At 70.7% G+C, this 224872-nt stretch carries 208 protein-coding genes, 2 tRNA genes and 1 pseudogene (2 of these 211 running past the window's edge); 106 read left to right on the top strand and 105 right to left on the bottom strand.

Annotation, left to right across the window (positions count from 1 at the left end; genetic code table 11):
* Positions 1-411 carry the final stretch of an NADH-quinone oxidoreductase subunit M gene (locus IC605_RS01865; protein WP_216318098.1) on the top strand. The gene continues 1014 nt to the left of window position 1, outside the view, so only the last 411 of its 1425 coding nucleotides appear in the window; the start codon falls outside the window, past its left edge; its stop codon occupies positions 409-411.
* Positions 412-1872 carry an NADH-quinone oxidoreductase subunit N gene (locus IC605_RS01860; protein WP_216318096.1) on the top strand — a complete coding sequence of 487 codons (1461 nt, stop codon included), beginning with the start codon at positions 412-414 and terminating at the stop codon, positions 1870-1872.
* A 91-nt stretch (positions 1873-1963) separates the two neighbouring features.
* Here the strand turns inward: IC605_RS01860 and IC605_RS01855 are convergent, their stop codons facing one another.
* Positions 1964-3427 (bottom strand): sensor domain-containing diguanylate cyclase, encoded by a 1464-nt coding sequence (locus IC605_RS01855; protein WP_216318092.1) that lies wholly within the window; start codon positions 3425-3427, stop codon positions 1964-1966.
* A complete protein-coding gene (locus IC605_RS01850; protein WP_216318089.1) occupies positions 3411-4919 on the bottom strand; it encodes a FecR domain-containing protein in 1509 nt (502 codons plus the stop codon). Before IC605_RS01850 ends, IC605_RS01855 begins: the two co-directional genes overlap by 17 nt.
* A 57-nt stretch (positions 4920-4976) precedes the next feature.
* On the opposite strand from IC605_RS01850, the gene abc-f reads away from it, so the two are divergent.
* Both abc-f and IC605_RS01840 read left to right on the top strand, forming a co-directional pair.
* Positions 4977-6851, top strand: a complete 1875-nt coding sequence (abc-f, locus tag IC605_RS01845) for a ribosomal protection-like ABC-F family protein (RefSeq protein ID WP_216318086.1) — start codon at positions 4977-4979, stop codon at positions 6849-6851.
* 34 nt (positions 6852-6885) lie between these two features.
* Complete coding sequence (locus IC605_RS01840) at positions 6886-7452, top strand: hypothetical protein (RefSeq protein ID WP_216318082.1); 567 nt, start codon at positions 6886-6888, stop codon at positions 7450-7452.
* 6 nt (positions 7453-7458) lie between these two features.
* Here IC605_RS01840 and IC605_RS01835 read toward each other — a convergent pair whose 3' ends face one another.
* The 7 genes from IC605_RS01835 to IC605_RS01810 form a co-directional block, all read right to left on the bottom strand.
* Positions 7459-8793 carry an erythromycin esterase family protein gene (locus IC605_RS01835; protein ID WP_216318079.1) on the bottom strand — a complete coding sequence of 445 codons (1335 nt, stop codon included), beginning with the start codon at positions 8791-8793 and terminating at the stop codon, positions 7459-7461.
* Between the two features lie 4 nt (positions 8794-8797).
* Positions 8798-9460, bottom strand: coding sequence for a phosphoribosyltransferase (locus IC605_RS01830; protein ID WP_216318077.1), 663 nt, complete (start codon positions 9458-9460; stop codon positions 8798-8800).
* A 163-nt stretch (positions 9461-9623) separates the two neighbouring features.
* On the bottom strand, positions 9624-11273 hold the full coding sequence (locus IC605_RS24980) for a hypothetical protein (protein WP_216318074.1): 1650 nt from the start codon (positions 11271-11273) through the stop codon (positions 9624-9626).
* 160 nt (positions 11274-11433) lie between these two features.
* A complete protein-coding gene (locus IC605_RS24380; protein ID WP_246580250.1) occupies positions 11434-11751 on the bottom strand; it encodes a nucleoside/nucleotide kinase family protein in 318 nt (105 codons plus the stop codon).
* Positions 11752-11895: 144 nt separating this feature from the next.
* Positions 11896-12105 carry a nucleoside/nucleotide kinase family protein gene (locus IC605_RS24375; RefSeq protein WP_246580249.1) on the bottom strand — a complete coding sequence of 70 codons (210 nt, stop codon included), beginning with the start codon at positions 12103-12105 and terminating at the stop codon, positions 11896-11898.
* On the bottom strand, positions 12102-13322 hold the full coding sequence (locus IC605_RS01815) for a toxic anion resistance protein (RefSeq protein ID WP_216318071.1): 1221 nt from the start codon (positions 13320-13322) through the stop codon (positions 12102-12104). Before IC605_RS01815 ends, IC605_RS24375 begins: the two co-directional genes overlap by 4 nt.
* Before the next feature lie 57 nt (positions 13323-13379).
* Complete coding sequence (locus IC605_RS01810) at positions 13380-14123, bottom strand: T9SS type B sorting domain-containing protein (protein WP_216318069.1); 744 nt, start codon at positions 14121-14123, stop codon at positions 13380-13382.
* A 131-nt stretch (positions 14124-14254) separates the two neighbouring features.
* Between IC605_RS01810 and IC605_RS01805 the strand changes: the two genes are divergently transcribed.
* From IC605_RS01805 to IC605_RS01790, 4 genes are all read left to right on the top strand, one after another.
* Positions 14255-14845, top strand: a complete 591-nt coding sequence (locus IC605_RS01805) for a hypothetical protein (RefSeq protein ID WP_216318066.1) — start codon at positions 14255-14257, stop codon at positions 14843-14845.
* Between the two features lie 63 nt (positions 14846-14908).
* Entirely contained in the window at positions 14909-15199 is a 291-nt protein-coding gene (gene gatC, locus IC605_RS01800; protein WP_216318064.1) for an Asp-tRNA(Asn)/Glu-tRNA(Gln) amidotransferase subunit GatC, read from the top strand.
* Positions 15199-16491, top strand: a complete 1293-nt coding sequence (serS, locus tag IC605_RS01795) for a serine--tRNA ligase (protein WP_216318062.1) — start codon at positions 15199-15201, stop codon at positions 16489-16491. Before gatC ends, serS begins: the two co-directional genes overlap by 1 nt.
* Before the next feature lie 416 nt (positions 16492-16907).
* On the top strand, positions 16908-18845 hold the full coding sequence (locus tag IC605_RS01790) for an endonuclease (RefSeq protein WP_216318059.1): 1938 nt from the start codon (positions 16908-16910) through the stop codon (positions 18843-18845).
* A 54-nt stretch (positions 18846-18899) separates the two neighbouring features.
* Here the strand turns inward: IC605_RS01790 and IC605_RS01785 are convergent, their stop codons facing one another.
* Together IC605_RS01785 and IC605_RS01780 are read right to left on the bottom strand one after the other, a co-directional pair.
* The gene (locus IC605_RS01785) at positions 18900-21209 is read right to left on the bottom strand and encodes an FTR1 family protein (protein WP_216318057.1); all 2310 of its coding nucleotides are present in this window, start codon (positions 21207-21209) and stop codon (positions 18900-18902) included.
* Complete coding sequence (locus tag IC605_RS01780; protein WP_216318055.1) at positions 21209-22237, bottom strand: imelysin family protein; 1029 nt, start codon at positions 22235-22237, stop codon at positions 21209-21211. Before IC605_RS01780 ends, IC605_RS01785 begins: the two co-directional genes overlap by 1 nt.
* A gap of 84 nt (positions 22238-22321) precedes the next feature.
* Between IC605_RS01780 and IC605_RS01775 the strand changes: the two genes are divergently transcribed.
* The gene (locus IC605_RS01775; RefSeq protein ID WP_216318053.1) at positions 22322-22738 is read left to right on the top strand and encodes a hypothetical protein; all 417 of its coding nucleotides are present in this window, start codon (positions 22322-22324) and stop codon (positions 22736-22738) included.
* Between the two features lie 60 nt (positions 22739-22798).
* Here IC605_RS01775 and IC605_RS01770 read toward each other — a convergent pair whose 3' ends face one another.
* Positions 22799-23092 carry a hypothetical protein gene (locus IC605_RS01770; protein WP_216318051.1) on the bottom strand — a complete coding sequence of 98 codons (294 nt, stop codon included), beginning with the start codon at positions 23090-23092 and terminating at the stop codon, positions 22799-22801.
* Between the two features lie 180 nt (positions 23093-23272).
* Here IC605_RS01770 and IC605_RS01765 point away from each other — a divergent pair, with 180 nt between their 5' ends.
* The 10 genes from IC605_RS01765 to IC605_RS01720 all read left to right on the top strand — a co-directional run bounded on the left by IC605_RS01765 (position 23273) and on the right by IC605_RS01720 (position 32159).
* Positions 23273-23491 carry a hypothetical protein gene (locus tag IC605_RS01765; RefSeq protein WP_216318049.1) on the top strand — a complete coding sequence of 73 codons (219 nt, stop codon included), beginning with the start codon at positions 23273-23275 and terminating at the stop codon, positions 23489-23491.
* Positions 23492-23602: 111 nt separating this feature from the next.
* The gene (locus tag IC605_RS01760; RefSeq protein ID WP_216318047.1) at positions 23603-24103 is read left to right on the top strand and encodes a hypothetical protein; all 501 of its coding nucleotides are present in this window, start codon (positions 23603-23605) and stop codon (positions 24101-24103) included.
* A gap of 10 nt (positions 24104-24113) precedes the next feature.
* On the top strand, positions 24114-24737 hold the full coding sequence (locus tag IC605_RS01755; protein ID WP_216318769.1) for a ComF family protein: 624 nt from the start codon (positions 24114-24116) through the stop codon (positions 24735-24737).
* 46 nt (positions 24738-24783) lie between these two features.
* Complete coding sequence (locus tag IC605_RS01750) at positions 24784-25311, top strand: hypothetical protein (RefSeq protein ID WP_216318045.1); 528 nt, start codon at positions 24784-24786, stop codon at positions 25309-25311.
* A 38-nt stretch (positions 25312-25349) separates the two neighbouring features.
* Positions 25350-26039, top strand: a complete 690-nt coding sequence (locus tag IC605_RS01745) for a DUF2259 domain-containing protein (protein ID WP_216318043.1) — start codon at positions 25350-25352, stop codon at positions 26037-26039.
* Positions 26040-26096: 57 nt separating this feature from the next.
* Positions 26097-26528 carry an SsrA-binding protein SmpB gene (smpB, locus tag IC605_RS01740; protein ID WP_102128547.1) on the top strand — a complete coding sequence of 144 codons (432 nt, stop codon included), beginning with the start codon at positions 26097-26099 and terminating at the stop codon, positions 26526-26528.
* Complete coding sequence (locus IC605_RS01735) at positions 26525-27931, top strand: N-acetylmuramoyl-L-alanine amidase CwlD (protein ID WP_343216467.1); 1407 nt, start codon at positions 26525-26527, stop codon at positions 27929-27931. Before smpB ends, IC605_RS01735 begins: the two co-directional genes overlap by 4 nt.
* Entirely contained in the window at positions 27928-28470 is a 543-nt protein-coding gene (locus tag IC605_RS01730; protein WP_216318041.1) for a GerMN domain-containing protein, read from the top strand. The genes IC605_RS01735 and IC605_RS01730 overlap by 4 nt, the downstream gene beginning before the upstream one ends.
* A 43-nt stretch (positions 28471-28513) precedes the next feature.
* Entirely contained in the window at positions 28514-31816 is a 3303-nt protein-coding gene (locus IC605_RS01725) for an AAA family ATPase (protein ID WP_216318039.1), read from the top strand.
* A 112-nt stretch (positions 31817-31928) separates the two neighbouring features.
* A complete protein-coding gene (locus IC605_RS01720) occupies positions 31929-32159 on the top strand; it encodes a hypothetical protein (protein WP_216318037.1) in 231 nt (76 codons plus the stop codon).
* Positions 32160-32198: 39 nt separating this feature from the next.
* On the opposite strand, the gene IC605_RS01715 is transcribed toward IC605_RS01720, so the two are convergent.
* From IC605_RS01715 to IC605_RS01700, 4 genes are all read right to left on the bottom strand, one after another.
* Complete coding sequence (locus IC605_RS01715; protein ID WP_216318035.1) at positions 32199-32438, bottom strand: hypothetical protein; 240 nt, start codon at positions 32436-32438, stop codon at positions 32199-32201.
* Between the two features lie 218 nt (positions 32439-32656).
* Positions 32657-33124: an NUDIX hydrolase gene (locus IC605_RS01710; RefSeq protein WP_216318033.1), complete on the bottom strand. Its 468-nt coding sequence runs from the start codon at positions 33122-33124 to the stop codon at positions 32657-32659.
* Between the two features lie 3 nt (positions 33125-33127).
* Positions 33128-35860: an AAA family ATPase gene (locus IC605_RS01705; protein WP_216318031.1), complete on the bottom strand. Its 2733-nt coding sequence runs from the start codon at positions 35858-35860 to the stop codon at positions 33128-33130.
* On the bottom strand, positions 35857-37056 hold the full coding sequence (locus IC605_RS01700; protein WP_216318029.1) for a metallophosphoesterase family protein: 1200 nt from the start codon (positions 37054-37056) through the stop codon (positions 35857-35859). Before IC605_RS01700 ends, IC605_RS01705 begins: the two co-directional genes overlap by 4 nt.
* 138 nt (positions 37057-37194) lie before the next feature.
* On the opposite strand from IC605_RS01700, the gene IC605_RS01695 reads away from it, so the two are divergent.
* Complete coding sequence (locus tag IC605_RS01695) at positions 37195-37506, top strand: hypothetical protein (protein ID WP_216318027.1); 312 nt, start codon at positions 37195-37197, stop codon at positions 37504-37506.
* Between the two features lie 641 nt (positions 37507-38147).
* Here IC605_RS01695 and IC605_RS01690 read toward each other — a convergent pair.
* Complete coding sequence (locus tag IC605_RS01690; RefSeq protein WP_216318025.1) at positions 38148-38429, bottom strand: hypothetical protein; 282 nt, start codon at positions 38427-38429, stop codon at positions 38148-38150.
* 35 nt (positions 38430-38464) lie between these two features.
* Here IC605_RS01690 and IC605_RS01685 point away from each other — a divergent pair, with 35 nt between their 5' ends.
* From IC605_RS01685 to pyrG, 4 genes are all read left to right on the top strand, one after another.
* Complete coding sequence (locus IC605_RS01685; protein ID WP_216318023.1) at positions 38465-39025, top strand: Uma2 family endonuclease; 561 nt, start codon at positions 38465-38467, stop codon at positions 39023-39025.
* 49 nt (positions 39026-39074) lie between these two features.
* Positions 39075-41186 (top strand): SF1B family DNA helicase RecD2, encoded by a 2112-nt coding sequence (recD2, locus tag IC605_RS01680; protein WP_216318021.1) that lies wholly within the window; start codon positions 39075-39077, stop codon positions 41184-41186.
* An 8-nt stretch (positions 41187-41194) separates the two neighbouring features.
* The gene (locus tag IC605_RS01675) at positions 41195-41695 is read left to right on the top strand and encodes a P-loop nucleotide/nucleoside kinase family protein (RefSeq protein ID WP_216318019.1); all 501 of its coding nucleotides are present in this window, start codon (positions 41195-41197) and stop codon (positions 41693-41695) included.
* Between the two features lie 98 nt (positions 41696-41793).
* On the top strand, positions 41794-43455 hold the full coding sequence (gene pyrG, locus IC605_RS01670) for a CTP synthase (protein ID WP_216318017.1): 1662 nt from the start codon (positions 41794-41796) through the stop codon (positions 43453-43455).
* A 66-nt stretch (positions 43456-43521) separates the two neighbouring features.
* Here the strand turns inward: pyrG and IC605_RS01665 are convergent, their stop codons facing one another.
* Positions 43522-44418 carry a phosphotransferase family protein gene (locus IC605_RS01665; RefSeq protein ID WP_216318015.1) on the bottom strand — a complete coding sequence of 299 codons (897 nt, stop codon included), beginning with the start codon at positions 44416-44418 and terminating at the stop codon, positions 43522-43524.
* Complete coding sequence (coaE, locus tag IC605_RS01660) at positions 44415-45038, bottom strand: dephospho-CoA kinase (RefSeq protein ID WP_216318013.1); 624 nt, start codon at positions 45036-45038, stop codon at positions 44415-44417. Before coaE ends, IC605_RS01665 begins: the two co-directional genes overlap by 4 nt.
* Positions 45039-45265: 227 nt before the next feature.
* On the opposite strand from coaE, the gene IC605_RS01655 reads away from it, so the two are divergent.
* Complete coding sequence (locus IC605_RS01655) at positions 45266-46453, top strand: tetratricopeptide repeat protein (protein WP_216318011.1); 1188 nt, start codon at positions 45266-45268, stop codon at positions 46451-46453.
* Positions 46454-46632: 179 nt separating this feature from the next.
* Positions 46633-47265, top strand: a complete 633-nt coding sequence (locus IC605_RS01650) for a superoxide dismutase (protein WP_216318009.1) — start codon at positions 46633-46635, stop codon at positions 47263-47265.
* A gap of 101 nt (positions 47266-47366) precedes the next feature.
* Here the strand turns inward: IC605_RS01650 and IC605_RS01645 are convergent, their stop codons facing one another.
* The 3 genes from IC605_RS01645 to IC605_RS01635 form a co-directional block, all read right to left on the bottom strand.
* On the bottom strand, positions 47367-48857 hold the full coding sequence (locus IC605_RS01645; protein ID WP_216318007.1) for a tripartite tricarboxylate transporter permease: 1491 nt from the start codon (positions 48855-48857) through the stop codon (positions 47367-47369).
* Positions 48858-49397 (bottom strand): tripartite tricarboxylate transporter TctB family protein, encoded by a 540-nt coding sequence (locus IC605_RS01640; protein ID WP_216318005.1) that lies wholly within the window; start codon positions 49395-49397, stop codon positions 48858-48860.
* Positions 49398-49510: 113 nt separating this feature from the next.
* Positions 49511-50458 carry a Bug family tripartite tricarboxylate transporter substrate binding protein gene (locus IC605_RS01635; RefSeq protein WP_216318003.1) on the bottom strand — a complete coding sequence of 316 codons (948 nt, stop codon included), beginning with the start codon at positions 50456-50458 and terminating at the stop codon, positions 49511-49513.
* Positions 50459-50661: 203 nt separating this feature from the next.
* Between IC605_RS01635 and IC605_RS01630 the strand changes: the two genes are divergently transcribed.
* The 3 genes from IC605_RS01630 to IC605_RS01620 are packed head-to-tail and all read left to right on the top strand — an operon-like array spanning position 50662 to position 53905.
* Positions 50662-52245 (top strand): ATP-binding protein, encoded by a 1584-nt coding sequence (locus IC605_RS01630; RefSeq protein WP_216318001.1) that lies wholly within the window; start codon positions 50662-50664, stop codon positions 52243-52245.
* Entirely contained in the window at positions 52242-52937 is a 696-nt protein-coding gene (locus tag IC605_RS01625) for a response regulator transcription factor (RefSeq protein WP_216317999.1), read from the top strand. Before IC605_RS01630 ends, IC605_RS01625 begins: the two co-directional genes overlap by 4 nt.
* 56 nt (positions 52938-52993) lie before the next feature.
* Complete coding sequence (locus IC605_RS01620; protein WP_216317997.1) at positions 52994-53905, top strand: hypothetical protein; 912 nt, start codon at positions 52994-52996, stop codon at positions 53903-53905.
* Between the two features lie 36 nt (positions 53906-53941).
* Here IC605_RS01620 and IC605_RS01615 read toward each other — a convergent pair whose 3' ends face one another.
* On the bottom strand, positions 53942-54349 hold the full coding sequence (locus tag IC605_RS01615) for an inorganic diphosphatase (RefSeq protein WP_216317995.1): 408 nt from the start codon (positions 54347-54349) through the stop codon (positions 53942-53944).
* A complete protein-coding gene (locus IC605_RS01610) occupies positions 54346-54726 on the bottom strand; it encodes a hypothetical protein (RefSeq protein WP_216317993.1) in 381 nt (126 codons plus the stop codon). The genes IC605_RS01615 and IC605_RS01610 overlap by 4 nt, the downstream gene beginning before the upstream one ends.
* A 111-nt stretch (positions 54727-54837) precedes the next feature.
* On the opposite strand from IC605_RS01610, the gene IC605_RS01605 reads away from it, so the two are divergent.
* Positions 54838-55557: a class I SAM-dependent methyltransferase gene (locus IC605_RS01605; protein WP_216317991.1), complete on the top strand. Its 720-nt coding sequence runs from the start codon at positions 54838-54840 to the stop codon at positions 55555-55557.
* A 48-nt stretch (positions 55558-55605) separates the two neighbouring features.
* Here IC605_RS01605 and IC605_RS01600 read toward each other — a convergent pair whose 3' ends face one another.
* Both IC605_RS01600 and IC605_RS01595 read right to left on the bottom strand, forming a co-directional pair.
* Entirely contained in the window at positions 55606-56298 is a 693-nt protein-coding gene (locus IC605_RS01600) for a 16S rRNA (uracil(1498)-N(3))-methyltransferase (protein ID WP_216317989.1), read from the bottom strand.
* Positions 56298-57137 (bottom strand): 50S ribosomal protein L11 methyltransferase, encoded by an 840-nt coding sequence (locus IC605_RS01595; protein ID WP_216317986.1) that lies wholly within the window; start codon positions 57135-57137, stop codon positions 56298-56300. Before IC605_RS01595 ends, IC605_RS01600 begins: the two co-directional genes overlap by 1 nt.
* Before the next feature lie 164 nt (positions 57138-57301).
* Between IC605_RS01595 and IC605_RS25345 the strand changes: the two genes are divergently transcribed.
* The 5 genes from IC605_RS25345 to IC605_RS01570 all read left to right on the top strand — a co-directional run bounded on the left by IC605_RS25345 (position 57302) and on the right by IC605_RS01570 (position 63119).
* Positions 57302-59656 carry an HD-GYP domain-containing protein gene (locus IC605_RS25345; protein WP_343216466.1) on the top strand — a complete coding sequence of 785 codons (2355 nt, stop codon included), beginning with the start codon at positions 57302-57304 and terminating at the stop codon, positions 59654-59656.
* 70 nt (positions 59657-59726) lie between these two features.
* Positions 59727-60518, top strand: a complete 792-nt coding sequence (gene proC, locus IC605_RS01585) for a pyrroline-5-carboxylate reductase (RefSeq protein WP_216317985.1) — start codon at positions 59727-59729, stop codon at positions 60516-60518.
* Between the two features lie 3 nt (positions 60519-60521).
* Positions 60522-61361 carry a DUF5984 family protein gene (locus tag IC605_RS01580; RefSeq protein ID WP_343216465.1) on the top strand — a complete coding sequence of 280 codons (840 nt, stop codon included), beginning with the start codon at positions 60522-60524 and terminating at the stop codon, positions 61359-61361.
* A gap of 55 nt (positions 61362-61416) precedes the next feature.
* Positions 61417-62166: a TSUP family transporter gene (locus IC605_RS01575; protein ID WP_216317981.1), complete on the top strand. Its 750-nt coding sequence runs from the start codon at positions 61417-61419 to the stop codon at positions 62164-62166.
* 125 nt (positions 62167-62291) lie between these two features.
* Positions 62292-63119, top strand: coding sequence for a CAP domain-containing protein (locus IC605_RS01570; protein WP_343216464.1), 828 nt, complete (start codon positions 62292-62294; stop codon positions 63117-63119).
* A gap of 86 nt (positions 63120-63205) precedes the next feature.
* On the opposite strand, the gene IC605_RS01565 is transcribed toward IC605_RS01570, so the two are convergent.
* Positions 63206-66280 (bottom strand): DUF11 domain-containing protein, encoded by a 3075-nt coding sequence (locus IC605_RS01565; RefSeq protein WP_216317977.1) that lies wholly within the window; start codon positions 66278-66280, stop codon positions 63206-63208.
* 669 nt (positions 66281-66949) lie between these two features.
* Here IC605_RS01565 and msrA point away from each other — a divergent pair.
* Positions 66950-67501, top strand: coding sequence for a peptide-methionine (S)-S-oxide reductase MsrA (gene msrA, locus IC605_RS01560; RefSeq protein ID WP_216317974.1), 552 nt, complete (start codon positions 66950-66952; stop codon positions 67499-67501).
* A 61-nt stretch (positions 67502-67562) separates the two neighbouring features.
* Here msrA and IC605_RS01555 read toward each other — a convergent pair whose 3' ends face one another.
* Positions 67563-68198: an MOSC domain-containing protein gene (locus IC605_RS01555; RefSeq protein WP_216317971.1), complete on the bottom strand. Its 636-nt coding sequence runs from the start codon at positions 68196-68198 to the stop codon at positions 67563-67565.
* Positions 68199-68271: 73 nt separating this feature from the next.
* Between IC605_RS01555 and IC605_RS01550 the strand changes: the two genes are divergently transcribed.
* From IC605_RS01550 to IC605_RS01540, 3 genes are all read left to right on the top strand, one after another.
* A complete protein-coding gene (locus tag IC605_RS01550) occupies positions 68272-69942 on the top strand; it encodes a phospholipase D-like domain-containing protein (RefSeq protein WP_216317969.1) in 1671 nt (556 codons plus the stop codon).
* Between the two features lie 173 nt (positions 69943-70115).
* A complete protein-coding gene (locus IC605_RS01545; protein WP_343216463.1) occupies positions 70116-70550 on the top strand; it encodes a hypothetical protein in 435 nt (144 codons plus the stop codon).
* A complete protein-coding gene (locus IC605_RS01540) occupies positions 70547-70891 on the top strand; it encodes an RNHCP domain-containing protein (protein ID WP_216317966.1) in 345 nt (114 codons plus the stop codon). The genes IC605_RS01545 and IC605_RS01540 overlap by 4 nt, the downstream gene beginning before the upstream one ends.
* A 16-nt stretch (positions 70892-70907) precedes the next feature.
* Here IC605_RS01540 and IC605_RS01535 read toward each other — a convergent pair whose 3' ends face one another.
* Entirely contained in the window at positions 70908-71684 is a 777-nt protein-coding gene (locus IC605_RS01535; RefSeq protein WP_216317964.1) for a substrate-binding periplasmic protein, read from the bottom strand.
* A 108-nt stretch (positions 71685-71792) separates the two neighbouring features.
* Here IC605_RS01535 and IC605_RS01530 point away from each other — a divergent pair, with 108 nt between their 5' ends.
* From IC605_RS01530 to IC605_RS01515, 4 genes are all read left to right on the top strand, one after another.
* Positions 71793-71966: a hypothetical protein gene (locus tag IC605_RS01530; protein WP_216317962.1), complete on the top strand. Its 174-nt coding sequence runs from the start codon at positions 71793-71795 to the stop codon at positions 71964-71966.
* The gene (locus tag IC605_RS01525) at positions 71963-72886 is read left to right on the top strand and encodes an MBL fold metallo-hydrolase (RefSeq protein ID WP_343216462.1); all 924 of its coding nucleotides are present in this window, start codon (positions 71963-71965) and stop codon (positions 72884-72886) included. The genes IC605_RS01530 and IC605_RS01525 overlap by 4 nt, the downstream gene beginning before the upstream one ends.
* Positions 72886-74139 (top strand): phosphoribosylamine--glycine ligase, encoded by a 1254-nt coding sequence (gene purD / locus IC605_RS01520; RefSeq protein ID WP_216317960.1) that lies wholly within the window; start codon positions 72886-72888, stop codon positions 74137-74139. Before IC605_RS01525 ends, purD begins: the two co-directional genes overlap by 1 nt.
* A 56-nt stretch (positions 74140-74195) precedes the next feature.
* Positions 74196-74278: transfer RNA gene (locus tag IC605_RS01515), tRNA-Leu, on the top strand.
* Positions 74279-74351: 73 nt separating this feature from the next.
* Here IC605_RS01515 and IC605_RS01510 read toward each other — a convergent pair.
* Positions 74352-74726, bottom strand: a complete 375-nt coding sequence (locus IC605_RS01510; RefSeq protein ID WP_216317958.1) for a hypothetical protein — start codon at positions 74724-74726, stop codon at positions 74352-74354.
* A gap of 422 nt (positions 74727-75148) precedes the next feature.
* Here IC605_RS01510 and secG point away from each other — a divergent pair, with 422 nt between their 5' ends.
* The 7 genes from secG to IC605_RS01475 all read left to right on the top strand — a co-directional run bounded on the left by secG (position 75149) and on the right by IC605_RS01475 (position 83218).
* Positions 75149-75373: a preprotein translocase subunit SecG gene (gene secG, locus IC605_RS01505; RefSeq protein ID WP_216317956.1), complete on the top strand. Its 225-nt coding sequence runs from the start codon at positions 75149-75151 to the stop codon at positions 75371-75373.
* Positions 75374-75645: 272 nt separating this feature from the next.
* A complete protein-coding gene (locus IC605_RS01500) occupies positions 75646-77397 on the top strand; it encodes an ABC transporter substrate-binding protein (RefSeq protein WP_216317954.1) in 1752 nt (583 codons plus the stop codon).
* An 87-nt stretch (positions 77398-77484) separates the two neighbouring features.
* The gene (locus IC605_RS01495) at positions 77485-78465 is read left to right on the top strand and encodes an ABC transporter permease (RefSeq protein WP_216317952.1); all 981 of its coding nucleotides are present in this window, start codon (positions 77485-77487) and stop codon (positions 78463-78465) included.
* Between the two features lie 12 nt (positions 78466-78477).
* Positions 78478-79617, top strand: a complete 1140-nt coding sequence (locus IC605_RS01490) for an ABC transporter permease (protein WP_216317951.1) — start codon at positions 78478-78480, stop codon at positions 79615-79617.
* A 97-nt stretch (positions 79618-79714) separates the two neighbouring features.
* Positions 79715-80782 carry an ABC transporter ATP-binding protein gene (locus IC605_RS01485; RefSeq protein ID WP_216317949.1) on the top strand — a complete coding sequence of 356 codons (1068 nt, stop codon included), beginning with the start codon at positions 79715-79717 and terminating at the stop codon, positions 80780-80782.
* Positions 80779-81801 (top strand): ABC transporter ATP-binding protein, encoded by a 1023-nt coding sequence (locus IC605_RS01480; RefSeq protein ID WP_216317947.1) that lies wholly within the window; start codon positions 80779-80781, stop codon positions 81799-81801. Before IC605_RS01485 ends, IC605_RS01480 begins: the two co-directional genes overlap by 4 nt.
* 142 nt (positions 81802-81943) lie before the next feature.
* Positions 81944-83218 carry a DUF4139 domain-containing protein gene (locus tag IC605_RS01475; RefSeq protein ID WP_216317945.1) on the top strand — a complete coding sequence of 425 codons (1275 nt, stop codon included), beginning with the start codon at positions 81944-81946 and terminating at the stop codon, positions 83216-83218.
* A 73-nt stretch (positions 83219-83291) separates the two neighbouring features.
* On the opposite strand, the gene IC605_RS01470 is transcribed toward IC605_RS01475, so the two are convergent.
* From IC605_RS01470 to IC605_RS01455, 4 genes are all read right to left on the bottom strand, one after another.
* Positions 83292-84035: a methylenetetrahydrofolate reductase gene (locus IC605_RS01470; protein ID WP_216317943.1), complete on the bottom strand. Its 744-nt coding sequence runs from the start codon at positions 84033-84035 to the stop codon at positions 83292-83294.
* Positions 84032-87784 carry a methionine synthase gene (gene metH, locus IC605_RS01465; protein ID WP_216317941.1) on the bottom strand — a complete coding sequence of 1251 codons (3753 nt, stop codon included), beginning with the start codon at positions 87782-87784 and terminating at the stop codon, positions 84032-84034. The genes IC605_RS01470 and metH overlap by 4 nt, the downstream gene beginning before the upstream one ends.
* Positions 87785-88232: 448 nt before the next feature.
* A complete protein-coding gene (locus IC605_RS01460) occupies positions 88233-89258 on the bottom strand; it encodes a hypothetical protein (RefSeq protein WP_216317940.1) in 1026 nt (341 codons plus the stop codon).
* 238 nt (positions 89259-89496) lie between these two features.
* Positions 89497-90393 (bottom strand): prephenate dehydratase, encoded by an 897-nt coding sequence (locus tag IC605_RS01455; protein WP_216317939.1) that lies wholly within the window; start codon positions 90391-90393, stop codon positions 89497-89499.
* Positions 90394-90462: 69 nt separating this feature from the next.
* Between IC605_RS01455 and IC605_RS01450 the strand changes: the two genes are divergently transcribed.
* Together IC605_RS01450 and IC605_RS01445 are read left to right on the top strand one after the other, a co-directional pair.
* Positions 90463-91884 carry an amidase family protein gene (locus IC605_RS01450; protein WP_216317938.1) on the top strand — a complete coding sequence of 474 codons (1422 nt, stop codon included), beginning with the start codon at positions 90463-90465 and terminating at the stop codon, positions 91882-91884.
* A 52-nt stretch (positions 91885-91936) separates the two neighbouring features.
* Positions 91937-92011: transfer RNA gene (locus IC605_RS01445), tRNA-Val, on the top strand.
* Between the two features lie 26 nt (positions 92012-92037).
* On the opposite strand, the gene IC605_RS01440 is transcribed toward IC605_RS01445, so the two are convergent.
* A complete protein-coding gene (locus tag IC605_RS01440) occupies positions 92038-92433 on the bottom strand; it encodes an Hsp20/alpha crystallin family protein (protein WP_216317937.1) in 396 nt (131 codons plus the stop codon).
* Here IC605_RS01440 and miaA point away from each other — a divergent pair.
* Both miaA and glgC read left to right on the top strand, forming a co-directional pair.
* Complete coding sequence (gene miaA / locus IC605_RS01435; protein WP_216317936.1) at positions 92432-93379, top strand: tRNA (adenosine(37)-N6)-dimethylallyltransferase MiaA; 948 nt, start codon at positions 92432-92434, stop codon at positions 93377-93379. The two genes, IC605_RS01440 and miaA, sit on opposite strands and share 2 nt — an antisense overlap.
* A 189-nt stretch (positions 93380-93568) precedes the next feature.
* Positions 93569-94810 carry a glucose-1-phosphate adenylyltransferase gene (glgC, locus tag IC605_RS01430; RefSeq protein ID WP_216317934.1) on the top strand — a complete coding sequence of 414 codons (1242 nt, stop codon included), beginning with the start codon at positions 93569-93571 and terminating at the stop codon, positions 94808-94810.
* Positions 94811-94925: 115 nt separating this feature from the next.
* Here glgC and IC605_RS01425 read toward each other — a convergent pair whose 3' ends face one another.
* The gene (locus IC605_RS01425) at positions 94926-96572 is read right to left on the bottom strand and encodes a methylmalonyl-CoA mutase family protein (protein ID WP_216317932.1); all 1647 of its coding nucleotides are present in this window, start codon (positions 96570-96572) and stop codon (positions 94926-94928) included.
* 113 nt (positions 96573-96685) lie between these two features.
* On the opposite strand from IC605_RS01425, the gene IC605_RS01420 reads away from it, so the two are divergent.
* From IC605_RS01420 to IC605_RS01400, 5 genes are all read left to right on the top strand, one after another.
* Positions 96686-97663, top strand: a complete 978-nt coding sequence (locus IC605_RS01420; RefSeq protein ID WP_216317930.1) for a hypothetical protein — start codon at positions 96686-96688, stop codon at positions 97661-97663.
* A gap of 152 nt (positions 97664-97815) precedes the next feature.
* Entirely contained in the window at positions 97816-99597 is a 1782-nt protein-coding gene (typA, locus tag IC605_RS01415; protein WP_216317927.1) for a translational GTPase TypA, read from the top strand.
* Positions 99598-99743: 146 nt separating this feature from the next.
* Complete coding sequence (locus IC605_RS01410; protein WP_216317925.1) at positions 99744-100724, top strand: hypothetical protein; 981 nt, start codon at positions 99744-99746, stop codon at positions 100722-100724.
* 106 nt (positions 100725-100830) lie between these two features.
* Positions 100831-101361 (top strand): hypothetical protein, encoded by a 531-nt coding sequence (locus IC605_RS01405; RefSeq protein WP_216317923.1) that lies wholly within the window; start codon positions 100831-100833, stop codon positions 101359-101361.
* 202 nt (positions 101362-101563) lie between these two features.
* Positions 101564-101770 carry a DUF1540 domain-containing protein gene (locus tag IC605_RS01400; RefSeq protein ID WP_216317921.1) on the top strand — a complete coding sequence of 69 codons (207 nt, stop codon included), beginning with the start codon at positions 101564-101566 and terminating at the stop codon, positions 101768-101770.
* Between the two features lie 61 nt (positions 101771-101831).
* On the opposite strand, the gene mntE is transcribed toward IC605_RS01400, so the two are convergent.
* On the bottom strand, positions 101832-102719 hold the full coding sequence (mntE, locus tag IC605_RS01395) for a manganese efflux transporter MntE (RefSeq protein WP_216317920.1): 888 nt from the start codon (positions 102717-102719) through the stop codon (positions 101832-101834).
* Positions 102720-103143: 424 nt separating this feature from the next.
* Between mntE and IC605_RS01390 the strand changes: the two genes are divergently transcribed.
* On the top strand, positions 103144-106440 hold the full coding sequence (locus tag IC605_RS01390) for a UvrD-helicase domain-containing protein (RefSeq protein WP_216317918.1): 3297 nt from the start codon (positions 103144-103146) through the stop codon (positions 106438-106440).
* Positions 106441-106443: 3 nt separating this feature from the next.
* On the opposite strand, the gene IC605_RS01385 is transcribed toward IC605_RS01390, so the two are convergent.
* Positions 106444-106905 (bottom strand): NUDIX hydrolase, encoded by a 462-nt coding sequence (locus IC605_RS01385; protein ID WP_216317916.1) that lies wholly within the window; start codon positions 106903-106905, stop codon positions 106444-106446.
* Between the two features lie 500 nt (positions 106906-107405).
* Positions 107406-108809 carry a hypothetical protein gene (locus IC605_RS01380; RefSeq protein WP_216317914.1) on the bottom strand — a complete coding sequence of 468 codons (1404 nt, stop codon included), beginning with the start codon at positions 108807-108809 and terminating at the stop codon, positions 107406-107408.
* A gap of 45 nt (positions 108810-108854) precedes the next feature.
* Here IC605_RS01380 and IC605_RS01375 point away from each other — a divergent pair, with 45 nt between their 5' ends.
* Entirely contained in the window at positions 108855-109571 is a 717-nt protein-coding gene (locus IC605_RS01375; protein ID WP_216317912.1) for a metallophosphoesterase family protein, read from the top strand.
* Positions 109572-109581: 10 nt separating this feature from the next.
* On the opposite strand, the gene nudC is transcribed toward IC605_RS01375, so the two are convergent.
* From nudC to IC605_RS01350, 5 genes are all read right to left on the bottom strand, one after another.
* A complete protein-coding gene (gene nudC, locus IC605_RS01370) occupies positions 109582-110388 on the bottom strand; it encodes an NAD(+) diphosphatase (RefSeq protein WP_246580247.1) in 807 nt (268 codons plus the stop codon).
* A 28-nt stretch (positions 110389-110416) separates the two neighbouring features.
* Entirely contained in the window at positions 110417-111058 is a 642-nt protein-coding gene (locus tag IC605_RS01365) for an NADPH-dependent F420 reductase (protein WP_216317910.1), read from the bottom strand.
* A gap of 74 nt (positions 111059-111132) precedes the next feature.
* On the bottom strand, positions 111133-111606 hold the full coding sequence (locus IC605_RS01360) for a hypothetical protein (RefSeq protein WP_216317908.1): 474 nt from the start codon (positions 111604-111606) through the stop codon (positions 111133-111135).
* A 40-nt stretch (positions 111607-111646) separates the two neighbouring features.
* Positions 111647-112771 (bottom strand): vWA domain-containing protein, encoded by a 1125-nt coding sequence (locus IC605_RS01355; RefSeq protein WP_216317906.1) that lies wholly within the window; start codon positions 112769-112771, stop codon positions 111647-111649.
* Positions 112772-112889: 118 nt separating this feature from the next.
* A complete protein-coding gene (locus IC605_RS01350; RefSeq protein ID WP_216317904.1) occupies positions 112890-113912 on the bottom strand; it encodes an ATP-binding protein in 1023 nt (340 codons plus the stop codon).
* A gap of 310 nt (positions 113913-114222) precedes the next feature.
* Between IC605_RS01350 and IC605_RS01345 the strand changes: the two genes are divergently transcribed.
* Positions 114223-115299, top strand: coding sequence for a hypothetical protein (locus IC605_RS01345; RefSeq protein WP_216317902.1), 1077 nt, complete (start codon positions 114223-114225; stop codon positions 115297-115299).
* Between the two features lie 124 nt (positions 115300-115423).
* On the opposite strand, the gene IC605_RS24370 is transcribed toward IC605_RS01345, so the two are convergent.
* The 3 genes from IC605_RS24370 to IC605_RS24360 are packed head-to-tail and all read right to left on the bottom strand — an operon-like array spanning position 115424 to position 116223.
* Complete coding sequence (locus IC605_RS24370) at positions 115424-115570, bottom strand: hypothetical protein (protein WP_246580246.1); 147 nt, start codon at positions 115568-115570, stop codon at positions 115424-115426.
* A 30-nt stretch (positions 115571-115600) separates the two neighbouring features.
* Positions 115601-115828, bottom strand: coding sequence for a PHP domain-containing protein (locus tag IC605_RS24365; RefSeq protein ID WP_246580245.1), 228 nt, complete (start codon positions 115826-115828; stop codon positions 115601-115603).
* On the bottom strand, positions 115807-116223 hold the full coding sequence (locus IC605_RS24360; protein ID WP_343216460.1) for a PHP domain-containing protein: 417 nt from the start codon (positions 116221-116223) through the stop codon (positions 115807-115809). The genes IC605_RS24365 and IC605_RS24360 overlap by 22 nt, the downstream gene beginning before the upstream one ends.
* Positions 116224-116415: 192 nt before the next feature.
* On the opposite strand from IC605_RS24360, the gene IC605_RS01335 reads away from it, so the two are divergent.
* From IC605_RS01335 to IC605_RS01315, 5 genes are all read left to right on the top strand, one after another.
* Positions 116416-119619 (top strand): heterodisulfide reductase-related iron-sulfur binding cluster, encoded by a 3204-nt coding sequence (locus IC605_RS01335; RefSeq protein ID WP_216317900.1) that lies wholly within the window; start codon positions 116416-116418, stop codon positions 119617-119619.
* Positions 119620-119732: 113 nt separating this feature from the next.
* Complete coding sequence (locus tag IC605_RS01330; RefSeq protein ID WP_216317898.1) at positions 119733-120542, top strand: nitroreductase family protein; 810 nt, start codon at positions 119733-119735, stop codon at positions 120540-120542.
* A 31-nt stretch (positions 120543-120573) separates the two neighbouring features.
* A complete protein-coding gene (locus tag IC605_RS01325; protein ID WP_216317896.1) occupies positions 120574-121023 on the top strand; it encodes a GNAT family N-acetyltransferase in 450 nt (149 codons plus the stop codon).
* Between the two features lie 21 nt (positions 121024-121044).
* Positions 121045-122244, top strand: coding sequence for a trans-sulfuration enzyme family protein (locus tag IC605_RS01320; protein WP_216317894.1), 1200 nt, complete (start codon positions 121045-121047; stop codon positions 122242-122244).
* 329 nt (positions 122245-122573) lie between these two features.
* Entirely contained in the window at positions 122574-123137 is a 564-nt protein-coding gene (locus IC605_RS01315; RefSeq protein ID WP_216317892.1) for an endonuclease dU, read from the top strand.
* A 1-nt stretch (position 123138) separates the two neighbouring features.
* Here the strand turns inward: IC605_RS01315 and IC605_RS01310 are convergent, their stop codons facing one another.
* From IC605_RS01310 to IC605_RS01300, 3 genes are all read right to left on the bottom strand, one after another.
* Positions 123139-124242, bottom strand: a complete 1104-nt coding sequence (locus tag IC605_RS01310) for a M48 family metallopeptidase (RefSeq protein ID WP_216317890.1) — start codon at positions 124240-124242, stop codon at positions 123139-123141.
* An 18-nt stretch (positions 124243-124260) separates the two neighbouring features.
* Entirely contained in the window at positions 124261-125433 is a 1173-nt protein-coding gene (locus IC605_RS01305; RefSeq protein WP_216317888.1) for a YjgN family protein, read from the bottom strand.
* A gap of 165 nt (positions 125434-125598) precedes the next feature.
* Positions 125599-125871, bottom strand: a complete 273-nt coding sequence (locus IC605_RS01300; RefSeq protein WP_216317886.1) for a cold-shock protein — start codon at positions 125869-125871, stop codon at positions 125599-125601.
* A 166-nt stretch (positions 125872-126037) separates the two neighbouring features.
* Here IC605_RS01300 and IC605_RS01295 point away from each other — a divergent pair, with 166 nt between their 5' ends.
* The 3 genes from IC605_RS01295 to IC605_RS01285 are packed head-to-tail and all read left to right on the top strand — an operon-like array spanning position 126038 to position 127907.
* On the top strand, positions 126038-126463 hold the full coding sequence (locus IC605_RS01295) for an NUDIX hydrolase (RefSeq protein WP_216317884.1): 426 nt from the start codon (positions 126038-126040) through the stop codon (positions 126461-126463).
* Between the two features lie 32 nt (positions 126464-126495).
* Positions 126496-127029 carry a gamma carbonic anhydrase family protein gene (locus IC605_RS01290; RefSeq protein ID WP_216317882.1) on the top strand — a complete coding sequence of 178 codons (534 nt, stop codon included), beginning with the start codon at positions 126496-126498 and terminating at the stop codon, positions 127027-127029.
* Positions 127026-127907 carry a hypothetical protein gene (locus tag IC605_RS01285; protein ID WP_343216459.1) on the top strand — a complete coding sequence of 294 codons (882 nt, stop codon included), beginning with the start codon at positions 127026-127028 and terminating at the stop codon, positions 127905-127907. The genes IC605_RS01290 and IC605_RS01285 overlap by 4 nt, the downstream gene beginning before the upstream one ends.
* 115 nt (positions 127908-128022) lie before the next feature.
* Here IC605_RS01285 and ispH read toward each other — a convergent pair whose 3' ends face one another.
* From ispH to gyrA, 9 genes are all read right to left on the bottom strand, one after another.
* The gene (gene ispH, locus IC605_RS01280; RefSeq protein ID WP_216317880.1) at positions 128023-129018 is read right to left on the bottom strand and encodes a 4-hydroxy-3-methylbut-2-enyl diphosphate reductase; all 996 of its coding nucleotides are present in this window, start codon (positions 129016-129018) and stop codon (positions 128023-128025) included.
* Positions 129019-129098: 80 nt separating this feature from the next.
* A complete protein-coding gene (locus IC605_RS01275) occupies positions 129099-129647 on the bottom strand; it encodes a mycothiol transferase (protein WP_216317878.1) in 549 nt (182 codons plus the stop codon).
* Positions 129631-131193 carry a phospholipase D-like domain-containing protein gene (locus IC605_RS01270; protein WP_216317876.1) on the bottom strand — a complete coding sequence of 521 codons (1563 nt, stop codon included), beginning with the start codon at positions 131191-131193 and terminating at the stop codon, positions 129631-129633. The genes IC605_RS01275 and IC605_RS01270 overlap by 17 nt, the downstream gene beginning before the upstream one ends.
* Before the next feature lie 80 nt (positions 131194-131273).
* Entirely contained in the window at positions 131274-132947 is a 1674-nt protein-coding gene (locus IC605_RS01265) for a glycerol-3-phosphate acyltransferase (protein WP_216317874.1), read from the bottom strand.
* A 42-nt stretch (positions 132948-132989) separates the two neighbouring features.
* A complete protein-coding gene (locus IC605_RS01260) occupies positions 132990-133340 on the bottom strand; it encodes a DUF705 domain-containing protein (protein WP_216317871.1) in 351 nt (116 codons plus the stop codon).
* Between the two features lie 45 nt (positions 133341-133385).
* Positions 133386-134420, bottom strand: coding sequence for an NAD(P)/FAD-dependent oxidoreductase (locus IC605_RS01255; protein ID WP_216317869.1), 1035 nt, complete (start codon positions 134418-134420; stop codon positions 133386-133388).
* A 101-nt stretch (positions 134421-134521) separates the two neighbouring features.
* Entirely contained in the window at positions 134522-135901 is a 1380-nt protein-coding gene (locus IC605_RS01250) for an FAD-dependent oxidoreductase (protein ID WP_216317867.1), read from the bottom strand.
* Between the two features lie 133 nt (positions 135902-136034).
* Entirely contained in the window at positions 136035-136649 is a 615-nt protein-coding gene (locus IC605_RS01245) for a helix-turn-helix domain-containing protein (RefSeq protein WP_102126665.1), read from the bottom strand.
* A gap of 339 nt (positions 136650-136988) precedes the next feature.
* Positions 136989-139418: a DNA gyrase subunit A gene (gene gyrA, locus IC605_RS01240; protein WP_216317865.1), complete on the bottom strand. Its 2430-nt coding sequence runs from the start codon at positions 139416-139418 to the stop codon at positions 136989-136991.
* 359 nt (positions 139419-139777) lie between these two features.
* Here gyrA and IC605_RS01235 point away from each other — a divergent pair, with 359 nt between their 5' ends.
* From IC605_RS01235 to IC605_RS01225, 3 genes are read left to right on the top strand one after another with little or no spacing between them, the layout of a single operon-like run.
* Positions 139778-140128, top strand: a complete 351-nt coding sequence (locus IC605_RS01235) for a roadblock/LC7 domain-containing protein (protein ID WP_216317863.1) — start codon at positions 139778-139780, stop codon at positions 140126-140128.
* Positions 140125-140466: a roadblock/LC7 domain-containing protein gene (locus IC605_RS01230; protein WP_216317861.1), complete on the top strand. Its 342-nt coding sequence runs from the start codon at positions 140125-140127 to the stop codon at positions 140464-140466. The genes IC605_RS01235 and IC605_RS01230 overlap by 4 nt, the downstream gene beginning before the upstream one ends.
* Positions 140463-140768 carry a roadblock/LC7 domain-containing protein gene (locus IC605_RS01225; protein WP_216317859.1) on the top strand — a complete coding sequence of 102 codons (306 nt, stop codon included), beginning with the start codon at positions 140463-140465 and terminating at the stop codon, positions 140766-140768. Before IC605_RS01230 ends, IC605_RS01225 begins: the two co-directional genes overlap by 4 nt.
* Before the next feature lie 25 nt (positions 140769-140793).
* Here the strand turns inward: IC605_RS01225 and IC605_RS01220 are convergent, their stop codons facing one another.
* Both IC605_RS01220 and IC605_RS01215 read right to left on the bottom strand, forming a co-directional pair.
* Positions 140794-141627: a PIG-L deacetylase family protein gene (locus IC605_RS01220; protein ID WP_216317857.1), complete on the bottom strand. Its 834-nt coding sequence runs from the start codon at positions 141625-141627 to the stop codon at positions 140794-140796.
* Positions 141628-141882: 255 nt separating this feature from the next.
* Positions 141883-142125, bottom strand: coding sequence for a hypothetical protein (locus IC605_RS01215; RefSeq protein ID WP_216317855.1), 243 nt, complete (start codon positions 142123-142125; stop codon positions 141883-141885).
* Between the two features lie 38 nt (positions 142126-142163).
* Here IC605_RS01215 and gluQRS point away from each other — a divergent pair, with 38 nt between their 5' ends.
* From gluQRS to trpA, 3 genes are read left to right on the top strand one after another with little or no spacing between them, the layout of a single operon-like run.
* Positions 142164-143069, top strand: a complete 906-nt coding sequence (gene gluQRS / locus IC605_RS01210; RefSeq protein ID WP_216317853.1) for a tRNA glutamyl-Q(34) synthetase GluQRS — start codon at positions 142164-142166, stop codon at positions 143067-143069.
* Positions 143070-143126: 57 nt separating this feature from the next.
* Positions 143127-144404: a tryptophan synthase subunit beta gene (trpB, locus tag IC605_RS01205; RefSeq protein WP_216317851.1), complete on the top strand. Its 1278-nt coding sequence runs from the start codon at positions 143127-143129 to the stop codon at positions 144402-144404.
* On the top strand, positions 144401-145201 hold the full coding sequence (trpA, locus tag IC605_RS01200; protein ID WP_216317848.1) for a tryptophan synthase subunit alpha: 801 nt from the start codon (positions 144401-144403) through the stop codon (positions 145199-145201). The genes trpB and trpA overlap by 4 nt, the downstream gene beginning before the upstream one ends.
* 64 nt (positions 145202-145265) lie before the next feature.
* Here the strand turns inward: trpA and IC605_RS01195 are convergent, their stop codons facing one another.
* Together IC605_RS01195 and IC605_RS01190 are read right to left on the bottom strand one after the other, a co-directional pair.
* Entirely contained in the window at positions 145266-146504 is a 1239-nt protein-coding gene (locus IC605_RS01195) for a sugar efflux transporter (RefSeq protein WP_216317846.1), read from the bottom strand.
* Between the two features lie 230 nt (positions 146505-146734).
* Complete coding sequence (locus IC605_RS01190) at positions 146735-149497, bottom strand: hypothetical protein (protein WP_216317844.1); 2763 nt, start codon at positions 149495-149497, stop codon at positions 146735-146737.
* A 347-nt stretch (positions 149498-149844) separates the two neighbouring features.
* Between IC605_RS01190 and IC605_RS01185 the strand changes: the two genes are divergently transcribed.
* From IC605_RS01185 to leuB, 5 genes are read left to right on the top strand one after another with little or no spacing between them, the layout of a single operon-like run.
* The gene (locus tag IC605_RS01185; RefSeq protein ID WP_216317842.1) at positions 149845-151134 is read left to right on the top strand and encodes a 3-isopropylmalate dehydratase large subunit; all 1290 of its coding nucleotides are present in this window, start codon (positions 149845-149847) and stop codon (positions 151132-151134) included.
* Positions 151135-151149: 15 nt separating this feature from the next.
* Positions 151150-151509 (top strand): hypothetical protein, encoded by a 360-nt coding sequence (locus IC605_RS01180; protein ID WP_216317841.1) that lies wholly within the window; start codon positions 151150-151152, stop codon positions 151507-151509.
* Positions 151510-151545: 36 nt separating this feature from the next.
* The gene (locus IC605_RS01175; RefSeq protein ID WP_216317838.1) at positions 151546-152805 is read left to right on the top strand and encodes a hypothetical protein; all 1260 of its coding nucleotides are present in this window, start codon (positions 151546-151548) and stop codon (positions 152803-152805) included.
* A gap of 47 nt (positions 152806-152852) precedes the next feature.
* Positions 152853-153380, top strand: coding sequence for a 3-isopropylmalate dehydratase small subunit (locus tag IC605_RS01170; RefSeq protein ID WP_216317837.1), 528 nt, complete (start codon positions 152853-152855; stop codon positions 153378-153380).
* The gene (gene leuB, locus IC605_RS01165; protein WP_216317835.1) at positions 153373-154428 is read left to right on the top strand and encodes a 3-isopropylmalate dehydrogenase; all 1056 of its coding nucleotides are present in this window, start codon (positions 153373-153375) and stop codon (positions 154426-154428) included. The genes IC605_RS01170 and leuB overlap by 8 nt, the downstream gene beginning before the upstream one ends.
* Positions 154429-154488: 60 nt before the next feature.
* Here leuB and IC605_RS01160 read toward each other — a convergent pair whose 3' ends face one another.
* Positions 154489-154656, bottom strand: coding sequence for a hypothetical protein (locus tag IC605_RS01160; RefSeq protein WP_216317833.1), 168 nt, complete (start codon positions 154654-154656; stop codon positions 154489-154491).
* A 46-nt stretch (positions 154657-154702) separates the two neighbouring features.
* Here IC605_RS01160 and IC605_RS01155 point away from each other — a divergent pair, with 46 nt between their 5' ends.
* The 4 genes from IC605_RS01155 to IC605_RS01140 are packed head-to-tail and all read left to right on the top strand — an operon-like array spanning position 154703 to position 159483.
* The gene (locus IC605_RS01155) at positions 154703-155317 is read left to right on the top strand and encodes a class I SAM-dependent methyltransferase (protein ID WP_216317831.1); all 615 of its coding nucleotides are present in this window, start codon (positions 154703-154705) and stop codon (positions 155315-155317) included.
* Positions 155318-155351: 34 nt separating this feature from the next.
* Positions 155352-157268: an N-acetylmuramoyl-L-alanine amidase family protein gene (locus IC605_RS01150; RefSeq protein WP_343216458.1), complete on the top strand. Its 1917-nt coding sequence runs from the start codon at positions 155352-155354 to the stop codon at positions 157266-157268.
* 32 nt (positions 157269-157300) lie between these two features.
* A complete protein-coding gene (locus IC605_RS01145; RefSeq protein ID WP_216317829.1) occupies positions 157301-159136 on the top strand; it encodes an arginine--tRNA ligase in 1836 nt (611 codons plus the stop codon).
* The gene (locus tag IC605_RS01140) at positions 159133-159483 is read left to right on the top strand and encodes a hypothetical protein (RefSeq protein WP_216317827.1); all 351 of its coding nucleotides are present in this window, start codon (positions 159133-159135) and stop codon (positions 159481-159483) included. Before IC605_RS01145 ends, IC605_RS01140 begins: the two co-directional genes overlap by 4 nt.
* Before the next feature lie 4 nt (positions 159484-159487).
* Here the strand turns inward: IC605_RS01140 and IC605_RS01135 are convergent, their stop codons facing one another.
* Complete coding sequence (locus IC605_RS01135; protein ID WP_216317825.1) at positions 159488-160597, bottom strand: prephenate dehydrogenase; 1110 nt, start codon at positions 160595-160597, stop codon at positions 159488-159490.
* An 82-nt stretch (positions 160598-160679) separates the two neighbouring features.
* Between IC605_RS01135 and IC605_RS01130 the strand changes: the two genes are divergently transcribed.
* Positions 160680-161111 carry an HIT family protein gene (locus IC605_RS01130; RefSeq protein WP_216317822.1) on the top strand — a complete coding sequence of 144 codons (432 nt, stop codon included), beginning with the start codon at positions 160680-160682 and terminating at the stop codon, positions 161109-161111.
* 81 nt (positions 161112-161192) lie between these two features.
* On the opposite strand, the gene IC605_RS01125 is transcribed toward IC605_RS01130, so the two are convergent.
* A complete protein-coding gene (locus IC605_RS01125) occupies positions 161193-161588 on the bottom strand; it encodes a VOC family protein (RefSeq protein WP_216317819.1) in 396 nt (131 codons plus the stop codon).
* 73 nt (positions 161589-161661) lie between these two features.
* Between IC605_RS01125 and IC605_RS01120 the strand changes: the two genes are divergently transcribed.
* Positions 161662-162120 (top strand): MarR family winged helix-turn-helix transcriptional regulator, encoded by a 459-nt coding sequence (locus tag IC605_RS01120; RefSeq protein WP_216317817.1) that lies wholly within the window; start codon positions 161662-161664, stop codon positions 162118-162120.
* Positions 162121-162135: 15 nt separating this feature from the next.
* Here IC605_RS01120 and IC605_RS01115 read toward each other — a convergent pair whose 3' ends face one another.
* Positions 162136-162783, bottom strand: a complete 648-nt coding sequence (locus tag IC605_RS01115; protein WP_216317815.1) for a glycosyltransferase family 2 protein — start codon at positions 162781-162783, stop codon at positions 162136-162138.
* A 195-nt stretch (positions 162784-162978) separates the two neighbouring features.
* Between IC605_RS01115 and IC605_RS01110 the strand changes: the two genes are divergently transcribed.
* Positions 162979-163434 carry an SRPBCC family protein gene (locus IC605_RS01110; protein WP_216317813.1) on the top strand — a complete coding sequence of 152 codons (456 nt, stop codon included), beginning with the start codon at positions 162979-162981 and terminating at the stop codon, positions 163432-163434.
* A 114-nt stretch (positions 163435-163548) separates the two neighbouring features.
* Here the strand turns inward: IC605_RS01110 and IC605_RS01105 are convergent, their stop codons facing one another.
* The 8 genes from IC605_RS01105 to IC605_RS01070 all read right to left on the bottom strand — a co-directional run bounded on the left by IC605_RS01105 (position 163549) and on the right by IC605_RS01070 (position 170976).
* Positions 163549-164667, bottom strand: a complete 1119-nt coding sequence (locus IC605_RS01105) for a M50 family metallopeptidase (RefSeq protein WP_216317811.1) — start codon at positions 164665-164667, stop codon at positions 163549-163551.
* Positions 164664-165830, bottom strand: a complete 1167-nt coding sequence (gene dxr / locus IC605_RS01100) for a 1-deoxy-D-xylulose-5-phosphate reductoisomerase (RefSeq protein WP_216317809.1) — start codon at positions 165828-165830, stop codon at positions 164664-164666. The genes IC605_RS01105 and dxr overlap by 4 nt, the downstream gene beginning before the upstream one ends.
* 120 nt (positions 165831-165950) lie before the next feature.
* Positions 165951-166781: a phosphatidate cytidylyltransferase gene (locus tag IC605_RS01095; protein ID WP_216317806.1), complete on the bottom strand. Its 831-nt coding sequence runs from the start codon at positions 166779-166781 to the stop codon at positions 165951-165953.
* Between the two features lie 91 nt (positions 166782-166872).
* Positions 166873-167424, bottom strand: coding sequence for a ribosome recycling factor (frr, locus tag IC605_RS01090; RefSeq protein WP_216317804.1), 552 nt, complete (start codon positions 167422-167424; stop codon positions 166873-166875).
* Positions 167425-167494: 70 nt separating this feature from the next.
* A complete protein-coding gene (pyrH, locus tag IC605_RS01085) occupies positions 167495-168202 on the bottom strand; it encodes a UMP kinase (RefSeq protein WP_216317802.1) in 708 nt (235 codons plus the stop codon).
* Between the two features lie 121 nt (positions 168203-168323).
* Positions 168324-169127 (bottom strand): translation elongation factor Ts, encoded by an 804-nt coding sequence (gene tsf, locus IC605_RS01080; protein ID WP_216317800.1) that lies wholly within the window; start codon positions 169125-169127, stop codon positions 168324-168326.
* 96 nt (positions 169128-169223) lie between these two features.
* Positions 169224-170018 carry a 30S ribosomal protein S2 gene (rpsB, locus tag IC605_RS01075; RefSeq protein ID WP_216317798.1) on the bottom strand — a complete coding sequence of 265 codons (795 nt, stop codon included), beginning with the start codon at positions 170016-170018 and terminating at the stop codon, positions 169224-169226.
* Between the two features lie 154 nt (positions 170019-170172).
* Positions 170173-170976 carry an aminoglycoside phosphotransferase family protein gene (locus tag IC605_RS01070; RefSeq protein ID WP_216317796.1) on the bottom strand — a complete coding sequence of 268 codons (804 nt, stop codon included), beginning with the start codon at positions 170974-170976 and terminating at the stop codon, positions 170173-170175.
* Between the two features lie 71 nt (positions 170977-171047).
* Between IC605_RS01070 and IC605_RS01065 the strand changes: the two genes are divergently transcribed.
* From IC605_RS01065 to IC605_RS01050, 4 genes are read left to right on the top strand one after another with little or no spacing between them, the layout of a single operon-like run.
* Positions 171048-171875 (top strand): undecaprenyl-diphosphate phosphatase, encoded by an 828-nt coding sequence (locus IC605_RS01065; protein WP_216317794.1) that lies wholly within the window; start codon positions 171048-171050, stop codon positions 171873-171875.
* Positions 171876-171933: 58 nt separating this feature from the next.
* Complete coding sequence (locus IC605_RS01060) at positions 171934-172938, top strand: heme-dependent oxidative N-demethylase subunit alpha family protein (protein WP_216317792.1); 1005 nt, start codon at positions 171934-171936, stop codon at positions 172936-172938.
* Positions 172939-172997: 59 nt separating this feature from the next.
* Complete coding sequence (locus IC605_RS01055; RefSeq protein WP_216317790.1) at positions 172998-173450, top strand: guanyl-specific ribonuclease; 453 nt, start codon at positions 172998-173000, stop codon at positions 173448-173450.
* Positions 173447-173845, top strand: a complete 399-nt coding sequence (locus IC605_RS01050) for a barstar family protein (protein ID WP_216317788.1) — start codon at positions 173447-173449, stop codon at positions 173843-173845. Before IC605_RS01055 ends, IC605_RS01050 begins: the two co-directional genes overlap by 4 nt.
* Before the next feature lie 4 nt (positions 173846-173849).
* Here the strand turns inward: IC605_RS01050 and IC605_RS01045 are convergent, their stop codons facing one another.
* Positions 173850-174584 carry a class I SAM-dependent methyltransferase gene (locus IC605_RS01045; RefSeq protein ID WP_216317786.1) on the bottom strand — a complete coding sequence of 245 codons (735 nt, stop codon included), beginning with the start codon at positions 174582-174584 and terminating at the stop codon, positions 173850-173852.
* A 179-nt stretch (positions 174585-174763) separates the two neighbouring features.
* Between IC605_RS01045 and tsaD the strand changes: the two genes are divergently transcribed.
* A complete protein-coding gene (gene tsaD, locus IC605_RS01040; protein WP_216317784.1) occupies positions 174764-175774 on the top strand; it encodes a tRNA (adenosine(37)-N6)-threonylcarbamoyltransferase complex transferase subunit TsaD in 1011 nt (336 codons plus the stop codon).
* 53 nt (positions 175775-175827) lie between these two features.
* On the opposite strand, the pseudogene IC605_RS25510 reads toward tsaD, so the two are convergent.
* Together IC605_RS25510 and IC605_RS01030 are read right to left on the bottom strand one after the other, a co-directional pair.
* Positions 175828-176199 (bottom strand): annotated as a pseudogene (locus IC605_RS25510) (PIN domain-containing protein); the annotation flags it as partial.
* Positions 176199-176450, bottom strand: a complete 252-nt coding sequence (locus IC605_RS01030) for a type II toxin-antitoxin system Phd/YefM family antitoxin (protein WP_216317782.1) — start codon at positions 176448-176450, stop codon at positions 176199-176201. The pseudogene IC605_RS25510 and the gene IC605_RS01030, both read right to left, overlap by 1 nt.
* Before the next feature lie 145 nt (positions 176451-176595).
* Between IC605_RS01030 and secA the strand changes: the two genes are divergently transcribed.
* The 4 genes from secA (at position 176596) to IC605_RS01010 (ending at position 182640) form a co-directional block, all read left to right on the top strand.
* Positions 176596-179205 (top strand): preprotein translocase subunit SecA, encoded by a 2610-nt coding sequence (gene secA / locus IC605_RS01025; RefSeq protein ID WP_216317780.1) that lies wholly within the window; start codon positions 176596-176598, stop codon positions 179203-179205.
* Between the two features lie 331 nt (positions 179206-179536).
* Positions 179537-180748, top strand: a complete 1212-nt coding sequence (locus IC605_RS01020; RefSeq protein ID WP_216317778.1) for an ABC transporter ATP-binding protein — start codon at positions 179537-179539, stop codon at positions 180746-180748.
* Positions 180749-180911: 163 nt separating this feature from the next.
* On the top strand, positions 180912-181667 hold the full coding sequence (locus IC605_RS01015) for an ABC transporter substrate-binding protein (RefSeq protein WP_216318749.1): 756 nt from the start codon (positions 180912-180914) through the stop codon (positions 181665-181667).
* A 181-nt stretch (positions 181668-181848) separates the two neighbouring features.
* The gene (locus tag IC605_RS01010) at positions 181849-182640 is read left to right on the top strand and encodes an amino acid ABC transporter permease (protein ID WP_216317776.1); all 792 of its coding nucleotides are present in this window, start codon (positions 181849-181851) and stop codon (positions 182638-182640) included.
* Positions 182641-182747: 107 nt separating this feature from the next.
* On the opposite strand, the gene IC605_RS01005 is transcribed toward IC605_RS01010, so the two are convergent.
* Both IC605_RS01005 and IC605_RS01000 read right to left on the bottom strand, forming a co-directional pair.
* Positions 182748-184913 (bottom strand): TRAP transporter permease, encoded by a 2166-nt coding sequence (locus IC605_RS01005; protein WP_343216457.1) that lies wholly within the window; start codon positions 184911-184913, stop codon positions 182748-182750.
* A gap of 81 nt (positions 184914-184994) precedes the next feature.
* Positions 184995-185951: a TAXI family TRAP transporter solute-binding subunit gene (locus tag IC605_RS01000; protein WP_216317775.1), complete on the bottom strand. Its 957-nt coding sequence runs from the start codon at positions 185949-185951 to the stop codon at positions 184995-184997.
* Positions 185952-186132: 181 nt separating this feature from the next.
* Between IC605_RS01000 and IC605_RS00995 the strand changes: the two genes are divergently transcribed.
* Positions 186133-186930: an amino acid ABC transporter ATP-binding protein gene (locus IC605_RS00995; protein ID WP_246580244.1), complete on the top strand. Its 798-nt coding sequence runs from the start codon at positions 186133-186135 to the stop codon at positions 186928-186930.
* 18 nt (positions 186931-186948) lie between these two features.
* Here IC605_RS00995 and IC605_RS00990 read toward each other — a convergent pair whose 3' ends face one another.
* From IC605_RS00990 to IC605_RS00955, 8 genes are all read right to left on the bottom strand, one after another.
* Positions 186949-187590: a protein-methionine-sulfoxide reductase heme-binding subunit MsrQ gene (locus IC605_RS00990; protein ID WP_246580243.1), complete on the bottom strand. Its 642-nt coding sequence runs from the start codon at positions 187588-187590 to the stop codon at positions 186949-186951.
* Complete coding sequence (msrP, locus tag IC605_RS00985) at positions 187587-188564, bottom strand: protein-methionine-sulfoxide reductase catalytic subunit MsrP (protein ID WP_216317772.1); 978 nt, start codon at positions 188562-188564, stop codon at positions 187587-187589. Before msrP ends, IC605_RS00990 begins: the two co-directional genes overlap by 4 nt.
* Before the next feature lie 124 nt (positions 188565-188688).
* The gene (locus IC605_RS00980; protein ID WP_216317770.1) at positions 188689-189933 is read right to left on the bottom strand and encodes an MFS transporter; all 1245 of its coding nucleotides are present in this window, start codon (positions 189931-189933) and stop codon (positions 188689-188691) included.
* A 55-nt stretch (positions 189934-189988) separates the two neighbouring features.
* The gene (locus IC605_RS00975; protein WP_246580242.1) at positions 189989-191635 is read right to left on the bottom strand and encodes a chloride channel protein; all 1647 of its coding nucleotides are present in this window, start codon (positions 191633-191635) and stop codon (positions 189989-189991) included.
* Between the two features lie 57 nt (positions 191636-191692).
* Positions 191693-193138: an alpha-amylase family glycosyl hydrolase gene (locus IC605_RS00970; RefSeq protein WP_216317767.1), complete on the bottom strand. Its 1446-nt coding sequence runs from the start codon at positions 193136-193138 to the stop codon at positions 191693-191695.
* 82 nt (positions 193139-193220) lie between these two features.
* Positions 193221-193955, bottom strand: coding sequence for a Stf0 family sulfotransferase (locus tag IC605_RS00965; protein WP_216317765.1), 735 nt, complete (start codon positions 193953-193955; stop codon positions 193221-193223).
* A gap of 102 nt (positions 193956-194057) precedes the next feature.
* Entirely contained in the window at positions 194058-196538 is a 2481-nt protein-coding gene (locus IC605_RS00960) for a phosphoenolpyruvate carboxylase (protein WP_216317763.1), read from the bottom strand.
* Positions 196522-197331, bottom strand: coding sequence for a TIGR00282 family metallophosphoesterase (locus IC605_RS00955; RefSeq protein ID WP_216317760.1), 810 nt, complete (start codon positions 197329-197331; stop codon positions 196522-196524). Before IC605_RS00955 ends, IC605_RS00960 begins: the two co-directional genes overlap by 17 nt.
* Before the next feature lie 398 nt (positions 197332-197729).
* On the opposite strand from IC605_RS00955, the gene IC605_RS00950 reads away from it, so the two are divergent.
* On the top strand, positions 197730-198776 hold the full coding sequence (locus IC605_RS00950) for an HD-GYP domain-containing protein (RefSeq protein ID WP_216317758.1): 1047 nt from the start codon (positions 197730-197732) through the stop codon (positions 198774-198776).
* A gap of 101 nt (positions 198777-198877) precedes the next feature.
* On the opposite strand, the gene IC605_RS00945 is transcribed toward IC605_RS00950, so the two are convergent.
* Both IC605_RS00945 and IC605_RS00940 read right to left on the bottom strand, forming a co-directional pair.
* Positions 198878-200113, bottom strand: coding sequence for an RICIN domain-containing protein (locus IC605_RS00945; protein WP_216317757.1), 1236 nt, complete (start codon positions 200111-200113; stop codon positions 198878-198880).
* A gap of 142 nt (positions 200114-200255) precedes the next feature.
* Entirely contained in the window at positions 200256-200882 is a 627-nt protein-coding gene (locus IC605_RS00940) for a hypothetical protein (RefSeq protein WP_216317755.1), read from the bottom strand.
* A gap of 135 nt (positions 200883-201017) precedes the next feature.
* On the opposite strand from IC605_RS00940, the gene IC605_RS00935 reads away from it, so the two are divergent.
* Positions 201018-202118, top strand: coding sequence for an N-acetylmuramoyl-L-alanine amidase family protein (locus IC605_RS00935; RefSeq protein ID WP_343216456.1), 1101 nt, complete (start codon positions 201018-201020; stop codon positions 202116-202118).
* 3 nt (positions 202119-202121) lie between these two features.
* The gene (locus IC605_RS00930) at positions 202122-202559 is read left to right on the top strand and encodes a hypothetical protein (protein ID WP_216317753.1); all 438 of its coding nucleotides are present in this window, start codon (positions 202122-202124) and stop codon (positions 202557-202559) included.
* Positions 202560-202645: 86 nt separating this feature from the next.
* Here IC605_RS00930 and IC605_RS00925 read toward each other — a convergent pair whose 3' ends face one another.
* From IC605_RS00925 to IC605_RS00885, 9 genes are all read right to left on the bottom strand, one after another.
* Positions 202646-203218, bottom strand: coding sequence for a cob(I)yrinic acid a,c-diamide adenosyltransferase (locus tag IC605_RS00925; protein WP_216317751.1), 573 nt, complete (start codon positions 203216-203218; stop codon positions 202646-202648).
* A gap of 97 nt (positions 203219-203315) precedes the next feature.
* On the bottom strand, positions 203316-204821 hold the full coding sequence (malQ, locus tag IC605_RS00920; RefSeq protein ID WP_216317749.1) for a 4-alpha-glucanotransferase: 1506 nt from the start codon (positions 204819-204821) through the stop codon (positions 203316-203318).
* A gap of 176 nt (positions 204822-204997) precedes the next feature.
* Positions 204998-205468 carry a transcription elongation factor GreA gene (gene greA, locus IC605_RS00915; RefSeq protein ID WP_216317747.1) on the bottom strand — a complete coding sequence of 157 codons (471 nt, stop codon included), beginning with the start codon at positions 205466-205468 and terminating at the stop codon, positions 204998-205000.
* 67 nt (positions 205469-205535) lie between these two features.
* The gene (locus IC605_RS25340; protein WP_216317746.1) at positions 205536-206387 is read right to left on the bottom strand and encodes a phosphotransferase; all 852 of its coding nucleotides are present in this window, start codon (positions 206385-206387) and stop codon (positions 205536-205538) included.
* A 45-nt stretch (positions 206388-206432) separates the two neighbouring features.
* Positions 206433-207509: a PilT/PilU family type 4a pilus ATPase gene (locus IC605_RS00905; RefSeq protein WP_216317744.1), complete on the bottom strand. Its 1077-nt coding sequence runs from the start codon at positions 207507-207509 to the stop codon at positions 206433-206435.
* The gene (gene panC / locus IC605_RS00900) at positions 207506-208387 is read right to left on the bottom strand and encodes a pantoate--beta-alanine ligase (protein ID WP_216317742.1); all 882 of its coding nucleotides are present in this window, start codon (positions 208385-208387) and stop codon (positions 207506-207508) included. The genes IC605_RS00905 and panC overlap by 4 nt, the downstream gene beginning before the upstream one ends.
* On the bottom strand, positions 208384-208752 hold the full coding sequence (locus tag IC605_RS00895) for a phage holin family protein (RefSeq protein WP_216317740.1): 369 nt from the start codon (positions 208750-208752) through the stop codon (positions 208384-208386). The genes panC and IC605_RS00895 overlap by 4 nt, the downstream gene beginning before the upstream one ends.
* Positions 208753-209246: 494 nt before the next feature.
* Complete coding sequence (purB, locus tag IC605_RS00890; RefSeq protein WP_216317738.1) at positions 209247-210554, bottom strand: adenylosuccinate lyase; 1308 nt, start codon at positions 210552-210554, stop codon at positions 209247-209249.
* Positions 210555-210619: 65 nt separating this feature from the next.
* Complete coding sequence (locus IC605_RS00885; protein ID WP_216317736.1) at positions 210620-211282, bottom strand: hypothetical protein; 663 nt, start codon at positions 211280-211282, stop codon at positions 210620-210622.
* 28 nt (positions 211283-211310) lie between these two features.
* Between IC605_RS00885 and IC605_RS00880 the strand changes: the two genes are divergently transcribed.
* Together IC605_RS00880 and IC605_RS00875 are read left to right on the top strand one after the other, a co-directional pair.
* A complete protein-coding gene (locus IC605_RS00880; protein ID WP_216317734.1) occupies positions 211311-212096 on the top strand; it encodes an inositol monophosphatase family protein in 786 nt (261 codons plus the stop codon).
* Entirely contained in the window at positions 212097-212273 is a 177-nt protein-coding gene (locus IC605_RS00875) for a hypothetical protein (protein WP_216317733.1), read from the top strand. It abuts the gene before it with no gap.
* A gap of 10 nt (positions 212274-212283) precedes the next feature.
* Here IC605_RS00875 and IC605_RS00870 read toward each other — a convergent pair whose 3' ends face one another.
* Positions 212284-212772: a hypothetical protein gene (locus IC605_RS00870; RefSeq protein WP_216317731.1), complete on the bottom strand. Its 489-nt coding sequence runs from the start codon at positions 212770-212772 to the stop codon at positions 212284-212286.
* A 130-nt stretch (positions 212773-212902) separates the two neighbouring features.
* Between IC605_RS00870 and glgP the strand changes: the two genes are divergently transcribed.
* Positions 212903-215419 carry an alpha-glucan family phosphorylase gene (glgP, locus tag IC605_RS00865; protein ID WP_216317729.1) on the top strand — a complete coding sequence of 839 codons (2517 nt, stop codon included), beginning with the start codon at positions 212903-212905 and terminating at the stop codon, positions 215417-215419.
* A 153-nt stretch (positions 215420-215572) separates the two neighbouring features.
* Positions 215573-216400 carry an EamA family transporter gene (locus IC605_RS00860; RefSeq protein WP_246580290.1) on the top strand — a complete coding sequence of 276 codons (828 nt, stop codon included), beginning with the start codon at positions 215573-215575 and terminating at the stop codon, positions 216398-216400.
* A gap of 474 nt (positions 216401-216874) precedes the next feature.
* Here the strand turns inward: IC605_RS00860 and IC605_RS00855 are convergent, their stop codons facing one another.
* The 3 genes from IC605_RS00855 to bshA all read right to left on the bottom strand — a co-directional run bounded on the left by IC605_RS00855 (position 216875) and on the right by bshA (position 220130).
* Positions 216875-217198 carry a DUF2171 domain-containing protein gene (locus IC605_RS00855; RefSeq protein WP_216317727.1) on the bottom strand — a complete coding sequence of 108 codons (324 nt, stop codon included), beginning with the start codon at positions 217196-217198 and terminating at the stop codon, positions 216875-216877.
* A gap of 74 nt (positions 217199-217272) precedes the next feature.
* Complete coding sequence (locus IC605_RS00850; protein WP_216317726.1) at positions 217273-218727, bottom strand: glycoside hydrolase family 140 protein; 1455 nt, start codon at positions 218725-218727, stop codon at positions 217273-217275.
* Between the two features lie 257 nt (positions 218728-218984).
* Positions 218985-220130 (bottom strand): N-acetyl-alpha-D-glucosaminyl L-malate synthase BshA, encoded by a 1146-nt coding sequence (gene bshA, locus IC605_RS00845; protein WP_216317724.1) that lies wholly within the window; start codon positions 220128-220130, stop codon positions 218985-218987.
* 83 nt (positions 220131-220213) lie between these two features.
* Here bshA and IC605_RS00840 point away from each other — a divergent pair, with 83 nt between their 5' ends.
* On the top strand, positions 220214-221059 hold the full coding sequence (locus IC605_RS00840; protein ID WP_216317722.1) for a DegV family protein: 846 nt from the start codon (positions 220214-220216) through the stop codon (positions 221057-221059).
* Between the two features lie 21 nt (positions 221060-221080).
* Here IC605_RS00840 and IC605_RS00835 read toward each other — a convergent pair whose 3' ends face one another.
* Both IC605_RS00835 and ileS read right to left on the bottom strand, forming a co-directional pair.
* A complete protein-coding gene (locus IC605_RS00835) occupies positions 221081-221854 on the bottom strand; it encodes a methyltransferase domain-containing protein (RefSeq protein ID WP_216317720.1) in 774 nt (257 codons plus the stop codon).
* A gap of 101 nt (positions 221855-221955) precedes the next feature.
* Positions 221956-224872, bottom strand: the 3' portion of a protein-coding gene (gene ileS / locus IC605_RS00830) for an isoleucine--tRNA ligase (protein ID WP_216317718.1). It continues 362 nt past the right edge of the window; only the last 2917 of its 3279 coding nucleotides appear in the window; the start codon falls outside the window, past its right edge; it ends in the stop codon at positions 221956-221958.

Raw genomic sequence — 224872 nt, 5'->3', positions numbered from 1 at the left:
CGGATCGGCAGCCTGAGCACCCGCGTCGGCGGCGTGATGACGCAGGCGGGCGCACTCGGCGGCATGACGATGGCGCTGTGGTTCGCCTCCATCGCGGTGCCGGGGCTGGCGGGGTTCATCGGGGAATTCAGCGTGTTGCTGGGCGCGTTCCAGGTGCAGCCGTGGATCACCGCCGTGGCGACGCTTTCGGCCATCGCCGCCGCCGCGTACGCGCTGACGGCCTTCCAGACGACCTTCTGGCAGGGGCGCCCGCTGGGTTCGGTGCGGGTGTGGGACGTGCGCGGGACCGAGTGGCTGGTGCTGGGGTTGCCGCTGGCGGTGGCGGTTTTCTTCGGGGTGTATTCCGCGCCCGCCCTGAACCTCATTCAACCCGCCGTGCGCGGGGTGCTCGCCACCCTGGGGGGCCAGTAGATGCTGCAAGTTCCCGACGTAGCCCTCGCGCCGATGCTGCCCATCCTGATCGTGCTGGCCGGGGCCATCGCGAGCACGGTGCTGGGCTTCAACCTCCCGCGCCGGGCACTGACGATCATCAACCTCGTGATGCTCATGCTCAGCGGCGTGAGCATGGTGACCCTCTGGAGCGGCCCCGGCGAGGTGCCCCTCACGGCCTTCGGCGGCTCCCTCCAGGCCGACAACGCCGCCCTGCTGCTGGGCCTGACCATCCTGGTCGGCAGCGTGATGACCCTGCTCGTCAGCCTGGACACCGCCTACCGCGCCCGGGTGAGCTTTCCCGAGTTCGACGCGATGCTGATGTACGCGGTGACGGGCACCCTGATCATCGCCTTTTCCGGCGACCTGATCACCATGCTGATCGGGCTGGAGATCATGAGTCTGGCGAGCTACGTCCTCGCCACGCTGCAAGACTCGCGGCGGGCGGAGGAGTCGGGGCTGAAATACTTCCTGCTGGGCACGGTGGGCAGCGCCATCCTGATCTACGGGATCGCCCTGGTGTACGGCGGGGCGGGCAGCCTGAACTACGCGGCCATCGCGGCGCAGACGGCCACGCTCACGCCGGGCAACGTCGGCATCCTGATCGGCGGGGCGGTGCTGCTGCTGGCGGGCTTCGGCTTCAAGGTCGCGCTCGCGCCCTTCCACCAGTGGACGCCCGACGTGTATACGGGGGCGCCCACCAGCGTGAGCCTCTTCCTGAGCACGGTCGTCAAGGTGGCGGCCTTCGCGGGGATGCTGCGGGTCTTCAGCGGGGCCCTGGCCGCCGCGCCGGGCTGGGCGTCCACCCTCCAGATTCTGATCGCCGCCACGCTGATCATCGGGAACGCCGCCGCGCTCTTCCAACCGAATTTCAAGCGGATGCTCGCGTACTCGGCGGTGGCTCACACCGGCTTCCTGGCGATGGCGCTGCTCGGCACCGCCGAGGTGGGGGGCGCGGCGCTCGGGTACTACCTCCTGATCTACACCCTGATGACCGCCGCCGCCCTCGCCGTCGTGGCCGCCCTGCAACGGACGGAGGAGGGCATGACGATCAATGACCTGCGCGGGCTGTACTACCGCCACCCGGCCTACGCCGCCGCCCTCGCCGTGTGCCTCGCCTCGCTGGCGGGATTGCCGCCCTTCGCGGGCTTCTTCGGCAAGTACCTCGTCTTCCAGGCGGCCTTCCAGAACGGGTACGTGTGGCTCTCCGTTCTCGCCGCCCTCGCCAGCGTCGCCGCCCTGGTGTACTACCTGCGCCCCGCGATGCTGATGTTCATGCCCGACCGCACCCCCGCCCGCGAGTACCCCCACGGCGAGCGCACGCCGACCACCCTCACCGTCGCGCTCGGCGTGGTCGGCGTGACCGTGCTCGGCATCCTGCCCAACCTGTGGTACGGGTGGGTGGCGGTGCCCGGCGTGTGGGGGGCGCTGGCGGGGAGGTAGGGAAGCCGTCAGCTCTCAGCGATCAGCCGTCAGCGAGCTGCTGGCGGCTGTCTTCCTGTTTTTGCTGAGGGCTGACGGCTGACCGCTTTCCCTACTCCCGCCCCTCCCGCCTGAACTTCATCCGGTAGCGGTTGCGGCTGGCGGCCTCGATGAGTTCTTCGGGGCTTCGGACCTCGGAGTCGGTGGTGGCGGCGCCGAAACTCACGCTCAGGGGCACGTCGCGGTAGGTGAGGGTGTCCAGCGCCCCGCGCATGGCGTCGCTGATGAGGGCGAGGTCGTGTTTGTCGGCGTTGTCGAGGAGGACGGCGAACTCGTCGGGGCCCCAGCGGAAAATCACGTCGCCCCGGCGTCTGTGCGAGCCGATGCGGCCCGCGAGGTCGCGCAGTACCTCGTCCCCGGCGAGGCGCCCGTAGACCTCGTTCACCTTGCGAAAACCGCTGAGGTCCACCAGCAGGAGCCCCAGCGGCCTGCCCTCGCGGCCCGGCCAGCGGTGCTCGACGGCGCGGGTAAAGGCCAGACGGTTGCCCAGCCCGGTGAGGGGGTCGCGGGTGCCGAGGTTGCGCAGGTTCCACCAGCGTTCCAGCGCGACGAGGGCCGTGCCCAGGATGGCGGCGACCGATACGGTGACGCCGGGAAAGAGCACGTTCACGAGCCACAGCGGCACCGCCAGTCCCAGCGTGACGAGCGCGAGGCCGAAGCCCCACAGCCCGCGCGCGAGCACCGCGCCCACGGCGGCGGCCACGCACAGCAGGGCGGTCAGCCAGAGTGGCAGCCAGCGGAAGGGAGGCCCCAGCAGGCTCGACACCGCCCGCGCCTGGAGCAGCACGCCGGGCACCGCCCTGCCGCTCACGTCGCTCAGCCCCGGGCCGACGAGACCGGAGGCGGTCAGGCCGATGAGGACCACCTTGCCTTGCAGGTCCGCGAAACGCACGTTGCCGTTCACCACGTCGCGGAAGGGAAGGACCGGCAGCCCGCCGGACTCGGCCCGCACGGCGCGCAGGGGCTGGGGCCGCGTGTCGAGGGGCACGGGCTCGCCCGCCGCCACCGCCACCTGCCGCGCGAAGCTCGGCTCCAGGCGGCCGCCCTCCGTGACGTAGGCGGTCTGGAAGGAGCGCACCACCCCGCCCGGCCCGAGGTTCAGGGCGCTCACGCCGGTGGGGGGGGTCCACTCGGGGGGCACCGCGCTCGCCTCCCCGGGTGCGGTGGCGAGCACCACATTGGGCCGCGAGAAGGTCTCGGCGAGCGCCGGGCCCGAATTGCCCACGCCCTCCAGCAGCACGTCGAGGCCGACCGCCCGCGCGCCCGCCTCGTCGAGGGTCCGCAGCGCCTCGCCGTACAGCTCGGGGGGCCAGCCCGAAAGCCGCCCGTAGTCGCGTAGAGAAGCGTCGTCGATGCCGACCACGACCACCCGGGGGTCGGGGGACGTGGGCAGCGCCCGGTTCACGGCGTCCCACAGCCGCTCGTTCGTGGGCATCAGCAGCGCGAGGCTCAGGCCCAGCACGGCGGCGGCGGGCACCGTGTAGCGCGCCAGCGAGCGCTCAGGAGAGGTCGGCATGGCTCTCGTTTCCCGCCTCGTCCCGCACGCTCACGCGCAGGGGCGTCCCGGGCGCCGGGGCGGGCAGCAGCAGCCGGAAGTCCCCGGAGACCTGCCGGGTGAAGGTCGACCCCCCCACCCGCGCCGTGAGGGTCAGCCGCCCCGCACCCGCGTCCCGCGCCGTCCCCGTCAGGGTCAGCACGTTGCCCGACCGCACGGCGCGCACCCCGCCGAGCGCGGGGGCCGTGCGGTCGATCACGACCGTCTGCCAGCGGGTCGCCGCCTCGCCCGCCCGCTCGGCGCTCACCCGCACGGTGTAGGTGCCCTCCGGCAGGGGCGGGGTGAGCCCTCCCAGCCGGAAGCGGTCGCCCTGCCGGGTGAGGCCGACCCGCCGTCCCGCGACGGTCGCTGTCACCCGGGCGTCGGGCAGGCTGCGCGCGGTGAGCGTCAGGTCCCGCAGGGGTCCGGTGGGCGGGTCGACTTGCAGGGTCAGGAGGCGGGAGGCGGGCGTGATCCCCCCCGTGCCGCCCGGCGCGGTTCCTCCGCTGGGCGCCGCGTCCCCCTCCAGCACCCGGACCCGCCCGCCCGCGTCCACCCGGAACTCCGTGCCCCGGGCGGCGGTGCTCACGACCGGGGTGCGCAGTTGGGGACGGCCGGGATCGCTCGGGGCACCCGGCACCACGTTCCAGGCGCTGCCGCGCGTGAGTTGCAGGGTGACCTCGCGGCCCGGCCCCGTCCCCTCCGCCCCGATGGCGCTCAGCTCGCTGTGGGACTGGAGGCGCAGGTAGCCGCCGCTCGCCGTGAAGCCCACCTCCGCCCACGAGCCCTCCCCGGTGGCGAGGCGCTCGCCGGGGTCGAGGGTCTCGCCGCGCCCGGCCGGGCGGTTCTCGGCGCCGCGCACCACCCGCACGGTGCCCCGGGTCGCCTGCACGGTGGCGTCGCCCGTCCCGGTGAACTGGGCGGCGTACCACGGGTCGTCCTCGCGGAAGGGGGTCACGGCTCCCGAGGCGAGGTCGAGCTGTTGCCCGGCGTTCACGGTGACGGTGCGGCGGCTCAGGGCCACCCGCGCGCTCCCCGCGGTGACGGCGACCCGGCGGGTGATGTTCCCGCGCAGGTCCACCCGCGCCCGCCCGGGGCGGTCCATCACGACGTGGCTGCCCCGCACGTGGACGGCGACCGGGCCGTCGAGCACGAAGTTCCCCTCCTGGAGATTGGCCTCCTGCCCGATCACGCCCAGCCGCGAGGCGCTCGCCAGCAAGACGCTGCCCGTGACCTGCCCCCCGGAGCCCGTGACCCGCGCGCGGCCCGTGCCCACCCGCAGCCCGAACGGCACGGCGGGGGTCCCGCTCGCCGCCCGCCACACGTTCCCCGGCCCGAGCACCTCGGCGCGGCCCGAGAGGTACTGCACCCGCAGGGGCGCCCCCGCCGCCGGGGCGGTCTGGGCCAGGCCCGCGGTCAGGACGCCCTGGGCGAAGAGGGCCCACAGGCCCGTCCAGGCGGCGGTTCGTCTCACGCCCCCCAGTCTAAAGGGAAACTTAAAGTTCGAGAAGGAGCCCCTATACTGCCCCCCGTGCTCGTCGCCGCCGTGGACGCCACCAAGGAATATGGCCCCCTGACCGTGTTGTCGGGGGTGAATTTCGCCGTCCAGCCCGGCGACCGGGTGGGTCTGGTGGGCCGCAACGGGGCCGGGAAGAGCACCCTGCTGAGGCTGCTGACGGGCGAGACCCCCCCCGACGGGGGTACCGTCCGCCGGGCCCCCGGCGTGCGCGTGCGGGCGCTGCGCCAGGACCCCACCTTCCCGCCGGGCGCGACCGTGGAGGGGGTGCTGGAGGCCGCCTTCCACGACCTCGACGCGCTGGAGGCCGAGCTGGAGCGGGCCGCCGGGGCGATGGCGGACGGCACCCCGGAGAGCGTCCTGCGCCACGAGGAACTGCTCGAACATTACGCCCGCCGCGGGGGCTTCGAGCGCCGCAGCCGCCGCGAGGCCGTGACCCTCGCCTTCGGTTTCCGGGGGCGGGAGGCGGAACCCGTGGGCGGCCTCTCCGGAGGGGAACGCACCCGCCTCGGCCTCGCCGCCCTCCTCGTCGAGAACCCCGACGTGCTGCTGCTGGACGAGCCGACGAACCACCTCGACATCGTGATGGTGGAGTGGCTGGAGGGGTTCCTCGCCCGTTACCCCGGTGCCGTCCTCGTCATCAGCCACGACCGCGCCTTTCTCGACGCGGTGACGCGGGAGACGGCGTATCTGCGGGGCGGGGGGCTGAAGGTCTACCCCGGGAATTACTCCACCTTCCGCGAGACGCTCGCCGCCGACCTGGAGCGGCAGGCGGCGCAGGCGGCGCAGGACGCCAAACAGATCGCCTCCCTCCAGGCGAGCGCCGACCGCATGAAAATTTGGGGCCTGGGGATGAGCAAGCTCGCCCGCCGCGCCAAGGCGATGCAGGCGCGGGTGGACCGGATGCAGTCTCGCGCCATTTCGGCCCCGCCGCCGGGGGAGCGCACCACCCGCATCACCTTCCACGCGCCCGAGAGCGGCGACGTGGTGCTCGACGCCCGGCACGTCACCCGCCGCGTGGGAGGCCGGACGCTCTTTTCGGATGTGAACGTCCAACTGCGCCGGGGCGACCGCGTGGCGATCATCGGGCGCAACGGGGCGGGGAAGACCACCCTGCTGCGTGCCCTGCTCGGCCTCGACAAGTCCGACGACCCCCGCGCCCGGGTGATGACGGGTGCCCGCGTCTCCGTCGGCTACTACGACCAGGCGCTGCGCGGCGTGGACCCCTCGCAGACCCTCTACGACGTGGCGCGCGAGTACGTCCAGAAGGACCCCGAGGCACACGACCTCCTCGGCACCTTCATGTTTCCCTACGACCAGCACGACAAACCCGCGAGCATCCTCTCGGGCGGCGAGCGGGCGCGGCTGGCCCTCCTCAAGCTCGCCCAGGAGGACCACAACCTCCTCGTGCTGGACGAGCCGACCAACCACCTCGACATGGAGATGGTGGAGGCCCTGGAGGACGCGCTGGACACCTACACGGGCACGCTGGTGATGGTCAGCCACGACCGCGCCTTCATCGAGGGGCTGGCCGACCGCATCTGGCTGATTGAGGACGGGCAGTTTTACGAGTACCCCGGCTGGGCCGACTACAAGGCCAGACACCGCCCGGCGCAGGTGGCGGAGGTCAAGCCCGAGCCCAAACCCGTCCCCGCCGCCCCGAGGGGCAAGGGCCTGTGGCACCTCAAGCGGGAAGTGGAGGCCATCGAGGCGGAGATCGCCCGGCTGGAGGCCGAATTGATGGATGCCCAGGCCGCCCTCGCTTCTGCCACTCCCGAAGCCGACTTCGCCGTGTTGGGGCAGACCGCACACGATCTGGAGGTTCAGTTGGAGGCCCGGATGGAAGTCTGGGGCGAGAAGCAGGCGGAGGTGGAGGCGCGGGGGGGGTAAGCGGGGGGTCAGTGGGTCGTGTCCAAATCGGGAGATGCGACTCCTTGTTCCGTTGCTGGCTGGCCTGACGACCGTGGCCCAGGCGAACACCTACGCGCCGCCGAGGCCGCTGCTGGTGGGCTCGGACTCCGGCTCCTACGGCTTCAAGCTGCTGCCGCGCGGGGTGGACGAGAGCCAGGCCTCGGCGCGGGAGAGCTGGGGCGAACTCGTGCAGCTCCAGCCCGACGGCACCCTCAAGACGCTCTGGAAGCGGCGGCTGGTCAACACGCCTGCCCGTGTTTACCTCAGCCCGCGCGGTCAAGTCGTCACGCTCGACAACCATGCCGGGTATGGCAGCCCCCGTCACGCCGTGGTGGTCTACGACCCCAAGGGCCGGGTCACGGCGGACCTGAGCTTCGTGGAGGTGGTCCCAAACGCTTCCGACTGCCGTGCGTGCGGCTCAATGGACGGCCCCTTCCTGAGTTGGGGGTATCAACCCAAGTGGGTCTTCTACGGCAACGACGTTCACCTGGCCCTGCGTGACGCAAAGGACGAGGGCCCAACGATCAATCTCATCACCGGGAGACTCAAAACGCTCTGGAACGGCCAGCCTCGCTCCTGAGTTCGGTCACTCCCCCACCGGATACGTGTCGGGCACCTCGTCCCCCGCGTCCCCGGCGTCCGCGTCCAGCGGCACCACCGCACTCGTCTCGTCGAAGTAGAGCAGCGCGTCGTACATGTCGGCGGGGCGGGTCTGGACGTAGTGGCTCCAGCGCTCGGTCTCGGGGCGGTAGATCACGCCGATAAAGCGTTGCAGCCGCTCCTCGCGCAGGGCGTCGGTCGCGGCGTTCCCTGCCCGCAGGTCGAGCCAGAAGCCCGCCTCGCCGACCTCGTGGCAGAGGGCTTCCAGGCTGCCTTCCAGGCCGGGGCGCACACGCTTCGTCCGGGCAGGTTCGTCCCAGTCGTCGGAGGCGGTCACCGTGCCGTGGTGGGTGCTCAGGCCGATGATGTACGTGTCGTCCGGCCAGCGCTCGCGGGTGAGTTGCCCGAGGTTGAGTTCACCCCGCCGCCAGCCCATCTCGCTCGCGCGGGCGTCCCCGAGGTGCGAGTTGTGCGCCCAGACGACGATCTTTTGCGGTCGGCCCTGCCCCTCGCCGTGTTCGACCAGCGCCTCCAGCGTCTCGGCCATGTGAGTGTCGCGGATGTTCCACGACTCGTCGCGGCCCCGGAACATGGCGCGGTAGTAGTTCTCGGCGTTTTTCGCCAGCCGCGCGTTCTGCTCAGCAAAGAAGTGCTCGTCGCCGCCCAGCGGCCCGTGCGCGAGTTCGGCCTCGCGGTGCTGGAGTTCGAGGAGTTGCGCGACGGCGGCGTCCTCGCAGGGCTCCCGGCGCCCGTACTCGGTGGCGTAGCCGTATGCCTGCGGGTTCTCGCCAAAATGGTCGAAGCACGAGTAGCGTTTCCTGGCCCGCCCCGCCGCCTCGGGGTCCACCGCCTCCAGGTAGGCGACGACCTCCCGCGTGGAGCGGTGCAGGCTGTAGAGGTCGAGGCCGTAGAAGCCCGCCTCCGCCCCCGGATGCCGCTCGTTGTGCCCCCGCAGCCAGTCCACGAAGTGCCCCACGTCCTCGTTGCGCCACATCCACCTGGGAAACCGCTGGAAGTCGCCCAGGGCTTCGGGCGCGCTGCCGTCCTCGCCCTGCCCGCGCACGAAGCGGTTCACCCGGTAGGCGTCGGGCCAGTCGGCCTCCACCGCGACCGCCGTGAAGCCGCGCTCCTCGATCAGGCGCCGGGTCAGCCGCGCCCGCTCCCGGTAGAACTCGTGGGTGCCGTGCGACGCCTCGCCGATCAATACGAAGCGCGCGTCGCCGATGCTCTCCAGCAGGCCGTCGTCATCGTCGGAGGCGCCGGTCAGGGGGTGGCTCACTGCTCGGAGGGCCGGGGCGAGATCGGATCGGGTGCGGGTCATGCCTTCACTCCTGGGATGGGGGGAGGGCGCAGAGCGTCAGCAGCTCGCGCACCTCGTCGTCGGTCGTCTGGCGGAAGTCGTCGTAGAACTGGCCGACTGCCCCGAAGTGCGGCGGGGTGAGGAGGCAGACCACCTCGCCCGCCTCGACCTCCAGCGCCCGGCAGACCCCGGGCGGGGCGACGGGCACGGCGACGACCACCCGGGCGGGACCGAGGGGCCGCAGGGCGAGGAGGGCCGCGCGCATGGTGGCGCCCGTCGCCAGCCCGTCGTCGATCAGGAGGGCGGTGCGGCCCGCGACCGGGGCGGGGGTGCGGCCCTCCCGGTAGGCCCGCTCGCGGCGTTCCAGCTCGGCACGTTCCCGCCGCTCGACCGCTTCCAGAGCCTGCGGGGACACCCCCGCGCGGCGCAGCAGGTCCTCGTTGAGCACCCGCACGCCGCCGGACGCGACGGCGCCCATCGCCACTTCCTCGTAGCCGGGGAGGCCCAGCTTGCGGACGAGGAACACGTCGAGGGGAGCGTGCAAGGACCGGGCGACCTCGGAGGCGACGGGCACGCCGCCGCGCGGCAGGGCGAGGACGGTCGCCTCCGGCCACGCGCCCAGGGCGAGCAGATGACCGGCAAGGCGACGCCCCGCGTCCCGGCGGTCGAGAAAGCGGTTGTGCGTCATGGGGGACCTCGCCCCGATTGTCGGCCCCCCCTCCCGTTCCTGCCAGTCCGCGTCACTTCATGGCGCGTTGGTGGGGCGTTCATAGCCGGGGCGCGGGGTCGGACGTGGCAGAAAAAAAGCGCCCCCGGAGGGACGCTTTGATAGCAGGGGCCGGGAGCCGGGGTTACTGGGGGGGCGCCGCGTCGGCCGTCGCGATCTCGAAGCGCGCCACGTTGCCCTGGGGGTCGAGGCTGAAGACGAGCGTCCACTCGTTGTTGGGGTCGCCCTCGAAGGTGACGGTCCGCACGTAGGAGGTCACGCCGTCGTTTTCGATCACGGCCTCCTGAACGAGGCTCGCCTCCGGCCCGTAGGTGTCGCGCCCCGAGGCCCGGAACGCCTCGAAAGCCGGGAGGTCGCCCCACGGCGCCCGCGCGGAGGGCAGGAACGTCGCCCAGAGCTGGTCGAGCCGGTTCTGGTACAGCAGGGTGGTCAGCTCGCGCCCACGCGCCAGGGGAGAGACGGTCGCCGGGGCCGGGGTCTCCGCCGCCGGGCCCTCCGGAGCCTCGGGGAAGGCCCCCCGGGGAGCGGACGGCGTGGCGGGCGCCGCGTCCCCGAGGGCGGCCGATACCGGGGGAACCGGAACGGCCTCGGGCGCCGCGTTCCGGGCAACGGCCCCGGCCCCCTGGGCTGTGGAAACCGCCGGGGCGGGGTTCGCCGGAGTCGGCCGGGGCGCGGCGGCGCCGGGAGTCCCCGTGGCGGCCGGGCTGGCCGGACGCGCCGCCGCCTGCGGGGTGGGCCGGGAGGAAGCAGGCGCCGTGGCCCTCGGGGGATTGGCCGCAGCCGGGGTCGCCGGTCGTGTGGCGGGCGTGGTGGCCTGCGGGGCGGTCCGGGGAACTGGGGTCCGGGTGGCGGGGGCGGCACTGGGGGACCTCACGGTAGCCGGGGCCGCCTGACGCGCGGTGGCCTGCGGGGTGGTGGGGACCGCCGGGGTCCTTGAGGCGGGGGCCGCCGCACTCGGCCGCGTGGCCGTGGCCGGGCTCGCCTGACGTGTGGCCTGCGTCGGCGCGGCGGGCCGGGGAGCCGGGCGGGACGCGGTGGCCGTGCCCGTACGCGGAGCCGTGTTCCGGGGAGTTGTCGCGGCGGGTACGGCCTCGGGGCCCGCGAGCTGCGCGGCGGTCGGGGCGGCGCTGGCCGGACGGGAGGGCGGAGTTGTCCGGGCCGTCCCCGTGGGCGCGGCGGGCAGGGCCTCAGGGCCCGCCGGACGTGTCGCCTGGGAGGCCGTGGGCTGGGGTGCGGACCTCGCCGCCGCACTCTGCGCCGGGCGGGGGGCGGTGGGCGCCGTGGGCCGGGCGGGCGCCTGTTCCCGGGAGGGTTGGGCGGCCACGGAAGGGCTGGAGGGCCGCGCGGGGGGTGCCGGGGTGCTTGGCTTCGCCGCCGTGGCCCTTGCCGTCTCTCGGGTGATGACCACTCCGGGGGAGGCAGGGGTGGTCGAGTCGGCGGGCCTGGTTGCCGCTACCGCCGAAGGAGCTGCCGGACCCGTCGCGGGGCGTTCGGCGGGACGGGCGGCCAGGGGTGCCGTCGGGACCGTCGCGGGCTCCTGCGGGAGAGCGGTCTCGTCCGGAAGGAGCTCGTCGGGGAGCGGCTCCTCGGCGAGGGGGGCCTCAGGCACCGTCTCCTCTAGACTCTGCGCCGTGGGCGTGACGGGAACCCCGCCGCCCGTGGGCGTGATCACCCACCAGGACAGCCGCTGGCCGACCAGCAGGATGCCGAGGGTGATCAGGGCGGCGATGAGGCAGAGGGCCACGGCCTCCTTCCAGTTCTCCTTCCAGTACATAGTGGACCTCCGCGTCGGTGGGGTTGACCGCCGTTATAGGGCAAGCCGGACCGGGCAAATGCGACCCTCATCCGCGCGCCCTGACACCCGACCGAAGATGCACCTTCCCGGCGGCGTGCGGGCATGAAGAAGGTGAGAACCCGCCCCGCGACCGTTACCGTCAGGCCACGGACGGCCCCGGGGCGAAAAAGGGCGCTTCCAGGTCATTATTGTCCACGATCACGCCCGCGTACTTCCCCGGCTCAGACTCGCGGAAGTACAGTCGGTGGCCCTCCACATAGCGGCGGTTGGACCCGGCGAGCGGGTCGGGAGAGCCCCAGCCCGGCCCTCTGGAGGCCCCGCGCGGCACCGAAACCTCGAAGTCCACATGCAGGAACACCGAGTCGTCCCACACGTCCCGCAGCTCCGGGCGGTGCAGGAACAGCCCGTCGAGCAGGAGGAGGCTGCCGGGTTCGGCCTGGCGTTCCGGCGTGTCCACGGGCGAGTCGGTCCGGTGGTCGAAGATCGCCGTCCGGTCCGTCAGCGAGCCACCCGGCCCCAGCGGGTCGAGGAGGGCCGCCCGCAGGCCGGGGTAGGCGTAGGAGTCGCGGTAGAAGCCCTCTGGAGAAGCACGGCCCCGGCTTTATCGCGTGGCCCTCGGCGCGTGGAAACCGTCCACCGAGGCGCGGATGACCGTTCGGCCCCGTTCCCGCAAGACCCCGGCGAGTTCGTCCGCGAAGGTCGTCTTGCCCGCCCCGTCCACGCCGTCTATCGCCACCCGCAGCACGGGCGCGGCGCTCCGGGCGTCCAGCCGGGCGGCGAGGTGATCCAGCAGCGCCCGCCGGACGGTCAAAGCTTCAGGTCCCCCTGCTCGGTCACGTTCAGCCCCTGCGCCACCTCGCGGGACGCGCTCTGCCGCTCGCGGTCGAGGTACGTCTGCGCCTGCCTGACCTCGCGGTCGAGGACCTGGATGGTGTCCTTGAAGCGGTCGAGCGCCTGGGTGCGGTAGGTGCTGATCGCGTCGAGCGCCCCGTACACGTCCCGGAAGGCGGCCTGGATGACCTCCGGGTTCACGGTCGCACTCCCCGCCTGACGCTGAATCTCGGTGGACTGCTGCCGCAGGAGGCTGGCGGTCGAGGAGATCATGTTGCCCGTCGTCTCGTTGATCGCCGTGACCTGCCCGAGCACCGCCTGCTGGGTGCCGAGCGCCTGGGCGACCATCAGGGCGGTCCGCAGGGCGCTCACCGTCGTGGTCGTCGCCCGGTCCACCCCCTTGATGAGTTCGAGGTTGTTGCGCCGCACGAGGTCGAGTGCCAGGTAGCCCTGGATGCCCACCGCGAGCTGGGTCAGCAGGTCCGTCACGCGCTGCCGCACCGCGAACAGCAGCTCCTCGCGCACGACGCGGGCCTTTTCCGGGTCGGTCGCCTCCAGCGTCGTCAGCCGCGCGGTGAGGGCGTCGTCCACCGCCTTGCCGACGTGGGCGTACTGCCGGAGCTTTTGCATCGTCTCCCAGAGGTGGACCTTTTCGGTCTCGATGCTCGCGTTGTCGCGCCGCAGCTCGTCCTGCCCCCGGTAGAGCGCCTCCAGGATCGCGTTGAGGTGCGTCTGCGCGCTCTGGTAACGGTCGAGGGCATTCTGCGCCTTGCGGCCCCCCGGCAGCTTCCCGAAGAGGCGCCGGGCGTTCGGCGCGCGGCTGGGGTCGAGGTCCTCCACCGTGCGGCGCAGGTCGGTGAGGCCCCTCAGGATGGAACTGCCCTCGGCCAGGGCCCCGGCCCTCGTCGCCCGCAGCGGCCGTTCCAGCATCCGGTTCGAGACCTGGGCGGCGGCCCGCTGCTCGCTCAGGCCGAGGTCGTGCACGCTGTCGAGCTTGCGCTTGAAGGTCTCGCCGTGGGTGCCCGCTTTCAAGACGTCCTCGACGAAGGCGCGCGCCATCGTGTCGAGCCGGGCGCGGTCCTCGGGGGAGAGGGGCACCATCTCGGGAGCGTCCTGCGCCTGCACGGGCGTCACCGCCTCGGGGGCCTTCATCAGGGATTCGGGCGGCGTGAGGGGATCGGGCCTGGAGTCGCTCATAGGTCACAGTACGCCCCGAGCGGGGTCCGGGTTGCGTCCGGCGAAAGGGGGAGGGGGTCAGCGCGTGAGATTCACCCGTAAGTCGGGCGGGCGAATGACGAACACGCGGTTGTCGAAAGCGGCGCGCAGCAGGTAGGGGCCGGGCGGGAGGGGCTGGCCGTCCGGTCCGCTGCCGTTCCAAGAGAAGCTCAACACGTCTCCGGTCCGTCCGGGCGCGAGGTCCAGAATGCGGAGTTCAGCGGTGCAAACGCTAGGTGTTGGTGCGGGCCGTACGGTCTCGTCGTCGTCCGCTCGCCGCACCTCGAAGGCGAGGTCGCAGGCACCGTATTCGAGGTGCAGCCCCTCCCGCCCGGTGTTCGTCAGTCGCAGTGTCCACTGCCCGGCTTCCCCGGCGATCAGCGTGGCCGGGCCGCTCAACTCCGCCTGGTGGGGATGGGCGAGGGTGGTGCGGGGCGGAAGCGTCAGCACCGGGAGAATCGAGATGTGGGCGATGTCCACCGGGAGGCCCCTCGCCCGGAGCCGTCGCCCGGCCTGCGCCCTCTGCGCCTCGAAGTTCAGACCGATGAGCACCCGGCCCTCCGCCTCGTCGAGACCGAGAATCGTCCATCCCGGCAGCGTCTCCAGCGCCTCCCGGGCCGCTTCCAACTGCGAGCGTCGGTAGCCCGACGGGTAGACCGGATCGTGGGTCGAGTTGGCCGCCGCACTGCGGCTCAGCGGCAGCGCGGGGATCTCCCGCACCGTGATCGCGCCCGTTCCTCCCCCACAGGTCAAGGCGAGGGCCAGCCACATTCTCTTCGGCATAGCTCACCCTCTCTCACTCCATCTGACTGCGGATGAGTTCGGCAGGGCAGGTCGGGTTGCGTCCACCGTTCGGAGGAGGGCGGGCAGATGCGCCCCGCCGTCCCTCAGTCTTCCGGTACGCTCGACCCATCATGAACAGGCTCGCGCTCACCCTCCCCCTCGCCGTGACGCTCGCGGCCTGTGCCCCGGCGGCCGTCCGCACCGATGATGCCCGCCTCACGGCCACGGCCCGCACGCCGGGCGGCGCCTTCTCCTTCGACTGCAACCCGGCCCTGGACGCGCGGCGAAACGGCGTGACCCTCACCCTGGGAGGTCACACCTCCGTCTCCTGCCCGAGTACGGACGGTCGGGCGACGCTGGCCCTGTCGCTGTTCACCGTGACTGGCCCACCGCCCGTGGCTCCGGCCCCGGTGAGGCCCGTGCCCGTCCGGTCGGCGCCGATCAACCCGGCTCCCGTCCGCCCGGTCCCGTTCGAGCTGGCACCGGGGCCACCTTCCCCACCTCCACCTGCTCCGACTCCGACGACCGAGACGCGGATTCAGGTGCTGCTCGTCGTGCCGGGGACGGCAGGAAAGGCGCCGCTGACGTACTCGGGAGAGACCCGCCGAACCTCCCTCAGCCAGTGGAATCTGCCGTGGAGTCAGGGCCTGCGCGGCGAGTTCGACGCCGATCTGGGCGGGGGCGTAAGCGTGCGGGGAAGCGTCAACCTCGTGGGTGAATAGTTGCCGGAGCCTCCGCCGGACGGCGTATGAGTCCCCGGAGACGCCGCCCCTATACTCCTCTCCATGATCGACGCGGCCCAAGTCGAATACCTCGCGCAACTCGCGCGCCTGGAACTCACCCCCGAGGAGCGCGAGGCGATGCGAGCAGACCTGAACAACATCCTCGGTTATTTCGAGCAACTGAGCGAGGTGGACACCACGGGCGTCGAGGAGATGCAGCGCCCGGTGGACCTCGTGAACGTGCTGCGCGAGGACGAGCCCGGCGAGCGTTTCGCCCCCGGGGTGGTGGCCGCCCTTGCCCCCGAGATGCAAGAGGGCTTCGTGCGTGTGCCCCGGACGGTGGAGCAGGACTGATGCTCGACCTCAAATTCATCCGCGAGAACGCGGGCACCGTCAAGCACGCCATCGAGGTCAAGGGCGTCAACCTCGATCTCGACGACTTGTTGCGCCTCGACCGTGAACTGGTGGACCTCAGGCAGCGCGTCGAAGCCCTTCAGACCGAACGCAATACGAATGCCAAGCTCGTGCCCAAGGCGACCCCGCAGGAGCGCCCCGCCCTGATCCAGAGGGGCAAGGACCTCGCCGAGGAGATCAAGGCGCAGGAGCCCGCCCTGCGCGCGCACGAGGAGCAGCTCCGGCAACTGCTCCTGCGCGTGCCGAACATCCCGCTTCCTTCCGTGCCGGTCGGCAAGGACGACTCCGAGAACGTGGAACTGCGCCGCGAGGGCAAGCTCCCGGAGTTCACCTTCCCGCCCCTCGACCACGTGGAAATTCTCGAACGTCAGGGCTGGGCCGACCCCGAGCGCGTGGCACGGGTGAGCGGCAGCCGCTCCTACCTCCTCAAGGGGGACGCCGTGCTGCTGGAAATGGCCGTGCTGATGTTCGCTATGGACTTCCTGCGGGGGCGCGGCCTCACGCCGCTCAGCACGACCGCCCTCGTCCGACCCGAAACCCTCGTCGGCTCGGGCCACTTCCCGGGCGGCGAGGATCAGGTCTACAAGATCGAGGGCGACGAGCTGATGCTGGCGGGAACGGCGGAGGTGCCGGTCAATAGCCTGTACGCGGGCGAGCAGCTCTCGCTCGACCAACTCCCACTGGCCTACGCCGCGCTGAGCGCCGCCTTCCGCTCGGAGGCCGGGTCGGCGGGGCGGGATGTGCGCGGTCTGATCCGCGTCCACGAGTTCCGCAAGGTCGAGCAGTACGTGATGTGTCGCGCGGACGAGGCGGAGGGCCTGCGCTGGTTCGAGACGCTCTTGGAGAACGCCGAGGCGATGTTGCGGGCCCTCGAACTGCCCTACCGGGTCGTCCAGAACTGCACGGGCGACATGGGCGCGGGCAAGGTGCTGATGTACGACATCGAGACCTGGGTGCCCAGCGAGGGGCTCTACCGCGAGACCCACTCCTGCTCGTACCTGGGCGACTGGCAGGCCCGCCGCACCGGGCTCAGATACCGCGACGAGCACGGCAAGCTGGTGTACGCGCACACGCTGAACAACACCGGGATCGCCGCCCCGCGCATCCTCGTGCCGCTGCTCGAAAACCATCAGCAGGAGGACGGGACGGTGCGGGTGCCCGCCGCGCTGCGCCCCTACCTGGGCGGGCGCGAGGTATTGGGTGTGCCGGTGCAGGAGGGGGCGACGGCGTAGGCTGTCACCCTCCGGCTTTCGGGTTAAGATCGGCATGTCCCGCGAGGGACAGGGCGCATGACAACCGGGGAAGAGCGGGGGGAACAACGAACGGAGCGTGGAAGCGCCCGGATCGTGACTCCGGGCGCTTCGGAAAGGGGGTGGTCGCTGTGGGAAACCGCCGACAGCGTACCAAAAAACCCCGCCGGAAACCACCTAGCCTGGCCCAGATCGCCGTGTTCCTCACGGCCCTGGGCGTGGTGCTGAGTGGTCTGGCGGCCCTCATTCAAGCCCTGAGATAAGCCCTCTCGCCCCCCGGTTGCGCCTTTTTCAATCCAGCTCTCGGAGAGTCAGGTCAGGTGGCCTGGCTCTTTTTCCGTTCCGTCTGGACTGGGTGCACGCTCCCCTCCTCACTCCCTACCCTTTACCCTGCCCCTATGGACATTCCGCGTGAGGTGCTGGCGCAGACGCAGGCGCGCTTCGTGAGCCGTGACCCGGAACGGGCGGGAACCCTGGATCGCCTGAACGTGGGAGGGCCCCTGGCCGCTGACTCGGTGGAGCGGGTGGAGACCCGCCTGACCCGCCTCGGCGTGCCCCTGCCCGATGCCCGCGCCCTCGCCGAGGGGCACGAGGACGTGACCACCGTGGCCGCCCGCCTCCCCGAGCCCACCCGCCTGGGTCTGGAGCGGGTGCTGGGCACGAACGACCTGCTGGGGGTGGCGTACCTCGACCTGGCGCGCTCGGTGTCGCGGGCGGTGGGCCGGGTCGTGTTGCGAAGCGAGCAGGGACGGACCATCGGCTACGGCACGGGCTGGCTGTGCAGTCCGCGCGCCATCCTCACCAACCACCACGTGCTGGAGAGCGCCGGGGACGCCCGCCCGTCCGTCATCGAGTTCAATTACGAGTTGCGCCCCGACGGCACCCTCACCGACCGGGTGACGTTGAGCCTCGACCCCGACACGCTCTTTCTGACCTCGGACACGCTGGATTACTCGCTCGTGGCGGTGCAGGGGGACACCTCCGCCTTCGGGTGGCTGCCCCTGATCGGCACGGTGGGCAAGGTCCTCGTCGGCGAGGCGCTGAGCATCGTTCAGCACCCTTCCGGCGAGCCCAAGCAGGTCGCGCTGCGGGAAAACCGGCTGGTGGACCTCCTCCCCGACTTCCTGCACTACGAGACGGACACCGCGCCGGGGTCGAGCGGCAGCCCCGTCTTCAACGACACCTGGGAGGTCGTGGCCCTGCACCACAGCGGCGTACCCCGCACGGACAGCCAGGGCCGGACGCTCCGCCGCGACGGCCAGCCCGCGAGGCCCGGCGACCCCGACACGCTGATCGACTGGATCGCCAACGAGGGGGTGAGGGTCAGCCGGATCGTGGAGGACCTGCGCACCCGGCAAGGCGCGGCGGGCAACGCGCTCATAGCCGAGGTGCTCGCCGCCAACCGCCCGCCCGTGGTGGGCTCGCCCGTCGCCTCGTCCCCTCCCACCGAGGCGGCCCCCGTCCTCGACCTCGGCGCCCTCAGCGTCGGCCCGGACGGCGTGGCGAGCGTGCCCGTCACCCTGCGCCTGCGGGTGGGCGGGGGAGAGGCCCGGCGGCCCGTCACGCCCGACCGCCCCTACCTCGACCCCAAAGATGAAGAGCACGCGGCTGCGTACTACGCGGGCCTCCCGACCGACGGCACGCCCCAGACCCGCTTCCTGGCCCTCGCGGAACTCGTGCGGCGGACACACGCGAGAACGCCCGGCTACGATCCGGCGGACGAGGTGTACCCCTGGGTGGACCTCTGGCCGGACGGGAAGCTCCGGAGCCTCTACAGTGCCCGTGAGCACGCGCCGGAGGATTTGATCGCCGCCGACCGGACCGCGCGGGAGCGCCGCCTCACCCTCGCCGCCCGGGAGGGATTGGGCGTGGACGCGCTGGAGGACGCCATCCCCTACAACTGCGAACACGTCGTCCCCCAGTCGTGGTTCGGGAAGCGCGAGCCGATGCGCGGCGACCTGCACCACCTCTTCGCCTGCGAGCCGGACTGCAACTCGTTCCGGGGGAATACCCCGTACTTCGACTTCCCCGACTACGGCGAGGCCCTGCGCTCCGACTGCGGCCGCCGCGATCCTGGCGAGTTCGAGCCCGCCCACGGCAAGGGCGCCGCCGCCCGCGCGACCCTCTACTTCCTGCTGCGCTACCCCGGCGTGGTGCGCCAGTACGGGGAGCGACACCTGGGGACCCTCCTCGCGTGGCATGGGGCCGACCCGCCCGGCGACTGGGAGCGGCACCGCAACGCGGCCATTTTCGAGCGGCAGGGCAACCGTAACCCCCTGATCGACCACCCGGAATGGGGCGCAGAGGTGGACTTCAGTGAGGGGCTGGGGAGATAACAGAGCAAAGGAAAGGCCGGGCATCCCCACCCGGCCTTCCTCTTGAAACCCCGCTCAGGGCTGCGTGCTCGGCGTTCCCGCTGCCCCCCGCGCCTCGCGCCGCTTGGCCTCCAGTTGCCGCGTCTTCACGGCCTCGGCGGCGAAGTAGCTGCCCACCACGGCGATGGCGGCCACGACCTGCGCGATGATCCCTTCCCAGGTCGGGTACATGCCCAGCCACAGGCTCGCCCACGAGGGGAACTCGAAGCCCAGCGGGTGGACCGGGAACCAGCCCACCAGTTGCAGGACGTGGACGGTGTTGCCCACCATCACGGCGAGCACCGCGCAGATCATCATGCCCGTCCACACCAGAAGCTTTTTCATGGGGAGGCGGGCTTGCAGGGCGAAGACGAGGACGCCGACGCCGACCACGCTGATAAGGCCCAACCCGGTGCCCGTCAGAACCGGGGCTACGCCCGATTGCAGCACCAGCGATTGCAGGAACAGCACCGTCTCGAAGCCCTCGCGGTAGATGGAGGTGAAGCCCAGCACCGCCAGCCCGATCCACTGCCCGGTCTGCGCCACCCCGCCCACCGTCAGGCCGTGCTTGTGCTTCTGGAAGGCGGCCATGCGGTCGGTCCAGTACACCTGATGGAAGAACCAGTTCATGATCAGCAGCAGCACGGCGATGGCGACCACGCTGACGACCGCCTCCAGCTTCTCGCCGTAGCGGGCGAAGAGGCCCAGGGTGCCGCTCAGGACGAACCACGTGACGGCGGTGGCGAGAAAGGCCCCGGCGGCGCCCAGCCACATCGGGCGGCGCAGGTGCCTCACCTCCGGGCGGCGCAGGCTGCCCATCAGCGCGGCGAGGATCAGCACCGCCTCCAGCCCCTCGCGGAAGACGATCACACCCGCGTTCGTCGCCACGGCGGCGGGGGCGACCTCGGTGCCCAGCATCCGGGCGGTCTCGCGCAGGCCGTCTTCCAGCTCGGCGCGGGTCGCGCGGAAGCTTGCCACGTCCCCCCGTTCGCGGATCAGCCGGGCGAAGCCGTGCGGGCCCTGGCCGTTCCAGAAGAGGTTTTCCAGCCGCAGCTTGAGGTCGGGGGCGAAAACGGCGATGCGGGCTTCCGCGCCGCTCTCCAACGTGGCGTAGGCGTCCAGGCGGGCGGTCTCGGCGGCGGCCCAGTCCCCGGCCTCGGCGGCGGAGACCACCGCGTCGAGCTGGGTGCGGATCACGCCGAGGTCGGCATTCGCGTCGTGCGCCTGCCACGCGGCGGGGAAGGCCGAGCGGACCTGGCCCAGCAGCGCGTTCACGTCCGCCTCGATGCTGGCGGGAGCGGGAGCGTCCCGGTGGGCGGCGGCGCGGTCCAGGCCCGCCTCCAGCCCGGCGAAGCCCGCGCGCAGACTCTTCGCGTCCGTTCCTGCGGGCAGCAGCGGTGCCAGGTCGGTGAAGGCGGCCCGCGCGCCTGTCAGGAAGGTCTTGGCCTCGGTGACCTCCAGGTCGCTCGTGACAACCGGGGTCCCGCCGCTGAGCTTCACGCCCCGCCCGTACTCCACGGGCACGAGCGCGAGGAAGCGGGTGACCTGCCCCGCCCGCGCCCGGGTCTCGGCGGCGGAGAGGGGGGCGGCGCGGAAGCCTTCGAGGTCGGCCTGCACGCGGGGGAGCGAGGCAGGGAGGGCGGCGAGGTCCGTTTCAAGGCGGGCCAGCCGCGCTTCTCCCCGTTGTTCCCGGTAAGCGGGGGCGAGGAGGGCGAAGTAACCGCGCGCCAGAGCGGCCTGCTCGGCGCTCCGGGTCCGCCAGCCCTGCGCCTGGGCCGTCTCCAGGTCGCGCAGCGCCCCGCCTAGCCGGGCCTGGTAGCCGTCGAGCACGTCGGCGCGCACGGCCTCCAGAGCGGCCCCCGGGGTGAGCTTCCCGGCTCCCAGCGCCTCGACCGCCCCCGTGGCGTCGGCGCTCAGGCGGGTGAAGGCACTCGCGGTGCGGAACTCGCGGGCGGCGAGCCAGTCGCGGGCGGAGGCGGCGTCTCCAGCCCGGATGCTCTTTTCAAGGCCCGTGTACGTCCCCGCCAGCAGCGCGGTCCAGGCGCGGGCACGGGCGGCGGCCAGGCCTGCCTCGTCGCCTGCCGTCGCCGCACGAACCGCCTCTTGCAGGGCGGCCTCCACGTCCCCGGCGGCCCTGGGATTCACGGCGGCCAGCGCCGGACGCAACTCGGCGGCGGCCTGCCTCGCCTCCCGGACCAGCTCAGCGGCCTGCACGCGGTCGAAGGTCACCTCGATCTGCGCGTCGGCGAGTCGGGAGCGCAGCGTCTCGGCGGGCGTGGCGTAGTCGGCGGCCAGGGCGGGGGAGAGGGCGGCGAGCCCCAGCGCGGCGATCAGGGTGCGCCTCATCACTCGACCTTCACGCCGAGGAGGGCGGCGGCCTGGGTAAGGCGGCCCGTGATCGCGGTCGCGCGGTTTTGCGCCTCCTCCTGCAAGGTGTCCGCCTGCTCGGGGGTGAAGCGCCGGGTGCGCTCCAGCCGCTCCAGCCGGGTCACGAAGGCGGCGAGGTCGTTCAGGCCCGAGGTGATCTGGGCGTCGAGAGCGGCATTCTTGGCCCGCACGTCCGGCCTGAGCCCCGCGTACATCGCCTGCCAGGAGCGCACGTTGCCGCCCAGGTCCGACAGGCGCGAGATCACCACGAAGTCGGTCCGGCGGCTGCGGTCCCCCAGCACGAAGCGGCTGGTCTTCCAGTTCTCGAAGAACACCGGGCCCACCGTGGGCACGTTGCCCGCCAGCGCCCCGAACACGTCCGCCTGCGTGGGCTTCCAGGCGGCGGCGGCCTTGCGCAAAGAGAGCGTCTGCCGGTTCAGCTCGGCGGCGGCGGCCTTCAGCACGTTCGCGTCGGGCAACCCGTCCCCGAAGTCGATCCGCCCGTTGCCGTCCACGTCGAAGGGCACCCCGCTCCCGAAGGCCTTCACGGTGCCCCACAGCGCCGCCTCGTTCACCCCGAAGAGGTTGCCGGGTTTGGCGAGCACCCTGCCGCTCGGCAACTTCAGGTCGAAGGGCACCACGTCCTCGCCCCCCTCGGCGGCGCTCGTGCCCGCGTCGAGGATCAGGTCGAAGTCGCTGAGCCCCTCCACCCCCGCCACGATGCCCTCGATGTCCTCGTACGCCGGGCTCGCCTTCGTCCACCCGGCCCGGGCCTCCTGCAACGCGGCGCGCACCGGCCCGGGCTGCGCGGCGAGCCTCCGGTAGTCGAAGTTCACGGCCTTCGCCAGCGCGTAGTAGCGGTCGGCGCCCCGCACGAGACCGGCGGTTCCGGCGGCCTGCACGCTCAACTTGCCGTCGAGGTACGTCTTGACGCCGCCCAGCGGGGCGGCCTGCGCTCCGCCCGAAACCGTCAGGATGAGCGTGAGAAGGGTCAAGGCTGGCTTCATGCCCCCAATCCTGAACATCCTGACTAATTTAGTCAAGATTTGGGCTCCACGCCCCTTTCGCCCCCGGGGCGTTACCCTGCGCGCATGACCCGGCCCCCCGACCCCAGGCAGCCGAGCAGCCGCACCGACAAGGGCGTGCGCGGCTTCGACCTCGATCTGCACGTGACCTTTGTCCACCCCCTGCCGCGCGAGGAAGCGCTGACGGTGCTGCGCCATGCCGAGGGGTTCACCGTGGACCTGTACGCCCCGCACCGCGACCCGGGGGGGCCGGTGCCCTCCGCGCGCCTGACCGGGCCCCTGCGCGACCCGGGGGCCGTGCGCGCCCTGCTCGCCGCCTGGCTCCAGGGGGAGGCGCGGAGCGTGGAGGTGGGGCTCCACGGCTTCCTGCGCTCGGCGACGGGCGCGACGGAGTGGATGCCGTGGCGCAAAAACGCCGTCTTGCCCCGCTCGGCGGTGGAGCGCGTGGCCTTCGAGGAGGGGGTGAAGTACGTGCTGGAATAGGGGCCAAAAGCGCGCGGGCTGCTCCCCCTCGGGAACGGGCCCCGGGCTTCCCGTCTGCCCCTACGCGCTGAGCGGCAGCACGAAGCCGCGCGCCTTGGCGTCCCCGTCCTCGCGCGGGCGCAGCACGAGCACCGCGAGGCTGGCGTCGGGGCGCAGCAGATAGGGCAGCCAGGTGTGGGTGAGGGTGTGAAGGGCCCGCCGCGCCTGCTCCGGGGCCCCCTCCTGCGCGAGGTCACGCAGCACGAGGACGGCCTCGTCCCCGCCGAAACTCGTCCACACGTCCACCACGCCCAGCCGGTCCACGCCCCGGTGGTCCCGGTATTCGAACTGGTGGGCCTGCCTGAGCAACTGCATTCGTCTTCACTCCTTCACGCGGGGGTCGCCTGCCCGGCCGCCACCCTCGCGGCGCCGGACCTCGTAAGCTGTCGCGTCCGGTCCAGCCTAGAGGGGCGCCCGGTGGCCTTTGTCCCGCTCCCCCGGCGTGCCCCCCCGCCGGCAGGCAGTTTAAGGAGGGATGAAGGGGTACCCTGCGGTGTGGCCAGCATCGTCATCACCTACACCGACGGCAGGACCTTCCGGCTGGAGGGCACCACGAACGCCGACGCCCAGGCCTCCCGCGCCGCCTTCGAGGGGCCGGGCGACACGCTGGAGGTCTCCTACCGCGACGGGGCGCAAGACCGCGTGGCCCGTATCCCCAAGGCGCTGATCCGCGCCTTCGAAACCGAGCTGGACGGCGGGCACGGGGAGCCTTGAGGGTTTCCCGGCCCACCGCTCCGGGCCACTGCTCACGGTGTTGCGCCGTCCCGCCTTCCTAGAATGCCCGGCGTGACTGGGGCCGGGGCAACTGGGGGGGGAGTCAACGAGATGTTGCTCGAATTTCAGGGGTACGTGCTCGCGTACCGCCTGCGCGCCGCCGTGGGAGGCCGGGTGGCCCCGCCGGGCGAGCCGCTCACCCTCGCCGGGTACGCGGCCCGGCGCCTGGAGCGGCAGGACCTCGCGCGGGGGCTCGTGAAAAAGGGCCTCGATCCCCTGCGGATGCGGCGGCTCGACGCCCTGTCCGACGAGCTGATGTTCGGCTTCTGGCTCAACCCCGCCGAGGTGGCCGCCTTCCTGCGGGGGGCGATCCGCCAGGGCAGCCACCCGGCCCTCGGCGACCCCGACGCCTTCGCGGCCCTGCTCACCCCCGCCGAGAAGGGGCGGCTGGGCGAGACGGGCGTGCGGCTGGTGTGCGCCCACCACCTGACCTGCCTCACCCTCGCCGCGCCCATGCTCGACCCCGACGCGCTGGCGGGCGTGTGGAAACGGGTGGAGGCCACCACGCCCCCCCTGTTCGTGGACGAACTCGCCGCCGCCGGGCAGGTCTAGGGTGGGCGCGCTGACGGGCCTCCTGCGCGCCCTCGTTCCCCGCCCCTGCCCCGGCTGCGACGCCCAGCTCGGGCGGGAGGCGGGCCTGTGCGCCGCGTGCCGCGCCCGCCTCGTGCCCCGGGTGGAGGCGTACTCGCCGCTGTGGCCGCGGCCCGAGGGGCACCTCGTCACCCTGGGGCCCTACCGGGGGGTGACCCGGCGGGCCGTGCGCGCCCTGAAGTTCGGCGGCGCGCGGGACCTCGCGGGGGCCCTCGGCGGGGCGCTGGCGGCGGGGGTTCCACCCGAGTGGAACATTCGCGCCGTCGTCCCCGTGCCCCTGCACCCGGCCCGTGAGCGGGAGCGTGGCTTCAATCAGGCGGCCCTGCTCGCCGGAGCCGTCGCCGCCGCGCTGAACGTGCCTGCCGTCCCGGCCCTGCGCCGCACCCGCGCGACCGGGCAGCAGGCGCGGCTGCACGCGCAAGAGCGGGGGGCGAACCTCGCCGGGGCCTTCGCCGCCGACGCGCGCGGGTTGCCCCCCGGCCCGGTGCTCCTGCTCGACGACGTGCTGACGACCGGGAGTACCCTGCTCGCCTGCCAAGGCGCCCTGCACGCGGCGGGGGTGCGTGAGGTGAGATTCGCGGTGATCGCCCGCTGACGCCCGGCATGGCGGGCCCTCATCCGGCTGCGCTACGGTGCCGGGTATGAAGTCCCCGCTCGCCCTCGCCCTCGCCGCCGTCACCCTGTCCGGAAGTGTCCTCACGGGGGGCGCGGGGGCCCAGACGCTCGCGCCCTTCACGGACCCCAAGCTGCCCTTCACGGTGAGCCTGCCCCGGGGGTGGCTCGGCGCCAACTTCAATGACGGCACGGGCGGCGTGAGCGTCGTGTCGGCCAAGACGCCGCCCGCCACCCTGATCCGCCTGCTCTACGTGTCCAAGGACGGCCGGACGCCCGAACTCAAGCAGGAGTTCCGCAACTTCGAGGCGGGGGTGACCCAGACGGGGGGCAAGGTCAAGCTCTTCCGGGGCCGCAACGTGACCTACGGGGGCGTGAAGGGCGTCGAGCGCGAATACCTCATCACGGGCGGGCAGACGGCGGTGCGCGTGCGCATCTGGTTCGGCAACGGGGCGAAGAACCTCTACTCCTTCCAGGTCACCGACACGCCCGAGCGGTACGCGAAGAGCAGCGCCCTGTTCAGCCAGGTGCTCGCCAGCGTCCGCTTCCGCCCCTGAGTCCCCGCCGCTTCCCCCCGGACCGGGTACGCTGATCCATGCGTCGCCTCACGCTGGCCCTGCTCGCCCTCGCGTCGTTCGCCGGGGCGGGGGACCGCCCCGACGTGCGGCGCGTCGCCTTCTCCCCGGACGGCGCGCGGGCCCTGGTCGTCACGGGCGGCGTGCGGGACGGCAGCGGCTTCAGCACGGCGGGCCTGACGGTCGTGGACACCGGAACGGGCCGGACCTTGCGCGAGGTGACGCGGACCTCCCAGACGGGAACGGTGGAGGAGGTGGTCGGCTCGCTCCTGGCCGGTGAACGCCCCCTCCTCGCCCGGAGTGGCCTGACGCCGGGAAGAACCGCGCGGCCCGTGTACGTCCGCCCCTTCCCGGTCGAGGCGCCCGGGTGGACGGAGGGCGTGCGGGCCGGAACGAGCGCCACCATTCCGGTCCGGCTGTGGACGCGCCCGGTGCCGGTGCGGCTGAGCGTGCGGGCGTTGCCGTCCTCCTGCCGCTACCGGGACCTGCTCCCCTCCGGCGAGGGGCCCGCCGGGTTCACCCTGGAGGTGGGGGGGCAGACCGTCCACCTCGACCGCCGCCTGCCCGCCGCCCGGGAGTGCGCCGCCCGCTACGCGCTGGAGCGGGTGGACGTGCGGGGCAACCGGGCCGTCTTCGTGCTGCGCGCCTATACGCCGGGTTTCGAGGGGCCGAATGCGCAGCCCGTGGTCGTGGCGGCGACCCTGCGGTGAGCGGGGGCCCCGCCGGAAGGTGCGCCGCCCCCCTGCCTCCGACCCCTCCCTGCTAGAATGCCCCGCGTGTACACGAACCGCCGCGCGCACCACGAATATGAGCTGCTTGACCGCTTCGAGGCGGGCATCAGCCTGACGGGCAGCGAGGTCAAGAGCGTGCGCGCGGGCGGGGTGGACTTCCGCGACGCCTTCGCCCGGGTGGTCAGCGGCAACGTCGAACTCGAAGGCCTCTATATCCCCCCCTACACGGAAGCCACCTACAACAACCACGAGCCCCGCCGCACCCGCCGCCTGCTGCTCCACCGCGAGGAGATCGGCAAGCTGCGCCGCTCTCTCGACCAGAAGGGCCTGACCCTGGTGCCCACCCGGCTGTACCCCAAGGGCCGGGTCTTCAAGGTGGAACTCGCCCTCGCGCGGGGCAAGCAGCTCCACGACAAGCGGCGCGCGGAGGCGGAAAAGACCCTGCGCCGGGAGCTGCGCGAGCTGTGAGCGGGCGGGAGAAACGCTTCCTGGGCCGCTTCTCCGGGCCCCTGCTGCTGTCGGCGGCCCTGCTCGGCGCGGGGCTGGCGGGCGCGCAGATCACCTTCAACCGGCTCAATCTGGTTGGAACTCAGGTCCAGAGCATCGACCTCTACGGCGCCGAGTACGCCAGCGAGCAGGTGCTGAGCGGCGTGATGCGGGTCACCCAGGAGGAGGTGGAGAACGCGGGCACCATCGTCCGCGTCGAGGCTTTCGGGCACACCCTCCTGCTGCCGCTCGACGAGGACCAGGGGCGGGCCACGACCGACTTCAACACCGTGCAGCTCGACACCGAGCGGGTGCAGGCCCGCACCGCCACGCTAGTGAACGGCAACGTCTACCTGCCCCTCGACACCCTGGCGCGGGGCCTGGGCGCCAGCTACGAGACGGGGACCTTCAAGATCACGCCCGCCACCCTCCAGGGGGTGAGCAGCCGCGCGGGGGCGGACAGCGACCGCCTCGTCCTCGATCTCACCCGGGACACGGCCGTCACCGACGAGCTGCGCGGCACGACCGTCACCGTCACCCTGCGGGGCGTGAAAGGGGAGGCGCGGCGCTACACCACCCGGGGCGCGTTCGTGCCGGGCGCGGAGGTGGCCCGCCGGGGCGACGACCTGACGTTGAGCTTCACCCTGCCGCAGGGGAGCGGGTACCGCGTCTACCGGGTGGTCCGGCCCGGCGGCGCGCGGCTGGTGGTGGACGTGGGGCCGGGGGTGCCGCGCACGACGCCCGCCCTGCTCGACCGCATCACCCGCCCCCTGATCGTGCTCGACCCCGCGCGGGTGACGGGCCTGGGCCGCGACGTGACGCTGGAGGTGGCCCGCCGCGCCGCCGCCCTCCTCAACGAGGCGGGGTGGCAGGTCAAGGTGACGCGCGACGCGGGGTCCGCCCTGGGGCTGAACCAGAAGCTCGCCCTGGCCCGGCGCAGCGACGTGTACCTCGCGCTCGACCTGGGTCGCTTCCCGGGCTCGCCGCGCGGCGGCGTGACCGTGTACGAGCCCGCGGGCCGCGCGGCCTCGCAGTACGTGAACGCGGTGCGCGGCGGCGCGCAGCCTCCCTACGGCAACCTCGCGGTGGGCGGGCCGGGGGGCACCCGGCGCCTCTCGGAACTGCTGCGCGGCGAGCTGCGCGGCGGCGGGGTGACGGCGGGGCAGCAAAACGTCCGCCGGGCCCTGATGCTCGGCGAGGCCCCGCAGGCCGCCCTGCTCCTCGAACTCGGCTGGTCGGGGAACGCCGGGGACCGCGCGAACCTGGGGGTGGACGAGCGGCTCCAGGCGATGTCGGTGGCGGTGGCGCGCTCGGTGGCGACGTACCTGACGGCGCGCGCGTCGAATGCCGGGCGGGCGACCCCGGCGGGCGGGGCACGGCAGTGAGGCGGCTGTTTTCCCTGTTCAACGTGGTGAGCGTCGCGCTGCTCGGCGCCGCCGCCTACGCCTACCAGGAGGTGCAGCGGCCCCCCGAGACGCCGCGCGCCCCGGCCTTAGAACTCGCCGAGAAGCGGGGCGTGCAGGTCAAGGTCTACTTCACCGACCCGCAGGTCCAGACGTTCAAGCCCGAGACGCGCACCGTGCAGGTGCTTCAGGAAAACCCGGGCGCCGTCGCGCAGGCGGCCGTCAACGCCTGGGCGAACGGGCCCACCGCCTCCGGGGCGCTGGCCGTCGTGCCGAAGGGCACCCCCGCCCCGCGCGTGTGGCTGCGCGGGGGGCACTACTACGTCAACCTGCCCGCCGCCTACCAGGGGCTCAAGTACGGCACGAGCGGCGAGCGCATGCTGCTGTGTACCCTCGCCCGCACGCTGCTCGAAACCCGCGGCCAGGACGTGACCTTTCTGGTGAACGGTCAGAACGCCGACACGCTCGGCCACCTCGACCTGCGCGAGCCCTACACCCGGCAGGACTGCGCGGACTCGTGAGGAGCGCCGACGCGGCCTGATCCCTCTGGCCCTCATCCCGCCCATGCTCCACAGCCTCATCCTGCAAGGGTTCAAGAGTTTCGCCGACCGCACCCGCCTGGAATTCGGTCCCGGCGTGTCCGCCGTCATCGGCCCGAACGGCAGCGGCAAGAGCAACGTGGTGGAGGCGCTGCGCTGGGCGACCCACGGGGCCCGGGCGCGCGAGCTGCGGGCCGGGCGCGGCACCGAGCTGATCTTTCACGGCAGCGGCGGCAAGGCCCCGCTCGGACTCGCCGAGGTGCAGATCGAGTTGCAGACCCCGGAGGGCCGCGTCAACGTCACCCGCCGGGTGTACCGCGACGGCACGGGCGAACAGGAGCTCAACGGCCGCCCCGTCCGCGCCCGCGACGTGCAGGGGGCGCTGCGCGGCACGGGTCTGGGGCCGGGCGGTCTCGCCGTCATCGGGCAGGGCGAGGTGAGCGGCGTGGTGGGGGCGGAGGGACGCACCCTGCTGGGCTACGTGCAGGAGGCCGCCGGGCTGTCGCGCGCCGTCTCGGCCCGGCAGGAGACCGAGGCGCGGCTGCGCGAGGCGGACGGGCACCTGGAGCAACTGCGGCTGGTACAGGCGGAACGGGCGGCGCAGGTGGGGCGTCTGGCCCGTGCCGCCGAAGCTGCCCGCACCCACCGCGCCCTGACCCTGCGGGTCCTCACCCTGGAGGACGCCCTGAGACGCGAGCGGCAGGCCTCGCTCGGGCGGGAAATCACCCAGGCGCGGACCGAGGCCGACGCCCTCACCGCCCGCAGCGCCGTCCTCGCCGCCGGGGTGCAGGCCGCCGCCGCCCGGGTGGACGCCGCCCGCGACGCGGTGGGGGAGGCCCGGGCGAGGCAGGAAGCCTTCGCCGGAGCCCTCGACGCCCTGCGCGCCGCGCGGGACGCCCACGCCCAGGCGGAGCGGTACGCGGGCCACCTGCGCGCCGAGGCCGAGCGGTTGCGGGCCGACCTCGCCGCCCTGCCCCAGAGCCCGCCCTCGGGGGACGCGCCCGACCTCCCTGCCCTGGAGGCCGCCGTCACCGCCGCCCGCAGCGCCGCCGAGACCGCCGAGCGCCGCGCCCGCACCCTCGACGCCGACCTCACCCGCGCCCGCGCCGCCGCCGCCCGCGCCGCCGAGGCCGCCGCCCGGGTGGACGCCAGCCGCACGACCCTGGGGGCCGAGCTGGAGCGTGCCGAGGGGAATCTGGAGACGGCGCTGGAGTCGCTGGGCGCCGCCCGCGAACGTGTGGAGGCGGCCACCCACGCCCGCCAGCGTGCCGAGGAGGCGTACGCGGCGCTGGCGGGCCGCCGTTCGGACGCCCAGGCCCACGAGCGCCACCTGGGCGGCGAACTCGCCCGTCTCCATGCGAGTGTCGCCCCCCTGCGCCGGGAGCGCGAGCGGCTGGAGGGGAGCCTGAATTCCTACGCCCGCTACGGCGAGGGCGCCCGCAACGCCCTGCGGCTGGATCACCCCGGCATCGTCGGTTCCGTCGCCGACCTCCTGACCGTTCCCGCCGAGTACGAGACCGCCGTCACCGCCGCGCTGGGGCGCCGCCTGGAGCAGATCGTCGTGCAAAGCGGCGAGGACGCCCGCGCCATCATCGGGGAACTCAAGCGGGTGGGGGGCCGGGCGACCTTCCTCCCCCTCGACCTGATCCGCGCCCGGCCCCGCCGCGACGGTCTCCTCCTGCGCGAGCCCGGCGTGATCGGCAACCTCGCCGACCTGTGCGGGGCGGACCCGCCCCTGGTGGGCGAGGCGACCTTGGCCGACACCCTCGTCGTGGAGGACCTGCGCGCCGCGAACCGGATCGCCCGCGCGCACCAGGGCCGCCCGCGCCTCGTCACGCTGGAGGGGGAGTTGCTGGAAGCGGGCGGCGCGATCACCGGGGGACGGCTGCGCGACGCGGGGTTCAGCGTCCTCGCCGACCAGCGCCGCTTTGGGGAGATCGACGCGGAGCTGGAGGAGACGGACCGGCAGACCGCCCGCCTCCAGGCCGAGTTGAAAAAGGTCCAGGCCACCCTCGCCGAGGAGGGCGCGCACGACGCCCTCCTCGCCGCCCGCGAACGTGCCGCTCGGGAGGAACGGGAGGCCGAGCGCCGGGTGACCGAACTGGAGGCGCAGGCCCGCAGCCTGGGGGCCAACCGGGACCGCCTGCTCGCCCGCGTGAGCGCCGAATCGTCCCCCCCACCCCTCGCCGACCCGCTCGCGGGCCCCGCCGAACTCGAAGCCTCCCTCCTCGGGGCCCGCACCCAGGCCGAGGGGCAGCGGGCCCGCGAGCGGGGGGCCCTGGAAGCCCTCGCGCTCGCCCGCGAACTCGACGCGGCGTGGCGCACCTTCCGCACCGCGCGCACCCGCGCCGCCGATCTGCGGGGGAGACTGGACGCGAACGCCGAGGCGACCCAGGCCCAGGGGGCTCACCTGTCCACTGCCGCCGCCGAGGTCCAGAGGCGCGAGGCGGCCCTGGGCACCCTGGACGAGCACGAGTTGGCCCGCGCCGAGCGGGAAAGGGAGGCGGCGGCCCAGGCCTACACCTCGGTCATCGGCGAGCAGAACAGGGTCCGTGCCCGCCTCGAAGACCTCCGGCTCCTGATCGCCCGCCGCGAGGGCAGCCTCGAACCCCTGCCCGACGGGTGCAGCCCGCCCGGCACCCCGCGCGAGTGGACGGCGGAGCTCAGCCGCGCCCGCGCCGACCTCGAAGCCCTGGGCCCCGTCAACGCCCGCGCCGAGGCCGACCACGCGGCGGAGAGCGCCGAGCTGGAACGCCTCAGCAACGAGCTCAACGACGCTTCGGAGGCCGCCGCCGAACTGCGCGCCCACCTCGCCGAGCTGGAGGAGGCCGAGGGCCTCGCCACCCGCGCCGCCTTCGACCGGGTGAACGCCGCCTTCCGCGAGTATTCCGCCGAACTCCTGGGCGGCCAGGGCGACCTCGAACCCGAGTGGGGCGAGTCGGGACGCCTGACGGGCCTGCGCCTCGCCGTGCAGCCGAAGGGCAAGCGCACCCGCTCGATGAGCCTGCTCTCGGCGGGCGAGCGGACGATGGCGGGCCTGGGCTTCCTCTTCGCGCTGAACCACGCGGGCGGAGAAGGGAGTGCGGGTGGTCTTCCCCTCGCCGTGCTGGACGAGGTGGACGCTCCGCTGGACGAGGCCAACATCCGCCGCTTCACCGCCTTCCTCGAACGCTTTTCCGCGCGCGGCGCCCAGTTCCTGCTCGTCACCCACCAGAAGGCGACGATGGAGGTGGCCCACGCGCTGTGGGGCGTGACGACGGACCAGACGGGGGCGAGCCGCGTGCTGAGCATCCGGCAGGCGGAGGAGGCGGTGGGGGGGAGGCACTGAGCGGTGGGTTGGCGCGGTGGCCGTGTGCACCGCCCGTGCTTGATTCCCTCCCCACCAACTTCACAGCCCGGCCCCGTAGGCTGAGCGCAGCGTCACCCCCAGGAGGTTTCCCATGATGGAAGACACGACCCCACTCGGAAAGTCCGTCGAGGAGATCGAGCGCGACAGCGGTAACCTCGACCCCGCCCGCACCTCGGACGACAGCGGGACGCAGGGCGGCGTGGTCATTCCGCCGACGGGCCTGGGCGGTGCGGGCGGGACCGTCACCGGCACCGGCATGGGCGTTCCGGTCATTCCCACCGTGGGGGGCACCGGGCAGGCGGACGAGGACGAGAACACCTGATCCTTTGTCTTCCTCTTCGGGCTGAGAAGGGGTCGCCAGCTACCGCGAACCCGTGAACGCGTCTTGGAGCGTGTTGCCCACCTGCCCGATGACCCGGGCGAGGAACACGCTGAAGACCACGAGAGCCGTCTGCCGACCCCGCGTGAGCGCCTGATCTCCCGACCGACAAGTCTGGAGAGCCGCGTCCGGGCCGAGGCGGCGAACGTCCGGGACGGCGACCGCGGCGGCCGAGCACTCGGGAAAGGTGACGTAAGCCGTATCGAGTGTCTGCGCCGTCACCTCGCTCGGGGGTACCAAGGTGCTCGACAGCCGGTAGCCGCCGGAGATGCTGACGACCCGGGCGGAGGGAACATCGGCGGCCAGGGAAACCTGCGTGGAGGGCGCGCACGAGGACAGCAGGCCGGGAACGAGCAGAAGTCACACGCGAGTGTTCTTCACGGGGAGCAGTAGACCACCTCGACTGGTTCGATGTGGCCGCAGGTGCGCTCGGCAGGCGGTTACGGGTCGAGCGCCTGTCTCAACAGCGCCTGCCCGATGGCGCCTGCACCCCACGGGAGGACGCGGGCGTAGTCCTCGACAGCAAAGACTTTTCGGTACCGCGTCTCGAACGCCGGGCGGAAGGGATGCAGGCCGACCCGCGCCCGGAAGCGGAGCTGGTCATAGGGCTCAGGCGTCAATCCCTCGACCCGCTGTGCTCCCAGAAGTCGGCAGTCCAGCACCTCGGCGCACGCCTCCTCCGCGACCTCGCGCCGCAGCGTCTCCTCCCACGTCTCGTCTCCCTCGGGTTTGCCCCCCGGAAGGCTCCACGTGTTCCCGTCCTGCGAGACCAGAACGATGTGACCGTCTCCGGTAAAGCACAGGCCGCTCACCTGCGTCACGCTGTCATGCGGCTGTGGCCGGTAGCCAGGCAGCCACGTTACGCGAACAGGTCGGCCCTCCCAGGTCGTCTCCTCGCTGAACGTCACCTCTCACCCGTCCAGCCGCTGCACGCTACTTCCTGCCACGCTCTTCGTGACGATCAGGCGGCTGGGCAGCCTCTCGGACAGGCTCTCCACGTGGGTCACCACGCCCACCATACGGCCCTGCGTGCGCAGGTTCTCCAGCGCATTCGCCACCGCCTCCAGCGCCTGCGGGTCGAGGGTGCCGAAGCCCTCGTCGAGGAAGAGGGCGCCCAGAATCTTGTTCCCGGCGAGGTAGTCGCTCAAGGCGATGGCGAGCGAGAGGCTGGCGAGGAAGGTCTCGCCGCCCGATAAGGTCTTGACCGCCCGTGTCTCGCCCGCGTTCCACAGGTCCTGCACGACGTACTCGCCGTCCTCCAGCGCGAGGCGGTAGCGCCCGTCGCTGATGTCGAAGAGAAGGGTGCCCGCCCCGGTGAGAAGCCGCGCCTCGACCTCGGCGAGGAGATACTGCTGGAACTCGTTCGCCCGCAGGGTGTTCGCCAGGGTCTGCCAGGTGTCGAGCCCGTGGGAGACCTCCTTCGCCTCCCGCTCGATCTCGCCCCGGCGCCGCAGCCGCTCGCGGGCGCCCCGTTCCTGCTCGGCGAGGCTCCCCGCGCGCTGGCGGGCGTTGTTGAGGGCCGCGTCGGTGGCCGTGAGGTCGCGCTCGGCCTGCCGCAAGTTCGCCGGGTCGAAGGGCTCCACCCCGAGCTGCCGTTCGAGTTCGGCGAGGCGGGCCCGCAGTTGCTCGACTTGAGCGGCGTGTGTCCGCGCGGCCCCCTCCAGCGCGGCAATATCGGCCTCGGGGAGCCCGGCGGCACGGGCCTGGGCGGCGGTGAGGTTCAAGCTGGCGAGGGCGGCGTCGAGGGCGGCCTGGGCCTCCCCAGCCTCCCGGGCGCGGGCGTCGGCGGCACCGCGGGCGGAGGTCAGGGTCGCCTGTGCCGCCGCGTGGGCACTCTGGGCACGGGCCAGGGCGGATTGCGCCTCGCTCAGACGGGTGCGAATCGTCTTGACCTCGGTAAGGAGCCGTTGCCGTTCCCGTGCCGGATCGGCCCCCGCCGCCCTCACCCGCCGTGCCAGACCCGAGAGCAGCCGCAGGGCGAGGTCGTGCGGGTCGCCAGAGATGTTGGCCTCAAGCTGGCGCAGGTCGGCCTCGCGCTGTTTCAGCGCCTCCTCCCAGTCGGCGACCTCGGCGCGTTTGGCCTCGATGGTCTTCTTGCGGGCGGCGAGTTCGGCCTTGAGTTCGAGGTAACGGGTGCGGCGGTCGGTCAGCGTGCGGTCGAGGGCCTTCACGCGCCCCTCCAGCGCCTCCAGATTCACGCTCGGCGCCTCGGGCAGTGTCCGCACGGTCCCCTCGCACAGCGGACACGGCTCGCCGAGGTGGAGGTGGGCGCGGTACGCCGAGAGCCCTGCTTCCCGCCTGGCCGCCTCCAGTTCCGCGTTCGCGGCGTCGAGGTCGGCCTTCGCGCTCTTGCCCTCGCGCTCTACCCGGCCCCATTCGAGCGTCTGGTCGGCCTGGAGCTGCTCATCGGCGGTGAGGCGGGCCTTCTGGGCCGTCAGACCCGCTTTCTCCGTCTCCAGTTGCACCCGCTCGCGGCGCAGGGTGTCGAGCTTCTGGGCCGCCTCCCTCGCCGCATGGTGGGCGTCCTCGTCCCAGGGCAGGGGAGAGGCATGGGTGGTCTGGGGCGTGCCGCCCGCCCGCTTGAGCCGCGCCACATCGGCTTCGGCCTCGCGCAGGGCGTCGGCGCGGGTTTCGAGGTCGGGGATGCGTTCCTCGGCATCCTGTGCGGCTTGCAAACTCCGGTCGGCGGTCTCCACCGCACGCCGGGCCGTCTCCTCCGCCTGCATCGCTCGCTCCAGCTCGCCCGCCTCGCGCCCCGCCGCGATCCGTGCCCGTTCCGCCGCGTCGAGGAGGGGAAGCACCCCCGCCACCCGCCGCGCCCGCTCGGCCCGCTTGGCGCCCTCACGCACGCCCTCGGCCCGCGCCTCCAGGGTGCTGAGCCTGCGGGCGGCGTCCTCGCGGGCGGTCCAGACACCCTCCAGGGCCCGCAGGCGGTTGACCTGGCCCTGCAACCGCTCTCGCCCCTCCGCCAGCCGCTCGATCTCGCCGTCCACGGCTTCCCGCTCGGCGCGGAGGGCAGACACCGCCTCGGGGGTCGCGCCTGCGTACTCCCCCTCCAGCAGGGCGTGGAGGCTCGCCGAGCGGTGCTTGAGTTCCTTCGCCCGGTCGCCCGCGAAGGTGTGCATGGCCTTCACGTGGTCGAGGCCCATCAGCTCGCCCAGGAGGGCCTGCCGTTCCTTGCCCGTGCCGTGCAGCAGCCGGGAGAACTCGCCCTGCGGCAGCAGCACCGAGCGCGAGAAGGTGCGGAAGTCGAGCCCCACGACCCGGCGGATGCGGTCGTTGATCCCCTTGGTGCCCCCGTCGCTCAGGCCCACCCAGCGGTCGCCCTCTTTCCGCTCCAGACGCACCTCGTTCTCGGCCTGGCGTCTGCCGCGTGACCGGGCCACCCGGTACACCTCCTCGCCCACCTCGAAGGTGAGGCTGACCGAGAGCCCGCGCTCCCCCTGTGAGATCAGCGCGTCGAGCCCACGTTCCCCGAGCCTCGGCGTGCTGCCGTACAGGGCGAAGGTCATCGCGTCGAGCAGGCTGCTCTTGCCGCTTCCCGTGGGTCCCACGAGCGCGAAGAGTTCGAGGTCGCCGAATTCCAGAGAGACGTGCTGCCGGAAGGCGGTGAAGCCCTGAAGTTCGAGGTGAAGGGGCCTCACTTCACCCCCTCCGCCCGTTCCTCCTGCTCGTCGCCCCGCGCCCCCTCGTCGGCCTCCTTGAAAGCGGCGCGCAGGTCGCCGGGCAACTCGCCCCGGCGCTCCTGGTGAAACCGCTCGTACAGCTCCGTCAGGCTCAGCCCCTCACGCTTCAGCTCCGGGAGGGCGAGGTCGTCTTGCACCGCTTCGAGTTCGACGGCGAGCGTATTGGGCACCATCCGCAGCACCCGGTCCTTGAGCCCCGGCATCGCCGTCCCCGAGGGGGCCCGGACAACGACCTTGACCAGCCCGCCGAAGTCCGCGAGCTTGCCCAGCCGTGCCTCCACATGTTCCAGGTCTACCTTCACCGTCCGCAACTCGCGCCCGCTCGCCAGGGGAATCGGGGTCACGCGGGCGGGGCGCCCGGCCTCCACCTCCACGAGGTTGACGTGCTTCTTCTCGCCGCCCTCCCCGAAGTCGAGCTGGATGACCGAGCCCGGGTAGTGCGCGAGCGGCATCTCCGAGGCGGCCTGCGGCTTGTGGACGTGCCCCAGCGCCACGTACTGCGCCCCCGGCGGCAGTTGCAGCGGCGAGAGGGTGTAGGCGTTCGTGAGGTCGAACTGCATGGTGCGCTCGGAGCCGCTGGGCACGGCGCCGTCCATCGTGGCGTGGAGCATCAGCATATTCACGCTGCCGGGCTGGAAGCCCCCCGCCAGTCGCCGCAGGAAAAAGCTCATCCCCTCGCGGTACTTCTGCCGCCACGCGCCCACGTCGCCGCCCATCACGTCCGCCGCCTTCACCAGCCGCCGCTCGGACAGGAAGGGCAGCGCCCCCACCGTCAGCGTCTCGCCCCCCCTCGTCTCCAGGGTGCGGATCATGTCGGTGGGGTTGGCCGTCGGCTGGGCGACGAGTTGCACGCCCACCCACCCCAGCAAGCCCGCCAGCCCGTGCAGCCGGGCGGCGGAGTCGTGGTTCCCCGCGATGACGACCGCCGGAATCCCCGCGTCCCGCAGCCGCAGGAAGAAGTCGAAGACCGCCGCCTCCGCCTCCGCCGACGGGTTCACCGTGTCGAAGAGGTCGCCGGACACCAGCACCGCGTCGGCTTTCTCGCTGCGGGCCAGCCCCGCGATCTCCACCAGCGCCCCGTGCACCTCCGGCGTCCGGTCGAGGCCCCTCAGATTCCGCCCGGCGTGGAAGTCCGCCGTGTGAAGTACGCGCATCACGGAAAAATAGCACGGGGACGAGATTTGGAGCCTGTGAAGCGCGACAGAGTTTGACAGAGGAACCTCCGCCGATTATGTTACAGACGTAATAGCGATGAGTCTCACGCTCTCCGTCCTCCCTGGAAGGAGCCGTCCATGCTCACCTCTCTCTACCGTCACGGCGACGTGTTCTTGCAGGCGACCCTGCCGCCCACCGGCCCCCTCCACCTCGCCCCGCACCTGACCCTGGCGCACGGCGGGACGACCGGCCACGCGCACCGGATTGCGGAGACGCACGCCGCGCACCTGTACGACGGCTCGGGGCCGCACCGCTACCTGCACGTCACCGCCGCGCACGCGACCCTGACGCACGAGGAGCACGCGCCCATCCGCCTCCCCGCCGGGTGGTATCGGGTCTGGCGCCAACGGGAATACACGCCCGTTGCTGTCCGCGTGGTGCTCGATTGAGGGTCCGGGTGGGGAGCGTCTGATCTTTCCCCCTCGTCGCAAAGGCCCCTCCTCCCCGTGGCCCCTGTCCCGCGGAGTAGCCCCTCCCCGAAGCTGTGGCATGACCGCCTCCCCGCAGACGCTCTGGAACCGCGACTTTCTCCTCTGTGGCCGGGTGCGGCGCAGAGTGCACTGGGGAGCGCACTGGCGGGCATCGTCCTGAATTTCCTGGTGCTGCACCGGACCGGCAGCGCGGGGGCTGACGCTGCTGAGGGCGGGCGTGTGGGCACTGATCCTGCGGCGCGAGGCGGCCCCTCCCGCTCCGGTAGCCGCCCCGGCGTGAACATCAGCCCCAGCAGGCAGTCCCCGGCGCCCTCGGCCTCGCGCTCCTCCTGCTCGCAGTCCTTCAGCTCACGCAGCCGCCGTCCCAGCTCGGCGTGCGTGGTGGGGGAGAGGCGCATCTCGCCGACGCTCCCGAAAGCCCGGAAGAATTCGCTCCTGTCCCTGGGGCCGCCGTAGCTCACGGGAAGTTGCCCTGTTCGTTCAGGACCAGCACGATCTCACGCACGTGGTCCCGGGTCAGGGCCGCGATCTGCGACAGGTAGGCGTCCACGAAGGGCCGGTGCAGCCCGCGAGGAGGTCCCGCACGTCATCGGCCTCGGTCAGCTCGAAGGGCACCCGGGAGGCGGTCGCGGCGGCGCGGTAGAGCTCGACGGGCCTGCCGCCGCGTTTGGCTCGCCGTTGACCCCGATCAAACCCACCGCGTACAGCCGCGTGAGGCGGTGATGGGCCCGCTTGAGGGTCATCTCGGCGTCGCGGGCCACCTCCCCGGCGCTGACCTCGCCCTGCATGGTGGGACCCAGCACCCGCTGAGAGGCGAAATCGAGGAGGAGCCGCGCCTGTTCCGCCGTCCGCGCGGTGAGGGTGCTTTCGGGCAGGGGCACGCCGCCAGCATGACGCACCGCCGTACCATAGGGGCATGAGTGACCCCGCCTTCCGGCGCATGAGCGTGGAGGAGTACCTCCGCACTGAGCCCGACAGCCCGGTCAAGCGGGAGTATGTGAATGGGTTCGTGTACCCGCTCCACGGGCAAGCTGGAGTAAGCGACGGCCATGACAGCATCGTTGTCAATGTGCTTCTGGCCGTCGGTCCACTTGCCCGGAAGGTGGGGTGCCGTGCCTACACCGCCGATATGCGCGTGCGCTCCGCCGACGGCCTCTCCTACTTCTACCCGGACACGACCGTCACCTGTGAACCGCGTGAAGATGGGGCGTATTTCAAGGTTGCGCCCTGCATCCTCGTCGAGGTGCTGTCCAGAAGCACAGCCCACAACGATAGGAACGCCAAATACCACGCCTACACCGCGCTGCCTTCCCTCCAGACCTACCTGATCGCCGAGCAGACCGAACGCCGGGTGTACGTCTATCAGCGTGAGGGCGGGCGTTGGACCGTGACGGAGTACGCGGGGAGCGGGCTCATTCCCCTGCCCTGTCTGGGTGCCGAACTTTCCCTCGACGACATCTACGACGGCGTGCTCTGACGTCATTTCGCCTGAGACAGAATCCGCCCCTGGCGCTATCCTCTTTGCCATGCCCGCCGCCCCCGCCCCCGAACCCATCCGCGTCACGGGCGGCGTGAACAAGGTCCGCTTCCGCGCCGAGAGCGGCTTTACCGTCATGACCGCCAAACTCCGCAATTCGGAGGGCGAGGACCCCGACGCCACCGTGATCGGCGTGATGCCCCCCCTGGAGGCCGGGGACACCTTCAGCGCCGAGGTCTTGATGGAGGAGCACCGCGAGTACGGGTACCAGTACCGGGTGCTGAACATGGTGCTCGAAGCCCAGCCCACCGACCTGACGGAAGCTGGGATCGCCGCCTACCTCGAAGCGCGGGTGGGCGGCGTCGGCAAGGTGCTGGCCGGGCGGATTGCGAGGACCTTCGGCGCGGCGGCCTTCGACATTCTGGAGGGGGAGCCCGAGAAGCTGCTCCAGGTGCCCGGCGTCACGCAAAGCACCCTGCACAAGATGACCTCCAGTTGGTCCCAGCAGGGCCTGGAGCGCCGCCTGCTCGCCGGGTTGCAGGGCCTGGGGCTCTCCATCTCCCAGGCGCAGCGGGCGGTCAAGCACTTCGGGGAGGCCGCGCTCGAACGCCTGCAAGCCGACCTCTTCGCCCTGACCGAGGTCGAGGGCATCGGCTTCCTGACCGCCGACAAGCTGTGGGCCGCGCAGGGGCTTCCCAACGACGATCCGCGCCGCCTGACCGCCGCCGCCGTGTACGCCCTCCAGCAGGCGGCGCAGCAGGGCGGGCACAGTTTCTTGCCGCGCGAGCGGGCCGAGCGGGGGGTGGCGCACTACACCCGCGTCTCGCCCGAGCAGGCCAGACTCGCGGTCGAAACGGCCGTCGAACTGGGCCGCCTGTCGGACGACCCGGCCCCGGATGGCAAGTCCCGCATCTATATCCCCCACGTCCTGCGCGCTGAGAAGAAGCTCGCGCAACTGATCCGTACCCTGCTCGCCACGCCGCCCGGGGGGGATGAGTGGATCGTGCCGAGTGGAGCCGCCAAGGGACTCTCCGACGAACAGGCCCGCGTGCTCGACCTCCTCGAAGACCACCGCCTCGTCGTGCTGACGGGTGGGCCGGGCACGGGCAAGAGCACGACCACGCGGGCCGTTGCCGACCTTGCGGAGAAACTGGGGCTGGAGGTCGGTCTCTGCGCCCCCACCGGCAAGGCCGCGCGGCGTCTCGGCGAGGTGACAGGCCGTTCCGCCTCCACCATCCACCGCCTGCTCGGGTACGGTCCGGCGGGCTTTCGGCACAACCACCTCGAACCCGCGCCCTACGACCTCCTGATCGTGGACGAGGTGAGCATGTGCGGCGACGGGCTGATGCTCTCCCTGCTCGCCGCCGTGCCGCCCGGAGCGCGGGTGCTGCTGGTGGGCGACGTGGATCAGCTTCCGCCCGTGGACGCCGGGTTGCCCCTCCACGCCCTCACCCACACCGCGCCGACCGTCCGCCTGACGACCGTGTACCGCCAAGCCGCCGAGAACCCGATCATCCGCGCCGCCCACGGTCTGCTGCACGGCCAGGCACCGGAGTGGGGGGACCGCCGCCTGAATCTCACCGAGACCGAGCCCGACGTGGGTGCCCGCCGCGTCGCCCTGATGGTGCGCGAACTGGGTGGGCCGGGGCGGGTGCAGGTCCTCACCCCGATGCGGAAGGGCCCACTCGGAGTGGACGTGCTCAACCATCACCTGCAAAACCTCTTCAACCCCGGCGAGGGCGGCACCCGCATCGCTGAGGGTGAAGCCCGCCCCGGCGACGTGGTGGTGCAGACGAAAAACGACTACAGCAACGAGGTCTTCAACGGCACGCTGGGCACGGTCCTCAAGGCCGAGGGGGGCCGCCTGACCGTGGACTTCGACGGCAACGTGGTGGAACTGGTGGGCGCCGAACTGTTCAACCTCCAGCTCGGCTACGCCCTGACGGTCCACCGGGCGCAGGGAAGCGAGTGGGGTACCGTCCTCGGCGTGCTGCACGAGGCGCACATGCCGATGCTCTCGCGCAACCTCGCCTACACCGCCCTGACCCGTGCCCGCGAACGCTTCTTCGCGGCGGGCTCGGCGTCGGCGTGGGACAAGGCCGCCGTCCGCCAGCGCGAGGAGCGCAATACGGCTCTGCTGGAACGGGTGCGGGGGCGGTGAGGAAAGACGTGCCGTCGTCCCTCGCATCCCCGGTCCATTCGGCGGGTATTCACGCCCTGCACGGCTACATGGGCAGCGGTAAGACGACGCTGGCCCGGCGTCTGGAGCACGAGTTGCCCGCCCTGCGGTTCACCATCGACGAGTGGATCGTCGCCCTGTACGGCCCTGACCTGAATGCCGAGGAGTTCCCGGTCGCTTCCCGACGTGTCACCGCCGTGCTGGAGGGCCAGTGGAAACGTGCCGTCACCCTGGGCATTCACGTCATCCTCGACTACGGGTTCTGGACGCGCAGGGGCCGCGATGGCCTACGTGCGGAAGCTTCCGCGCTCGGCGTACCGTTGACGTTTTACGCGCTGGAGCTTCCCGAGGAGGAGGCGTGGCGACGTATCCGGCGGCGTAATCTGGAGCCGGGAGTGCTGCCGATTGCCGACGAGACCTTCACCCGGCTCAGGCCGCGATTCGAGCCACTCGGACCGGACGAGACCGCGCTCCAAGTGTCTTTCGAGTAGGGAATTGACCCTTAACCCATGCTATCCTTCAATTCCGGAGGCCGAGCGCCCCGGTTTTTCTTTTTGGCCCCGCGTGGGGCGGGCGCTCGTGTTCAGGCATGAAATACATCTTCGTGACGGGCGGCGTGGTCAGCAGCCTCGGCAAGGGCGTGGCGAGCGCCAGTCTGGGGGCGCTGCTGCGGGCGCGCGGGTATCGGGTCACGGCGGTCAAGATCGACCCCTACATCAACATCGACGCGGGCACCATGCGGCCCTACGAGCACGGCGAGGTCTTCGTCACGGCGAGCGGCGCCGAGACCGATCTCGACCTCGGCAACTACGAGCGATTTCTCGACCTCGACATCCCGGCGGGCAGCAACATCACCACCGGGCAGGTGTATCTGGAGGTCATCCGCAAGGAGCGAGCGGGCGACTACCTCTCGCAGACGGTGCAGGTCATCCCCCACGTCACCGACGAGATCAAGCGCCGCATCCGCGCGGCGGGCGAGAACGCGGGCGCCGAGATCGTCCTGATCGAGGTGGGCGGCACGGTGGGCGACATCGAGTCGCTGCCCTTCCTGGAGGCGATCCGGCAGTTCCGCTTCGACGAGGGCGACGAGAACGTCCTGTACCTCCACCTCACCCTCGTGCCGTACCTCGGGACCTCCAACGAGTTCAAGACCAAGCCGACCCAGCACTCGGTCGCCACCCTGCGGAGCGTGGGCATCAGCCCCGACATCGTGATGGTGCGCAGCAAGGAGAAGCTGCCGGGCGAGATCACCCGCAAGATCGCCCTCTTCACCTCGGTGCGGGAGAACCGGGTCTTTTCCTCCTACGACGTGGGCCACGTGTACGAGCTGCCCCTCGCGCTGGAGGAGCAGGGGCTGGGCAAGGCGGTGGAGGATCTGCTGGGGCTGGAGCGGACCCATCCCAACCTCGGCGTGTGGCAAAACGCGATGCGGGTGATGCGGCAGCCGGGGCGCGAAGTGACCATCGCCCTCGCCGGGAAGTACACCCAGATGCCCGACGCCTACCTCAGCCTGCTCGAATCGCTGACGCACGCGGGTATTGCGAACGACGCCCGCGTGAACATCAAGTGGGTGAACGCCGAGGAACTGACGGAGGGGGACCTGGAGGCGCAACTCGGGGATGCCGACGGCATTCTCGTTCCGGGCGGCTTCGGCATTCGCGGCATCGAGGGCAAGATTCGCGCCGCCGAGTACGCCCGCACGCGGGGGGTGCCCTACCTCGGCATCTGCCTGGGGATGCAGATCGCGGTGATCGAGTACGCCCGGAACAAGGCGGGCCTCGCGGGCGCCAACTCCGCCGAGTTCGACCCCTACGCGCCCCACAAGGTGATCGACCTGATGCCCGAGCAACTGGAGGTCGCCGGGATGGGCGGCACGATGCGCCTCGGCGACTGGCCGATGGAGCTGCGCGCCGGAACGAAGATCGCGGGGCTGTACGGGGTGCCGCAGGGGGGCACGGTGCGGGAGCGCCACCGCCACCGCTATGAGGTCAACCCCGCCTACACCGGACGGCTTGAGGACGCGGGCCTCGTCATCAGCGGCGTGACCCCCGGCATGAACGGACGCGGGGCAGGGCTGGTGGAGAGCATTGAGATTCCAGGCCACCCCTTCTTCGTGGCGCTCCAGGCGCACCCGGAGTTCAAGAGCCGCCCCATGCGGCCCAGCCCGCCCTTCGCGGGGTTTGTGGCGGCGGCGCTGGGGAGCCGTCAGCCGTCGGCCCTCAGCGGTCAGCCGGAGCACGCCGGGGTCTGATCGTCAGGCGGAACGGGGAGGCAGGCCCGGGTGTGGGTCTGCCTCTCTTCACGTGCTGGGGTGGGGTCAGAGGTGTCGCAGGCAGGCCCGCGCGAAGGCGACGGCGGCGGTCATCCTCGCGGGGCGCCCGAGAGTGATGGACCGGCGGGCATGGTGGAGGGAGAGGAGGAGGCCGAAGAGGATAGCCTGACGACCATTCGGGACCTCAGCCGCCTCCGCCACCTGGGCGGCGACCTCCCACCCGTGAAAGAGGGCGAGACTCGCCACATCCCACGCGGGCGGCCCGACGCTGGCGTCCCCGAAGTCGAGCAGGGCGGCCAGGCGACCGTGCCGCCACCGGAACTGCCCCACGTGCAAGTCGGTGTGGCAGAGGGCCGTGCGTCCCCGCGTGACGTTTTCCAGGTCGTCGCGCAGGGCCAGCAGGGGAGAGGCCAGCTCGGGGGCTGCCCCCACGAGCGGGTGGTCTTCCAATTCGGTCGGGCCAAAAGGCCAGGCGTCTTGAAGGCGTGAGCGCAGCCCCTCGGCAGGAGTCGAGGCCACACCGGCGAAAGAGTCGGGGCGGTCTTGCAGCAGACCGAAAGCGCCGTGTGGGAGGGCGTGCAGGGCGGCGAGGGCCCGGCCCAGGTCGCGCCAGCCCTCGGCACTCGGCCCGGAGTCGTCCCCGCGCGCGAACGCGTCCACGCTGAAGGGCCGCCCGTCCGGCAGCGTTCCCGTGGAGAGGGGTTCGGGGGTGGGAACCGCTTTCTCCCTCAGCGCGCGGCGAATGCCAGCGTCCACCCTGAACCGAACGGTCTTTCCCGGATTAGGACGGGCGAGACGCACCACCCGCCGACCGTCCGTGTACGCCGTGCAGGTCGCACCAAAGGCCAGAAACGTGGTTAGGCTGCCGAGAAGGGCGCTCGCCTGTCTCTCGTCCTCCGCCCGTTCGGGCGGGCCGAACTGTTTCTCGTTCCCGGGCCTCATCTCCCGGTCACGCCCAGCCGCGCCAGCGCCGCGTCGAGTTGCACTTCTAGCGCCTCCAGGCTCCCGCCGTTGTCGAGGACCACCGTCGCCCGCCTGCGCTTCTCCTCGCCGGGCATCTGGCGGGCGTCGCGGGCCAGCACCTCCTCCCGCGTCAGGCCCGAGCGGGCGGCCACGCGGGCCACCCTCGTCTCCAACGGGGCGTCCACGACGAGCACCCCGTCCATCTGCCGCTCCAGCCCCCCCTCGAACAGCAGGGGCACGTCCTGCACGACCCAGGCTTCGCCGCGCGCCGCCGCCGCCGCCTCCAGGGCCAGCATCCGGGCCCGCACGCGCGGGTGGACGATGGCGTTCAGCGTGGCGAGTCGGTCCGCGTCCCCGAACACCTGCGCCGCCAGGGCCGCCCGGTCGAGCACGCCGCCGCGCACGACTCCGGGAAAGGCGGCCCCGATCCGGGCGAGGACCTCGGGCTCCCGCGTGGCCTCACGCGCCTGCTCGTCGGCGTCGAGCACCGTCAGGCCGCGCGCGCGCAGCAGCGCCGTGACGGTGCTCTTGCCCGCGCCGATGCTGCCCGTGACACCCAGGCGGCGCGGGGCGGCGGGAAAGGGGGAGGGCGAAGACATGGGAACACTGTAGGGGACGCGCCCGGGCGTCAGAAGGAGGTCAAGCTCGGCCTCTAGGCTGGCGGGATGACCGGCAGCGCCCTGCGCGGGCGAAGGCCTCTCACGGCCACTCACCCCTTCATCCGGCGCGGTGCCTATCATGCGTGCAAACCCTTGTCTCATGCTGGTCTCCCCTCGGCTTGCGCCGCTCCCAGCGCGGTGTTAGCCTCGACCCCGGAGGTTTCTGAGTGAAACGACGTCCCCTCGGCCTGCTCCTCGCGGCGGCCATCCTGTCTGGCGCAGCCGCGCAGCCGCCGACGGCTCCGGCCACCCCGGCTCCCGCCCAGCCCGCGGCGCCCGCCGCCCCGGCGGTTCCCGCCACCCCCGCGCGCCCCACCCGCCCCGCCGCGAGCTATGTGGCGCTCGGCGTCTTCTATTACGAGCAGGGCAAGTTCGACGAGGCCTACGTCGCCTTCCGCGCCGCCGCCGAGGCCGACCCCCGCAACGCCGACGCGCTGCTGGGGCTGGGCCGCTCGCAGGTCAAGCTGCGGCTCTACGCCCCGGCTATCGACACCCTCAGGCGCCTCGTGGCCCTCGATCCCCGCAACATCAGCGCCTACATCGCGCTCGCGCAGGCGTACCAGCAGCAGTACATCGGCGCGAGCGACCGCGCCAGCGTCACGGGCAACCTCGGCGAGGCGCAGCGGGTCCTGACCGAGGCCGAGGCCACCGTGGGGGTGGTCGGCGGCGCGGAGCGTGACCTCAACCTCAGCAAGGTCTGGAACGAGCGCGGGTACGTCTTCAAACTTCAGGGTGACGGGGGCCGGGCCATCGACGCTTTCAAGCAGGCCTCGATCCTCAACCCCGAGAACGACGTGATTCTTTTTAACCTCGGGGACATGTACTACGCGACCGGGAACCTGGTGGCCGCGCTCGACAGCCTCCAGCAGGCCGTGATCGCCGATCCCCGCGACCCCTACAACCGCGCGTACTACGCCAAGCTCCTCGCCCTGAGCGGCAACGTGGCCGCCGCCAAGCCGGAAGCCGCCCAGGCCGCCCGGCTCGCGCCGACCAACAGCTACGCGGTGGGGCAGTACGGGGTGGTGAGCTACCTCGGCAAGGACAGCGCCACCGCCCGCACGCAGCTCACCCAGGCGGTGAAGCTCGACCCCCTGCGCTACCCCGAGTTCTACTACTACCTCGGGCGCCTCGACCTCGACGCCGGTGACCTGAAGGCGGCCCGCGAGAACCTGACGCGCGCCGCCGCCCTGGGCAGCACCACCCCCGAGTACATGTACTACCTCGGGCTGAGCTACGAGCGCGGGGTGGGCACGGTCGCCCCGGACCGCCTCAAGGCCCGCGAGAATTACGAGCGCGCCCTCAAGCTCAGCCCGAACTACGCGCTGGCACGCGAGGGCCTGAGCCGCGTGCGCTGAAGCCTCCCCGCCCTTTCCAGCGGCCCCTTCCAAGGCGGGAGGGGCCGTTTTCCGTACCCCTCAACGTTCGCTTAAGCCTCCCCGGGCCTTCCCGGCTCATCAGGCGCGCGTAAGATGAGAGCCGCTCGCCGCCCCCGCCCACCGTGGGTGGGGGGTCCCGGCCCGAAAGGAGCACGCTCATGGCCTACCAGCTTCCCGACCTGCCCTACCCCGAAAACGCCCTGGAGCCCCACATCGACGCGCAGACGATGAACATCCACCGCACCAAGCACCACCAGACCTACGTGGACAACGCGAACAAGGCGCTGGAGGGCACGGGGATGGAGGACCTGCCCGTCGAGCAGCTCATCGCGCAGCTCGATCAGGTGCCCTCGGACAAGAAGAACGCCCTGCGCAACAATGCGGGCGGCCACGCCAACCACAGCCTCTTCTGGCAGATCATGACCCCGCAGGGGCAGGGCCAGCCGGGCGGCGAACTCGCGCAGGCCATCGAGCGGGCCTTCGGGTCGTTCGACGCTTTCAAGGAGAAGTTCGAGGACGCCGCCAAGACGCGCTTCGGCTCGGGTTGGGCGTGGCTGGTCGTGCGGCCCGGCGGGGAAGTCGCCGTCGTCTCCACCGCCAACCAGGACAACCCGCTGATGGGCGAGGGCGTGGCGGGCGTGAGCGGCACCCCGATCCTGGGCGTGGACGTGTGGGAGCACGCCTATTACCTGAACTACCAGAACAAGCGCCCCGACTACCTCAAGGCCTTCTGGAACGTCGTGAACTGGGACGAGGTGGCCCGCCGCTACGAGGGGGCGAAGGGCCAGTAAAGCAGAGTCAACAGGAAACCGCCCCCCGGCACATCCAGGCCGGGGGGCGGTTTCGTTTCCGTCTTGCGCTGACTGCTGAAAGCTGACGGCTGAGGGCTCCCTCACCCCCGCCGCGCCGCCCGCGCCCGCAGCACCGGGGGCAGGATCAAAGCGAGCGCCACGATGATCAGGATGAAGGCGGTCAGCGGTTGCCGCGCGAAGATGCTGAAGTCCCCGTTGCTCTGCTGGAGGGCGGTGCGGAACTGCGACTCTGCCGTCGGCCCCAGGATCACGCCGATGATCGCGGGCGTGACCGGGAAGTCGAAGCGGCGCATCCCGTACCCGATCACGCCGAAGAGGGCGAGCAGCAGCAGGTCGAAGACGCTGTTGTTCAGCGAGTACACGCCGACCGTCGAGAAGACCAGAATTCCGGCGTACAGGAACGGGCGCGGGATCAGCAGCAGCCGCGCCCACACCGGGGCGAGCGGCAGGTTCAGCGCCAGCAGCATCACGTTGCCGATATAGAGCGAGGCGATCAGGCCCCACACGAGGTCGGCGTTCGTGACGAAGAGCAGCGGCCCCGGTTGCAGCCCGTACTGCTGGAAGGCGGCGAGCAGGATCGCGGCGGTGGCGCTCGTGGGCAGGCCCAGGGTGAGCAGGGGCACCAGGACTCCGGCGGCGCTGGCGTTGTTGGCGGCTTCCGGCCCCGCGACGCCCTCGATGGCGCCCTTGCCGAACTCCTCGGGGTGCTTGGTCAGCCGCTTTTCCAGGGTGTAGCTCAGGAAGGTGGGAATCTCCGCGCCGCCCGCCGGGATCGCCCCGAAGGGAAAGCCCAGCGCCGTGCCGCGCAGCCAGGGCTTCCAACTGCGGCGCCAGTCCTGGCGGGTCATGGAAGCGCCCCCCTCCAGCTTGATCACACTGGCCTTGTCCCTGCGCAGGCGGCTGGCGACGTACAGCGTCTCCCCGATGGCGAACAGGCCGATGACGACGGTCACGAACTCGATGCCGTCGAGGAGTTCCGGGCGGCCCAGCGTGAACCTCGCCTGCCCGCTCTGGAGGTCGGTGCCGATCAGCCCGATGGAGAGGCCGAGAAAGAGGCTGGTGAGCCCGCGCAGGGGACTGCCGCCGAAGGTCGCGCTCACCGTCACGAAGGCGAGCAGGATCAGGGCGAACTTGGCGCTGGGCGGAATCTGCACCGCGACCTCCGCGATGGCGGGCGCGGCGAAGGTGAGCAGCATGGTCCCGATGGTGCCCGCCACGAAAGACCCGATGGCGGCGGTGGCGAGCGCGGCGGCGGCGCGGCCCCGGCGGGCCATCTTGTTGCCCTCCAGGGCCGTGATGATGGACGAGGATTCACCGGGCGTGTTCAGCAGAATCGAGGTCGTCGAGCCGCCGAACATCCCCCCGTAGTAGATGCCCGCGAACATGATGAAGGCGCTGACGGGCTCGAGGGCGTTCGTGACCGGCAGCAGCAGCGCGACCGTGAGCGCCGGGCCGATGCCGGGCAGCACCCCGACGAGCGTGCCCAGCGTGACGCCGACGAGCGCCCACAGGAGGTTCAGCGGCGTGAGCGCGGTCTCGAAGCCCGCGAACAGGGCGGTCAGGGCTTCCATCTAGATGATCCCCCTCAGCACGCCGGGCGGCAGGCTGAGCCCCAGACCCCGGGTGAAGACCTCGTAGGTGACGAGCGCCACGACGAGCGCCACCGCGAGCATGAGCAGGTAACGCCGCTCGCCGAACGCGTACGCCACCGTGAAGTACATCAGGGCCGTGCCGAACACGAAGCCCAGCGAGGGCAGCAGCACCGCGCCCAGCAGGAAGCCGCCCAGGATGATCGCGGGGGCCCCGAGGTTCACGGGCGCGCCCGGGTCGGTGTCCTCCTCGGCGGCGGGCTCGGCGCGCTCGCCCCGCAGGGCGTTCACGGTCAGGAGCGCCCCTAGGACGGTCATGCCGACACTCACGATGAGCGGGAAGACGCGCGGGCCGACGACCGCGTTGATGCCGAAGGGGATTTGCAGGGTGCCGATCAGGAGCGCCACGCCGAGCGCCGTCACGCCGAGGGCGACGAGGAGGTCGGGCACGCTGACGCCGCGCCTGCCCGCCGGGGAGGCTGGGGGCGCGGCGGGGTGGGCGGTGGGCGGAATGTCTGGCATGGGAAAACCTCCTCGGGGGGAACTCGCCTTCATTCTGGCGTCAGGCACCGGGCAAAAGGGGGGCGGGGCAGGTGACTTCTCTCCCCGCCCCGCCGGGTGCCCGCTGCCGGGGCTTACTTGACGAGCCCGATGTCCCGGAGGATGTTCTTCGTGCGGTTGGCCTCGACCTTGAGGTACACGTCGAACTTGCTGCCGCTGAGGTACAGGTCGGTCCACTTGCGCGTGGCGAGGGTGTCTTTCCACTCCTTGGAGGCGTGCATCTTGTCCATCGCAGCGACGAGGGCGGCCTTTTGCTCCGCGTTGATGCCGGGAGGGGCCACGATGCCGCGCCAGTTGGCGAGTTCGACGTTCAGGCCCTGCTCGCGGAAGGTGGGGGCCGGGATGCCCGCCTGCCGGCGGGGCGCGCTGATGCCCAGCGCCCGCAGCCGCCCCGCCTTGATCTGCGCCTCGAACTCGCCGTAGCCGGCCACGCCCGCCGCGACCTGGTTGCCGAGCACCGCCGCGAGCGTCTCGCCGCCGCCGCTGAAGGGGACGTAGTTCATCCGCCGGGGATCGACGCCCGCCGCCTTGGCGAGCAGGCCCACGAGCATGTGGTCGGTGCCGCCCGCGCTGCCGCCCGCAAAGGCCACCGAGCCGGGGTTCGCCTTCCACGCGGCGCTGAGGTCCGCCATCGTCTTGTAGGGGCTGTTCGTCGGCACGACCACGACCTCGTACTCGCCGGTCAGGCGGGCGATGGGCGTGACGCGCGAGAGGTCCACCTTGCTGGAGTTCGTCTGGATGGCCCCCACCATCACGAGGCCCATCGTCATCAGGAGGTTGGCGTCGCCCCTCGCGTTGTAGAGCTGCGCGAGGCCGATGGTGCCGCCCGCGCCGGGCACGTTGAACACCTGCACGGGCTTGGCGATGCTCTCGTTTTGGAGCACCGTCTGGACGGCGCGCGAGGTCTGGTCCCAGCCCCCGCCCGGGGCCGCCGGGGCCATGATGCGGAGGTTATTCAGGTTCTGGGCGGCGGCGAGGGGGGCCAGGGCCGTCAGCACGGCGAGGGACAGCGTTTTCTTCATACGTCCTCCGGGAGGGGGTGCGCGGCACGGGGCCACGCGGGTCTGGGCTGTAGTAGCGGTTTCCAGCCTACCTGAACGTCGGGGCGGACGCAAGCGTTTTTGCCGTCCAGTGCGCACTTTTTGGGGCGCGTTATTTACACGGCTGAACGCAATGCACGCAAAGGGGGGCGGGGTCCGGGCGGTCCCTAGAATGGGGGGAACGCATGGTGCGAAGTCTGCGCGTTCCGTCCCGTCTGGGCTTGCAGGGCCGCCTCGTGCGGCTGCACCTGCTGGTGTTGTGCGCGATGACGGCCGCGCTCGTGGGCGTGCAGACCGCCTACCTCTACACCCAGGCCCGCGAGCGGCTGGGCGAGCGGGCGATCACGACGAGCCGCCTCGTGGCGCGGCTGCCCATCGTCGTCCGGGGGGCGGAGGCCGGGGGGCCGAACCCGGCGCTCAACGCCCAGGTGGGCGCCCTGCGCGAGGGGGCGGAGGCGGATTTCATCGTCGTCGGGAACGTGCGGGGCATCCGGCTCTCGCACCCCGTGCCCGAGCGGCTGGGGCAGCCGATGGAGGGGGGGGACAACGGAGAACCCCTGGCGGGCCGGGAGGTCGTGAGCGTGGCGCGGGGCAGCCTCGGCGTGAGCGTGCGGGGCAAGGTCCCGGTGTGGGCAGACGGCGTGCCGGGCGGGCGGGTCGTCGGCGTGGTGAGCACGGGCTACCTGATGCCGCAGGCGTGGCACCTCGTCGCGCAGGCGCTGCTCAGCCTCGCCCCGTGGTTCCTGCTCGCCCTCGGGCTGGGCACGGTGGGGGCGGTGTGGACCGCGCGGCGGCTGCGGGCCTCCATTCTGAACCTCGAACCCGAGCAGATCGCCGCCCTGGTGGGCCAGCACCGGGCGGTCCTCGCGGCGCTGCGGGAGGGGGTGATCGCGGTGGACGCCCAGGGCTGCGTCACCCTCGCCAGCGACCGGGCGGGGGAGGGGCTGTCGCCGGGTGCCCAGGCGCCCTACCGCCTCTTTGCCGTGTGGCCCGAACTCGCCGCGCTGCCCGTGGTCCGGCAGCAGAACGTGGAACTGACCTTGAGAGGACAGCCCGTCCTCGTGAACGTGGAGCCGCTGGAGGGGGGAGGCTTCGTCGCCTCCTTCCGCGACCGGGCGGAGGCGCTGGCCCTGGCCGACGAACTCACCCACGCCCGCGGCTTCGTGGACGTGCTGCGGGCCCAGACGCACGAGTACCAGAACCGCCTGCACGTCCTGTCGGGCCTGCTGCAACTCGGGCGCCCGCAGGAGGCGCTGCGGCTGCTCAGCGCCGAGATCGAGGCGGACGCGCAGTTCCGCTCCCTGCTGCGCGACGTGCAGGTGCCCCGCCTCGTCGCCCTCCTCGCCGGGAAGCGCGAGCGGGCGCAGGAACTCGGGATCGACTTCCGGGTCGCCCAGGAAAGCGGCCTCTCGCCCGTCTGGGAGCGGCACGCCGACACGCTCGTCACCGCCGTGGGCAACCTCACCGAGAACGCCTTCGAGGCGCTGGGGGGGCGTCCCGGCACCGTCACCGTCTTGATCGGCGAGGACCCCGAGGGCGCGCAGATCGAGGTGCAGGACGACGGCCCCGGCATGCCCGAGGAACTGGCCGCCCGGCTCTTCACCCGGGGGGCGAGCAGCAAGGGGGAGGGGCGCGGCTACGGGCTGGCGGGGGTCTCGGCGCGGGTGTCGGCCCTCGGCGGCACGGTCCGCTACACCCGGCGCGGCGGGCGGACGGTCTTCCAGGTGAGCCTCCCGACGCCGGTCCACACCCCCCTGGAGCGCGTGTGACGCGGGTGCGGGTGCTGCTCGTCGAGGACGACCTGCGGGTCGCGCGGGTGAACCGTGACCTCCTGGAGCGCGACCCCGACGTGCACGTGGTCGGCAGCGCGGCGACGCTCGCGCAGGGGGACGCCCTGGCGCAGGCGCTCGCCCCCGACCTGATCCTGCTCGACGTGTACCTGCCCGACGGAAGCGGGCTGGGCCTGCTGCGCCACTGGCGGGCCCAGGGCCGCACGACCGACGTGGCCCTGATCACCGCCGCCGATGACGAGGCCTCGGTCCGCACGGCCCTGGCGCAGGGGGCCTTCGACTACCTGATCAAGCCCTTCACGGGGGCGCGGCTCGCGGAGGTGGTCGCCCGGCACCGCGCCCGCCGCACCGCGCGGGGAACCCTCGACCAGGCCCACCTCGACCGCCTGCTCGGGGCGGGAACCGGGCCGGGCGCCCCCGAGCCGCTGCCGCGCGGAATCGACCCCCACACGCTGGAGCGGGTGGCGCAGGTCCTCACGGGGGCGCCGGGGGCCCTGAGCGCCGAGGAGGTCGGCGACCGCACGCAGCTCTCGCGGGTGACCGCGTGGCGTTACCTCGAACACCTCGTGCGGGTGGGGCGGGCGAGCCTCGACCACCAGTACGGGCTCGCCGGTCGGCCCGCCAAGCTCTACCGGGCCCGCCCCGACGACCCCCCTGCCGGGGGCGGCTAGACGAGGCACGCCCCGGCCCACGGTCTCGCCCCGCGCGCTGCCTAGACTGGGCGCCGATGCCCCCGGCCCGCCTCCTCGCCCCCCTGCTCACGCTGGCGGTCACGCTCGCGGGCTGCGCGCCCGTGACGGTGCGGCCCGCCCGGGCGCCCGCCCTCGACCTGAGCGGTCCGGTGCCCGACGTGGTGATCCTGAGCGTGTCGGGGCGGTGTGCCCCCCCCTGCCTCCCCCCGCGCGACAACTGGGACTACCTCACCTCGCGGGGCACGGTGGATCTGCTCGCGGACGCCATCGCGGGGGTGGGCTACCGGGTGCAGGTCGCCGGGTACGCCTCGAACGCCGCCGCGACCTACGTTTCCCGGCAGGCGCGGGCCGAGCAGCGGGGGTACGCGGCGCTGGCGGCGGACTTCGCCCGGATGCGGGAGGTCTGGCTGGAGAAGCCCCGCCCGCCCCGGCTCGTGCTGCTGGGGCACTCGCAGGGAGTGGCGTGGCTGCACCACCTCGCCCGCGTGAACCCGGACGTGCCCTTTGCGCTCCAGATCGACCTCGACGGCATCTGCGCGGCGTGGCGCTCCGATCACGGCGCCGCCCTGCGCGCCCAGCCCCCGGGGACGAGCGGCACGCCCTCCGCCCTGACCGCCTGCGACCTCGTGCGGGTGCCGGGCCGCACCCTGCGGAACAAGGACGTCGTGTGGCCGAACGTGGCCCGCCACCTCGAAGTCCTGAGCAAGCGCCTCCCCGCCCGCGCCAGCGAGAGCGGCGGTTACCTCCTGAACTACCTCTTCGACCCCACCCGCAACGCCCGCCCCGACGGGAGCACGCGCGGCCTCGAGGTGTTCGTCTCGGGGCGTGAGGACCACAGCGCCGTCTCGTACCCCAACAGCGACGCCCTCGCGTGGGCGGCGGGCCGGACCGTCCGGCTCGCGCAGGACTGGAAGCGGGCGGACGCGGGGCTCGCGGGGCTGAATTAGGAGCGTCCAGCGCCCAGCTTCCAGACGCAAGCGAGGTCAGCGGGGGTGGCTCAGGGTCGTTTCCCGATCCGCCAGGGACGCCAGCCACGCCGCCGCGTCCCCCGGGCCGAGGAGCCGCGCCCCGCGTTCCGGGGGAAACCAGGCGAGGAGGGCGGCCACCTCGCCCGCCGCCGCCAGCCCGAAGACGACCTTGTGGTCCCCGTCGGCCAGATGGAGCAGGCCGGAAGGGGCGGCGCTCACGCGCTGGCCCACGGGACGCGGTTCGCCCATCCACACGGCGTCCACCTCGGCCCCATCGGCGGGGTTGAGGGTTCCGGGCAGGCAGCCGTAGTTGACGGGGGCGGGCCGCGCCTCCCGGCGCAGGGGCACGACCTCCCGCCCGCGCAGGACGAACCGTTCCAGCTCGCCGCGCGGCCACTCGACGATGCCGACGACCTCCCTCACGGCTGCACCTCGTACAGCTCGACCTGCCGCAGCACATTGCCGCCGAAGGAGATCACCGCCCGGAAGGCGCCGGGGTCGGGGGCGTCGAGCCGGAAGGTCGCCTCGCGCTGCGCCGGGTCGAGGTACACGCTGTCGCGTCCGAGTTCGCGCGCCCCGTCGAACCACACGACGCCCAGGTAGCCCGGCGTGAACTGCCCGTCCACCCGCGCCCGCAGCACGAGGGCGTCCCCGTCGCGCTCCAGGGTCGCCGCCGTCACCCGCGTGGGCAGCGTGACCTGGACGGGCGCGGGCACCACGGGCAAGAAGGCGTAGCGGCAGCCGGAGAGGGCGGGCGCGAGCAGGCACGCCAGCAGCAGGAGGCGGGTGGGGCGGGGCATGGGGGGATTGTAGGAGGCGGGGGTGAGAGGGGTCAGGGTCGGTCCGGCCGTCCACCGCGGGGCGACCGGGGAAAATGTCGTTCCCACACGCGGAAAAGCTACGATGGCGAGGTGCGTGTGGCGACCCTGGATCAACTCCTGAGCACCCTCGACCGGCTGTTTGGCGACGGCTCGGACCTGACCAGGCGGGAGCCGGGTGATCCCTGGGCCCGGATCTTCAGCCAGCCGGATCATCCCCTGAAGACCGACCTGCCCGACGCGAATCTGGTGGTCTGGAGCAGGCGTGGTCTCCTGCCGGGCGGCGAGGGGAGGGCGGCGCTCGACATCGGCTGTGGCCTGGGCCGGAATACCCGCTGGCTGGCGCGTCAGGGCTACCGCGCGACCGGCATCGACCTTTCGCCCCACGCGGTGAGCCGGGCACGGGAACGGTCTTCCGGCGTCGGCGCCTCTTTCGCCGAGTGCGACGTTCTCCGGGAAGAGATTCCGGGAGGCCCGTTCGATCTCGTCTACGACTCCGGGTGCTTCCATCACCTCCCGCCGCACCGGAGGTTGTCGTACCTGGGCGCCCTGGCGGCGTGTCTGCGGCCCGGCGGGCTCTTCGGAATCTGCACGTTCGCCCCGGGCAGGATGGGCACGGAGGCCGACGACCTGACGCTCCTGAGACAGGGGAGGCTCGAAGGGGGCATCGCGTACAGCCCGGCCGACCTGCGCGCGGTGTTCGCTTCCCTGGAGCTTCTCGACAGTGGCCCGATGCCTTCCCCCGACCAGGAAACGGGGGCCGTGTTCTCGATGGATTTTCTCAACGTCGCCCTGTTCCGTCGTCCCGGGTGACGCGGGTGGGGGTCGCCGCCGGACGGGGACGAGCCCGCCGACTCCCCCTCACACCCCCGTCGCCACCAGCGCCCCCAGCAGCGCCAGCGGGGCCGTCTCCGCGCGCAGGATGCGGGGGCCGAGGGTGACCGCGAGCGCGCCGCGTGCCTCCAGGGCGGCGACCTCCGCGTCCGAGAGCCCGCCCTCGGGGCCGGTGAGGAGGGTCACGGGCGCGTCCCAGCTCAGGTGGTCGGTCAGGCGCGCCGCAGCACCGGGCTGCGCGACGAAGAGGCGGCCCTCCCACCTCCAGTCCGCGAGGGGGACGGGGGAGAGGACCTCGGGCGTGACGGCGCGGCGCGACTGTCTGCTCGCCTCCCCGGCGACGCGGCGCAGCCTCTGGAGCTTCTGGTCCCCGATCTCGCGGGCGTCGGCGTGGCGGGTGACCACGAGCTGCACGCGCGAGGCACCGAGTTCGGTGGCGGCCCGCACCACGTCGGCGAGCTTGTCCCCCTTGAGGAGCGGCGCGGCGAGGGTCACGGGCTGCGGCGTCTCGGCGGCGCCCACGAGGCGCTCACCCAGCGTCAGCACGGCCCGCGCGTCGTCCAGCAGGGTTACCGTCGCCGCGGCCTCGGCGCCCCGGCCGTCGAACACGCGCACCGGGTCGCCCTCGCGCAGCCGCAGGACGTGGAGGTGCCGCGCCTCGCGGGGACCGAGCGTCATCTCGGGGGTCAGGGCGTCCACCCGGACGCGGTGGGGGGCCATCAGCGTGCGGGGGCGCGGGCGGTGACGAGCGCCCACTCGCCGTCGAGCGTCTCGCGCACGCCCGTGAAGTCCTCGCGGGCGAGTGCGTCCCGCACGAGGGGGAGCCTCGCGGTCAGGATGCCGGTCAGCACCAAGGGCGCCCCGGGCCGCACCTCGGCGGCGTAGGCCCCGGCGAGGAGGTCGTGCAGCTCGGCGTACAGGTTGGCGACGAGCACGTCGTAGGTGTCCACCCCCTCCTCCGGAAAGGTGAGCGGACCCTCGCCCAGCGTGCCCTCCTCGAAGCGGACGCGCCCCGCCGGGACCCCGTTGACCACGGCATTTTCCCTGGCAATCGGGATGGTAATGGGGTCGATGTCCACCCCCAGGGCGAAGCGCGCGCCCAGCAGCGCCGCCGCGATGGCGAGCACGCCGCTCCCGGTGCCCACGTCGAGCACCCGCGCCCCCGTCCCGTTCGGCCCCAGCCCCGCCAGCTTCAGCCCCGACAGCGCCTCCACCGCCAGCCGCGTCGTCTCGTGGTGCCCCGTCCCGAAGGCCATGCCGGGCTCGATGACCAGGGGAAGCTGGCCCGGTTCCACCTCGCCCCGCAGCCACGGCGGCACGATGGTCACGCGGCCCGCCCGCACCGGGCGCAGGGTGCGCCTGAATTCCGCCTGCCAGTCCTGGTCGGCCTCCTCGCGCCACTCGCCGTCCGCGACGGGACCGGGCAGCTCGGCTGGCGCGGCGAAGTAGGCGCGGATGGTGCCCGCACGCTCCTCCAGGCCGGTGGCGCCCGCCTCCCACAGCAGGTCGAGGTCGGCTTCGCGGGTGTCCAGGGTGCCGGGCAGGTGGTACACGAGCATGGGCCGAGTGTAGTGCGGGCGCGGGCAGCAGGAGGTGGCGACCGGACATGACCGCTTGGCAACTGGGGACGTTCGTGATGCAATTGCCCGTGACCGAATACTTCTAACGTGGGAACGTGAAATAGTCCCCAAAAGGGCGCCCTGCCCGGAAGAGGAACGCCCCTGTGAAGCCCAGCCGAGTCAACGCCCCCGCCGTCACCCCGTCGAGTTCCCGGGCCGCCCGCCCCCGGGGAAGGGGGGGCCTCGGCCTGCCGGGCGGGGAGCCCGCGGGCGAGGCTCCTCCTGCCTTCCCCGCCCGGGTGTCGCCCGGCAGCGTGCGGCTGCGCTGGCGGCAAAGCGGCACCCTGACCCTGCACGCGGACTCCCCGGCCCAGGCCCGCGCGGCGCTGGCGTGGCTGCCCGACCTCACCGAGCCCGGCCTCACCCGCGCCTTTCTGACCGGCTTCGCCCGCTTGCCGGGGGGCGTCCTGCCGGGGCTGCGGCTGCCCGGCCTGCACCGCCGGGCCCCGAGCGCCGCCCTCCTCCTGGATCCCGACCGACCCGACGAGCTGCGGCTGTGCTGGCCCGCGCCGCCCTCGCCGGGCGTGCCCAACCCGCCACCGCCTGCCCCCGTGTTCGTCCCCCCGGCCCTGCTGGGCTGGCTGGCCCTGCCCTTCGCCGAGGCGCTGCACGCCGCCGCCGGGTGGCTCGCGCGGGATGGCGGGCGGGTGCGCCTGCGGCTGAGTGACGGCACGGCGCTGCACACCGTCCACCTCGGCTGGCAGGAGGGCGGGGGGGCGGGTTCGCTCTCGCTGCCCGTGCTGGACGGCGACACGCTCTGCGGCCGGGTGGAGTGGCACGGACGCCTCACCCCCCCGGTGCGGGGGGACGCCGTGGCCGCCGCGCAGCTTCTGGCGCACGTCTCGCGGCAGGCGCGCGAGCGGGGCGAGGCCGAGCGCCGGGCCCGGGCCGGACGCCTCGCCGCCGAGCTGCACCGCCAACTGCTCGCCCTCGCCACCCGCGCCGCCCTTCCCGACGCGCCCCTGCACGCCGCCATGCGCCTGCTGGGCGCGAGCGGCGCCGCCCTCGTGGCCGTCGAGGCCGGGGCGGAGGGCGAGCCGGGGCGGGGAGGGGCGGATGACCCCTTCCCCGGCGAGCTGGTGACCATCGGCAGCCTGAGCGAGGCGTCGGTGCGCGCTCAGGTGCGCCCCTCGCTGCTGCGCCGCCTCGCCGCCGGCCCCGACCCCACCCCGTACCTGCTGTCCCTGCCCGGGTGGCAAAGCGAGCGGGGATTTTTGCTCGTGGTGCCGCTGGGCGCCGCCGGGCCGCTGCGGGGGGCGTGGGTCTTCGCGTGCCCGTACCAGCCCCACCGCCCCGGGACCGAGGGGTGGGCGGCCCTGCTCGACGCGGCCCGGCACCCCGCCCTGCTCCAGAGCCTGGGCCCCGACGCCCCCCGCGGCGAGGGGGGCCAGCGCACGGCCGCCAGTCTCCTGCGCAGCCTGGGCGAGACGGACGTGTCCTCGGCCCTCGCCGAGCGCGGCCTGAGCCACCTGATCGGCGGGGGCGGCGCGGAGGCGGGCGCCTACCTGACCGTGCGCGGCACGCCGGGCCTCAGGCCGGGCGCGGGCGAGGTCTCGACCCTGGTGCAGGTCGGCGGGGGCGAGAGCGGGGGCGGCCTGCCCCCCCTGCGCGTGCCGCCCGAGATGGTGCGCCGGGTGACCCGGGGGGGCGAGCCCCTCTCGCTGACCTCGCCCCACCCGCTGCTGCCGACGCCGCTGACGAGCGCGCTGCTGACCCCGGTGCAGGGGGCCGGGGGGACGACGGGCGTGCTCGCGCTGCTCGACACCCGCGCTGGAGCGCAGCCCGCGCCCGAGACGCCGGGCCTGCTCGCCCTGCTCGCCGAGCGGGTGGGGCAGGCCGCCGAGCGGCAGGCGGCGCTGCGGACCCTGGCGCACACCCGCGAGCAGGCCTTCCACGTCCTGGGCAAGGTGCTCGAGTACCGTTCCTACGAGACCAAGGGCCACACCGACCGGGTGACGGCCCTCGCCCTGCGGCTGGGCACCCACCTCGACCTGGAGTACGGCGACCTCGCGCACCTGCGCTGGGGCGCGTACCTGCACGACCTCGGCAAGATCGCCATTCCCGACGCGGTGCTGCTCAAGCGCGGGCCGCTGACCCCCATCGAGCGCGAACTGATGCGCGGGCACGTCACCATCGGCGAATTCATCCTGCGCGAGCAGGGCTTCGTGCCGGGCGAGGTGCTGGAGGTCGTGCGCCACCACCACGAGCGCTGGGACGGGCGCGGTTACCCCGACGGGTTGCGCGGCGAGGAGATTCCCCTGCTCGCCCGGCTCTTCACGGTCGTGGACGTGTACGACGCCCTCACGAGCGAGCGCCCATACAAGCCGTCGTGGACCCACGAGGACGCCCTTGCCGAGCTGCGCCGCATGGCGGGCAGGCACCTCGACCCGGAGTTGCTGGAAGCGTTTCTCACCCTGACCGAGCTGCCCGGCGAGGGCACCCCCTCCCTCCCGGCCTGACCGGGCGCGGCGCGGGTCCGGGTAGGCAAGGGGTGGGCGGCCCCCACGGCCCCCCTCCTATACTCCCCGCATGAGACTCGCCATCGTCGGCGTCGGCAAACTCGGCCTCGCGCTTCTGGAGGGGGTCACGTCGCGCGGCGTGCTGCATCCCGGTGACATCGGCCTGCTCGACGCCAACGCCTCCCGCGCCGCCGACCTCGCCGCCCGCACGGGAGCCCGCGTCGTCACCCGCGCCGACCTCGCGGGCGCCGAGCGCATCCTGGTGAGCGTGCAGCCGCGCGTCTTTCCCGAGATCAGCGAGTGGCTCGCCCAGGAGAGCGCGGGCTACATCAGCACGATGGCGGGGGTCAGCACCGCCACCCTCACCCGCAGACTCGGCACCCGGCGCGTCGTCCGGGTAATGCCCAACCTCGCCGCCACCATCGGCCGCAGCCAGACCGCGATCACCGCCCCCCGCGAGGCCGAGGACGCCGGGGACCTCGCCTTCGCCCGGACGCTTTTCGGCTCGGTGGGCGACGCCTACGACCTCCCCGAACACCTCTTCAACGCCTTCACCGGCATGAGCGCCTCGGGCCCCGCCTACGCCGCCGTCGTCGCCGAGGCGCTCGCGGACGGCGGTGTCCGCATGGGCTTGCCCCGTCCCCTCGCCCACGAACTCGCCGCCAAGCTCCTCGTCGCCAGCGGGGAGTTGCTGCAACAGCGGGCGCACCCCGGCCTCCTCAAGGACGAGGTGTCGAGCCCGGGCGGCACCACGATTGCCGGGCTGGAGGCCTTGGAGGTCGCGGGGGTGCGCGGCGCGTTCATGCGGGCAGTCGTGGCGGCGACGCGGCGGGGGAGCGAGCTGGGGAAGGATCAGGAGTAGGGGTTGCAGGAAAGACCCGCGTTGTTCCAATACCGTCTTGAACAGCTTCCCGCTCTGCTGGCTCGGTGGGAGGCGCATGGGCTCGACGTGACCGAGCCGTTGCGGAATTGGTCCATGCTCACGACCGGGCGATACTGGGTGAAGACGGAAGCCGGTGCCGTTCCGCGTGTGCATTCGAACGCCTGGGGCACGGAGGCCGAGATCATGGAGGACCGGGTGGTCCACTTCTGGGACGAGTTCTCGGAAGCCCTGCCCGCGATCCTGGAGCCTGTCCCCGAGCCCTTCGCAACCTGGCTCTCCTCGGGCGTCTGGGACAGGTGGCTGCACCAAATTCAGGCCCTGTGGCGAGCCCAAAATGACTGGGCGTCGGCGAAATCACAGAGCGTGATCTCCAAACTGATCGCGGTGAACGGGTGGCGCAGGATGCGAACGGTGGACGTGGGGTACGGATTCCACGACTCCCAAGGCAACACCCCGGTTCTTCGGTTCTGGCGGGTTCGGAACACGGTGACCCTGGAATGGCAAACACCTCCGCCCATCGAGAACGAACGGCCCACCTGGGTGCATAGCTTCGGCCAACAACAATTCTCCCTTTCTCCCTTCCTCCACGAGGTCGAGGATTTCCGGGAGCGGCTGAGGACAGAGATGCGCGGGCGTGTGCGGGAAGTTGCGGCGCTGGGACGACTGACGCAAACGCAGATGGCGGTCCTCAAGTGGCAGGGCGGTAGGGCATTTGGACGGTTGGACCTCCCGCCCAGGACAGATTGGACGAGGGTAGAGGCCACCGTTTCGGAATTGGAAAGTCTTTTTGGGCTGGGGGTGGGTCAACTCCCCTCCGGCTAGCCGCAGCCTCCCCGTTGGCGTCCATCTCCCCCCACCCTGCGCCATACTTCCCCCCGTGCCCGGTCCCGAAGTCCTCCTCTACGGCCTCCCGCTCGCCTTTCTCGCCGGGTTCATCGACGCCATCGCGGGGGGCGGCGGCACGATCACGCTGCCCACGCTGTTTTTCATGGGCCTCTCGCCCGCGCAGACGGTGGCGACGAACAAGCTCCTCGCCATCTTCGGCTCGGGCAGCGCGACGGTGCAGTACTGGCGCAAGGGACACGTCGAGCGCGCGCTCGTGGGGCGGCTGATCCCGCTCGCCCTGATCGGGAGCGCGCTGGGCGCCTTCCTCGTGCGCTTCGTGGACCCGGACGCCTTCCGCACCCTCATCGGCGTGGTGATCCTCGGCGTGGGGACGCTCGTGCTGGTGAACAAACGCTTCGGGCTGGAGAACCGTTACCCCGGCCTGACCGCCCGCACCCTGGCCCTGACCCTGCCCGGCGCGTTCGTGATCGGCGTGTACGACGGCTTCCTGGGGCCGGGCACGGGCACCTTCCTGATGTTTCTCTTCGCGCTGGCGGGTTTCAACCTCGTGCGGGCGAGCGGCAACGCGCGCACGATCAACTTCGCCACCAACCTGGGGGCTTTCCTCTTCTTCCTGATCGGGGGGCAGATGGTCTGGTGGATCGGCCTGCCGATGGGCGTGGCGAACGCCGCCGGGGCCTTCGTGGGCGCCCGCATGGCGATGTTGCGCGGCAGCGGCTTCGTGAAGGTGGTGTACGCGGGCATCGTGCTGCTCGTGGCGGCGCGGCTGCTGACGCAGTAGGGCCCGCCGGTCCCCCCCCCCCCCCCCCTCGCTTCCCCCGCCGACGTGCCCCCTCATGAGGGATCCCGGCGAAACCTCAGTCAGAACTCATGCCCGAAGCTGACGGGATCATTACCCTTGCGGGCGTGCGATCCAAGCTTTTCCTGACCCTGCTGTGCTCGACCCCCCTGCTCCTGGCCGCCTGCGGACGGACCGACAGCCCCACGGCGGCGGGCGGCGCCCAGCCGGGCCTGAGCCTGTCGGCGGGGGTCGCCGCGCTCGCCACCGCCCCCGTGAACCTCACGGTCGGGCAGACCACCCGGCTCGCCGTCTACTACGGCGGCCAGCCCGTCACGCCCGCCCTCGTGACCTGGACGAGCCGCAACCCCGCGGTGGCGACGGTGGATCAATCCGGCCTGGTCACCGCCCGGGGAGCGGGGACGACCACCGTCCGCGTCGCGCTGCGGAGCAACTCCGCCGTCTTCCTCGACTTCACGGTCAACGTGACGGGCGCGGCGACGGCCCCGGCGCCCACGGCTCCGGCCCCGAGCACGGGCTCCTCGGCCTTCGAGGGGCGCGTCCTCGAACTCACCAACCAGGCCCGCGCCCAGGCCCGTACCTGCGGCACCCAGTCCTTCCCGGCGGCGGCGCCCCTGGCCTACAACGACGCGTTGCGCACCGCCGCCTACAACCACTCGAAGGACATGGCGACCCGCAACTTCTTCGCCCATACCAACCCCGACGGGCAAAGCCCCTTCGACCGGATGCGCGCCGCCGGGTACACGGGCTTTGCGGCGGCGGCGGAGAACATCGCCGCCGGGCAGGCCACCCCAGAGGCGGTCGTCGCCGGGTGGCTCCAGAGCCCCGGCCACTGCGCCAACATCATGAACGCGGCGTACCGCGACCTCGGCGTCGGGTACTACGCGGGCGGGGGTTACGGCCACTATTGGACCCAGAACTTCGGTCGGCGCTGAGGGGAGGCGGCCCGAGCCTGCCCTTGCCCGACGGCCCAGGAGAAAGCCCCCGCGCGTGTCGGCGGGGGCTTTCTTGCTGGCGGGGCTCAGTCGGTGATGATGGTGTGCTCGCTGTCGCCCAGCGTGCGCCCGCCCCCCTGATCCCAGGTCATCGCGCTCGTGAAGAGGTCGTCACCCTTCTGGCTCGCCACGACCTGGAACTCGAAGGCGATGCGGTCGTCGGGGTCCATCCGGTCGATGTGGAAGCGGAAGCTGCGCTGGTCGGCGGCGGGCTGCACGGTGACCGTCGAGCCCGAGGCGGTGAAGGTCCAGGTGGACGGGTCGCGCAGGTCGACGCGGCGGTCCGTGACGGTGCCGTCGCTGTTGCGGAAGCGCACCAGAATCGAGGTGCTGTTGATCAGGTTCGCCATCCGCGGCAGGGAGGCGTTGACGAACACGTTGGTCGCCGGGGCGACGCCCTCGTTCTCGTAGTACAGGTCGTACACGTACCGCGAGCCGACCGGGTAGGCGTCGGTGAGCGTGTCCTGGAGAAACTCGGTGTTCGAAAGAACGTTGTCCCACAGGTCGCGGCCCCAGGCAGGCTGGCCCACGATGTCCACGGAAGCGCAGTCTTCGAGGAAGTTGCGCCCCCGGTCGAGCGCGTAGGGCGCATTGAGCTGGCCGTTGTCGGGCCCCTCGAACTGCTGGTACTCGCCCGGGTTGCCGCGGTAGAGCTGGTTGAGGTTCCAGCCGAACAGCCGCACGCAGTTCACGTTGCCGTTGCCCACGACCTCGCCGCGCAGCGACAGCGTGAACGAGCGCGACGTGCCGTTAGGCAGCGTGCCGAGATTCAGGCCCACCCGGCGGTCGCCCGAGTTCGCCTGGTCGAAGCGTTCGAGCGGGATGATGTTGCCCGCCGCGTCGCGCGCCACCGGGCCGCTGAAACCGGGGCCGTAGGTGTCCTCGACCCGGGCGCTCTGGAGGAAGCCCTCCTGGCCGTACTCGTTCGGGTACAGGCCCCTCAGGCGAGCGTACGCGGTGCGGATGCGCGGGTCGAGCTCGTTCACCGTCGAGCGGTCGAAGTTGAACACGTTGATCAGGAAGCTGGCCTGCTGGTTCGAGACGACCTCCTGGTCGAGGGCCGTCTTGGTGATGCGGGCGACCGGGCGCACGACGTTGATGTACTTGTAGCTGTCCACCTCGGCGGCGTTGCTCGCGCTCGCCTTGGCGCGGTTCTTGATGTCGTAGGGGTCCTCGTACTCGGCGTTGAGGTCGGCGCTCGACTCGGGGGGCGTGAGGCCGTAGGCACCCTGGAGGTTCGTGACCGGATCGGAATTTCCGTCGCGGTCGTTGTCGTTCCAGGCATAGCCGGGCTTGTGGCGCGGGTACACATCGATGGCGATGCGCAGCTCGGCGCCCGCGGCGAGGTCACCGACCTCGTTGAAGTCGATGGTGTGGGTATTCAGGTCGTAGTCGGCGGCCACCGTGCCCGCGTTCCCGCCGCCCGCGTCCACCAGCCGCGCGCTGCCGAGCACGTAGCCCAGCTCGGCGGGCAGCTCGTCGCGCACGGTCACGCCGCGTGCCGCCGTGGTCGAGGTGTTGCGCACCCGGATGGTGTAGGTGTACGTCTTGCCGACCGCGAAGTTGTCCTCGGTCGTCGCCGTGCGGGTGCCGGGGTCGAGACGCGGGGGCAGGGTCACGTCGTCGGGGGCGTAGGGATCGTGGGGCGGGGTGTTCGGGCTCGTGCGCTCGAAACCCGTCCAGGTGACGATATTCGGCCCCGTCTTCTCGATGGCGAGCGTGGCGCCGCTGAAGGTCTTCGTGAAGGTGTAGCTCTTGAGGAGGAAGTCGTACGCCGTGTTGCCGTACTGCACCCGGTAGAAGTAGTCGGCCCGCACGCCCGCCGTGAGGGGCAGCTCCTGCGCGTTCGCGTCGAGGGCGGGGCGCAGGTACACCGCCTGGCCGCCGTCGGCGTTCACGCTGCCCGAGCCGCCCATCGCGCTGCCGTTCGTGGTGAGGAAGAGCCGTTGCAGGTCGGACTCCTGCCCGGCGACGGGCACCAGGGTGTAACGAACGAAGCCGGGGAACTGCGCGCCGCCGACCGGGAAGGGCCCCGTCTGGGGCTGCTTGGTGTAGGCGACGGTGGTGAACTGGTGCAGGCGCTGGCCCGCGTTGAAGAAGTTGTTTTCGAACGCGCCCACGTTTCCGCCCACCCGCTGGCCGCTGGGGATCGGGGTGGTCGTCGTCGCGCCGAAGCTGGTGTCACCGCTGTAATACAGGTGACTCATGTTCGTGAAGAACATCTTGAATTCCGCGAGCGCGGCGCTCGTGGGCGAGTCGGACGCGTCGGTCGCGCTCACCACGAACTTCACGGGCGTGCCCTGGGTGGGCGCACTCGTCGCGTACACGGTGAAGCGCACGATGCCCTGGTCGTCGGAGAAGGCGGCGGTGGTCGTTGCGGCCTGAGCACTCAGCCGCACGGGCCGGGCGGAGACGCCCTGCTGCACGTGCCCCGCGATGATCGTCACGTCGTCGCTGTCGGCGGAGATGCTGACGCGCGCGCCGGGCACGGGGGCGCCGCCCGCGTCCCGCACGACCATCTCGACGAGGACGGCTTCCTCCGTCTGGGAGGCGAAGAGCAGCACGTTCTTGTTGGCGTTCGCCTCGCGCAGGCCGTCGAGGGCCGCCCCCTGGCCGTCGGTCACGGGCGTGTCGCCGTTCAAGGCGATGCTGCGCACCTGCTGCTGGGTCGCCTGGGCGGTGCGGTAGGTCAGCGTGACCGCCGCGTCCTTGTTCGCCGCGCAGTCGAGGGTCACGGACTGCGGCGTGTTGGCCGCCACCTCGTAGCCCTGCATCTGCCCCGCGCTGACGCTGTAGGCCCCCGGCGCGAACGTGGTCGAGAGCTTGTGCCCGCTGACCGCCGTTCCCGAGAAGACGACCCGGCCCGCCGCGTCGCGCACGTTGACGGGTGCGGCGACCGTTCCCCCCACGGGGGCGACATTCTGGAGATTCACCGTGATGCTGGCGCAGCCCGCCACGGGTGTGGGTGTGGTCGGGGGCGGGTTGCCCGGCGGCTGGGCGATGGGGCCCGGCGTGGTGGTCTCGGGGGTGGGCGTGTTGCTGCACGCCGCCAGCGTCAGGGCTCCGGTCAGGGCCAGACCGACGAACTTCAGTCCCTTCATCTGTAGACCTCGTGGCAGGTGGGGCACATCCTGACGGCAAGGTGAACTGCCCCAAAAGCCAGACAAGCTGGTTTTGGTGTCCCCCCCGGGTTAGGATGCCGTGAACCGGTGCCATATCGGTTCACCGTTCGGCTCTAGATGTCGCAGTCGGGGCTGTTCAACGGGTGGCGGCTCAACAGTGGTCGGGAGCGAAACGGGCTCCGGGCCACTGGCCGCCGTTTTGGGCTCTTCGGTGATCGGCTGAGGGAACGCTCCGGGTTCCTCGACTCAACCCGCGGTCGGTCAGCGTCTCGACCGGGACACACCTCCACTTCTGGAGAGGGAAAAGGCGGCGGACGGGGGCAGCGTCGGCTATCCAGGGGTAAACGTCATTCCCACCTCCCCTGTTTGTAGGATTTGTAACACGATAAGCAGCCCCAGAGTTCTCATGGTGAGAAACCTTAAGCGTTGGGGAACCCCCCGTTCCCCCCGGCGGGTGGTGCCCCGCGTGGACGGCGTGCCGGGGGGCCAAAAGCCTCCCCGCAGAGGCTGAGACGCTCCTGGCGTTTCTCACCCTTCCCGCACTCGGAGGCTGGGGGACGCCCGGCCGTCCAGACGGAGGGGCGAACATGAACCCCAACCGTGCCCCACCCCCCCGTCCTCTTGCCGGCCAGACGCGAGACTCGGGGCATGACTTCCCTTTCCGGCAACACGCGGCAGGCCATTTTCGCGGGCGGCTGCTTCTGGTGTACCGAAGCCGTGTTCAAGGACGTGCGGGGGGTCTCCCGGGTCGAGAGCGGGTACATCGGCGGGCACCTGCCCAACCCGGATTACCGCAGCGTGTGTGAGGGGACGACCGGGCACGCGGAGGCGGTGCGCCTCACCTTCGACCCGGCGCAGGTCAGCTTCAGGGACCTGCTGACGCTCTTTTTCGCCACACACGACCCCACCAGCCTCAACCGCCAGGGCGGCGACGTGGGGACCCAGTACCGCAGCGCCGTCTTTCCCCTGGACGGGGAGCAGGAGCGCGAGACCCGCGAGGTCGTTCAGGAGCTGACCGCACAGGGCGTGTTCGACCGACCCATCGTGACCACCCTTGAGCCCGCGGGCGAGTTCTACGTCGCGGAGGACGCCCATCAGGACTTCTACGCCCGCAACCCGCGCCAGGGCTACTGCCTGGCCGTGATCGCGCCCAAGGTCGCCAAGCTGCGCAAAGAGTACGGCGACCGCCTGCGGGCGTAGCGGCGGCACAGGAGGGCGGGACCCCGGAGCAGAGACGGCTCCCGGCGTCTTGCCCTTGCGCTCAGGTGCTCAGCATCTCCTCCAGCCCCCGCCGGAACCGGGCGGCCAGGGGGGCGGCGAGGGAACGCTCCAGGGTCGCGCGGTCGGGCTTTCCCCCCAGCCACGCGTCGAACACCTCGGCGACGGTGGGCGCGCCCACGGGGGCAGCGGTCTCGCGGGTCACCCCGTCGCCGCGGCCCACGTCGCCCGTCTCCAGCACGCGGGTGTAGAAGCCGGGACGGCGGGCCTGCGCGAAGCGCTTGACGAAGCCCGCGTCCTCCATCCGGGCGCCCAGGGTGCCGCAGGGAATCCGCGGCGCCGTGACCTCCAGCAGCACGGCCCCGACGCGGAAGCGCTCGCCGACCCGCACCCCCGCCGATTCGAGCCCGCCCACGAGCAGGTTCTCGCCGAAGAGGCCGGGTTCGGGGGCGCGGCCCAGCGTCTCCTCCCAGTGGTCGTAATCCTCGCGGGTGTAGACGTACACGGCCTGATCGGGGCCGCCGTGATGCCGGCGGTTGATCACCCGGTCGCCGTCGAGGCCCTGGGCCGTCACCCGGACGCGGCCCGGCACCGGATGCTTGCGGATGCCCGTCACAATCGTGCGGTTGCCCACGTGGGCGGCGGTGGGCTGGCCGACATTCACGCTGAGGACCCTCATGGCCTCAGGCTAGCAGCCGGGACTGTGCCGAGGTTCGCCTCCCGGGGGCCGGGCCGGAGGGTAGCCTGCGGCCGTGCTTCCCGCCCCCCTGTCCCGCCCGCTCGCCTGGGCCCTGGCCCTCCTGACCCTGCTCGCGGGCGAGACGGCGGGGGCGGGGCGGGCCGTCTTCCCGGCGGGCTTCGAGGTCGTGCGCGCCCCGCTGCCCCGGCCCGCCCTCGCCCCGCTGGACGGTCTGGGCCTGAACGCCTGCCCGCCGCCCGCCGCCCCGCTCGACCGCCTGCTGGACGAGCGCACCCGGGGGCAGGGCGCGGCCCTGAGCTGCGGCAACCGGGTGGAGGGGCTGCTGCACTTCCCGAACCCCGACCCCGCCTACAGCGCCCAGCCGCCCCGCGCGGGCGGCGCCTTCGAGGAACTGGCGGACGAGGTGCGCCGGACGCGGCACGAGCTTCTGATCGCCACCATGCTCTGGGACGACGGCCCGGAGGCCCCCGGCGCGGCCATCGCCCGGGCCGTCGCCGACTTGCGCCGCGACCTCGCCGCGCACCCGGGGCGGCACCCGGGGGGGCTCACCGTGCGCCTGCTGCTCGGGAACTCGGTCCGCCTCGGCGACCTCCTCGACCCGACCGCCAACGCCTACCACGCCGCGCGGCACCTGCTGGAGGCGGGGGTGCCGCTGACCGGCGACACCGTGCCCGGCTGGCGGCTGGAGCTTGCCAACTACACCTACGCCCTGCCCCACAGCCACGTCAAGCTCGTGGTGCAAGACGGCGAGACGGTGCTCGCGGGGGGCTTCAACGTCAGCCTCTTCCACGTCCCGGCGCAGGTTCCGGGGGGCCTCGACCTCGCCGACCTCGCCCTGCGGGTGCGCGGCCCGGTCGCCCGGCACGCGGTCGCCACCTTCCGGGACGGCTGGGTCCTCAGCCGGGGGCTGACCTGCCGGGGAAGCCCCACGCCGCAGACGCTGCGCCGCGACTGCTCCTTTTCCCGGCCCACCTCCCCGTGGCCGCTGGTCTGGACGGGCCCTGCCCCCGCCGCCGGGACGGCCCGCGTCTACGGCCTCTACCGCCGCAGCGGCTATACGGACGCCGACGACGCGGTGACGGCCCTCTTCGGCGCGGCGCGGACGAGCATCGACGTGATGCAGTCGCAGGTGAGCGGCACCCTGGGGTGCGTGGGCCAGCTCTCGGAGCCCGGCGGGTGCGGGCCCGCCCTCCAGCTTCCGGTGTGGCGGGCCGCCGTCCGGGCCGTGCGCGAGCGGGGCGTCCGGCTGCGGCTGCTCCTCGACTACGACCCCCTGCTCCAGGCCGAGACGCTCGCCTTCCTGCGGGGGGTGGAGGCCGAACTCGCGCCGCTGGGGCTGGCGGACCACGTGCAGGCCCGCTGGTACGCCCCGGCGGGGGGGCTGCACACCAAGGCGGCCCTGATCGACGGGGGGATGCTCACGGTCGGCAGCCAGAACCTGCACCACTCGGCCTTCGGGCCCCTGGGCCTGAGCGAGTACACCCTCGCCACGAGCGACGCCGGGGCGGCCGCGGAGTACGGGCGGATGTTCGCCTTCGAGTGGGCGCGCGCGCACGCCATCCACGCGCCGTGGTGGCTCCCCGCCGACCCGGCCGCGCCCCCCGCCCCCGGGCCGGGTCCGGGGAACCGCCGGGAGCGGGAGGGGAAAGACAGGCCCCACGTGACAGGCTTTTCTCCTGACCAGACTCAAAAGATCGGGTCAGAGAGGGAGGGTGCAGGTTGAAGTCGCCGCTGGCCGAAGGATGTTGACCCTCGCCCCTTGCGGGAGAGGGGGCGTGTGACTCAGATGGCCGCCCACCCCGAGCCGACGGGTACAGGGCACTCGGTGGAGAGAAAAGTCCGCCCCTCGTAACCCCTCCCCCCGTCCGCCGCGCGCCGCTGTGCTGCAATGTGGGGGTGAGTCCCCAGGCCCCCCGTGACGCCTCCCCCTTCGATCCGGCCCAGGCGGAGGCGGGGCGCGTCCCCACCCTGGTGGTGCTCGCCGGGCTGTTCATGCTGGCGACCACGCCCTTTCTGGGGCGGCTTCTCCAGGGCCAGACCGATCACCTCGCGCGCAACCTGCTGTACGCCGCGGCGACCGCCGTGCTGCTCGGGCAGGTGTGGCGCGGCAGCGTGTGGGCGTGGCGGCTCACCGTGGGCTTCAGCGTCGCGGCGGGGCTCCTCGTCTTCGTGGTGGGGATGCTCGCGGGCGTGAGCAACGGGCAGGGCTGGGTGATCAGCCTCGCGGGGCTGGGCTTCCTCGTGCTGGGGACGTGCCTGGTGGGGGTCTCCAGCATCCGCGCCTTCCTCGACTCGCGCTGGGGGCGCCGGGGCGGGGGAGGCCGCGCGTGACCGGCCCGAGGCGCTTCACCGTGCGGGACACCAACCACGGCTTCACCTGTGCCCACTGCGGAACAGAGGTTGTTCCCCTGCACAACGGCTCGGTGCGAAACCACTGTCCGGCCTGCCTGTATTCCCTGCACGTGGACGTGCAACCCGGCGACCGCGCGAACGAGTGCCGGGGCCCGATGCGGCCCGTCGGGGTCGAGCAAAGCGGCAAGAAGGGCTGGGTGATCCTCTACCGCTGCGAGCGGTGCGGCGGGGAGGGCCGGAACAGGGCGGCCCTCGACGACCCCCGGCAGCCCGACGACTGGGGGGCGCTCGTGGCGCTCAGCGGCCCCCCGCGTCTCTGAGGGGGCCCGGCGCGGCTCAGCCCTTGCAGCGCATGTCCTTGCCGAAATATTTCGTCATCAGGGCGCCGTAGGCGGGTGTTCTGGCGAGGCGCTCCAGGCCGGCGTTCAGGGCGGCGCGGGTGGAATCGTTGTCCTCGCGCAGCATCAGGCCGATGGGCACGCTCCACAGCTCGGGGCCGAAGTGGACGGGGACCTTGGGAAACTGGCGCCGGATGGCGAGCTGCATCGCGCTGTAGGCGAAGGTGGCGTCCACGCTCCGGGTCAGGACGCCCATGATCAGGTCCTCGCTCGTGGGAAACACCAGGACGCGCTTCTCGAAGGGAAATTTCTGCACGTAGGCCTGCATGACCGTGCCCGCGCTCACGCCGATGGTCTTGCCCGCCAGTTGCCGGGTCTCCTTGAGCCGCGCGTCGAGCGACACCAGCGACACGCCCGCGCAGAGGATGGGCCGGGTGAAGTCCGTGCGGTTCTCGCGCGTGCTCGTGTGCGCCAGGGCGCCCAGCGCCACGTCGGCCCGGTCCTCTTGCAGCGCCTGGATGAGCCCGTCGCTGCGGGTGCGCGTGTAGGCCACCCGCACGCCGAGGTCCCCCGCGAGCTCCTCGACGAGTTCGATCTCAAAGCCGCCAAAGCCGCCCTCCGTCCCCACCGTGAAGGGTGGGATGTCGCCGGGCGTCGCCACCCGCAGCACGCCGCTCTCCCTGATCTGGGTGAGGCTCCGCGCCCCGGCGTGCGAGGCTCCCAGGACGAGGGCGAGGGCCGTGACGGTCAGGAGGCGGCGCGGGAACGGTGACATAGGTCCCGTGACCTTAAGCTGGTCTTCATCACAACCTTCTGACAGGAGACGGGGCTTCATGAGGGGGTGGCGGGCGGCGGCCCGTGCCGCCTCGGGTAGACTCCGGGGATGGTGCTCTGGCTCGCCGTTCTGTTCATCGCGCTGAGCGCGACCCTGATCCTCGCGCTCACCCTCGGGCCGCTGCGGAAGGCGGCCAACGTGAGGGTGATCCGCCTCTTCGCGGCCGTGCAGTACGCGGCGGCCCTCCTGCTCGCGGGCGCCCGCCTGACGGGGAAGGCGTGACGGGCCCCGGCGCGGCGGTGCGCACCCTCGACCTGAACTTCCAGGGGGTGCCGGGCGTGATCGCCGCCTCGGTGTTCGACACCGGGGACGGGCTGGCGGTCGTGGACGTGGGGCCGGGCAGCACCCTGCCGGGGCTGGAGTCGGGCCTGGCGGCCATGAACGCCTCGCTGGCCGACGTGCGGCACGTCCTCCTCACCCACATCCACCTCGACCACGCGGGGGCGGCCGGGACGGTCCTGGGCCGGGTGCCGGGGGCGCGGGCCTACGTCCACGAACGCGGCGCGGCGCACCTCTCCCGGCCCGGGCGGCTGCTGGCGAGCGCCGGGCAAATCTACGGGGGCGAGATGGACCGCCTGTGGGGCGAGATGCGGCCCATCGACGCGGAGCGGCTGGAGGTCCTGTCGGGCGGCGAGGTCCTGCGTCTCGGGGGCCTGGAGGTCCGCCCGCTGTCCACGCCGGGGCACGCCGTCCACCACCTCGCGTATCACGTGAGGGACGACCTGTTCGTGGGGGACGTGGGCGGCATCCGGCTCAGTGACACGCAGACCCCGCGCGCCCCCACCCCGCCGCCCGACATCAACCTCCCCGCGTGGCGCGAGAGTATCGCCACCCTGCGGGCGCTGGACGCCCACACCCTGCACCTCGCCCACTTCGGGGCCCACCCGAACTCGGCCGGGCACTGGGACGGCCTGCTCGCCACCCTGGAACTGGACGCCGCGCGGGTCCGCGAGGGGCTGGAGCGCGGCCAGGGGATGGACGACCTCACCGGGAGCTTCACCCGGGCGCTGCTGGACGATCTGCGGGCACAGGACCCCGCCCTCCCCGCCCGCTACGAGTTCGCCTGCCCCCCCTGGATGAGCGTGCAGGGGCTGGTGCGCTACTGGGGGCGGGCGGCGGCCCGGGGCGGGGAGGGGAGCTGATGCGCGTCCTCGTCGTGGGCGGGGGAGGCCGCGAGCACGCCATCGTGGATGCCTGCGTCCGGGCGGGCCACGAGGTCCTCTGCACACCCGGGAACCCCGGCATCGCTCGCCAGGCCCGCGTCCTCGCCAGCCCCCAGGACTCCGATGCGCTCGCCGACCTCGCCGTGCGCGCGGGGGTGGAGGTCGTGATCGTGGGCCCCGAGGCGTACCTCGCCGCCGGGCTGGTGGACGCCTGCCGCGAGCGCGGCGTGCCCGCCTTCGGTCCGACCCGCGCCGCCGCCCGCCTGGAGGGGGACAAGGCGTGGAGCAAGGCCTTCATGCTCCGGCACGGCATCCCCACCGCCGCCCACCGCTCCTTCACGAGGCTGGAGGAGGCGCTGATCCACGCCGCCGCCCACCCCCTGCCCCTCGTCGTCAAGGACGCGGGGTTGCGGGCCGGGAAGGGCGTCACGGTCGCCCGCACGGCGGAGGAGGCGCAATCGGCCCTGCGCGACATCTTCTCGCAGGAGGGTGCCCAGGCCGTGCTGGAGGAGTTCATGACCGGCCAGGAGGTCACGGTCCTCGCGCTGACCGACGGCGAGCGGTACGCGCTGACCCCGCCGAGCCAGGACCACAAGACGGTCCACGAGGGCGACGTGGGCCCCATGACGGGCGGCATGGGCGTGATCTGCCCCTTCCCGCTCTCCGCAGGAGACCTCGCCCGCATCCGCGCGGGGGTCATCGAGCCCGCCCTCGCCGGGATGCGGGGGGAGGGCCATCCCTTCACGGGCGTGCTGTACGCGGGCCTGATGCTGACCCCGGACGGCCCGAAGGTGGTCGAATTCAACGCCCGCTTCGGCGACCCCGAGGCCGAGGCGGTGCTGCCCCTGCTGGACTCTGACCTCGCCCGGCACGCCCTCGACGCGGCGCGCGGGCACCTCGACCCGGGGAGCGTCCGCTTCCGGGAGGGGGCGAGCGCCGTCGTGGTCCTCGCCGCGCCCGGCTATCCCGGCGAGCCGCAGAAAGGCATTCCCCTCGGGCTGCCCGGGCCCGGCCCGGACGAGGTGATCTACCACGCCGGAACCGCCGAGCGGGGAGGGCGGCTCGTGAGCAGCGGGGGCCGGGTGCTCGCGGTGACGGCCACGGCGCCCACCTTGAACGCCGCGCTGGGCCGGGCCTACGCCCTCGCGGACCGGGTGGACTTTCCCGGGGCGCAGATGCGCCGTGACCTGGGCGCCCGCATCGGGGCCCGGCCCGAGTCTCAGCCCGTTTGACCCCCGCCCACCTCACGCGCTAGCATCCGCCCGTCCCGAAGACCTGGGGCGAGAGGGCCGGAGTGGCGGAATCGGTAGACGCACTCGACTCAAAATCGAGCGGGAAACCGTAGGGGTTCGAGTCCCCTCTTCGGCACCAAGGAGAGCAGGCCCCCGCGTCGTGTGGGGGCCTGCCGATTGCTGCGGCTTCCCGGGCCGGACCTGGCGAGCGCCTACTTCACCCGGGTCAGGGTGCAGCTCACGTTGGCCGCGAGGTCTCGCTCCTGGGGCCGCAGGAAGATCGAGAGAGACCGTTCGTCCGCCTCCCCGCCGATGTAGATCCCCTGCAAGGACTCGCCCGGGGCCACCCGAACGGGGCGGGGGACCGAGCACCCCCGGGGCACAGGCCCGGCCATCTCCTGTTCGAACCTCACCACGGTCAGAATCTCGGGCGCTCCCTTGTCGTCATGGCGCACGTAAAACCGCTCCCACACGTTGCGGGCCTCCACCATGTGCTCGTCGGCCACGTAGTCGTACCCGGTCTGTCCGTGGTCGTAGAGTTTGCCGACGAGCAGTTGCTGCTCCCCCCTCCGGCCCTCGACCGTCATGCGCCACTCCTGCCCCGGACTGACGAGCCGTTGGGAAGAAGGGGAAGAACCGACGGAGGGCGCGCAGGCGGCCAGCAGGACGGGGAGCAGGACAAGGGGAAGACGCACCGCAACAGTTGAGCAGGGACGCGCCAGCCTTTGCAATGGGGGTGGGGGACCCCAACCGGGGGTTGACACGTTCCGCACGTTCGTTCAGAAGTCGGCGCGGTGAGGGGCATCCCCCTCCAATCGCCCCTCCGGCGGGGGCCTTGGTGGGCAGGTCAGACAGGGAGAGAGGGGCGGTGGAGATGCGGCGGGACTCCTGCTAGAGTCGGTCCGGCAACGGCTGGTCCGGGCGCCAGTGTGTCGCTCGACTTCGGTCTGCGGCGGGCGACCCCGGAGCGTCGGATTCTCCTCCGCCCCCAGCCTTCCCGAGGTAATCCATGATTCTGACCCTCTTCATCGTCCTCTTCGCCCTCGTCTGCGTGGGGCTCGTGTTCTTCGTGCTTCTTCAGGTGCCCAAGCAGGCGGGGCTCTCGGCCAGCATGGCGTCGGGCGGCTCGCTGCTCGGCGGGCGCGGGGTCGAGGGCGGCCTGATTCGCGTCACCAGCGTGCTCGGCGGGCTGTTCATGCTGCTTGCCCTCCTCATCGGCGTCGTCTCGCGCTGAACGTTTCTCCGTGAACCGCCGCTCCTCAGATCGGGGCGGCGGTTTCCCGTCGGTCCCGGTGCGGACCTCCTCCCCAGGGCCGAGCCCGCGCTCGTTTGATAGGTATGTAACAATTGCCGCTGGAACGTAAGGATTCCTCTTGACCTCTTTGGAGTCGGTTCATATATTGGCGGCGCTGGAATCCCCTCACAGATGTGTTGCCCCGCCCGCTCAGTTCGCGCTGGACGTGCCCCTTTTCCTGATCCCCAGACTCGAGCCTCAGGAGGCTTCCTATGAAAAGAGCAATGTTCGTTGCCCTGGCGATGACCCTCGGGTCGGCCGTCGCGGCGCCCTTCGTGTACCCGGCGGCCTGGACGGCGGAGCAAAACACCGCGAACAAGCGCGGCGGCGAGTTCCGCAACTACACCATCTCGGACTTCAAGAGCATCAACCCCTTCACCGACGCCGAGGCCACCAGCATCCCCGGCACGATGGAGGCGGGCGCGGGCCTCTTTATCCAGGACCCCCGCAACGATGAGCTGATCCCCTACATGGCCGACGGCGCGCCGACGGTCAGCAACGGTGGTCGGCGCTTCGTGGTCAAGATTCGTCCGGGGATGAAGTTCAGCGACGGCCAGCCCATCACCGCCGACGACTGGATCACCACCTACCGCATCCACACCGACGACAAGGTGGGCAGCAACTCCTACGACAACTTCTTCCTGAACAAGAAGCCCATCACCGTCAAGAAGATCGACAACTCCACGTTGCAGTTCGACTTCCCCCAGCAGAGCGCCAAGGCCCTCGTGCTGATGAGCTACACGCCCTGGCCCGACCACATCTTCGGGGCGGCCTACCGCTCGGGCGGCGCCGAGGCGGTCAAGAAGCTCTGGACGCTGGGCACGCCCGCCAACCAGGTCGTGTCTCCCGGCATGTGGACCCTGGAGAGCTACCAGGCGGGCGAGCGCACGGTCCTCAAGAAAAATCCCTACTGGGGCGAGTGGAACAAAGACAGCCGCGGTCAGGCGCTGCCGTACCTCGACCGTTACTCGTACCGGGTGACCACGGACCTCAACGCCGCGCTCGCCGCGTACCTGGCCGGGCAGATCGACACCTTCGGGCCGCGCAACGCCGACGACCTCGCGCAGATCAAGCGGGCCATCGACGGGGGCAACCTCAAGGCGACCCTGACGCCCAACGTGAGCCCGCAGGCCCAGAGCCAGTGGATCACCTTCAACTGGAACAAGGCGTCGGACCCCGACAAGCAGCGCCTCTTCCGCGACGTGCGCTTCCGGCGCGCGATGAGCCACATCGCCAACCGTCAGGCGATGGTGCAGCTCGCGCTGGGCGGCCTGGGCAGCGAGAACTACTACTCGGTCTACCCGATCTTCAAGAACTACATCAGCGACGCGGCGCCCAAGTACCGCTACGACCTCGCGCAGGCGACCCGGCTGCTCTCGCAGATCGGGTACACCAAGAAAAACGCCCAGGGCTACCTCGTCAATGGCGCGGGCAAGGTGCTGGAGTTCAACCTTGCCACGAACGCGGGCAACACCGTGCGCGAGCAGCTCGGGCGCATCTTCGCGGATGAGGCGAGGAAGGTCGGCGTCAAGGTCAACTTCACGCCCATCGACTTCAACAACCTCGTGGGGCAGCTCACCGCCAAGGGCGAGAACCGGCCCTTCGACGCGATCCTGCTGGGCCTTTCGGGCGGCGACAACATCTGGCCCTTCGGGCAAAACGTCACGCCCTGCGGCACCAACTTGCACTCGTACAACAACCCCACGAGCGGCGCCTGCCTGACCCCGCAGGAGTCCTTGATGACCAAGCTGTACTACCAGGGTGACGCCACCCTGAACGTGGCCCAGCGCCGGGCCATCGGGGCGCAGCTCCTGAAGGCCGAGGCCGAACTCCAGCCGGTGGTCTACCTCGTGGGCGGCAACTACCACGTGACCTACAACGAGCGGCTGGGCGGCGAGTACTCGCGCGAGATGATGGACGCCTACTACGGCGCGCGCAACATCGCCCTGACGTTCATCAAGTAACGGACCCGCCACCGCGCACCCGGGGGTGGCTCGCGCAAGCGGGCTGCCCCCACTGCATGAGCCCCACGGCAATCAACAGGAGCCCCGATGATTCCATTCCTCCTGCGGCGGGCCCTTCAGGCCATCCCGACCCTGCTGCTCGCCAGCCTGCTGATCTTTTTCGTGATCTCGCTCGCTCCCGGCGACTTCCTGACCCCCGCCAAGCTCAACCCCAACATCAGCCCCGAGCAGATCGCCAACTTAGAACGCAGCTTCGGCCTCGACCGCCCCGTCTGGCAGCAGTACCTGCTGTGGCTCGGGAACATGCTGCGCGGGGACTTCGGGCTCTCCTTTCAGTACCAGCAGCCCGTGCTGGGCGTGATCTGGCCGCGCATCGTGAACTCGCTGTGGCTGGTGCTCCTGATCCTGGTGATCTTTTACGCGGTGTCCATCCCGCTCGGGGTCTTCGGGGCCGTGCGCCAGAACTCGCTCGGCGACAAGAGCGTCAACGTGGTGCTGTATTTCCTGCTGGGCTTCCCGAGCTTTTTCATCGCGCTGATCGCCCTGTACTTCATCGTGCAGGCGCGCTTCGCCACGGGCCTGGACATTCCCATCGGCGGGATGAGGAGCGAGAATTTTGCCGAGCTGAGCCCCTTTCGGCAGGCACTCGACGTCGCCAAGCACCTGATCGTCCCCGCGCTGATCCTGGCGATCACGGACGCGGCGGGCCTGACGCGCGTGATCCGCGGGCAGATGCTGGAGGTCATGCGCTCGGACTACATCCGCACCGCGCGGGCCAAGGGGGTCAGCGAGAGAACGGCGATCTGGAAGCACACCTTCCGCAACGCGATCTTGCCCATCGTGGCGGGGATCGGCGGCACCCTGCCGGGGCTGATCGGCGGGGCGGGCTTCATCGAGGTGGTGTTCGCCTACCCCGGCATCACGCCGATGCTGCTCAACGCGATCAACACCCAGGACCTCTACCTCATCGCGGGGTTCACCATGATCACGACCGTGCTGCTCATCATCGGCAACGCGATCAGCGACATCCTCCTCGCGGTGGTCGACCCGCGCGTGTCGGTCTCGTAAGGAAGGCTTGCCGTGACCACGACCGCCCCCCAGCCCCGGCAGGCCCGCGCCCGCCGTCCCCAGTCGCAGTCGCAGTTCTCGGTCGCCTGGGGCCAGTTCCGCAAGAACCGCCTCGCGCGCATCGGCGGCACCTTTTTGCTGCTGCTCTACGCCCTCGCCGTCTTCGCGCCCTTCGTGGCGCCCGACGGCCTGTCCAACTACTCGACGACCAACATCACCCGCTTCCACCCGCCCACGCCGGTCCACTTCCGCGACCCGCAGGGTGGGGGGCTGACCCGGCCCTACGTGTACCAGTACGCCCAGCAGCTCAACCTCGACACCTTCGTCAACGAGTTCAAGCCCACCCAGACCCGCTGCCCGATCTACTTTGGGGTGCGGGGCGACTCGTACCGTCTGCTGGGCCTGATTCCCGGCAACGTGCACCTCTTCGGCACGGGCAATCCCGACTGCAAGGTGTACCTCTTCGGCGGCGAGGCGCTGGGCCGCGACCTCTTCACCCGCACGATGTACGCCTCGCAGATTTCCCTGACCATCGGCGTGGGAGCGGTGCTGCTGAGCACGGTCATCGGCCTGTTTATGGGCGCGATGGCGGCGTATTTCGGCGGGATCGCGGACACGCTGATCATGCGGCTCGTGGAGGTGCTGGCGTCCATCCCGGGGCTCTTCCTGCTGATCCTGCTGCGGTCGGTCTTTCCGCAGAACATCAACCCGATCTTCGCGCTGTACATGATTCTGGGGCTGCTCGCCTTCATCTCGTGGGGCGGGCTGGCGCGGGTGGTGCGCGGACAACTCCTGAGCGTGCGCGAGCAGGACTTCGTGTCGGCGGCGCGGGCGCTGGGGGCCGGGAACGGCCGGATCATGTGGCGCCACATGCTGCCCACCATGACGACGTACGTGATCGTGCTGCTCAGCCTCGGGATTCCCGGCGCGATCCTGACGGAATCGGGCCTGAGTTTTCTCGGGATCGGGGCGGTCGAGCCTTACGTGTCGTGGGGCAGCCTGCTCAGCCAGGCGCAGGAGGGGGGCTTCGCCTCCATCACCCAGCGGCCCTGGGTGCTGATCCCGGGCTTTTTCATCGTGCTGACGGTGATGTGCTTCCAGCTTCTGGGCGACGGGCTGCGCGATGCCTTCGATCCGCGCAAGCGGCAGTAATGCGGGGACGCGGAGACCCGGGCGCGGGCCACACGCAGGGCCCACCGGGACTGTATGATCCCCCCATGTGTTCAAGCCTGTGCTCCACGGAGGCCAGATGACCCTGCCCACTCCGGTTCAGACGACGCCCTCGCCGAGCGAGACGCTGCTGGCGGTCAACAACCTGAAGACGTACTTCTACACGGACGACGGTGTGGTGAAAAGCGTGGACGGGGTGACCTTCCACATCAAGAAGGGCGAGACCCTGGCGGTGGTGGGCGAGTCGGGCTCGGGCAAGAGCGTCACCAGCCTCTCGATCATGCGCCTGATCGCCTCCCCGCCCGGCAAGATCGTGGACGGCGAGATCCTGTTCGTCGGCAAGGACGGCGTGCAAAAGGACATCACGAAGCTGCCGGAAGCCGAGATGCGCAAGATTCGCGGCAACGACATCTCGATGATCTTCCAGGAGCCGATGACCAGCCTCAACCCGGTCTACACGGTGGGGGACCAGATCGCCGAGGCCGTGATGCTCCACCAGGGCAAGAACAAGCGCGACGCGATGGGCGTGGCGACCGACATGCTGCGCTTCGTCGGCATCCCGGCGCCCGAAAAGCGTGTCAACGAGTACCCCCACCAGATGTCGGGCGGGATGCGCCAGCGCGTGATGATCGCGATGGCCCTCTCGTGCAAGCCCGCCCTGCTGATCGCCGACGAGCCCACCACCGCGCTCGACGTGACGATCCAGGCACAGATCCTCGACCTGATGCGCAACCTCCAGAAGGAGGTCGGCATGAGCATCCTCTTCATCACCCACAACCTCGGGGTGGTGGCGGAGATGGCCGACCGGGTGGTCGTGATGTACGGCGGGCGCGTGGTGGAGGAGGGCGACGTGGTGGAGATCTTCAAAGCACCCCGTCACCCTTACACGATGGGGCTGCTCAACTCGGTGCCGCGTCCCCAGGACCGCGAGCCGGGCCAGCCTAAGGCGCGGCTGGAGGCGATTCCCGGCAACGTGCCCAATCCGCTGAACCTGCCGCCCGGCTGCCCCTTCGAGCCGAGGTGCAAGTTCGCGGTGCCCGAGTGCCGTGAGGCCGTGCCGCCGCTGTACGACACGGGCGGGGGCCACACGGCCCGCTGCATCCGCTGGCACGAGTTCGAGCGCGCGCAGGAAGGGGTGGGCGCATGACCACCGTGGTCAACCTCAGCACGGCTGCGCGCCCCGTGCCCGCCACCGGCGAGACCCTGCTCGACGTGCGCAACCTCGAAAAGTACTTCCCGATCCGGGGCGGGCTGCTCTCGCGGGTGGTGGCGAACGTGAAGGCCGTCAACGACGTGTCCTTCCAGCTCGGCCGGGGCGAGGTCGTCGGCCTGGTGGGCGAGTCGGGCTCGGGCAAGACGACGGCGGGCCGCGCGATCCTGCGCCTGATCGAGCCGACCGGCGGGCAGGTGATCTTCAACGGCAAGGACATCACCAAGCTCAGCAAGGGCGAGCTGCGCGACTACCGCCGCGAGATGCAGATCATCTTCCAGGACCCCTTCGCGTCGCTCAACCCGCGCATGACGGTCTCCGACATCATCGGCGAGGCCATGCAGATCCACAACCTGCACCCGGGCCGCGAGCGGGTGGACCGCATCGCCGAACTGCTCCAGAAGGTCGGCCTGCGCCCTGAGCACATGCGGCGCTATCCGCACGAATTCTCGGGCGGGCAGCGCCAGCGCATCGGGATCGCCCGGGCGCTCGCGGTCAATCCGTCGTTCATCGTGGCGGACGAGCCGGTCTCGGCGCTGGACGTGTCGATCCAGGCGCAGGTCGTCAACCTCCTTCAGGACCTTCAGGAGGAGCTGGGCCTGACGGTGCTGTTTATCGCGCACGACCTCGCGGTGGTGGAGTACATCTGCGACCGGATCATCGTGATGTACCTGGGCCGGGTGATGGAGATCGCGCCCAGCCGCGAGCTGAACCGCAACCCCAAGCATCCCTATACCGAGGCGCTGCTCTCGGCCGCCCCGGTGCCCGACCCCACCGTCAAGCGCCAGCGGATCATTCTGGAGGGCGACATCCCCAGCCCGATCAACCCGCCCAGTGGCTGCGTGTTCCGCACCCGCTGCCGCTACGCGGTGGACGAGTGCTCCAAGGTCGTGCCCGAGCTGCGTGAGGTCGCGCCGGGCCACTTCAAGGCCTGCATCCGCGACGACATTCTGTAATTTCTCAGCCTTCGGTGATCGGCCGCCCTCGCCCCGTGCGGGGGCGCTTTCTGGTCGGGGTCGCCGCCTCTCCCCCGCAAGCTGTCGCATTTCTGACTAAACCTCTCACACGTCACAATTGAGGGCGCGGCAGGATGCGGCCATGCAACGCATTCTCATGGCGGCGGCTCTCTTGCTCGGCACGGCCTCGGCGGCAGACCTGCGCATCTATCCCAGCTTCAGCGAGGTCCGCGAACCCGTGCGGGCGACCGGCAACACGCTCTCGGTCACCCTGCCGGAAGCGGCCTGGGCGGGCCTGATCCCCGGCACCCTCGACCTCGACGGCCTGACCTTCACGGGCGCGGTGCAGCGTCAGGAGGCGAACTGGCTCGCCTCGCTGGAGGGGAGGACGGTGTATCTGCGGCGGGAGGACGGGACGCAGGAGAGCGTGACCCTCGTCCGCGCCCGCGACCTGCTGATCCGCGACGGGCAGGGCCGCTACCGCACCGCGCGGTACGAGGACCTTGCGTTCGACGTGCCCCCGCCGCCCAACCCCCTCTCGCCCAACCAGACGCTGACTTTCACGCTGCCGCAACCCGGGACGGGCACCCTGTCCTACCTCACCCGCGCGGTCACGTGGTCGCCGCGCTACACGCTGAAGGCGAGCACGACGGGCGCGCAGCTCTCGGCCCTCGCCGACATCCGCAACGCCACCGACCTCGCCTACGACGTGCGGGGGACGGAGCTGTACGCGGGAGACGTGAATATCCAGGGGGGACCGCCCGTGCCGTTCGCGCTGGAGGCCCGCACGACGGCGGCGGACACTGTGGCAGCCCCCGCCGCCCCCAAGATCAACACCCTCGGCGAACTGCGCGGCCTGTACCGCTACGCCCTCTCCTCGCCCTTCACCCTCCCCGCCAACGCGGTCGTCACCCTGCCCTTCCTGACGCCGAAGCTCACGGCGTTCGAGCGGTACGCAGGCCTGAACACCTATTTCACGCCGCAGAACTCCTCGGGGCCGCTGAGCCGCTTCTACCGTTTCAAGGCCGACGAGAGGTTGCCCGGCGGTCCGCTGACCGTCCGCGAGGAAGGGCGCATCGTCGGGCAGACGACGATCTCCGAGACGGCGAAGGGCGCCGAGACCGAGTTCAGCCTGGGCGACGACCCGGACGTCCGCTTCGAGCGCGCGGTGCAGACGAACGTCAACCAGCGCAATGCCCAGGGCAACGCCGTCCGCACGACCTACCGGGTGACCTACACCTTCGAGAACGGCAAGGACCGCCCCGTGCGCGCCGAGGTGACCGAGCGGGTGGGGGGGCGCCGGGTCAGCATCGACGGCGTGGCGCGGGGCCAGAACCCGGCCGCCGAGCTGCGGGTGGACGTGCCCGCGAACGGGAAGGTGAGCCGGTCGTTCGTCCTCGTGGTGGACAACTCGTAGAAAGGCGCCCGGCGGTCAGCTCTCCGCCGTCCCCGATGCCCCGGCAGGAGCCGGGGCTTTGTGCTGCCCTCTCCTAGACGATCCCCTCCAGGTACTCCCGCACGTCCGCCTTCACCGGCATGAAGTAGGCGTGGTGGTCCCTTTCTCTCGCGAACGCCAACATCTGTGCGGCAAAGCGGCGGTTCCACGCCAGGGTCGGCTCGAAGGTGCGCGGAAAGACGGCGTGGTTGCGCGCCCGCCAGTAGTTGAGGGTTGATTCCGTCAGCACGGTGGTCGCCCCCCACCACATCTCGGCGCCCCCCGGGATCAGGTCGGCGTAGGCGTCCATCAGGCGCAGGTCGAAGAAGGGCTGGGTGAAAAAGCCGCAGGCCCCGGCGTCGAGCTTGCGCTCCAGGTAGTCGCGCTCGCGGGCGAAGCTCTGGCGGTAGGGGTCCAGCCCCGCGTACACCCGCACGTGCGGCAGCTCGCGCCGGAAGCGGCGGATCGCCCCCACCGCGTCCACGTCGTACACCCTGGCGCTCATGTCGGCGGGGGCGTCCCCGGTGATGATCAGCACCTCGTCGATACCTGCCGCGTCCAGCGTCTGTGCCATCGCCAGCGGCTCGCGCGGGTTGAGGTCCACCGACCGGACGTGGGGAATCGCCCGGTAACGGGGCCGGGCCAGCGCGCACCCCTGCCACGAGCGCGTCGAGTAGCGGGTCAGGTCGGGGATATTCACCGTGTCCACGGCGGGCAGGTGCTGCGCCACAACCTCCAACTCGGCGCGCAGGCCGCTGCGGGAACGGGGGACGAGTTCGACGGAGACGCGGGTGGTCACCGGGCGCCCCTCACGGGTTGTGGGGAGTGGGCCGTGGGCTGGGGGGGCGGTGCCGGGAGCTTCCCAGGGTCGTAGGCCAGGATCGGTCCCAGCCACCGCTCCGCCTCCTCCAGGGTCCAGCCCTTGCGCTCGGCGTACTCCTCCACCTGATCGCGTCCGATACGCCCCACGGCGAAGTAACGCGCCTCGGGGTGGGCGAAGTAGAGGCCGGAGACGGCGGCGGCGGGCGTCATCGCGCAGGACTCGGTGAGCTTGAGGCCGATCTCCTCGGCGTTCAGCAGGCCGAAAATGGTGCGCTTCTCGGTGTGGTCGGGTTGAGCGGGGTAGCCGGGGGCGGGGCGGATGCCGTCGTAACGCTCGCGGATCAGGTCGTCGTTGCTCAGGGTCTCGTCGGTCGCGTAGCCCCAGTACCCCGTCCGCACGTCGCGGTGGAGCTTTTCGGCGAAGGCTTCAGCCAGCCGGTCAGCGACCGCCTTGGTCAGGATGCTCATGTAGTCGTCGTGCTGCCTCTCGTATTCGCGGGCGAGTTCCTCGGCCCCGTGGATGGCGACCGCGAAGGCGCCGAGGTGATCGCCACGCAGGCTCACGAAGTCCGCCAGCGCGGTATTCGGCGTCGTCTGGTCGCGCTGCTGGCGCAGGGTGTGGAGTCGGGTGACGGGGGGCAGGGGAGCGCGACCCGCCGCCAGCTCGTGCGTCTGGTGGTCGAGCGTGTCCGCTTTGACAGCCTCCACCGCCCCCGTCTCCACCACGATGTCGTCCCCCTCGCGGTGGGCGGGCCACAGGCCGATCACGCCACGCGCCGTCATCAGGTTCTCCTCGATGACCCGTCGCAAGAGCGCCTGCGCGTCGTCGAAGAGCTTCCGGGCCTCCGCGCCGCGCAGGGGGTCGGTGAGGATGTTCGGGTAGATGCCCTTCATCTCCCACGCGATTAAAAAGGGCGTCCAGTCGATGTAGGCGAGGAGTTCCGATATGGGCTGCTCGATGACCGTCCGGCCCGGCACGTGCGGCGCAGGCACGGCGGCGGGGGAGAGGCGGGGGGCACGCTCGCGGGCCTCGCCCAGCGGGATCAGCCGCACCTGCCGCTCGCCGTGCCGTTCGCGCAGGGCCTCGTACTCGGTGCGGGTGCGTTCCTGCACGGCCTTGGCATCGGAAAGAAGGTCGCCCACCACGCCGACGGCGCGGCTCGCGTCGAGGACGTGGACGACCGTGCCGTCGTACGCGGGGTCGATCTTGACCGCCGTGTGCGCGCGGCTGGTCGTGGCGCCGCCGATTAGGAGTGGTGTTTTCACGCCCCGCCGTGTCATCTCCCGCGCCACGTTCACCATCTCATCGAGGCTGGGGGTGATCAGGCCGGAGAGACCGATGACATCCGCCCCCAACCGCTTCGCCTCGTCCAGAATCTTCTCGCCCGGCACCATCACGCCGAGGTCAGTCACCTGATACCCGTTGCAGGCCAGCACCACGCCCACGATGTTCTTGCCGATGTCGTGAACGTCGCCCTTCACGGTGGCGAGGAGGATCTTGCCCTTCCCGCTGCTCCCCGTCTGCTCGGCCTCCAGGTAGGGAGTGAGGTGGGCAACGGCGCGTTTCATCACGCGGGCCGACTTGACCACCTGTGGCAGGAACATCTTCCCGGCCCCGAAGAGGTCGCCCACCACGTTCATGCCGTCCATCAGCGGCCCCTCGATCACGGCCAGGGGAGAGCCGAGAAGTTGGTACGCCTCCTCCGCGTCCTCCGTCACGTGGTCGGTGATGCCTTGGACGAGGGCGTGCTTCAAGCGTTCGGCCACGGGCAATTCACGCCATGCGCTCTGAGCGCTCGCCTCCCGCTTCACGTCCTTGTAGCTCTCCGCGAGCTCAATCAGGCGTTCCGTCGCGTCCGGCCTCCGCGCCAGGATCACGTCCTCCACCGCCTCGCGCAGTTCCGGCTCGATGTCGTCGTACACGGCGAGCATCCCCGCATTGACGATGCCCATGTCGAGGCCCGCCCGGATCGCGTGGTACAGGAAGACGGCGTGCATCGCCTCGCGGACGTGGTTGTTGCCCCGGAAGGAGAAGGAGACGTTGGAAATGCCGCCCGACACGAGCGCCCCCGGCAGGTTCGCCTTGATCCAGCGCGTCGCCTCGATGAAGTCCAGCGCGTAACGGTCGTGCTCCTCCAGCCCCGTCGCCACCGTTAGCACGTTGGGGTCGAAGATGATGTCCTGCGGGGGGAACCCGGCCTCCCCGGTCAGCAGCCGGTACGCGCGGGAGGTGATCTCAATTCGCCGCTCCAGGTTGTCCGCCTGCCCCTGCTCGTCGAAGGCCATGACGACGGCGGCGGCCCCATAGCGGCGCAGCAGCCGGGCACGCTCCAGAAACTTCGCCTCCCCGTCTTTCAGCGAGATCGAGTTCACGACCGCCTTGCCCTGCACCCGCTTGAGGCCCGCCTCCAGCACCTCCCAGCGCGAGGAGTCGAGCATCAGCGGAACACGGGAAATGTCCGGCTCCCCCGCGAGGAGGTTGACGAATTTCACCATCGCCGCCTCGCCGTCCAGCATCCCCTCGTCGAAGTTCACGTCCACAAGCTGCGCGCCGTTCTGGACCTGTTGCCGGGCGATCTTCAGCCCTGCGTCGTAGTCGCCCGCTAGGATCGCCTTGCTGAACTTTGGGCTGCCCGTGACGTTCGTCCGCTCGCCCACGTTCACGAAGTTCGTCTCGGGCGTGACGGTGAAGGCTTCCAGCCCACTCAGGCGGAGGTAGGGCGGCAGCTTGGGAGCGGTGCGGGGAGGAAGACCAGAGACAGCCTCCACAATCGCGCGAATGTGCTCCGGTGTCGTCCCGCAGCAGCCGCCCACGATGTTGACCAGCCCCTCTTCCGCGAAGGAACGCAACACGGAGGCCGTGTGCTCGGGCGTCTCGTCGTACTCCCCGAAGGCGTTCGGCAATCCCGCGTTGGGGTGGACGGAGACGAGCGCTTCCGTGTTCGCCGCGATGGCCCGCAGGTGGGGTCGCAGCAGGTCCGCCCCCAGCGCGCAGTTCAACCCCAGGCTGAAGAGGTTCGCGTGCTCGGTGCTCACCGCGAACGCTTCTGGCGTCTGCCCGCTCAGCGTGCGCCCCGAAGCGTCCGTGATCGTCCCCGACAGCATGATGGGGAGGGTCTTCCCGTCCCTGGCAAACACTTCCTCGCATGCGAAGAGGGCCGCCTTCGCGTTCAGGGTGTCGAACACAGTCTCGATCAGGATGAGGTCGGCGCCGCCCGCGATCAGCCCCTCCACCTGTTCGGTGTACGCGGCGACCAGATCGTCGAAGGTGACGTTGCGGAACTCGGGCCGCTCCACGTCGGGGGAGAGGGTGGCCGTGCGGTTGGTGGGGCCGACCGACCCGGCGACCCAGCGGGGACGACCGTCACGGGCCGTGAACTCGTCGGCGACCTCGCGGGCCAGCCTCGCGCCCGCCTCGTTCATCGCGCGGGCCAGATGCTCCGTGCCGTAATCCGCCTGCGAGATCACGGTCGAGTTGAAGGTGTTCGTGGAGGCGATGTCCGCGCCCGCCTCGAAGTACGCCCGGTGAACGCCTTTGATCACGTCGGGCCGGGTGAGTTGCAGCAGGTCGAAGTTGCCCCGGTACATCCGCAGGGGGTCGGCCTCATCCCAGCGGAAGTCGCCCTCCGTCAGCCCCGCCCGCTGGAGCATGGTGCCCCAGGCCCCGTCGAGCACCAGAATCCGTTCCCGCGCGTGTGCGCGAATGTCGCGTGTGTCTGCCGCCATTCCAATCACCCCGGTCGAAAGACGGGCCGCCTTAACTTCCTCAGCAGCCCGTGAAACCTCGAATGCGCCTCTAGCGCCGCCTCTGGGCCATCGCCTCCCGCCGCGCCATCGTTGGCCGCGTGTGGCAGGAGCTTTCCCGTGGAGCACCGCTGCCGTGATGGGGGCCGGTTGCCGCGCCGTCAGTGGGCGGGAAAAGCCCTCGGGCGCTCTGGATGGCCGTGCCAGCGGCACGACTTCAGAAGCATAGCGCGGGGTGGGGAGGGGAGAAGGTGGGGAAGGGCAGACAAGGGGAGGGGTCTGTTGGGGAGCTAAAAACGTATAGGCCAAGTGGAAACAATGGATAGAAAACCTTAAATATTTTGTTGTAAATCAAATTTAAAGAGCGCCGGATTAAACCAAGCACAGAATCTAAAAAGTACGCACGCTGAACTATATGTAAAATCTTAAATTATTTTAAACCCCTGAGCAGTATTTCTTTGACTTTGCGCAATGCGGTAGGTATGTCAAGCTGAATGGGGCCTAAATCATAAGATTTTACCCTCACCAATCCTGGCACAACATCTTCTGTTTCACCCTGCTTGTCTTTCAAGGAACCAGCGAGAATATTTTCCGTCCTGGAAGATTCAAGTAAAGCTCTTGACTGTGCCAAGATCGTCTCGCCCTGGCTAAACAATACCTGATTCTGATTAACTATCAACTGCTGTTGGTTTGTGATTATATACTTCGCTGACTGTAGCTCCAGGTTTTTAGCTTGTTTTTCAGCTTGTAGTGACATAATTTGTGATTGGTATCCTGATATAACCATCTGTAGTCGTGACTCTGCTAAAGAAGCCGAATCTATAACACTCCTGCTTTCGCTAAGCTGTAGGTAAATTGTTAAAGCCTGATGTATTCTTGCCAAGCCAATCTGCTTATCTTCTGGGATAACTGAAAAGAGAGTTCGCTCTCCATAGTGCGATAGCTCAATGTCCACCTTCTCGCCTGCATCTCTGAGAAACTGACCGAAATAAATTAAATATTGTTCGCAGGCATATTTAAGATGCTCAGGAAATTTAAATTCGAACCGAACAATATTATCCGCTTGTTCATGATTCAAATTCTCAAACGCCTCATCTATGATTGACTCTATTAAATTTATAGAATCAATTATGCAATCTTTGGCCTTTGTCTCTTTCGGAAAAACGATTCCTAGCTCGTAAACTTCTTCCAAATTATAATCATCCCCAAAATAATTATAATACAGTTTGCCAACCTCTCCGGTAAAATCTCTCGGTGAGAACCTATGTGACCAATCGTCATACTTATATTCAATTTCGTATGAAGTTGCACCGGAAGAAAAGTCAAGCCGTAGGAAACCGCTTTCAATGAAGGGTGCCTTGAATACAAATATACTGCGGTCGAGTGTCACTGTAAGATCTTCTGCATCTGATAACGTTAGATTGTTAAACAGATCTGCGTCCTTGGAAGAGGGCAATGCAATAGTATACCTATGTGTGTTATGGGCGGATGTTGAAGAGTCAAAGTCTTGTTTGTCTAGCCTATAACGAAGCAATTTAAAATTATACATTTATGGCGAAACAACATCGCCATCGATGAGTAATTCGGGGTTTCCATCACGTTCAATTATTTGAAGGCGTTGTTGTGCAGCCATGAGGAAAGTATATCTTCTTTACAGATGTGGTCCTCCGACTCCTCGTCCTTGGCCTATACCCTCACCCCACCGTCTCCGCCGCCCTCGGATAACTCCCGATGATCTTCGCGTAGCTCGCCTTTCTCAGCACCCCGGCGAGGGCCTGAGCGACCTGGGGGTCACGGGCATTGCCCTCGATGTCCACGTACATCAGGTAGCTCCAGGCGCGGTCGCGGCGGGGGCGCGACTCGATGCGCGAGAGGTTCAGGCCGCGCAGTTCATTCAGCGTCTCGACGAGAAAACCGGGGGTGTGCCGCACGGCGAAGACGAGGCTGGTCTTGTGCGGCATGTCCGAGGAAGCGGGCTCATGGCGGGCGAGGAGCATGAAGCGGGTGAAGTTGAAGGGCTCGTCCTCGATCTCGCGGGCGAGGATGTCCAGGCCGTACAGCTCGGCGGCGCGGGCGGAGGCGATGGCGGCCTCGTCGCGGGCGCCCCGTGCTGCAAGGTCCTTGGCGCTGCCCGCCGTGTCGTGTCCCGGGACGGGTTGCAGGCCGTACTTGCGGATCAGCCCCGTGCACTGGTCGAGCGCGGGCTGCTGCGAGATCACCCGCCGCACATCCTCGACCTGCACGCCGGGCAGCGCCATCAGGCAGTGGCTCACCCGCACGACGACCTCGCCGACGACGTGGAGTTCGGTCTCGCTCAGGAGGTCGATGGCCTGGTGGATCGCGCCCATCAGGCTGTTCTCCACGGGCAGGGTGCCGTAGTCGGCCTCGCCCCCCTCGACGGCCCGCGCGACCTCGTGGAAGGTGGGGTAGCCGCGCGTGGTGACGCCGGAGTGGGGGACGCCCGCGCTTTTCAGGGCGTTGAGGGCCGCGATCTCCCCGTAGGCACCGGGATTGCCCTGGAAGGCGACGGTGAGGTGTGGCGCCGTCTCTGGCCTTTGCTCGTCCACCTGCGCGCCCTGATGCCCGTTCATGGGGGCAGGCTAGCGTATCGGTCCGTGGAGAGGGCTGAACCCCGTCCCCGCCTGAACTAGACTGCCGGGGTGTCTCCCGTCACCCCTGACCCCGTGCTCGACCTCGACGCCGCCTCGCTGAGCGGGGCCACGCGCCGGGGCGACCTGACCGCGCTGGAAGTCACCCGCGTGTATCTCAAGCGCCTGCACGCCCACAACCCGCGTCTGCGCGCCGTCATCACCGTGAACGAGGCGGCGGAGGCGGACGCGACCCGGCTCGACGCCCTGCCCCCCGAGCGGCGCGGTCCCCTGCACGGCCTCCCCATCCTGATCAAGGACAACATCGACGTGGCGGGGTTGCCGACGACGGCGGGGAGCCTGCTGATGACACGGCACGTTCCCGCCCAGGACGCCCCCCTCGTCGCCCGTCTCCGCGCCGCCGGAGCCGTCATCCTCGGCAAGGCGAACCTGACCGAGTGGGCGAACTTCATGACGCTGGGGATGCCCAATGGGTACTCCGGGGCGGGCGGGCAGACGGTCAATCCCTGGGGCGAGGGGCTCGACACGGGCGGGTCGTCGAGCGGGAGCGGCGTGGCGGTCGCGGCCCGGCTGTGCGTGGCGGCGGTGGGCACCGAGACGAGCGGGAGCATCCTCAGCCCGGCGCAGCAGAACGGGGTGATCGGGCTCAAGCCCACCGTGGGCCTGATTCCCCGGACGGGCGTGGTGCCCATCTCCCACAGCCAGGACACCGCCGGGCCGATCACGAGGAGTGCGCGCGACGCCGCCCTCCTCCTCTCGGTGATGGCCGGACCCGACGACGCCGACCCGGCGAGCCGCCTCCTGCCCGTCCCCAACCTCACCCTGCGTCCGGGGGCCCTCAAGGGGGCGGAGATCGGCGTGCTGCGCGACCCGCCCGGCTCTCCCGTGTCGGAAGAGGGGCGCGCCTCCCTCGCCCGCGCGGAAGAAGCCCTGCGGGAAGGGGGCGCAAGGGTGCGCGACGTGACCCTCCCCACCGCCGACGAGCTGAGCGGCTGGCGCTTCGAGGTCCTCGTGTACGAGTTCAAGCACGACCTGAACGCCTACCTCGCGGGGGTGAAGGACGGTCCCCGCAGCCTCGCGGAGGTCATTGAGGGCAACGACGCCGACCCTGAGCGCTTCCAGCGGTACGGGCAGGCGCTCCTCTACGCCGCCCAGGGCACGCGCGGCGACCTCGGCGAGCGGGCGTACCGCGAGGCCCGCGCCCGCGACCTCGACCTCGCCCGGACGCGCGGCCTCGACCCCCTCTTCGCCCTGGGGCTCGACGCGCTGCTGTGGCCGGGGCTGCACGGGTACGCGGTGGGGGCCAAGGCGGGTTATCCCAGCGTCACCGTGCCGACCGGCCCCCACGAGGGCGCCCCGACCGGCGTCCTCCTCACCGGCCCCGCCGCGAGTGACGGGCGCCTGCTGTCTCTCGCCGCCGACCTCAACCAGCGCCTCGGCGGCGTGCAGTTCCCGCCCGACGCCCCGGCTTGACCCCCCGCGCCCGCCCGTCTAGCATGGGCGGGCTCTCCCCCCGGGGAGATGGGGGCGGTTAGCTCAGCGGTAGAGCGTTCGCCTTACAAGCGAAGGGTCGGGGGATCGTACCCCTCACCGCCCACCAGATGCCTCACCCCCGGGTGGGGCTTTTTACGCCTCTCCCGCGTCGCTGGCATTCACGTCGATGGTCGGGTGGCGTTTCTCGAAGCGCACGCTCAGGACCCCGGCGTGCAGGCTGGCCGCCCCCGTCTGCGGCAAGACGGGCTGCGGAAAGCGCAGGGTGCGGGTAAACGTGCCGCTCGGGCGCTCGGCCTGGAGGGTGGGGCGGGGGGCGTCGCGGCGGCCCGCCACCGTCACCGTGTCGCCGTCCTCCTGAAGTTCGAGGCACCCGGGGTCCACGCCGGGCACGTCGAGCAGCAGGGTGAGGTGGGTGTCGCCGTCCACCCAATCGGCGGGCGGAGTCCAGGGCACCTCGGCGCCCAGCGTCTCGGCCTCCTCCCGGAGGGTCATGAGCTGCTGAAGGCGGGCAAGAACCGGCTCGTTCATGCCCCCCACGGTAGCACCGCCCCCTAGAATCCCGCGTGTGACGCCTGCCCCGATTCCCCTCCTCACCGCTCCCACGGCGGCCGGGAAGACGGCCCTCGCGCTGGAGATCGGGCAGGCGTTCGGCCTGGAGATCGTCGCCGCCGACGCCTTCACCGTCTATCGGGGCCTGGACATCGGGACCGCCAAACCCACCCCGGAGGAACGCGCCGCCGTGCCCCACCACCTCCTCGACGTGGCCGACGTGACGGAGGACTACGACGTGGCCCGCTACGCCCGAGAGGCCGAGGCGGCGATCCATGACGTGCTCGCCCGGGGCCGCGTGCCGCTCGTCGTGGGGGGGACGGGCCTTTACCTCTCCGCCCTCGTGCGCGGGCTGCCCCTCACCCCGCCCGCCGACCCGGCCACACGGGCGGAGGTGGAGGCCGAGCTCGCCGAACGCGGCCTGGACGCCCTCCTCGCCGAGGTGGAAGCGAGAAACCCCGCCGAGGCCGCCCGCCTGGAGCGCAATCCCCGCCGGGTCGTCCGCGCCCTGGAGGTCTACCGCCGCACGGGCCGCTTCCCGGGCGAGTTCGGGCACGCCGCGCCCACCTTCACCTACCGGGTCTTCGCCTTCACCCGCCCGTGGCCGGAGCTGGAGGCCCGCATCCACGCGCGGGTGGAGGCCATGCTCGCGGGGGGCTGGCCCGGGGAGGCGGCCTGGCTCGCCTCCCAGGTTTCGCCCGACCGGGACCCCCGCCCGACCGCCTGGCAGGCACTCGGCTACCGTGAGGCGCTGGCGGTTCATGGGGGCACCCTCACACCCGAGGAGGCCGCCCAGAGGATTTCCCTCGCCACCCGGGGGTACGCGAAACGCCAGCTCACCTGGACGCGGACGCAACTCGGCGCCCATCCCACGTCCCCGGGCGAGGCGGCGGCGGACCTGCGGACGTTCCTGGAAGCCCACTGACCCCGGCCCCCGTCTCCACGAGTTCTTTACTTTCGGCCTGTCCATTCAGGCAGGCGGCCGGGAGGGCGGGCTAAGCCTTTACACTGTCAGGTGAGCACACTGTCAGCGAGGTTCTTCGCGTTCGCCGTCCACGGGCCCGTTCGGCCCGGTCTCGCGCTGTTCCCGGCAGGTCCCAGGGGAGGTCACGACATGAAGCCCAGAGTTCTCGGCATGATTCTGGCGGGTGGGCAGGGCTCGCGCCTCTCACCGCTGACGGTCAAGCGCTCCAAACCCGCCGTTCCCTTCGGCAGCAAGTACCGCATCATCGACTTCGCCATCAACAACTTCATGAACTCGGGCGTGTTCTCCATCTACGTCCTGACCCAGTACAAGGCCCAGAGCCTCACCGAACACATCCAGCGCGGCTGGCGCTTCGGCACCTTCCTGAGCGACTACTTCATCACCCTGGTCCCCGCCCAGATGTACCGCCTCGAAGAACTCGGGCCCGTGTGGTACCGGGGCACCGCCGACGCCGTGTACCAGAACCTGCACCTGGTCGACAACTACGATGCCGATTACGTCGCCATCTTCAGCGGCGACCACATCTACAAGATGAACGTGGAGCATATGCTCCAGAAGCACATCGAGACGCGCGCCGACCTCTCCATCGCCGCCTACCCGATGCCGCGCAGCCAGGCGCACCAGTTCGGCATCATGCACGTGGACGAGCGGGGCCGCGTCACCGATTTTCTGGAAAAGCCGAAAGACCCCCCGCCCATCCCCGGCCAGCCGGACATGAGCCTGACGAGCATGGGCAACTACATCTTCTCGCGCCGGGCGCTGGAGGAACTGCTCGAAACCAGCATGTCGGGCGGAGAGGAGGGCTTCGATTTCGGCGGCGACGTGATCCCGCGTGCCCTGTCGGACGGCTACAACGTGATGGCCTACGACTTCCACCGCAACCCCATCCCCGGGCAGGCGGGCCCCAACCTCTACTGGCGCGACGTGGGAACGCTCGACGCCTACTTCGCCGCGAACATGGACCTCGTGAGCGTCAACCCCGAGTTCGACATCTACAACCCCGACTGGCCCCTGCGCACGAGCAGCGAGTTCTCGCCCCCCGCCAAGTTCGTCCACGAGAGCGAGGGCCGTAAGGGACAGGCCTTCAACTCGATCATGGCGGGCGGCACCATCATCAGCGGCGGTACGGTGCGCGACTCCATTCTCGGCCGCGCCGTGCGCACCCATTCCCACTCGCTGGTCGAGAGTGCGGTCCTCTTCGACAACGTGGAGGTCGGGCGCCACGTCCACCTGCGCCGCGTCATCATCGACAAGGACGTGACCATCCCCCCCGGCACCCGCATCGGCATCAACCACGACGAGGACCGCGAGCGCGGCTTCACGGTGACCGAGAGCGGCGTGGTGGTGGTGCCGAAGAGCTACACGTTCTGAGGGAGCGGTCAGCTTTCAGCGGTCAGCCGTCAGCGAAAACAGGAAGGTGGGCAATCCCGGTTCGGGCGGCCCACCTTCCTCTTTTTGCTGAGAGCTGAATGCTGGCGGCTGGCCGCTACACCAACACCGGCTCCACGTACTCCCCGTACACCCGCTTCAGGGTGTCCATCTGCTCGCCCAGCGTCGTGTAGGCGTGGGCGCACTCCAGGAAGGCGGGCATGGTGTTCGCGCCCGTCACGGCGGCGTCACGCAGGGAAGTGAGGGCGGCCTCGGCCCGCCCCGGGTCGCGTTCGCGGCGGACCTGCGCCAGCCGCGCCTCCTGCACCCGCTCGACTTCCGGGTCGATGAGCTGGATGGGCACCTCCACCGCGTCCTGCACGAAGGCGTTCACGCCGACGATGATGCGGTCGCCCGTTTCCACCTCGCGCTGGTAGCGGTAGGCGGCCTCCGCCATCTCGCGCTGGAAGAAGCCCAGCTCGATTCCCTCCTCCACCCCGCCCAGCGCGCGAATCTGCTCGATGTAGCCCAGGGCGGCGGCCTCGATGTCGTCCGTCAGCTTCTCGACGTAGTAGCTGCCCGCCAGCGGGTCGACCACGCCCGCCACGCCCGTCTCATACGCGACGATCTGCTGCGTCCGCAGGGCGATGGTCGCGGCCTCCTCGGTCGGCAGGGCCAGCGCCTCGTCGTAGGCGTCGGTGTGGAGGCTCTGGGTGCCCCCCAGCACGGCGGCGAGGGCCTGGATCGCCACGCGGGCGATGTTGTTCAGCGGTTGCTGGGCGGGCAGCGAGACCCCGGCGGTCTGCGAGTGCGTGCGGAGCATCCACGACTTCGGGTTCTTCGCCCCGTAGCGGTCGCGCATCTGCCGCGCCCAGATGCGGCGGGCGGCGCGCAGCTTGGCGACCTCCTCGAAGAAGTCGTTGTGGATGTCCCAGAAAAACGAGATGCGCGGCGCGAACTCGTCGATGTCGAGCCCCCGCTCCAGCGCCTTCTCGACGTAATGAAAGCCGTCCGCGAGCGTGAAGGCGAGTTCCTGCACGCCCGTCGCCCCCGCCTCGCGGATGTGATACCCGCTGACCGAGATGAAGTTGAACTTCGGCACCACGCGCGGCCCCCACTCGAAGGTGTCGATCACGAGCTTCACGCCGGGCGCGGGCGGGAAGATGAACTCCTTTTGCGCGATGTACTCCTTGAGGATGTCGTTCTGGATCGTGCCGCCGACCCTCGTCAGGTCCTTGCCCTGCTTCTGCGCGTTGGCGATGTACATGGCCCAGATCGCGTTCGCGGGAGAGTTGATCGTCATGGAGGTCGTGACCTGCTCGGGGTCGATGCCCTGGAACAGAATCTCCATGTCCGCGAGGCTGCTCACCGCCACGCCGCATTTGCCCACTTCTCCCTTCGAGAAGGGGTGATCGGAGTCGTACCCCATCAGGGTCGGGAGGTCGAAGGCGGTGGAAAGACCCGTCTGCCCGGCCCTCATCAGCGCGTGGAAGCGTTCGTTCGTCTGCTCGGCGCTGCCGAAGCCCGCGAACATTCGCATGGTCCAGAGCTTGCCGCGGTACACGGAGGACTGCACCCCGCGCGTGTAGGGAAACTCGCCGGGGTAGCCCAGGTCACGCGCGGCGTCCCAGTCCCGCAGGTCGTCCGCCGTGTGGATCGGCTCGGGGTCCATGTCGGAGAGGTTCTTGAAGTTGTACTTGCGCTCGGGGAACTTCTGGGTCGCGGGCAGGTAGACGCTCTGCATCCACTCGTTCTTGGTCTTCATCGGACACCTCGGGAGGGGAGGAAACGAACGCTCGTTAGGTGGAGACAGCCTAGCAAAGTCGCCGCGCCATCTGGCGGATGCTGGCGCTGCCGGTTCGCCCTACCCTGGACCGAATGGCCGACCTGCCCACTGCCGCCGACCTCGCCACCTTCTCGCTCGCCGCGCAACACCCCCTCACCCGCTCCTGGGCGGATGACCCGACACGCCTCGCGCTGCTGGCCGAGGAACACGCCTTCGACCTGCAACTCGCTACAGACCTCGACCTCGCAGGGCAGCGGGCTGAGTTTCTGAATGTGGGTCAGCCGCCGGAAGCGTTCCTCAACCGCTGGGGAGAGGTGGGGCCGGACCTGAGCGCGATGCTCTCGATCCGTTTCGAGGGGCTGGACCGCGAGAAGCCCTTCGTGGACGCCAGCGTGACCTCGCGGCCCCTGAAAGCCTCCGACCTCCCGGCGCTGGCATCGGCTGGGTTGGACGTGTACGGCGCGTTCCGGCCCGGACGGTTGCGGGTGTGGAGCGCTGCGCCGCTGGACGGGTGGACGGCGGAGGTGCCAGGGACACGGCCTGATCGTCGGGTGCTGGCCGCTCCCCTGGCTGAACTCCGGGAGCGCGAGGTGCCGGATGATCTCACCCTCTTGCCTACCCGTGACCTGACCCGTTACGCACACGCCGTGGCCGCCTACGCCGCCGTCGACGTGGCTCATCCAGAACACATCGAACAGGCGCGCGTGATGGAAGAGGAGGCGCTGCAAGAGGTCATCGAGGCGCGCACCATGTTTGACGTGCTGTGGAAGGGACGTTGGAGCGGGTACGTGGGAGCCCTCCCCAAACCCAAGTACGGCTTTCCCGCGTACTCGGTTCAGGAACTCCTGCTCGCCCCCCACGCTCGCGGCCACGGCCTCGGCCCCCACCTCTCTACCCTCCTCGCCCGCCACCTGCCGGACGATGGACGGGTGCTTTCCGGCACCATCCACGGGGAGAATCTGGGAGCCCGCCGCGCCGCGTTGAGGGCCGGGCGGCACGACGTGGGCGGCTGGACCTGGGTGCCTCTCCCCGGGGGCAGGACCCCACCCGCCACCGTGACCTCCGCCTGACCCTCCGCCCCGCCACATCTGCTAGAATTCCCGTTTGGGTGTCCCGCCCACGCAGTCCAAGGTGCGGCGGGCTTTTTTATGGCAAGACGGGCTGATGGCTGAACGCTGAGTGCTGATAGCTGCCAGCTCCGAGACCAGGGAGCTGAGAACAAATGGAATACCGCAACATCGCCATCATCGCGCACGTCGACCACGGCAAGACCACGCTGGTGGACGGCATGCTCAAGCAGACCCTCAAACTCGGCCACGGCGAGGAGATCGCCGAGCGGGCGATGGACAGCAACGACCTCGAAAAGGAACGCGGCATCACCATCCTCGCCAAGAACACCGCCGTGGAATACAAGGGCGTCAAGATCAACATCGTGGACACGCCCGGCCACGCGGACTTCGGCGGCGAGGTCGAGCGCGTGCTCGGCATGGTAGACGGCGCCCTCGTCCTCGTGGACGCGGCGGAGGGGCCGATGCCCCAGACCCGCTTCGTGCTCCGCAAGGCCATCGAACTGGGTCTCAAGCCCATCGTGGTCGTCAACAAGATCGACCGGGGGGACGCCCGCCCCGAGGAGGTCGTCAACCTCACCTTCGACCTGATGGCCGAACTCGGCGCGAGCGACGACCAGCTCGACTTCCCGATCCTCTACGCCGTCGCGCGGGAGGGCAAGGCGTACCGCGACCTCGACAACCCGCAGCCCGACATGCACGAACTCTTCGACATGGTGCTGGAGCAGATTCCCGCGCCGAAGGTCGATCTGGACGCCCCCTTCCAGATGCTCGTGACGAACCTCGACTACTCGGAGTACCTGGGCCGCATCGTCCTCGGGCGGGTGCAGCGCGGCAAGGTGAGGAAGGGCGAGTTCGTCCAACTGATCCACAAGGACGGCACGATGACGAAGAGCCGGATCGTGCAGCCCTTCACCCACCTCGGTCTGCGGAGGATAGAGGTGGACGAGGTGGGCGCCGGGGACATCGTGGCGCTCGCTGGGATCGAGGACGCGCAGATCGGCGAAACGGTGGCCGACCTCGCCGACCCCGAGGCGCTGCCCATCATCACGGTGGACGAGCCGACCGTCTCGATGGTGTTCCAGCCCAATACCTCGCCCTTCGCGGGCAAAGACGGCAAGTACGTCACGTCCCGGCACCTCAACGACCGCCTCAAGCGCGAGGTCATGACGAACGTGTCGCTGCGGGTGGAGGAGATTCGCCCCGACGAGTTCAAGGTCTCGGGGCGCGGCGAGCTGCACCTCTCGATCCTGCTGGAGACCATGCGCCGCGAGGGCTACGAGGTGCAGGTCGGTGCCCCGCAGGTCATCGTGCGCGAGATCGACGGCCAGAAGCATGAGCCGATGGAGCACCTCGTCATCGACGTGCCCGAGGTCCACTCCAGCACCGTGATCGGCGTGCTGGGCGGGCGCAAGGGCCAGATGGTGAACATGGAGCCGCAGGGCAGCCGCGTGCGGGTGGAGTTCAAGATTCCCAGCCGCGCCCTGTTTGGCTTCCGCACCCAGTTCCTCTCGATGACCCAGGGCGAGGGCATCATGAGCCACATCTTCGACGGGTACGCGCCGTGGGCCGGGGAGCTGCGGACCCGCCAGAACGGCTCGCTCGTGAGCATGGAGGACGGGGTGGCCTTTGCCTACTCGATCTTCAAGTTGCAGGACCGGGGCGCTTTCTTCATCGACGCCGGGCAGGACGTGTACGTGGGCATGATCGTCGGCGAGAACGCCCGCGAGCAGGACATGAACGTGAACGTCTGCAAGAACAAGAAGCTCACGAACGTCCGCTCGGCGGGCGCCGACGAGGCCCTGACCCTGACCCCGCCGCGCCGCCTGAGCCTCGAAGACGCGCTGGAGTACATCGCCGACGACGAGCTGGTGGAGCTGACGCCGCACAGCATCCGATTGCGCAAGAAGGTGCTCAACCCGAGCTTCCGCAAGTAAGGCGTGGGGAGTTGGGGGAAAGGGAGGGGCCGGGGCCGGGTGCCCGCGGCCCCTCCACCTTTTGGAGGAAACTTCTGCCCGCCCGGAGGCGTAAGGTGGGGCATGTTCGACTTCACGGCGGCACGGCCAGGGAAGGGAGGGCGCTGATGGACTGGGTGGTTCACCCGCTGGCGGGGCTGGCGCTCGCGTTCTGGGCGTCGGTGATCTTCTCGGGCCGGGGCCGCTTCTGGCAGCCCGTGGCGCTGGCGGCAGGGTGGATCGTGCTGCTGGCGGTGCTGGGGGCGGAGTGGGTGGTCCACCCGGCGGCGGGGATGCTGCTGGGCTTTTTCGGCTCGCGCGCCTTTGGCGACTGGCACAGTCCCAGGTGGCGCAGACGCTGGCCGGGCTTGCTGGCAGGGCTGGTCGCCGGCGTGTTCTTCATGGCGCTGGGGGCCGGGTGGCTCGCGTTTCCGCTGTCGGTCATGGGGATGATCTGGTTCTTCACGGCCCTGCCCACCCTCCGGGCGACGGAGACGGCCCGGCTGGACTCTGCCGCGTCTCCGGCGGCCCTGCCCGAGCAGGCGGGCGGAGTGCCGATGGGATATTTCCCGGGTCACTGGAGCGGGCACGCCGAGGCGCGCGCCGAACGACGCGCGGCCCGGCGGCAGGCGAAGCGGGCCCGGCGGGAGCAGGAAGGGCGCGAGGAGGTCACGCCCACCGCTCCCCCGCCCCCGGTTCCGGACCCCGCCCCCTCCCTCGCCGCCTACGTCCACGACGAGCGCCTGCCGGGTGAGGCCCGCGCGCAACTCGCCGCCCTCGACCTGCGGACGGGGGAAGCCCTGACCCACCTGGAAACGGCAGGTCAGGGGGGAAGCGAGGCGGCCTACCTCGCCCGCGCCATCCGCGACGAGTACGCGCCCACCGCCGTGCAGGCCTACCTCAAGCTGCCGCCCACCCTGGCGAACGTCGAGCCCCTCGAGGACGGCAAGACGGGCCGCGACCTGTTGCGCGAACAGCTCGACCTCCTGCTCGGCGGCGTGCAGGACCTCCTCGGCACGGCCCTGCGCTCGGGCGGCAAGGAACTGCTGACCCACGGGCGCTTTCTGGAAGACAAGTTCCGCAAGGCCCAGGGCGATCTGGAGGTCTAGGACCGCATGAGGACGGCCCCTGTTCCCCAGGCGGTCACACCTTGTCTGGCTTCTGTCCTTGGCACATCCTCCACCAAGCCTTAACCTGAGTACAGGACTCAGGATTATGACCAGACCCTCCACGGCTGCCCTTCAGACCCCCGCCCAGGCTTTCGGCGACTCCCGCACCGCCTCGCTGCTGCTGGCGGCGGAGGCGGTGCTGGCGCACCTGCATCCCCGCGCGCCCCTGCGGATGTCGGGCGTGTCGCTGAAGGCAGGGGGCGGCGTAACGTACGCGCTCGCCCCCGACCCCCAGGCGCTCGTCCTGAACCGCGGCCTGCGCGAGGAAGTGGCGCTCGTGGCCCTGGCGCGGGAGGCGATGACCCGCCTGCTGGGGCTGAGCGCCGGGGAGGGGGGCCCCACCGAACGGGACGCCCGCGCCCTGCTCGCCGCCGCCCTGCGGGACCCCGAGGAGCTGGAGGTGCTGGACGCCCAGGTCCGCGTGCTCGAAGCCCGCGCCCGCGCCCTGCTGCGCCGCTCCTGGGCCGAGGTCGAGGTCGTCGCGGCGGGGCTGCGCGAGCACGGCGCGCTGGACGCCCAGGCCGTCGCCCACCGGGTCGCCTGCGCCCAGGCCATCCGGGGCACGCTGCTCAACTGACGCCGCCTTCACCTCTCCTCATCCCCGGACGGCCGGCTCCCGCGCTGTCGGGCCGGGAAAGACCCCCCGGGCGCGGCTTTTCGACCCGAAGCAGGACAATCCAGCCTGGAACAGTCGGAATTGTGAGCCAACCCTTATTTTGCGGGCTGGGTTACCTTCGCCCTCTCCCGGGCGGCGCACTCTGCGGGCAGGAGGCAAGGCTATGAACGACAGGCAAGGGATGCAGGGCGGGGAGCAGATGAGCGTCGTGAGCCGCTGCGGGGCGACGAACTGCCGTTACAACGAGAACGAGCAGTGCATGGCGGGGCAGATCGAGGTGGCCTTTAACGGCCAGATGGCCCAGTGCATGACCTTCAGCCCCGAAGACCAGATGGGCGATACCCAGACGATGGGCGAGGGCGCCCGCTGAGCCTGTTCAGGAAGGGACGACGGGCCGGGCCTTGACGCTCCGGCCCTTTTGCTGTGCCCGACTACAACACGAGGACGCCGTGGTGCTTGGCCTTTTCCTGCGGCTCGACGTGAATGGTCACGCTGGCGCCTTCGAGTTCGGCCCGGATCGCGTCCTCCAGCCGGTCGCAGATATGGTGGGCCTCCTCGACCGTCATCTGGCCGGGCACGACGAGGTGGAACTCCACGAAGGTGACGCGGCCCGCGTGCCGGGTGCGCACGTCGTGGATTTCCAAAGCCCCCTCGGCGTGCTCGCTCATCAGCTGGCGCAGACGATGGGTCGTGGCGGGATCGGCCCCGGCGTCCATCAGCCCGCCCACGCTCTCGCGCATCAGGCCCCAGCCGCTCCACAGCACGTTGAGCGCCACGAGCACGGCGAGCAGCGGGTCGAGGACGGCCCACCCCGTGACCCCCGCCAGCACCACGCCCACGAGCACCCCCACGCTCGTCACCACGTCGCTCAGGACGTGCCGCCCGTCGGCGAGGAGGGCAGGCGAGCGGTGACGGCGGCCCTCGCGCAGCAGCACCGAGGCCCACAGCCCGTTCAGGACACTCGCCCCGAAGTTGACGAGCAGCCCGGGGTAGGGAGCGTCCACCGAACGGGGGTTCAGGAGCGCGGGCACGGCCTCCGTTAGGATGGCGACGGCGGCGAGGACGATCAGGACGCCTTCTGCGACCGCGCTGAAGTATTCGGCCTTGGTGTGCCCGTAGGGATGGTTCGCGTCGGCGGGCCGTGAGGCCACCCGCAGCGCCACCAGGGCGGCGACGGCGGCGGCCACGTTGATGATGCTCTCCAATGCGTCGGAGTACAGCGCCACACTGCCCGTCAGCCCGTACGCCACGAATTTGAGGCCCAGCACGACGGCGGCCACCACCACGCTCCCCAGCGCGATTCGCGTCGTGCGGTTCATGGGCTTGAGGCTAGCAGGGTTGGGAAAGACGCGGGGCGGCACCGGGTGGGGAACAGGGTCAAGCGCGAGCGCCAGGGTTGCCCCCGTGACCTGAATCCCACAGGGTGAGGGCCTGAACTGAGGGCCTGAACGACTCACCGCTACCGGCGCGACCCTGCAAGGCTCGGCGAGGAATTGAAACGGTCCCCGGACGACGCCTCGTTGTGGGCTGTGAGGCCCGGCCTCGTCCACCCCGCCGGGAATCTGGCGCCGCACCGGGTGGGCAACCCCGGGCTGCTCCCCGCGCAGAGGGGCTGGAGGCCGTGCGGGCCACGGCTGTACCGGCCGACCTCGACGAGGCAACTGCCGGGTGTCCCTCCGCGCCACGAGCAGGCGCGAGCCGCCATTACGTCCCTGACATAACCCACCCTGCTACAATCCTTCGGTGACCACCGCGCCGGACCTGCCCGATTCCCCCCTGCTGTCCCAGCTCAATCCCAATCAGGCGCAGGCCGCCCACCACTTCCGGGGGCCCGCGCTCGTGATCGCCGGGGCGGGCAGCGGCAAGACCCGCACGCTCGTCTACCGCATCGCGCACCTGACCCTGCACTACGGGGTGGACCCCGGCGAAATCCTGGCCGTGACCTTTACCAACAAGGCCGCCGCCGAGATGCGTGAGCGGGCGCAACACCTCGTCCAGGGGGCCGACCGATTGTGGATGAGCACCTTCCACTCGGCGGGCGTGCGGATTCTGCGGGCGTACGGCGAGCACATCGGATTGAAGCGCGGCTTCGTCATCTACGACGACGACGACCAGATGGACATCCTCAAGGAGGTCATGGGCAGCGTCCCCGGCATCGGCCCGGACACCAATCCCCGGGTGCTGCGCGGCATCCTCGACCGCGCCAAGAGCAACCTGCTCACGCCCGAGGACCTCGCCCGCAGCCACGAACTCTACATCAGCGGCGTGCCCCGCGAGTCCGCCGCCGAGGTCTACCGCCGCTACGAGTCACGCAAGAAGGGCCAGAACGCCATCGACTTCGGCGACCTGATCACAGAAACCGTCCGGTTGTTCAAGGAGGTGCCCGGCGTCCTCGACCGGGTGCAGGACCGCGCCCGCTTCATCCACGTGGACGAGTACCAGGACACGAACAAGGCGCAATATGAATTGACGCGGCTGCTTGCGAGTCGAGATCGGAATTTGTTGGTCGTGGGAGACCCCGATCAATGCCTCCCGCCCGGCACGCTCGTCTGCACGCCGAACGGCGAGCGGCCCATTGAGGAGATCGTGGAGGGAGACCTCGTGTGTGGCACGGGTGGGGGAGAGAGCCTCGTCCCTGCCCGCGTCACCCACGTCAAGCGCGGGCACTCGACCGGGCCGCTGTGGACGGTCGCGGCGGGGGGGCGCACCCTGCGCGGCACAGCACACCATGTCGTCCTGGCGCGGCACGAGCCGATGGTGGGCCAGTGGTACGTGTACCTGATGTACCGCGAGGACCGGGGTTACCGTGTCGGCCTCACCGTGGGTGCGCGGCAGAACAGCGAGGGCAAGACCGACTACGGTTACCGGGTACGGCTCAACCAGGAGAACGGCGACAAGGTGTGGGTGCTGCGCGTCTGCGAGTCGCGCGCCGACGCCGCGTACTGGGAGGCGCTGTATGCCGCCCGCTATGGCCTGCCTACCGCCCTCTTCCACGGGGTCGGGCGGAACCTCGCGCTGAGTGAGACGCACCTCGCCCGGCTGTTCTCGGAACTGGACACCGTGAGCGCTGCGCGGCGCCTGATGGCCGACCTGCACCTGCACCCTGACTTCCCCCACCACAGGCCGCAAAACGGGATGCGGCGCCAGAGCGTGAACCTGATCATGTACTCCGATCATCGGAGCGGCCTGGTCGGCTACCACCGCGTCCAGTGGAGCAGCAACCGCGCGGACGTGGCCGAACGCCTGACGCAGGCGGGGCACCCTGTCCGCACGAACGGGCGCGGCGGCTACCGGCTGGAGGTCAGCCGCAAGGATTACGAGGGGGCGCTGGAGTATGCGCAGCAGGTGGCGCGTGACGGCGGATTGGAACTGCAACGCAAGGCGCTGGTGGACGGGCACATGTACGCCTTCCTGCCCCTCTCGCACCTGCACCCCGGGATGAAGGTGCTGGTGCAGGACGCCGGACACCTGCGCGAGGAAACTGTGGAGAGCGTCGGCCAGGAGTCCTACGACGGACCTGTGTACGACCTGACCGTCTCACCTACACATACCTATCTGGCCAACGGGATTCTCGTCCACAACAGCATCTACAAGTTCCGCGGCGCCGACATTCAAAACATCCTCGACTTCCAGAAAGATTACCCCGACGCCAGGGTCTACATGCTCGAACACAACTACCGTTCGAGTGCGCGCGTGCTGGGTATCGCCAACAAGCTGATCGAGAACAACTCCGAGCGGCTGGACAAAACCCTGCGCGCCGTCAAGGAGGACGGGCACCCCGTCATGTTCCACCGGGCGACGGACCACCGGGCGGAGGGGGACTTCGTGTCGGAGTGGATCACGCGCCTGCACGCCCAGGGCGTTTCCTTCAAGGACATGGCGATTCTGTACCGCACGAACGCCCAGTCGCGCGTGATGGAGGAGTCGCTGCGGCGGGTGCAGATTCCCGCGAAGATCGTGGGCGGCGTGGGCTTCTACGACCGCCGGGAAATCCGCGACATCCTGGCCTACGCCCGCCTCGCCATCAACCCGGACGACGACGTGGCGCTGCGCCGCATCATCGGGCGGCCCCGGCGCGGGATCGGGGACACGGCTTTGGAGCGCCTGATGGAGTGGGCGCGGGTGAACGGCACCTCGGTCCTGACCGCCTGCGCGAATGCCGTCGAGCGCAACGTCCTGGAACGCGGGGCTCAGAAGGCGGTCGAGTTCGCCGAACTCATGCACGGGATGAGCGAGGCCGCCGACAATTACCTGCCCGCGCCGTTCCTGCGTTTCGTGATCGAGACGAGCGGTTATCTCGACCTGCTGCGTCAGGAGGGGCAGGAGGGCCAGGTGCGGATGGAGAACCTGGAGGAACTCGTCAACGCCGCCGAGGAGTGGTCGCAGACGAACGAGGGCACCATCGGGGACTTCCTTGACGACGCGGCCCTGCTCTCCAGCGTGGACGACATGCGGGCGCGGCAGGAAAACAAGGGCGTGCCGGAAGACGCCGTGACCCTGATGACCCTGCACAACGCCAAGGGGCTGGAGTTCCCGGTGGTGTTCATCGTGGGGGCGGAGGAGGGCCTGCTGCCCAGCAAGAACTCGCTGCTGGAGGTCGGCGGCATCGAGGAGGAGCGCAGGCTCTTCTACGTCGGCATCACCCGGGCGATGGACCGCCTCTTCCTGACCGCCGCGCAAAACCGGATGCAGTTCGGCAAGACGAATTCCACGGAGGACAGCCGCTTCCTGGAGGAGATCGAGGGGGGCTTCGACCCGGTGGACCCCTACGGGCAGGTCATCGAGTACCGGCAGAAGACGTGGAAGGACTTCCGCCCGTCCGCGCCGAGCCAGCCTGCCCCCAGCGCCGTCAAGAACACCAGCCCGCTCACCTCGGAGATGGCGTACCGGGGCGGCGAGAAGGTCCGGCACCCCAAGTTCGGCGAGGGGCAGGTGCTCGCGGTGGCGGGCGTGGGCGACCGGCAGGAGGTCACCGTCCACTTCCCCACGGCGGGCGCGAAAAAGCTGCTCGTGAAATTCGCCAACCTCACCAAGGTCTGAGGCTCAGTTCCGCTCGACGAGGTGGCGGACCTCTCCGGGCCCCGCTTTCAGGAATTCGGCGATGGCGACGGGGTAGACGGGGCGGGAGGCGATCTCGGACAGCGGCAGCCAGCCGTAGAAGTAGTCGGCGTTGTCGAGCACGGTGAACGTCTCGTCGGGGAGGCTGGCGGGCGCCTCCATGCGGAAGTAGAAGCCGATCTCGTGCTGGCGCTTTTCCGGTGGGCCGAAGAAGTTCTCCAGCACGCCGACGAGGCGTAGCGGTCCGGGCTGTGTGCCCGTCTCCTCCCGCCACTCGCGGGCGGCGCAGGTCAGCACGTCCTCGCCCGTGGAGAGGGCGCCGCCGGGGAGGAACCAGAAGCCTAGCCCTGGCGTCGTGTTGGCGAGCAGGCGGTCTTCACGCACGCACAGGATGGCGACGCGGACGCTGAATTTGAGGCCGCCGAGGGGGAGGCGAATGTCGGTCATGGGAGGCAGTGTGGCGGAAAGGTGGGGGAGGGGCAGGGTAACTTGCGACGGTTGGCCCCCACCCCCCAGCCCCCTACCCCCAGGGGGGGCAGGGGGAGCGGCGCTGCGCTGGGCAAGGGTACACGGACGGCGCGGGTGGACGGATTCTTCTGAACGCAAGGTCTGATCTTGTCGCGTCCCATCGGCTCGCCCACCGTCTCGCTGCGCGAGCCGACGTGGCCGTGGGCCTGGGGTGTTCAGTCATGAGCCCTCATAGGGCGTCCAGATTGACGGTTTGAAAGAGCAACAGCTTCAGCTTCTTTTCTCCCTCCCCCCTTGTGGGTGACTCGGAGAGCTGCGGAGCAGAGGGCCGGGGTGAGGGGGCGTGTGACCAACTCACCGCCACACCCTCACCCGTGACCTGTCCCTCTCCCTGGTGGGGGACTGGTACAGCTCGCGCCGCGAGACTCGCAGAGCTGCTTGCAGAGGCTGCGAGGGGGCGGCAAGCGTCAGCGTCCCTCTCAGGAGTCCCCGTGTTCCGCCTCCGCCCGCACGCTCCCGTCCGGGTCCCCGCGCAACTGCTCGCGCACCTCCTCCGGCAGGTCCTCCCGGCCTGCCACGCTCAGCCGCACCCCGTCGTCCGGGTCGGCGGCCAGCGTGGGGAGCAGGGGAGGGGGAAGGTAAGCGTGCTGGGCGGCGGCGCGGCGCACTCCCGCGTTCGGGTCGGCGGCGAGGGTCCGCAGCACGGCCTCTCCCGGCGTCTGGGCGTAGGCGACGGCGCGGCGCACCTCGGGATCGGGGTCGGCGGCGAGGCGGGCGAGGCGATCTGAGCCGAGGTCGGGCCGCACGGCGAGGACGGTGCGGACGGCGGAGTCGGAGTCCGTCAGCAGCAGGTCGAGCACGGAGCCTGCCAGTGCTTCCGCGCTCGCCACGTGCAGCCGGATGTCCTGTTCGGGCGCGCGGGCCAGGAGGAGGACGGCCTCCTCGGGCAGATCGTTGCGCTCCAGCACGGCGCGGCGCACGGTCTCGGACTCGTCGGCGGCGAGGCGGGTCAGGAGGTCGGGACCCGCGTCGGGGCGGCGGGCGAGGGCCGCGCGCACCTCGGGGTCGGCGTCGTGTTTGGCGCGGGCCAGCCATCCGGCGGGCACCCGCCACGCCTGGAGGGCCGCCGCGCGCACGAGGGGGTTCTCGTTCCCGGCCAGCCATTCGCGCACCTTGCGGGGCAGGTCCACCCGCCGCGCGAGGGTGGCGAGCACGTCCGGGTCGTCGTCCGTCGCCAGGGTCAACATGCAGTCGAGGGGCAGGTCGAGCCGCCGCGCCACGCTGGCCCGCACGATGCCGTGTCCGTCCTGCACCAGGGTCCGGAGCACGTCGCCGGGCAGGTCTGCTCGGGCCGCCACCGCCTTGCGCACGTCGTAGTCGTCGTCCGGGGCGAGTTGCCGAACGAGGGCCTCGGGAAGGTCGGGCCGCTTCGCCACCGCCTCGCGCACCTGCCACCCGGCGTCCTGGGCGAGGGCCTGCACCCGCGCCGGGCTGAGCCCCTGCCGGGCTGCCAGGGCCGTGCGCACCCCGAAGTCCTCGTGCCGCGCCGCACTGTCGAGGACCCAGCCGGGCGTTTCCGGGAGGGCCAGCAGCGCGGTCACGCCCTCCGCCGGGAAGACGCCGAGCAGGTTCGGGCGGGCCAGGCGCATCAGCGGAAGGCCGGGGTTGCCCAGCACCTCGCGCGGGAAGGCGGCGGCGAGCAGGCCCAGCACCTCGACGGGCGTGTTGGGGTGCGAGGCGACCCGGGCCCGCACCCGGCTGTCCGGGTGGGCGCTCAGGCCCGAGAGGGTGTCCGCCGTCGCCCGTGGGGCGCCTGCCGCCTCCAGCGCTCCCTCTGTCCCCAGCGCGGTGAGGGTGCGCGGATCGAGTTCGGAGAAGGTCATGCGGTCCAATATGGCAGAAGGCCCGATGAGTGCCAGGATGGAGTCATGCGAGTGGCGATCCTGAGTGACGTACACGGAAACCGTTTCGCGCTGGAGGCGGTGCTGGCCGACCTTCGCAGCCTTGCCCCCGACCTGATCTGCAACCTGGGTGACACGGTGTGGGGCGGGGCCGACCCGGCGGGCGCCTGGGCCCTCCAGATGCGGGAGGCGCCTCCCACCGTGCGGGGGAATACGGATGAGTTTCTGCTGGCCGATCCTGCCGAGCTAGACGCTGAGACGAGGGTGGGCCGCGAGTTTCTGGAGCGCGAGCTGGGCGGTGTGCCGCCCGAACTCGCCGCGCTGCCGGTGACCGCGACCGTGGCGGACGGGGAGGTGCTGCTGGCGCACGGCGCCCCGAGCAGCCCGTGGGACGCGCTTTTCCTGGTCAAGGAGGGCGACGCCGTGCGCCCTGCCCTGCCCGTCGAGATGCTGGAGCGGGTGGCCGCTTGGCCTGCCGCACGGGTGGTGGTCGTCGGTCATACCCACAAGGAACAGGTTGCTACGCGCCGGGGAGTGACCTTCGTCAACGCAGGCTCTGTGTCACGGCAGGGGCACGGAGACCCGGCGGCCCGCTGGGTGCTGCTCGAACGCCGTGCGGGCTTCTGGAACGTCACCTTCCGCCGCACCGCGTACGACGTGGAGGCCGCCGCCCGCTGGGCCGAGGCTCACGCGCCGAACGGGGCGCAGGAGGCGCGGCAACTCCGGACTGGACTCCCGGGCTGACTCCTGGCCCTCACTCCCCCCGCGCCACCGTCTCGATCAGCCTGCGGGCGATGCTGAAGGGCGGCGGCAGGGTGGGCAGGGCGTCCACCCGGTACCACCCCGCGTCCTCGATCTCCTCCGGTTGCAGCACGAGGTGTCCGCCCGCGTCCTCGGCGGTGAAGGCGATCATCAGCGAATGCGGGAAGGGCCAGGGCTGGCTGAAGCGGTAGCGCAGCCCGGTGATCTCGACCCCGACCTCCTCGCGCACCTCGCGGTGGCAGGCGTGCTCCAGCGTCTCGGACGGCTCCACGAAGCCCGCCAGCGCCGAGTACATGCCGGGCGCGAAGTGCGGGCCACGGGCGAGCAGCAGTTCCCGCTCCCCTCCCTCCCCGCGCGTGATGAGCACCATCACCACCGGGGCGACGCGCGGGTAGACGCTCAGGCCGCAATTCGGGCAGACCTTCGAGGTCTCCCGTTCGGAGCGGACGGTCGGTGCCCCGCACGCCCCGCAGAAGCGGTGGGTGCGGTCCCATTCCACGATCTGCGCCGCGTACCCGGCAAGGCCGAACAGGTCCTCGGAGAGCACGCCGTACACGCCGCGCAGGGGCCGGAGGGTGTACCCGGCGGGGACCTCGCCCGCCAGCCGCGCGCCGTAAACGGGCACGCCGTCGAGGAGGCCGAGCGGGTTCACGAGGTCCACGGGGAAGGCTTCCGGGCGGCCGTGCGGCAGCGTGCCCTCCTCCCGCAGGAGGAGACGGCCTTCCAGGAAGATGAAGAGCAGCGCGCCCCCGGAGGGGACCACCCGCACGGACGGCACGAAGGAGGCGGGGCGGATCATGCGGGTCAGGATAGGGCGTCGGCGGGGGTCAGCGGTTGAGCAGCTTGAAGGCGTGATCGCGCTTCGTCCAGCCCGAGTTGGCCGCGTGGGTAATCCAGATCAGGGCGAGCGGCTCGATATACCGGCTCATGGTGATGTCGCCGAGGTCCACCACGCCCCAGCCGACCCCTTCGAGGAGCCGCGTGACCTCTCCCTTCGCGGCCGCGTCGTTCCCGGCGATGAACATGTCGGGCTCGCCGCCGACGAACGTTCGCGGGTTGAGCATGGCGTCTGCCGTGACGATGTTGAGCGCCTTGACCACCCGGGCGCCCGGAATCCAGCCCTGCACCTGCTCGCCCGCTGAGGTGTTCCAGCCCAGCGCGAGGGCGGGCCGTCCCCCCGAGAAGTCGAGCGGGTTGGTGATGTCCACAAGGGTCTTGCCGTTCAGGTTCTCCTCGCCCGCCAGGTCCAGCGCCTCCCGGGTGCCCTCCCACCTCGTCGCCAGGAGGATCATCTCCCCGAAGGCGGCGGCCCCGGCATTCGTGGCTGCCCGCACGCCCGGGTGCTCGGCCACAAAACCCTCCAGCTTGCCCGGGTCGCGGGTGCCGACCACGACCTCGTGCCCCAGACGCGCCAGGTCCGCCGCGAGCCGCTGGCCGACCATGCCGGAGCCGATGACGCCCATTCTCATAGGTGCGGCCTCATGGGTGCAGTGTTCGCCCGCGCCGGGTGGGGAGTGTGAGGCGGCGCGGGTCTCCTCCGGGGTCAGGGTCGCGGCAGCCCGGTTCCTTCCCGCGTCCAGGTGTTCACCCGCACCCGCCGCTCACCGTCCCGCACAAAGATCACCTCGTTCCGCCCGCCGTCCACCTCTCCCGGCACCCGCCAGAGGAGGCGACCCGTGTGGGCATCGAGACCGATGACGGCGCACCGCCGCCCCTCGCAGGTGCGCCACAGCACGTCCACGGGGGCGGAATTGTCGAGCCTGATGGGCCGGGCCTCCCGCGCGTCTCCGGGAATGGTCGTGCCCCAGGCGACGGACCAGCCGCCCGCGCCTTGCCGCCGTTCCAGCGCCACCCGCAGCCGCCCCCGCCCGTCCACCCCGCCGATCAGGTGGCCGTCGCCGACCTGTCCGTAAAACTGCACCCGGCGCACTCCCGCCGCGTGCATCCAGTCGGCCCGCGCGGGGAGGGGAGAGGCCAGCGTGTTCGGGGCCAGCAGCAGCAGGAGAAGGGGGCGCATCCTCCCAGTCCGGCCCCTCCCGCTGACCTGCCCGTGACCCTCACTCCCCCAGCCGCAGCACGTCCCCGAAGGGAAAGCCCTCGTCCTCCAGGCCCCCGGGCGGCACCACCCAGAGGGTCGGCATCTTCGGGGCCTGCTCCGGGAAGTCGCCGTACCCGTCCGTCAGGTAGACCAGCACGTCGGGCTCGTGGGTCTCGCTGAGGCGGAAGATGGGCCGGAAGTCCGTTCCGCCCCCGCCCTGCGGCTGGGGGATCGCGTCGCCGGGCCGCAGCTCGAAGGGGCCGTACGCCTCGGTGTCCGCGTAGTAGAGGATCGCCTTGACGTGCGGGTACGCGCCCAGGACGCCCTGTACCTCGGCGACGAGGGCCCTGACAGCCTGATCGTCCACGCTGCCCGAGGTGTCCACGGCGATCAGCGCGGTCAGCGACTCGTCGTCCAGCGCCTCCAGGTACAGCCCCCGCCCGATGAAGCGGCGGTCGAAGCCCCCGAAGTCCACCGGCGTCCGCGCCAGGAAGCGCCACAGGTGCGCCCGCCAGTCGAGCCTGGCCGGAGAGAGCCGGGCGAGTTCGCGGTGGGCGCCCAGCGGATCGTCTCCCTTGCCGCCCGTCATCGCGTCCACGCTGCGGGCCTGGGCCAGCGCCTGCCGCCACTGCCGCGCCGCGTTCTGCCCCGGTTTGCTCCCCTTCGGCGGCGCGTCGGAGGGCGGGCCGTCGAGCAGGTCGTCCGAATCTTCCTCGCCCTCGTCCCCCTCCCGGCCCTCCAGGGCGGTGTAGACCTCCTCCACGCTGAGCTTTTCCAGGTGCTCGTCGCGCGCGGCCTGGGGCGGGGTCGGCAGCCCGGCGGCGGCCACCATCCCGTTCACGATGGTGTCGGCGGCCCGGTTCCAGCGCTTCTTCTCGCGCGGCCCGCGCCGCTCCACGTGTGAGAGCGCGGCGTGCAGCACCTCGTGGAGGAGCAGGCCGTCGAGCACGTCGGGGGGCAGGCTCGCCGCGACCTCCGGGTTCACGTACACCCGCTCACCGTCCGTGCCCGCCGCGACGACCTCCCGCGAGGGCACGAACTCCGCGTGCAGCAGCAGCGTGGCGAAGAAGGCCGACTTGCCGCGCAGCCGCAGCCGGGAGCCGGAGATCAGGCGCCCGAAGTCGGGGGGGACGGGGGAGGTCATGGGGCCTGTGCCCTGCCGCTCCGCGAGTCCGGCGCGGGCGTGTGGCGTGTGGCCGGTGGCCTGGAGACGAAGAGGGGGTCTCCTCCACAAGCCACGGGCCACGACCCACCAGCCATCCTCATCCTTCCGCCAACGCCAGCGTCCCCTGCACCAGCGCCGCCAGCCGCTCGTCGCGCCCGAGGAGCCCGGCCAGCTCGCCGAGTTGCCCGATGGCCTGGAACTTGCTCACCAGCGTGGCGACGTAGAGTTGCAGCCACTCGGGCCCGGCGCTTTCCGAGAGCCACAAGAAGGCGTGATAGGCCTCGTCGGCGCCCTGCGCGCGGGCGGCCAGCCCCACGACGGCGGCGTAGCGGACGCTGGGCTCGTCGGGCAACCGCAGGCCCGCGCCCTGGCCGCGCAGCACCAGGCCGAGGTCGGGAAGCTGCTCGTACAGGCGGACGAAGGCGCCGAACTCGGCCCCGGCGGCTTCCCCCACGGCGGAGGACACGTCGAGGTGGGCGCGGTGAAGCTGCGAGGCCATCTCCCAGGCGCGCGGGCTGGGCCACGCGGGCTGGGCGGGGTCGAGGCGGTGCAGCAGCTCGGGCCGGAAGGTGAGAAAGGCGACGACGTGCTCGTGCAGGCCGCGCCCCAGCGCGTACGCCCGCCACGCGTCGAAGTCAGGCCGCACGGCGAGGTGTAAAAACCGGTTGGCGAGGGGCGCGGGCATGTCGAAGACCGAGGCGCGGTCCTCCTTGCGGTTTCCGGCGGCCCACACGAACCAGCCCTCCGGCAGCTCGTAGCTCCCCACCCGGCGGTCGAGGATGAGCTGCTGCGCCATCCCCTGCATGGTGGGCGGGGCCATGTTCACCTCGTCCAGAAAGAGGACCCCGTGTCCCGACCGGGGCAGGAACTCGGGCGGGTACCACCGGCTCACGCCGCCTCCCTGACCGTCGGACTCGGGCACGGGCAGGCCGCGCAGGTCGGTGGGGGCGAGCTGCGAGAGCCGCACGTCCACGAACCCCAGGCCGTGCCTGTGCGCCACCTGCGCGACCACGCTGCTCTTGCCCACGCCGGGCGGCCCCCAGATCATCGTGGAGAGCTTGAGGTCCCCGCTGATCAGGGCCGACAGGTACGCTTGCAGTTCGGTGGGGGTGAGGCTCACAGGGCCAAGGGTAGCGCGTGGAACCGGGGAGACGGCCCGCCCGCGTGAGAAGGTGGGGTTCACTCCCCGGCGCACGGGAAGCGCGCGCAGCACGCAGGGCGACCGTCCGGGTCCTTCTGACAAGGCGGTGGTGATCCCCGGCGAGGGTGCCCCCCGGGCCCTTTTCTGGACGTGAGGTGAGGTCCGGGCCAAGGGAGACCGGGGAGATCGGGCAGACGGCTCACACGGGAGACTCTTACGCTGACCCCCAGCAGACGCTCGGCGCCGTGACGCCAAAACCTCCAGCGTGCCCTGCTGACCGGGAGGACCTATGCGCCCCACCTTTCCCCACCGCACCCTGCTCACGGGTGCCCTGCTCCTGAGCCTCGGCACCGCGTGGGCCCAGACAAGCACCACGACTGCGGCCCCAGCCCCCGCCACGGCCACCGAGGCTTTGCCCGCGCAGACCATCCTCCCCCTCCCCTCGGGCGAGCTGACCCTGCCCTACCTGACGGGCGCCACGCCGCTGCGCAGCGTCAAGACGGCCACGGGGGTCGGCGTCGTCTACAGCGGCCCGGTTCCCGACGCGCTGGAAAGGTACGGCCAGGCACTCGTGTCGGCGGGCTTCACCGCCGTCGCGGCCCCGACCACGCCCGCCCCGGCCGAGGCAACGACCGATGCGGCGACCAGCGGCACGACCACGGGCACCACCGACACGGCGGGTGCTTCGACCACCACGGCCACCACGGGCGCAACCGACGCCGCCACCGGAACGACCGACACCTCCACGACGGGGACGGCGGCCGGGACCTCGACCACGGGGACCGACACGACCGGAACGTCGGCGACGGGCACCACGGACCCCTCGACCGCCGGGACGACGGGAACCGCGGGCACCACGGGCGCTGCCACCGGGACCACGGACCCCTCGACCGCCGGAACGACTGGCACGGCAGGCACCGCCGGGACCACCGATTCCTCGACGACCGGCACCACGGGCGCTGCCACGGGGACGGCGGAGACCTCGACGACTGGAACGGCGACCGGGACGACCGGCGCGGCCACCGGAGCCACCTCGGCGGGAACGCCGGAGACCTCGGCCACGGGCACGACGGGCACCTCGACGACGGACACGGCCCAGGCCACCACGGACGCGGCCAGCACGACGGCGGCCACGGGGACGGCCGACACTTCCGCCGCCACGACCCCCGGAGCCGCAGAGACGTCGGCCACCACCGGCACGGCGGGCACCACGGACGCGACGGGAACGGCAGGTGCGAGCGCCACCACGACCGACGTGACGAGCATCGGTGCCCAGGTCTCGTATTTCGAGCGGGACGGTCAGCGCATCCGGGTCGAGGTCCGGCAGGTGCTCGGCTTCACCACCGTTCTCCTGACGCCCGCGTAAGACCCGAAGGGCGGCTCCTTAACCTCTCCCCCGTCGATCCGGAAGATCGGCGGCGCGAAGGGACCTCCTGCCTCTGGCGGTCGGTCCCTTTCTCTTGCGAGGGGGTTGAGGCGCGAAGCTCCCGCTACCACAGCGGCACCTCGAATCTCTTCCGGTCCTCGAAGTGGGCGATGGAGGGAGAGCCCACCCGTTCCAACAGGTTCACCGCCTCGGGAAAGCCCGCCGCAACGTGCCCGGGACGGTGCGCGTCCGAGCCGAGGGTGATGGGCATGGGCACGCCGTGGTGGCGGCACAGCGCCAGTCATTCCTCGCGCGGGGAGGGCTCGCCCAGCCCCTTGTGCCAGCCGCTCGTGTTGAGTTCGGCGGCCATGCTGCTGTCCGCGATCACCCGCACCGTCTCTTCCAGCCGGGGCGTGATCCCGAGGTCGGGGAGATGTCCACGTGTCCTGAGGCAGTCGAGATGGCCGAGGATGTCGTAGGCCCCGCTGCGGGCGGCGGCCTGGGTGGTCAGCAGGTATTCCTCGTACACGTCCTGCGGCCTGCGGGCAGCTCGGGCGAGAAGATGCTCCAGTCGCCCAGCCAGTGCACGCTGCCGATCACGGAGTCGAGCGGGGAGCGCCGCCACAGGTCGCGGGAGTGTTCGTCCCAGCCGAGCACGTCGTCGCTCTCCACGCCGAGGTGGGCGGCAATTCTTCCGGCGAAGCGGGCCCGGACTTCGTGCATTTCGCGCACGCAGTCGGGAACTTCGTGGCGAGACATGGCGGTGCCGGGGCGCGGGTGGGGATCGTCGCCGAGGTGGGGGACCGGGCTGAGGTCGCTCAGGCCGATCTCGGCGAGGTCAGCGCGGATGGCCGCCTCCACGTAGTCTTCGAGCTGGCCGCCCGCGTGGCCGCAGCGGTGGTGGGTGTGGTCGTCGGCCAGCACCCGGCTCCTCCTGAGGGCTGCCCAGGGGCGCGGCTTTCCTCCGCCTTTCCCCACGGTCCGCACCGGGCGCCCCCGCGTATGCTGATCAGGCTTCCCCAACCCGGTTCGGGCCTCCATGCCCGCTATACTTTGACTCAGTTCAAGTTTTGGGTTCAAAGGTTGTGCCCCGCCCCCTGCCCGAGGAGACCTGCTTTGCTGCCGCTCGAACACAAAATCCTGTTTTTCGTCTTCGCCCTGATTGCGGGGGCCTTCGGCGCGTGGGGCTTCTACCGCCTGTACCTGCGGATTCGCCGCGGCGCACCCGCCACCGAGCCCCGCTGGAACAACCTGACCGGGCGCCTCGGCTACGCCCTGCGGACCACGCTGACCCAGGAACGCACCTTCCGCCGCCGCCCGTGGGTGAGCGTGCTGCACGCCTTCATCTTCTACGGCTTCACCTACTACCTGCTCGTCAACATCGTGGACGGGCTGGAGGGGTACTTGCACTTCAACATCACGTCGGCGAACCCGCTCGGGGCCGTCTATAACGTCCTGGCCGACGTGCTGAGCTTCCTGGTGCTGTTCGGCGTGGTCTCGCTGGTGATCCGGCGGCTGTTCACGCCCAGCAAGCGGGACTTCAAGTTCACCGAGAAGACGCTGCTCCACCCGAGCCTCAAGCGCAACTTCATCCTGCGCGACTCGCTGATCGTCTCGGGCTTCATCTTCTTCCACGTCGGCAGCCGCGTGCTCGGGCAGGGGGCCAAGATGGCGCAGGAGGGGGGCGACGCCTTCCAGCCGTTTTCCACCCTCGTCGGGAATACGCTTTTCGGCGGGCTGAGCGAGAGCGCGTTGCAGGGCTGGCGCATCTTCGGGTACTGGGGCGCTCTCGGCTCCGTCCTCGCCTTCCTGGCCTACTTCCCCTTCTCCAAGCACATCCACATCTTCATGGCGCCGCTGAAGTACACCGTCAGGCGGCCCGTGCCCACCGGCGTCATCCCGCCCATGAAGGGGCTGGAAGAGGCGATGGAGGCCGAGGAACCCAAACTCGGCGTCCAGAAGCTCGAAGACCTGGAGTGGCCTCGGCTGCTGGACGCCTACGCCTGCATCCAGTGCAACCGTTGCCAGGACGTGTGCCCGGCGAACGCGACCGGCAAGGCGCTCTCGCCCGCCGCGCTGGAGATCAACAAGCGCATGGAGTTGAACGTGATCGCGGCGCACCCCAGCCCCTTCACGTTGCGGCCCGCCGCGTTTGAATCCGGCGCCTCGACCGCCCACCCCCTCCTCGAATTCGCCATCAACGAAGAGTCGGTGTGGGCCTGCACGACCTGCGGGGCGTGTATGCAGGTCTGCCCGGTGCAGGACGAGCAGATGCTCGACATCATCGACATCCGCCGCCATCAGGTCATGGTGGCGGGCGAGTTCCCGCCGCAGCTCCAGACGGCCTTCCGTGGCATGGAGCGCGCGAGCAACCCCTGGGGCATCGCCCGTGACAAGCGCATGGAGTGGGCGGAGGGGCTGAAAGTTCCGACGATTGACGAGAACCCCGAGCCCGACGTGCTGTACTGGGTCGGCTGCGCGGCGAGCTACGACCCCGGCGCGCAGAAGGTGGCCCGCTCCTTCGTGCAACTCCTCGACAAGGCGGGGGTGAGCTACGCCGTCCTCGGCAAGAAGGAGGCCTGCACGGGCGACTCCGCCCGCCGCTCGGGCAACGAGTTCCTCTTCCAGACGCTCGCCCAGGAAAACGTCGAGACGCTGAACACGGTGCGGCCCAAGCTCATCGTCTCCACCTGCCCGCACTGCATGAACGCCATCGGGAACGAGTACAAGCAGCTCGGCGGGGACTATCAGGTCATCCACCACACACAGTACCTGGAAAACCTCGTGACGGCCGGGAAACTGCCCCTCGCCCAACTCGGGGAGTCCGTCACCTACCACGACCCCTGCTACCTGGGCCGCCACAACGGCGTGTACGACGCGCCGCGCACCCTCATCACCCGGATGGCGGGCGAGGTGCTGGAACTCGAACGGGCCCGCGACAACTCCTTCTGCTGCGGGGCAGGCGGCGCCCAGTTCTGGAAGGAGGAGGAGGAGGGCCGCGAGCGGATGAGCGACAACCGCTTCCGCGAGATTCAGGCCCGGCTCGACGGGGCCACACAGACCGCCCGCGAGTACGAGCAGACGGGCAAGGTCGTGGCGGTGGGCTGCCCCTTTTGCAAGTCGATGCTCAACTCGACGCCGGAAAAGGCGGGGCGCGACGACATCGTGGTGCGGGACGTGGCCGAACTGATGCTGGAGAGCGTGCAGCGGGCGACCGGGGAGTGGATGGCGCCGACCGCCGCGCCCGAGAACACGCTGGAGGAGTCGCCCATTCCCACCGTGCCCATTACCGCTCAACCTGTGGCCCGCAGCGGCGAGACGCCCGGCGCGGACGCCGACCCGGACATTCTGGGCCAGACGAGCGCGGAGGTCATCAATGCCCAGCCCGGCAGCCCCCTGGGCAACGCGCACACCCAGCCCGAGCCGCAGGACACCGTGCCCAGCCCGGTCACGTCCAGCTCGGCGGATTCGTCGCCGCGCAAGGCGTGGAAGCCGAAGGGTGGGGGAGAGGCCGTGGGGGGAGTCGCCAGCGGCCAGCCGCCCGTCGCCAGTGGGGCGGGGGCCGAGAGTGGCACGCCCGCCCGCAAGACCTGGAAGCCGAAGGGGAGCGGGGACGACGTGAGTGCGGCGTCTGTGGCGGAGGTCGCCAGCGGCCAGCCACCAGCGGCCAGCGAGGCACCGACCAGCGGCACTCCCACTCGGAAGGCTTGGAAGCCGAAGGCGAGCACGGATGATGTGAGCCCTGCCCCCGTCGCTCCGGAAGTCCAGGCCGAGGCCCAGGGCTCGGCCGAGGCTGCCCAGGCACGCAAGGCCTGGAAGCCGAAGACAGCCCAGTCGGAGGTGCCGGGGAGCGAGGCGACGCCGGAGACCGCCCCCGTTGTCGCTGCCCCGGCACCGGAAGCCACGCCCCCGCAGGGCGAGCGGAAGAAGTGGAGCCCGAAGGGTGCTTCCACGCAGGCTGCCCCGGAAATCGCCGCCCAGCCTCAGACCGAAGCCGCCCCCGTCGCCGAGTCCGCTCCGGCTCCCCAGCCCGGCGAGCGCAAGAAGTGGGCGCCGAAGGCCGCCGCGAGTGGTGCGTCTGCCGAGGCTCCCGCCGCGCCGGTGGAGGTTGCACCCGCCGTTCCCGTCGCCGAGCCCACCCCGGCCCCGGCTTCCGGCGAGCGGCCGAAGTGGCAACCCAAGGCGAAAGCGGGGGCCAGCGTGTCCGCGCAGCCCGTCGTCGAAGCGGCGCCCCAGCCTGAACCCGTCACGGTCGAGTCTGTGACGGACGAGACGGGCGCGGGCGGGCGCAAGAAGTGGGTGCCGAAGAAGAAGGAGTAGAGCCGAGGTGCAGTCGAGGTGCCGCTTCCACTGGGGGCGGTGCCTTCGCTTTGTGTTTATCCAGTTCCACTCGCCCACGGTTCGACGCGGCCGACCGACTTATCCTCGGCCCCATGACCGTCGCCCCCCCCAATGACCCCCCCACCCGCCAGCAGACCCCCGAGCAGGTCCGCGCCTTCTTCGACGCCCACCGCACCGTCCGGCATTACAAGGACGTGGCGATGCCGCAAGACCACCTCGACGCCATCCTGCACGCGGCCCAGCGGGCTCCGACGGACGCGACGGCGCAGCTCTACTCCTTTATCCACCTCAAAGACGCCGGGGTGCGCGAGCGGGTCGCGGCCCTCACCACCAACCCGCACATCGCCCAGGCGTCCGAGAGCTTCGTGGTCTGCCTCGACGTGCGCCGCACCCGCCGCGTGCTGGAGGCCGCCGGGCACGTGCCGGGGGAGTGGCCCGCCATCGCCGTCCACTTCGGGATCGGGGACGCCGCGCTCGCCGGACAAAATATGCTCCTCGCCGCCGAGATGCTCGGGTATCAGGGCTGCTGGATCGGCGGGGTGATGAACAACCTGGAGGCGTTGATCGAGGAACTGCGCCTTCCGGAAGGCGTACTGCCCTACGCGGCGCTGACCATCGGCGTGAGCGACGAGCCGACCCCCTACCGCCCCCGCCTCCCGCGCGAACTCGTCGTCCACGAGGACGCCTACCGCGACCCAGGGGAGGAAGAACTGCGCGCCGCCACTCAGGTCATGAACCCCATCGCGGCCAGGAAGGGCCAGCCCGGCGACTGGGCCCGGCTGCTGCGCGCCTATTTCGGCCAGGGGGGCAGCATGGAGGGGCGGGAGCCGGGGCTGGTGGCGGCCCTGAAACGGCAGGGGCTGTGGGCGGGGGACTCGCAAAGCCGAGCAGCGGAGGAATAATCGGCCTGGGTCGGCGGGATAGAGTCCTCGTGTGACCTCCCCGACCGTCGTCCGCGCCGACGCCTCCCACCTCGATGCCCTCGTTCCCCTGTTCGACGGCTACCGCCAGTTCTACGGGCAGGCGAGCGACCCCGAGGGCGCGCGGGCATTTCTCGCCGAGCGGCTGGACCGTGGAGAGTCCGTGATCTTCGTCGCGCTGGACGGGGAAACTGCGCTCGGCTTCACGCAGCTCTACCCGTCGTTCACGTCGGTGGGGATGCGGCGCCTCTGGATTCTCAACGACCTCTTCGTCGCGCCGCAGGGAAGGAGGCGCGGGGTGGGACAGGCCCTCCTCGCGCGGGCGAGACGACACGGCCTGGAGACGGGCGCCGTGCGGCTGACCCTCTCGACGGCCACCGACAACGTGAGCGCCCAAACTCTCTACGAGGCCCAGGGCTGGCGGAGGGACGAGGACTTCTACACCTACAACCTCACCCTCTGATTTTGCGTCTATCCTCCCCCCATGCCTGACGCCCGCTCCGACTACGACCTGACCACCCTCGCCGCCCGCGCGGGGGAGGAGGCGCGGCCCAACCTCAGCACCCCGCTCGTCGAGCCCATCTACCAGTCCACCGTCTACGCCTACCCCGACCTGGGCGCCCTGGAACGCGCGATGAGCGGCGAGGAGCCCAGCGCCTTCTACTACCGCAACGGCACGCCGAACGCCGCGACGCTGGAGCGGGCGCTGGCGAGCCTGGAGGGCACCGAGGCCGCGCTCGTGGCCGCGAGCGGCATGGCCGCGATCAGCGCCGCTTTGCTGGGGATGCTCAAAGTCGGTGATCATGTCGTCGCGGACGCCCGGGTGTACGGGGTGACCTACGCCCTGCTCGCCGAGGAGTTCCCCCGGCTGGGCATCACGGTCACCTTCGTGGACGGCTGCGACCTGGAGGCGGTGGAGGCCGCCTTCCGCCCCGAGACGCGCGTGCTGCACGTCGAGAGCCTCACCAACCCCCTGATGACCGTGCCCGACGTGCCCGCGCTCGCCCGCCTCGCCCACGACCGGGGCGCCCTGCTGAGCGTGGACAACACCTTCGCCAGCCCCGCCGTCTTCCGCCCGGCCGTACACGGCGCCGACCTCGTGACCCACTCCGTCAGCAAGTACCTCAGCGGCCACTCGACCGCCTTCGGGGGCGTGGCCTGCGGGCGGGGGGACCTGATCGCCGCTGCCCGCACCCGCCTGTTGCGGCTGGGGGGGACCATCAGCGCCTTCGACGCCTGGATGACCCTCCAGGGCCTCAAGACCCTCGGACTGCGGATGCGGGCGCACTCGGGCAACGCGCAGGCGGTGGCGGACGTGCTGGCGAACCATCCCCGGGTGCGGGCGGTGTATCACCCCGGCCTCTCCAGCCACCCCCAGTTCGTGCGGGCGCAGGAGCTGTACCCCCACGGTTTCGGCGGGATGCTCAGCGCCGACATCGAGGACGCCCCCGCTTTCGTCCGCGCCCTGGCGGGCCGCATTCCCCTCGCCCCCAGCCTCGCCGACGTGGTGACCACCCTCTCCTGGCCCTGGGGCACCTCCCACCGCGCCCTGCCCGAGGGCGAGCGCCGCCGCCTGGGTATCACCCCCAACCTGCTGCGGCTCTCGGTCGGCATCGAGGACATCGGCGACCTGCTGGGAGACATCGAGGGGGCTTTGGAGCTGGAGCAGAAGGCAGAAGGCTGAGGGCCGGAGAGGACAAAGCAGGGATGTGGAGACGGGCTGTTGTGGGGTCGTTGCTTCGGTCCTCGTCCTCCGTCTTGGCCCGGGACGTCTCACACGGGACGCCCGGGCCGCGTGTAAGAGCCTGGTCGGCCTCGCCGTCCGGCGGCACGCGGGTGGTCTACACCCGACCGGCGCGATATAGGGGCGGAGCCTGGACGCGGAAGGGCTGGCTGAGGCTGACCCGTGCCCCGGGCGGGCGGAAGCGGGCGCCCTTCGTCTGCACCTTCACCCGGGATTCGGACCAGCTCTCGGTTCAACCCGTCTCCCTCGTGCTGGGTCCCTGAGCCCCCGTGCCCTTGTCCCACGCCATCGGCTTCGACGACGCCCCCTTTCCCCGCGACTACCGGGGGGACGTGCGCGTGTTCGGCACCGTGTTCGCGCGGCAGACCCTCCACGGGGTCGTGAGCGGGCGGGTGCGGCGCGACGGGCGGAACTCCACCGCCGAACTCGCCCGGCTGGTGGAGGCGAGCGGGGCGGCGGAGCACCTGCACCTGATCCTGCTTCAGGGGGTGGCGCTGGCGGGCTTCAACGTGGTGGACGCGTGGACGTTGAGGGCCGTCACCGGCCTGCCCGTCCTGATCGTGGTGCGGCGGCCGCCCAACCTGGAGCGTATCCGCACCGCGCTCCTCACCCGCGTGTCGGGCGGGGCGCGCAAGTGGCGGCTGATCGAGGCGCTGGGTGAGGTGGAGTCCTGCCGGGGCGTGTTCGTGCAGCGGGTGGGCCTGAGCCTGACGGAGGCGGAGACGGCCCTCGCCGCCCTCACCGTGACCGGGCGTATCCCCGAGCCCCTGCGCGCCGCCCACCTGATCGCCGGGGGCGTGACGCGGGGCAGCAGCCGGGGAGGCCGGGTCTAGCTCAGCGGCGCCTGGCCTGTTCTTCCAGCCCGCGCAGGTGCCGGATGCGCTCGGCCGTGCCGGGGTGGGTCTGGAGCAGGTCCTCGACGCGGCTGCCGCCCTGCACGCTGTGCTCGTCCGCGTTCCGGTCCAGCGTCTCCAGCCGGGCGAGGAGGTTGCGCAGGGGCCTGGTGGTGCCGTACTCGCGCAGCAGGAAGCGGGCCGCCACCTCGTCGGATTCGGTCTCGGCGGCCCGCGAGTAGCCGTTGCGGAGCAGCGCGGCGGGGACGGCGGCGGCGAAGGTGCCCGCGCTGACGAGATCGCCCGTCACCGCCACGGTGAGCAGGCTCAGGCCGAGCCCCTGATACACCCCCGCGAGGGTGTGGCGCCTGATCACATGACCGGCCTCGTGCGCGAGCACGCCCGCCAGCTCGCGGTCGTCTCGCGCGAGCCGGACGAGCTGGTCGGTCATGACGACCGTGCCCCCCGGGAGGGCGAAGGCGTTCGCGCCCAGGGCGAAGGGCGCGTCCGGGGCGTTCCCGTCGCGCAACAGCAGGCGGTAGGGAGAGCTGCCCCCCACCCGCGAGGTGACCTGTCGGAACACCCGCTGAAGCTGCGCCTGCCGCGCCGCGCTCAGCCGGGTGGGGCCGACGTAGTTCTGTCCCTCCAGCAGCTCGACCGTCTCCCGGTCGAAGGTGGCGAGCACCGCGTCCGGCGTGGCCGTCGCCGCCGTGCGGGCCAGCGCGGGCAGGCCGAACGCCACGAACCCCCACGCGAAGAGGATCATCAGCGCCACCGCCCCCAGCGCCGTGCCCCAGCGCGACTCCAGCCGCCGCACCCGCCCCAATCCCCGGTTGCGGCCCAGCCGGGCCTCCAGCGCACTCACCCCCGCGTCGTCCCCGGTCTCGAAACGCGCCCCGCCCGGGAACTTGAGCACGCGGCGGATACCCGGGATGGGCGGGTCGATGCCGAGTTGCGCCGTCTCCCAGCGGGTTTCCGGCTCCCCCTCGGCACGCAGCACGAGCGTGCCCCCGCTCACCTCCAGCGTGGCAGCCCGGTCGCGGCTCGTGCGCCCGTCGAAGTACACGCCGGAGAGGGTGAGGTGGGCGGGGTCGGGTTCGGTCACGGGTTCGCCTCGCGGGGCTCAGAAGCCCAGGTTGATGTCGAGCAGTTCGGTGGCCGCCTCACCCAGGGCGCTTTCCTCGGGCGTGAAATCGGCGCAGAAGGCGTCCAGACTCTGAATGGACCGCACCTGCACCCCCGACATCACGTAGCGGGTGCGGCGGACGGCGGCCCAGGGGGTGGCGAGGCCCAGCGTGAGAAGCTGGACCACCGTGTTCGACACCCCGATCCACACCAGTCGCCACGGGCTGAAGGTGGCCTGCGTCCGCACCACCCCGCCGACCTCCACCCGGTTGAGGACGAGGCGCAGGGTGGCCGCGCGGACGTACTGCCAGGCAACGGCATAGAGGGCCAGCAGCCCCGCGTAAAGGACGGCGATGCCCGCGATCACGCCCGGCCCGGGCAGGCCCCCCACCACATCGAAGTCCCCCAGGACCCCCAGGCCAACCAGCAGCGCGATCACCGGGACGGCGAGCAGCACCCCGCCCCCAATCGCCACCGCCAGCCCCGTCAGCCCGATCACGTAGAAGTCGCCCACGTCCCCCCGGAACGTCGCCCGGGCGCTCCCGTACGCGGCGTTCTCGACCTGATAGCGCCGCTGCATGAACCACGCCCACGGCAGGGCCAGCCCGCCCGAGAGCACCGCCGCAACGTTCGCCAGCCCGTAGGACGTGTAGGCTCCGACGGACCGCCCGTGGTGCCGGAAGCGCAGGCCCCGGTGCGTGGTGCTCACCGCGAGGAAGCGCAGCGACTTCATCACCAGCCACGGGTACAGCGCGACGAACAGCACGCCGATCACCCCGGCGACGACCTCCCACCCCTGGAATTGCAGGTTGGTGGCGAGGGTATAGGCCAGGAAAAAGGCCCCCACGATCAGGTAACCGCGCAGCAGGGCGAGGGGACTGGCCGTGTACTCGAAGTTCTGCCCGTCCAGCCAGGTGTGCCCGTAGAAATACTGCCGCTGCCGCACCCGCGCCCAGGGGAGGTACAGCCCCAGCGTCACGACGGTCAGCGCGATATTTACGATCCAGATGCGGAAGTACTCGCCCGATTGCCCGGTAAAGCTCATGGGGTGAGCCGTCACCGTTGGGGCGGTGGGGAGGTCGGCCACCGCCGTGGCTTCTCGGGGGAACTCCTGCGCTGGGGGACCGGGCGGGAGGGGTGGGGAGACTGTCGGGTCGGGCCGCTCGGTCATGAACGCATCCTAGGGCCGGGGCCGGGCGGGCGGACCGCATCTGCCGCCACACGTCGGGTGGTGGGGAGGGGGGTGGTCCCCATCCGGCCCCGGTCACGCCCGTGCCCAAACGAAAGGGGCGAACGCGGCGCGGCGCTCACCCCCGAACCCCGGTGGGGAATCCAATTACCAGCGGCTGCCGCCACCCCGGTTGCCGCCCATGTTGCTGCCCCCCATCGGGGCGGGCGCGGCGTTCGTCACGACGACGTTCTTGGCCTGGGGGCCCTTGCTGCCCTGGCCTGCCTCGACCTCGAACTCAACCTCGTCGCCCTCGTTCAGCTTGCGAAACCCGCCGCTCTGGATGGCGCTGTAGTGCACGAACACGTCGGGGTTGCCGGGATGCTCGATAAACCCGTAACCTTTTTCGACGTTAAACCACTTCACTCGACCTTGAGCCATAACTCTCCTTGCATCTCACACGTCACGGACCCGGCAACCAGCCCTCTGAGCCGGTACCTCTGGATGGGGTCGGACTGGAGACAAGCGAAGTATCGCACGTTCACTGCCTCCACGTGAACAGGTCTGCCTGGTGATGATGGTGGGGGGGGTCACGTATACTCCGCCCATGCCTTCCCCGTCATTCCCGCCCGGCGCCACCCCCGGCGCGGGCGGCGTCGTGCTGAATCCGGAGGGCCGCGTGCTCCTCGTGCGCTACCGCGGCGGTGCCTGGGCCTTTCCCAAGGGCCACGTCGAACCGGGCGAGACGCTGACGCAGACCGCCGTGCGCGAGGTGCAGGAGGAGACGGGCGTCACGGCCGACATCCTGGGCCCCCTGCCCGAGACGCGCTACACGAACGACCGGGGCGAGGCGCGGGTGATCTTCTGGTTCGTCATGCGGGCCGAGCCCGGTTCCCCCACCACCCTGGAAGCCACCTTCACGGAAGGGGGATTTTTCTCCCCAGGCGAGGCGGCGGCCCGGCTGACCTACCCCGAAGACCGCGAGCTTCTGCGCGTTGCCCTGGCGTCTGTCCCCCCGGTGGGGCGGGCGTAACTTTCCCCCCCACCCCCTTTCCCGGAGGCCCCATGCCGCTCTACGCCCTCGACGGCGAATGTCCCCAGCTCCACCCCACCGCGTTTCTCGCCCCCAGCGCCGACCTGATCGGCCGCGTGACGGTGGGGGAGGAGGCCAGCGTGTGGTTCGGTGTCGTGGTGCGGGGCGACATCGAACCCATCGTGATCGGCCCGCGCTGCAACGTGCAGGACGGGGCCGTGCTCCACACCGACGCGGGTTACCCCTGTGTGCTCGACTCGGACGTGACGGTCGGCCACCGCGCCGTCGTCCACGGGGCCCGTTGCGCGCCGGGCAGCCTGGTGGGCATGGGGGCGGTGATGCTCAACGGTTCCAGCCTGGGGGCGGGCGCGGTGCTCGCGGCGGGGGCGCTCTTGCGGGAAGGCCAGCACGTCCCGGACGGGATGCTCGCCGTGGGGGTGCCCGCCCGGGTGGTCCGCCCGGTGGACGCCCCCACCAACGCCGCGCGCTACGTAGAAAATGGGGCCCGTTACCGGAAGGGTCTGGCTCCCGTGCCCGTAGAAGGGGCCGCAGAGGTCGCACGGTGACCCCGCCCGAGGAGCCCCGCCAGCCCGACCGCCAGGGCCGCCGCCGTCAGGTCCACCTTCCGTCCTCCCTGCCCCCGGGCGAGCCTGCCGAGGACCCGTCCGAGGAGCTGGACGAACTCGTCCCCGAACTGCGGCCCATGTTCCCGGGCGCCGAGCCCTTCCTGGCCCGCTTCCTGCCGCAGGTGCCCCCGACGCACCTGGGCCTGAGCACGCGGTTTTGCGACCTGCACGCCTTTCTCAAGTCCCTGCACGACGGGGCGTGGTGCGGGTACCTGCACGCCTCTCTGGGCGAGCAGAACGCCTACGTCCTGCTGTTCGAGGGCCGCACGGTGACCGCCGCCGCCTCGGGCGCGACGGGTGAGCAGGCCCTCGGCGACCTGCTGCACCTCTACGAGCAGGGGGCCGCCCTGGGCGCGTACGCCCTGGCCCCCACGCTGGCGCACGTCCTGAGCGGGATCGGCTCGCGGGCCTGGAAGTTCAACCTCACCGAGGACTTCACGGGGCTGCACGCGCGGCCCACCGGCGCGATCTTCTATGCCCGGGGCCAGATCGTCGCCACGATGCCCGCCACCCTGCCCTACGAGGGGGCCTTTCCCGCGCCCCTGCGACCGCAGACCCTGATCCTGCCGCGCAGCCTCGCCGGGTGGGCGCACCGCCAGTACGACCTCACCCTGCGGGGGAGGGACGCCGTGAACCCCATCACCGACGTGTACCTCACCTTCCGCGCCCGGCACGGCACGGCGGGGCTGGCCTTCCTGCGGGCCCTGCGCGAAGGGCTCTCGCCCGCCGAACACGCCCTGCGCGCCGACGCCGCCCTGCATGACCTGGAGCCGATGATTCAGGAGTTCGTCAAGACGGGGTATATCCAGGCGGGGTAGGGGGAGGCGGGGAGCTTGTGGCCCGTGGCTTGTAGAGGCAAAAGAAGGTCGGAGACATGATCTATGTCTCCGACCCTTCCTTTTCCACAAGCTCCCCGCGACAGGCCACAAGCCCTCACCGCAGCGTGCGCGGCAACTCCTGCGTCGGCAGAATCTTCTTCGGCTCGCGGAACTCGATGTTCTCCCACTCGCCCTCCTCGATGACCACGAGGGCCGGGTTGAGGCGGCGGAAGTGGGCGACCACGTTCTGCACGAGGTCGTCCGGCGTGCTCGCCGCGCTCGTGATGCCGAGGGACCGCACGCCCGTCAGGTCCACCCCGGCGAGGTCGGCCTCCGTCTCCAGCCGCTCGGCCCGCCCGCAGGTCTCGCGGGCGAGTTCGAGCAGCCGCATCCCGTTGCTGGAGTGCGTGCTCGTGAGCACCAGGAAGGCGTCCACCCGAGGCGCGATGGCCTTCACCGCGTCCTGGCGGTTCTTCGTCGCGTAGCACAGGTCCTCGCTGGGCGGCACGACCAACGCCGGGAAGCGGGCCTTGAGGATGTCCACCGTGCGCCGCGTGTCGTCCACGCTGAGGGTCGTCTGGGTCAGGACCACCACCCGCTCGGGGTCGGGCACCTCGACCGTGTGCGGGTCGTGCAGCCCCTCGCCCCTCTTGCCGAGAACGCCGACCACGACGGTGTGCTCGGGCGCCTCGCCGCGCGTGCCGATGACCTCCTGGTGCCGGGCGCTGTCGCCGATGAGCAGGATGGTGTAGCCCTCGCGGGCGTACTTCTTGGCCTCGGTGTGGACCTTGGTGACGAGGGGGCAGGTCGCGTCGATGGTGGCGAGGCCGAGTGTGCGCGCCCGCTCGCGCACCGCCGGGCTGATGCCGTGGGCGCTGAAGACGACCGTCTCGCTCCCGGCGGGCAGCGCCGAGATGTCGTCCAGGCTCTCGACGAAGTGGACGTCGTGCCCCTGCTCCAGCCGCTCCACGACCGTGTGGTTGTGGACGATGGAGTGGTAGACGGTGACGGGTTTGTCTTCGGTGCGGGCGGCCTTCTCGACCGCCCCAATCGCCATGACCACCCCGGCGCAGAAGCCGCGCGGCTTGGCGAGGTGAATGCGTTCAACCATGAGGGGCCCCCGACATGCCCCCAGTTTACGGGCAGGAGCGGTGCGGGAAGTCCCGGGGGCGGCCAGCGGCCAGCACAACCTCAGCGTTGTGCCTGGGCCTTCAGCGCCTTGCGGAGAATCCGAATCTGTCCCCGGTGGCTCACCTCGTCCTCCATGACGTGAAACCAGGCCCAGTGGTGGTTGGGGTAGTCGAAGCCGGGCACCTGGAGGCGGGAGGCCAGCCAGGCGTCGTCGCGGCGGGCGAGTTCGGCGAGGGTGTCGGCGCGGGCGGCTTCCAACTCGCCCAGGTAGTGCTTCAGCGGAAGACCCCGCACGCGCTCGCCTGCCTGCCCGAAGCTGAGGGCCCCGCCGTAGACGGCCTCCTCCCCCTCGTCGAAGTCCCGGTTCTCGAAACTCAGGCGCTGGTACACCCGGTCCACCGCCGCGATGTGGGCGAGCAGTGTTCCGATGGAGTTGGAAAAGCCCGGTGGGGTGGCGTCCAGTTCCTCCACGCCCAGGCCCGCGACCGCTTCCAGGGTGGTGAGGCGGGCGTAGTGCAGCATGGCGACGAGAACGCCGATGTGGGGGGTGTAGCCGGGCGGGGGCTCGATCACGCAGGCTCTTTGCCAGTCCTCACGGGTCGCGGTCATGCCTCACTCTAGGCCCGGTCTGCGGCTGAGCTTCCCCCAACCCCGGCTCCACGTTCCGCATCCACCACTCCTGCGGGACCTCGCGGCTGTGGTGCGCCCACATGTCCTCGAACCTCGCCCGCTGCTCGGCCACCGCCCCCGCGTCGGTCGTGGCGAGCATCGCCTCGTTCAGCCCCAGAGACCCCCAGGCGGAGAAGTGGAAGTTCATGCTGCCCGCCAGCACCATGCGGTCGTCCACCGTGTACGCCTTCGTGTGCATCCCGAAGGTGACGTACCGCGCCTCGAAACGGTCCTCGATGCCGCGCCGCCGCGCCTCCAGCCGGAGGAGGGCGACGCCGCTGCGGTTGGGAACGCGGTCGATGCCGTAGTCCACCATCAGCGCGCGGACCCTTACCCCGCGCTCCATCGCGTGCAGGACGGCGCCGAGGTACACCGGCCAGCGGCCCACCGGGCAGTCCTGCGGCTGGAGGTAGGCGGACCAGCACCCCAGCGAGGGGCTGAACTCCGCCTGCATCAGGTCGATGTTCTGCCGCGCCGCGCCGATCAGCGCCACCTGCGCCCGGTCGGCCTGGTCGAAACCCGGGCGGCGGTAAAGCATGAAGGCGCGCGAGTCACCCGCCACCTCAAGGCTCCGGGCCGCGTCCGGGTGGGTGGGGGGACCGGGCTCGCCCACGAAGCACCGCCGCGCCACCTCGTCCGCCGCCACGTTCTCCGGGCAGCGCACCTGCCGCGAGTTGCGCCACAGGTCGTCGAACACGGCCACACCATCTTGCGCGACCGGGCCGCGCATCCGCAGGCCGAGGTCGTGAAGGTCGCGCCCGCCCCGCTCGGTGCCTGGCAGGTGCCAGACGGTGAAGTTGTAGCCGGAGACGGTGAGGTCCTGCCCGTCGATCACGTGCAGCTTCACGTGGCTATGCGGGAAGTAGCGGTAGTTCGCCACGTCCAGCCGCCACCCCACCCGCGCGTCGTTCAGGGGGACGCCGAGCCGCGTCAGGTCCCGCACGAGTTCGAGGGCCTGGGTGGCGCCGTCCTCGCGGCCCAGGTCGGGAAAGCCGCCCAGCGCCACCTTGACGGTCATGCCCTGCGGGTAGGCGGCGGGATTGGCCCGCACCCGCCCGTACAGGCTCCGGGCCGCCTGGGCGAAGGTCCAGCCCGGGCGCTCCTCCCCCGCGTGCCACTCCATGTTGGCGAGGAGAACCTCCGAGCGGGCCTGCCGGATCTGCTCCGCCGTCACGTCGAAGGCGTCGGGTTGTCCGTTCACGCGCGGCGTTCGCAGGAAGCCCGCGAAGGCGTTGCCGCACGAGTGGTCCGCCCGCCCGCCCTCGGTCGTCACCCGCCAGAGGGCGAGTTCGAGGGGGTCGGTGGGGACGGGACACGTCAGCGCGGCGGGGTTGAGCGGCGAGGGTGGCAGCACGGTGCCCAGCCCCAGCGGGAATTCCGAGCCCACCGCGTCCGCGCGTCCAAGCAGGCCGAGTCCGGCAAGCGTCAGAGTGCCGAGAGTGAGCCGGAATGTTCGGCGTCGGGAACGCAGGGGGGGCGCGGCCATCTCCGGGAAGGATAGGGTCCGCACGGTCGGGCCGAGGGTAAGTTTGCTGACGGGCCCTTGCGGGAGGAGGGGCCCCCGCCTCAGTCCACGACCTGAAAGCCCAGCCGCTCCGCCTGTTCCACGAAGAAATTGATGTTCTCGGTGAGTGTTTGCGGCCCCAGGCTCTTGCGGTGGTGCTCCCCGGTCGCCGCGATGATCAGGGTCTCGGCGAGGCAGGCGGGCACCGCGCCCTCCCCGAATTGCAGGTCGATGTTGCTCGTCATGCCGCCGGGCGGGCGCACCACGCCGCCGGGAATCACGCGCACGCCGGGAACGTCCAGCACGCTCTCATGAACGTCGGCGGGGCGCCCCTCGTCGAAAATCCAGGCGCCGGGCTTGACGTGCTGCGGGAAGATGACGGGGTTCGGATCGCTCGTCGCGCTGAAGATCAGGTCGGCCTCGCGCAGCGTGTCGTAACTCGTCGTCGTGACGATCTCGGTGTCCTTCACGGCGCGGCGCAGGGTCGCGGCACTCCGCTCCAGCCTCTCCATATCCCGCCCGATCATGATGACCTTGCCCACCTGCGGGGCGATGGTCCGCGCGATGCCGAAGGCGACCACCCCGTTCGCGCCCACGATGCCCGCCGTGGCCTGCCCCAGGTCCCGCCCCGTCTCCTGAAAGTGGTGCAGGATGCCGGGGATGGCGGCCTTGACCGTGCCGCTCGTGTACGCGCCGCCGTTCGTGATCGTGAGGTCGGGCACGGCGGCCTGCACGTCCACCCCCTTGTTGCCCACGACCGACCAGAAAGCGCCGAGCCCGAACACCTCCGCCCCGAGTTCCTGCGCGAGCCGGGCGCCCTCGATGGCGCGGCGGGTGGCGAGGTCAGGGTCGGAGGTGAACACGTCGGGAAGGAGGGGGCTGCTCAGGAGGTAACAGCGAATCTCCTTGCCCTCATTGGTCTTGATGCCGTGGAGTTCCCCGATCTTCATGGGCCGCAGGTTCGCTGCCATGTGGCGAACGCTCGCCTCGCTGATCACGCCGCGCTCGACGAGGGGCTTCATCCACGAGAAGCGGCGCGTGACCCAGAAGTTCTCCAGCGTCATCGGGTGGATCATGAAGGCGGTGACGACCTGATCGTCCCGCTTGCCCGCCACCGGCACGTCCTCGCCCACGCGCGGCTCGGTGCCGTCGAGGATGCGCCCCAGGTTCTCCTTGAAGCGCCACGTCGCCGCCACGAGGAGGCCGAGAGCGCCCAGCTTGGCCGGAATTCCCAGCGGCGACACCGCCACCAAAAGGGCGAAGGCGAGCAGCCCGAGGACGGTCGCGGCGCTCACGTAGCCCCAGTAGCCGACCACGGCGGCATACACGACCACGGGCAGCGCGGCGATCCAAAAATTCACCCCACCCGCCACGGCGAGCCCGGCGAGGACGCCGAACAAGACGAGGTTCCCCCGTCCACGCGGCGGCACTCCCCCGTACAGGGCACGCGGCGGGTTGAGGTGCCCCAGGTACGCGGCGAGGGCGGCGAGGACGCACAGCTCGCGGGAGCCGAGCGAGGACGCCATCAGCACGGCGAGGAACCCCTTGGAGAAATCCAACCCCGCGCTCGCCGCCGCCAGCCCCGGCCCGACCCGCCGTAGCACGTTCTCCACGCCGAGGTTGTAGGCGTTGTTCACGCGCGGGTCCACGCCCATGCGGGAAAGCAGCCAGTGGCCCAGCGGCAGGCTCCCCACGAAGAACGCCAGGACGAGGAGCAGGACCGACAAAAACGCCATAAGCGGCATTCTAGCGGGGTCGAGAGGCTGACCGCCCGGACGCTACCGAGGGCCGGGAAGGGCCGCCCGGTAGTCCTGGACCGACTGGTCGTCGCAGCCATTGGGGTGAATCTGCACGAGTCGTCTCCAGTTCGAGATGGGCTGATCGTCCAGCAAGACTTGAGGTTTCGGCAGGAAGGCAGCAAAGCAGTCTTCCAGTCCGCACTCGACTGCACTCTGTCGCGCGTATTGTGCCCCGCCGGAACTCCAGCAGCACAACTCCGCGCCCTGCTCGAAGAGCGAGCGGACGTGCTTGATGACCGCCGGAATAGGGATACGCGTCTTGCCGTAATTGCGGATAAGTGTCTCGTCCACATCAACGTAGACCACGAGGGAAGAGGGGGTAGCAGTCATGAACCTACTGTAGAGGCAACTTCAATGCAGGCAGGTCACGGCGGGTCATCGAGACGAGGCCCGCTCCTCGCTCCTCACCGGATACCCGCCCCGCTCGCTGCTGTGCCCCGGCCTCACCTTGAGGTCCGGGCGGACGTGGTGCGCGGCGTGGTTGGCAGCGATGGCCGCCTGCGCGAAGGCAAGCGAGAGCAGCTTGAAATCCTTGCCGGAGCGGGCGAGGTCGCCGACCACGTACACGCCGGGGAGTGAGGTCTCTCCACCGGGGCCGTCCGGGACGTACTCGCCGTCCCACCCAAGGGGCCAGCCCTGAAGGGGAGAGAGGTCAGGGAGGTAGCCGCCCAGGACGAGGATGGTGTCGGCCTCGCGCTGGATGGTCTCGCCGCTGACCGTCAGCTCCGCGCCCTGCGGTGTGAGGTGTTGGAGGACGGCGGGTGCGAACACCTCCACCCGTCCAGCCGAGCGCAACTCCTCCAGCCGCGCCAACTCCCCCGGCTCGCCCCGGAACCCCGCCCGGCGGTGGGTGAGGGTGACTTCCGCCCCGGCGTCCGCGAGTCCGAGGGCGGCCCGCGTCGCCTGGGGCACCCCGCCGATCACGAGGACGCGTTTGCCCGCGAATTCGGCGGGCTTGGGCAGGTCCGTCCGCACGTCCGGATGAGCCTCCACCCCCGGCACCCGCGCCTCACGCGGCAACAGGGCGCCCAATCCCGCCGCGAGGAGGACGGCGCCCGCCTCGTACCGTCCACGCTCCGTGCCGACCACCCAGCCACCTGCCCCGTCCGGCTCTAACGTGTGCGCCACCTCGCCCGTCCGCACATCCACCCCCAGGGGGGCGAGCTGGTCTTCGAGCGCCCGCACGAGGTCCGCCGCCCGCGTCTGCGGTCTGCCGGGCGCGTCGTACACGGTCTTGTCGGGATAGAGGGCCATCAGTTGCCCGCCCAGCTCGCCCCGCGCCTCCACCAGCCGCACGCTCAGGCCGCGCCAGCCCGCGTAAAAGGCCGCGTGGAGTCCCGCCGGGCCACCCCCGATGACCAGAACGTCGGTGCGGGGCGGGGTGGAGGTGGAGGACGGCTCGGCCTGCATGGCGGGAAGTATCGCAGAAGGGTGGAAACGAGAACTGGACGGGCGCCGCAAAAGACAGAGGCCGGGATGCCTCCCAGCCCCGTCGCTCCAACCTTCTGCCTCTAGCCGTCCGCCTCTTGCAACGCCTTCCGGCGGTGCTGGAGCATCTCGTGCTTGTGGACCACCTTGCCGCGTGGGCGGCCCTGCGTCTTGCCCCGCGCGAGTTCATGTGCGTCGAGCGCCTGCCAGTCGTCGAAGGTGTACACGTCCACCCCCTTGCCCGCGAGCAGCGCGTCCACCGCCTCACGGCTCGGCTGGGCGGGCTCGGGCAGCGCCCCGGCCTTCGCGTCGGCGAGCAGGTGCGCCACCGTGTCCACCGCGTCCTTCTTGTTGGTGCCGATCACGCCGCTGGGCCCGCGCTTGATCCAGCCCGCCGTGTACTCGCCGGGTTGGCCCTCCACGCGTCCTTCCACGTTGGGAATCACGCCCTTTCGCTCGTCGAAGGGCACGCCGGGCAGCGCCACCCCCTTGTAGCCGATGGACCGCAGCACCATCTGAACGGGCAGCGTCTCGTACTCGCCCGTGCCCACCGCGCTCCCGTTCTCGTCCAGACGGTTGCGCTCGATCTTCAGCCCGCCCACGTTCCCCTCGCCGTCATCCAGAATCTCGACGGGCGAGACGAGGAAGCGCAGGTGGATGCGCCGGTCCTTGCCCTCGGGCGTGCGCACGGCGAAGTCGCGCAGGACCTCCAGATTCTTCTTCTTGGTGTTGTCCGTATTCGCCGCCTCGGCGGTCTCGTCCACCTGCACCTCGGCGGGCTTGACGATGGGGTCGGCCCCCTCCAGCTCCCCGAACTCGCGCAGCTCCTTGGTGGTGAAGGCGGCCTGCAAAGGTCCCCGGCGTCCCAGCACCCACACGTCCTTGACCTGACTGCGCTCCAGGGCGGCGAGCGCGTGCTCGGCGATGTCGCTCTCCCGCAGCTCGGCCACCGTCTTGACGAGGATGCGGCTCACGTCCAGGGCCACGTTCCCCACGCCGACCACCGCCACGCCCGTCGCGTTCAGCAGCATCTCGCGCGCCGCCGCGTCCGGGTGGCCGTTGTACCAGGCGACGAACTCGGTGGCGCTCATGGAGCCCGTCAGGTCCTCGCCGGGAATACCCAGGCGGCGGTCGGAGGACGCGCCCACGGTGTAGATAACGGCGTCGTAGTGCTCCCGCGCCTCCTCGTGGGTGAGGTCGCTGCCGAACTCGACGTTGCCGAGAAAGCGGACGCGGAGGTCCGCCAAGGTCTTCTCGAAGCCCTTGGTCACGCTCTTGATGGTGAGGTGGTCGGGCGCGACCCCGTAGCGCACGAGGCCGTAGGGAGTGGGCAGACGGTCGAACACGTCCACCTCCACGGGCACGTCGGCTTGCCTGGTCAGCGCCTCGGCGGCGTAAATCCCGCTGGGGCCGCTGCCGATCACGGCCACGCGCAGGGGTCGTTCGGGGGAAAAGGTCGCCATACCGGGGAGTGTAAAGGGAGCGTCTGAAGGAAACAGGAGCGGTATCTGGACGAATGTTGTCACACGTCTGGTCACAGAGGACGAAAGTAAAAACCGCCCGGCGTTAACCGGGCGGTCTGTGGTGCGTGTGCTCTTAAGCGGCGGCGATGGTGCTCAGCGCCTGCTCGTTCTTGAGGGTGATCTTGCCGTACCCGGCGCTGATCACGCCCTCGCGGCTGAGTTCGCCGACGACCTTGGTGACGGTCTCACGCACCGAGCCCACCGCGGCGGCCAGCTCGTCGTGGGTCGCGTAGATCATCGTCTCGCCGGAGTCGAGCTGGGTGGCGAGGGCCGTGTCCTTGAGCTCCAGCAGCTCACCCGCGATCCGGGCGCGCAGCCGCTTGCCGACGAGGCGGTAGATGCTCTCGTAGGCACGCTCCAGCGTCTTGACGAGGTGGGTGGTGACCACGAGGTTGTCCTCGGCGGTCATCAGCGCGGGGTTGATCACGTCCACGCTGGAGTCGGTCACGGCCTCCGCGAAGTAGGCGCGGTTCACGCCCGCCAGGGCTTCCTCGCCGAAGTACTCGCCGGGCTTGACGTAGCGCAGGGTCAGGCCGTTGCCGTCGTCGTCCATCGTGTGGATGCGAACCAGGCCGCTCGCCACGCGGTAGAGCATGTCGCTCTTGCCGGGGTAGAGGATGACCGCGCCCGGGCGGTAGGTCACGGTGTCCACGAAGGTCTTCGTCAGGGAGGAGTTGGTCTGCGTCATGGGGCTCGCCTCCTGGGCGTTGAGATCGGAGAGGGGGGCGCGGGTGCATCCCCGCATGGATCACAGTGTAACCTCTGATCACGTTTTTGTAAACAGTTTTGTTTCTTTAATCAGCGTTTAGCTCACCATCGTGCCCGGGTATCTTTCGCCCGCTGGGGCCGACTGAGACGACAAAAACAGGGGGGACGAGGGGGCTGCCCCTCTCATTGCCGCTTCATTGGAAAGGCCGCTCCGATGTCTTGGCAGATCGTGTGCGAGAGGACGCGGACCGGGGCCTCCAGAAGGGAAACGCGCCCGACCACCGGGGCCGGGCGCGTCGAGCATCTCTTCGCCGAAGGCTTACAGCTCGTCCTCGCGGCGGATGGGGAAGGCGCTGATCACGCGGTCCTTGTCGCCGATGTTGATGACCTTGACGCCCTGCGCGCCCCGGCCGGTCACGCGGACCTCCTCGACGCGGGTGCGGATCACCGTGCCCTTCTCGGTCAGGACCATCAGCTCCTCGTTCCCGGCCACGTGGGTCAGGGTGACGAGCTTGCCGGTCTTGTCGGTCACGCCGAGGGTGATCACGCCGAGACCGCCGCGCCCCTTGCTGGGGTAGTCGCCGACCGGGGTGCGCTTGCCCAGGCCGTACTCGCTCACCGCCAGAAGTTCGCTGCCCTCGTCGCCGCCGGGCACGAGCGCCATGCTCACCACGGCGTCGTCCTCGCGCAGGCGGATGCCGATCACGCCCTGGGTCGCGCGGCCCGTGTCGCGCACCTCGGTCGCGGCGAAGCGCATCGCCTGGCCCTCGCGGGTGGCGAGCACCACGTCGTCGCCGTTGCGCTGGATGCCCACGCCGATGAGTTCGTCGCCCGGCTGGAGGTTGATGGCGATCAGCCCCGCCGAGGTGATGTTGCCGTATTCGGCGATGGCGGTCTTCTTCACCACCCCCTTGCGCGTGGCGAACACGAAGCTGCCCGCCTCGTCAAAGCCCTTCACGCTGAGCACCGAGGCGATGTTCTCGTCCTCGCGCAGCGAAGGCAGCAGGTTGCGGATGTGCGTGCCCTTGGCGTCGCGGCCCGCCTCCGGCAGGTCGTAGATCTTCTCGTGGAAGACGCGGCCCGCGTCGGTGAAGAACAGCAGGTAGTCGTGCGTGGAGCCCACGAAGACGCTCGTGTTGATGTCCTCCTCGCGCAGCCTGCCGCCCGAGGCCCCGCGCCCGCCGCGGCCCTGCGCCCGGTAGGCGCCCAGGTTCGTGCGCTTGAGGTACCCCGCCTTGGTCATGGTGATCACCATGTCCTCGACGGCGATCAGGTCCTCCTTGGAGATGTCGTCCTCAAGCTGGGTGATCACCGAGCGCCGGGCGTCGCCGTAGCGGTCGCGCACGTCGCGGATCTCCTTTTTGATCTCGCGCCACAGCAGCCGCTCGTCGCCGAGGATGCCGCGCAGGCGCTCGATGATCTTTTGCAACTCGTCGTACTCGGCCATCAGCCGCTCGCGCTCCAGCCCCACGAGGCGTTGCAGCCGCATGTCGAGGATCGCCTGCGCCTGAATCTCGGTGAGGTCGAACCGCCCCATCAGCGCGTCGCGCGCCTCCGCCGCCGTGTTCGCCGCCCGGATGCGTTCGATCACCTCGTCGATGTTGTCGAGCGCCTTGAGCAGCCCCTCGAGCACGTGCGCCCGCTCCTCGGCCTTGCGCAGGTCGTAGGCGGTGCGGCGGGTCACCACGTCGCGGCGGTGGGTCAGGAAGTGCCGCATCGTGTCGATCAGCGGCAGCACGCGCGGCTCGCCCCCCACGATGCTGAGGTTGATCACCGTAAAGGTCGACTGGAGTTGCGTGTACTTGTAGAGCTGGTTGAGCACCAGTGTGGGAATCGCGCCGCGCTTGAGTTCCACCACGATCCGCACCGGCTCCTTGCGGTCGGACTCGTCGCGCAGGGCGGAGATGTCGGGGATCTTGCCCGCCTTGTACATCGCCGAGATCGTCTGGATCAGGTTGGTCTTGTTCACCTGATAGGGAATCTCGGAGATGATGATCTGCGCCCGCCCGTTCTTCTCGTCGATGCGGGCCTTGCCGCGCACCTTCAGCCCCGCGTGCCCGGTCGCGTACGCCTCCCGGATGCCCTGCTTCGAAATGCGCCCGCCCGTCGGGAAGTCCGGTCCCTGCACGTGGTTCATCATCTCGTCGAGGCTGATGTTCGGGTTGTCGATCAGCGCGAGGAGACCGTTGCTGATCTCGGTCAGGTTGTGCGGCGGGATGTTCGTCGCCATGCCCACCGCGATGCCCGTCGCCCCGTTCACGAGCAGGTTGGGCACGGCGGACGGCAGCACCGTGGGCTCGACCGTCGTCTCGTCGTAGTTGGGCTTGAGGTCGACCGTCTCCTTTTCGAGGTCGGCCAGCAGCTCCTCGGCGAGCTTGGTCATGCGCGCTTCGGTGTAGCGCATGGCGGCGGGCGGGTCGCCGTCGATGGAGCCGAAGTTCCCCTGCGGGTCCACCATCGTGTAGCGCAGGTTCCACCACTGCCCGAGGCGCACCATCGCGTCGTAGACGGGCGCGTCGCCGTGCGGGTGGTACTTCTTCATCACCTCGCCGACCACCGCCGCCGACTTGGCGTGCTTCTGGTTGGCGGCCAAGCCCTCTTGCAGCATCGCGTACATGATTCGCCGCTGCACGGGCTTGAGACCGTCGCGCACGTCGGGCAGCGCGCGGTCCACGATCACGTTCATCGCGTAGTTGATGAAGTTCGTTTTGACTTCGCTGGTGATGTCAACAGGTTGAATTCCGGTCATGAGGCTCCAGTCTGTGCGCGCCGCACGGAGAAAAAGGGCCCGTCGGCGGGGGCAATGGTGGACCCGGCAGGGGGCCGGGAATGGAATGAGTCTATCACATTATGCTGTGAGCATAACGACCCACCCCTCTTTTCCAGTCGTTATTCTACCGCACCGGGATGGGGAAAACACGAGGTCAAAGGGTGTCCACGGGGGTCGGGTTGGGTGAGCGAGAACCGCCGTGAGCCTGACCTGCACGGCCTTTCAGGAGAGGGCTTGGCGATCAGGGCGCGCGCCTCTCAGGGCCGTTTCAGGGTGGTGAGTCGCCTGCGCCTGCCTGTCAGAATTCTGCGTGAACGCGGCGCCTACGATACCGGGCGATGCTCACCCACCTCACGCAACTCGTGACGGACGTGGACGGCGCGTGGGCCGCCGCCATCGGCGGACTCGACGGCCTGCTCGTCGAGGGCCACGCCGCCGCCGACACCGACCTGGGCCTCCTCGTGGCCGAACACGCCGGACTCCTGCGCGCCGCGAACGCCTCCTACGGCGAGACCCTGGGGGACGGCAACCCGCGCGAGCTGTACCTGCGCGGCGAGCGGGTCAGCGTCTTCCTGCACCCCATCACCGCCGACTTCTTCCTGCTCCTCGCCCTCGACGGGCGCAGCAACCTCGGGCAGGCCCGGCTGTATGGCCGCGCCGCCGCCCGTCAATTGGAGGCCCACCTGTGAGGCTTGACCTTCTGCGCACCGTTCCCGGCCTGGTGGGGGCCGTCCTCGCGGGTCCCGACGGCCTGCCGCTCGAAACCCTGGGCTCGGGTGGAGACGCGCTCGCCGCCGAGCTGACCTCGCTGCGAACTGGGCTGGAGCGGATGGGCCGCCGTCTGGGCGCGGGGCAGGTCACCCGGGTGGCCTTTACGGCGGAGCGGGTCGAGGTCGTCGCGGTGGCCGGGGAGAGCTTCGTCCTGGCTGCCGCCTTGCAACGGGGCACCGACACGCGGAGCGCGCAGCAGTTCCTCGCCCGCCTCGCCTCGGAACTCAGCGACCTGCCCGCGCTGGAGCACGCGTGATCGCGCCGCTGCTCGACGTGCGTGGGGTCAGGCACGCCGCCTTGGTGGACGCGCGCGGCGCCGTCGTGACCGCCGTGGGAGAGGGAGCGGACCTCGGTGTCGTGGGGCCAGGGCGTGCGGTCATCGGCAGCCTTCAGGCGGCCCTCGGCCAGGGGCAGTGGCAAGACCTCCTTCTCGACGTGGACGGAGGCCCCCTGCTGCTCACCCCACACGGCGACCAGATCCTGCTCACCGCCTTCGACGACGTGGCGAACCTGGGCCGGGTGCGCTTCGCGGTCAGGAGGTTGCTGGGGCAGGGGTAGGAACGCGGGCCCTGTCCCGCGCCCCTCAGTCGTCCAGCGCCTCGAAGCCGGGCAGCCCGTCGAACAGCCCCCGGAGGGGCAGGGTGGGGACGGGCGTGCGCGTCCCGCCGATGGCGAAGCTCTCGGTGCCCAGCAGGCGCGTTTCCATCGCCTGACGTTCCTCGGGGCTCATGCGGCCCAGCAGGCTCGTCTCGCCCGTCTGGGTGCCGTGGGCGGCGAGGGCGGATTTCTTGTTCTCGGCGTAGGCGGTGACGTTCATCCGCACGGCGATGGTGTCCTCGCTGACCCCGTAGACCAGGGGGTCGAGGTCCTGCCCCATGCGGGCGATGCCCTGCGCCGCCTCGTGCGTGAACGCCGTGAAGTACAGGCGCCGTGGCCCCCCGCCCGGCACGTGCCCGGTGCTGAAAAAGGCGCCCACCGCCGCCCGGTGAATCTGGAGGTGGTCGATGTGCCCGTAGCCCCCGTGGGGATCGAAGGTCACCATGACCTGAGGCCGCACGTCCCCGATCAGCGCGCGGAGTTTGACCTCCACGTCGAGGGGGCTCACGTTCATCAGCGCGAGGGGGTCGTCATGGCGGGTGCGCTCGTAGCGGCCCGAGTCGTGGAAGTCGAGGAAGACGGGCTCCGGGATTTCGAGGGCCCGGCACGCCTCGCGCAACTCCCCCTCGCGCTGCTGGCCGAGGTCGTCCACGGTCATGCCCGGCACGGTGATCTTCCCGGCCTCGCCGCGGGTGGCGCAGGCGAGGACCACCCGCACGCCCCGCCGCGCGTAGTGGGTGAGGGTGCCGCCGACGCTGAAGGCCTCGTCGTCGGGGTGGGCGAACACGGCGAGGAGGGTGGGGGGCTGTGCAAAGCTCATCCGGGCAGTGTACGCCGGGAACGTCCGCCCGCCGGTTGGCGTATCCCTTAGGGTGAAAGAGGCCTTGCGAGCCCTCCAGACGCTGCTGGCGCAACTGGTGCTGGCGCTGATCGGCCAGCCGGTGCCGGGTCCTTCGGAGTCTGAGCGCCGACGCCATGCCCGGAAACGGGAGCGGCTGGACGCTGGGGAAGTCCCGGTCGGCCCCATCGGAACGCTGCGGACGGTGGCGCGAGAAGCCTTTTACGCGCTGATCGGTCAACCCTCGCCCGAGCCGCCCTCCTCCGCCTCCAGCCGCAGGCCGCGCTCGTAGAAGTCCCAGATCGCGTCCGTCCACGCCGCGTAGATCAAGCGGCGGTTGCCCAGGTCGGCGGCCTCCAGCGCCTCCCCGAGTGCCCGGTAGAAGCGGCTGCCCTGCTCGCGCATGGCCCGCGCCGTCCAGTACGTCTCGGACCCGAGCAGGAGGGTCAGGCGGTCAGGGCCGGAGAGGGGAACGGTCATGGGGGACATGATGCCGGGACCGCGTTACCCTGACGCCGATGACCGCCTCCTCCCCGCCCGTCGTGGGCCGCTTCGCCCCCAGCCCGACGGGCGCGATGCACCTCGGGAACGCGCGCACGGCCCTCCTCGCCTGGCTGCACTCCCGCGCCCTGGGGGGCCGCCACCTCCTGCGCTTCGAGGACCTGGACACCGGGCGGGTGAGACCCTGGGCCTTCGACACCACCCGCCGTGACCTGGAGTGGCTGGGGCTGGACTGGGACGCGGAGTACACGCAGTCCGAGCGACTGGACGTGTACGCGGAGGCGGTGACGCACCTCGACACCTACCCCTGCACCTGCACCCGGCGCGAGGTGCTGGCGACCATTCAAGCGAGCGCGGGTGCCCCGCACGGCGAGGAGCCTGTCTATCCGGGGACGTGCCGGGCGGGCCGCGTGAATCCAGAGCGGCCCGCCGCCTTGCGCTGGCGGGTGCCGGACGAGACCGTGTATGCCCACGACGCCCTGACCCGGGAGACTCTCTGCCAGCACCTCCCCACCGAGGTCGGCGACTTCGTGCTCCGCCGCAACGACGGGGCCTACGCCTACCACCTCGCGGTCGTGGTGGACGACGGGTTGATGGGCGTGACGGACGTGGTGCGCGGCGCCGACCTGTGGCCCGCCACGCCCCGGCAGGTGGCCCTGCAAAAAGCTTTGGGCTATCCCAGCCCGCGTTCCCTCCACGTTCCCCTCCTGACTGACTTTCGGGGCGAACGCCTCGCCAAGCGGGGGGGAGCACCACCGCTGATGGCCCTGCGCGAGGGGGGAGAGGAGCCCGGGCGGGTGCTGGCGACCCTCGCCCGCTCGCTCGGGTGGGAGGTGCCGGACACTGTAGGAGCGACAGAGTTATTGCCGTTCTGGCGCGCGCAATTACCCCCCGCTCAATTCCCTCTTCCCCCACAAACTTAGATGACTTGTCTAAGTTTCCCAAACGCCCGTTAGGCCCGGAATTCTATCCTGAGGATCATGTCCCTCACTCTCCCCAGCTACCCGCAGCCGGACGGGCGCGGGCGCTACGGACGCTTCGGCGGGCGCTACGTCCCCGAGACGCTGATCCCCGCGCTCGACGAACTCGAAGCCGCCTACCGGGCCGCCAAAGCAGATCCCGCCTTCCTCGGTGAACTCGACCGCCTGTTCAGGGAGTTCGTGGGCCGCCCCAGTCCCCTGTACCTCGCCCAGCGCCTGACGGACCATGCGGGCGGGGCGAGGATTTACCTCAAGCGCGAGGATTTCAACTACACGGGCGCCCACAAGATCAACAACTGCCTCGCGCAGGCCCTCCTCGCCGTGCGGATGGGCAAGCGCCGGGTGATCGCCGAGACGGGGGCCGGGCAGCACGGGGTCGCCTCCGCCACCGCCGCCGCCCTGCTGGGCCTGGACTGCGTGGTCTACATGGGCGCCGAGGACATCCGCCGTCAGGCCCTCAACGTCTTCCGGATGCGGCTGCTCGGCGCCGAGGTCCGCGAGGTCACCTCCGGCACGAGCACCCTCAAGGACGCGACCAACGAGGCGATCCGCGACTGGGTGACGAACGTGCGGGAGACCTTCTACATCCTGGGCAGCGTGGTCGGCCCACACCCCTACCCGGCGATGGTCCGCGACTTCCAGGCCGTGATCGGCGAGGAGGTCAAGGTCCAGCTTCAGGCGGTGGAGGGCCGCTCCGCTCCCGACGCCATCGTGGCCTGCGTGGGCGGCGGCTCGAACGCCATCGGCATCTTCGCGCCGTACGCCTACCTGCCTGCAGAGGAGCGGCCCCGATTGATCGGCACCGAGGCCGCCGGGGAGGGCGTGGAGAGCGGCAGGCACGCGGCGAGCATGGCGGGCGGGCGCATCGGCGTCCTCCACGGCTCGATGATGTATCTGCTGAACGACGACGAGGGACAGATCGTCCCGCCGCACTCCATCAGCGCGGGCCTGGACTACCCCGGCATCGGCCCCGAGCACTGCCACTACGCCGAGACGGGCGTGGCCGAGTACGTGCCCGTCACCGACGCGCAGGCTCTGGAAGCCCTGCAACTCCTCACCCGGCTGGAGGGCATCATCCCCGCCCTGGAGAGCGCCCACGCCATCTACCACGCGGTGAGGCTGGCGCAGGAACTCGGGCCGGACGGCGTGATCGTGGTCAACCTCTCCGGCCGCGGCGACAAGGACGTGGCGGAGGTCATGCGGTTGCTGGAGATGGAGCGGGACCAGGGCCTGCTGGACAAGGAAGTGGAGCAGGTCACCCGGGAGGTTCTGGCATGACCGCGACGCTGACGAGGGGCGCCGAGCGGATTCACGCCGCCTTCGAGCGGGTGAAGGCAGAGGGTCGCGCCGCCTTCATGCCCTTCATGACGGCGGGTTACCCGAGCGCGTCAGCGTTCCCCGGGGTCGCCGACGCCCTGCTCGCTCACGCGGACCTGCTCGAAGTCGGCATCCCCTACTCCGATCCCCTCGGCGACGGTCCCACCATCCAGCGGGCGTCCGAGCAGGCGCTGGCGGGCGGCACGAGCACGCGGCGCACCCTGGCGCTCGTGAAGGAGCTGCGGGCCCGTCACGACACGCCCATCGTGATCATGACGTACGTCAATCCCATCTACGCCGTCGGGCCCCGCGAGTTCATGCGGCTCTCGCAGGACGCGGGGGTGGACGGCCTGATTCTCCCCGACCTGCCGCCCGACCAGGACCTCGAAATCGCGGACCTCGCCGCCGAGCACGGGCTGGCGGTGACGTTCCTGATCGCGCCGACGAGCACGCCGGAGCGCATCAAGCTGGTGGCGGACGCCTGCACCGGCTTCCTGTACGCCGTCTCGGTAACGGGGGTGACCGGGGCGCGGGAGGGGACGGCGCTCGGCGAGGTGCCCGCCATGCTCGCCCTCGCGCGTGAATACGCCCGGGTGCCCGTCGCCGTGGGCTTCGGGGTGAAGGACGCCCAGACGGCCCATCAGGTCGCCGGGGTGGCGGACGGGGTGGTCGTCGGCAGCGCCTTTGTCAACGCCGTGCGCGAGGGGCAGGACGTGGGGGCCCTCGCCGCGAGCATCGCCGAGGGGTGCCGCCGGTAGCCGTTCGACGCGGGAAGAGGGGCCAGCTCCGACCTGGAAGGCTGGCCCCTCTTCCATTGGTTCCCTACAGGGGCGCCTCAACCTCCCGCCTCGTCACCACCCGCGGGCGCGTAATGGCCTGCATGACCACCCACGCTCCCAGGGTGAGCAGGGCGCACAGCAGAAAGACAGCGCGGTAGCCGAAAAGCTGCGCACACGCCCCCGACACGATCCCCGCGAACATGCTCCCGACGTTCATGGTGTTCGAGTACAGGGTGGTGGCGACGCCGAAGCGGCCCGGCATGAGTTCCTGAAAGTAGGCCATGCCCAGCCCTGCCAGCACGGCGAGCACGGCCGCCCGCACCGCCTGCGTGACGACGAGGAGCGGCATCCCCTGCGCGAGGAAAAGCAGCGCGAAGTGCAGCACGAAAAGGACCATCGCCCACTTCACCAGCCGCTCGGTGGAGGGGAGACGCCGCGCCGCCACGAAGGCGAGCATCAGGGGAATTTCCAGCAGGGCGCAAAATCCAACCAGAAAGCCCACCTGCCCGTCCGTGCCGCCGAGCACCCGGGTGACGAGCAGCGGGAACATCGTCATGCCCATGCTCATGCTCATGCCGTACAGCACGAAGGCCAGGGTGACCCAGGCGAGGGGACGGCGTGGCCGTCCGTCCTGCCTCGCCTCGGTCGTCACGGCGCGCGCGGGGGTGGGCGGCGCCGTCCTCACCCGCAGGACGGGCAGGGCGGCGAGCGTAAGACACCCCGCCGTGACGAGGAAGAGGCCGTGGAAGTCCAGCCGCGCGAGGGCGAAGGCCCCTACCCCCGGCCCGACCACCCAGGCGAGGGCGAAGACCGACCTGAGCGCCGTCACCGCCCGGTCGGGGAGGCCCCCCGGAGCCACCGCGAACTGGGCCCGAGCGAGCGAGAATACCTGCGGAAAGGCCGCCGCGCCCGTCGCCAGCAGCGTGACCCCGATCAGGAGCATCACCGGGTAGGCCCGGGTGACACTCAGCCCCGCGTACCCCAGCGCGCCCGCCGCGAGCGCGAGCAGCAGGACGGGGCGGCGGTCCGGGAGGTGGTCGGAGAGCCGGGCCAGCCGGGTGCTGATCAGCACGCTGCTCACGGCGGTCAGGGTCAGGAAGACGCCCAGTTGCAGCGGCGTGAGGCCCAGGCGGTCCACCGCGAAGAGGGGGAGGTAGGGGGCGGCGAGCGACTGGGCCAGGCCGATGAAGAGGACCGTGAGGGCGAGCCCCGGGGCGTGGGGGAGGCGCCAGACGGCGGCGAGGGTGCCGGAGGTGGGAGAGGGGGCGGACACGTCGGACATGACCGCCACCCTAGCGCGCACCGCCGGGAAGGAAAGGGGGGGCTGGGTGGAGAGTGACGCCTGACAGCGGTGTCCGGCCCGAGCGGAGCGAGCACCCGTGATGAAGCGGCCCTGCGTGGCGTTGAAGGGACGCAGGTTGTCCCTTCAACGGAATGGAGGACCGCGATGAGCCGGACACAGATGACCAAGCTGACCTCTCACCTGAGGAGAGGCCAGCGGCGGGCGTGGTTTCAGCGCAGGACCGTCAGGTAAGACTGATAGCTTCCGCCTACGTACTCGTTGGTGAGCAGGCTGACGCCCCCATCACGGTTGAGAATGCCGCTCCCGCCGTCGGTGGGGATGCTGGTTGCTCCCCCCGTTTCCGGGTTGATCCTGAAAGCGGCGCCCGAACCCGTGGCCCACAGGAGCTGAGGGTTCTGCTGATCGAAGCCGACGAGGCTGAGGCTGGACTCCAGGTTGAAGGTCGTCGCGGAGCCGTCGGCGTTCACCCGGGTGGGCCTGCCGTAGACCGTGAACCAGACCTCGCCCGTGTTCGAGACGGCGACGCTGTCGATGCTGCCCGTGGCGCTGGTCATCTCCCGAATGGCCGCCGTGGTCGTGTCGATCAGCAGCGGCTTGGCGTAAGAGCTCCCCCGGTAGACCACGAACTTGCCGTCGTTGCTGACCTTGAAGTCCTGACTGTTCCCCCCGTAGCCGTAGGAACGCGTGGTGTCCACCGTGGTGACGCTCCCCGTGGCAGGGTCCCAGCGGCACAGCCCGTAGGTGTACGCCCCGACCTGCTCGCCGACACTCTGGATAAACCACACACGACCCTGGGAGTCCACGGCGCCGAAACTCAAGCGGTTGGCACTCGGGGCGGTCAGGAGGGTGGTCGTGCCGTCATCCTTGAGGCGGTACACCGTGTTCGCGCCCGAGGAGAGGACGTACACGTCCCCACCCGGGATGGGCAGGAGCTGCGACGAAACGTTGTTGAACTTGACTTCCTGGGCCGTCTTCCCCCCGGCGAAGCGCCGGAAGGTCGTCTGGTAACCGCCGCTGGCGGAGTTGTAGGTGTTGTCGGCCGTAAACCAGATGCCGTCGGCCGCGGGGGCCGGGGAGGAGATCGTCCCGATCAGGGTCCGGGCAGGTTTGACGTTGAGTTGAAAAGTCTCGTAGGAGCCGGGAAAGTTGCTCGGTCGGACGTCGCTCCCGGTGACGCGGACGCTGCTGCTGCCCAGGGTGGCCCCCGCCTCCACCTGAAGGGGGATGTCGACGGTCGTGGTGGCGTTGGCGACGACGTTCACGGTCACGGGGTTGGCGCTGACGCCCGCCGGGAGGCCGGTGAGCGTGAGCGTGGTGGATCCCTTGAAGCCCGCGTTGCCGGAGACGTTGACGCGCACGCTGCCCGCCGTTCCCTGGTACACGCTGACGCCGGAATACGGGTTCTGGACCTGGACGGACACCGTGGGCTTGGGGACCACGAGCTTGACGGTGCTGCGCGCGCTGTACCCGCCGCCCTCCGCGACGAGGGTGGCCGCGTACTCACCGGGCGTCAGGGTCTCGCCCCCCGTCAGGGTCAGTTCGCCGGAGGCGGAGCCGTTCAGGTTCACCGTCTGCGTGTCGGCGGTGATCCCCTCCGGCAGGCCCTCCATCCGCAGGGTCACCGGACCGCTGAAGTTGCCCGTGCTGCTGAGGTAGGCGGAAAACCTGACCGAACTGTTCGGCGTCACCTCCAGCCCGGAGGACGCGTAGGTCGACAGGTGGATGCCGGGGCGCTGCACCACCAGCGAGCCGTAGCCGCCGCCCACCCGGTTCCCCGACGCGTCAAGCACGTCGAGCGAGAACGACCGGCTGGTATTCTCGCTGCCCGTGTAACGGAACGTCAGCTTCCGGGTCAGGCTCTGTGGACTCAGCCCCAGCTCCGCCAGCCGCCCGCCCGTCGCCTCCGTCTTCACCGCCTGTGCCGTGAGGGCAGGCAGGGTCAGCGTGGACGGCTCCACGGTCAGGTTGGGATCGTCCGTCTTCAGCGTGACGGTCCCGCTGTACCCGCCGACCTGCGTGAGCTGGGCGTCCACCGTCACGGCGTCGTCGCTCTTGAAGGTCAGCGTCGCCGGGTTGAGGGACACGGACACGCCCGGCTCGGCGCTGAAAAAGCGCAGTTCGGTACGGGTGTCGCTGCCGATGTTGCGGTAGACGTAATGGTTGCCGCTCTCCGTCACGGCGAGGGCGTTCCAGCCCGCCTTCAGGGTGATGTCGTAGTCCTCGGAAAAGGGCGTGCTGCCGTACCAGGAATCATAGGAGCATGTCCCCTGGAAGGTCGTGTCCGCCTGGGCGTACATCCGCAGAATCCGCGTTTGCGGCGCCAGGCTTCCCGCGCCGGAGATCACCCGCTCCTCCACCGTGCCGAGGTGGTCTCCCTGGGGGCCGTAGGCATCGAGGATGCTGTTGCCCCAGACGCGGACGGTGGGATTGGTGTTCGCGCCCGTCGCGGTACAGCCCTCGGTCAGCAGGTAGAACCCGCGCGCCGGGGGCGTCTGCCCGCTCAGGTCGAGGTCGAAGCTGTTCGTGGCGTCCACGTCGGCGACGCCGAAGGGAGGCTGGGTGGAGGCGTTCAGGATGACGCGAGCGATCTTGAAGGTATTCCCGCTGATCTTCCCGGCGATCCGGTCCGCGACGACGGCATTGCCCGCTCGCGCATAGGCCAGCGTCACCGTCTTGTCCGCGTCCAGCGTGACGCTCTGCGCGGTGGGCGTGACGGAGGTGTTCACCGCCCCGCCCTCTACCTTGAACACGTCCCCGGCCTTGAGGCTGCCGAACGTCTTGCTGCCCTCCAGCGTGCCGCTGAAGACCTGGGTATTCGTTGTTGTGTTCGTCACGGTGACGGGGGCGCTCGTCACGCCGTCGAGCCTAACCGTCAGGCTGAAGGTGGAGGCGGAGGGAGGGGTCGGGCTGGAGCAGGCCCCCAGAAGGACGGTGAGACCGAGCATGGCGCCGGAAAAGTGGAGTCTCTTCATGTGCACTCAGGATTCTAAGGGGGCTTTTCTTTCGGCCTTGTCAACTTTGCGGCGGCCACTCATTTCATGAAGCCTCCGTCAGATGAAGACAAGTTCACAGCGCTCGTCCATCAAGGGGGAGGGAACTTCCCGGCCCGTCTACACGTCTCGCCTTGCCCCGCCCTCGCGGGCCGCGCTACACTTCCCCCGATGTTCACCGCGCCGCCGACCCGGAAGGACGCCCCCGTGGCGCTTCTTCTTCGTTGGGGGCGGTGAGCGCGGGCCCAGCGTTCGCTCATCCGCCCCCGGAGCTGAAACGGCTTCGGGGGCTTTCGCTTGCAGGAAGCTAGAAGAGGAGTTGTGCCTGTATGGGAATGACGATTGCCGAAAAGATTCTGGCGGCCCACAGCGGCCACGACCAGGTGGTGCCGGGGCAACTCATCGAGTGCGCGACCGACTGGGTGCTGTGCCACGAGATCACCACCCCCGCCGCCCTGCGGATGCTCGAAGAACGCGGCATGGACCGGGTGTTCAACCCGGGGCAGATCGTCGCCGTGCCCGACCATTCCGTCCCGGCCATGAACATCAAGGCCGCCAAGATGTACCAGAAGCTCAAGTCCTGGGTGCAGGAAAAGGGCATCAAGCACTTCTACGACGTGGGCCGCGGCGGCATCGCCCACGTCGTGCTGGAGAACACCGGCCTCGTGAAGCCGGGTCAGACCCTCGTGAGCGGCGACTCGCACACCTGCAACGCGGGGGCGCTGGGCATGTTCGCCACGGGCGTGGGCAGCACCGACCTCGCGGGCGCGATCTACGCGGGCCGGGTATGGTTCAAGGTGCCCGAGACCATGCTGATCCGCGTCACCGGCGAGATGCAGCCCGGCGTGACCCCCAAGGACATCGTGCTGGAGGTCATCAAGCGGATCGGGGCGGACGGCGCGAACTACCTCGTGATGGAGTGGGTGGGCGACACCATCGACCGGATGGACATGGAGGGCCGCTTCACCCTGACGAACATGGCGATTGAGGCGGGCGGCAAGACGGGCATCGTCGCGGTGGACGAGACGACGCGGGCGTACCTCGCCGAGCGCGGGGTCACGCCCGACCAGTACACGGAATACACCTCCGACCCCGACGCACGGTACAAGGTCGTCATCGACGTGGACGCCTCGCAGGTCGAGCCCACCGTCGCCTATCCCCACATCCCCAGCAACGGGCGGGTGGCGGGCCAGGACCGCATCGCCGTCACGCACGCCTACGTGGGAAGCTGCACGAACGGGCGCATCGGCGACCTGCGGGACGTAGCGCGCATCCTGAAGGGGCGCAAAGTGGCCGACGGCGTGCAGATGATCGTCGTGCCCGCCACCCAGGCGATCTGGAAGCAGGCGGCGCAGGAAGGTCTGATGGAAATCTTCGTGGACGCGGGGGCCAGCGTGAGCTACCCGAGCTGTGGCGCGTGCCTGGGGATGCACTCGGGCGTGCTGGGGCCGGACGACGTGTGCATCTCCTCCACCAACCGCAATTTCGTGGGGCGGATGGGCGATCCCTCGGCGCAGATTTACCTCGCGTCTCCCGCGACGGTGGCGGCGAGCGCGGTGGCCGGGTACATCACCGACCCGCGCGAGTACAACGCGGGGGGACCGCAGGCGGCGGACTGAGGCTGGAGAGAGGCGGTGACGGGCATCGACTGGCTTCAGAACATCCACTGGCTCGTTGCCTACTTCGCGGCGGGTTGGTTGCTGGGCTGGCTGGCCGTGCGTGAGCGGCGCTGGGCGGTCTTGCCTGCCCTGAGCACCGTCGTGATGATGGTCACAGGGTTCTCGAACCGTCTTCAGAGTGCCATTCCCATCTCCTCCAACCTGACCCGCACGGCGGTTGCCGCCAGCCTCGGTTTGATGGTGCTGTGGGGCGCGTCCCGACTCCCGGCCCTGTCCTGGCGGGTCGGCGTGGGAACGGCCCTGGTCCCCGTGGTCGTGCCGTTTTGCTTCTGGCTGGGATTCTTGCTGTTCCTCATCATTTTCCAGATTCCATGATGGGTGATCGTCCCATCCCTGAAATACTGAGGTCCTATGGGTGAAGCCAAAAGGCGCAAACAACTCGGGCTGATGCCCACCGTCCACCCCTTCGAGGCGCAGATGGACGCGGACGGCCACGTGACCCTCACGCGCGGGCCGGAGGACGCGGAGCTGCGTGGGCGGATCGAGGCCGCCCTGAAGACCTCCCAGCCCTACGGGCCAGCCTGGGACAGCGAGTACCGCACGTCGTACGTGATGGCGGGCCGACCGGATCGGCTGCTGAACACGGCGGAGGACGTGCAGGCCATCCCGGTGCCCGCGCTGCGGCGCTTCTCGGGCGACCTCGTGCTGGGGCAGGCGGGGGAGGGCGTGGGCCTGAACCTCCCGGTCGAGGGGGGCGGCCACCTGCGGTTGCGCGGGCAGCAACATTCCTTCGACGGCGCGCGCTGGGAGGGCTTCCCCACCGGGCAGGACCCCCGGCAGGTGCTCGAGTTCCTGATGCAGCACCCGGCCCTGAACCTGCGCGGCGAGGTGGTCGCCTCCTTCCTGGTCGAGCACTGGCCCGAGGGCCGCATCGACATCGAGCCCGAGCCGCCCGAGGAACTCCTGGAGGCCATCGAGGCCGTCGCCCGCGAGTGGCACGGCGAGACGCCGGGGGAGTGGGCGCAGACCCACCACGAGCTGCTGGAGCAGGAGGAGGGGCCCGTTCCCGTCGCCCGGCGCCTGCGGCTGGAACTGCGCCAGCCCGCGCCGCTGCAATCACCCCTCAGCCTCGCCTTCGCCACCCGGGGCAACGTGGAGTTTCACCCCGACCCGGAGGGGTCGAGCTACTCCCTCGACGGCGAGACGTGGCACTCCTACGGCGACCCGGACGCCGAGCCCGCCGAGGACGGCACGGGCGAACTCGGCGAGCTGCTGTCGAACATGCTCGACGTGCAAACCGTCCCGGTCACCGTCTGGGCCGATGGCCGGGTCGAGTGGGAGGAGGGCGCGGTTCCCGGGGAGCACGCCGACCGGGTGCGCGCCGACCTGATCGAAGCGACGGGTGCGGGAAACCCGGACGCCTGGGGGGAGTGGACCCGCAACGTGCTCGTCGAGACCTTCGCGGGCGAGGCCCCCCACCTCGCCGAGCAGGACGAGCTGCCCGCCGTCCAGGGGGTCCGCCTCGACCTCCCGACCGACGCCCTCACCGACCCCGACGACCCCGCCCAGTACTTCATGGAGTCCGAGGTGACCTTCGACGGCGAGCACTGGCGCGACCTCTACGCCGAGGACTTACCCGAAGAACTGGGCCGCCTGCGCCCCTCGAACTGACCCGCCCTCTGCTTTCTGCCCTCCGCCCTCTGCCCCAAGGAGCCCCCATGCCCACTGTCCACGTCTTCGCCCGCGACCACATCAACACCGACGAGATCATCCCTGCACGCCACCTGACGACCGACGTGGAGGCCGAACTCGCGCCCTACGCGATGGAGGATTACGACAAGGGCTTCGTGAAGCGCGTCCAGAAGGGCGACATTATCGTCGCCGGGGCGGACTTCGGGTGTGGCTCCAGCCGCGAGCACGCCGTCTGGGCGCTGCGCGGGGCGGGCGTGTCCGCCGTGATCGCCCCCAACTTCGCGCGCATCTACTACCGCAACTCGATCAACAACGGCTTCCTCGCGCTGGAGTGCGACGGCATCGTGGAGGCGTTTCAGGACGGTGACGAGGCCGACCTCGACCTCACGGGCGGCACGATCACGAACAGGCGGACCGGGCAGACGCTGACCTTCGTGCCCGTGCCCCAGTTCGCCCTCGACGTGCAGCGGGCGGGTGGCTGGCTGGAGTACATGAAGGAGCGCGACGACGCGGCGGCCGTGCGGGCCGCCCAGGGGGAGGCCACCCATGCCTAAGGTCGTTACCCTGCCCGGCGACGGCATCGGGCCGGAGGTCACCGCCGCCGCCGTCGAGGTGCTGCGCGAAGTGGCGCCCGACGTGACCATCGAAGAGCACGCCATCGGGGGCGGTGCGTATGACACGTCCGGCGATCCCTTCCCCCAGCGCACCCGCGACGCGCTGAGGGACGCGGACGCCGTGCTGCTCGGCACGGTGGGCGGGCCGCAGAACAGCCCGTGGAACAGTCTCCCCCGCCACCTGCGCCCCGAGAGCGGCCTGCTCGCGCTGCGCAAGGCGCTGGGCTGTTACGCCAACCTGCGGCCCGTGCGGGTGCAGCCGGGGCTGGAACACCTCTCGCCGCTCAAGCCCGAGCTGGCGCGTGGGGTGGACATCCTGATCGTGCGCGAGCTGCTAGGCGGCATCTACTTCGATGGGGACCGCAAGATCGAGGGCAACACGGCCTACAACACCATGCGCTACACGACGCCCGAGGTCGAGCGGGTGGCCCGCGTCGCCTTCTGGGCCGCCGAGCAGCGCCGGGGCCGGGTGACGAGCGTGGACAAGGCGAACGTGCTGGAGGTCTCCGAACTCTGGCGCCGCGACGTGACCGCCCTGCAAGGCCGCGAGTACCGCAACGTGCACCTGAACCACGAGTACGTGGATTCGGTCGCCATGCTGATCGTCGCCGACCCCGGCCGCTACGACGTGATCGTCACGGAAAACCTCTTCGGGGACATCCTCTCCGACCTCGCCGCCGTGATCCCGGGCAGCCTGGGTCTGATGCCGAGCGCGAGCCTGGGGGACGGCCCGGGCCTCTTCGAGCCCATCCACGGGAGCGCCCCCGACATCACCGGGCAGGGGATTGCCAACCCCGCCGCCGCGATCATGAGCGCCGGGATGCTGTTGCGCCACTCGCTGCACCGCCCCGAGGCCGCCAACCAGATCGACCGCGCGGTGGCCCTGGCCCTGCGCGAGCACCCTACCCGCGACCTGGGCGGGAAGGCGGACACGCGGACCTTCACCCACGCCGTGCTGGACGGGGTGGCGAGCCCGAGCGTCGGGTAAGCCCGGGAGAAGCAGGGGAGGGGCGGCGGGTTGCCAGGTGGGCCGCCGCCCCTGCTCCTTTCACCGCCCGTCTTCGAGGTCTCGCACCCGGCTTTCCAGTTCCCGGACACGTGCGGAGTTGCCTCCGTCCCAGGCGCGGCGGATGACCCTGACAACTACATAGAGCCCGAACAGCAGCGCCAGGAAGGCCAGCAGCGCGATCAGGTCCATCACTCCGGGGGTGGGCATGACTCAGCTTACGTGCCCCGCCCCGCCCCCATTCCCGAGGAGCCCCATGACCGAGTACCGCGACCCCGAGTACGCCCGCGCCTACCTTGCCGCGCAGGACGCCGTGCCCCAGCGGGGGGTGGGGGAGAGGCTGCTCCTCGACCTCCTGCCCGTCCACACCCGGCGGGTGCTCGACCTGGGGTGTGGGGACGGGCGGCTGCTCGCCCTCGTCCGCTCACGCTTCGAGCAGGCGGAGGGGGTGGCGCTCGACGCGTCGGAGGCGATGCTGGAGGCGGCCCGCGCCCGTTTCGCGGGGCAAGTCGGCGTGACTGCGGCCCATCACGACCTGAACGACCCGCTGCCCGACCTGGGAACGTTCGACGCCGTGGTGAGCGGCTTCGCCATCCACCATCTGCCCGACGAGCGCAAGCGGACCCTGTACCGGGAGGTTCGTGCCCGTCTCGCGCCCGGCGGCGTCTTCCTGAACCTCGAACACGTCGCCAGCGTGAATGAGCGTGAGCACGCCCGCTTCCTCGCGCTGCTGGGTGGGAAAGAGGATCAGAGCAACCGCCTCGCTCCCGCCTGGACGCAGGTGGAGTGGTTGCGGGAGGTGGGGTTCATGCAGGCGGACGTGGCGTGGAAGTGGCTGGAACTCGTCCTGCTGGTCGGGTGGGTGGACTGAGCCGGGCGAACCTCATCCTTCTTTTCCTCCGCGCGTGCTAGACCTCGCTATGCTGCCGCGCCGCGCCTTGCTCACGCTCGCCCTGCTCGCTGTCCCGGCCCTGACCGCCGCGCGGGCCGCGCCGGAGGTGTTCGTCGCCTATCCGCCGGAGGGGCACCGGGTCACCTTCGATCATGTCCTGCTGGAGGGAAGCGTGCCGCCCGGGGCGGGGCTCAGGGTGAGCGGTCAGCCGGTGTCCGTCGGGGCAGACGGCCTCTTCATCCTGTGGTGGCCGCTGCGGGTGGGCACGAACGACCTGCGGCTGGTCACGACGCTGAACGGCCAGACGGGCACGCGGACGTTGCGGGTCATCCGCACGGCGACGGGGCCGCTGCCCGCCACGCCCACGACCATCGACCGCAAGAGTGTGGCGCCGGGTGTGGCCTACGAGTTCTGGGACACGGCCCGGGACTCTCCGGACGAGCGCGCCGTGCCCGTGTCCTTCCGGGGCTCGCCGGGCGGTCGGGCGGCCTTCCGCGTGGGAAGCGGCCCCTGGACCCCCCTGCGCGAGGTCGGGCCGGGCCGGTACGAGACCGAGTACGTGGTTCCCGTCGCCGCCCGGCTGGAGGAGGCCGCCGTGACCGTGAGCCTCACCGGGCGGGGCGGCAGGGTGGTCACGGCCACCGCACCGGGGCGCCTGACGAGCACGGGCGAGGGGCCCCGCACCGGCACCCAGCGGCCCGGCACCGTGCGCGGCCTGGGCCTGAACGAGGGAAGCAACGCGGTGACCACCCTGGAGGGCAAGCCGTTCCTGTACCCCCGTGACGGCATGACCTTCACGCTCGTCGGGCGGGTGGGGGAGGACGTGCGCGCCCGCCTCGCCCCCGGCGTGAGCGTGCTGATCACCGAGAGGCAACTGGACGTGACGGACGGGGCCCCCGCGCCCGCCCTGGGTGGAGAGGTGACGCTGGACCCCGCGCCCGCCGAGGCCGCCCCGCCTCCCCCTGCGGCCCCCGTCCCGTTGCTCCCGGCCCTGCCCTTCACGCCCCTCGTGCCCGCGAACACGCCGAACGGGGTCTTTCCCCCCGCTGCCCCCGGTGGGGCCCTGCGCCTGCGCCTTCCCCTCAGCGGTGCCCGCGTCCCCTTCACCGTCGCCCAGGAGGGTGAGGGACGCCGCCTGACCCTGACCCTGTACGGCCTGGGCACGCCGCCGATCCTCCCCGCCCCCCTCACCGATCCGCTGGTCGCGCGGGTGACCGCCGAGCCCGTCGCGCTGGGAGTCACGCGGCTGAGCCTCGACCTGACCGCGCCGCAGCTCTGGGGCTTCACCGCCAACTACGACGGCGATGACCTGCTCCTCACCGTGCGCCGCCCGCCGACCCTCGACCCGGCGCGTCCGCTCGCGGGGCGGGTGATCGTCGTCGATCCCGGGCACGGCGGCACCCAGTTCGGCGGGGCGGGAAGCCTGCGGGTGCCCGAGAAAGACCTCACCCTGCCCGTGGCCCGCCGCGTGGCCGAGTTGCTGCGCGCCCAGGGCGCCGACGCCGTGCTCACCCGCGACGCCGACGTGACCCTCGGCCTGTACGAGCGCGACCTCCTCGCCGAGGCGCGGGGCGCCGACCTCCTCGTCTCCATCCACGCCAACGCCCTGCCCGACGGGCGCGACCCGCGCGGCATCCGGGGCCCGGAGGTCTACTTCACCCACCCGCAGGCACAGGCCCCCGCCGCCGCCATCCTCGCCGCCCTGCGCCGCACGCTGCCCGACCTGGGACCCGGACAGGGCCTCAAGCCCGGCGCCGACCTCGCCCTGACGAGGCCCACCACCCAGCCCAGCCTGCTCGTCGAGACGGCGTACCTGACCGACCCGGGGAACCTGCGTGTCCTGATGGACCCGGGCGGGCGCGAGCGCTTCGCGCAGGCCATCTCGGCGGGCATCGCGGATTTCTATACGGCGGAGTTGAAAGAGGACTGAGCCCCGCTTCCCCGCTGTTAAAATCTCCCGTTATGGACCTCAAGGCTCAACTCAAGGCCGCCGTCGAGGGGGCCGCCGCCGCGCTCGGTGCCCCCGTCACCGACTCGCTGGTGGTCATTCAGGAGACCCCGGCGAACAAGCCCGGTGACTACGGCACCCCCACCGCCTTCCAGATCGCCAAGGCGCTGGGCGGGAATCCGGCGCAGGTCGCCGCAGGGCTCGCGCAGAAGGTCGAACTCCCGGCGGGCATCGCCCGAGTGGAGGCGACCGGGCCCTTCCTGAACTTCTTCGTCGACGTGGGCGAATTCGTGCGCGGCGTGGTCGAAAACCCGACCGAAATCGAGGCCAAGGGCGGCAAGGTCGTCATCGAGCACACCTCCGTCAACCCCAACAAGGAGCTGCACGTCGGCCACCTGCGGAACGTGGTGCTGGGCGACAGCATGGCGCGCATCTTCCGGGCGGCGGGGTTTGCGGTCGAGGTCCAGAACTACATCGACGACACCGGGCGCCAGGCGGCGGAGGCCCTCTTCGCCGTCAGCCACTACCACCGCGTCTGGGACGGCGTGCAGAAGTACGACCACTGGCTCGGGGAAGGGTACGTGCGGTTGAACGCCGACCCCGAGAAGCCGAGCCTGGAGGAGGGCATCAGCGCCGTCATGCACCGTCTGGAGGCCGGGGAACTGCGCGGCGAGATCGAGAAGGTCGTCCGGGCGCACCTCGAAACCTGCTTCCGGCTGGGGGCCCGCTACGACCTGCTGAACTGGGAGTCGGACGTGGTGGGCAGCGGCTTCCTCGCCCGGGCGATGGAGATTCTGGAGGCGAGCCGTTATACCCAGCATCCCACCGAGGGCAAGTACGCGGGCGCCTTCGTGATGGACGTGTCCGAATTCATGCCGGGGCTGGAGGAGTCCCAGGTCGTCCTGATGCGCTCGGACGGCACGGCGATGTACGCCGCCAAGGACATCGGCTACCAGTTCTGGAAGTTCGGCCTCTTCGAGGGGATGCGGTTCAAGCCCTTTATGGGTGACCCCGAGGGCAAGACCGTCTGGACGAGCGCGCCCGACGGAGAGCCCGACACCGAGCAAAGATTCGGCCACGCGCAGGAGGTCATCAACGTGATCGACTCGCGCCAGGAGCACCCGCAGAAGATCGTGAGGGCGTCCCTGGGCGTGGCGGGCCACCCGGAGGAGGAAGAGCGCAGCATCCACCTCTCCTACGCCTTCGTGACGCTGGAGGGGCAGACGATCAGCGGGCGCAAGGGCATCGCTGTGAGCGCCGACGAGGCGATGGACGAGGCCGAGCGGCGGGCGCGAGCTGTCCTGACGGAGTTCAACCCTGGCCTCGACCAGGAGGATGCGGCTGAGATTGCGCGTCGTGTGGGCATCGGCGCCATCCGCTTCGCCATGCTCAAGGCCGAGCCGACGCGCAAGATTGATTTTCGTTGGGAGCAGGCGCTCGCTCTGAACGGTGACACGGCCCCTTATGTGCAATACGCCGCTGTTCGTGCTGCAAGCATTCTCCGAAAGGCGCAGGAAGCCGGGTATGCCATTGACGGCACGGGAGCCGACTGGGATGCCCTGCCCGACGTGGACCTCACCCTCGCCAAGATGGTCGCCAAGCTGCCCGAGATCGTCGCCCAATCCGTCCGCATCCACTCGCCACACGTGGTCGCCCAATACGCCCTCGACCTCGCCACGGCCTTCAACGCCTGGTTTAACGCGAAGGATAAGTCTGGGAAACCGGCTACCAACGTTCTCCAGAGCCCCGAGGGTCTGCGTGAGGCCCGCCTCGCCCTCGTCGCCCGGCTGAGAAAGGGCTTCGAGGAGACGCTGGCCCTGATCGGGATCGAGGTGCCGAGCGCGATGTGAGCGGGGAAGGGGTGGACCTGACCGGGTACCGCGCGGCCCTGGAGTTTGTCTGGGCGCTTGAAACCCTGGCCCATTTCACCCCGTTCAGCCCCTTCGAGAGCGCCGAGGAGATGGCCGCGTTCTGCGAGCGTCTGGCAGACACCCACGTCGGGAACGCCGCCGCCCTCTTCCACCTGTGGCTGCGCTGGGAGGCGGAGGGCAACTGGCGGGCAGACCCGCTGGAGTGGCTCCTCATCAATCTGCTGCTGCGTCATCCCGGGGAGGGGGAGGCGGCTCTCTCCGCCGTCCGGCGCCAGGTCACGCCCCCCGAGGCCGGGCGGCTCCGACGGCACTTCGGGGAGGACTGACTCCTCACCCCCGCGCCCGCACCTCGAAGCCCGCCGCGCCCAGAATCTCGCCCGCCCGGCGCACGTCCTCCAGGCTCTCCAGACCCAGCCGGATCGCGCCCCCCTCCTCGCGGATGGCGAGAACCTCGATGTCCTTGATGTTCACGCCCGCCTCTCCCAGCGCCTGCGTCACCGCCCCGATCTGGTTCGGCCTGTCGGGTACGGCGACCACGAGGTCGTGTTTGGGAGGCAGGAGGCTGCGTTTGACCACGGGCAGGCTGTCGCGCGTGCGCTTGCCTTCCTGCGCCGCGTCGAGGAGGTCGTCCGGCTCGTCGAGGTCGGCCTCCAGGCGGTCGAGCTGCCGCCGGAAGCGAGACAGGGCCTCGCGCAGCGCCGAGCGGTTTTCCACCACCATGTCGCGGCTCATGCGGGGGTCGCCGCTCGCCACCCGCGTCAGGTCCCGGAAACCGCCCGCCGCGAGCAGGCTCAGCCGCTCGTCCCGCGCGACCATGTGCGTCAGCGCGAGGCTGGCGAGGTACGGCAGGTGGCTCACCGTCGCCACGAGCCCATCGTGGGCGTCGGGCGGCATCACGACGGGGGCCGCGCCGAGGTGCTCGACCAGGGTGCGGGTCCGGCTGAGGGCGGTCAGCGGCGTGTGGTCGGTGGGCGTCAGCACCCACACAGCGTTTTCGAGCAACCCCGCCCGCGCGTGCGTCACCCCGCCCCGCTCGCTGCCCGCCATCGGGTGCCCGGCGACGAAGTTGCGCACTCCCAGCGCCTCCAGCTCGGCGGCGATCCCGGCCTTGACGCTGCCCACGTCGGTCACGAGGGCCTTCGGGGAGAGCCACGGGGCCAGCTCGCGCGCCAGCGGGGCCAGCGCCCGCATCGGTGCCGCGAGGACCACGAGGTCGGCCTCCCGCAGCCACTCGCCCGGCTTGGCCCGCACCTCGTCCACCACGCCGAGCGCCTCGGCCTCGCGGAGCACTTCCACACTGGTGTCGAGGCCGATCACCCGCCGGGCCAGAAACCGCTGCCGCAGCCCCAGCGCCACACTGCCCCCGATCAGCCCCACGCCCGCCACGACGGCGGTCTCGAACAGTGGAGCGGGCGTCACGGGCGCGGCGGGGTCGGTCATGAGGGGGAGGCTAGCACGCGGTCCCGGGGCGGGCCGGAGGGCTGGCTCGGTGGGCTCTTGCCGGGGGGCATAGGGTGAGCCCATGTTCGGTCAGGAGCAGGGGTGTGTCTTTTGCCGGATCGTCCGGGGTGAGGCCGAGGCGAGTCTCGTCCACGAGGACGACCTCGTGACGGCCTTTCTCGACATCAACCCAGGCACGCCCGGGCACGTCCTCGTCGTGCCGCGCCGACATGTCGCCGGCCTGGGTGAACTCGAAGACGCCGAGGCCGCGCGCCTGATGCTGGTGGGCCGCTCCGTCCTGGGGGCCCTGCGGGGGGGCGCCGTCCGGTGCGAGGGCGTCAACCTCTTCCTCGCGGACGGCGAGGCGGCGGGGCAGGAGGTCGGTCACGCTCACCTGCATGTGTTCCCGCGTTTTGCGGGAGACGGATTCGCCCTGCACGGGGACTGGACCCGCTTTCCGCCCCGTGCGGAACTCGACGCCCTCGCCGCCCGGCTGCGCGCCGCCTTGGGGTGAGGGCGTCCTCACCCCCTCCATCTTCCCGCTTCACGGGGGAGGCCCGCACGCGGTCCCGGACGCGCCCGGGGGCTGGCGCGGTCAGGTTCCCGGCTCCGTCACCCACTGCACGAGCTGGAAGATCACGCCGTTGGGGTCCTCGACCTGAAAGTACCGTTCGCCCCACGGCTCCGTCTCTATGGGTGTGACGACGGGCACCCCCTCGGCCCGCAGCCGCTCGTACTCGGCGTCGATGCCGTCCACGACGAAGACGACGAGCAGTCCCTCTCCCGCGGGCCCGGCGACGCGCTCCGGTTTGAACGTCTCCAGCCCGGTGCGCAGGAAAATCAGGCTGAACCCCACATCGTCCCTCGCCAGCGAACACATCACGCCCTCGACCTCCAGACTCGGCGTGAACCCGAAATGCCTGCTGACGAACCCGGCGGAGGCGGCTACATCGGCGACGTTGAGCGAGAGGGCAGACGCGGTGACGTTCATGCTCGTCCTCCTGATTGACAGGATGCTGTCAAGAAGGCGACACTACCTCCGTTGACAGGCTACTGTCAATCCTGTGACGTACTCCCCGGCTGGAGCGACCTTTTCCGAGCTGGCCGTGCTCGTCTTTCGCCTGAACGGCGCTCTGCTGGGGGCGGGCGACCGGATGACCGCGCCCGTCGGCCAGACGAGTGCGCGCTGGCAGGTGCTGGGGGTGATCGACGAGCGGCCCCTGACGGTGGCGGCCATCGCCCGGACGATGGGGCTGGCCCGGCAGAGCGTGCAGCGAACCGCCGACCTGCTCGTCGCGGACGGCCTGGCGGCGTACGAGGACAACCCCGAGCATCGGCGGGCCAAGTTGCTGCGGCTGCTGCCCCCCGGCCAGGAGGTGCTGGACGTGATCGAGGCGAGCCAGCGCGACTGGGCCAACCGGGTGGGGGAGGCGGTCGGGGAAGACGACCTCGCCCGGGCCGCCGTCCTGCTCGAACGCCTCCTCCTCGTGCTGGAGGGGGGCGAGGGACGAAGAGGTCGGTGACGCCACGCTCCCGCCTCACCCCTCCCGTTTCTTCCTGGCCCGGTAGGTCAACAGGTCGGCGTACATCTTCGTGCGGAAGCCCACGCCCTTCCAGAAACCGCGCTTCTTCTCCTTGAGGACCTGACGCAGTTGCGGGAGTTCCACGTAATCCCAGCGGGCTCCGGTGTTCTTGAGGTGGTCGGTGATGGGCGGCTCGGGCCAGCGCTCCTCGCCCAGGCGGGGGACCTCCAGCAGCCACGCCCGGCGACACGCCCGCTGACCGCTGAGGTGCGGAGTGAGCTTGTTGCCCCAGTCGGTGACGAAGCCGCCGCCCTCGAAGACCCCAATCGCCATGTCGAGTTCTCCGGCAAGCACGGGCCGCAGCAAGACCTCCAGATGCTCGCGCGTCAGGCCGATCAGGTCGGCGTCGAGCATCACGACGAATTCCGCCTCCGTGGCCTCCAGCGCGGCCTTGAGCGCCGGACCCTTGCCCGCGTTCTCGTGCAGCTCGACCACCCGCGCCCCGGCCCCCCGCGCCGCCTGAGGGGTGCCGTCACTGCTGCCGTCGCTGGCGACGACCACCTCGGGCGTGAATTCCCGCGCGACCTGGACCACGCCCCCCACCGTGTCCTCCTCGTTGAAGGCGGGAATCACGACCGCCACGCGCGCCTCTGCCTGCCCCATCTCGGCTCATGGTAAGGCTTTCAGCCGTCAGCGATCAGCCGTCAGCCGTACACGGCGGGCGGGGGCCGGAACTGTATCGCGGGCACGAAAGTAAAGTCCGCCGTTCCCCTCACCTCACGCTTCGCCTGGGGGCGGCGCCTACGCTGGACCTGACCGCCCGGACAACCGCAGCCCACACTTCCACCGGAGGCCCCCATGGAATACCAAGGCACCCGCCGCATTCAGGCTTCTCCCGAGGAGGTCTTCGCGTTCGTCTCGGACGTGCGCAACCTTCCCCGTTACCTCCCGACCACCCGGCGCGCCGAGCCCCAGGGCGAGGAGCGGGTGGCCGTGGAGGGCGAGGCCAACGGCCACCCATACCAGGCCGACGGACGCTTTCACAAAGACGCCCGGAACCACCGCCTGGAGTGGGGCAGCGACGGCGAGATCAACTATTCCGGCACCCTGGAGGTCAGGCCCGACGGCGACGGCTCCCAGGTCAGCGTCAAGCTCCGCTTCGAGCCCGACCCCGGGCGCGCTCCCAACGAGGACATGCCCGGCCAGGCCCCCTCGAACGATCAGATTCAGGAGGGCATCGACAAGGCCCTGGAGTCCATCCAGAACTTCATCGAGGGCCGCGGCGGCAAGGAAGAACCCAGCGCGGCGACCTGAGCGGGAGTCGCCAGCGGCCAGTCGCCAGTAAAAACAAAAACAGGAGGAAGGCCCGCCTCGGCATCGGCCTTCCTCCTTCTTTTCCTGATGGCTGACGGCTGAAAGCAGACCGCTCTAGAAAAACCGGCTCACGTCCCGCACCACCACGAACACCATCAGGAGCATCACGAGCGCGAAGCCCGCCACGTTGATAGCCTGCTCCTGGGCCAGCGAGAGCGGACGGCCCCGCAGCGCCCCGATCAGCACGAGCATGATGCGCCCGCCGTCGAGCCCCGGAATCGGGATCAGGTTGAAAAAGGCGAGCGAGAGGTTGAGCAAGATGGCGACCTGCACGAGCGCCCAGGGGCTCACCTCGGCGGCGCGGCTGACGACCTCCGCCGTGCCGATGGGGCCGGTCACGTTCTCGTCGCGCGAGAGGTCGAGGGTAAAAAAGCGCGCGAAGAGGTTCCCGAAGGCCCGCAGGATCTGCGGCACGGCCTCGGCGGTCGTCTGGAGCGAGGTCACGAAGGCGGTGGGGACGCTCGCGGGCTGCACGTCCGGCCCGTACCCGATGCCGAGGAGCTGCCGGGCGCCGTTCACACGCGGCTGCCAGTCGAAGGTCACCTGCCGCGCCGCGCCGCCCCGCTCGACCGTCAGCGTCTTGCGGCCCGCGGTGGTGAGCACGTCCCGCAGGCCCTCCCAGCCGGGGCGGGTCTGCCCGTTCACGCTGACCGTCTCGGGGATGTCGCGCCCGTTGAGCGCCGTGACCACATCTCCGGGGCGCAGGCCGAGTGCCTGGGCCCGCGAGCCCTCCCGCACCGACTCGATCCGCACCCGGTCGAGGGCCGGGATGCCCTGCGCCGTGAAATTGGCCGTCATCAGGCCAATCGCCAGCACGAGGTTCATCAGCGGCCCGGCGAGCAGCACGGCCACCTTGCCCCAGGCGGGCAGCGCCGCGAAGCCCCGGGTGGGCTGGCGGTACGTGCCGCCCGGTCCCTCCTCGGGCGCCATGCCCTCGATCTCCACGTAGCCGCCGATGGGCAGCAGGCTGACCCGCCACTCGGTGCCCCGCCACATCCGCCTGAGGAGCACCGGCCCCATGCCCACGCTGAAGGACTTGACCGGCACCCCCTGCCTCTTCGCCAGCGCGTAGTGCGCCAGCTCGTGCAGGAAGGTCGCGACGCTGATGATCAGGAGGGTCCACAGCAGGCCCACCGGGGTCAGGGCCGCCCCGATGCTTTGCAGGATATTCACGCCCGCACCCCCGTCCGCACGAGTTCCTCCGCCCGCGCCCGCGCCCAACCTTCCGTCTCCTGCAAGGTCTCCCAGGTCAGCGTCCCGGCGGGCGTCTCGTCCATCACCCGCTCGATCAGGCGCGGGAGGTCGGTGAAGCCGATCCGCCCCGCCAGGAAGGCCGCCACCGCCACCTCGTCCGCCGCGTTCAGCGCCGTGGGCAGTAGCCCGCCCGCCTCACCCGCCCGGTACGCGAGGCCGAGGCAGGGAAAGCGGGCGGCGTCGGGCTCGCGGAACTCCCAGTTCCCCCGTAACGGCCAGCCCAGGTGCCCGGCGACCTCCGGCCCCCGCCGCGCGCCCCGCACATCGCCTGGGCGGGTCATCCCCGTCGGCGCCGCGTCAATGGCGTAGGCGATGGCGAGGCGCATGTCGGTCGGCCCGAACTGCCCCTTGAGGCTGCCGTCCCGAAAGCGCACCGCCGCGTGCAGGGCGCTCTGCGGGTGAACGACCACATCCACCTGCGAGAGGGGCAGGCCGTAGAGGGAGGCGCACTCCATCACCTCCAGCCCCTTGTTCATCAGGGTGGCCGAGTCGATGGTGATTTTCGGCCCCATGCTCCACGAGGGGTGCTTGAGGGCCTGCTCGGGCGTCACACCGGAGAGGTCCGCCGGGCCGTCGCGGAAGGGGCCGCCGCTCGCGGTCAGGATCAGTTCGGCCACGTCCGCCGGGTCCTCGCCCGTGAGGCACTGGTAGACGCCGGTGTGCTCGGAGTCCACCGGCACCAGCCGCCCCCCGCCGAGGGCCGCCGCCCCCCAGATCAGGCTCGCCGCCGTGACCATCGCCTCCTTCGTCGCCAGCGCGACCGAGCGGCCCACCTCCAGCGCCGCCCGGGTGGGGGGAAGGCCGAGGAGCCCGCTCATCGCGTTGACCACCACATCCGCCGGGAGGGCCGCGACCTCGGCGGGGTCGGCGACCACCCGCACGCCCGGGAACCGCGCCCGCGCCTCCGTGAACGCCTCCTCCGCCACGCTGACCACCTCGGGCCGGAACTCGCGCACCTGCGCCTCCAACAGGTCGAGCTTCCGCCCGGCGGCGAGTGCCCCCACCGTCCAGCCGCGCTCCCGCGCCACGTCGAGTGCCTGCGTGCCGATACTGCCCGTACTGCCCAGAACCGTGAGCCTCATGGGGAGACAGGATGGCGCATGGGTGTGAAGACGAGTGTGGGGAAGGTGCGCGGCAAGCCGGAACGAGAAAGCGGCGGCCCCGGCGTCAGGCCTCGGCCACCGCACACCGTCTCCCGACGCCTAGCGCGTGAACACGTTGATGTTCAGGAACAGATACGTCGCCGGAACCGCGAAGAGCAGGCTGTCGAGGCGGTCGAGAAAGCCCCCGTGCCCCGGCAGGCTGCTTCCCGAATCCTTGGTCTTCAGCGCCCGCTTGAGCAGGCTCTCGGCGAGGTCCCCGAGCTGCGAGGCGCTGGCGACGAGGATGGAGTACAGCAGGGCGTCGAGCGGCGACCAGATTTGCGTGAGCTGCGTCATCACCAAGACCGTCACGAAGCTGAAGGCCAGGCCGCCGACCGCTCCCTCCACCGTCTTGCCGGGGCTGACCTCGGGGGCGAGTTTGCGCCGCCCGAAGAAGTGCCCGCCGAAGTACCCGCCGATGTCGGCCGCGAAGGTGGCGAGGAGCGGCAGCGCGAAGTACAGCAGGCCGTCCCCCGCGTCCGGGCTGTAGCGCAGCAGCAGGAAGTACCCCAGCAGCCACGGGATATAGAGCAGCCCGAACATCGAGTACACGACGCGCTCCAGCGGGCGCTCGCCGGGCCGCATCACCTCCATGACGAGCATGTACCCCAGCGCGACCGTCAGCACCGCCTCGCGCCACGAGCCGCCCGGCCACGGCGTCTGCGGCCACAGCGGCAGGCTCGCCACGATCAGGGCCGCACCGAACACCGCCAGGGACACCCGCCGCACGTCGATGTCGTTGCGGTCGAGCATCCGGATGTACTCGTAGAGCGCCATCACCGACACGGCGATCAGCGCGGGCAACATCGCCACCCACCCGATCCACACGATGACGCTGATGATGGTGAAGCCCACGACCGAGGTGAGGACGCGGGTGCTCAGGGACTCCATGGCCGCCCCTGACGGTGGGCGTGTGGCGTGTCGCCCGTGGCCTGAAGAGGAAAGCCCCTCCTGTTCCACACGCCCACGAACGCGGCGAGCCTCACCCGAGGATGTCCTGCTCCTTCTTGGCGAAGGTCTGGTCCACCCGCCCGATGTACTCGTCGGTGATCTTCTGAACCTCGGCCTCACCGCGCTTGATGTCGTCGCTGCTGACGCCTTCGAGCTTCTTCACCTCGTCGAGGGCGTGCTTGCGCAGGTTGCGGATGGCGATGCGGGCGTCTTCGGCGTAGTTCTTGGCGTTCTTCACGAGCTCCTTGCGCCGCTCTTCGGTCAGCATCGGCAGGCTGATGAAGATGGTGTCGCCCTTGTTGTTGGGGTTCAGCCCCAGGTCGCTGTCGCGGATCGCCCGCTCGATGGGCCCCAGCGCCCCCCGGTCCCAGGGGGTGATGACGAGCGTGCGCGCGTCCGGCGTGGTGATGCTCGCCACCTGATCGACGGGGACCGTGGAGCCGTAGTAGTCCACCGTGATCTTCTTGAGGATGCCGGGGTTGGCGCGGCCCGTGCGCAGAACGCTGAGGTTGTTCTCCAGCGCCTCGATGGCCTTGCCCATGCGTTCGCGCGTGTCCGCGCTGATGGCTTTCATGTCCGCCATAGGAGTCTCCTTTGAAGAAGAGAAGTCGAGGCCGATTCTAGCCCGTGAGGAAAAGATGTGCCTGCCCGGCTCAACTCTCGATGAGCGTGCCCACCCGCTCGCCCGCCAGGAGGCGGCGCAGGTTCCCCTCCTGAAAGAGGTCGAAGACCACGATGGGCAGCCCCTTGTCCATGCACAGGGTCAGCGCGGTGGCGTCCATGACCTCCAGGCGCCGCTCGACGACCTCCCGGTGGGTGAGACGGTCGAGTTTGTGCGCGTCCGGATTCTTGCGCGGGTCGGAGTCGTACACGCCGTCCACCTGGTTTTTCGCCATCAGCACCACGTCGGCGCCGATCTCCAGGGCGCGCAGGGTGGCGGTCGTGTCCGTCGTGAAAAAGGGCGCCCCATTTCCCCCGCCGAAGATCACCACGCGGCCCTTTTCCAGGTGGCGCATGGCGCGGCGGCGGATATAGGGCTCGGCGACCGCATGCATCTGGATCGCCGTCATCACGCGGGTGGGCTGGCCGGTCGACTCCATCGCGTCCTGAAGGGCCATCGCGTTCATCACGGTGCCCAGCATCCCGATGTAGTCGGCGGTGGCGGGGTCCATCCCCTTGCCGTTGCGGGCGCCGCGCCACAGGTTCCCGCCGCCGATCACGACCGCGAGTTCGACCCCGGTGCCGCCCAGCGCCCCCGTGATCAGCCGGGCGAGGTCCGCCGTGGTGTCGGGGCTGATGCCAAAACCCGGTTCACCGGAGAGGAACTCACCGGAGAGCTTGAGCAGGACGCGTTTGTACACAGTTTCACCTCTTCGCGGAGAGCGGGAACAACCCGGCGGGCCACAGGGGAGCCGCCGGGCAGGGGAGGGAGGGGGCGGCTCAAGAAGAGGGGCGGCTTTGCTTGGCCGCCCCCCATCCTCTTTACGCGCCGACCTCGAACCGGACGAAGCGCCTGACCTGCGCGCCGCCGAGGTAGCCCCCCACCGTCACGCTGTTGTCCTTGACGAAGCGCTGCTCGGGCAGCACCTTCTCCTCGTAGAACTTGCCGATCTGGCCGGAGACGATCTTCTCCACGATCTGCTGCGGCTTGCCCTCGTTGAGCGCCTTGTTCGTGAGGATCTCGCGCTCCTTCTCGATGTCCTCACTGTTCACCTCGTCCCGCGTGAGGTACTGCGGGCGCTCGGCGGCCACGTGCAGGGCCACGTCCTTCGCCTGCGCCTCGCTGCCGTTCGCCACGTCCACGAGCACGCCGATCTTGCCGTTCGAGTGCACGTACCCGGCCAGCGTCTCGCCCTCACCGGCCTCGATAAAGGCCACGCGGTTCAGGACGATATTCTCGCCGATCTTGCCCGCCGCCGCCGCGACGGTGTTGCCCACGGTGTCGCCGTTCACGCTGAAGGTGCGGAACTCCTCGACATCGTTGGTGCCCGCCTGGAGCGCCGCCTGCGCGAGGCTCTCCACGAGCGCCTGGAAGTCCGAGTTGCGCGCCACGAAGTCGGTCTCACTGTTGACCTCGACGATGGCGCCCCGGTTGCCCTGCACGGCGAAGCGCACCAGGCCTTCCTTCGCCTCGCGGTCGGCCTTCTTGGCGGCCTTCACGATGCCGCGCTCGCGCAGCAGGGCAATCGCCTTGTCCTCGTCGTTGCCCGCGTCGCTGAGGGCCTTTTTCACGTCCATCATGCCCGCGCCGGTCAGCTCGCGCAGCTTCTTGATCGATTCCATCATGAGGAATACCTCCTGGGGTTGGATTTTGAGTCTTGAGAAGGGGGCGGCCCGAGCCTCGTTCGCTCCAGACGCCCCCCGGTGGAGAGTGGCGAGAGCTTAGGAGCGGCCCTGCGTGCTCGTGAGCTGGGTGGTGTCGCCCTCCACGACCTCCTCGGCGGCCTCGATGTCGGCGTTGCCCTCCTCGACGCGCGCCCCGCTCACGTCCTCACCGCCGCCGCGCGCCTCGACCACGAGGTCGCCGATGCGGTGGGTGATGAGCTGGATGCTGCGGATCGCGTCGTCGTTGCCGGGCACGATGTAGTCGATCACGTCGGGGTCGGAGTCGGTGTCGGCCAGGGCGATCACGGGAATCCCGAGCTTGTTCGCCTCCTGCACGGCGATGACTTCCTTGGTGGGGTCCACCACGAAGATCGCGTCGGGGAGGCGGGTCATCTTGCGGATGCCGCCGACGAAGCGCAGCAGCCGCTCACGCTCGGCGGCGAGTTCCACGCGCTCGGCCTTGGGGCGGTTGTTGACGCTGCCCGTCTCGAACATGTCGTCGAGTTCGTTGAGGCGGTCGATGCGGGTGCGCATGGTGCGGAAGTTCGTCAGCATCCCGCCCAGCCAGCGGCTCGTGACAAACGGCATCCCGGTGCGCCGGGCTTCGAGTTCCACGATCTCCTGCGCCTGCTTCTTCGTGCCCACGAAGAGGATCACGCCGCCGCGTTCGGAGAGGTCCTTGATGTAGTCAAACGACCGGTCGATCTGCTTGAGGGTCTTTTGCAGGTCGATGATGAAGATGCCGTTGCGCTCCGCGAAGATGAAGCGCTTGAACTTGGGGTTCCAGCGCTTGGTCTCGTGCCCGAAGTGCACGCCCGCTTCGAGAAGCTGCTTCATGCTGATGTACGACACGTGTGACTCCTGAACGTTGGTCGGGAAAAAGTTTGCCGTCCTCGCGCCAGCCGCACGTCAGGACATGACGTCTGCTCGGCCAGGCCCGCGCACGACGTTCCAGCACGCGCGGGCAGGGTCACGGGGGCACCCAAACGGGGAGTATAGCAGAAGGTCAGGGGTTCAGTTCGGCGGCGGCGAGGGACGCGACGGCGAGGGTCTGCCGCGCCTGCCCCTCCTCCTCGTCCTCCAGATGCCACGCGGCGGACAGGCCTGCGTAGGCGAGAATCCATTGGAGGAGACGCGTCCGGTCGAGCCCCGCCGCCTCCGCGACGACGTGGGCCTGCCGTGCCAGCCGTCCGGGCCGGGTCGCCGTTTCTAGGTCCGGGTTGCAGAAGATGTTGGCGTAGTCGAAGCCCCGCTCGCCGATCAAGCCCTTGGGGTCAATCGCCAGCCAGCCCCGCTCGCGGCTGTGGAGGACGTTGCCGTGGTGGAGGTCGCCGTGGAGGGGGCGCACGCCCTGGGGTTCCCGGAAGAGGTGCCGCGCCGTGTCCAGGGCCAGCGTCATCACCCCTCCCACCTGCGGCGCCGTCTCCTCCAGGGCGCGAAACCACTGCTCCAGGGGCGGCACGTCCGGCCAGGGCCGAGCCTGGCACCCGTGCAGCACATCCACCGTCCCGCACAGAATCCGGCTCGCCTCGTCGTCCTGCCCGGCGTGAACCAGCTCCGCGAGCGAGAGGTCTCCCTCCACCCGCTCCAACAAGGCGGCCTCCCCGTCGTGCCGCAGGACGCGGGCGGCCCCCTCGCCGTTCCACCAGACCATCAGGCGGTGGCCGACCTCTTCCTCGTCCACCCGGGCGACCTTGAGCATCGCTGGCTCTCCGGCGAGCCGCACGGGCAACAGGTCGCTGCTGTTCGTATGGATGAGCTCGCCATCGGGCACGAGGTTCCAGCGGCGCAAGTACGGGTCGAAGGTCACGGTCCCAGTCTGCCTCTCCACCTTTGTCGTGAGGCTCACCCTCCGTCCGAGGTGCTAGGCTCCCCCGGATTATGGATTGGTTTTACGCCATCGTTTACGGGATCGTGGAGGGCATCACCGAGTTTCTACCGATCAGCTCGACCGGGCACCTGATCGTCGTCGGGAACCTGATGGGGGTGCCCTGGCCCAAGGAGGTCAAGGACACCTTCGAGGTGGTCATCCAGGGCGGCGCGATCCTGGCGGTGCTGGCGTACTACTGGCGCGACTTCCTGCAACAGGGCCGCGACATCGGGCACGACCGGCCCACCCAGCGGCTGTGGCTCGGCGTGGCCGCCGCCTGCATTCCCGCCGTGATCCTCGGCCTGCTCTTCGGGGACGCGATCAAGGCGGCCCTCTTCCGCCCGAGCGTGGTGGCCTGGGCCCTGATCGTGGGCGGCGTGCTGATGTGGTTGATCGAGAGCCGCCGCGTGACGCCGAACGTTCACGGCATCAAGGAGATCGGGGTGCGGCGCTCCTTCCTGATCGGCGCGGTGCAGTGCCTCGCCCTGCTATGGCCCGGCTTCTCGCGCTCGGCGAGTTCGATCCTGGGCGGCATGGTGATGGGCCTCGACCGCCCGACGGCGACCCAGTTCTCCTTCTACCTGGGGGTGCCCACCCTGGGCGGCGCGGCCCTGCTCGACTTCATCCGCAGCCGCGACCTCCTCTCGCAGATCGGCCTGCTGAACGTGCTGCTGGGGACGGTCACGAGCTTCGTGGTCGCGTACCTCGCCATCGGCTGGCTGCTGCGCTTCGTGTCCACGAACAACTTCAAGGGCTTCGCCGTGTACCGCGTCGTCGTCGGCGTGCTCATCCTGGTGCTGATCGCCACCGGCGTGATGAGCAACGGGAGTCTGGCGTAGGAGGGCGGGAGGCGCCGGGTTCGACCGTCCGCCCGGCGCTGTCTGCGAGACTGAACTCGTGTTTGAGCGTCCGCCGACCTTTTATCGCCCCTTCCTGACCGGGCGGTACACCGTCTCGGCGGGGCTGTACCGGCTGGGCACGCAGGCGGTCCCGTGGGTGGGATCAGAGGCGGGCGCGGTCGTGGAGACCCACACCTTCGCCCTCGACCGCGAGTATCCGCGCTTCGTGGCGAGCAAGGCCGCCGCCCACCGCCGAGCGCTTCACGAGTACGCGGGGGAGGCGGCCCTGACCCCCGAACTGCGGGAGGCCGCCCTCTCCTTCGTCGCCCGCACCCTCGCCGAGGAGAGTGGCGGCGTGATGGCCTGGGACGGGAGGACGTTCACCAACCGGGCGCTCGGCTGGGCGGCGGACCTCGCCCTGCGCTGGGGTGGGGTGGAGGAGTTGCGCCGCTTCGCCGCTCCCCTCGCCCCCCTCGTCGCCGACGTGACGCCCGTGAACGCGCTCGACTTCCTGGGGCTGAACGCGCCCGAAGACCTTGCCATTGTTGCCCGGCATCCTGAAGGCGGGGACTGGGTGGCCGCCCTGCACGTCCTCTCGCCGCAGCACTGGGACCCGCGCGAGAAGCTGGGGCGGGACTTCGTGGCCGTCCACGAACCCGTCGCCGGAAGCGGGCCGATGAACGCCACCGCACCCCGGCTGGTGGACGCGGTGATCACGCGCGGCCCCTTCGTCCGCTTCGCGTGGGGTGTGGCGACGAGGGACCGTCTCGACCACCACCCCGCCGCGCCGCAGAGGGCCGACCGCGCCCCCGAGACCCGCTTCGACCCGGACCGGGCCTTCCTGCGGGTGGAGCGGCAGACGCTGACGGGCTTCCCGGAGGCTCACGGGGCGCTGTTCACCATTCGGCCCTACACCTATCCCCTACGGGACGCGGTGGCCGACCCGGCCCACGCCCGCGCCCTCGCCGCCGCCCTGCGGACCATGACGCCCGAGCAGGTGGCGTACAAGGGGCTCGTCCCGCTGCTGCCGGGGCTGCTCACGTGGCTGGATGGGGTGACCTGAGGGGAGGCTTTCGGGCAGGGGGAAGACGGACCGGCGCGGCGCGGTCTAGACTCGGGCCGATGAGCTTTCGCCTCCCGTCGCGCCTGCTGCGCTGTACCCTCCTCGGGGCGCTTCTGGTCGCCTGTTCGCCGCCGGGGTCGGGGCAGGACTCGGGGGCGCCGGTGCAGACGGCCCGGACCACCACAGGCCAGGCCCCCCAGGCCACCCGCGATCCCCAGAGCGGCCTGCCCTTCGTCGCCGCGCAGGGGCTCCCGCGCGAGGCCCGCCGCACCCTGACCCTGATCCGGGCGGGCGGCCCCTTCCCCTACGCGAAGGACGGCAGCACCTTCGGCAACCGCGAGGGCCTCCTGCCCCGGCGGGCACGGGGGTATTACCGCGAATACACCGTGCCCACCCCCGGCGAGGACGACCGGGGGGCGCGGCGGATCGTCTGCGGCGGGCAGGCGCGCAGCGTGGGGGAGTGCTACTACACGGGTGACCACTACTCGTCGTTCAGGAGAATCCTCCCGTGATCAACGTCTTCAACGCTCCCCCGCAGGGCATTCAGCCCGCCCCGCACGACCCGCGCATGATCGCCGCCGGGTATCAGGTGGCCGTGCGCGAGGTGGACCTCTCGGGGGTGCGCGACAAGGAGAGCCTGATGCTCGCCCTGCTGCGCGGCCTGGCCCTCAGCGAGAGCTTCGGGCGCAACTGGGACGCCCTGTACGACGTGCTCACCGACCCCGAGGCCCGCCCCGCCCGCTTCGCCCTCGTGATGTGCGACTACGCCCACTTCCGCAAGCGGCACAGGCACCTCGGCGCCGAGCTGGAGGCCGTGCTGCTCGACGCCCAGCGCGACGCCGCCCGCCAGGGCCGCAGCCTGTGGCTCCTGACGGAAGAACCCGCCCACGACACGCGGCACTGGTAGGGGCTCAGGCGGGCGTCAGGACCGCCGCGAAGGTCATCGCCTCGCCCAGCGGGGCCTCCGGGTGATAGACGCCCGCGTCTGGAGCATAGGCCCCGCCCGGCCACACCTCCGCCAGCGTCAACCCCGTGCCGCAGAGCAGCAGGCGCAGGTCGGCGGGGCTGTAGCAGCGCAGGAACTGGGTGAAGGGTTCCTCCCCGCGCGGCGCGTAGGTGTCGAGCATCCGGCAGCCGTCCGCGTCGAAGCCGTAGGTCTGGGTATAGCGTTCGGTGCGGCGGGTGAAGCCTGCGTGCCGCGCCCAGTACCAGGGGGTGTAGACCTCCACGTAGGCCACGCCGTCCAGCGCGAGCCAGCCCGCCACCCGTGAAAGCAACTGCCGCTGCTCGTCGTCCTCCCCGATGCCGAAGCCGTCCCAATAGCAGATGGTGTCGAAGGGACCACCCGGATCGAGGGTATAGAAGTCGCCGGTAAGCGTCTGTACGGTCACGCCGTGCTGGGCAGCGAGAAACCGGGTGTGTTCCCCCGCACCCGTCATCAAATCGAGCGCCGTGACCCCATGACCGAGGAGGGCGGCGGCGGTGGCAAACTGCCCCCCGCCCGCGCCGAGTTCGAGGAGGGAGCCCGCGCGTCCCCGGTGGGCCGTGATCCGCGCCGCCAGGGCCGTGTGGAAAGGGTGAATGGGCGCGTGGGAGCAGCCCGTCAGGGCGTCTTGCCGTTCGTAGAACGAGTGGGACCAGTGCATCGGGTGAACCTCCAGAACGAAACGAAGACGCCACACCGCAGGGGTGGGCCGAACGTCGGGTCTGGTGGCTCAGCGCAAACGCATCGTGGAGGGGTCCTCTCGTGAACTTCCCGCACTCTAACGGTCTGGGTGCCTCTTCGCCTCATCTGTTTTGCCTACCCCTGGTACACTCCCCCGCGATGAGCGGCCCCGAACGTCCCCTGCATATCCTCGGCATCGACACCTCCTGCGACGACACGGGGGTCGGCGTGGTGGAACTCGCCCCGGGCGGCTCGGTGCGGGTGCTGGCGAACCGGGTGTGGTCGCAGACCGTCCACGCGCAGTACGGCGGCGTGATGCCCGAACTCGCCAGCCGCGAGCACGTCGAGCGCATCGACCGGGTGACCGGGGACGCGCTGGCGGAGGCGGGCCTGGGTGTGGATGACCTGGATGCCGTCGCCGCCACCTCCGGCCCCGGCCTCGTCGGCGCCCTCCTCGTCGGGCTGATGTACGGCAAGGGGCTGGCGCAGGCGCTGGGGGTCCCCTTCTACGCCGCCCACCACCTCGAAGGCCACATCTTCGCGGCGGCGAGCGAGGCCGACCTCACGGCCCCCTACCTCGCCCTGGTGGTGAGCGGCGGGCATACCCACCTCTTCGACGTGCCGCGCGAGGGGGAGTATGTGCTGGTGGGGGCCACGCGGGACGACGCGGCGGGCGAGGCATTCGACAAGATCGCGCGGCTCGCCGGACTGGGCTATCCGGGCGGCCCGGCGATCAGCGAGGCGGCGGGGAGGGGTGACCCCGCCGCCGTGCCCTTCAAGGAGCCCTTGCAGGGGCAAAAGGGCTTCGACTTCTCCTTCAGCGGGCTCAAGACCGCCGCGCTGCTCGCCCACAAGGCGGGGGCCAGGCCCGAAGACCTCGCCGCGGGCTTCGAGCGGGCCGCCGTACGCTTCCTGGTGAGGACCACCCTGCGGGCCGCGCGGGCGCACGGGCGCGACACCGTGGTCGTCTCGGGCGGAGTGGCGGCGAACCGGGCGCTGCGGGAGGCGTTCGCGGCGAGCGGCGTGCGGGCGGTGTTCCCCGGCCAGGGCCTGAACACCGACAACGGGGCGATGATCGCGCTGGCGGGGGCGGCGGCCATCCGGGCGGGACGTGGCCCAAGTCCCCTCAACGAGGGGGCGGTGGCGTACGCGCCGCTGGCGAACGCGTAGGGTTCAGCCCCCCAGGGGTTAAGGAGTGGGACGCCGAGGGCCTGGAAGTCGGCGGTGTTGCGGGTGACGAGGGTCAGGCGGTGGTGGGGGGCCGTCGCGGCCAGGAGCGAGTCCATTCGGGGGAGTTGCCCGGGCGTTTTGCCGCTGCGCAAGACGAGTTGCGCCCAGGTTGTCATCACGTCTCTGGTGATAGGCAGGACTCGCCCCACATAATCCCTTTCGAGCAGTCCGTCAACCCAGGCCCGAAGTCGAGCGCGGCGGGTCGGATCGCTCACACGCTCGACGCCATACTCAATTTCCCCGGCGGTGATGGCGCTGAGATAGGTCTCGGTCAGGGGGACAGAGGCGAGAAACGCCATCAAGTCGGGGTTCGGACGGAGCCTGGCCGTCTCGCTGACGGTATTGGTGTCCAGGAGATAGGGCATCAATCGAAGTCCAGATCCATCTCGCCCCAGGGCGTCCGGTCACGCTCGAACTCGATGTCGCCCTTGGGGACGTTCCGGAACGCTTCTATCGCCATGCGAACCGGTCCGGTCTCGGGTTCCGGCTCCACCACCGCCAGCCGCACCGTCGGCTTTCCGTGTCGCGTCACGATGACGGTCTCTCCCGCCTCCGCCTCGCGGATAAGTTGGCTCAGGTTGGCCTTGGCATCCTGCACCTTCACGAGCTTGGTCATGTTCAGCCTCCTTCCTGGTCTTTCTGACCAGATTCTGCCGGCTTTCATCGCCCTCCCTCTGAGTCTCTTTGGCTCAACTTCCTTACGCCCATCTCACTGAACTTGTCAGGCGGGCGTGAGGTCTGCCGCGCTATACTCGGGCGATATGTTCCGTGTCCTGAACAAAGTGTTCGACAACAACCAGCGCGACGTGCAGCGCATCGTGAAAACGGTGGTGGGGCCCGTGAACGCGCTCGAAGAAGAGACGAAAAAGGTCGAGAACCTCGCCGAGGCGTTCATGGACCTGCGGCGGCGGGTGCAGGAGGGCGGCGAATCGCTCGACGACGTGCTCGTGCCCGCCTTCGCCCTGATCCGCGAGGCGGGGAGGCGCGCCATCGGCAAGCGGCACTACGACGTGCAGCTTATCGGCGGAACGGCGCTCCACCAGGGCCGCATCGCCGAGATGCGCACGGGCGAGGGCAAGACGCTCGTCGCCACGCTGGCCCTCGCGCTCAACGCCCTGGAAGGCAAGGGGACTCACCTCGTCACGGTGAACGACTATCTCGCCCGCGTCGGCGCGGAGGAGATGGGGCTGCTCTACCGCACGCTCGGGCTCACCGTCGGCCTGATCACCCGCGACATGCAGCCGCACCAGCGTCAGGCCGCCTACGGCTGCGACATCACCTACGTCACCAACTCGGAACTGGGGTTCGACTACCTGCGCGACAACATGGCGCAGAGCCGCGAGCAGCTCGTGCTGCGGGCGGAGCATCCGCTGAACTTCGCCATCGTGGACGAGGTGGACTCCATCCTGATCGACGAGGCCCGCACGCCCTTGATCATCTCGGGGGCCGCCGAGAAGGCGACCGACCTCTATTACGTCTACGCCAAGCTGATCCGGCGCCTGCAACGCGGCGAGCCCGCCGAGCCCGGCAAGCGCGCGGAGCCCACCGGCGACTACACCATCGACGAGAAGGGCAAGCAGGTCCACGTCACCGAGGGCGGCATCTCCAAGATCGAGCGGCTGCTCTCGCTGCCCGACCTCTACAGCCCCGAGAACATGGACAAGGCGCACATGATCACCCAGGCGATCCGCGCGCGTGAGCTCTACCACCGCGAGAAGGACTACATCGTGAACAACGAGGGTGAGGTCATCATCATCGACGAGTTCACGGGCCGCTCGATGCCGGGCCGCCGTTACGGCGAGGGGCTGCACCAGGCCATCGAGGCGAAAGAGGGCGTCAAGATCGAGAACGAGAACCAGACGCTCGCCACGATCACCTACCAGAACTTCTTCCGCCTGTATGGCAAGTTCGCCGGGATGACGGGCACCGCCAAGACCGAGGAAAAGGAATTCCTCGACATCTACGGCTCGGACGTGCTCGTGATCCCCACGAACAGGCCCATCGTCCGCAAGGACGCCGAAGACCTGGTGTACCGCACCCGCCTGGGCAAGTACCGGGCGGTGGTGGAGGAGGTCAGGGAGATGCACGCGACCGGGCGACCGGTCCTCATCGGCACGGCGAGCATCGTCACCAGCGAGCAGCTCAGCGCCCTCTTGCAGGAGGCGGGCATTCAGCACGCGGTGCTGAACGCCAAGTTCGAGGCGCAGGAGGCGAGCATCATCGCGCAGGCGGGCAGGAGCGGCACCGTCACCATCGCCACCAACATGGCGGGGCGCGGCACCGACATCATGCTGGGCGGCAACGCGGAGTACATCCTGGGCGAGGCCATCGAGGGGCAGCTCGGGATCAGCCGGTACGCGCCCGAGCCCGAGGCCTTTATCAAGGCGATCAGCCGCCAGGACCCCGAGGCCGAGGAACTGGGGATGCGGATTCCGGGCATGACCGCCGACTTCGTGCGGCAGGCGCAGGGGCTCCAGGCCGACACCATCGCCGACCGGGCCCGCGTGCAGGAGATCGGCGGGCTGCACATCATCGGCACCGAGCGGCACGAGTCGCGCCGGATCGACAACCAGCTCCGGGGCCGCGCGGGGCGTCAGGGCGACCCGGGCTCCAGCCGCTTCTACGTCTCCTTCGAGGACGACCTGATGCGCCTGTTTGCCAACGACCGCGTGGTGGCGATGATGGACCGCCTCGGGATGGACGACACCCAGCCCATCGAGGCGAAGATGGTGACGGGGGCCATCGAGCGCGCGCAGGCCCGGGTCGAGGACCGCAACTTCGGCATCCGCAAGCAACTGCTGGAGTTCGACAACGTGATGAGCAAGCAGCGCGACACGATCTATGCCCAGCGCCGCGAGGTGCTGCTCGGCGCCGACGAGGACGTGGAGGAATCGACCGAGGGCATGATCGCCGACTTCGCGGAGATGCAGCTCGCCATGTACGCGCCCGCCGACCAATCTCCCGAGACCTGGGACCTGGAAACCCTGCGGACGAACATGCTCGACGCGGTGCCCCAGCTCGGCGCGTACGACTTCGAGGCCCTGCGCGGCATGAATCCGGCGGACGCGCACGCGCACCTGCTCGGCGCGGTGGCCGACACCTTCGACGCCCGCAAGGACGAACTCAGCCCGACCATGCTCAACAGCCTGTCACGCTACGTGCTGCTTCAGGTCGTGGACCAGCACTGGAAAGAGCACCTGCACGGCATGGACGTGCTCAGGCAGGGCATCGGCCTGCGCGGGTACGGCCAGCGCGATCCCTTCACCGAATACAAGTTCGAGGCGACGAACATGTTCAACGACATGATCGACAACCTCAAGGGCGAGGTCACGAAGTACGTCTTCCGCATGGAGTTCGGGCAGGCGAGCTGAGCGGCGGCGAGGGAAGGGGGCGTGGGCCGGTGGGTCTGCGCCCCCTTGGCGTCGCGGGGGAGCCCCCGGGTCATGCTGAGCGAACCCGTCCCCGGGCCCCGGAGAGGCGCCCTTCGCGGCGACCCAGGGGATGGGGGCCGACCGCGCCCCGTCTTGATCCGGGTCCAGCCACGCCGCCGCCTTGTCCCGCCGCGCTCCGCCCGTGGTAAACTTCACCCGTCAGCCCAGCGTCAGCGTACACCCCGGGATTCTCGTTCTCGTACCCCGGTTGCCCGATTCCCATTTTGGGAACCTTTCACGGGCAAGAGCAGGGGCGAAAGGTAGGCCACTCATGGCGGAAGTCGTTCTGGAGCACATCAACAAGCGTTACGGCACCAAGCACCACGCGGTGAAGGACTTCAACCTCCACATCGCGGACCGCGAGTTCATGGTGTTCGTGGGGCCGTCGGGCTGCGGCAAGAGCACCACGCTGCGCATGATCGCGGGGTTGGAGGACATCTCGGACGGCACCCTGCGCATCGGCGACCGGATTGTGAACGACGTGCCGCCCAAGGACCGCGACATCGCGATGGTCTTCCAGAACTACGCGCTCTACCCGCACATGAACGTCTACGAGAACATGGCCTTCGGCCTGAAGCTGCGCAAGACGCCGAAAGACGAGATCGACAAGCGGGTGCGCGACGCGGCGAAGATCCTCCAGATCGAGCACCTGCTGGGCCGCAAGCCCAAGGAGCTCTCGGGCGGTCAGCGTCAGCGCGTGGCGATGGGCCGCGCCATCGTGCGCGAGCCGAAGGTCTTCCTGATGGACGAGCCGCTCTCGAACCTCGACGCGAAGCTGCGCGTGGAGATGCGCTCGCAGATTTCTCAACTCCACCGCCGCCTGGGCGCCACGATCATCTACGTGACGCACGACCAGGTGGAGGCGATGACGCTCGGCAACCGCATCGTGGTGATGCGTGACGGCCTGATCATGCAGGTGGACACGCCGATGAACCTCTACGATTTCCCGCAAAACAAGTTCGTGGCGGGCTTTATCGGCAGCCCGAGCATGAACTTCCTGACGGGCAAGGTGCAGGGGGGCGAGTTCGTGATCGGCGACAGCCGCGTCGCGCCGATGGGCCGCCTCGCGCAAAGCCTGCGGGCCTATGAGGGCAAGGACGTGTTCATGGGCATCCGTCCCGAGCACCTCGGCGTGGTCGGGCACGGCCAGAACGACATTCCGCACGGCACCAACGTGCTGCGCGGCAAGGTCGTGGTCGTCGAGCCGCTGGGCGCCCAGACCGACCTGATCATCGACGTGGCGGGGCAGACCCTCACGGCCAAGATCGAGGGCCAGGCCATCTTGCAGCCCGGCGACGACATCGAGCTGCTCGTGGACCAGACCCGCCTGCACGCCTTCGACCCTGCCTCGGAGGCCGCCATCGACCGCGGCACCCCAACCGGCACGCGCGGTCAGGCCGACACCCTGGGCCTGGGCTACGAGTACGACGGCGACGCCTCGCGCCGGGTCGTCAACCTCGGCAGCGTCTCCGCCGACGACTGAACCCCGCCCCGCCTCACACGGCGCCGCCTTCCCCCTCGGGAGGCGGCGCCCGTTCGTGCGAGGCGGGTCAGCTTCCTCATCTGCGCGGTCTTCCTCCAGCCTTTATCCAGGCGCTAGAGTGCCGGAACATCCCACCCAGCCCACCACCGGAGGAACCTGCATGATGAAAAGAGCCCTGCTGACCCTGACCGCCCTGACCCTGCTCGCCACCGCCGCCGAGGCGCGCACCTGGGACGAGATCAAGCGCAACGGTACGGTCCGGATCGCCACGGAAGGCGCCTTCCCGCCCTTCAACATCCTGAAGGGCAAGGAACTGACGGGCTTCGAGGTGGACCTCGCGGATGAGCTCGCCAAGACGCTGGGCGTGAAGGTGCAGTGGGTGACCCAGCCCTTCGACAACCTGCTGATCGGGCTCAACCAGGACCGCTACGACTTCGTGATCGCTTCCCACGGCATCACGCCCGAGCGGGCGCGGGCGGTGGACTTCTCGAATCCGCACTACTGCACGGGCGGCGCCATCGTCGCCAAGCCGGGGGGCCCGAAGACCGCCGCCGACCTGCGGGGCAAGGCGGTCGCCGTGCAGGTCGGCACGACCTACCTGGAGAACGTGCGCAAGGTCCCCGGCGTGGGCGACGTGAAGACCTTCCCCAAGGACACCGACGCCCAGGCCGCGCTGCTCGCGGGCCGCACCGACGCCTGGGTGGGCGACAAGTTCACCGGGCTCGACCTCGTGAAGGCGCAAAAGGGCAAGCTCGTGCAGGGTGACCTGCTGTTCAACGAGCGCATCGGCATGGCGGTGCGCAAGGGCAACGTGAGCCTGCTCAAGGAACTCAACGCCGCCCTGACCAAGGTGCAGAACAACGGCACCTACGCGCGGGTCAGCGGCCAGTACTTCGGTCAGGACATCCGCTGCCGCTGAGCCCACGCCGCACCGCCCTCCCGGTCGCTCGCGGGCGGCCGGGATTTTTCTGCGTGCACGACGGGACTTCCACCCCCGGACGGCCCACGGGGACGGGCACCGGACGCCGCGATTTGTGGAATGATCAGTCAATGACAATCCAACCCACATTCCACTCCGCCCCGCCTGCCGGGGACGACGAATGACGGCCCAGAAGACCACGCCCCGGCCACCCCTCGGCGGCGTGAACCTGCTGCTGTGGCTCGTGGGCGCGGTCGCCGCCTTCCTGCTCCTCTTCTTCCTGATCACCCAGGTCTTGCGCGCCGTTCCCGACCCCATCGGCCCCCGCGCCGACCTGTTCGTGGAGGGGGCGCGGATGACCCTGCAACTGACGGTGGTCAGCGGGTTGATCGGGCTGGTGATCGGCATCGTGGCGGGTATCCAGCGGACGAGTGCGCTGTGGCTGGTGCGCGCGCCCGCCGGGCTCTTCATCTGGCTGATTCGCGGCACGCCCCTGCTCGTGCAGATTCTCTTCGTGTACAACGCGCTGCCGCCCATCCTGCAAGCGGTCGGGCTGAACATCCGCCTCGACGAGTTCTGGTCCGCCGTGATCGCTCTTTCCCTGAACGTGGGCGCCTACAACGCCGAGGTCATCCGCGCGGGCATCCTCGCCATCCCGCGCGGCCAGGGCGAGGCGGCGCGCAGCCTGGGCCTCAGCGGCGGGCAGACCATGAGCACGGTCGTCCTCCCGCAGGCTCTCAGGATCGTCGTGCCGCCGCTGGTGAACAACCTCGTGGCGCTGCTCAAGGACTCCTCGCTCGCCTCGACCATAGCCCTTCTCGAACTCACATTGGCCGGGGATCGCGTCTCAAGTGAAACCTTCCAACCTGTCCCGGTTTTGGCGACCGTCGCCGCCGTGTACCTCGCGCTGACGACGGTGATGACGCTGTTCACGGATCAACTGGAGAAGCGGGTGAAGATCGCCACGAGGTAGGCTCTCAGCTTTCAGCGGTCAGCCGTCAGCAGCAACAGCCAAAGCCCCCGGCCTCCTGCACCGGGGGTTTTTTGCCGACCGCTGAAAGCTGACGGCTGACCGCTCCCTCAGGCCGCCGCCACCACCGCAGGCGGCTCGCCCCGGCTGCCCGCCTTCTGCCAGAAGTACACGGCGGCGATCAGGCCCAGCGCGGCGAGGTTCCAGACGATCTGCGTGGGGATGATCAGGATGAAGGACGCGACGAGCAGGATCAGCGTCTGGAGGAGGGTGGTGCGGCGGTGCAGGTAGCGCAGCGTGGCCGCGCTGAAGGCGACGAGGCCGATGAAGGCGAAGAGGACCATCGGCACGGCCTCGACCCAGGGCAGGCCGCCGAGCCTGTTGCCCGCGATCAGCAGCAGCGACGGGTTGAAGAACATCATGTAGGCGAGCAGGGCCGTTCTGAGTTCGTACTGGAACGCCTGAATCCCGGTCGCCACCGGATTTCCGCCCGAGATCGCGGCGGCGGCGAAGGCGGCGAGCGCCACGGGCGGCGTGGAGTCGGCCATGATGCCGAAGTAGAAGACGAACATGTGGACCGGGAGCATCTGCGCCGGGTTGCTCGTGTCGAGCCCCGCGATCCGGGCGACGATGGGCACGATCAACGCACTCATCAGGATGTAGTTCGCGGTGGTGGGCAGCCCCATCCCCAGGACCAGGGCGATGAGCTGTGCCATGAACAGCACGATCAGCATCGCGCCGAAGGTGGCGACCTGGGCGGCGTTCACCCCCGGAATCAGCCCCGCGACTCCGGTCAGCAGGTCGCGGAAGCCGCTGCTCACGAGCTGCACGATATCCGCCAGCCCGAAGCCCAGTCCGGTGATCGTCACGATGCCCACGATGATCCCGGCGGCGGCGGTGGCGATGGCGATGCCGATCATGGAGCGCGCGCCACTCTCGAAGGCCTGGATCAGCATTCGCCCGCCGTCCGCCAGGCCCCGGCCCACGCCCCGCCCGTCCCGGCCCGCCCGCCACGCCTCCTGCACGAACATCATGGCGATCATCAGGAAGATGGTGTTCAGCGCGACCCGCTCGGGCGTCGCCTCCGGGTTGATCGTCAGCGTGCCGATCAGGTAGCTCAGCGGCAGAAGGTAATACCAGCCCGAGATCAGCGTCCGCCGCACGGGCGGAAGTTCACTGCGGGGCAGGCCGCGCAGCCCCAGCTTGAGCGCCTCGATGTGCGTGACGACGAGCAGCGCCCCGTAGCACAGGAAGGCGGGAATCGCGGCGGCGAGGATCAGCGAGCGGTACTCGATGTTGAGGTTCTGCGCCATGATGAAGGCCGCCGCGCCCATCACCGGGGGCATGAGCTGGCCGTTGGAACTGCTCGCCACCTCGATGGCGCCCGCCTTCTCGGCGGAGTACCCGACCCGCTTCATCGTGCCGATGGTGATGTTGCCGCCGGTCACGACGTTGCTCACCGCCGACCCGCTGATGATGCCGTTGAGCGCACTCGACAGCACGCTCGCCTTCGCCGGGCCGCCCCGGAACCCGCCGAGCAGCCCCTGGGCCACGTTCATGAACCAGTCGCCCGCGCCGAGCTTGTCGAAGATCGCGCCGAACAGCACGAACAGGAAGACGATCTGCGCGCTGACGCCGATGGCCGTGCCGAAGATGCCCTCCGTGTTGGCGAAGAGCTGCCCGACGACCTGCGGCCAGGTCTGCCCGGCGTGGAGCTGGAGCTGCGGCCCCAGGTCCGCCCGGATCAGTCCCCGTGGTCCCGTCAGCGCGTACAGCATAAACACCAGCGCGACGATGGGCATGGCGATCCCGATGGTGCGCCACGCGGCGAGCAGCAGCAGGATCACCATCGCGCTCCCCACCCACACGTCCGTGGAATTCAGCACCCCGCCCTGCACGTTGGCGATGGTGGGGTACTCGGCGATCAGGTAGACGGCGCTCCCGGTGGCAATCGCCCCCAGAATCCAGTCGTACCACGGCACGCCCACCTGGGCCTGGCCCGGCGTCTTGCGGAAGGGGAACACCAGATACCCCAGCGCGAAGGCGAAGGCGAGGTGCGTCGCCCGCAAGACGATGGGGTCGAGGGTGCCCACCTGCGCCGCGTACATCTGGAAAAGGCACCAGACGACGGCCAGGGCCGTCACCAGCCCCTTTTGCCAGCCGAACAGCTTGCGTCCGCCCGTCTCGGCGGCCTCCACCATCTCGATGGCGCGGCGCTCGCCCTCGGTCATCTCCAGGCTGGGGTCGCTGGAGATCGGTCTCGTCGGGTCACTCACAGGTCACTCATCCTTTCCCGAATAAAAGAGGCCAGCCGCAGGGGGTGGGCGGCTGGCCCGGGTGCTGGCCCCAGGGGGTGCCTAGCGGACGCTGACGCCCTTCTCGCGGAAGAACTTCGCGGCGCCGGGGTGCAGCGGCGCGGGCAGGCCCTTCACGGCCTTGTCGTACGAGAAGTTGGTCGCGAGGCTGGGGTGCAGGCCCTTGAGTTCGGCCTCGTTGTCGAAGGCGGCCTTCATCGCGCGGTACACGGCGTCCTCGCTGACGCCGGTGGTCGTCACCAGGGTCGCCTGCACGGCCACGCTGGGGACGGTGGCGCCCACGCCCTTGTAGCTGCGGGCGGGGATGTTGTAGCGCACGTAGAAGGGGTACTTCTTGATCAGGGCCGAAGCCTGATTGCCGCCCACGGGCACGACCTTCACGTCCACCGTCTGCGCGATCTGCGAGATGGCGCTCGCGCCCACGCCGACCGTGTAGAAGAGGGCGTCCGCGCGCTTGTCCTGCATCAGGGTGATGCCCTGCGCGGGCGACACCCGCAGCGCCTGCCCGAGGTCGTCGAAGCTCAGCCCGTACGCCTCCAGCACCTGCCGCGCCGTCTGCTCGGTGCCCGAGCCCAGGTCGCCGATCACCACACGCTTGCCCCTCAGGTCGGCGATGGAGTTGATCCCCGCGTCGCGGCGGGCGATGACGTGCAGCACCTCAGGGTAGAGAACGGCCATCGTGCGCAGCTTGTTGTTCGCCTTGCCCTGGAAGGCCTGGATGCCCGTGCCCCGGTAGGCGTAGTACACGATGTCGTTCTGCGCGATGGCGGCGTCCAGCTCCCCCGTCCCGAGGGCGTTCACGTTGAACACGCTGCCCCCCGTCGAGCGGGCGTTGGCGCGCACACCGCTGCCGGAGTCGTTGATCAGCTTCGCCATCCCCGTGGCGACCGGGAAGTACACGCCCGTGGTGGCGCCCGAACCGATGGTCAGGAAGGTGGTGCCCTGCGCGAGCGCCACGGCGGCGGTGCCGAGCAGCAGGGCGGTGGTGACTGTCTTCATGGAGGCTCCTTGTGGGCAACGGTGGAGGGTTGCCGGTGCGGCGGGTGGCGTGAAGTTTAGCATGTGATGAAGGTTGGAGCCGCTTCCACCCCGGGCCGCCGGGGGCTTCGCGCGCCACAGACCGTCCGGGTCGCGGGCGCCGCTCAACGTCCCCTCCTCCGGCAGCCTGTACACTCCGCGCATGACCCAGATCATCACCGGCTCCGTCTCCACCGGCACGGGCACGGGCGCAGACACCCGGGCGGTGCAGCCCATCATCGTCGCTCAGGACGTGCACAAGCACTTCGGGAACTTCCACGCCCTGCGCGGGGTGAGCATGAGCGTCCGGCCCGGCGAGGTCGTCGTCATCATCGGGCCCTCGGGCAGCGGCAAGAGCACCTTCATCCGCACGATCAACGCGCTCGACCCGCACGACGGCGGCAGCATCACGGTAGACGGCATTCCCCTCCAGGGGGCCCGCAACCTCGACGCGATCCGGCGCGAGGTCGGGATGGTCTTCCAGTCCTTCAACCTCTTCCCGCACCTCACCGTGCTGGAGAACATCACCCTCGCGCCCACCCGGGTTCGCAAGACGAGCAAGGCCGAGGCCGAGAGACGCGGGCTGGAGTTGTTGCGCCGCGTCGGCATCGAGGAGCAGGCGCAGAAGTACCCGGCGCAGCTTTCCGGCGGGCAGCAGCAGCGCGTCGCCATCGCCCGCGCCCTGGCGATGGACCCCAAGGTGATGCTCTTCGACGAGCCGACCAGCGCCCTCGACCCCGAGATGATCAAGGAAGTGCTCGACGTGATGAAGGAGCTCGCGCGCACCGGCATGACCATGCTCGTCGTCACGCACGAGATGGGCTTCGCGCGGGAGGTCGCCGACCGCATCCTCTTCTTCGACGCGGGCCAGATCGTGGAGGACACGACGCCCGAGGCCTTCTACACCAACCCCCAGCACGAGCGCGCGAAGGCGTTCCTGGGCAAGATTCTCGGGCACTGAATCCCGGCAGGCTGGGTGTCAGTCGCCCGGCTGCGTGGCCCGCGTCCGGACGGGCTGCCGCCGGTTCCACACCCGCCGCACCGCGAACAGCGCCGCGAGGGCGAGAACGGCCAGGAACGGGGCGGTGTGGTCCTTCTTGACTCCCCACCAGTAGTGCAGGGCGGCGAGGCTCACCGCCACGTAGACGAGTTGGTGGAGCCGTTGCCAGCGGGCGAATCCGAGTCGGCGTATCGAATCCGACCTGCTCGTCCACGCCAGCGGCACGAGGAGCAGGAGCGCGATGAAGCCGACGGTGATGAAGGGCCGCTCCAACACGTCGGTGACGACGGCGCCGGGCGCGAATCCCTGGTCGAACAGGTAGATCAGGAAGTGCAGCGCGGCGTACCCGAAGGCGAGCAGGCCCAGCGCCCGGCGGATGCGCGCGGGCCAGGTCCACCGGAAGACCAGCCGCAGCGGCGTGCAGGCGAGCGAGAGGATCAGCAGCACGAGGGCGAGGAGGCCGGTCTGGTGCAGGGCCCGCTGAACCGGATTCGCGCCGAGCGCCCCCGTCCAGGCGTCCGAGAGCAGCACGGCCAAGGGGAGGAGGCCACCCGCCGTCACCGCCGGGACGAGCCAGGGGAGGGGGCGGCGGGGAACACGGGCGGGAGACCGGACCGTCAAAAGAACTGCCTCAGGTCCATCCCCGCGTACAGGTGGGCCACCCCCTCCGCGTACCCGTTGAAGGGCAGGGTCGGACGGCGCCCCAGCTCCCCGATGCGGCGCTCGCTGGCCTGGCTCCAGCGCGGGTGGTCCACCGCCGGGTTGACGTTCGCGTAGAAGCCGTACTCGTCGGGCGCGGCCTCGCTCCACGTCGTGCGCGGCTGCTCGCGGGTGAGGGTAATCCGCACGACCGACTTGATGCTCTTGAAACCGTACTTCCAGGGCACGACGAGCCGTAGCGGCGCCCCGTTCTGGGGGAGCAGGACCCGCCCCTGGAGCCCCACCGCCATCAGGGTGAGGGGGTGTAGCGCCTCGTCCAGCCGCAGCCCCTCCACGTAGGGCCAGTCGAGCACGCCGGAACGCTGGCCGGGAAGCTGCTCCGGGTCGTGCAGGGCCGTGAACTGGACGTACCGCGCCTGCCCGGTCGGCTCCACCCGCTTCAAGAGGGCGGCGAGCGGGAAGCCCAGCCACGGCATCACCATCGACCAAGCCTCCACGCAACGCATCCGGTAGATGCGGTCTTCGAGGGGGAACCACGACTGGAGGGTGTCGAGGTCCACGGTCTGCGGCCTGCGGACCTCCCCGTCGATCTGGACGGTCCAGGGCCGCGTGCGCAGGCTGCCCCCCCGGCGGGCGGGGTCGTCCTTGCCGAAACCGAACTCGTAGAAGTTGTTGTAGGTCGTCGCCTCGCGGTAGGGCGTGACCGCCTCCGCCGTGTCGTAGGGGCCGGGGGGGTGGTTCGGGCGCCACACGAGGTCTTCTCCCGGCGTGGTGTCCACGGCCCCGGGTCGGCGGGTGAGCAGGGTCAGGCCGCCGCCCAGGGCCGCCACCGTCCCCGTGAAGAGGGCGGCGTGGCGCAGGAACTCGCGGCGGGTGGGCCGGGCGCGGGGGGAGGGCTGGTCCTCGGGGTCTCGGTCGGGCGGGAGAATGGTCATGGGCGGTTCCTCGGGGCGGGTGGAGGAGGCGCTCGGAGTCCACCACGCGGCCCCGTCCTATTGTCGCCCTCCGGGGGCCGGCGGAACTGTCCCCGTTCGCGGAATTGCGGAGAGTTCCTGCCCCTCAGGCGTCCCGGCGCAGCCTCCCGCACTGCCACCACGCCAGGGCGAACAGCACGGCGGCGAGGCCGAAGACGGCGCGGTACCCGAGGGCGTCGGCGATCACCCCGCCCACGACCGGGGCGAAGAGGGCCGTGCCCACCAGCGTGTTCAGCGTGCCGATGTACCGGCTGCGGGCCTCCGGCGGCGAGATGTTGAGGAGGTGGTTGGTGTGCCCGAGGTTGAAGCCCTGCGCCGCCACGCTGGAGAAGAGGAAGACGAGCAGGTACGCCCAGCTTCCCAGCCCCAGCGTCCCCACCGTGAGCGCGGTCAGCGGCGCGAGGATCGCCGAGAAGGACGCGTACCGGATGATGCGCCGCGAGCCCTTGCGCTCCGCGACCCGCTGCCAGAAGAGGTTGGACAGGGGTGCCACGCCGGTCAGGGTCATCACGAAGACGCCCAGGGTGGCCGCCGGGTACCCGAGGTCGCGCAGGGCGTACACGGCGTAGAAGGGGTCCCCGAGGCTCGCGGCGGCGAGCAGCAGCCGCACCGTCAGGAAGGCGCGGAAGTGACGGTCGGCGAGGGTGGACGGGATGGCCCGCACCTCGTCCCGGAAGTTGCCGGGGGGCTGGGGCTCGTCCGGGGGCTCGCTGACCCGCCCGAAGACCCCGTATCCCACCGTGTACGCGGCGGCGCCGAGCAGGAAGATCAGCGCGTAGTTCAGCGGGAAGCTCAAACCGGACGAGAGAATCCAGCGCACCCCCAGCCCCGCCCCGAAGGCGAGCAGCCCGCCGTACAGGTTGCGGGTGCCGAAGAAGCGGGCCCGCCGCTCGGGCGGCACGACCTTGCTCACGACCTCCAGGAAGGGGAGCCCCGCCACCCCCGAGGCGACCGCGTTGACGAGCATCGCCAGCACGAAGAGGGTGAGGCACAGCGCGGGCCGCTCCGCCAGCGTCGCCGCGACGATCACCATCGCCAGGTAGGAGAGCAGCCGCACCAGCGCCGCCGAGCGGTACACCGGCAGCTTGTGCGGCAGGGACCGCACCCGCGCGGCGACGAGGAGTTGCGGCAGCATCCACCCGCCCCCCGCGATGGCGGGCAGCAGGCCGATCACGGCGTTGGGCGCCCCCAGCCGCGCCGCGAAGCCCGCGAGCACCACCGACACGTTGAGAAAGCCGTCGCCCAGCAGCACCAGCCAGCCGTTGAGGATGCCCAGCCGCTCGTCGCGGCTCCAGGACGCTCGGCGGGGAAGGGGGCGGACGACCGACACCCGGGCATTATGGGCACGGCCCGGGAGGCGTGTTCAGGATGGGGAGACGGGGGCCTCAGCCCGGCAGCCGCAGCACCCCTTCGAGGGCGGCGTATGCTTCAGGCCGCGCCAGGAAGACGAGTTCGTCCTCGGCGGTGAGGCGCAGCTCCGGGCGGGGCGGGCGCACGGTCCCCTCCCGCACGATGCCCACGACCTCCACACCGGGGGGGAGGGAGAGGACCGAGAGCCGCGCCCCCTGCCACCCGCTCGGCACCGCCCGCCGGTACAGCTCGCGGTCGGAGGTGAGGGGGGCGGGGCCGCCGTCCGCGGCGGGGGCGTCGAGTGGGGTGCCGGGCGTGTCCTCCGGGGAGCGGCGTGCGGCCAGCCGGACCCCCTCGGGCAGCAGGGTGAGGGCGCCCCCCGCGTGGACGGCACTCGCGGCGCGGGAGCGGGCCTGGACGCCGAGCAGGCCCGCCTCGCCGCTGACGACGTGGGCCAGCCCGGCGGTGAGCAGGGCGGTGGGCAGCATGGCGTCGCCGCCCCAGGCCACCGCGAGCAGCGCCGCCGCCACGGGCACGTTCAGCGTGGCGGTGAGAAAGGCGACGGACCCGACGAGCGCACCGACCGCCGGGTCCAGCCCGAGCCACGTCGCCCCTCCGGTGCCGAGCAGCCCGCCCACCCCCACCGACGGCAGCACCCCGCCCCCGAAGGCCAGCCGCGCCCCCAGCGCGAGGAGCAGCCAGCGCCACGCGCCCACCCCGACCGCCTCCGGCCCGAGAAAGCCCGAGAGCCCGAGCTGCACCCAGCCCGACCCGTCACCGAGCACGGCGGGGGTGCCCAGGACCGCCAGCGCCGCCGTGAGCAGCCCGAAGGCGCCTCCCAGGACCACGCGCGGGACCCCGGCCGTCCAGGGCTCGGGCAGCACCCGGGAGCCGAGGAGGGACGCCCACCCCGCCAGCGTCACCGCCAGCGCCACCCCCGCGAAGCCCAGCGCCTGGGCGAGGGCGGGTCCCTGGAGATCCTGGACGCTGAACAGGGGCGTGAACCCGAAGGCCGCCCCGTACACCGCGTACGCCGCCACCGAGGCGAGCACGCAGGGCATCAGCACCTCGAACTCGAACTCGAAGCGGCGGTAGAGCACCTCGGTCACGAGGACCGCCGCCGCGAGGGGCGCGTGCAGCACCGCCCCCAGCCCCGCCGCCGCCCCCGCCAGCGTCAGGGTGCGCGTCTCCACCGCGTCGAGCCGGGTGGCCCGCCGCAGCACCCGCGCGCCGAGCTGCCCGACCATCGTGAAGGGGGCGTCGCGGCCCACGAGCAGCCCGGCCCCGTACCCCAGCAGCGTGGCCGCCATCGTCCGGAGCTGGAGGGGGGGAGTGGGCCACTGCCCCCGCGCGTGGTAGCCCCCCACGAGCTGCGCGAGGGGCCCGCCCGTCTCCCTGGGCACCAGCCACGCGCAGGCGGCCCCCACGACCGGCAGGGCGAGCAGCCCCCAGGGCAGCGCCGTCCCGACAAAGGCCATCAGCAACCCGCCCTCGCCGGGGGTGCCGGGGGGCGAGTAGCCGGTCACCCGGGCTCCCAGCCGCAGCAGCAAGTCCAGCCCCAGCCGCAGCGGAATGCACAACCCCCCCACCAGGGCGCCGAGCACCACGCTGAGGACCACCAGCCGCCCGGTCTCCAGGCGGGTCAGGACGGCGCGGGGCAGGGGGGAACGCACGGGGAGCATGGTAGTGCAGGGGGAGGGGGTGGGCCTCGTTCCGGACGCCTCGCCCCGTCCTGCCGCCTACCTCAGCCCGAACACCGCCGCGTCCTTCCCCGGCAGGCTGAGGTGCAGCCACCCGCCGCCCACGCTGACCCTGGCGTCCTGCCCGGCGTACAGGCTGCGCGTGACGGCCTGATCCGCCGCCGTCAGCCCCAGGGTGCTCAGACGCAGGCTGTAGGTCCTGCGCTCTCTGCCCCCGTGCCACGCCGCCAGCACCCGCTCGCCGTCCACCTCCCGGGTCAGGAGCAGGAGGTCGTCTTGCAGGGTGTCCGGCACGGGCCGCAGGGTCTGGGTGCCCACGCTCAGGGCGCGGCTGGCCCTGCGGACGGCGATGGCGTCCCGCGCAGCGGCGTACACGGCCTTCTCGGCGGTCGTCCACCCGTCCTCGAAGCGCATGTCGCGGCGGTTGTCGGGGTCCGCCCCTCCCCGCAGGGCGATCTCGGTGCCCTGCCAGAGGACCGGCACCCCCCTCAGGGTCAGCAGCGCCCGCAGGCCGTAACGGGTGCGGGTTTGAGCCTCGTCCTCGAAGAGCGAGCCCTGCGCGAAACGGGGCAGGTCGTGGTTGTCGAGGAAGAGGGCGACCTCGCCGGGCCTGGGCAGTTCGCCCTGGCGGGAGAGCACATTCGCCACCTGGGTCAGGCTCTGCCCGCCCATCACACTCTTTTGCATCGCCCCTTGCAGGCTGAAGAGGAACAGGCTGTCGAAGCCCGCCCGCTGCCACTCGGCCACCGTGCCCGTGTCGGCGCCGTACCACTCGCCCAGCGTCCACGTCCCGGCGGCGCGGTCACGGGCGAGCACGTCTTTCAGGAAGGGCCGCTCCACGTGCCGGATCGCGTCGTACCGGAAGGCGTCCACCCCCCGTGCCCGCCAGAAGTCCGCGTTCCCGAGGAGCAGGTCGCGGACCTCGGGGCTTGCCTGCTTGAGGTCGGGGAGACCGGCCAGGGGGCAGTCCACGTCCTTGTTCGTCGTCTTGTCGCACTCGGCCTGCCCGTTGAACCAGGCGGGATGTTGCCGCACCGCCTCCGCCCCGTACCCGTAGTGGTTGACCACCTGATCGAGCACCACCCGCAGCCCCGCCGACCGCGCCGCCGTCGTGAAGGCGTCGAAGTCGCCCAGCGTCCCGAAGTGCGGGTCCACGTCCCGGAAGTCGGCGGGCCAGTAGCCGTGGTAGGGCGCGGTGTCGAAGGAATTGCCCGCCTGCTGCCGGTAGATCGGCGTGAGCCAGACGGCGGTCGCCCCGAGCCCCTGGATATAGGGCAGTTTCTGTGTGAGCCCCGCGAGGTCCCCGCCGTGCCAGGCGCGGGGGTTGCTGCGGTCCACCCCCGCGTTGTTCGCCCTGTCGCCGTCGAAGAAGCGGTCGGGCATGACCTGATAGATGATCTGGCCCTCCCAGGAGGGCGGGCCGGAGGGAGGTTGCGCGCCCGCCAGGGAGGCCAGGAGCGCGCCGAGGAGGGGGAGGCGGCGCATAGGTAGGGACATCGTAGGGGATCAGACGCAGGGCCCGTTCCAGCTCAAGCGTTCGCCTCTCGGCCCTCCCCCCAGGGAGCCTCTACCAGACATGGTTGCTCCAGCCCGCCTGCCGTTCCTCCCGAAACCGGTCGACCCACTCCTCCGTCAGCCCGTCCGCGAGTCGCGCGAACGCCGGGGGAGCGATGGGAACGTCGGTGGGAAGCTCCAGGTACATCAGCACCGCCCGGATCGTCCCCTCGTAGTCGCGGATGAAGTCCTCGTAGACGAGCGTGAGGGGCACGACGCCTCCCTCGGCGAAGAACTCCTCGGTGGCCGCCTCGCGCAGGCTGCATTCGGCAAAGAGGTGGTTGATCGCGTCGAAGGAATAGCGGCCTCGCAACTCCCCCGCCTGCGGCGCCTGCCCGTGCTCGCGGTGCCACTCCCCCGAGACGATGGCCCGCCACCACGAGACGGCCAGCCGGACCTTGTTGCGGCGCGTCATGTAGAGATGCCTGCTGTTGGGAAATACAGCCTCCCACACGTCCGGGCGGGGCATCTCCGGGGGGAGGGCCAGTTCCCGGCGGAAGGTCTGTATCCACGGCCCGAACCGCCCATCCGGCCCGTACTTCAGCCCAAACACGCCGTTGGGTGTCGTGCCTGCCCGCAGCATGTCCCGGAGGTCGCGCAGCGTCGTCGCCTGCGGATCACGGTCGTTGAGCCGTTCGGAGATTCTTCCCGCGACGCCCGTGGACCGCAAGGCGGAGCAGAGGAGGGTGCTGCCCGTCCGCTGGGAGAACCAGAGCGTGTAACAGCGTTCGGGTTGCTGGCCTTCCACACCTCACTGTGGCCCATGAACAGCGGCGCCGCCTCCGCGCGATGACGTAGCCGGTGGCGAAGGAGCGCAAATGGTCGCTGAATGTCCGGGTTTGGAAACGCCTCACCCCGTGTTCCGCACCCCCGCCGCGATGCCCTGGAGGCTCACCATCAGCGGGCGCTCGAACTCGTCCAGGCCCCCCTCCGACGAGCGGGCGCGCCGCAGCAGCTCGGCCTGGATGCGGTGGATGGGGTCGATGTACGGGTTGCGCAGCCCGATGCTCTCGCGCAGCCGCGGCTCGTTCGCCAGCAGCTCGGCGCCCACCACCGCCTGCACCAGGTCGACGGTCTCGTCGTAGGCCCCCCTCAGCCGCGCGGCGAGGTCGTGATCCTCTGTCAGCCGCAGGTATTCCGTGAAGATCAGGAAGTCGCTCTTGGCGAGGCTCATCTGCGCGTTGTCGAGGACCGTGCGGAAGAAGGGCCACTCCGCGTACATCGTGCGCGCGAGGTCCGGGCCGATCATCCGCAGCCCCTCGCTCAAACCGTACCAGCCGGGGAGGTTCGCGCGGTTTTGCGTCCAGCTCATCACCCAGGGGATCGCGCGCAGGTTCGAGAGGCTGGGCGCCCCGGGCCGCCGCACGGGCCGCGAGGCGATGTTCAGCCGGGCGATCTCGTGGATGGGCGTCACGTCCTCGAAAAAGGGGATGAAGGCCGGGTCGTCCACCAGGGCGCGGTAGGCGGCGGCACTCGCCTTCGCCGCGCGGTCCATCGCCCCCGTCCACTCGGCGGGCGGGTCCTGCGCGGGCCGGGCGGCGGCGAGCATCAGGCCGTAGAGCGCCTGTTCGAGGTTGCGCCGGGCGAGGACCGGGTGGCTGTACTTGTCGGCGAGCGCCTCCCCCTGCTCGGTGATCCGCAGCCCCACGTCGATGGTCCCGGCGGGCTGCCCCAGGATCGCGCGACTCGCCGGGCCGCCCCCCCGCCCGATGCTCGTGCCGCGCCCGTGGAAAAATCGCCACCGCACCCCCGCCCGGCGGCACACGTCGCTTACTCGGCGCTGGGCCTCGTGCAGCGCCCAGTTCGCGGCCAGAAAGCCCGCGTCCTTGTTCGAGTCGCTGTACCCCAGCATGATCTCCTGCACGTCCCCGCCCAGCACCGCGCGGTACTCGGGCAGGCTCAGCAGCTCCCACACCACCTGGGGAGCGCGGGAGAGGTCGGCCAGCGTCTCGAAGAGGGGCACGGGCAGCACCCGGAAGCCCACCTCGCGGGCCAGCAGCAGCGGTTCGAGCACGTCCGACACGCTCTCGCTCATGGAGATGACGTACCGCCCGAAGGCGCGCGGGCCGACCAGTCTGGTCGCCGCCTGCACCTCCCGGATGGGGCCGACGGCCTTTTCCAGCTCCTCCGGCAAGACCTCCCCGGCGGGCCAGAGGGGACGGCGCGAGCGCAACTCGCGGGTAAGAATCTCCTGCTTGGCGTGCTCGGGCAGGTTCTGGTAGTCCGGCTCCACCCCCGCCTCGGCGAGCAGCCGCGCGACCGCCGCCCCCGTCTGCGCGCTGTGCTCGCGGACATCCAGGCTGACGAGGTGCTGGCCGAACACCCGCGCGACCGCGAGCAGCGGCGTGAGGAGCTGGTCGGCGCTGCGGTGCTGGCCGTCTTGGTGGAGCCGCGCCTGGAGGGCTTCGAGGCGCGGCAGCAGCTCGACCCCCTCCCCGTCCCGGACGGCGTTGTGGAGCGCCTGCAACTCCTGGCGGTAGGGTTCCTGTCCCTGCGAGGCCGTCCCGTCCTGGCTGAGGTCGGAGTAGGCCTGCCGGATGGAGGTCAGCAGCAACTCGCGGGCGCGCTCGCGGTGCAGGCTCAGAGCCTCGCGGGTCGCCTCCGGGGTCACGAAGGGGTTCCCGTCCCGGTCGCCGCCCATCCACGAGGAAAAGGACAGCGGCAGCCGGGCGTCCGTGTCGCGCCCGTAGACGTGCCGGAAGCCCCGCGCGAGGTCGCGTTGCAGGTTCGGCAGGGCCTGGGCGATGCTCGCCACGTAGGTCAGGCCGCCCTTCACCTCGTCGAGGACGGTGGGCTTGAGGCGCCGCAGTTCGGGGGTGCTCCACATCGCCTCGACGTGGGCGGCCACGCGCTCCTGCCCGGCCTCGTCGAGGCTGGGGATGTCGCGGGTCACCTCGACGAGGTGGTGTCGGATCGTCCGGCGCCGCATCTCGGTCGGGTGCGCGGTGAAGGTGAGCCCCAGGTCGAGCCGCGCGAGCAGTTCCTCGGCCTCCTCCGCGCTCACCCCCTGCGCCCGGAGGTCCACGAGGGCCTGCTCGATGCTCTGGGGCCGCACCCCCTGGGTCCCCGAGAGCACCCGCACCCGCTCGTACTCCTCGGCGAGGTTGACGAGCTGGAAATACCAGGAAAAGGCCCGCACGAGGTTCTCGGCGGTGGCCGCGTCCAGCCCCGAGAGCAGGGCGCGCAGCTCACGGTCGTCGCCGCCCGCCCGCACCTCGCGCACGAGGGCCCGGGTGCGCTCCACGAGGTCGAAAAAGGCCTCGCCCTCCTGTTCCCTCAGGACTTGCCCCAGCGTGCGCCCGAGCACGTTCACGTCACTGCGAATGCCCATGTTCCTCCCCCTCCACGTAACGGTACCGGTCCACCCCCAGGGCCCGCCCCCCCTCCATCTGGACAATCACCCCGTTCAGCTCGGCGGGCCCCTCCGCCACCCCGAAGCGGTGGGGTCGCTCGGTCAGGAACTTCGCCACGGGTCCCCCGGGTGCGGCGCCGATCACGCTGTCGCGCGGCCCGGTGAAGCCCGCGTCCGTCTGGAAGGCCGTCCCGCCCGGCAGGACCCGGGTGTCGGCGGTGGGCACGTGGGTGTGCGTGCCGATCACGGCGGCCACCCGACCGTCGAGGTGCCACGCGAGCGCCGCTTTCTCGCTCGTCGCCTCGGCATGCATGTCCACGAGGACGTTGCCCAGGTCACCCCGCTCCAGCAGCTCGTCCATCGCCCGGAAGGGGTTCGCCACCGCCTCCATGAAGACCCGCCCGAGCACGTTCACGACCGTCAGCCGCTCGGTCCCGCCGCCCGCCGCCCGCACCTCGAAGCTGCGCCAGCCCACGCCCGGCGTGCCGGGGTCGGCGTAGTTGAGGGGCCGCACGAGGGGGTACTTCCCCTCGTCGAGCATCAGGGCAAACACGTCCTTGTGGTGCCAGGCGTGGTTACCCAGGGTGATGCAGCCCGCCCCGGCGCGCAAGATGGCGTCGGCCGCCTCCCGGTGCAGGCCGTAGCCCCCCGCCGCGTTCTCGCCGTTCACGACCACGAAGTCGAAGCGGCTCCGGATGACCGGCAGGTGCGCCCCCAGCACCCGGCGCCCCGGCGCCCCATACACGTCTCCCACAAACAGCACCCGCAACATGGCCCCACCCTAGGGCAAATCGCCCCCGGTGGCCGCCGAACCGCGGGCGACGCGGCGGCCCATGACCGCACCGTCCCGGTGACTCCCGCGCCAGACCCATCATCAAACCTTTACCTGACGGCGGGGCGGGGCGCTACAATGGCGCCGCGAGAGGGGAAGCGAGCCGCTTGACGAGAACGACAGCAAGGCAGGAAGAGACCGAGCATAACGGGGTCGCGGGGGGGGCTCACCGCGCGTTCACGTGCGGACGCCACGGGCCGTGGGCCAACTGTGGTGCTTGCTCACGTCTTCCTCACAGCGCAGACGCTAGGGTACCGCTGTGAGTGGAGGAGACCTGACCCGGAGCGCGCTTGAGCGGCGCGCGGGTCGGCCGGTCCTCCGGAAGCGGCGGGGCTTTCTTGTTTGACGATCTCGACTTCTTCGGGGCCCCGGCGGCGCCCGCGCCCGCCCGCCCGGCCCCGCGGCCCGCGACCCCGGACCCGGCGGCGCTGCCGGGGCTGCGGCAACTGCTGCTGGAGGCCCAGCCGTCGGCGCTCTTCTTGCTCGACGGGGCGGGGCTGGTTCTGGAGGTCGGCGGGGCGTGGGAGGCGGTAACCGGGGTGAGGCCGGGGGAGGCCCTCGGCCAGCCGCTGCACCGCTGGCTGCGTTACGACCGCGCGCGGCACCCGGGAGCGCTGCGGGTGGGCCAGGGGGTCATCGAGGACCTCACGCTCGTCACGCCGCTGCACACCCACGTCGTGCGGGCGACCTGGGGCGCGCGGGGCGAGCACGTGGCGGGGACGCTCGAACCGCTCGCCCCGGCCGCGCAGCACGCCTTCCGCACCGCCGAGCGGCTTCAGGACACCGAGCGGGCCCTCGACGAGGCGGTGAACTTCCTGGGGGTGAGCCAGGACGCCTGGCAGGCCGAGCATATCCGCCGGATCGTGGACTTCGCGGGGCGGCTCGCCGAGGCGGCGGGCCTGAACCCGGCCGAGGTGGGCGCGGTGCGCTGGGGCGCGGCCCTGCACGATATCGGCAAGGCGCGGGTGCCCCAGGCGATCTTGCAAAAGCCCGGTCCCCTCGACCCCCTGGAGTACGAGGTGATCCTCCAGCACCCGGTCTGGGGGGTGCAGCTTCTCGCCGACCTGCCGTTCCTGCCGGTGCAGACGGTGGACGCGGTGCGCCACCACCACGAGCGGTGGGACGGCCAGGGCTATCCCCTCGGCCTGGAGCGGGGCCGGATTCCGCTCGCCGCCCGCATCGTGGCGGTGGCCGACGTGTTCGACGCCCTCACGAGCGCGCGCCCCTACAAGACCGCCTGGAGCTACCAGGACGCCGTGGAGCACCTTATCGGCGAGGCGGGGCGGCACTTCGACCCCGGGCTCACCCGGCTTTTCGTGTGTGACGTGCTGGGCTTCCCCCACCTGGCCGACCGCTTCGGGGACGCCTCCACCCCACTGGACTGAACACGGCGTTTCCGTCCGGTCGGCACCGGGTCACGGGATGACGAAGGGGAAGGAGGCACCCAGCGTCCGGGTGCCCCCCTCGCCGACGGGAACGGTGAGACTCAGAGGCCCCGCAAGGCGCCCAGCCACAGCTCGGCCAGCTTGGCGTATCCGGCGGCGTTGGGGTGAACCCCGTCGGCCAGGTCGGCGAGGGTCAGCCGGGCGGAGGCGTCCACGAACTTCACGCGCCTGCCCTGGGCCGCCCGGGTGCTCACCAGCCCCGGGAGGGCAGCGTTGAAGGTGCGGGCCCGGGCGTCTTGTGCCCGGTCGCTCAGGGGCGGGAGGGACGCGACGATGACGGTCGCGGAGGGCCTGCGGGCCGCGATGCGGTCGAGGAGGGCGCCCAGCCGGGTGGGGGCGCCGCCGACGTCGCGGTTTTGGATCATGTCGTTGGTGCCGATCATGAGCAAGATCACGTCCGGCTGCGCGCGGTCCAGCCAGCCGTCCACCTGTCCGGCGATCTCGTCGATCCGCCAGCCGCTGTGCCCCTCGTGGTCACGGTCCGCGAGCGCGGAGGGGCCGTTTTGCGCCGAGCCGACGAAATCGGTGGGCAGGCCCGCCGCCGTGAGCCCCGGCAGCAGCGGGGTGCGGTAGCCCCCGGGGATGTTGTACCCGTCGGTGATGGAGTCGCCCAGGGGCATCACGCGCCGCGCCGTCACGGGGGCCACGGTGGGGGTGGGCGTCGGGGCCGGACCCGGCGTGGGCGTGGAGCTGGCCTGCGCGGCACTCAGCCTCCACCGCTGGGCGCAGGTGTTGTTGTCGCCGTAGAGCTGCACGGCGGCGCCGTCGGCGGACGAGGCCCCGCGCACGTCGAGCCGCATCCCCGGGGCGTGCCGGGGAGAGAGTTCGTACGTGCCGCTCCCCACGTCCTCGAACTTCCACTGCTGGTTGGTCCCCCCCCAGAGGTCCCACTGCGCCACCGGACTCCCCGCGGAGGTGGCGGCATTGGACACGTCCAGCCCCTTGCCGCTGTGCCGGGCCACGACCCTGAAATAGCCGCCGTCCGTCGCCCGCAGGGTCCACTGCTGGCTTCCCGCCCCCGTGGCCGCCTGCTGCACGATGGCCGCCCCGTTCGCCGTCGAGCCCCCCTGCACGCCGAGCGGTTTGCCCGAGCACAGGTTCGCCAGGGTGTAGGTCTGTTCGGCCACCGGAGCCGCCAGGGCCTGGACCGATGGGGCGGACGACTCCGCCGACGTCAGGGAAACCGCCGTCCCCCCACAGGCCGTCAGCAGGGGCGGCAGGGCGAGGGCGAGGGCGAGCCCCAGGGGGCGGAGCGGACGGGGTTGGTTTGACATCATAGAACCTGGGGATGATACGGACGATCCTCACCGGATGACATGGAAAATCCCACATCGCCTGGCCCCCGTGCCCTTGAGGGGGCGGGTCGGTGTCGTCTGCGCCGCGCGACCCGGGGCACCGGGCCCTGCCTAGACCAGAGGCCTACCTCAGGTAGGGCGAGAAGCGGCCCACGGTCGCCGCGTCGGGATTTGGCGTGGCGCGCAGGAGCCGGGTGCCGCCGAACACGAGCAGCGCCCGACCCCCGGCCCCGGCCTGGAGGCCCCCCGCACTCACCCGGTAGGGCCCGGCCAGCACCGCCTGGGACGTGCTGCCGTCGAAGGCGAGGGCGGCGGCGCGGAGCGGCGGGGTCTGGGCCTGCACGCCGCCGAGAGCGCTCACGAAGCCCGTTCGCACGTGCAAGACGAGGCGCTCGGCCTTCAGCCCCTGGAGCCGCGCGTCGGTGTAGGTCACGTTGCCGGAGGCCGTCACCGTGCCGCGCCCCAGGTCGTAGGTCACGCTCCCCGCGCGCAGGGTGCCGCCCTGCCGGGTCGTGACCGTCGCCGAGCGTGCGGTGAGGCGCTCGCCGGGCTGCAATTCCATCCGGGCGGCGCTCAGCCGCAGCCCGGTGCGGGCGTCGGTGGCGGTGCCTCCCTGGGGCAGCTCGGTCGCGCCCGTCTGGAGGTTGAGGTTCTGCGGCCCCCGGGGGGTCACGCTCAGCCCGCCGAACGTGACGGCCCCGCCCACCCCGAGGGTCAGCGCGGCGAGCAGGGGGAGGAAAAGGCGCTTCATGCGCCCCACCCTAGCGTCCGGCCCCTGAGCCCGGTGAGCGGGTCGGTCAGCCCCGCTTCAGCCCCGGGAGGAACGGAGCCCCGCTCATCTGTGGTTGAACGCCCGCGGGGCGCGGCGGGGTACACTCCCAGCGCAGTGAAGCGCCCCCTCCTTCTCCTGTTGCTGCTCGCCTCCACGGCGGTCGCCGCCCCGCGCGTGGGCACCCACCCGGGCTACACGCGGCTGGTGTTCGACCTGCCCCGCCCCGCCTCCTCCGGCACCCCCGCCGCCAGCACCCAGGTCACGGGCGGACGGGTCACCGTAAAGCTCGGCCTGAGCCTGCCCGCCGCCCGGGGCCGTCTGAGCGCGCCCGGCGTGACCGGCTACACCGTCGCGGGCAAGACCGTCACCGTCACCCTCGCCCCCGGCCGGAAGGCGACGGCGACCGTCCTGCCTGCCAGGAGCGGCCAGCCCGCCCGGCTGGTGATCGACGTGCCGACCGCAACGGCGGCCCGCCCTCCCGCCCGTTCCCCCGCCGCCGTCACGCGCCCGACGGGCACGGCGCGTCCCGTCCGGCCCGTGGTGGTGCTCGACGCCGGGCACGGCGGCATCGACCAGGGGATGCGCAGCCGCTGGGTCACGGAAGCCGAGGTCAACCTCTCCGTGGCCCGCCGGGTGCGCGACGAACTGCGCAAGCACGGCGTCGAGGTCGTGATGAGCCGCGAGAGCAACACGCACCTCAGCGCGAACAAGGCCGACGACCTCAACCTGCGTTCCCGCCTCGCCACCAACGCCAGGACCACCGCCTTCGTCAGCATCCACGTCAACGCCTCGACCAACCCCGCCGCCCACGGCATCGAGACCTACTACTTCGGCCAGCCGCTCGCGGGCCAGGGTCGCAGCCTCGCCGTCCGCGAGAACGGCGGCGGCAGCCTCGGCCAGGAACTCACCCGCCGCGCCGCCAACAACGCCCAGAACCTCCTCGGCGACCTCCTCGCCCAGGCCAAGGTGTCCTTTTCCCGCTCACTCGCCCAGAAGGTCCAGGCCCGCCTCGTCGCCGCCACGGGCGCCCTGAACCGCGGCGTGCAGACCGACGCCTTTTACGTCATCCGCAACCCCACCACCGCCGCCATCCTCGTCGAGATCGGCTTCGGCTCCAGCCCCGTGGAGGGGCCCCGCCTCGCCCAGCCCGCCTACCGCGACCGGGTGGCGACGGCGATTGCGCGGGCGATTCTGGATTTCGTCCACGCGGAGTAGCGGGTGGACTCGGGCATGACAAAGGGGGCGGGTTGGCTTCTCCTGAGTGCAGTCCTGTTGGGCTGCAAAGACACCCGGTTCAAGGAGACGCGCAACCTCACGCCAGGCTCACCCGAGCAACGGCAAATGCAGGCGCGACTGAGCGAGTATCAAGCGAAGAACGTCGAGTGCATTTCTTTGCAGGACCTTCCCTTCGAGGGCCGCCAGATCACGCAGTCGTGCTTCGGAGAGGTCTTCGAGCCGCACGTCAAGGCATTTTTCAACCACCCCATTCAGACGACCTCCACGCTGAACGTGATCACGGTGGGCAACTCACCGAAAGGGACGGGCACTCGTCAGTGTCACAGGCCGGAAGGGGAGATGGTGCTGTGTTTGGAAACCCACCGGAGCGGCAGTCGGGTCCTTCAACCACAGCACTTGTTCGCCTTTGCTCTGAAATGAGTGCCTCGACGGCGCCCCGAGCCCTCGACGCGGCTTCGCAGGAGGCCGTCGGCTCGCCGCGAGGGTCCGAACCTCGACCCCTTGTGCTACCTCCGCCCCTTCACCGTCCAGGCGTGCTCCTCCAGCCCCGCCGTCTGGTTCGCCGCGCGGGCCATCACGAACAGCAGGTCGGAGATGCGGTTGAGGTAGACGAGGACGGCAGGGTTGACCTCCTCGACCCCCGCGAGTTCAATCGACACGCGCTCGGCGCGGCGGGCGACCGTGCGGGCGATGTGGAGGGCGGCGGCGGTCTGGGTGCCGCCGGGGTGGACGAAGCCCTTGAAGACGGGCGCGACTTCCTGGTAGCGGTCGATCATCGCCTCCAGAAAAGCGGCGTCCTGCTCGTCCATGCGGCTGATCTTGCCCGCCGAGACGCTGCCCTGCCGCGTGGCGAGGTCGGCGCCCACGTCGAACAGCGCATTCTGGAGGTATTCGAGGTCGGCGTCGAGGGTCGCGTCGGGCTGCGGGCTCGCCATGTTGTGCGCCCGCGCGAGGCCCACCACGCTGTTGAGCTCGTCCACCGTGCCGTACGCCTCGACCCGCACGTGCGTCTTGCTCACCCGCTCGGGACCGTAGAGGCCGGTGGAGCCGTCGTCGCCCGTCTTGGTATAGAGCTTCATGGGAAACAGGGTAGTGGGTCGTGGGGGGTGGGAAGTGGGAAAAAGAGAAGCGGGAGCCAAAGCTTTCGCCTGACTCCCACTCTGGGGAACATTCCCGCTACGCCCGCCCCGTCGCCTCCGTCAGCTCGCGCAACTTCGCCGCCAGCTCCGGCATCAGGTCCCCCTCCCGGTAGCGCCACGTCCAGTTCTGGGGACCCGTGGAGCCGGGCAGGTTCATGCGGTCCTCGCTGCCGAGGTTGAGGAGGTCTTGCAGCGGCACGACGGCGAGGTTGGCGCGGCTCTCGAAGGCCATGCGGACGAGCTGCCACGCGAAGGTCTCCTCGGTCGGGGCGCTGTGTGAGTACACGCGGAAGTTGTGCCGCTCGCCCTCGTCGGCACTCCGCCACCACCCGCGCGAGGTGTCGTTGTCGTGGGTGCCGCTGTAGACGACCTGATTCTCCCGCAGGTTGTGGGGCAAGAAGGCGTTGACGCTGAAGTCCCCACCCCCGAAGGCGAATTGCAGCACCGCCATCCCCGGCAGCCCGAAGTCGTCGCGGAGCTTTTCTACGTCGGGGGTGATCACGCCCAGGTCCTCGGCGATGATGGGCACGTCACCCAGCGCCTCCCGCACGGCGGCGAGCATCTCGTAGCCCCGCGCGGGCACCCAGCGCCCCTGGATCGCCGTCTCGGCGGGGAAGGGAATCTCCCAGTACCCGGCAAAGCCCCGGAAGTGGTCCACCCGGATCACGTCGTAGAGCCGCAGGCTGCCCCGGAAGCGCTCGGTCCACCAGCGGAAGCCGTCCTCGGCCATCACGTCCCAGCGGTAGAGGGGGTTGCCCCAGAGCTGCCCCGTCTCGCTGAAGTAGTCCGGCGGCACCCCCGCCACCACGGTCGGCTGCCCCTGATCGTCGAAGAAGAACCCCTCCCGGTTCGCCCACGCGTCGCTCGAATCCATCGCCACGAAGATCGGGATGTCCCCGATGATGCCGACCCCGCGTTCCCGCGCGTACTCCCGCAGGGCCGTCCACTGCCGGAAGAACAGGAACTGGATGAACTTCACGCGCTCGATGGCGGGGGCGAGCGACTCGCGGGCGGCGGCCAGCGCCTCCGGCTGGCGGTCGCGGGTGCCCGGCTCCCAGGCGTTCCACGGCAGCCCCCCGTGCGCGTCCTTGAGGGCCATAAAGAGGGCGTAGTCGCCGAGCCACGCGGCCTCCTCCCTCTGGAAGGCCGCGAAGCTGGCCCGCAGCCCCGGCGCGTCGCCCGTGGCGTAGTGCGCGTAGGCCCGCGAGAGCATCTGGTTGCGCCACACGTACTGGAGCCCAAAGTCCACCCGGCCCGCGTCGAAGCCCGGCAGGTCGGCGAAGTCGCCCTCCTGGAGCAGCCCCTCCTCCCGCAGCGTGGCGAGGTCGATCAGGTAGGGGTTTCCCGCGAAGGCGCTGAAGGCCTGGTAGGGGCTGTCCCCGTACCCGGTGGGGCCCAGCGGCATGACCTGCCAGTAGCGTTGCCGCGCCGCCGCCAGCCAGTCCACGAACGCCCGCGCGTGGGCACCGAGTTCGCCGATGCCGTGGGGCCCGGGCAGACTGGTGGGATGCAGCAGCACGCCGCTGGAACGGTTGATCGTCATGAAAGTCCTCCGTGTCGGAGCAGGGGAGAGGGATGGAAGTGATTCCAGAAAGCCGCCGTATTCTACCCGTTCTCCCCGGACGTGCCGGACCGTTTTTCAGAGGACGAGGCTTTCCGAGCCAGGGGAAAAGAAGGAAGGACGGGCCTGGCTCCACCCGTCCTCCCCACCTGACCGGCTCAGTCGTAGGTGACTTCGAGCACCTCGAACCTGGCCGTCCCCCTGGGCAGCGGCACGGTGACCGTCTGGCCGGGGCGCTTGCCACTCAGCGCCTTGCCGATGGGGCTGGCGTCACTGATGCGGTTGTTGAGGACATCCACCTCGTAGGTGCCCACCAGCTCGAACTGGCGCTCGACGCCCTTCTCGTCGCGCACGCGCACCCTCGCGCCCAGGCCCGCGCCGCCCGCCGCGTCCTCGGCGACGATCACGGCGCGTTCGAGCTGGTCCTCGATCTCCACGATGCGCGCCTCGTTCTCGCTCTGCTGCATCCGGGCCTCGTCGTAGGCCGCACTCTCGCGCAGGTCGCCGTCGGCGATGGCCGAGCCCATGTACTCGCTGATCTGTTCGCGGCGGGTGGTCTTGAGGTGGTCCAGCGTCTCGACCAGCTTGTCGTAGCCGCGCTGCGTCATGGGGATGCGCTGTTTGGTCATGGCGGCCCAGTATAGGGCAGAGCCTCCACACGATTCACACAGGTTATGGCGTCCTCGAATATCCTGTTCAGGACAGCGCGTTTTCGAGGATGCGGCGGTGACGGCAGAGCCAGGCGGCGGCACGGGCACGCCAGGCCAGTCCCCAGAGCAGCTCGGGGGGGGCCGCCGACTCGCTCTCCGGCCTGATTCCAGCCTCATCTGCCTCGTTCGCCGTGTCATGCACGACGAACTCGATCATCAATTCCACGAATCCAACCCGCTGCGCGGCAGAGAGGCCATAGGCATCCACCATTGCGCGCAATTGGCGGGCACGTTCCTCAAGTGGAGGCAGCCCTTCAAGTTCCGCTACGAGGTCGTCGTGCAGTTTGGCGTTCAGCCAGCACGCCTGCGCCAGTTCAACCCGGGGATCGACGGGACCGGCGCGTTCCCAATCGATCAGGGCGACGGGACGGCCATCACGGGCGACGATGTTCCACGGGGCAACGTCGCCATGTCCGATAACACGCGCCCTTCCCCCCAATGTGCGACCGAACCAGGGGGACCACACGGCGTCCTGAGGGGGGTGGAAGGTGGCAGTGACGGCATGGAGCTGACGCAACAGGCTACCGACGGCGGCGGCACCCTCCAGACTCCACGGACCGGGCTGGGTAAATTCGCCTTCAATGTAGGTGAGAGTTTCGCGCCCCTGCGCGTCGAAGCCGGTGCCCACCACGCGGGGAGCGCCTTGGAACCCGTTGTCGTGGAGGTGCCTGAGTAGAGCGTGGACGCTGGCCGCCCACGACCCGGTTTCCTTGACGATGATGTCGCCACGGCGGTACACGGCGACGGGGTGATAGGCGCTCGTCTCCCGCAGGCTTTGCAGCGCAGGACCGCTGGAAGTCCCGTCGGAACTCGGGCTTTCCTCACCGGACGCATTCACGGCTTTTACTCTACCGTCGGGGGTACGGAACCGACCTGTTTCCGATCAGAACGCGATGCCCGCCTGGTTCACCATCAGCCGGAACTCGTGGGGGCTGGTGGCGGCGTCGAGGGCTTCTTGCATGGTGATCAGGTGGTGGTGGTAGAGCTGCACGAGGTGCTGGTCGAAGGTCTGCATTCCCCGAAGGTTGTCCTCGATCATGGCGTCCTTGATCAGGGCCGTCTTCTCCTCATCCTTGACGTACTCGCGCACCAGGGGCGTGGCGAGGAGGACCTCGGTGCCCAGGACCCGCCCCATCCCGTCGGCCCGTCTCAGCAGCCGCTGGCTGACGATGCCGACGAGCGACTCGGCGAGAAGCAGACGAATCTGGGTGCGCTCGAAGGGCGGGAAGAGGTCGATGATGCGGTTGACTGACCGCACGGCGTCTTGCGTGTGCAGGGTGCTCAGGACGAGGTGCCCGGTCTGCGCGGCGGTCAGCGCGGCCTCCACCGTCTCGCGGTCGCGCATCTCGCCGATCATGATCACGTCGGGGTCCTGGCGCAGGGCGTACTTGAGGGCCGTGCGGAAGTCGCGGGTGTCCGCGCCGATCTCGCGCTGCACGACGAGGCTCTTGCGGTTGCGGTGCAGGATTTCGATGGGGTCTTCGAGCGTGATGATGTTGTAGGCGTAGGTGCGGTTGATGTGGTCGATCAGAGAAGCGAGCGTGGTGGTCTTGCCGCTGCCGGTGGGCCCAGTCACCAGGATCAGGCCCCGGGGCGCCGCCGCGAAGCCGTACATGACCTCGGCGGGGAGACCCAGGGCCTCGAAGCCCGGCACGGTGTCCGCCACGACCCGCATGACCACCCCCACCGCCCCGCGCTGCCGGAACACGTTGCAGCGGAAGCGCGCGAGGCCGGAGACGCTGTAGGCGAGGTCCACCTCGTTGCGGTACTCGAAGTCGTCCCACTGCTCGGGGCTCAGAAGCGATTGTGCGAGCGCGCGGGTGTCCGCCGGGGTGAGCGCATGGGCGCCGAAGGGCACGAGCGTCCCGTCCACCCGGCCCATCGGCGGGCTGCCGACCTGGAGGTGAACGTCCGACACCCGCCGGGCGACCATCTCCCGCAGCAACTCCTCGACGGTCACGCGCCGTCCCCGTCCCCCGTCTGCTCGGGCAGCAGGGGCAGGTTGTCGATGAGCCTCACGCCGAACATCCGGGCGGCCACCAGAACGCGGGTCATGGAATCATTGTCCACACGCGCTCTTTCTGCCATGTCACCGTCCACGACCGCGAGGTAGTCGAGCGAGACCCCCGGCTCCCCGGCGAGTACGTCCAGACCCGCCTGAAGCAAGAGCGCGGTGTCCCGCTCGCCCCGCTCCGCCGCCGCCTGCACCGCCCGCAACGCCCGCGAGAGGACCCCCGCCCGCTCCCGCTCCTCCGGCGTGAGGTAGCTGTTGCGGCTGCTCAGCGCCAGCCCCGAGTCCTCCCGCACGGTGGGCACGCCGACGATCTCCACGGGCACGTTCAGGTCGCGCACCATCCGCCGCACCACCGCGAGCTGCTGCCAGTCCTTCTCCCCGAAGTACGCCCGCTCCGGCCCCACGAGGTTCAGGAGCTTGAGGACCACCGTCGCCACCCCGTCGAAGTGCCCGGGCCGCGACGCGCCCTCCAGGGGCCCCGACACGCCGCCCACCGAGACGTTCGTGGCGTAGCCCGGCGGGTACATCACGTCCACGTCCGGGTGGAAGATCAGGTCCGCCCCCGCCGCCCCGGCCACCCCCAGGTCGCGCGTCAGGTCGCGCGGGTAGCGGCTCAGGTCCTCGCGCGGCCCGAACTGCCGGGGGTTGACGAAGACGCTCACGACCACGGTGTCGCACTCCGTCCGTGCCCGCCCGATCAGCCGCGCGTGCCCCTCGTGCAGGTAGCCCATCGTGGGGACGAGGCCGACCCGGCCCGCCTCCTTCAGAGCGGCGCGCAACTCCCCCGGAGTCGTGACGAGGCGCGGCGTCGTGGAAGAGGTCAATCCCGGCCCCCGTCCAGCCCCAGCGCGTTCACGATCAGGTCGAGGACCCACGAGATGAGGGTCAGGAGGATCGCGCCGACGAACGCGGCCCCGAAGCCCGCCACGTTCAGCGCCGTCACCGCCGCCACGATCATCAGGACCACGGCGTTCACCACCAGCGTGAACAGCCCCAGCGTGATCACGTTGATGGGCAGGCTCAGCAGCAGCAGCACGGGCCGGATCAGCGCGTTCACGACGCCCAACACCAGGGCGGCGAGGATCACGGCCCCCGCGCCCGCCCCCGGCGCGAAGCTCACGCCCGCGTACACCCGCGTCAGGAGGTACAGCGCCAGCGCGTTGACGAGCAGCCGAATCAGGAATCCCATAGGGAAAGGATAGGCCTTGAGAGCAAAGAGTGGGGCTGTGGGACGCCCGCCCATACCCCTGACGGCGGGTAGGCTGACCGGGTGAAACCGGCTGGGGTCAGGGCCTGTGTCGAGCGGTGACGCTGGTCGGGTGCGGCGAGGAGGTGTGGCGCGCGGCGGGCGTGAACCCGGAGCAATGCCGGGGCCAGTACGGGGACGAACGGGTGATGGTGGGCGAGTTGCGGCGTGCGAGACGCTGCACGGCTGCGAAGAGGCATTGGACAGAAAAGTTGTCACCCTGAGCGCAGCGAAGGGTCTCGTCGGCGGCGTCCGGAGACCCTTCACCCCCGCTCGGCAGGTCACTTCGTGGATCGAATGCTCTGGAACGCAGACCCGCTACCACGGCGGGAAGCGGGGCGGTTCAGGTTGGAGCGACAGGTGACGGCCTGTGCAGTTCTCTCCCCGTCATGGGGAGCGAGGCTGCTGTGGCTCAAGACATCGGGGAAGTCCAGCCCTCACAGCCCGAACCGCCCGTAAATCTCCCCCACATGCCGCAGATACCACCCCAGGTCGAAGGCGGCGGCCAGTTCTACCTCGCTGAGCGGGTTCTCCGGGTCCGCCTTCAGCAACTCGCGCAGGCCCTCGCCCGTCTCCCAGCTTCTCAGGGCGTGGCGCTGCACGAGGTCGTAGGCGGCCTCGCGGCTCATGCCCTTCTCGTCGATCAGGGCGTGCAGCACCCGCTGGCTGAACACCAGGCCGCCGAGGTCGTTCAGGTTCCGCAGCATCCGCTCGGGGAAGACGACAAGATCGCGCAGCACGCCCGTCAGGCGGCGGGTGGCGTAGCTCGCCGCAGCCGTGGCGTCGGGGAGGATCACCCGCTCGGCGCTGGAGTGGCTGATGTCGCGCTCGTGCCACAGGGCCACGTTCTCCAGCCCGGTCACGAGGTAACCGCGCAGCAACCGGGAGAGGCCGGTCACGTTCTCGGTGAGGATCGGGTTTTTCTTGTGCGGCATGGAGGAACTGCCCGTCTGCCCCTTGCCGAAGGGCTCCATCGCTTCACGCACCTCGGACCGCTGGAGGTGGCGGATTTCAACGGCGATCTTCTCCAGGGTGGTGCCCAGGATGGCGAGGGCGCTCAGGACCTCGGCGTGGCGATCCCGCGCGAGGGTCTGGTTGGTGACGGGCGCGGGCTCCCAGCCCCACGCGGCGGCGACCTCCTCCTCGATGCGGGGGGAGACGTGCGCGTAGGTGCCCACCGATCCCGAGAGCATGACGACCTGCACCCGCTTCCGCGCCGCCGCCAGCCGCTCCAGGTCGCGGTCGAGGGTCGCCATCCAGTTCAGGAACTTCAGGCCGAAGGTCATGGGCTCGGCGTGGATGCCGTGGGTGCGGCCCACCGTGGGCGTGTGCCTGTGCGTCACCGCCTGAGCGCGGCAGACCTCCCGCAGCGCCCGCACGTCCGCCTCGATCAGCGAGAGCGCCTCGTCTAAGAGGAGGTTCTGGGCCGTGTCCACCACGTCCGTACTCGTCAGGCCGTGGTGGATGAAGCGGGCCTCCTCGCCGTACCGCTCGCCCAGCGCCCGGGTAAAGGCCACGATGTCGTGCCGGGTGACCGCCTCGATTTCGGCCACCCGCACGGCGAAGGCGTCGTCGAGGGGGTCTTCTGATGCTTGGGCCGTCAGGGTGTCGAACGCCTCACGGGGCACCTCACCGTGGGCGGCCTGGGCCCGCATGGCGGCGAGTTCGACCCGCAGCCAGGCGCGGTACCGGCTCGCCTCGCTCCACAGGGCGCGCATCTCGGGGGTCAGGTAACGGTCGATCACGGCGGGCAGCGTAGCACCCGGCGCGGGCCTGTCCCCGGGCCATGCTGGGACAGGTCAGGGCCGCGCTACCCCCGGTTCCGCACCCCCACCCACAGCACCCGCACCCCCGGCACCGTCAGGGCGTCCTGCGGCAGGTAGAGGTCCCACGCCCCGTGCTTCGGGATGGCGTTCGGCAGCCCCGCCGCGCGCTGGAGGGCGTTCTGGTAGGTCGAGCAGTCGAGGCCGTCTCTGGGGTCGGGGTCGTCCCCGCCGCCCACCCGGTACGCGAGGCCGCCCAGCCGGGTGACCGCCGCGCGCAGGGCGGGCATCGCCTCCGGGCGCACCCCCACGTCGAGCACGATCACCACGTCCCGCGACGCGAGCCGGGTCTGGGGGACGGTCTGCGGTCCGCCGTTCAGCAGGCCCCCCGCGAAGAGACCGGGCGCCTCGGTGAGCAGCCCCGGCGCCACCTTGCGCGAGACGTGCGGGCACACGCCCCAGGGACTCGCCGCTCGCCAGCGCCGACCGCACACCAGGATCAGGCTGCCCTCCGGCGCGCGGTCGAGGGCCTGCGTCACGCTCAGCAGGCGGTCAGCGGGCACGACCTGATCGGTCAGCAGCCGCGCGGCGCTGACCTCGCCGCCCGCTGGCCCCGCCCGGAAGGTCAGCTCGCGCACGCCCCCGGGGGGAGCACACCCGCCGAGGATGAGGGAAAGCAGCAGGGCGGGCAGGCAGAGGCGGCGCGGCACCCCGCCATTATCGCCTAGACTCGCCGGGATGACCGACCTCGCCGCCGCCCTGACCGTCGCCGTAGAGGCGGCCCGCACCGCCGGGGCCATCCACCGCGCGCACGCCGGAAAGGCCCTCACCATTCGCAGCAAGTCCACCTACAGCGACCTCGTGACCGAGGTGGACGCCCTGTCGGAGGCCGCCATCCGCGAGGTGATCGCCCGCACCTACCCGGACCACGCCGTGCTGGGCGAGGAGGAGGGCCTGGGCGGCGGCGGGGGGGACGTCTCCCACCGCTGGGTGGTCGATCCCCTCGACGGCACCGTGAACTACGCGCACGGCTTCCCCTTCTCCTGCGTGAGCGTGGGGCTGGAGGAACGCGGCGAGCGGGTGGTCGGCGTCGTCTTCGACCCCAACCGCGACGAGCTGTTCACCGCCACGCGCGGCGGCGGCGCCTTCCTGAACGGCTCGCCCATCCGCGTGAGCGAGACCCCCACCCTGACGACCCCGGCGCTCGTCTCCACCGGCTTTCCCTATGACACGGGTGGGGAGAACAATCTCAACCTCGTCGCCCGGTTGCTGCGGCTGGGGGTGCCCGTGCGCCGTCCGGGGGCCGCCGCGCTCGACCTGTGTTCCGTCGCCTGTGGGCGGGTGGACGCCTACTGGGAATTCGGCCTCAAGCCCTGGGACAGCGCCGCCGGGAGCCTGATCGTGGAGGAGGCGGGGGGCACGGTGACGGGCCGGGACGGCGTGCCCTCCCCCTACGCTCCCATGATCGTGGCGACGAACGGGCGGGTGCACGCCGAACTCCTCGCCCTGCTGCGGGAGGACTGAGTGCTGCCCGTCCTTCTCACCCTGTTGATCGTGCTGCTGAACCTCGGCGGCGTCGCCAGCATCGTGCTCGAACTCGGGCACGGCGAGCGGTGGCCCGCGCTCAACGCCCTCGTGCTGCTCCTCGTGCTCGACGCGCTCGGCTTCTGGCTACTGCGCCGACTGCGCGAGCCGGGGTAGGCGGGGAGGCTCAGCCCCTCTTTTGCAGCAGCTTTGTGAGGTGGCGCCGCAATGCCCCCAGCACGGGCGCACTCTTCAGGCAGGCGGCCAGCGCCCGGGTCGCGTGGTGTTCGCTGCCGCGCATCGCGTCCGTCAGGTGGGCCTGGACGGTCGGGTGGAGCCGTCCGCCCACGAACAGCGCCGAGCCGAGCAGGTCGTCCACCGGCAGCCGGGCGTGCCTCTCCCCGCCTTGCGTCACCGTCTCGACCACCGCCCGGCCCCGCTCGTCGCCGACGAGGTGGGCGTGCAGGGGCCGCCCGGCGTGGCGCGAGACCTGCTCGACCGTGGGCAGGAAGGCGTTCACGAGGTTCACGGCGAGGCTCAGCCCCAGCAGGTGCGCGCGGTCCACGTCCGCCGCCCCGCCGCCGAGCGTCTGCGTGAGGCGCCGGGCGAGACGCTCTCCCTCCGCACGCAACAGCGCCTGCGGGTCGTCTCGGCCACCGTCCGGAAGGGTCGTCACCCCTCCAGCCTAACGGCCCGGCCCCCGCCACCCCCCGCCGTTCCTGTCTGGACAGGCACTGTTTTGCGCGTGTACAACGGCTCGCAGGCACAATATGTGCCCTCGGCACGATGGTGTAGTCTCAGCGGGTATGAACGTCATCGGCAAGGTCACCGTGCTCCCCCAACTGCCCGGGCCCATCGGGCGGCTGTCGGAACTCGCCTACAACCTGTACTGGTCGTGGACCCCGCACGCCCAATCCCTCTTCGAGACCCTCGACCCCGAGGTTTGGGAGCGCTTCCAGCACAACCCGGTCCGCACGCTGCTCGAAGTCCCGCAGGAGCGGCTGGCCCACGCCGCCGCCAACCCCGACTACCTGGCGCGGTACGAGCGGGTGATGACGGATTTCGACGCGTACATGACCAAACAGGACACCTGGGCGAGCCGGGAGGCCGCAGGGCTCGCGCCCGTCGCCTACTTCAGCATGGAGTACGGCTTCCACGAGTCGCTGCCGATCTACAGCGGCGGCCTGGGGGTGCTGGCTGGGGACCACTGCAAGAGTGCGTCCGACCTGGGGCTGCCCTTCACGGCGGTGGGGATGCTCTTTCACCAGGGGTACTTCCGGCAGATGTTCAATAAGGACGGCTGGCAGCAGGAGGCCTACGACGAGCTGGACCTGACCACCCTGCCGATCCGGCCCGCGCTGACCGAGGGTGGGCAGGAGGCGCGCGTATCGGTGCGGATCGGCGCCCGCACGGTGCAGGTCCGGGTGTGGGAACTCGCCGTGGGGCGGATCAAGGTGCTGCTGCTCGACGCCAACGTGCCCGAGAACAGCGAGGAGGACCGCAAGCTCACCGCGCGGCTCTACGGCGGCAACCAGGAGTTGCGGGTGCAGCAGTACGTCCTGCTGGGCGTGGCGGGCATCCGGGCGCTGCGGCTGCTGAACATCCCGGCGGGCGTCTACCACATGAACGAGGGCCACGCCGCCCTGCTCGGCCTGGAGCGCGTGCGCGAACTCGTGGAGACGGGCCTGGACTTCCGCGCGGCGGTGGAGGCGGTGGCGAGCAGCACCCTCTTTACAACCCACACCCCCGTGCCCGCCGGAAACGACGCCTTCGGCTACGATCTGATGGACCGCTACCTCGGCGAGTGGCCGGGCCTGCTGGGCGCCGGCCGCGACGACCTCTACGCCCTGGCCCGCCACGAGCAGTTCTGGGACGGCCACTGGGTGCCGACCTTCTCCATGACCGTCTTCGCGCTGAACATGAGCCGCGCGGCGAACGGCGTCTCCGAACTCCACGGCGAGGTGAGCCGCGACATGTGGCGCTTCCTGTACGAGGGCGCCGAGCCGGGGGAGGTGCCCATCGGCCACGTCACCAACGGGGCCCACAACCTCACCTTCACCAGCCAGGCGATGCGCGACCTGCTGGGCACCGTGCTGCCCGCCGACTGGACCGAGCGGCTGGAGGACGAGGCGATGTGGGAGGCCGTGGAGGAGCTGTCGGACACCCAGCTCTCCGACGTGCAGCTCGAAATGAAGCGCGAGATGGTCACCTTCGTGCGGCGCAGCCTCAGGGCCCAGATGATCCGCAACGGCGCCTCCGCCGCCGACGTGGCCGCCACCGACACGGTGCTCTCGGACAGTGCGCTCACCATCGGCTTCGCGCGCCGATTCGCCACCTACAAGCGCGCGACCCTGCTCTTCCGAGACAAGGCGCGGCTGAGCCGCATCGTGAACGACCCCGACCGCCCGGTGCAGTTCGTCTTCGCGGGCAAGGCGCACCCGGCGGACAACCCCGGCAAGGCGTTCATCCAGGAGATCTACCGCGTCTCCCAGGAACCCGAGTTCCGGGGCAAGATCGTCATCCTGGAGAACTACGACATGAGCGTCGCCCGCCAGCTCGTGCAGGGGGTGGACATCTGGCTCAACAACCCCCGCCGCCCGCTGGAGGCGTCCGGCACGAGCGGCATGAAGGCGAGCTTCAACGGGGCCCCCAACTTCTCGATCCTCGACGGCTGGTGGCGCGAGGGGTATGACAGCACCAACGGCTGGCCCATCGGCGAGGAGCGCGAGTACAGCGACCTGAACGTGCAGGACGACGCCGACGCCTACAGCCTCTACGGCACGCTGGAGAGCGAGATCGTGCCCCTCTACTACGGCACGGGTGCTCAGCGCGGCGGCTGGGCAAAGACAGTGCGCCGCGCCATCCGGACGGTCAGCCCGCGCTTTTCGATGCAGCGGCAGGTCATCGACTACGTGCGCAAGTACTACCTGCCCCTCACCGAGCGCGGCGCGGAGGTCGCCGCCGACGGGGGCACGCGGGCGCGCGAGATCGCCTCGTGGAAGACCTGGGTGCGCCAGCAGTGGCCGTACACGACCCTGCAAGCCAGCGCCCACCTCCCCACCACCGCCCGGCCCGGCGAGCGGGTCGAGGTCCGCGCCAGCGTCAACCCCGCCGGAATCCGCCCCGAGGAACTTCAGGTCGAGGCGGTCCTCAAACGCGGCGAACACGTCACCCGCGTGCCCCTCACCCACGACGGCGACGGCCGCTTCAGCGCCCAGGTGCCCCTCGACGACAGCGGCCTGTACTCCGTCGGCGTCCGCATGGTCCCCGAGATCGAGGGCCTGAGCAACCCGCTGGAGGCCGGGCTGATCAAGTGGGCGTGAGGGCGAAGCCTTCAGCGATCAGCCGTTAGCTGTCAGCAGGACCGCTCCCGCCGAGACAAAGGCAGGAGCGGTCTTGCCCTGGGCGCCATACTGTCCCCCGTGCGCCGCGTCCTGCCCTCCTCGCTGCCTCCCATCCCGGCGCTCCTCCTCTCCATGCTGAGCATCCAGGGCGGCGCGGCCTTCGCCAAGACGCTCTTTCCCACGCTGGGCGCGGCGGGGACGACGGCGCTGCGGGTGACGCTCGCCGCCGCCCTGCTCAGCCTCGTCTTCCGCCCCAACCTGCGCGCCCTGTCCCCGGCGGCGTGGCGGGCGGTGCTGCCCTACGGGGCGGCGCTCGGCCTGATGAACCTCACGTTCTACCTGTCGCTGACGCGGCTGCCGCTGGGGCTGGCCGTCACGCTGGAGTTCGTGGGGCCGCTGGTGCTGTCGCTCGTCCTGTCGCGGCGTCTGGGAGACCTCGTGTGGGTGGGGCTCGCCGCGCTCGGCATCGTCCTGATCGCGCCGCACGGGGGAGAGGGCGGCACCCTCGATCCGCTCGGCGCGGCGCTGGCCCTGACCGCCGGGGCCTTCTGGGCGCTCTATATCCTGGCGGGCGGGGCGGTCGGGCGGCGGGTGCCGGGCACCACCGGCGTCGTCGCGGGGATGCTCGTCGCGGCGGTCGTGACGCTTCCCTTCGGTCTGGTTCAGGCGGGCACCGGCCTCCTCGCCCCCCCCGCCCTCCTCGCGGGTCTGGCTGTCGCCGTGCTGTCGAGCGCCCTGCCCTACAGCCTGGAGATGGCCGCCCTGCGCGCCCTCCCCGCCCGCGTCTTCGGCGTGCTGATGAGCCTGGAGCCCGCCCTCGCCGCCCTGAGCGGCCTGCTCTTCCTGGGCGAGCGCCTGACCGCCCTGCAATGGCTCGCCATGCTCTGCGTGATCGCCGCCAGCGCGGGCATCAGCCTGAGCGGCGAGAGAAGGGTGGTGGAGGTGGAACCGGCGAATTGAGGGCCATGCTCCCTGGCCCACGCCCGAGAACAGCTCAAGGTTGAGCCTGTTGATCCGGCCGTCGTCCTGCCCGTCGGACATCAGCGTGAGGGTGCTTCCCGTTCCAGATTGAACACAGGGGGCACGAACAGTCACCGGCAAACTCGTTTCCGGGAAGGAGGGCACGCGGCCCGTGTAGACCCTCGATGTCGCGTCCGCCTGTTCCCTCTTCCGGGGCTCCCAGTCTCGGGTGCCTGCCAGGACAAAGGGGCGGGTCTGGGCCGCGGTCTCGTCAAGGCTCTTGAGGACCTGTTCGCATCCGGTGGCGTCAGGCCTTGAGGCTGAACATGAACCCTCCAACCCCGGCGCACAGGCCGTCCGCATCAGCAGCAACCCAAAACGCCTTTTGACCAGAGGGTGCCGACTGGATCCCGACGCCTCACATCCGTTCCTTACCGTTTGGGTGGTGGAGGACGATGCCGGGCGCGCCACAATTCAGTGGCCTGCACCGTCTGGGAGAGCCAATGCCCACGGAAGGGGAGGAGTCGAGGGAACTTGCTCGTCCCTCTCCTCATCCGCGCCGACGCCTAGACGGACGGGTCCGCCCACGCGCCTGATCTGGTCCTCGGGGGTCCAGTGCAGACGGCCGCCCGTCCTGACCTTCACCCCCGCGCCCTCGACCCGCTCGGCCGTGCCCACGTCGGCGCCGTCCGAGCCGCGCACGCCCATGCCGTGCCGAGTCGAGCGGCGCGGGTGCGGCTCCCTGCGGCGGGCGAGGGCGCGGCGGTCGTCCTGCGGGTTGCCGCGGTTCTGGTTCATGGGAGGCCTCCACCCCGGTTGTCCCCGCCGGGCCGGGGGAGGTCCCCCAGGGGCAACGACCGCTCAGGGCCGCGTCAGCGGGAGGCCTCCAGCAGCAGCACCCAGTCGTGGCCGCGCCCCGCCGAGGACGCGGTGAAGGTGCGCTCGCCCGTGTTGGCGAAGGTGCCGATCTCGGCCCTGCCGCCCGTGCGGGGATCGAACCACGAGGCCCGCACCTGCGCGCCCCCCGCCCGCCCCAGCGTGACCGTCACCGGGCCGCCGTCGGGCAGGTACAGCCACACGTAGTCCGGGCCACGCATCGCCACGACGGGCCGGTCCCCCACGAAGCTGCCCGCCACCAGCGTCTCGTCGGGCGCCCGGTCCCGCGCGGGCCGCGACTCCAGCAGCGCCTTGAGGTGCCCGAGGTGCCGCACCGCCGCCGTGTCCAGGGCCCGCTGCCACGCCTTGTCGCCGTCGTACACGTCGAACCCGTAGACCTTGCGGTGGCCGTAGGTGTGCCCCGCCGCGCCCGCGAAGACGCTCCAGTACGCGACGTTGCGCACGTCCACCTCGTCGCCATTGCCGTCCGGCGGGTTGTGGCACACCGGATGCCCCTCGTACATGGGCTCGAAGTTCACGACCGGCTTGGCCGGGGTGAGGCGGTAGTCCTCCAGAATGCGCGTGGCCGACTGCTCATTGCGGCAGTGCCCGGTATGCCAGAGGTTGAAATCGAGCCAGGCCTCGTTGTGGAAGTACTTCGAGGAGGTCTGGTAACCGCGCGTGTGATAGGTGCTCAGGGCCCGGTCGCCCCCACCCGCCCCCTGTTCAATGCCCTGTGCCATCGCCCGCCAGATCGCCCGCACTTCCTCGGTGTCGGGGTAGCGGTCGCCACCGAGCACCCAGATGACCGGCTTGTCCTTGTATCGCTCGCCGATGAAGCGCCCGTAGCTGCGGGCCGAGTCGGGCGTGAAGACGGGCTCGTCGCCCAGCCGCGGCTCGTTATTGACCCAGATGCCCCAGCTCGGCAGCAGCGCGACGGTCAGCCCCAGCGAGGCCGCCTGATCCACGATGTAGTCCACATGGTCCCAGTAGTCGTATTGCTCGGCGTCTCCCGGATCGTTCCCCGGCGTGACGGCGGGGCGGGCGGGGTCTTTGTCAGTCAGGGGCAGGTCCCCCTGCGCGTTGGGGACGGTAAGCCCACTCTCCTCCGCGAGCGCGGCCGCCTGGACCACCGTGAATCCCTGCGCCGCGCGGGTCTGGAGGTACAGCCGGGCATCGTCGCGGTTCGGGCGGTGAAACAGTTCCCAGGCCGTGTCCGCCCAGTACAGGAAGGGCCGCCCGTCCGCGTACTCCAGCCGCCTGCCGTCCGCCGACACGACCAACCGATCAGGCCCGGCGACGGGGGTGGGCGCCGGGTCAGCCGCGACGGGGGGCGCCGGGGGGGCCTCCGCGACCGGCGTGGAGGGCGTCCCCCCCGAACAGGCGGACAGCGCCAGGCTGAGCGTGAGCAGGGCGGGGGCAAGGGAAAGCGCGCGGGGGAACTGGGACATGGGGACTCCTGCAACCGGCAAAAAAGGAGGAACACGTCGCTGAGGACGTGCCCCGGGCGTGATGGAGGGACCCTCCCGGCCCGCCGACCGTCTCTCCTGAGCCCAGGTCGGCGAAACCGGACAGGCGCGGTCCCGGCGGAATTCAGGCCTCACCTTACGGTCGGCTCATGAGGAATTTGTCACATCTAAGCGATTGACCCTCATAAAGCTGAACGTCGAGCGATCATGACCGGGCGGACAGGCCGCTCCGCCGCGCTCTACCCGCGCCCGCCCGCCACCGTGCGCGCGTAGGCGCTCAGGTAACGCGGCACGATGCGCCCCGGGTGGAAGTGGGTGAGGGCCGCCTCCCTCCCCGCCGCGCCCATCGCCCGGTGAAGCCCCGCGTCCCGCAGGATGCGCAGCGCGGCGTGCGCCATCGCGTCCACGTCGCCCAGCGGGGCGAGCAGGCCCGTCACCCCGTCTTCCACGACCTCGGGCACGCCCCCCGCCCGCGCGGCGACGACCGGGACCTCGCAGCTCATCGCCTCCAGGGCGGCGAGGCCGAAGCTCTCGTTGCTGCTCGGCAACAGGAAGAGGTCGCTGATCCCCAGCACCGACTGCACGTCGGGAAAGGACCCCAGGAAGTGCGTGCGGCTGGTCACCCCGAGCTGTCCGGCGAGCTCGAAGGCGCGGGGCCGCTCGGGGCCGTCGCCGATCATCAGCAGCCGGGCCGGGACCTCGCTCGCCACCCGCGCGAAGACCTCCACGACGTCCTCCACCCGCTTGACCGGGCGGAAGTTGCTCACGTGGACGATCAGGGCCTCCTCCGGGTGCGCGAAACGGGCGCGCACGGCCGGATCGGCCACCCGCGTGAAGCGTTCCGCGTCCACGAAGTTGTGGATCACCTCGATCTCGCGCTCTGTCCCGAAGACCTCGCGCGTCTGCCCCGCCAGGAAGTGCGACACCGCCGTCACGTGATTGCTGCGCTCGATGGCGTGCCGGGTGGTGTGCCGGAAGGCGGGCTCGGCCCCCACCAGCGTCACGTCGGTGCCGTGCAGGGTGGTCACCACCCGGCTCCTTCGCGTGATCGCCTGCGCGTGCAGGGCGGCGGTCGCGTGCGGAATCGCGTAGTGCGCGTGCGTCAGCTCCACCCCGTGCTCCAAGATGACCTCGGTCAGGGTGTTTGCCACCGCCAGCTCCGGAAAGGGCTGGTCGAACAGCGCGTAGGCAAAGGCACTCACCTGATGGTAAAAGGGCCTGTTCGCCCCCCGCTGCCCCGCCAGCCGGAAGGGCACGGCGGACCCGATGAAGTGGACCTCGTGCCCCGCCTCGGCCACGAGCAGCCCCAGCTCGGTCGCCACCACCCCCGAGCCCCCGGCGCCCGAGTGGCACAGCACGGCAATCTTTTCTGGCGTCCGCCCCATCGCCGGGGAGTATAGACCCCGCCGCCGCCACGCCAAGAATTGTATCGACGCTCGCACTCGCGGCCGTTACCCTGTTCGGCACCATGCTCGCCGTCGTGACCGATTCCACCTGCGACCTCCCCCCCGAGACGGCCCGCGCCCTCGGCCTGCGCGTCGTGCCCCTGCGCGTGCTGCTGGGGGGCCGCACCTTTCTCGACTGGCAGGACCTCGACCCCGACGCCGTGTACGACCACCAGCGCCGGGGCGGGACGGTGGCGACCGCGCCCGCGCCGCAAGACGCCTTCGAGGTCCTCTACCGCGACCTGCTCGCCACCCACGCCGGGGTGATCAGCGTGCACCTCAGCGGCGACCTCTCGGACACGGTGCGCCACGCCCGGGCCGCCGCGGGGGCCCTGGACGCGGGGGAGCGCGTGTGCGTCATCGACAGCGGCCTCGCCTCGCTGCCCCTCGCGGAGGCCGCCATCGCCGCCCGCGACGCGGTGTGGAGGGGGGGAGACGCGCAGGCGGCACAGGCCGCCGTCCGGCGGGTGGGGGAGGAAGCCCTCGCCGAATTCACCGTCCCTACCCTCGAATACCTGCGCCGGGGCGGCCGCCTCTCGCGGGCGGGCGAACTCGTGGGCAACGCGCTCGGCCTGCGCCCCGTCCTGCGCTTCGACGGGGGCAGGCTGCGGGCGGTGCGCCGCGTGAAGGCCGAGGCCGCCCTGCGCGACATCCTCGCGGGGCTCGAAGAGCGCTTCGGCGATCAGCCCGTCGCCGTCACCGTCGGGCACGCGGGCCGCGACCCCATCCGCCTCACCGAACTCAGGGCCGCCCTCGGTGCCAGCCGCCTCAACGTCGCGCGGGGCCGCCTTCAGCTCCTCGGCCCGGTCATCGGCGCCCACGTCGGCCCGGGCACCTACGGGGTGATGGCCCGGCCTTACGCGGGGTGAGCGGATCGCCCGTCGCCCGCCCTATCCCGGTTTGCGCGCCGTGAACAGCACCCGCGTGAAGGCGTAGTAGACCCGCTCGCCCGGCCAGCGCGACCGCAGCCGGTCCAGGTACGCCGCCACGAACCGCTCGCCGTCCCGCTCCCCCAGCCGCGAGAGGTAGGGCACCAGCGCCGTCCCGCGCGTCCAGTCAAGCAGGCCCTCGGCACCCGGCAGGACGACCGGGTAGACCCTGCTCAGCGCCACGATCTCCACCCCGCCCAACTCGTCCAGCACCTCGGCGTACTGGGCTGGCGTCAGGACGGGCGACGCCCCGTGCGCCGTCCCGAAGCGGGTGAAGCCCCCGAGTTCCGCCGCGAACTCGTTCGCCGTCTCCGTGAGCAGGCGGTGGCTGTCGTGGTCGTGGTTGGCGGGCACCTGAACGGCGAGCACCCCGCCGGGCCGCAGCCTCTCCCACAGCCGCGCGAGGAGCGCCGGGTGGTCGGGCAGCCACTGGAGCGCCGCGTTCGAGAACATCAGGTCGTAGTCCCCCGCCAGGTCGAGGATGTCCCCCCGCCCGAAGCGCAACCCTGGAAGGCCGGAAGCGTCCGCCTGTGCCAGCATCTCGGTGCTGCTGTCGAGCCCGAGGACCTGAGCGTCACGAAAGCGTTCCGCCAATGCCCGCGTGTGCTCCCCCGTCCCGCACCCCAGGTCCACCACGTCGCGGTAGGGGAGAGCCGGGATCATCGCCATCAGGTCGCGCACCGGGGCACTCCGCGCCTCCCGGTGGCGGTGGTACTGCTCGGGATTCCAGGTCATGTCCTCACGCTAGGCCCGGGACGCGGTGAAATGTACGTACCCCGGTAGTGACACAAGGGAGAGGCGGAAGCCCTCAAGCCCCCGCCCCCTCGCTGTCCCGCTCAAACCCGCGTCAGGTAGGCCGTGCCCCCCTCGACCTCCGCCGCGAAGCCCTCGCCCGGCCCAAAGGTCAGTTCGGCGGCGAGCACCTCCCCGGCGATGAAGCCCTGCCACGCCTCGGCCGCCTCCCGGGCGTCCCCCGCCAGATCGAGGGCGAGGCGGATGCGGTCTTGCACCTCGAAGCCCGCCGCCTTGCGCGCCTCCTGGATGCCGCGCACGAGGTCACGGGCCACCCCCTCCAGCACGAGGTCGCGGGTGAGGTGGGTGTCGAAGGCGACCAGGAACCCGGCGTCCTCGGCGGCGGCCACACCTTCAGGGGCCTTCGCATCCACGAGGACCTGATCGCCCGTCAGCTCGAAGGTCTGCCCGTTCGCCTCCACGGTGAAGGGCCGCCCCGCCTGCACCGCCCGGGCGACGGCGGCGGCGTCCGCGTTCGCCAGCGCGGCCCGCACCGTCGGCAGTGCCTTGCCGTACGCCTTGCCGATCACCGGGAGGTTCGGGCGCAGGCTGTAGCGCACGAGGTCGGTGTCCCCCTCCAGAAAGGTCACGTCCTTGACGTTCAGCTCCTCCAGAAGCTGATCCCGCGACCGCCGCAGCGCGTCCGTGAGGTCCGGCGTGCTCGCCCGTACGCTGACGCTCGCCAGCGGTTGCCGCGTCTTGAGGTTGTGCGCCCCCCGCACCGCCCGCCCGAGTTCGACCACCTTGATCACGGCGGCCATTTCAAAGGTCAGCCGCTCGTCCAGCCGCTCCTCTCTGACCTCCGGCCAGCGGGTGAGGTGGACGCTCTGGGCCCCCTGTTCCCGCGTGAGGTTGCGGTACATCGCCTCCGCCAGGAAAGGGGTGAAGGGCGCGGTGAGCTGCGAGACGGTCAGCAGCGCCTCGTGCAGGGTGGCGTAGGCGGCCACGTCCACCTCGCCGCCCTCGCCCCAAAACCGCGAGCGGTTGCGCCGCACGTACCAGTTGCTCAGATCGTCCACGAAGCGTTCCAGGACCCGGCCCCCGCCCCGCGCGTCGTAGGCGTCGAGACTGACCGTCACGTCCCGCACCGTCTCCTCCAGCCGGGCGAGCAGCCAGCGGTCGATCTCGGGGCGCGTCCCAAAGGCGGGGGCGTGTTCCAGGTCGGGGCGGTCGAGGTTCGCGTACAGCACGAAGAAGGAATACACGTTCCACAGCGTGTTCACGTACCCGCGCTGCGCCTCCGCCACCAGCCGCTCGGAAAAGCGCTTCTGGTCCCCGGGCTCCGACGCCATGAACATGTACCAGCGCACCGAGTCCGCCCCGTAGCGGTCGAAGAGGGGCAGGGGCTCGACCACGTTCCCCTTGCTCTTGCTCATCTTCGCGCCCTTCTCGTCCACGATGTGCCCCAGGCAGATCACGTTGCGGTACGCGGGCTGCCCGTAGAGCATCGTCGAGATCGCGTGCAGCGAGTAGAACCACCCGCGCGTCTGGTCGATGGCCTCGCAGATGAAGTCGGCCGGGTAATGCCGCTCGAACTGCCGCATATTCGCCTCGCTGCCCGGGAGGGGAGACTCGCCCGTCTCGTCCGTCAGCAGGTGCCACTGCGCGTACGGCATCGAGCCCGAGTCGAACCACACGTCGAGGACTTCCGGGACGCGGCGGTACTCCTTCCCGTCCAACGTGAAGGTCACGTCGTCGATATACGGGCGGTGCAGGTCCAGCTCGGAGAGGTCGCGCCCCACCAGCTCGCTCAGTTCCGCCACGCTCCCCACCACGCGCAGGTCGCCGTCCTCGCCCACCCAGAAGGGGAGAGGGGTGCCCCAGTACCGCTCGCGGGAGATGGCCCAGTCCACGTTCCCTTCGAGCCAGTTCCCGAAACGCCCGTTCTTGATGCTCGCCGGGACCCAGTTGATCTTCTGGTTCTCCTCCTGCATCCGCTCAGCGACGCTGTTCGTGCGGATATACCAGCCCTTCTTGGCGAAGTAGAGGATCGGGTCCCCGGTCCGGTCGTGGAAGGGGTAACGGTGCCGCAGGGTGCCCGCCCAGAACATCAGGCCGCGAGATTTGAGGTCGGCGATCAACCCCTTATCGGCGTCCTTGAAGAACTTCCCGCGCTCTCCCGTCACCCGCAGGAGGCCATGGTCGTCCACCCCGAACATCAGCGGCACGCCGTACTTGCGGGCGAGTTCGAGGTCCTCTGCGCCGTACGCCGGGGCCTCGTGCGCCACACCGGACCCGTCCGCCGCCGACACGAACTCGGCCAGCGTGACGAAGTGCATGACCGGGCGCCCCTCCGCGTTCCGCTCGTGCAGTTCCTTCAGGACGCCCAGTTCCACCGCCACCTCGGGGAAGGGCGGCTCGTACTCCGCCCCCTCCAGGTCACGGCCCGGGAAGGAGGCCAGCACCTCCAGCGGTTGATCCTTGTGCAGCCCGCTCAATCGCTCCACCGCGTCCTGCGCGACGATGACCGTCCCCGAAGGACCCCGCGCCGCCACGTACGTCAACTCCGCGTTCACCGCCGCCAGCGTGTTGCTCGGCAGCGTCCAGGGGGTCGTCGTCCACACGACAAGGGCGAGCCCCTGCCGGTCCTCCCCGCTCAGGGCACTCAGCGCCGCGTGGGCCCGTTCCGGCAGCGTGTCCCAGATCAGGGGGAAGCGCACGTATACGCTGGGGTCGTCCACCTCACGGTAGGAATCGACCTCACCCAGCTCCGCCCGCGACAGGGTGGTCGAGATGCGGGGCGAGAGGGGCACCACCTTGTAGTCCTGCTCCAGGAGCCCCTGGGCGTGCAACCTCTTCAAGAGGTTCCACACGCTCTCCACGTAGGCGTTCTGGTAGGTGATGTAGGGGTCTTGCAGGTCCACCCAGTACCCCAGCCGCTCGGTAAAGGTGTTCCACTCCTGGATCGTCTCCCACACGGAAGTGCGGCACAGGCGGTTGAACTCCTCCAGCTCCTCGCGC

The sequence above is a fragment of the Deinococcus aestuarii genome, assembly GCF_018863415.1.
Lineage (GTDB): Bacteria > Deinococcota > Deinococci > Deinococcales > Deinococcaceae > Deinococcus > Deinococcus aestuarii.
The sequence above is the reverse complement of the archived record's forward strand: the minus strand, read 5'-3'. Positions and strand labels throughout refer to the sequence as shown.

What these genes read in the sequence shown, in the direction of transcription:
- IC605_RS01860 (WP_216318096.1), top strand. Translation starts at nt 412, where the DNA reads ATGCTGCAAGTTCCCGACGTAGCCCTCGCGCCGATGCTGCCCATCCTG.
- IC605_RS01855 (WP_216318092.1), bottom strand. Translation starts at nt 3,427, where the DNA reads ATGCCGACCTCTCCTGAGCGCTCGCTGGCGCGCTACACGGTGCCCGCC.
- IC605_RS01840 (WP_216318082.1), top strand. Translation starts at nt 6,886, where the DNA reads ATGCGACTCCTTGTTCCGTTGCTGGCTGGCCTGACGACCGTGGCCCAG.
- IC605_RS01835 (WP_216318079.1), bottom strand. Translation starts at nt 8,793, where the DNA reads ATGACCCGCACCCGATCCGATCTCGCCCCGGCCCTCCGAGCAGTGAGC.
- IC605_RS01830 (WP_216318077.1), bottom strand. Translation starts at nt 9,460, where the DNA reads ATGACGCACAACCGCTTTCTCGACCGCCGGGACGCGGGGCGTCGCCTT.
- IC605_RS24980 (WP_216318074.1), bottom strand. Translation starts at nt 11,273, where the DNA reads ATGTACTGGAAGGAGAACTGGAAGGAGGCCGTGGCCCTCTGCCTCATC.
- IC605_RS01815 (WP_216318071.1), bottom strand. Translation starts at nt 13,322, where the DNA reads ATGAGCGACTCCAGGCCCGATCCCCTCACGCCGCCCGAATCCCTGATG.
- IC605_RS01810 (WP_216318069.1), bottom strand. Translation starts at nt 14,123, where the DNA reads ATGCCGAAGAGAATGTGGCTGGCCCTCGCCTTGACCTGTGGGGGAGGA.
- IC605_RS01805 (WP_216318066.1), top strand. Translation starts at nt 14,255, where the DNA reads ATGAACAGGCTCGCGCTCACCCTCCCCCTCGCCGTGACGCTCGCGGCC.
- gatC (WP_216318064.1), top strand. Translation starts at nt 14,909, where the DNA reads ATGATCGACGCGGCCCAAGTCGAATACCTCGCGCAACTCGCGCGCCTG.
- serS (WP_216318062.1), top strand. Translation starts at nt 15,199, where the DNA reads ATGCTCGACCTCAAATTCATCCGCGAGAACGCGGGCACCGTCAAGCAC.
- IC605_RS01790 (WP_216318059.1), top strand. Translation starts at nt 16,908, where the DNA reads ATGGACATTCCGCGTGAGGTGCTGGCGCAGACGCAGGCGCGCTTCGTG.
- IC605_RS01785 (WP_216318057.1), bottom strand. Translation starts at nt 21,209, where the DNA reads ATGAGGCGCACCCTGATCGCCGCGCTGGGGCTCGCCGCCCTCTCCCCC.
- IC605_RS01780 (WP_216318055.1), bottom strand. Translation starts at nt 22,237, where the DNA reads ATGAAGCCAGCCTTGACCCTTCTCACGCTCATCCTGACGGTTTCGGGC.
- IC605_RS01775 (WP_216318053.1), top strand. Translation starts at nt 22,322, where the DNA reads ATGACCCGGCCCCCCGACCCCAGGCAGCCGAGCAGCCGCACCGACAAG.
- IC605_RS01770 (WP_216318051.1), bottom strand. Translation starts at nt 23,092, where the DNA reads ATGCAGTTGCTCAGGCAGGCCCACCAGTTCGAATACCGGGACCACCGG.
- IC605_RS01760 (WP_216318047.1), top strand. Translation starts at nt 23,603, where the DNA reads ATGTTGCTCGAATTTCAGGGGTACGTGCTCGCGTACCGCCTGCGCGCC.
- IC605_RS01750 (WP_216318045.1), top strand. Translation starts at nt 24,784, where the DNA reads ATGAAGTCCCCGCTCGCCCTCGCCCTCGCCGCCGTCACCCTGTCCGGA.
- IC605_RS01745 (WP_216318043.1), top strand. Translation starts at nt 25,350, where the DNA reads ATGCGTCGCCTCACGCTGGCCCTGCTCGCCCTCGCGTCGTTCGCCGGG.
- smpB (WP_102128547.1), top strand. Translation starts at nt 26,097, where the DNA reads ATGCCCCGCGTGTACACGAACCGCCGCGCGCACCACGAATATGAGCTG.
- IC605_RS01725 (WP_216318039.1), top strand. Translation starts at nt 28,514, where the DNA reads ATGCTCCACAGCCTCATCCTGCAAGGGTTCAAGAGTTTCGCCGACCGC.
- IC605_RS01720 (WP_216318037.1), top strand. Translation starts at nt 31,929, where the DNA reads ATGATGGAAGACACGACCCCACTCGGAAAGTCCGTCGAGGAGATCGAG.
- IC605_RS01700 (WP_216318029.1), bottom strand. Translation starts at nt 37,056, where the DNA reads ATGCGCGTACTTCACACGGCGGACTTCCACGCCGGGCGGAATCTGAGG.
- IC605_RS01695 (WP_216318027.1), top strand. Translation starts at nt 37,195, where the DNA reads ATGCTCACCTCTCTCTACCGTCACGGCGACGTGTTCTTGCAGGCGACC.
- IC605_RS01685 (WP_216318023.1), top strand. Translation starts at nt 38,465, where the DNA reads ATGAGTGACCCCGCCTTCCGGCGCATGAGCGTGGAGGAGTACCTCCGC.
- recD2 (WP_216318021.1), top strand. Translation starts at nt 39,075, where the DNA reads ATGCCCGCCGCCCCCGCCCCCGAACCCATCCGCGTCACGGGCGGCGTG.
- pyrG (WP_216318017.1), top strand. Translation starts at nt 41,794, where the DNA reads ATGAAATACATCTTCGTGACGGGCGGCGTGGTCAGCAGCCTCGGCAAG.
- IC605_RS01665 (WP_216318015.1), bottom strand. Translation starts at nt 44,418, where the DNA reads ATGAGGCCCGGGAACGAGAAACAGTTCGGCCCGCCCGAACGGGCGGAG.
- coaE (WP_216318013.1), bottom strand. Translation starts at nt 45,038, where the DNA reads ATGTCTTCGCCCTCCCCCTTTCCCGCCGCCCCGCGCCGCCTGGGTGTC.
- IC605_RS01650 (WP_216318009.1), top strand. Translation starts at nt 46,633, where the DNA reads ATGGCCTACCAGCTTCCCGACCTGCCCTACCCCGAAAACGCCCTGGAG.
- IC605_RS01645 (WP_216318007.1), bottom strand. Translation starts at nt 48,857, where the DNA reads ATGGAAGCCCTGACCGCCCTGTTCGCGGGCTTCGAGACCGCGCTCACG.
- IC605_RS01640 (WP_216318005.1), bottom strand. Translation starts at nt 49,397, where the DNA reads ATGCCAGACATTCCGCCCACCGCCCACCCCGCCGCGCCCCCAGCCTCC.
- IC605_RS01635 (WP_216318003.1), bottom strand. Translation starts at nt 50,458, where the DNA reads ATGAAGAAAACGCTGTCCCTCGCCGTGCTGACGGCCCTGGCCCCCCTC.
- IC605_RS01630 (WP_216318001.1), top strand. Translation starts at nt 50,662, where the DNA reads ATGGTGCGAAGTCTGCGCGTTCCGTCCCGTCTGGGCTTGCAGGGCCGC.
- IC605_RS01620 (WP_216317997.1), top strand. Translation starts at nt 52,994, where the DNA reads ATGCCCCCGGCCCGCCTCCTCGCCCCCCTGCTCACGCTGGCGGTCACG.
- IC605_RS01610 (WP_216317993.1), bottom strand. Translation starts at nt 54,726, where the DNA reads ATGCCCCGCCCCACCCGCCTCCTGCTGCTGGCGTGCCTGCTCGCGCCC.
- IC605_RS01600 (WP_216317989.1), bottom strand. Translation starts at nt 56,298, where the DNA reads ATGGCCCCCCACCGCGTCCGGGTGGACGCCCTGACCCCCGAGATGACG.
- IC605_RS01595 (WP_216317986.1), bottom strand. Translation starts at nt 57,137, where the DNA reads ATGCTCGTGTACCACCTGCCCGGCACCCTGGACACCCGCGAAGCCGAC.
- proC (WP_216317985.1), top strand. Translation starts at nt 59,727, where the DNA reads ATGAGACTCGCCATCGTCGGCGTCGGCAAACTCGGCCTCGCGCTTCTG.
- IC605_RS01565 (WP_216317977.1), bottom strand. Translation starts at nt 66,280, where the DNA reads ATGAAGGGACTGAAGTTCGTCGGTCTGGCCCTGACCGGAGCCCTGACG.
- msrA (WP_216317974.1), top strand. Translation starts at nt 66,950, where the DNA reads ATGACTTCCCTTTCCGGCAACACGCGGCAGGCCATTTTCGCGGGCGGC.
- IC605_RS01555 (WP_216317971.1), bottom strand. Translation starts at nt 68,198, where the DNA reads ATGAGGGTCCTCAGCGTGAATGTCGGCCAGCCCACCGCCGCCCACGTG.
- IC605_RS01535 (WP_216317964.1), bottom strand. Translation starts at nt 71,684, where the DNA reads ATGTCACCGTTCCCGCGCCGCCTCCTGACCGTCACGGCCCTCGCCCTC.
- IC605_RS01530 (WP_216317962.1), top strand. Translation starts at nt 71,793, where the DNA reads ATGGTGCTCTGGCTCGCCGTTCTGTTCATCGCGCTGAGCGCGACCCTG.
- purD (WP_216317960.1), top strand. Translation starts at nt 72,886, where the DNA reads ATGCGCGTCCTCGTCGTGGGCGGGGGAGGCCGCGAGCACGCCATCGTG.
- IC605_RS01510 (WP_216317958.1), bottom strand. Translation starts at nt 74,726, where the DNA reads ATGACGGTCGAGGGCCGGAGGGGGGAGCAGCAACTGCTCGTCGGCAAA.
- secG (WP_216317956.1), top strand. Translation starts at nt 75,149, where the DNA reads ATGATTCTGACCCTCTTCATCGTCCTCTTCGCCCTCGTCTGCGTGGGG.
- IC605_RS01500 (WP_216317954.1), top strand. Translation starts at nt 75,646, where the DNA reads ATGAAAAGAGCAATGTTCGTTGCCCTGGCGATGACCCTCGGGTCGGCC.
- IC605_RS01495 (WP_216317952.1), top strand. Translation starts at nt 77,485, where the DNA reads ATGATTCCATTCCTCCTGCGGCGGGCCCTTCAGGCCATCCCGACCCTG.
- IC605_RS01485 (WP_216317949.1), top strand. Translation starts at nt 79,715, where the DNA reads ATGACCCTGCCCACTCCGGTTCAGACGACGCCCTCGCCGAGCGAGACG.
- IC605_RS01480 (WP_216317947.1), top strand. Translation starts at nt 80,779, where the DNA reads ATGACCACCGTGGTCAACCTCAGCACGGCTGCGCGCCCCGTGCCCGCC.
- IC605_RS01475 (WP_216317945.1), top strand. Translation starts at nt 81,944, where the DNA reads ATGCAACGCATTCTCATGGCGGCGGCTCTCTTGCTCGGCACGGCCTCG.
- metH (WP_216317941.1), bottom strand. Translation starts at nt 87,784, where the DNA reads ATGGCGGCAGACACACGCGACATTCGCGCACACGCGCGGGAACGGATT.
- IC605_RS01455 (WP_216317939.1), bottom strand. Translation starts at nt 90,393, where the DNA reads ATGAACGGGCATCAGGGCGCGCAGGTGGACGAGCAAAGGCCAGAGACG.
- miaA (WP_216317936.1), top strand. Translation starts at nt 92,432, where the DNA reads ATGCCCCCCACGGTAGCACCGCCCCCTAGAATCCCGCGTGTGACGCCT.
- IC605_RS01440 (WP_216317937.1), bottom strand. Translation starts at nt 92,433, where the DNA reads ATGAACGAGCCGGTTCTTGCCCGCCTTCAGCAGCTCATGACCCTCCGG.
- glgC (WP_216317934.1), top strand. Translation starts at nt 93,569, where the DNA reads ATGAAGCCCAGAGTTCTCGGCATGATTCTGGCGGGTGGGCAGGGCTCG.
- IC605_RS01425 (WP_216317932.1), bottom strand. Translation starts at nt 96,572, where the DNA reads ATGAAGACCAAGAACGAGTGGATGCAGAGCGTCTACCTGCCCGCGACC.
- IC605_RS01420 (WP_216317930.1), top strand. Translation starts at nt 96,686, where the DNA reads ATGGCCGACCTGCCCACTGCCGCCGACCTCGCCACCTTCTCGCTCGCC.
- typA (WP_216317927.1), top strand. Translation starts at nt 97,816, where the DNA reads ATGGAATACCGCAACATCGCCATCATCGCGCACGTCGACCACGGCAAG.
- IC605_RS01410 (WP_216317925.1), top strand. Translation starts at nt 99,744, where the DNA reads ATGGACTGGGTGGTTCACCCGCTGGCGGGGCTGGCGCTCGCGTTCTGG.
- IC605_RS01405 (WP_216317923.1), top strand. Translation starts at nt 100,831, where the DNA reads ATGACCAGACCCTCCACGGCTGCCCTTCAGACCCCCGCCCAGGCTTTC.
- IC605_RS01400 (WP_216317921.1), top strand. Translation starts at nt 101,564, where the DNA reads ATGAACGACAGGCAAGGGATGCAGGGCGGGGAGCAGATGAGCGTCGTG.
- mntE (WP_216317920.1), bottom strand. Translation starts at nt 102,719, where the DNA reads ATGAACCGCACGACGCGAATCGCGCTGGGGAGCGTGGTGGTGGCCGCC.
- IC605_RS01385 (WP_216317916.1), bottom strand. Translation starts at nt 106,905, where the DNA reads ATGACCGACATTCGCCTCCCCCTCGGCGGCCTCAAATTCAGCGTCCGC.
- IC605_RS01380 (WP_216317914.1), bottom strand. Translation starts at nt 108,809, where the DNA reads ATGACCTTCTCCGAACTCGATCCGCGCACCCTCACCGCGCTGGGGACA.
- IC605_RS01375 (WP_216317912.1), top strand. Translation starts at nt 108,855, where the DNA reads ATGCGAGTGGCGATCCTGAGTGACGTACACGGAAACCGTTTCGCGCTG.
- nudC (WP_246580247.1), bottom strand. Translation starts at nt 110,388, where the DNA reads ATGATCCGCCCCGCCTCCTTCGTGCCGTCCGTGCGGGTGGTCCCCTCC.
- IC605_RS01365 (WP_216317910.1), bottom strand. Translation starts at nt 111,058, where the DNA reads ATGAGAATGGGCGTCATCGGCTCCGGCATGGTCGGCCAGCGGCTCGCG.
- IC605_RS01360 (WP_216317908.1), bottom strand. Translation starts at nt 111,606, where the DNA reads ATGCGCCCCCTTCTCCTGCTGCTGCTGGCCCCGAACACGCTGGCCTCT.
- IC605_RS01355 (WP_216317906.1), bottom strand. Translation starts at nt 112,771, where the DNA reads ATGACCTCCCCCGTCCCCCCCGACTTCGGGCGCCTGATCTCCGGCTCC.
- IC605_RS01345 (WP_216317902.1), top strand. Translation starts at nt 114,223, where the DNA reads ATGCGCCCCACCTTTCCCCACCGCACCCTGCTCACGGGTGCCCTGCTC.
- IC605_RS24370 (WP_246580246.1), bottom strand. Translation starts at nt 115,570, where the DNA reads ATGCCCATCACCCTCGGCTCGGACGCGCACCGTCCCGGGCACGTTGCG.
- IC605_RS01330 (WP_216317898.1), top strand. Translation starts at nt 119,733, where the DNA reads ATGACCGTCGCCCCCCCCAATGACCCCCCCACCCGCCAGCAGACCCCC.
- IC605_RS01320 (WP_216317894.1), top strand. Translation starts at nt 121,045, where the DNA reads ATGCCTGACGCCCGCTCCGACTACGACCTGACCACCCTCGCCGCCCGC.
- IC605_RS01305 (WP_216317888.1), bottom strand. Translation starts at nt 125,433, where the DNA reads ATGACCGAGCGGCCCGACCCGACAGTCTCCCCACCCCTCCCGCCCGGT.
- IC605_RS01300 (WP_216317886.1), bottom strand. Translation starts at nt 125,871, where the DNA reads ATGGCTCAAGGTCGAGTGAAGTGGTTTAACGTCGAAAAAGGTTACGGG.
- IC605_RS01295 (WP_216317884.1), top strand. Translation starts at nt 126,038, where the DNA reads ATGCCTTCCCCGTCATTCCCGCCCGGCGCCACCCCCGGCGCGGGCGGC.
- IC605_RS01290 (WP_216317882.1), top strand. Translation starts at nt 126,496, where the DNA reads ATGCCGCTCTACGCCCTCGACGGCGAATGTCCCCAGCTCCACCCCACC.
- ispH (WP_216317880.1), bottom strand. Translation starts at nt 129,018, where the DNA reads ATGGTTGAACGCATTCACCTCGCCAAGCCGCGCGGCTTCTGCGCCGGG.
- IC605_RS01275 (WP_216317878.1), bottom strand. Translation starts at nt 129,647, where the DNA reads ATGACCGCGACCCGTGAGGACTGGCAAAGAGCCTGCGTGATCGAGCCC.
- IC605_RS01270 (WP_216317876.1), bottom strand. Translation starts at nt 131,193, where the DNA reads ATGGCCGCGCCCCCCCTGCGTTCCCGACGCCGAACATTCCGGCTCACT.
- IC605_RS01265 (WP_216317874.1), bottom strand. Translation starts at nt 132,947, where the DNA reads ATGGCGTTTTTGTCGGTCCTGCTCCTCGTCCTGGCGTTCTTCGTGGGG.
- IC605_RS01260 (WP_216317871.1), bottom strand. Translation starts at nt 133,340, where the DNA reads ATGACTGCTACCCCCTCTTCCCTCGTGGTCTACGTTGATGTGGACGAG.
- IC605_RS01255 (WP_216317869.1), bottom strand. Translation starts at nt 134,420, where the DNA reads ATGCAGGCCGAGCCGTCCTCCACCTCCACCCCGCCCCGCACCGACGTT.
- IC605_RS01250 (WP_216317867.1), bottom strand. Translation starts at nt 135,901, where the DNA reads ATGGCGACCTTTTCCCCCGAACGACCCCTGCGCGTGGCCGTGATCGGC.
- IC605_RS01245 (WP_102126665.1), bottom strand. Translation starts at nt 136,649, where the DNA reads ATGACGCAGACCAACTCCTCCCTGACGAAGACCTTCGTGGACACCGTG.
- gyrA (WP_216317865.1), bottom strand. Translation starts at nt 139,418, where the DNA reads ATGACCGGAATTCAACCTGTTGACATCACCAGCGAAGTCAAAACGAAC.
- IC605_RS01235 (WP_216317863.1), top strand. Translation starts at nt 139,778, where the DNA reads ATGCTCACCCACCTCACGCAACTCGTGACGGACGTGGACGGCGCGTGG.
- IC605_RS01220 (WP_216317857.1), bottom strand. Translation starts at nt 141,627, where the DNA reads ATGAGCTTTGCACAGCCCCCCACCCTCCTCGCCGTGTTCGCCCACCCC.
- IC605_RS01215 (WP_216317855.1), bottom strand. Translation starts at nt 142,125, where the DNA reads ATGACCGTTCCCCTCTCCGGCCCTGACCGCCTGACCCTCCTGCTCGGG.
- gluQRS (WP_216317853.1), top strand. Translation starts at nt 142,164, where the DNA reads ATGACCGCCTCCTCCCCGCCCGTCGTGGGCCGCTTCGCCCCCAGCCCG.
- trpB (WP_216317851.1), top strand. Translation starts at nt 143,127, where the DNA reads ATGTCCCTCACTCTCCCCAGCTACCCGCAGCCGGACGGGCGCGGGCGC.
- trpA (WP_216317848.1), top strand. Translation starts at nt 144,401, where the DNA reads ATGACCGCGACGCTGACGAGGGGCGCCGAGCGGATTCACGCCGCCTTC.
- IC605_RS01195 (WP_216317846.1), bottom strand. Translation starts at nt 146,504, where the DNA reads ATGTCCGACGTGTCCGCCCCCTCTCCCACCTCCGGCACCCTCGCCGCC.
- IC605_RS01190 (WP_216317844.1), bottom strand. Translation starts at nt 149,497, where the DNA reads ATGAAGAGACTCCACTTTTCCGGCGCCATGCTCGGTCTCACCGTCCTT.
- IC605_RS01185 (WP_216317842.1), top strand. Translation starts at nt 149,845, where the DNA reads ATGGGAATGACGATTGCCGAAAAGATTCTGGCGGCCCACAGCGGCCAC.
- IC605_RS01175 (WP_216317838.1), top strand. Translation starts at nt 151,546, where the DNA reads ATGGGTGAAGCCAAAAGGCGCAAACAACTCGGGCTGATGCCCACCGTC.
- IC605_RS01170 (WP_216317837.1), top strand. Translation starts at nt 152,853, where the DNA reads ATGCCCACTGTCCACGTCTTCGCCCGCGACCACATCAACACCGACGAG.
- leuB (WP_216317835.1), top strand. Translation starts at nt 153,373, where the DNA reads ATGCCTAAGGTCGTTACCCTGCCCGGCGACGGCATCGGGCCGGAGGTC.
- IC605_RS01160 (WP_216317833.1), bottom strand. Translation starts at nt 154,656, where the DNA reads ATGCCCACCCCCGGAGTGATGGACCTGATCGCGCTGCTGGCCTTCCTG.
- IC605_RS01155 (WP_216317831.1), top strand. Translation starts at nt 154,703, where the DNA reads ATGACCGAGTACCGCGACCCCGAGTACGCCCGCGCCTACCTTGCCGCG.
- IC605_RS01145 (WP_216317829.1), top strand. Translation starts at nt 157,301, where the DNA reads ATGGACCTCAAGGCTCAACTCAAGGCCGCCGTCGAGGGGGCCGCCGCC.
- IC605_RS01135 (WP_216317825.1), bottom strand. Translation starts at nt 160,597, where the DNA reads ATGACCGACCCCGCCGCGCCCGTGACGCCCGCTCCACTGTTCGAGACC.
- IC605_RS01130 (WP_216317822.1), top strand. Translation starts at nt 160,680, where the DNA reads ATGTTCGGTCAGGAGCAGGGGTGTGTCTTTTGCCGGATCGTCCGGGGT.
- IC605_RS01125 (WP_216317819.1), bottom strand. Translation starts at nt 161,588, where the DNA reads ATGAACGTCACCGCGTCTGCCCTCTCGCTCAACGTCGCCGATGTAGCC.
- IC605_RS01115 (WP_216317815.1), bottom strand. Translation starts at nt 162,783, where the DNA reads ATGGGGCAGGCAGAGGCGCGCGTGGCGGTCGTGATTCCCGCCTTCAAC.
- IC605_RS01110 (WP_216317813.1), top strand. Translation starts at nt 162,979, where the DNA reads ATGGAATACCAAGGCACCCGCCGCATTCAGGCTTCTCCCGAGGAGGTC.
- dxr (WP_216317809.1), bottom strand. Translation starts at nt 165,830, where the DNA reads ATGAGGCTCACGGTTCTGGGCAGTACGGGCAGTATCGGCACGCAGGCA.
- IC605_RS01095 (WP_216317806.1), bottom strand. Translation starts at nt 166,781, where the DNA reads ATGGAGTCCCTGAGCACCCGCGTCCTCACCTCGGTCGTGGGCTTCACC.
- frr (WP_216317804.1), bottom strand. Translation starts at nt 167,424, where the DNA reads ATGGCGGACATGAAAGCCATCAGCGCGGACACGCGCGAACGCATGGGC.
- tsf (WP_216317800.1), bottom strand. Translation starts at nt 169,127, where the DNA reads ATGATGGAATCGATCAAGAAGCTGCGCGAGCTGACCGGCGCGGGCATG.
- IC605_RS01065 (WP_216317794.1), top strand. Translation starts at nt 171,048, where the DNA reads ATGGATTGGTTTTACGCCATCGTTTACGGGATCGTGGAGGGCATCACC.
- IC605_RS01055 (WP_216317790.1), top strand. Translation starts at nt 172,998, where the DNA reads ATGAGCTTTCGCCTCCCGTCGCGCCTGCTGCGCTGTACCCTCCTCGGG.
- IC605_RS01045 (WP_216317786.1), bottom strand. Translation starts at nt 174,584, where the DNA reads ATGCACTGGTCCCACTCGTTCTACGAACGGCAAGACGCCCTGACGGGC.
- tsaD (WP_216317784.1), top strand. Translation starts at nt 174,764, where the DNA reads ATGAGCGGCCCCGAACGTCCCCTGCATATCCTCGGCATCGACACCTCC.
- IC605_RS01030 (WP_216317782.1), bottom strand. Translation starts at nt 176,450, where the DNA reads ATGACCAAGCTCGTGAAGGTGCAGGATGCCAAGGCCAACCTGAGCCAA.
- secA (WP_216317780.1), top strand. Translation starts at nt 176,596, where the DNA reads ATGTTCCGTGTCCTGAACAAAGTGTTCGACAACAACCAGCGCGACGTG.
- IC605_RS01020 (WP_216317778.1), top strand. Translation starts at nt 179,537, where the DNA reads ATGGCGGAAGTCGTTCTGGAGCACATCAACAAGCGTTACGGCACCAAG.
- IC605_RS01015 (WP_216318749.1), top strand. Translation starts at nt 180,912, where the DNA reads ATGAAAAGAGCCCTGCTGACCCTGACCGCCCTGACCCTGCTCGCCACC.
- IC605_RS01010 (WP_216317776.1), top strand. Translation starts at nt 181,849, where the DNA reads ATGACGGCCCAGAAGACCACGCCCCGGCCACCCCTCGGCGGCGTGAAC.
- IC605_RS01000 (WP_216317775.1), bottom strand. Translation starts at nt 185,951, where the DNA reads ATGAAGACAGTCACCACCGCCCTGCTGCTCGGCACCGCCGCCGTGGCG.
- IC605_RS00995 (WP_246580244.1), top strand. Translation starts at nt 186,133, where the DNA reads ATGACCCAGATCATCACCGGCTCCGTCTCCACCGGCACGGGCACGGGC.
- msrP (WP_216317772.1), bottom strand. Translation starts at nt 188,564, where the DNA reads ATGACCATTCTCCCGCCCGACCGAGACCCCGAGGACCAGCCCTCCCCC.
- IC605_RS00975 (WP_246580242.1), bottom strand. Translation starts at nt 191,635, where the DNA reads ATGCTCCCCGTGCGTTCCCCCCTGCCCCGCGCCGTCCTGACCCGCCTG.
- IC605_RS00970 (WP_216317767.1), bottom strand. Translation starts at nt 193,138, where the DNA reads ATGCGCCGCCTCCCCCTCCTCGGCGCGCTCCTGGCCTCCCTGGCGGGC.
- IC605_RS00960 (WP_216317763.1), bottom strand. Translation starts at nt 196,538, where the DNA reads ATGGGCATTCGCAGTGACGTGAACGTGCTCGGGCGCACGCTGGGGCAA.
- IC605_RS00955 (WP_216317760.1), bottom strand. Translation starts at nt 197,331, where the DNA reads ATGTTGCGGGTGCTGTTTGTGGGAGACGTGTATGGGGCGCCGGGGCGC.
- IC605_RS00945 (WP_216317757.1), bottom strand. Translation starts at nt 200,113, where the DNA reads ATGATGTCAAACCAACCCCGTCCGCTCCGCCCCCTGGGGCTCGCCCTC.
- IC605_RS00940 (WP_216317755.1), bottom strand. Translation starts at nt 200,882, where the DNA reads ATGAAGCGCCTTTTCCTCCCCCTGCTCGCCGCGCTGACCCTCGGGGTG.
- IC605_RS00925 (WP_216317751.1), bottom strand. Translation starts at nt 203,218, where the DNA reads ATGAAGCTCTATACCAAGACGGGCGACGACGGCTCCACCGGCCTCTAC.
- malQ (WP_216317749.1), bottom strand. Translation starts at nt 204,821, where the DNA reads ATGACGATCAACCGTTCCAGCGGCGTGCTGCTGCATCCCACCAGTCTG.
- greA (WP_216317747.1), bottom strand. Translation starts at nt 205,468, where the DNA reads ATGACCAAACAGCGCATCCCCATGACGCAGCGCGGCTACGACAAGCTG.
- IC605_RS00895 (WP_216317740.1), bottom strand. Translation starts at nt 208,752, where the DNA reads ATGGGATTCCTGATTCGGCTGCTCGTCAACGCGCTGGCGCTGTACCTC.
- IC605_RS00880 (WP_216317734.1), top strand. Translation starts at nt 211,311, where the DNA reads ATGACCGACCTCGCCGCCGCCCTGACCGTCGCCGTAGAGGCGGCCCGC.
- glgP (WP_216317729.1), top strand. Translation starts at nt 212,903, where the DNA reads ATGAACGTCATCGGCAAGGTCACCGTGCTCCCCCAACTGCCCGGGCCC.
- IC605_RS00860 (WP_246580290.1), top strand. Translation starts at nt 215,573, where the DNA reads ATGCTGAGCATCCAGGGCGGCGCGGCCTTCGCCAAGACGCTCTTTCCC.
- IC605_RS00855 (WP_216317727.1), bottom strand. Translation starts at nt 217,198, where the DNA reads ATGAACCAGAACCGCGGCAACCCGCAGGACGACCGCCGCGCCCTCGCC.
- IC605_RS00850 (WP_216317726.1), bottom strand. Translation starts at nt 218,727, where the DNA reads ATGTCCCAGTTCCCCCGCGCGCTTTCCCTTGCCCCCGCCCTGCTCACG.
- bshA (WP_216317724.1), bottom strand. Translation starts at nt 220,130, where the DNA reads ATGGGGCGGACGCCAGAAAAGATTGCCGTGCTGTGCCACTCGGGCGCC.
- IC605_RS00840 (WP_216317722.1), top strand. Translation starts at nt 220,214, where the DNA reads ATGCTCGCCGTCGTGACCGATTCCACCTGCGACCTCCCCCCCGAGACG.
- IC605_RS00835 (WP_216317720.1), bottom strand. Translation starts at nt 221,854, where the DNA reads ATGACCTGGAATCCCGAGCAGTACCACCGCCACCGGGAGGCGCGGAGT.